The organism is Fibrobacter sp. UWT3, from assembly GCF_900230125.1.
GTDB lineage: Bacteria > Fibrobacterota > Fibrobacteria > Fibrobacterales > Fibrobacteraceae > Fibrobacter.
In genome coordinates this window covers 1,496,541-1,727,226 of the sequence record NZ_OCSS01000001.1, presented here as the reverse complement: position 1 = coordinate 1,727,226, position 230,686 = coordinate 1,496,541, and the positions used below count along the sequence as shown (strand labels likewise).

Annotated in this window: 186 protein-coding genes, 7 tRNA genes and 1 pseudogene (1 of these 194 running past the window's edge); 104 read left to right on the top strand and 90 right to left on the bottom strand. The window is 55.1% G+C overall.

From position 1 onward, the window contains the following. Positions 1-78: 78 nt before the first annotated feature. Positions 79-2,073: a bifunctional diguanylate cyclase/phosphodiesterase gene (locus CRO08_RS07475; protein ID WP_097035654.1), complete on the top strand. Its 1,995-nt coding sequence runs from the start codon at positions 79-81 to the stop codon at positions 2,071-2,073. Here CRO08_RS07475 and CRO08_RS07470 read toward each other — a convergent pair. Both CRO08_RS07470 and greA read right to left on the bottom strand, forming a co-directional pair. Next, positions 2,070-2,864 (bottom strand): TatD family hydrolase, encoded by a 795-nt coding sequence (locus tag CRO08_RS07470; protein ID WP_097035653.1) that lies wholly within the window; start codon positions 2,862-2,864, stop codon positions 2,070-2,072. The genes CRO08_RS07475 and CRO08_RS07470 overlap by 4 nt on opposite strands. A 58-nt stretch (positions 2,865-2,922) precedes the next feature. After that, positions 2,923-3,393, bottom strand: a complete 471-nt coding sequence (greA, locus tag CRO08_RS07465; RefSeq protein ID WP_097035652.1) for a transcription elongation factor GreA — start codon at positions 3,391-3,393, stop codon at positions 2,923-2,925. 82 nt (positions 3,394-3,475) lie between these two features. Here greA and CRO08_RS17600 point away from each other — a divergent pair. Together CRO08_RS17600 and CRO08_RS07460 are read left to right on the top strand one after the other, a co-directional pair. Beyond that, positions 3,476-3,973 (top strand): annotated as a pseudogene (locus tag CRO08_RS17600) (DUF2062 domain-containing protein); the annotation flags it as partial. A 99-nt stretch (positions 3,974-4,072) separates the two neighbouring features. After that, a complete protein-coding gene (locus tag CRO08_RS07460) occupies positions 4,073-5,317 on the top strand; it encodes a DUF1015 domain-containing protein (protein ID WP_369684800.1) in 1,245 nt (414 codons plus the stop codon). Positions 5,318-5,432: 115 nt separating this feature from the next. On the opposite strand, the gene lexA is transcribed toward CRO08_RS07460, so the two are convergent. Beyond that, entirely contained in the window at positions 5,433-6,080 is a 648-nt protein-coding gene (gene lexA, locus CRO08_RS07455) for a transcriptional repressor LexA (RefSeq protein ID WP_072810912.1), read from the bottom strand. A 286-nt stretch (positions 6,081-6,366) separates the two neighbouring features. After that, positions 6,367-7,365 (bottom strand): GNAT family N-acetyltransferase, encoded by a 999-nt coding sequence (locus CRO08_RS07450; protein ID WP_097035650.1) that lies wholly within the window; start codon positions 7,363-7,365, stop codon positions 6,367-6,369. Positions 7,366-7,470: 105 nt separating this feature from the next. Here CRO08_RS07450 and CRO08_RS07445 point away from each other — a divergent pair, with 105 nt between their 5' ends. The 6 genes from CRO08_RS07445 to CRO08_RS07420 are packed head-to-tail and all read left to right on the top strand — an operon-like array spanning position 7,471 to position 12,287. Beyond that, positions 7,471-7,884 carry an FdtA/QdtA family cupin domain-containing protein gene (locus tag CRO08_RS07445; RefSeq protein ID WP_072810907.1) on the top strand — a complete coding sequence of 138 codons (414 nt, stop codon included), beginning with the start codon at positions 7,471-7,473 and terminating at the stop codon, positions 7,882-7,884. Next, complete coding sequence (locus tag CRO08_RS07440) at positions 7,881-8,315, top strand: FdtA/QdtA family cupin domain-containing protein (RefSeq protein WP_176495086.1); 435 nt, start codon at positions 7,881-7,883, stop codon at positions 8,313-8,315. The genes CRO08_RS07445 and CRO08_RS07440 overlap by 4 nt, the downstream gene beginning before the upstream one ends. After that, positions 8,315-9,508 carry a DegT/DnrJ/EryC1/StrS aminotransferase family protein gene (locus tag CRO08_RS07435; protein WP_097035649.1) on the top strand — a complete coding sequence of 398 codons (1,194 nt, stop codon included), beginning with the start codon at positions 8,315-8,317 and terminating at the stop codon, positions 9,506-9,508. The genes CRO08_RS07440 and CRO08_RS07435 overlap by 1 nt, the downstream gene beginning before the upstream one ends. Then, positions 9,492-10,067 (top strand): acyltransferase, encoded by a 576-nt coding sequence (locus CRO08_RS07430; protein WP_097035648.1) that lies wholly within the window; start codon positions 9,492-9,494, stop codon positions 10,065-10,067. Before CRO08_RS07435 ends, CRO08_RS07430 begins: the two co-directional genes overlap by 17 nt. Then, the gene (locus CRO08_RS07425; RefSeq protein WP_097035647.1) at positions 10,060-11,337 is read left to right on the top strand and encodes an O-antigen translocase; all 1,278 of its coding nucleotides are present in this window, start codon (positions 10,060-10,062) and stop codon (positions 11,335-11,337) included. Before CRO08_RS07430 ends, CRO08_RS07425 begins: the two co-directional genes overlap by 8 nt. Next, positions 11,322-12,287 (top strand): glycosyltransferase, encoded by a 966-nt coding sequence (locus tag CRO08_RS07420; protein ID WP_255252274.1) that lies wholly within the window; start codon positions 11,322-11,324, stop codon positions 12,285-12,287. The genes CRO08_RS07425 and CRO08_RS07420 overlap by 16 nt, the downstream gene beginning before the upstream one ends. Positions 12,288-12,429: 142 nt before the next feature. Here CRO08_RS07420 and CRO08_RS16970 read toward each other — a convergent pair whose 3' ends face one another. The 3 genes from CRO08_RS16970 to CRO08_RS07405 are packed head-to-tail and all read right to left on the bottom strand — an operon-like array spanning position 12,430 to position 14,684. Next, positions 12,430-13,173 (bottom strand): glycosyltransferase family 32 protein, encoded by a 744-nt coding sequence (locus tag CRO08_RS16970; RefSeq protein WP_176495085.1) that lies wholly within the window; start codon positions 13,171-13,173, stop codon positions 12,430-12,432. Next, positions 13,170-14,177, bottom strand: a complete 1,008-nt coding sequence (locus CRO08_RS07410; RefSeq protein WP_097035645.1) for a glycosyltransferase — start codon at positions 14,175-14,177, stop codon at positions 13,170-13,172. Before CRO08_RS07410 ends, CRO08_RS16970 begins: the two co-directional genes overlap by 4 nt. Before the next feature lie 6 nt (positions 14,178-14,183). Next, positions 14,184-14,684, bottom strand: a complete 501-nt coding sequence (locus tag CRO08_RS07405; protein ID WP_073114306.1) for a hypothetical protein — start codon at positions 14,682-14,684, stop codon at positions 14,184-14,186. Between the two features lie 138 nt (positions 14,685-14,822). On the opposite strand from CRO08_RS07405, the gene CRO08_RS07400 reads away from it, so the two are divergent. The 4 genes from CRO08_RS07400 (at position 14,823) to CRO08_RS07385 (ending at position 21,118) form a co-directional block, all read left to right on the top strand. Beyond that, on the top strand, positions 14,823-15,377 hold the full coding sequence (locus tag CRO08_RS07400; RefSeq protein ID WP_072810893.1) for a hypothetical protein: 555 nt from the start codon (positions 14,823-14,825) through the stop codon (positions 15,375-15,377). Positions 15,378-15,389: 12 nt separating this feature from the next. Then, complete coding sequence (locus CRO08_RS07395) at positions 15,390-15,881, top strand: hypothetical protein (RefSeq protein WP_097035644.1); 492 nt, start codon at positions 15,390-15,392, stop codon at positions 15,879-15,881. 152 nt (positions 15,882-16,033) lie between these two features. Then, positions 16,034-19,909: a phosphoribosylformylglycinamidine synthase gene (gene purL / locus CRO08_RS07390; protein ID WP_097035643.1), complete on the top strand. Its 3,876-nt coding sequence runs from the start codon at positions 16,034-16,036 to the stop codon at positions 19,907-19,909. A gap of 51 nt (positions 19,910-19,960) precedes the next feature. Further along, on the top strand, positions 19,961-21,118 hold the full coding sequence (locus CRO08_RS07385) for a fibrobacter succinogenes major paralogous domain-containing protein (RefSeq protein WP_097035642.1): 1,158 nt from the start codon (positions 19,961-19,963) through the stop codon (positions 21,116-21,118). Positions 21,119-21,257: 139 nt separating this feature from the next. Here the strand turns inward: CRO08_RS07385 and CRO08_RS07380 are convergent, their stop codons facing one another. Together CRO08_RS07380 and guaA are read right to left on the bottom strand one after the other, a co-directional pair. Further along, a complete protein-coding gene (locus CRO08_RS07380) occupies positions 21,258-21,794 on the bottom strand; it encodes a TIGR01440 family protein (protein WP_369684799.1) in 537 nt (178 codons plus the stop codon). A gap of 248 nt (positions 21,795-22,042) precedes the next feature. After that, positions 22,043-23,878, bottom strand: coding sequence for a glutamine-hydrolyzing GMP synthase (gene guaA / locus CRO08_RS07375; protein ID WP_097035640.1), 1,836 nt, complete (start codon positions 23,876-23,878; stop codon positions 22,043-22,045). A gap of 127 nt (positions 23,879-24,005) precedes the next feature. On the opposite strand from guaA, the gene CRO08_RS07370 reads away from it, so the two are divergent. From CRO08_RS07370 to CRO08_RS07350, 5 genes are all read left to right on the top strand, one after another. Further along, positions 24,006-25,481 carry a PEGA domain-containing protein gene (locus CRO08_RS07370; protein WP_141398272.1) on the top strand — a complete coding sequence of 492 codons (1,476 nt, stop codon included), beginning with the start codon at positions 24,006-24,008 and terminating at the stop codon, positions 25,479-25,481. Between the two features lie 89 nt (positions 25,482-25,570). Beyond that, positions 25,571-26,785, top strand: a complete 1,215-nt coding sequence (locus CRO08_RS07365; RefSeq protein ID WP_176495084.1) for an FISUMP domain-containing protein — start codon at positions 25,571-25,573, stop codon at positions 26,783-26,785. A gap of 23 nt (positions 26,786-26,808) precedes the next feature. Continuing rightward, positions 26,809-27,363, top strand: coding sequence for an aminoacyl-tRNA hydrolase (gene pth / locus CRO08_RS07360; protein WP_072810873.1), 555 nt, complete (start codon positions 26,809-26,811; stop codon positions 27,361-27,363). A 124-nt stretch (positions 27,364-27,487) separates the two neighbouring features. After that, the gene (gene guaB / locus CRO08_RS07355) at positions 27,488-28,945 is read left to right on the top strand and encodes an IMP dehydrogenase (protein WP_097035637.1); all 1,458 of its coding nucleotides are present in this window, start codon (positions 27,488-27,490) and stop codon (positions 28,943-28,945) included. 115 nt (positions 28,946-29,060) lie between these two features. Then, positions 29,061-29,741: a hypothetical protein gene (locus CRO08_RS07350; protein ID WP_097035636.1), complete on the top strand. Its 681-nt coding sequence runs from the start codon at positions 29,061-29,063 to the stop codon at positions 29,739-29,741. Positions 29,742-29,817: 76 nt separating this feature from the next. On the opposite strand, the gene CRO08_RS07345 is transcribed toward CRO08_RS07350, so the two are convergent. Beyond that, positions 29,818-30,045 (bottom strand): hypothetical protein, encoded by a 228-nt coding sequence (locus CRO08_RS07345; protein WP_139258758.1) that lies wholly within the window; start codon positions 30,043-30,045, stop codon positions 29,818-29,820. A 196-nt stretch (positions 30,046-30,241) separates the two neighbouring features. Between CRO08_RS07345 and CRO08_RS07340 the strand changes: the two genes are divergently transcribed. The 6 genes from CRO08_RS07340 (at position 30,242) to CRO08_RS16705 (ending at position 40,186) form a co-directional block, all read left to right on the top strand. Next, positions 30,242-32,566, top strand: coding sequence for a hypothetical protein (locus tag CRO08_RS07340; RefSeq protein WP_097035753.1), 2,325 nt, complete (start codon positions 30,242-30,244; stop codon positions 32,564-32,566). Between the two features lie 38 nt (positions 32,567-32,604). Further along, complete coding sequence (locus tag CRO08_RS07335) at positions 32,605-33,396, top strand: inositol monophosphatase family protein (RefSeq protein ID WP_097035635.1); 792 nt, start codon at positions 32,605-32,607, stop codon at positions 33,394-33,396. Between the two features lie 80 nt (positions 33,397-33,476). Continuing rightward, positions 33,477-35,231: a glycoside hydrolase family 9 protein gene (locus CRO08_RS07330; RefSeq protein ID WP_141398271.1), complete on the top strand. Its 1,755-nt coding sequence runs from the start codon at positions 33,477-33,479 to the stop codon at positions 35,229-35,231. A gap of 189 nt (positions 35,232-35,420) precedes the next feature. Continuing rightward, complete coding sequence (locus CRO08_RS07325; RefSeq protein WP_097035633.1) at positions 35,421-36,158, top strand: thioredoxin domain-containing protein; 738 nt, start codon at positions 35,421-35,423, stop codon at positions 36,156-36,158. A 103-nt stretch (positions 36,159-36,261) separates the two neighbouring features. Further along, positions 36,262-39,447, top strand: a complete 3,186-nt coding sequence (locus tag CRO08_RS07320; protein WP_097035632.1) for a carbohydrate binding domain-containing protein — start codon at positions 36,262-36,264, stop codon at positions 39,445-39,447. 85 nt (positions 39,448-39,532) lie between these two features. After that, a complete protein-coding gene (locus tag CRO08_RS16705; protein ID WP_141398270.1) occupies positions 39,533-40,186 on the top strand; it encodes a hypothetical protein in 654 nt (217 codons plus the stop codon). 53 nt (positions 40,187-40,239) lie between these two features. On the opposite strand, the gene glgB is transcribed toward CRO08_RS16705, so the two are convergent. After that, positions 40,240-42,456 carry a 1,4-alpha-glucan branching protein GlgB gene (gene glgB, locus CRO08_RS07315; RefSeq protein ID WP_097035631.1) on the bottom strand — a complete coding sequence of 739 codons (2,217 nt, stop codon included), beginning with the start codon at positions 42,454-42,456 and terminating at the stop codon, positions 40,240-40,242. 172 nt (positions 42,457-42,628) lie between these two features. Between glgB and CRO08_RS07310 the strand changes: the two genes are divergently transcribed. From CRO08_RS07310 to CRO08_RS07300, 3 genes are all read left to right on the top strand, one after another. After that, positions 42,629-43,063, top strand: coding sequence for a thioesterase family protein (locus CRO08_RS07310; protein WP_097035630.1), 435 nt, complete (start codon positions 42,629-42,631; stop codon positions 43,061-43,063). A gap of 152 nt (positions 43,064-43,215) precedes the next feature. Then, positions 43,216-44,139: a sugar phosphate nucleotidyltransferase gene (locus CRO08_RS07305; RefSeq protein WP_097035629.1), complete on the top strand. Its 924-nt coding sequence runs from the start codon at positions 43,216-43,218 to the stop codon at positions 44,137-44,139. A 193-nt stretch (positions 44,140-44,332) separates the two neighbouring features. Then, positions 44,333-45,145 (top strand): hypothetical protein, encoded by an 813-nt coding sequence (locus tag CRO08_RS07300; protein ID WP_097035628.1) that lies wholly within the window; start codon positions 44,333-44,335, stop codon positions 45,143-45,145. 116 nt (positions 45,146-45,261) lie between these two features. Here the strand turns inward: CRO08_RS07300 and glgC are convergent, their stop codons facing one another. Beyond that, on the bottom strand, positions 45,262-46,512 hold the full coding sequence (glgC, locus tag CRO08_RS07295; protein WP_097035627.1) for a glucose-1-phosphate adenylyltransferase: 1,251 nt from the start codon (positions 46,510-46,512) through the stop codon (positions 45,262-45,264). Positions 46,513-46,761: 249 nt separating this feature from the next. Between glgC and CRO08_RS07290 the strand changes: the two genes are divergently transcribed. From CRO08_RS07290 to prfB, 7 genes are all read left to right on the top strand, one after another. Further along, positions 46,762-48,621 carry a phosphoenolpyruvate carboxykinase (GTP) gene (locus CRO08_RS07290; protein ID WP_097035626.1) on the top strand — a complete coding sequence of 620 codons (1,860 nt, stop codon included), beginning with the start codon at positions 46,762-46,764 and terminating at the stop codon, positions 48,619-48,621. 354 nt (positions 48,622-48,975) lie between these two features. Next, complete coding sequence (locus CRO08_RS07285; RefSeq protein WP_097035625.1) at positions 48,976-49,578, top strand: PadR family transcriptional regulator; 603 nt, start codon at positions 48,976-48,978, stop codon at positions 49,576-49,578. Positions 49,579-49,826: 248 nt separating this feature from the next. Further along, positions 49,827-52,337, top strand: coding sequence for a glycosyl transferase (locus CRO08_RS07280; RefSeq protein WP_097035624.1), 2,511 nt, complete (start codon positions 49,827-49,829; stop codon positions 52,335-52,337). A 532-nt stretch (positions 52,338-52,869) separates the two neighbouring features. Further along, positions 52,870-53,565 (top strand): DUF2314 domain-containing protein, encoded by a 696-nt coding sequence (locus tag CRO08_RS07270; RefSeq protein ID WP_176495083.1) that lies wholly within the window; start codon positions 52,870-52,872, stop codon positions 53,563-53,565. 306 nt (positions 53,566-53,871) lie between these two features. Continuing rightward, positions 53,872-55,113 carry a hypothetical protein gene (locus CRO08_RS07265; RefSeq protein WP_141398269.1) on the top strand — a complete coding sequence of 414 codons (1,242 nt, stop codon included), beginning with the start codon at positions 53,872-53,874 and terminating at the stop codon, positions 55,111-55,113. A 295-nt stretch (positions 55,114-55,408) separates the two neighbouring features. Then, positions 55,409-56,413, top strand: a complete 1,005-nt coding sequence (locus CRO08_RS07260) for a peptidylprolyl isomerase (protein WP_097035620.1) — start codon at positions 55,409-55,411, stop codon at positions 56,411-56,413. Beyond that, positions 56,413-57,520, top strand: a protein-coding gene (prfB, locus tag CRO08_RS07255; protein ID WP_101956416.1) for a peptide chain release factor 2 whose coding sequence is annotated in 2 segments (ribosomal slippage) — positions 56,413-56,484 and positions 56,486-57,520 — 1,107 coding nt in all. Because the reading frame shifts where the segments join, the coding sequence is not laid out codon by codon here. The genes CRO08_RS07260 and prfB overlap by 1 nt, the downstream gene beginning before the upstream one ends. Positions 57,521-57,606: 86 nt before the next feature. On the opposite strand, the gene CRO08_RS07250 is transcribed toward prfB, so the two are convergent. The 5 genes from CRO08_RS07250 to CRO08_RS07230 are packed head-to-tail and all read right to left on the bottom strand — an operon-like array spanning position 57,607 to position 61,959. Then, positions 57,607-58,311: a MauE/DoxX family redox-associated membrane protein gene (locus tag CRO08_RS07250; RefSeq protein WP_097035618.1), complete on the bottom strand. Its 705-nt coding sequence runs from the start codon at positions 58,309-58,311 to the stop codon at positions 57,607-57,609. An 8-nt stretch (positions 58,312-58,319) separates the two neighbouring features. Further along, positions 58,320-58,514 (bottom strand): hypothetical protein, encoded by a 195-nt coding sequence (locus CRO08_RS07245; RefSeq protein WP_072810814.1) that lies wholly within the window; start codon positions 58,512-58,514, stop codon positions 58,320-58,322. Positions 58,515-58,533: 19 nt separating this feature from the next. Next, entirely contained in the window at positions 58,534-60,561 is a 2,028-nt protein-coding gene (locus CRO08_RS07240; RefSeq protein ID WP_255252273.1) for a hypothetical protein, read from the bottom strand. After that, positions 60,545-61,411, bottom strand: a complete 867-nt coding sequence (locus CRO08_RS07235; protein WP_083535404.1) for a PHP domain-containing protein — start codon at positions 61,409-61,411, stop codon at positions 60,545-60,547. The genes CRO08_RS07240 and CRO08_RS07235 overlap by 17 nt, the downstream gene beginning before the upstream one ends. After that, positions 61,408-61,959: a hypothetical protein gene (locus CRO08_RS07230; protein ID WP_097035616.1), complete on the bottom strand. Its 552-nt coding sequence runs from the start codon at positions 61,957-61,959 to the stop codon at positions 61,408-61,410. The genes CRO08_RS07235 and CRO08_RS07230 overlap by 4 nt, the downstream gene beginning before the upstream one ends. Before the next feature lie 41 nt (positions 61,960-62,000). Between CRO08_RS07230 and CRO08_RS07225 the strand changes: the two genes are divergently transcribed. Continuing rightward, entirely contained in the window at positions 62,001-62,600 is a 600-nt protein-coding gene (locus tag CRO08_RS07225) for a viroplasmin family protein (protein WP_097035615.1), read from the top strand. Next, on the top strand, positions 62,600-65,989 hold the full coding sequence (mfd, locus tag CRO08_RS07220; RefSeq protein ID WP_255252272.1) for a transcription-repair coupling factor: 3,390 nt from the start codon (positions 62,600-62,602) through the stop codon (positions 65,987-65,989). Before CRO08_RS07225 ends, mfd begins: the two co-directional genes overlap by 1 nt. A gap of 82 nt (positions 65,990-66,071) precedes the next feature. Here the strand turns inward: mfd and CRO08_RS07215 are convergent, their stop codons facing one another. Continuing rightward, positions 66,072-66,878 (bottom strand): TatD family hydrolase, encoded by an 807-nt coding sequence (locus CRO08_RS07215; RefSeq protein WP_097035613.1) that lies wholly within the window; start codon positions 66,876-66,878, stop codon positions 66,072-66,074. A 127-nt stretch (positions 66,879-67,005) separates the two neighbouring features. Here CRO08_RS07215 and CRO08_RS07210 point away from each other — a divergent pair, with 127 nt between their 5' ends. After that, the gene (locus CRO08_RS07210; RefSeq protein ID WP_072810801.1) at positions 67,006-67,203 is read left to right on the top strand and encodes a hypothetical protein; all 198 of its coding nucleotides are present in this window, start codon (positions 67,006-67,008) and stop codon (positions 67,201-67,203) included. On the opposite strand, the gene CRO08_RS07205 is transcribed toward CRO08_RS07210, so the two are convergent. After that, positions 67,200-68,177 carry a S26 family signal peptidase gene (locus CRO08_RS07205; protein ID WP_097035612.1) on the bottom strand — a complete coding sequence of 326 codons (978 nt, stop codon included), beginning with the start codon at positions 68,175-68,177 and terminating at the stop codon, positions 67,200-67,202. The two genes, CRO08_RS07210 and CRO08_RS07205, sit on opposite strands and share 4 nt — an antisense overlap. A 24-nt stretch (positions 68,178-68,201) precedes the next feature. After that, on the bottom strand, positions 68,202-70,022 hold the full coding sequence (gene lepA, locus CRO08_RS07200) for a translation elongation factor 4 (RefSeq protein ID WP_097035611.1): 1,821 nt from the start codon (positions 70,020-70,022) through the stop codon (positions 68,202-68,204). Between the two features lie 139 nt (positions 70,023-70,161). Here lepA and CRO08_RS07195 point away from each other — a divergent pair, with 139 nt between their 5' ends. The 9 genes from CRO08_RS07195 to CRO08_RS07155 all read left to right on the top strand — a co-directional run bounded on the left by CRO08_RS07195 (position 70,162) and on the right by CRO08_RS07155 (position 80,791). Beyond that, positions 70,162-70,707 (top strand): peptidylprolyl isomerase, encoded by a 546-nt coding sequence (locus tag CRO08_RS07195; protein WP_083535523.1) that lies wholly within the window; start codon positions 70,162-70,164, stop codon positions 70,705-70,707. 3 nt (positions 70,708-70,710) lie between these two features. After that, positions 70,711-71,937: a hypothetical protein gene (locus CRO08_RS16965; RefSeq protein WP_101956415.1), complete on the top strand. Its 1,227-nt coding sequence runs from the start codon at positions 70,711-70,713 to the stop codon at positions 71,935-71,937. An 84-nt stretch (positions 71,938-72,021) separates the two neighbouring features. Beyond that, the gene (locus tag CRO08_RS07185; RefSeq protein ID WP_255252271.1) at positions 72,022-73,695 is read left to right on the top strand and encodes a chloride channel protein; all 1,674 of its coding nucleotides are present in this window, start codon (positions 72,022-72,024) and stop codon (positions 73,693-73,695) included. 280 nt (positions 73,696-73,975) lie between these two features. Further along, complete coding sequence (locus tag CRO08_RS07180) at positions 73,976-75,388, top strand: glycine--tRNA ligase (RefSeq protein WP_097035609.1); 1,413 nt, start codon at positions 73,976-73,978, stop codon at positions 75,386-75,388. Positions 75,389-75,485: 97 nt separating this feature from the next. Then, positions 75,486-76,772 carry a hypothetical protein gene (locus tag CRO08_RS07175; RefSeq protein ID WP_097035608.1) on the top strand — a complete coding sequence of 429 codons (1,287 nt, stop codon included), beginning with the start codon at positions 75,486-75,488 and terminating at the stop codon, positions 76,770-76,772. Between the two features lie 54 nt (positions 76,773-76,826). After that, positions 76,827-77,708, top strand: coding sequence for an FISUMP domain-containing protein (locus CRO08_RS07170; protein ID WP_097035607.1), 882 nt, complete (start codon positions 76,827-76,829; stop codon positions 77,706-77,708). A 1-nt stretch (position 77,709) separates the two neighbouring features. Continuing rightward, positions 77,710-78,159, top strand: coding sequence for a hypothetical protein (locus CRO08_RS07165; protein WP_141398268.1), 450 nt, complete (start codon positions 77,710-77,712; stop codon positions 78,157-78,159). Further along, a complete protein-coding gene (locus CRO08_RS07160; RefSeq protein ID WP_141398267.1) occupies positions 78,156-79,505 on the top strand; it encodes a hypothetical protein in 1,350 nt (449 codons plus the stop codon). Before CRO08_RS07165 ends, CRO08_RS07160 begins: the two co-directional genes overlap by 4 nt. Further along, the gene (locus CRO08_RS07155) at positions 79,499-80,791 is read left to right on the top strand and encodes a hypothetical protein (protein WP_097035604.1); all 1,293 of its coding nucleotides are present in this window, start codon (positions 79,499-79,501) and stop codon (positions 80,789-80,791) included. Before CRO08_RS07160 ends, CRO08_RS07155 begins: the two co-directional genes overlap by 7 nt. Positions 80,792-80,844: 53 nt before the next feature. Here the strand turns inward: CRO08_RS07155 and CRO08_RS07150 are convergent. The 10 genes from CRO08_RS07150 to CRO08_RS07105 form a co-directional block, all read right to left on the bottom strand. After that, positions 80,845-80,920 (bottom strand) — tRNA-Asp (locus CRO08_RS07150). Positions 80,921-80,943: 23 nt separating this feature from the next. Next, positions 80,944-81,018: transfer RNA gene (locus CRO08_RS07145), tRNA-Val, on the bottom strand. A gap of 6 nt (positions 81,019-81,024) precedes the next feature. Next, positions 81,025-81,222, bottom strand: coding sequence for a hypothetical protein (locus tag CRO08_RS07140; protein WP_072810774.1), 198 nt, complete (start codon positions 81,220-81,222; stop codon positions 81,025-81,027). A 106-nt stretch (positions 81,223-81,328) separates the two neighbouring features. Next, positions 81,329-81,823 carry a hypothetical protein gene (locus CRO08_RS07135; RefSeq protein WP_097035603.1) on the bottom strand — a complete coding sequence of 165 codons (495 nt, stop codon included), beginning with the start codon at positions 81,821-81,823 and terminating at the stop codon, positions 81,329-81,331. Further along, positions 81,823-82,551 (bottom strand): hypothetical protein, encoded by a 729-nt coding sequence (locus CRO08_RS07130; protein WP_097035602.1) that lies wholly within the window; start codon positions 82,549-82,551, stop codon positions 81,823-81,825. The genes CRO08_RS07135 and CRO08_RS07130 overlap by 1 nt, the downstream gene beginning before the upstream one ends. 55 nt (positions 82,552-82,606) lie before the next feature. Further along, positions 82,607-83,455 (bottom strand): IS3 family transposase, encoded by an 849-nt coding sequence (locus tag CRO08_RS07125; RefSeq protein ID WP_176495014.1) that lies wholly within the window; start codon positions 83,453-83,455, stop codon positions 82,607-82,609. A gap of 17 nt (positions 83,456-83,472) precedes the next feature. Next, on the bottom strand, positions 83,473-83,802 hold the full coding sequence (locus CRO08_RS07120) for a transposase (RefSeq protein WP_097034692.1): 330 nt from the start codon (positions 83,800-83,802) through the stop codon (positions 83,473-83,475). Positions 83,803-83,841: 39 nt separating this feature from the next. Further along, positions 83,842-84,294, bottom strand: a complete 453-nt coding sequence (locus tag CRO08_RS07115) for a hypothetical protein (RefSeq protein ID WP_097035601.1) — start codon at positions 84,292-84,294, stop codon at positions 83,842-83,844. Positions 84,295-84,430: 136 nt separating this feature from the next. Further along, positions 84,431-86,023 (bottom strand): ABC-F family ATP-binding cassette domain-containing protein, encoded by a 1,593-nt coding sequence (locus CRO08_RS07110; RefSeq protein ID WP_097035600.1) that lies wholly within the window; start codon positions 86,021-86,023, stop codon positions 84,431-84,433. Positions 86,024-86,187: 164 nt separating this feature from the next. Further along, positions 86,188-90,621 (bottom strand): acyl-CoA dehydratase activase, encoded by a 4,434-nt coding sequence (locus CRO08_RS07105; protein WP_097035751.1) that lies wholly within the window; start codon positions 90,619-90,621, stop codon positions 86,188-86,190. Between the two features lie 169 nt (positions 90,622-90,790). Here CRO08_RS07105 and CRO08_RS07100 point away from each other — a divergent pair, with 169 nt between their 5' ends. Both CRO08_RS07100 and ruvX read left to right on the top strand, forming a co-directional pair. Further along, positions 90,791-91,573: a porin family protein gene (locus CRO08_RS07100; protein WP_097035599.1), complete on the top strand. Its 783-nt coding sequence runs from the start codon at positions 90,791-90,793 to the stop codon at positions 91,571-91,573. Positions 91,574-91,657: 84 nt separating this feature from the next. Then, a complete protein-coding gene (gene ruvX, locus CRO08_RS07095; protein WP_072810763.1) occupies positions 91,658-92,071 on the top strand; it encodes a Holliday junction resolvase RuvX in 414 nt (137 codons plus the stop codon). Here the strand turns inward: ruvX and CRO08_RS07090 are convergent. Further along, the gene (locus tag CRO08_RS07090; protein WP_097035598.1) at positions 92,068-92,406 is read right to left on the bottom strand and encodes a helix-turn-helix domain-containing protein; all 339 of its coding nucleotides are present in this window, start codon (positions 92,404-92,406) and stop codon (positions 92,068-92,070) included. The two genes, ruvX and CRO08_RS07090, sit on opposite strands and share 4 nt — an antisense overlap. 217 nt (positions 92,407-92,623) lie before the next feature. On the opposite strand from CRO08_RS07090, the gene dapB reads away from it, so the two are divergent. The 4 genes from dapB to CRO08_RS07070 all read left to right on the top strand — a co-directional run bounded on the left by dapB (position 92,624) and on the right by CRO08_RS07070 (position 96,005). After that, on the top strand, positions 92,624-93,454 hold the full coding sequence (gene dapB, locus CRO08_RS07085) for a dihydrodipicolinate reductase (protein ID WP_097035597.1): 831 nt from the start codon (positions 92,624-92,626) through the stop codon (positions 93,452-93,454). Further along, positions 93,455-94,471 carry an ABC transporter permease subunit gene (locus tag CRO08_RS07080; protein ID WP_097035596.1) on the top strand — a complete coding sequence of 339 codons (1,017 nt, stop codon included), beginning with the start codon at positions 93,455-93,457 and terminating at the stop codon, positions 94,469-94,471. Between the two features lie 91 nt (positions 94,472-94,562). Beyond that, positions 94,563-95,585, top strand: coding sequence for an aminoglycoside phosphotransferase family protein (locus CRO08_RS07075; RefSeq protein ID WP_097035595.1), 1,023 nt, complete (start codon positions 94,563-94,565; stop codon positions 95,583-95,585). Continuing rightward, positions 95,586-96,005, top strand: coding sequence for a PTS sugar transporter subunit IIA (locus tag CRO08_RS07070; protein WP_097035594.1), 420 nt, complete (start codon positions 95,586-95,588; stop codon positions 96,003-96,005). A gap of 9 nt (positions 96,006-96,014) precedes the next feature. Here CRO08_RS07070 and CRO08_RS07065 read toward each other — a convergent pair whose 3' ends face one another. The 4 genes from CRO08_RS07065 to CRO08_RS07050 are packed head-to-tail and all read right to left on the bottom strand — an operon-like array spanning position 96,015 to position 100,384. After that, positions 96,015-97,445, bottom strand: coding sequence for a hypothetical protein (locus CRO08_RS07065; protein ID WP_097035593.1), 1,431 nt, complete (start codon positions 97,443-97,445; stop codon positions 96,015-96,017). Then, positions 97,438-98,343: a glycosyltransferase family 2 protein gene (locus CRO08_RS07060; RefSeq protein ID WP_097035592.1), complete on the bottom strand. Its 906-nt coding sequence runs from the start codon at positions 98,341-98,343 to the stop codon at positions 97,438-97,440. The genes CRO08_RS07065 and CRO08_RS07060 overlap by 8 nt, the downstream gene beginning before the upstream one ends. Continuing rightward, a complete protein-coding gene (locus CRO08_RS07055) occupies positions 98,340-99,437 on the bottom strand; it encodes a glycoside hydrolase family 99-like domain-containing protein (protein WP_097035591.1) in 1,098 nt (365 codons plus the stop codon). The genes CRO08_RS07060 and CRO08_RS07055 overlap by 4 nt, the downstream gene beginning before the upstream one ends. Further along, a complete protein-coding gene (locus CRO08_RS07050; protein WP_097035590.1) occupies positions 99,434-100,384 on the bottom strand; it encodes a glycosyltransferase in 951 nt (316 codons plus the stop codon). Before CRO08_RS07050 ends, CRO08_RS07055 begins: the two co-directional genes overlap by 4 nt. 90 nt (positions 100,385-100,474) lie before the next feature. On the opposite strand from CRO08_RS07050, the gene CRO08_RS07045 reads away from it, so the two are divergent. Next, positions 100,475-101,638 carry a glycosyltransferase gene (locus CRO08_RS07045; protein ID WP_097035589.1) on the top strand — a complete coding sequence of 388 codons (1,164 nt, stop codon included), beginning with the start codon at positions 100,475-100,477 and terminating at the stop codon, positions 101,636-101,638. Between the two features lie 19 nt (positions 101,639-101,657). On the opposite strand, the gene CRO08_RS07040 is transcribed toward CRO08_RS07045, so the two are convergent. After that, on the bottom strand, positions 101,658-102,380 hold the full coding sequence (locus CRO08_RS07040; protein WP_097035588.1) for a hypothetical protein: 723 nt from the start codon (positions 102,378-102,380) through the stop codon (positions 101,658-101,660). Beyond that, on the bottom strand, positions 102,380-103,393 hold the full coding sequence (locus tag CRO08_RS07035; RefSeq protein ID WP_097035587.1) for a hypothetical protein: 1,014 nt from the start codon (positions 103,391-103,393) through the stop codon (positions 102,380-102,382). Before CRO08_RS07035 ends, CRO08_RS07040 begins: the two co-directional genes overlap by 1 nt. An 80-nt stretch (positions 103,394-103,473) precedes the next feature. Here CRO08_RS07035 and CRO08_RS07030 point away from each other — a divergent pair. Then, a tRNA-Lys gene (locus tag CRO08_RS07030) sits at positions 103,474-103,546 on the top strand. A gap of 70 nt (positions 103,547-103,616) precedes the next feature. Here the strand turns inward: CRO08_RS07030 and CRO08_RS07025 are convergent. The 4 genes from CRO08_RS07025 to CRO08_RS07010 all read right to left on the bottom strand — a co-directional run bounded on the left by CRO08_RS07025 (position 103,617) and on the right by CRO08_RS07010 (position 108,567). Beyond that, positions 103,617-104,639 (bottom strand): agmatine deiminase family protein, encoded by a 1,023-nt coding sequence (locus tag CRO08_RS07025; protein ID WP_097035586.1) that lies wholly within the window; start codon positions 104,637-104,639, stop codon positions 103,617-103,619. 12 nt (positions 104,640-104,651) lie between these two features. Beyond that, positions 104,652-105,518 (bottom strand): carbon-nitrogen hydrolase, encoded by an 867-nt coding sequence (locus CRO08_RS07020; protein ID WP_097035750.1) that lies wholly within the window; start codon positions 105,516-105,518, stop codon positions 104,652-104,654. Positions 105,519-105,637: 119 nt separating this feature from the next. Beyond that, entirely contained in the window at positions 105,638-107,332 is a 1,695-nt protein-coding gene (locus tag CRO08_RS07015; RefSeq protein WP_097035585.1) for a proline--tRNA ligase, read from the bottom strand. Between the two features lie 239 nt (positions 107,333-107,571). Further along, complete coding sequence (locus tag CRO08_RS07010) at positions 107,572-108,567, bottom strand: Rpn family recombination-promoting nuclease/putative transposase (RefSeq protein ID WP_097035584.1); 996 nt, start codon at positions 108,565-108,567, stop codon at positions 107,572-107,574. Positions 108,568-108,934: 367 nt separating this feature from the next. On the opposite strand from CRO08_RS07010, the gene lysS reads away from it, so the two are divergent. From lysS to hisD, 8 genes are all read left to right on the top strand, one after another. After that, on the top strand, positions 108,935-110,443 hold the full coding sequence (lysS, locus tag CRO08_RS07005) for a lysine--tRNA ligase (protein WP_097035583.1): 1,509 nt from the start codon (positions 108,935-108,937) through the stop codon (positions 110,441-110,443). Between the two features lie 57 nt (positions 110,444-110,500). Beyond that, positions 110,501-110,860 carry a four helix bundle protein gene (locus tag CRO08_RS07000; RefSeq protein WP_255252270.1) on the top strand — a complete coding sequence of 120 codons (360 nt, stop codon included), beginning with the start codon at positions 110,501-110,503 and terminating at the stop codon, positions 110,858-110,860. Between the two features lie 35 nt (positions 110,861-110,895). Further along, on the top strand, positions 110,896-112,140 hold the full coding sequence (locus CRO08_RS06995; RefSeq protein WP_097035582.1) for an FtsX-like permease family protein: 1,245 nt from the start codon (positions 110,896-110,898) through the stop codon (positions 112,138-112,140). Beyond that, entirely contained in the window at positions 112,133-112,813 is a 681-nt protein-coding gene (locus tag CRO08_RS06990; RefSeq protein ID WP_097035581.1) for an ABC transporter ATP-binding protein, read from the top strand. Before CRO08_RS06995 ends, CRO08_RS06990 begins: the two co-directional genes overlap by 8 nt. 10 nt (positions 112,814-112,823) lie before the next feature. Continuing rightward, positions 112,824-115,334 carry an ATP-dependent Clp protease ATP-binding subunit gene (locus tag CRO08_RS06985; RefSeq protein ID WP_097035580.1) on the top strand — a complete coding sequence of 837 codons (2,511 nt, stop codon included), beginning with the start codon at positions 112,824-112,826 and terminating at the stop codon, positions 115,332-115,334. Between the two features lie 54 nt (positions 115,335-115,388). Continuing rightward, positions 115,389-116,036: a nucleoside monophosphate kinase gene (locus CRO08_RS06980; protein WP_097035579.1), complete on the top strand. Its 648-nt coding sequence runs from the start codon at positions 115,389-115,391 to the stop codon at positions 116,034-116,036. 71 nt (positions 116,037-116,107) lie between these two features. After that, positions 116,108-117,838: a citramalate synthase gene (cimA, locus tag CRO08_RS06975; protein WP_097035578.1), complete on the top strand. Its 1,731-nt coding sequence runs from the start codon at positions 116,108-116,110 to the stop codon at positions 117,836-117,838. Between the two features lie 3 nt (positions 117,839-117,841). Next, the gene (gene hisD / locus CRO08_RS06970; protein WP_097035577.1) at positions 117,842-119,131 is read left to right on the top strand and encodes a histidinol dehydrogenase; all 1,290 of its coding nucleotides are present in this window, start codon (positions 117,842-117,844) and stop codon (positions 119,129-119,131) included. A gap of 282 nt (positions 119,132-119,413) precedes the next feature. On the opposite strand, the gene alr is transcribed toward hisD, so the two are convergent. Then, positions 119,414-120,637, bottom strand: coding sequence for an alanine racemase (gene alr, locus CRO08_RS06965; RefSeq protein WP_097035576.1), 1,224 nt, complete (start codon positions 120,635-120,637; stop codon positions 119,414-119,416). A 562-nt stretch (positions 120,638-121,199) separates the two neighbouring features. Between alr and CRO08_RS06960 the strand changes: the two genes are divergently transcribed. From CRO08_RS06960 to CRO08_RS06945, 4 genes are all read left to right on the top strand, one after another. Then, entirely contained in the window at positions 121,200-122,162 is a 963-nt protein-coding gene (locus CRO08_RS06960) for an AgmX/PglI C-terminal domain-containing protein (RefSeq protein WP_097035575.1), read from the top strand. Positions 122,163-122,289: 127 nt separating this feature from the next. Next, positions 122,290-123,105 carry a fibrobacter succinogenes major paralogous domain-containing protein gene (locus tag CRO08_RS06955; RefSeq protein ID WP_255252269.1) on the top strand — a complete coding sequence of 272 codons (816 nt, stop codon included), beginning with the start codon at positions 122,290-122,292 and terminating at the stop codon, positions 123,103-123,105. A gap of 219 nt (positions 123,106-123,324) precedes the next feature. After that, entirely contained in the window at positions 123,325-124,443 is a 1,119-nt protein-coding gene (locus tag CRO08_RS06950) for an aminopeptidase (protein ID WP_097035574.1), read from the top strand. 52 nt (positions 124,444-124,495) lie between these two features. Continuing rightward, positions 124,496-125,185, top strand: a complete 690-nt coding sequence (locus tag CRO08_RS06945; RefSeq protein WP_176495082.1) for an FISUMP domain-containing protein — start codon at positions 124,496-124,498, stop codon at positions 125,183-125,185. 110 nt (positions 125,186-125,295) lie between these two features. Here CRO08_RS06945 and CRO08_RS06940 read toward each other — a convergent pair whose 3' ends face one another. The 3 genes from CRO08_RS06940 to CRO08_RS06930 are packed head-to-tail and all read right to left on the bottom strand — an operon-like array spanning position 125,296 to position 127,776. Beyond that, complete coding sequence (locus CRO08_RS06940) at positions 125,296-126,315, bottom strand: aspartate-semialdehyde dehydrogenase (protein ID WP_097035572.1); 1,020 nt, start codon at positions 126,313-126,315, stop codon at positions 125,296-125,298. A 9-nt stretch (positions 126,316-126,324) separates the two neighbouring features. Then, the gene (locus CRO08_RS06935) at positions 126,325-127,296 is read right to left on the bottom strand and encodes an NADH dehydrogenase subunit 6 (protein ID WP_141398266.1); all 972 of its coding nucleotides are present in this window, start codon (positions 127,294-127,296) and stop codon (positions 126,325-126,327) included. A gap of 12 nt (positions 127,297-127,308) precedes the next feature. Beyond that, positions 127,309-127,776 (bottom strand): single-stranded DNA-binding protein, encoded by a 468-nt coding sequence (locus CRO08_RS06930; RefSeq protein WP_097035570.1) that lies wholly within the window; start codon positions 127,774-127,776, stop codon positions 127,309-127,311. Between the two features lie 160 nt (positions 127,777-127,936). Between CRO08_RS06930 and CRO08_RS06925 the strand changes: the two genes are divergently transcribed. The 5 genes from CRO08_RS06925 to CRO08_RS06905 all read left to right on the top strand — a co-directional run bounded on the left by CRO08_RS06925 (position 127,937) and on the right by CRO08_RS06905 (position 132,611). Further along, complete coding sequence (locus tag CRO08_RS06925; RefSeq protein ID WP_255252268.1) at positions 127,937-129,040, top strand: DUF1343 domain-containing protein; 1,104 nt, start codon at positions 127,937-127,939, stop codon at positions 129,038-129,040. 13 nt (positions 129,041-129,053) lie between these two features. Further along, the gene (locus tag CRO08_RS06920; RefSeq protein WP_097035568.1) at positions 129,054-129,653 is read left to right on the top strand and encodes a superoxide dismutase; all 600 of its coding nucleotides are present in this window, start codon (positions 129,054-129,056) and stop codon (positions 129,651-129,653) included. A gap of 179 nt (positions 129,654-129,832) precedes the next feature. Beyond that, complete coding sequence (locus CRO08_RS06915) at positions 129,833-130,162, top strand: transposase (protein WP_073321178.1); 330 nt, start codon at positions 129,833-129,835, stop codon at positions 130,160-130,162. A gap of 17 nt (positions 130,163-130,179) precedes the next feature. Continuing rightward, positions 130,180-131,028, top strand: a complete 849-nt coding sequence (locus CRO08_RS06910; protein WP_176495013.1) for an IS3 family transposase — start codon at positions 130,180-130,182, stop codon at positions 131,026-131,028. 56 nt (positions 131,029-131,084) lie between these two features. Further along, positions 131,085-132,611, top strand: coding sequence for a hypothetical protein (locus CRO08_RS06905; protein WP_176495081.1), 1,527 nt, complete (start codon positions 131,085-131,087; stop codon positions 132,609-132,611). Positions 132,612-132,749: 138 nt separating this feature from the next. Here CRO08_RS06905 and CRO08_RS06900 read toward each other — a convergent pair whose 3' ends face one another. The 6 genes from CRO08_RS06900 to CRO08_RS06875 all read right to left on the bottom strand — a co-directional run bounded on the left by CRO08_RS06900 (position 132,750) and on the right by CRO08_RS06875 (position 140,466). Beyond that, positions 132,750-133,352, bottom strand: coding sequence for a 3-isopropylmalate dehydratase small subunit 2 (locus tag CRO08_RS06900; protein WP_072810665.1), 603 nt, complete (start codon positions 133,350-133,352; stop codon positions 132,750-132,752). A 19-nt stretch (positions 133,353-133,371) separates the two neighbouring features. Beyond that, positions 133,372-134,781 (bottom strand): 3-isopropylmalate dehydratase large subunit, encoded by a 1,410-nt coding sequence (gene leuC / locus CRO08_RS06895; RefSeq protein ID WP_097035747.1) that lies wholly within the window; start codon positions 134,779-134,781, stop codon positions 133,372-133,374. A gap of 96 nt (positions 134,782-134,877) precedes the next feature. Further along, on the bottom strand, positions 134,878-137,232 hold the full coding sequence (locus tag CRO08_RS06890; protein WP_097035566.1) for a glycoside hydrolase family 5 protein: 2,355 nt from the start codon (positions 137,230-137,232) through the stop codon (positions 134,878-134,880). Between the two features lie 633 nt (positions 137,233-137,865). Then, positions 137,866-138,285 (bottom strand): hypothetical protein, encoded by a 420-nt coding sequence (locus CRO08_RS06885; RefSeq protein WP_255252267.1) that lies wholly within the window; start codon positions 138,283-138,285, stop codon positions 137,866-137,868. Positions 138,286-138,528: 243 nt separating this feature from the next. After that, entirely contained in the window at positions 138,529-140,040 is a 1,512-nt protein-coding gene (locus tag CRO08_RS06880; protein WP_097035564.1) for a M23 family metallopeptidase, read from the bottom strand. A 6-nt stretch (positions 140,041-140,046) separates the two neighbouring features. Further along, positions 140,047-140,466 carry a hypothetical protein gene (locus CRO08_RS06875; protein WP_073113979.1) on the bottom strand — a complete coding sequence of 140 codons (420 nt, stop codon included), beginning with the start codon at positions 140,464-140,466 and terminating at the stop codon, positions 140,047-140,049. Positions 140,467-140,864: 398 nt separating this feature from the next. On the opposite strand from CRO08_RS06875, the gene CRO08_RS06870 reads away from it, so the two are divergent. After that, positions 140,865-148,211 carry a tandem-95 repeat protein gene (locus CRO08_RS06870; RefSeq protein WP_255252266.1) on the top strand — a complete coding sequence of 2,449 codons (7,347 nt, stop codon included), beginning with the start codon at positions 140,865-140,867 and terminating at the stop codon, positions 148,209-148,211. A 208-nt stretch (positions 148,212-148,419) separates the two neighbouring features. Here CRO08_RS06870 and CRO08_RS06865 read toward each other — a convergent pair. The 4 genes from CRO08_RS06865 to CRO08_RS06850 all read right to left on the bottom strand — a co-directional run bounded on the left by CRO08_RS06865 (position 148,420) and on the right by CRO08_RS06850 (position 152,233). After that, positions 148,420-148,495, bottom strand: a tRNA-Asp gene (locus CRO08_RS06865). A gap of 194 nt (positions 148,496-148,689) precedes the next feature. Next, the gene (locus CRO08_RS06860; RefSeq protein ID WP_097035563.1) at positions 148,690-150,975 is read right to left on the bottom strand and encodes an HD family phosphohydrolase; all 2,286 of its coding nucleotides are present in this window, start codon (positions 150,973-150,975) and stop codon (positions 148,690-148,692) included. Next, positions 150,972-151,886, bottom strand: a complete 915-nt coding sequence (locus CRO08_RS06855; RefSeq protein ID WP_097035562.1) for a PhoH family protein — start codon at positions 151,884-151,886, stop codon at positions 150,972-150,974. Before CRO08_RS06855 ends, CRO08_RS06860 begins: the two co-directional genes overlap by 4 nt. 41 nt (positions 151,887-151,927) lie before the next feature. Next, positions 151,928-152,233 (bottom strand): hypothetical protein, encoded by a 306-nt coding sequence (locus CRO08_RS06850; protein WP_097035561.1) that lies wholly within the window; start codon positions 152,231-152,233, stop codon positions 151,928-151,930. 84 nt (positions 152,234-152,317) lie between these two features. On the opposite strand from CRO08_RS06850, the gene CRO08_RS06845 reads away from it, so the two are divergent. The 6 genes from CRO08_RS06845 (at position 152,318) to CRO08_RS06820 (ending at position 162,239) form a co-directional block, all read left to right on the top strand. Then, the gene (locus CRO08_RS06845; protein ID WP_097035560.1) at positions 152,318-153,685 is read left to right on the top strand and encodes an aminopeptidase P family protein; all 1,368 of its coding nucleotides are present in this window, start codon (positions 152,318-152,320) and stop codon (positions 153,683-153,685) included. A gap of 351 nt (positions 153,686-154,036) precedes the next feature. Further along, positions 154,037-157,462 carry an MFS transporter gene (locus tag CRO08_RS06840; RefSeq protein WP_097035559.1) on the top strand — a complete coding sequence of 1,142 codons (3,426 nt, stop codon included), beginning with the start codon at positions 154,037-154,039 and terminating at the stop codon, positions 157,460-157,462. A 38-nt stretch (positions 157,463-157,500) separates the two neighbouring features. Next, on the top strand, positions 157,501-158,385 hold the full coding sequence (locus CRO08_RS06835; protein WP_097035558.1) for a hypothetical protein: 885 nt from the start codon (positions 157,501-157,503) through the stop codon (positions 158,383-158,385). Positions 158,386-158,414: 29 nt separating this feature from the next. Continuing rightward, positions 158,415-158,984: a hypothetical protein gene (locus CRO08_RS06830; RefSeq protein ID WP_141398265.1), complete on the top strand. Its 570-nt coding sequence runs from the start codon at positions 158,415-158,417 to the stop codon at positions 158,982-158,984. 135 nt (positions 158,985-159,119) lie between these two features. After that, positions 159,120-161,339, top strand: a complete 2,220-nt coding sequence (locus tag CRO08_RS06825) for a DUF6055 domain-containing protein (protein WP_255252265.1) — start codon at positions 159,120-159,122, stop codon at positions 161,337-161,339. A gap of 15 nt (positions 161,340-161,354) precedes the next feature. Next, entirely contained in the window at positions 161,355-162,239 is an 885-nt protein-coding gene (locus tag CRO08_RS06820) for a toxin-antitoxin system YwqK family antitoxin (protein WP_097035556.1), read from the top strand. 11 nt (positions 162,240-162,250) lie between these two features. Here CRO08_RS06820 and CRO08_RS06815 read toward each other — a convergent pair whose 3' ends face one another. The 5 genes from CRO08_RS06815 to dnaA all read right to left on the bottom strand — a co-directional run bounded on the left by CRO08_RS06815 (position 162,251) and on the right by dnaA (position 167,851). Further along, positions 162,251-162,928: an N-formylglutamate amidohydrolase gene (locus tag CRO08_RS06815; protein ID WP_097035555.1), complete on the bottom strand. Its 678-nt coding sequence runs from the start codon at positions 162,926-162,928 to the stop codon at positions 162,251-162,253. Beyond that, positions 162,928-164,157 (bottom strand): glutamate-cysteine ligase family protein, encoded by a 1,230-nt coding sequence (locus tag CRO08_RS06810; protein ID WP_097035554.1) that lies wholly within the window; start codon positions 164,155-164,157, stop codon positions 162,928-162,930. The genes CRO08_RS06815 and CRO08_RS06810 overlap by 1 nt, the downstream gene beginning before the upstream one ends. Next, on the bottom strand, positions 164,157-165,662 hold the full coding sequence (locus tag CRO08_RS06805) for a RimK family protein (protein WP_072810637.1): 1,506 nt from the start codon (positions 165,660-165,662) through the stop codon (positions 164,157-164,159). Before CRO08_RS06805 ends, CRO08_RS06810 begins: the two co-directional genes overlap by 1 nt. A 60-nt stretch (positions 165,663-165,722) precedes the next feature. Beyond that, positions 165,723-166,421 (bottom strand): peptidase-C39 like family protein, encoded by a 699-nt coding sequence (locus CRO08_RS06800; protein WP_097035553.1) that lies wholly within the window; start codon positions 166,419-166,421, stop codon positions 165,723-165,725. 104 nt (positions 166,422-166,525) lie between these two features. After that, positions 166,526-167,851, bottom strand: coding sequence for a chromosomal replication initiator protein DnaA (dnaA, locus tag CRO08_RS06795; protein WP_097035745.1), 1,326 nt, complete (start codon positions 167,849-167,851; stop codon positions 166,526-166,528). A gap of 351 nt (positions 167,852-168,202) precedes the next feature. On the opposite strand from dnaA, the gene CRO08_RS06790 reads away from it, so the two are divergent. From CRO08_RS06790 to lspA, 3 genes are all read left to right on the top strand, one after another. Further along, positions 168,203-168,781, top strand: a complete 579-nt coding sequence (locus CRO08_RS06790) for a hypothetical protein (protein ID WP_097035552.1) — start codon at positions 168,203-168,205, stop codon at positions 168,779-168,781. 169 nt (positions 168,782-168,950) lie between these two features. Continuing rightward, positions 168,951-170,075, top strand: coding sequence for a squalene/phytoene synthase family protein (locus CRO08_RS06785; protein WP_097035551.1), 1,125 nt, complete (start codon positions 168,951-168,953; stop codon positions 170,073-170,075). 61 nt (positions 170,076-170,136) lie between these two features. Continuing rightward, positions 170,137-170,694 (top strand): signal peptidase II, encoded by a 558-nt coding sequence (gene lspA, locus CRO08_RS06780; protein ID WP_097035550.1) that lies wholly within the window; start codon positions 170,137-170,139, stop codon positions 170,692-170,694. On the opposite strand, the gene CRO08_RS06775 is transcribed toward lspA, so the two are convergent. After that, positions 170,691-171,089, bottom strand: coding sequence for a hypothetical protein (locus tag CRO08_RS06775; protein ID WP_141398264.1), 399 nt, complete (start codon positions 171,087-171,089; stop codon positions 170,691-170,693). The genes lspA and CRO08_RS06775 overlap by 4 nt on opposite strands. Before the next feature lie 57 nt (positions 171,090-171,146). On the opposite strand from CRO08_RS06775, the gene CRO08_RS06770 reads away from it, so the two are divergent. Continuing rightward, entirely contained in the window at positions 171,147-171,359 is a 213-nt protein-coding gene (locus CRO08_RS06770) for a hypothetical protein (protein WP_139258695.1), read from the top strand. 19 nt (positions 171,360-171,378) lie between these two features. On the opposite strand, the gene CRO08_RS06765 is transcribed toward CRO08_RS06770, so the two are convergent. The 6 genes from CRO08_RS06765 to CRO08_RS06740 all read right to left on the bottom strand — a co-directional run bounded on the left by CRO08_RS06765 (position 171,379) and on the right by CRO08_RS06740 (position 181,263). Further along, the gene (locus CRO08_RS06765) at positions 171,379-171,879 is read right to left on the bottom strand and encodes a RidA family protein (RefSeq protein ID WP_097035548.1); all 501 of its coding nucleotides are present in this window, start codon (positions 171,877-171,879) and stop codon (positions 171,379-171,381) included. Positions 171,880-172,032: 153 nt separating this feature from the next. Continuing rightward, on the bottom strand, positions 172,033-173,727 hold the full coding sequence (locus CRO08_RS06760; RefSeq protein ID WP_097035547.1) for a sodium-dependent transporter: 1,695 nt from the start codon (positions 173,725-173,727) through the stop codon (positions 172,033-172,035). 89 nt (positions 173,728-173,816) lie between these two features. Beyond that, a complete protein-coding gene (locus CRO08_RS06755; protein ID WP_176495080.1) occupies positions 173,817-174,437 on the bottom strand; it encodes an FISUMP domain-containing protein in 621 nt (206 codons plus the stop codon). Positions 174,438-174,451: 14 nt separating this feature from the next. Further along, positions 174,452-176,725, bottom strand: a complete 2,274-nt coding sequence (locus tag CRO08_RS06750) for an aconitate hydratase (protein WP_097035545.1) — start codon at positions 176,723-176,725, stop codon at positions 174,452-174,454. A 59-nt stretch (positions 176,726-176,784) separates the two neighbouring features. Next, the gene (locus CRO08_RS06745) at positions 176,785-178,074 is read right to left on the bottom strand and encodes an FISUMP domain-containing protein (RefSeq protein ID WP_097035544.1); all 1,290 of its coding nucleotides are present in this window, start codon (positions 178,072-178,074) and stop codon (positions 176,785-176,787) included. Positions 178,075-178,110: 36 nt separating this feature from the next. After that, positions 178,111-181,263 carry a cellulase family glycosylhydrolase gene (locus tag CRO08_RS06740; RefSeq protein ID WP_217990570.1) on the bottom strand — a complete coding sequence of 1,051 codons (3,153 nt, stop codon included), beginning with the start codon at positions 181,261-181,263 and terminating at the stop codon, positions 178,111-178,113. Positions 181,264-181,330: 67 nt separating this feature from the next. On the opposite strand from CRO08_RS06740, the gene CRO08_RS06735 reads away from it, so the two are divergent. After that, positions 181,331-182,611 carry an RluA family pseudouridine synthase gene (locus CRO08_RS06735; protein WP_097035543.1) on the top strand — a complete coding sequence of 427 codons (1,281 nt, stop codon included), beginning with the start codon at positions 181,331-181,333 and terminating at the stop codon, positions 182,609-182,611. Positions 182,612-182,683: 72 nt separating this feature from the next. Then, on the top strand, positions 182,684-184,108 hold the full coding sequence (gene murC, locus CRO08_RS06730) for a UDP-N-acetylmuramate--L-alanine ligase (protein WP_097035542.1): 1,425 nt from the start codon (positions 182,684-182,686) through the stop codon (positions 184,106-184,108). A gap of 13 nt (positions 184,109-184,121) precedes the next feature. On the opposite strand, the gene CRO08_RS06725 is transcribed toward murC, so the two are convergent. Beyond that, entirely contained in the window at positions 184,122-185,129 is a 1,008-nt protein-coding gene (locus CRO08_RS06725; RefSeq protein WP_097035541.1) for a GGDEF domain-containing protein, read from the bottom strand. A 133-nt stretch (positions 185,130-185,262) separates the two neighbouring features. Between CRO08_RS06725 and CRO08_RS06720 the strand changes: the two genes are divergently transcribed. Next, the gene (locus CRO08_RS06720; RefSeq protein ID WP_097035540.1) at positions 185,263-186,528 is read left to right on the top strand and encodes an amidohydrolase; all 1,266 of its coding nucleotides are present in this window, start codon (positions 185,263-185,265) and stop codon (positions 186,526-186,528) included. A gap of 31 nt (positions 186,529-186,559) precedes the next feature. Here CRO08_RS06720 and CRO08_RS06715 read toward each other — a convergent pair whose 3' ends face one another. From CRO08_RS06715 to nadB, 3 genes are all read right to left on the bottom strand, one after another. Next, positions 186,560-187,306: a CvpA family protein gene (locus CRO08_RS06715; protein ID WP_097035539.1), complete on the bottom strand. Its 747-nt coding sequence runs from the start codon at positions 187,304-187,306 to the stop codon at positions 186,560-186,562. A 9-nt stretch (positions 187,307-187,315) separates the two neighbouring features. Continuing rightward, the gene (locus CRO08_RS06710; RefSeq protein ID WP_176495079.1) at positions 187,316-188,344 is read right to left on the bottom strand and encodes a serine/threonine-protein kinase; all 1,029 of its coding nucleotides are present in this window, start codon (positions 188,342-188,344) and stop codon (positions 187,316-187,318) included. A 63-nt stretch (positions 188,345-188,407) separates the two neighbouring features. Continuing rightward, positions 188,408-189,994: an L-aspartate oxidase gene (nadB, locus tag CRO08_RS06705; RefSeq protein WP_097035743.1), complete on the bottom strand. Its 1,587-nt coding sequence runs from the start codon at positions 189,992-189,994 to the stop codon at positions 188,408-188,410. Positions 189,995-190,230: 236 nt separating this feature from the next. Between nadB and CRO08_RS06700 the strand changes: the two genes are divergently transcribed. The 5 genes from CRO08_RS06700 (at position 190,231) to CRO08_RS06680 (ending at position 197,399) form a co-directional block, all read left to right on the top strand. Further along, positions 190,231-191,067 (top strand): TIGR02147 family protein, encoded by an 837-nt coding sequence (locus CRO08_RS06700; RefSeq protein WP_073113953.1) that lies wholly within the window; start codon positions 190,231-190,233, stop codon positions 191,065-191,067. Beyond that, on the top strand, positions 191,054-192,973 hold the full coding sequence (locus tag CRO08_RS06695) for an FISUMP domain-containing protein (protein ID WP_097035537.1): 1,920 nt from the start codon (positions 191,054-191,056) through the stop codon (positions 192,971-192,973). The genes CRO08_RS06700 and CRO08_RS06695 overlap by 14 nt, the downstream gene beginning before the upstream one ends. Positions 192,974-193,195: 222 nt before the next feature. Then, a complete protein-coding gene (locus CRO08_RS17500; RefSeq protein WP_097035536.1) occupies positions 193,196-195,145 on the top strand; it encodes a peptidylprolyl isomerase in 1,950 nt (649 codons plus the stop codon). Positions 195,146-195,218: 73 nt separating this feature from the next. Next, a tRNA-Glu gene (locus CRO08_RS06685) sits at positions 195,219-195,291 on the top strand. Positions 195,292-195,374: 83 nt separating this feature from the next. Further along, positions 195,375-197,399: an FISUMP domain-containing protein gene (locus CRO08_RS06680; RefSeq protein ID WP_097035535.1), complete on the top strand. Its 2,025-nt coding sequence runs from the start codon at positions 195,375-195,377 to the stop codon at positions 197,397-197,399. Here CRO08_RS06680 and ligA read toward each other — a convergent pair. From ligA to CRO08_RS06640, 8 genes are all read right to left on the bottom strand, one after another. Continuing rightward, complete coding sequence (gene ligA, locus CRO08_RS06675) at positions 197,396-199,744, bottom strand: NAD-dependent DNA ligase LigA (protein ID WP_255252264.1); 2,349 nt, start codon at positions 199,742-199,744, stop codon at positions 197,396-197,398. The two genes, CRO08_RS06680 and ligA, sit on opposite strands and share 4 nt — an antisense overlap. A gap of 69 nt (positions 199,745-199,813) precedes the next feature. After that, positions 199,814-200,764: a geranylgeranylglycerol-phosphate geranylgeranyltransferase gene (locus CRO08_RS06670; RefSeq protein WP_097035533.1), complete on the bottom strand. Its 951-nt coding sequence runs from the start codon at positions 200,762-200,764 to the stop codon at positions 199,814-199,816. A 51-nt stretch (positions 200,765-200,815) separates the two neighbouring features. Next, a tRNA-Met gene (locus tag CRO08_RS06665) sits at positions 200,816-200,889 on the bottom strand. 98 nt (positions 200,890-200,987) lie between these two features. Continuing rightward, a complete protein-coding gene (locus CRO08_RS06660) occupies positions 200,988-202,142 on the bottom strand; it encodes a CDP-alcohol phosphatidyltransferase family protein (RefSeq protein ID WP_097035532.1) in 1,155 nt (384 codons plus the stop codon). Beyond that, on the bottom strand, positions 202,139-203,788 hold the full coding sequence (recN, locus tag CRO08_RS06655; protein ID WP_097035531.1) for a DNA repair protein RecN: 1,650 nt from the start codon (positions 203,786-203,788) through the stop codon (positions 202,139-202,141). The genes CRO08_RS06660 and recN overlap by 4 nt, the downstream gene beginning before the upstream one ends. Before the next feature lie 64 nt (positions 203,789-203,852). Then, positions 203,853-204,608, bottom strand: coding sequence for a tRNA (guanosine(46)-N(7))-methyltransferase TrmB (locus CRO08_RS06650; protein WP_097035530.1), 756 nt, complete (start codon positions 204,606-204,608; stop codon positions 203,853-203,855). Between the two features lie 97 nt (positions 204,609-204,705). After that, complete coding sequence (locus CRO08_RS06645; protein ID WP_097035529.1) at positions 204,706-205,596, bottom strand: MBL fold metallo-hydrolase; 891 nt, start codon at positions 205,594-205,596, stop codon at positions 204,706-204,708. Positions 205,597-205,671: 75 nt separating this feature from the next. Then, a complete protein-coding gene (locus CRO08_RS06640; protein ID WP_097035528.1) occupies positions 205,672-206,274 on the bottom strand; it encodes a hypothetical protein in 603 nt (200 codons plus the stop codon). Positions 206,275-206,497: 223 nt separating this feature from the next. On the opposite strand from CRO08_RS06640, the gene CRO08_RS06635 reads away from it, so the two are divergent. After that, positions 206,498-207,316 (top strand): exodeoxyribonuclease III, encoded by an 819-nt coding sequence (locus CRO08_RS06635; protein WP_097035527.1) that lies wholly within the window; start codon positions 206,498-206,500, stop codon positions 207,314-207,316. Here CRO08_RS06635 and CRO08_RS06630 read toward each other — a convergent pair whose 3' ends face one another. The 4 genes from CRO08_RS06630 to CRO08_RS06615 form a co-directional block, all read right to left on the bottom strand. Next, complete coding sequence (locus CRO08_RS06630) at positions 207,317-207,937, bottom strand: hypothetical protein (protein ID WP_255252263.1); 621 nt, start codon at positions 207,935-207,937, stop codon at positions 207,317-207,319. Between the two features lie 36 nt (positions 207,938-207,973). Continuing rightward, positions 207,974-209,275, bottom strand: a complete 1,302-nt coding sequence (locus CRO08_RS06625) for a pyridoxal phosphate-dependent aminotransferase (RefSeq protein WP_097035526.1) — start codon at positions 209,273-209,275, stop codon at positions 207,974-207,976. Positions 209,276-209,708: 433 nt separating this feature from the next. Then, a complete protein-coding gene (argH, locus tag CRO08_RS06620) occupies positions 209,709-211,133 on the bottom strand; it encodes an argininosuccinate lyase (protein WP_097035742.1) in 1,425 nt (474 codons plus the stop codon). 56 nt (positions 211,134-211,189) lie between these two features. Further along, a complete protein-coding gene (locus CRO08_RS06615; protein WP_097035525.1) occupies positions 211,190-212,074 on the bottom strand; it encodes a TIGR01212 family radical SAM protein in 885 nt (294 codons plus the stop codon). Between the two features lie 85 nt (positions 212,075-212,159). Between CRO08_RS06615 and CRO08_RS06610 the strand changes: the two genes are divergently transcribed. The 9 genes from CRO08_RS06610 (at position 212,160) to CRO08_RS06570 (ending at position 221,241) form a co-directional block, all read left to right on the top strand. Further along, positions 212,160-213,776 (top strand): FISUMP domain-containing protein, encoded by a 1,617-nt coding sequence (locus CRO08_RS06610; protein WP_097035524.1) that lies wholly within the window; start codon positions 212,160-212,162, stop codon positions 213,774-213,776. Positions 213,777-213,942: 166 nt separating this feature from the next. Next, complete coding sequence (locus CRO08_RS06605; protein ID WP_176495078.1) at positions 213,943-215,574, top strand: endo-1,4-beta-xylanase; 1,632 nt, start codon at positions 213,943-213,945, stop codon at positions 215,572-215,574. A 16-nt stretch (positions 215,575-215,590) separates the two neighbouring features. Continuing rightward, complete coding sequence (locus CRO08_RS06600) at positions 215,591-215,821, top strand: hypothetical protein (RefSeq protein WP_097035522.1); 231 nt, start codon at positions 215,591-215,593, stop codon at positions 215,819-215,821. Further along, positions 215,821-216,147 (top strand): stress response translation initiation inhibitor YciH, encoded by a 327-nt coding sequence (locus CRO08_RS06595; protein WP_097035521.1) that lies wholly within the window; start codon positions 215,821-215,823, stop codon positions 216,145-216,147. The genes CRO08_RS06600 and CRO08_RS06595 overlap by 1 nt, the downstream gene beginning before the upstream one ends. 173 nt (positions 216,148-216,320) lie before the next feature. Beyond that, the gene (locus tag CRO08_RS06590; protein ID WP_097035520.1) at positions 216,321-217,766 is read left to right on the top strand and encodes a hypothetical protein; all 1,446 of its coding nucleotides are present in this window, start codon (positions 216,321-216,323) and stop codon (positions 217,764-217,766) included. A gap of 85 nt (positions 217,767-217,851) precedes the next feature. Beyond that, a tRNA-Arg gene (locus CRO08_RS06585) sits at positions 217,852-217,924 on the top strand. A gap of 94 nt (positions 217,925-218,018) precedes the next feature. After that, on the top strand, positions 218,019-219,650 hold the full coding sequence (locus tag CRO08_RS06580) for a hypothetical protein (protein WP_097035519.1): 1,632 nt from the start codon (positions 218,019-218,021) through the stop codon (positions 219,648-219,650). Then, positions 219,650-219,892: an XRE family transcriptional regulator gene (locus tag CRO08_RS06575; RefSeq protein WP_097035518.1), complete on the top strand. Its 243-nt coding sequence runs from the start codon at positions 219,650-219,652 to the stop codon at positions 219,890-219,892. The genes CRO08_RS06580 and CRO08_RS06575 overlap by 1 nt, the downstream gene beginning before the upstream one ends. 20 nt (positions 219,893-219,912) lie before the next feature. Further along, positions 219,913-221,241, top strand: coding sequence for a TldD/PmbA family protein (locus tag CRO08_RS06570; protein ID WP_097035517.1), 1,329 nt, complete (start codon positions 219,913-219,915; stop codon positions 221,239-221,241). A 30-nt stretch (positions 221,242-221,271) separates the two neighbouring features. Here the strand turns inward: CRO08_RS06570 and lgt are convergent, their stop codons facing one another. Genes lgt through orn form a run of 3 tightly spaced genes read right to left on the bottom strand, consistent with a single transcriptional unit; the run spans position 221,272 to position 224,162 of the window. After that, complete coding sequence (lgt, locus tag CRO08_RS06565; RefSeq protein WP_097035516.1) at positions 221,272-222,147, bottom strand: prolipoprotein diacylglyceryl transferase; 876 nt, start codon at positions 222,145-222,147, stop codon at positions 221,272-221,274. A 13-nt stretch (positions 222,148-222,160) separates the two neighbouring features. Further along, positions 222,161-223,612, bottom strand: a complete 1,452-nt coding sequence (locus CRO08_RS06560) for a penicillin-binding transpeptidase domain-containing protein (protein ID WP_097035515.1) — start codon at positions 223,610-223,612, stop codon at positions 222,161-222,163. A gap of 4 nt (positions 223,613-223,616) precedes the next feature. Then, positions 223,617-224,162: an oligoribonuclease gene (orn, locus tag CRO08_RS06555; RefSeq protein ID WP_072810534.1), complete on the bottom strand. Its 546-nt coding sequence runs from the start codon at positions 224,160-224,162 to the stop codon at positions 223,617-223,619. A 181-nt stretch (positions 224,163-224,343) separates the two neighbouring features. On the opposite strand from orn, the gene fabF reads away from it, so the two are divergent. The 3 genes from fabF (at position 224,344) to CRO08_RS06540 (ending at position 227,239) form a co-directional block, all read left to right on the top strand. Continuing rightward, positions 224,344-225,573, top strand: coding sequence for a beta-ketoacyl-ACP synthase II (gene fabF / locus CRO08_RS06550; protein WP_097035514.1), 1,230 nt, complete (start codon positions 224,344-224,346; stop codon positions 225,571-225,573). Between the two features lie 127 nt (positions 225,574-225,700). Then, positions 225,701-226,651 (top strand): YfiM family protein, encoded by a 951-nt coding sequence (locus tag CRO08_RS06545; protein WP_255252262.1) that lies wholly within the window; start codon positions 225,701-225,703, stop codon positions 226,649-226,651. A 9-nt stretch (positions 226,652-226,660) separates the two neighbouring features. Beyond that, the gene (locus CRO08_RS06540) at positions 226,661-227,239 is read left to right on the top strand and encodes a fibrobacter succinogenes major paralogous domain-containing protein (protein ID WP_097035513.1); all 579 of its coding nucleotides are present in this window, start codon (positions 226,661-226,663) and stop codon (positions 227,237-227,239) included. A 26-nt stretch (positions 227,240-227,265) separates the two neighbouring features. Here the strand turns inward: CRO08_RS06540 and CRO08_RS06535 are convergent, their stop codons facing one another. The 3 genes from CRO08_RS06535 to CRO08_RS06525 all read right to left on the bottom strand — a co-directional run bounded on the left by CRO08_RS06535 (position 227,266) and on the right by CRO08_RS06525 (position 229,302). Further along, complete coding sequence (locus tag CRO08_RS06535; RefSeq protein ID WP_097035512.1) at positions 227,266-227,865, bottom strand: phosphatidylglycerophosphatase A; 600 nt, start codon at positions 227,863-227,865, stop codon at positions 227,266-227,268. A 64-nt stretch (positions 227,866-227,929) separates the two neighbouring features. Continuing rightward, complete coding sequence (gene hflX / locus CRO08_RS06530; RefSeq protein ID WP_097035511.1) at positions 227,930-229,102, bottom strand: GTPase HflX; 1,173 nt, start codon at positions 229,100-229,102, stop codon at positions 227,930-227,932. Between the two features lie 8 nt (positions 229,103-229,110). Then, positions 229,111-229,302, bottom strand: a complete 192-nt coding sequence (locus CRO08_RS06525) for a hypothetical protein (RefSeq protein ID WP_143151909.1) — start codon at positions 229,300-229,302, stop codon at positions 229,111-229,113. 79 nt (positions 229,303-229,381) lie between these two features. On the opposite strand from CRO08_RS06525, the gene CRO08_RS06520 reads away from it, so the two are divergent. Further along, on the top strand, positions 229,382-230,074 hold the full coding sequence (locus CRO08_RS06520) for a hypothetical protein (RefSeq protein ID WP_097035510.1): 693 nt from the start codon (positions 229,382-229,384) through the stop codon (positions 230,072-230,074). Here CRO08_RS06520 and CRO08_RS06515 read toward each other — a convergent pair. Then, positions 229,982-230,686, bottom strand: the 3' portion of a protein-coding gene (locus CRO08_RS06515) for a hypothetical protein (RefSeq protein ID WP_097035509.1). 309 nt of this gene lie beyond the right edge of the window; the window shows 705 of its 1,014 coding nt (coding positions 310-1,014); the start codon falls outside the window, past its right edge; it ends in the stop codon at positions 229,982-229,984. The genes CRO08_RS06520 and CRO08_RS06515 overlap by 93 nt on opposite strands.

Sequence of the window (230,686 nt, the reverse complement as noted above, 5' to 3'; positions counted from 1 at the left end):
CGAAATTGCTTTAATTCAATTGGGAATAATCTAAATTGCGGTTTTTGAGTTATTTTATGCACATTGGGTGTCATATAGATGAAACTTTTTGACGAACACAAAATCCTCCGTTTTGCGCTCCTGTTCGCGTGCTTTATGTTCGCGGCATTTGTGCCTGATATTCTGCATTTTTCTAAGCATGTGATTGCGTTTGTCCCTTATTTCATGGCAATCGTCTTTATTGCGTACCTTTCCTTGTTCTACACGTTCCCCACAGTAGGTAACCGCAAGAAGATGCGTACCGACGTGGAAATCCCGACGAAGGTGGATACCGAGCCCGTTCGCGATTTCCAGAAGGACCTGCACGAGCAGAGCGAACTCCACCAGATGATGATCGACGTGTCGCACGAGGGCTTCTGGACGTTTAACGTTTCGACGGGGAAGGTGTACTGGTCTAACCGCGTGGCGGAACTGATTGGCGCGAAGGAACTTCTCGAGGACTCGTTCTCGGCGCTCGAGTCTTACGTGATGGAGAGTGACTGGGTCGCGTTCAGGGAAAAGTTCATGAAGGCGCTCGAGACGGGCGAGGACTTTTCCGAGGTGCTCCGGCTTTCTTCGCCGATGAAGGGCAAGCCCGAAGAGATTATGATTGCGGGGCGCCTGCAGATGGATTCCGAAAACAGGCCTATCCGCGTTATCGGTTCCATAACTGCGAGCGACACGTCTGCCATTGCTCGAGAAAAGTACTACTACGCCTACCAGGATGCGCTTACGGGTGTTTATAATCGCAAGTTCTTCCTCGAAAAGCTCAAGGTCGACGTGGACATGGCCGCCCAGAAACCGGGATACACCTTCGGCGTGGCGCTCCTCGACATCGACAGTTTCGGGGCGATAAACGCATCCTATTCCATCAACTTTGGCGATAACGTGTTGCGCGTGGTTGCCGAGCGCATCAAGGCGACCTGCGGCAAGAACGACGTTCTGGCGCGTATCGGGCCCGATGTTTTCGCGGTCATTTTGCACGATATCCAGGGTAGCGAAGTGCGCGAGGACCTGCTTGCGAAGGTGAAGCAGATTCATACGAAAATCAAGGCGCCTATCCAGCTGGACGGTAGCGAACTCTTTGTGAGTGCGTCGATGGCGGTTGTCTTGAATAGTGATGTGGACTGTGTCGAGGATATCCTCGCGAGCGCGAATGCCGTGCTCCGTAACCTGAAGAAAAGCGGGCAGCATGGCGGAATCCAGTTCGTGACGGGCGGCATCCGCGAGAAGGCGATGAAGCTATACAAGCTCGAGTACGAGATTCGCCGAGCCATCCAGGCGCAGGAATTCGTGCTGATGTACCAGCCCATTATAGATATCGCTAGCGGGGACCGGATTGTGGGTTTCGAGGCGCTTGTCCGCTGGAACAATTCCGAGCACGGGATTGTTTCGCCGGCAGAATTCATCCCGCTGGCCGAAGAGACCGGGCTTATTGTGCCGATGGGCGCGCTTATCCTGAAGATGGCGTGCATCCAGACCAAGAAGTGGGTGGATCTGGGGTTCAAGGACATCCGCGTTGCGGTGAACTTCTCGGCAAAGCAGTTTGCGATGGAATCGATGGTCGACGACGTGAAGCGCGTGCTCGCCGAGACGAACCTGAACCCGCGTAACCTGAAACTCGAGATTACCGAGTACACGGCGACCTGCGAGGTGGAGAAGGCGGCGGACATCATGCGCAAACTTTCGTGCATGGGCGTGCAGATTTCCATCGATGACTTTGGCACGGGCTACAGCAGCCTTTCTTACCTGAAGCACTTGCCGGTGCATACGCTCAAGATGGACAAGTCGTTCGTGGACCACGTCGCCGACGACGAGGAAGATGCGGCATTCGCGAAGATGGTTATCGGGATTGCGAAGTCCCTGAATCTGGAGCTGATTGCCGAGGGCGTAGAAACTGAGGAACAGCTGGAATTCCTGCGGAGCGAGGGCTGCCGTAACATTCAGGGATTCTACTTTAGCGTTCCGCTTTCGCCCGAAGATGCGCTTAAGTACATGGAGGCGCACTATGCGGGTGGCGCGGTGCCTGCAGGTGCGGCTGCGCAGATAGCCTAGATTCCGTAACAGCGGCGCGTATTTTCGCGGACTTGCCTGTAGATTTCTTCTACGGGCTTTTCTTTTACTTCTGCAAGTTTGTTTGCAATAAAGGGAATGTAGCCTGAATGGCAGGGCTTGCCCCGGTACGGGATGGGCGCCATGTAGGGGGCGTCCGTTTCGAGGAGCAGGCGGCTATCGGGTACGATGGCCGCGGCGTCGCGCACGTTCTGTGCGTTCTTGAACGTGATGATGCCGGTAAACCCGATGTAGATGTTCGCGTCGAGGGCGAGGAGCGCTTCCGCGAATCCTGGCGTGCCGGTAAAGCAGTGCACGTGGATGTTCTTGTTGCGGAGGTCGGCGCCGCGCAGTACGGCGAGGGCGTCGTCGTCCGCTTCGCGCAGGTGGAGCACGATGGGTTTTCCGCTTGTGAGCGCCAGTTGCAGGTGCCGTTCGAACAGGGCAATCTGCCGCGGGCGCGACTCCGGGTCGTAGTGGTAGTCGAGCCCGAACTCCCCGCAGGCGACACACTTGGGGTGCTTCAGGTATTCGAGCATGCGTGCTTCGTCATCGGGAGTTTCGGTGTCGACGTATTCCGGGTGGATTCCGTATGCGGCGTAGACGTTCGGGTGTTTTTCGGAGAGCTCGCGTGCACGTTCGAAGTCTGCCGGGTCGCATGCCACGTGGATGAACGCCTCGGGCAGCTCGATATTCGGGTCGCCGTCGTCGCGTAGGCGGGCGAGTAGCGCGTCGAAACTTTCTCCGGCGTGGTGCTCGTAGGAATCTATGTGGCAATGCGTGTCAATAAACATGATTGATAATTGATGATGGATGATTGATGATGGATGATTGATGATGGATAATCAATTATCAGTTGTAGGTTACATCCAGGATTTCGTATGTGATGGTTCCGCGGGGGGCCTGAACCTGCGCGGTTTCGCCCTTTTTTTTGCCGACGAGGGCTTCGCCGATGGGTGACTTGAGGCTGATTCTGCCCTGCAGCGGGTCGATTTCCTTTTCGCCGACGATGCTGTACGCCTTTTCGCGCTTGGTCTTCTTGTCGAGCAGCTTCACTGTCGCGCCGAACCGGATGGAGCCGTCCTCGGGTGCAGAAATTTCCACGATTTTTGCTCCGTCGAGGATGCGGTCAAGTTCGCGTAGCCTGCGGTCGATTTCGCGTACGCGCATGCGCCCATAGGTATAGGCCGCATTTTCGCTCCGGTCGCCTTCTGCGGCGGCCGCCTGTACCTGGTTTATCATGGCGGGGCGCTCCACGTACTTGAGCTGTTCCCATTCTGCCTTGTATTTTTCGAATCCTTCCTTTGAAATAACGTGCTTCATACCACAAAAAATAGAATTTCCGTGATTTTCTTTCGTCTTTCGCCTCGCATCTTTCGTCTAATTTCTATCTTTGTGCGCGCTTATGAAACTTCGTCACCATCAACCTGCGCGCAAGCAGGAATCCAAGTACAAGCGGTTGAGCCGTATTTACTACAATCGCATGTTTCCTCGTCGCCAGGATTCCTTGAAGGTCGCGTGGTCTGTATTTATTGGCGTGTTTATTGGCGTGTGGCCGACCATCGGTTTTGCCATTATCCTTACCGTGGCTATCTGTGCGCTGTTCCGCCTGCCGAAGGTTCCGGGTGTCGTGGCCGACTTCGTGGCAAACCCCGTGACCCAGTTCGGCATATTCTACCCCTCGGGCTACTATATCGGTTGCAAGATTGTCGACCCCGACCCGATCAAGTTCGATTTTCTGGGCGAGTTCGAGCGCATGTCTGTCCGCAACTGCCTGGACATTGTCAAGAACCTCTGGGAAAATGCCGCGGGGCACCTGCTCGCCTTCATGATAGGCATTACCATCGTCGCGATGATTACCGGCTTTATCTTCTTCTTCATTGCGTATTTCGTTGTCGGTTACCGCAAGAAGAAGTGGATTGAAGGCAAGACCGGCTATATCCATAACCTCATTTCCGAGGACGAAGTTTTAATCAAGGAATCTCACAAAGGAAAGAAGCCCATGATGCACATCTATCCGTTCAAGGCCCTTCGCCCGGTGAACCCCGCCGAGGCCAAGGACATTTCCGCTCTCCCTTACGACGTGATGAACCGCGCCGAAGCCAAGGCCATGGCCGAAGGGCTCCCGCATTCCTACCTGCGCGTGACCCGTGCGGAACTGGAACTTGACGACAGCGTCGATGCGTACGACCCGAAGGTCTATGCGCATGCCCGTGCGAACCTCGACAAGATGATTGCCGATGGCGTCATTGCGCACGACAAGAAGGACTGCCTGTACGTTTACCGCCAGACGATGAACGGCCGCGAACAGTACGGCCTGGTGTGCACCGTGCCCGCCGCCGACTACTTCAACGGCATTATCAAGAAACACGAACTTACCCGCGCCGACAAGGAAGAAGACCGCCTGCGCCACGTGCTCGACACCAACGCCAATACCGGTCCGGTGTTCCTCACTTACCGCGACAACGGCCAGTTCGACCTTTTCGGTGCCGTTACCAAGCGCAAGCCCGTCTATGACTTCGTGAGCGACGGCGACGGCTTTGGCCACACGGTCTGGATTATCGATGACGATGCCGAGATTGCCGCCATCCGCAAGAGCTTTGAACAGATTCCGGTGAGCTACATTGCCGACGGTCACCACCGCAGTGCCGCCGGAGCCCGCGCTGCAAGCTACCGCGCGGAACAGAACCCGAAGAACACGGGCGAGGAAGAATACAACCGCTACCTGGCCATCCTGTTCCCGAGCACGCAGCTCAAGATTCTGGACTACAACCGCGTGCTGAAGGACCTGAACGGCCGCACGCCGGAGCAGCTCATGGAAGAGTTGAAGCAGGTGTTCGATATCGAGCCTCTCGCCGAGATGCAGCACCCGGCAAAGCAGAACCAGGTGAATATGTACCTGCAGGGCAAGTGGTACGCCTGCACGTTCAAGGACAAGTTCCTCAAGAACCTGGGCCCGGTCGACAGCCTCGACGTGGCACTGCTCCAGAAGCTCGTGCTGAAGCCGATTTTCGACATTGACGACCCGCGTACCTCCAAGCGCATCGACTTCGTCGGTGGCATCCGCGGTCTCGGCGAACTGGTGAAGCGCGTCGACAGCGGTGAATGCGCCTGCGCGTTCGCGATGTACCCGACTACGCTCGACCAGCTCATGAACATCGCCGATGCGGGCGAGATCATGCCGCCGAAGAGCACCTGGTTCGAACCCAAGCTGCGCGACGGCCTGCTGGTCCATACCCTCGACTAGCCCGCTTCGTCACCCTCGACAATCCTATTTCGTCACCCTCGCAAAGGCGAGGGTCTTAAAAAAGCGAAAAACCCTGCCGCACTGGCAGGGTTTTCTGTATAAATGAATTTCTTGCTTAGTTCACCTTGCGCATCACGCCGATGACGCGGCCCGCGATGGAGAAGTCGCTGCCCTTGTTCACGATGATGGGGCGGTACTTCGGGTTGGCGGGCTTGAGCTCGATGTGGTCGTGCTGCGGCTGGTAGTACTTGACGGTGGCCTCGTTGTTGACCTGCGCCACGATGATTTCTCCGCGTTCGGCAGAGCGCTGCTGGCGGGCGAAGATGAGGTCGCCGTCGAAGATGCCGGCGTTGATCATGGAATCGCCCTTGACGCGCAGGGCAAATACGTCGGAACGGCAGGCGAGGAAGTCGCGGTCGATGGTGACCGTTCCTTCGAGGTTTTGTACGGCGAGGATGGGCGTACCCGCGGCCACACGGCCGATAATGGGAATCTCGATGGTGTTGCTCGGTGCGGAATCGGCGGCGGAACCGTCGGTGTCCACAATCTCGATGCCGCGGCTGAGGCGCGGGGAGCGGTTGATGTAGCCCTTCTTGATGAGGGCGGCGAGGATAGAGCGCACGCCGTTTGTCGAGGAAATCTCGAAATGGTTGCCGATTTCGCGGACGGTGGGCGGCATGTGGTTTTCGCGGGAATACTTTTTGATGTATTCGTAGATTTCTTCCTGACGGGTGGTCAGTTCCTTGCGTTTGCTGTTATCCATGATAAACCTCGCATTATGAATTTATATTCCTAAATATAATGCACAATTGGGCAATTGTCAATAGGTTCACTGCACAAAAATGCAACTTTTTACAATTATTTGCCTTTTGGGCTTGTTTTTCGGGTTCTTTGCGCTGTCTGCGCGAGAGTCCGCTGCGTTCAGGACAACTAGCGCTTAGTAACGAAAAATGCCGGGCCTTTGGCTCGGCGTTTGATGCTTTTGAATCCTATCGGTCGCGTTGCTCCCTCCAGGATGACAACTAAGGTCGCGGGGATGACAATTCGGGTTATCCCAGCAGTTCTTCCTTGCTGTAAATCAGGTTCAGCGAGGGCTTTGCACCGAGGGATTCCTTGAACTTGAACAGGGGCAGGTTCAAGGCGCCCCCGGCCATGCCGTTGGATGTTCCCCACGAAAACTTGCTGATGCCGTCTTGGGCTGCCTCGCGCATTACGTTTATGTACATGGCGGTCGTGGGCTGGAACTCGCGGATTTCCTCGTTCGGGGCGATGTATTGCGCGTGGCGTACGTTAGTTTGTTTAAAGTCAAATAGCATCATGCCGGCAACGAACTTTTCTCCATTTGCATGGTCCGCGTCGCGCATCCACAGGGCACGGAACTTTACTTCGTCTGCAATGCGGTTGTGGCGCAGGTCAAGCAGTTCCTCGAGCGTGTGCACGGGTTTTGTGCCGAACTTTGATTCCAGGTTGTTCAGGTGCCTGTAGAATTCGGGCATTTCCGCATCGGTCATTTCGCGGTATTCAAGATTGAAGTTTTGCGACTTGCGGAATACCGAGCGGCATGTCTTTTCGCAGTTCTCGAGCGGGTCCTTGCCTGCCTCCAGCGTGCACACGGCGCTCAGTTCGGAATTGCGCGTGTACCCGCGGTGCTCCAGCACGTATTCCAGGAGTGCTGTCGGTTCCTGCGAGAACAGGCTCGATGTGGGCCGCATCTTCACGCTCCTGCAGAAGCCCTTTAGGTAATTTTCCGCACATTCCATAATGTGCATGACGCGCTCTGCGGTATAGAAGTTCCTGGAAATTACGGGCCCGCCGAAGGTGGAACCCTGGTGCGAAATCCACTGCCCTGCATCGGTAAGAATCCCGGGGAATGCGGCGACAATCGTGCCGCTCGATTCCAGCATGAAGGAGGCGTCCTTGAATCGCCCCTGCGGGTGGTAGTTCAGGAATCGCCTTGTCTGCAAAAAGGTGCCGTTCACCGATTCGCTCATCACGAACCGGTCCCATCGCGCCTCGAGGTGCGAATCGTATGGCAAAACGCTGAACATGCCCTAAAAATACAAAAAAAGCGGTTTGGCAAGGCAAACCCCTCCCGTATATTTCGAAAAATGGAATTTTTAGGTGCATAAAAAATTGTATATTACTTTCGTAATATGCCGAATTTTGAAGAAAAAGCGCAAATCATCCAGCTGCCCAAGTTCCTCGACGAACGCGGGAACTTGAGCTTTTTGGAATCGGGAAAGCATGTCCCGTTCGAAATCCGGCGCACCTACTGGATTTACGACGTGCCGGGCGGTTGCCTGCGCGGAAGCCATGCTTTCAGGACGGAGAAGGAATTCATCGTCGCGCTTTCGGGCAGCTTCGATGTGGTGGTGCACGACGGCGTAGAAGAAAAGCGCTATTCCCTTTCGCGCTCGTACTACGGGCTCTACCTGCCTCCGATGCACTTCAGGACCCTCGACAACTTCTCGACCAATTCGCTTGCGCTAGTCGTCTCTTCGGCGGATTTTTCCGAGGAGGACTACATCCGCGATTTTGACGAGTTTATCCGCGAGGTACGCAAATGAACGAGCAGGATTTGAAGAAAGCCCGCATCGACATGTGCTCGCTCATTGAACTCCCGAGGATAAGTGAGCGTTCGGGTAGCCTTACGCCTATCCAGAATTCGAAGGAAATTCCCTTCGACATCAAGCGTGTTTTTTACCTGTACGATATTCCCGGCGGCGTGACGCGCGGTGGGCATGCCCACAAGGAATGCCACCAGCTGCTGGTCGCGGCGAGCGGTGCTTTCGATATCAAGGTTTCTGATGGCGAGAGCGAGAAGGTTTATCGCCTGGACCGCCCGTACTATGGGCTGCATATTCCGCCCGGAGTCTGGGCTGAGGAACTCGGGTTCTCTTCGGGTTCCATTTGCCTGGTGCTCACTTCGCACGAGTTTGACGAGAGCGACTACTGGCGCGATTACGGCGAATACCTCAAGTTCAAGAAGGAGCGGTAATGAAGATTCCTTTCCTTGACCTGAAACAGGTGAATGCTCCCTACATGGACGCTTTGAAGGACGCTGCCTCGGCGGTCGTGGAATCGGGCTGGTACATCCGCGGTTCCTATTGCGAACGCTTCGAGAAGGAATTTGCCGCCTACTCCGGTTTTGCGCATGGGGTAGGTGTCGGGAACGGGCTCGATGCCCTCACACTGATGCTTCGTGCATCTATTGAACTTGGCCGCCTGGCTCCGGGTAGCGAAATTCTTGTGCCCGCGAATACCTACATCGCGACGGTGCTTGCGGTAAATGCGGCGGGGCTCGTGCCCGTGCTCGTGGAACCTGACGAAAGGACTTTCAATATCGATCCGCAACGGCTTGCGGATGCCTGCACGGAAAAGACGCGCGGGATTCTTGCGGTGCACCTGTATGGGCGCCTGGCTGACATGAAGGCTATTGGCGAGTTTGCCAAGACGCGCGACCTCCTTGTTTTCGAGGATGCTGCGCAGTCGCACGGTGCGCGGTTTAATGCCTGCGTGGAGATGCCCGCCGGTTTGAAAAGCGCTGAAGCGGGTATGAAAAGCGCCGCGGTCGCCTACAGTTTCTACCCGACGAAAAACCTCGGGGCGCTCGGCGATGCGGGCATGGTCTTGACCGACGATGCCGAACTTGCCCGCGTGGTGCGGATGCTCGGCAACTACGGTTCTGAACAGAAGTACGTGAACCGTTACCGTGGAGTCAATTCCCGCCTGGATGAAATTCAGGCAGCGTTCTTGCTCGCGAAACTCCCGCATCTTGATGCGTGGAATGAGCGGAGGCGCGAAATTGCTGCCCGCTACGTGCGCGAGGTGCATAACCCGCTGGTGCGATTGCCCGAAATCCCGGCAGACCTGCGGGAGCACGTGTGGCACGTGTTTACGGTGCGCACGCCTGACCGGCGGGTGCGCGATGCCCTACAAAAGTATCTCGAGGCCCGCGGTATCGGGACGCTCATCTTTTACCCGATTCCTCCGCATTTGCAGCAGGCCTACGCGACTGGGCCGGAGGGCGGCGCAATAAACGGCGCAGTGGACGTTCTTTTGCCCGCGAATCCCAAGTTCCCGATTGCGGAGAAGATGGCCGAGACCGTGTTGAGCATCCCTGTGTCGCAGGTGCTTACGGATGATGATGTCACCGAGATTATAGGAGCGCTGAATGAGTTTGTTTGCTAGAATCATCCGCAAGCTGGTGCGAACCTCGCGCGTGTGCTTCTATAAGTGCATCTCGACCGCGAAGCCCGAAGGCAAGTTCCGTTCCGTCGCGCCTGTGCTCTGTGAAGGGAAGGGGCGTGTGTCTGTGGGCGAGGGCACGGTATTCGGCTTTATGGAAGATGCTGGTTTTTGGACATCGTATGAGTTTTTGAACCCGCGCAACGTTGACTCGAAAATTTCCATCGGCAAAAACTGCCAGATTTGCAACCGGTTCACGGCCGTTTCTGAAGGCGAGGGAATCGAGATAGGCGACAACGTGCTTGTAGGTTCCTCGGTGACTGTCCTCGATAGCGATTTCCACGAGATAGACCCGTCGAGACGCATCGATGGAAACCCGAAAACGGGGAAGGTCGTTATTGGAGACAACGTCTGGATTGGCGACCGCGTGATGATTTTGAAGGGCACAACCATCGGCAAGAATTCCGTTGTCGCGGCAGGTGCCGTTGTTTCGGGCGAGTTCCCGGCAAACGTGGTCATTGGCGGGGTGCCCGCGCGCGTAATACGTGAGATAGGTGGCTGAGTTGGATCGCTCCTCTAAAATTTGGCGGCTGTTTTTCGGCTCGGGTTCGGTGACGCTCTTCAACACGCTCCGTGCCTTCGTTATCAACAAGTTGCTTGCTGTTTTCTTGCCGCCTGCTGCATTCGCGTGCGTGGGCCAGTTCATGAACTGGATGAGCATCGGGCAGGCGACATCGAGCCTTGCCATGCAGAACGGCTGGGTAAGCCTTACCGCACAGAACAAGGATAACCTCAGGAACCTGTACGGCATTTGGCGTGGCGGTTTTCGACTCACGACTTTCGCTACCGTGATAACCTGCGCTCTGGCGGCAATATTCTGTTTCGCCGCCCCGCTCGAGAAACTACTGCCGGGGGTACATCCGCGCCTGGCCCAGGCGGCCATACTCTTTGCGCTCCCGGGAATGCTTGCTGCCAACATCGTCACCATCTGCTCTGCGGTAATGAACGGCCTCGGGCTCGTGAAACGCTGGGCTTTAATCCAGATTGCCGCCTCGCTTTTCCAGATGCTGTGGGTCGCGTTCTTCTTGTACACGGGTCGCCTTTCGGTATTGAGCATCATTGCGACGCAGTCGATTGTCGCGGGTATCTTTGCCGCCCGCGTGGCGTCGCGTGCAGGCTTTAGCCTGGCCAAGTTCCGGCAGTCCGTTCTCGATACGCGCGGGCCGTGGATGTCGTATGCTGTGATGGGCCTCGTGCCGATGATAATTGCCCCGCTGGTACTCATGTTCGTGCGTTCGCTCATTGGGGCGGAACTCGGCTGGAACGCCGCGGGCATTTGGCAGGGCGTCTACAAGATTTCGGACTTCTTTGCCTCCATTTTCTCGGCTATCCTCGGGGTGCTCATACTGCCGCGCATCAGCCGGGAAATGACGCGCGAAGCGTTTCGCAAGGAATTCTACCCGATATTTGCCCGCATGGTGGGCTTTACACTGTTGTTCTGCATTGCGCTCTACTTCGGGCGCGGCCTCGTGGTGGCGATTCTCCTTTCGGGCACGTACGCCCCTGCGGCCGACTACATGCCGGTGCAGTTGCTGGGTGATTTCTTCCGCTCGGGTGCGTGGTGCCTTGGGATGGTGCTGATTGCCCGTCGCGAAACAAAACTGTTTCTTGTAATTGAAGTTGGCGCGAACCTGCTGTTTGCGGGCGGTACCTTTGTGGGTATTCGCCTGTTCGAAATGCACGGCCCGATGTTTGCCTACGCGTTCGAAAACTTCGTGACCTTTGTCGCGCTTGCCGTATCTGTCAGGAGGCTCAAGTGGAATACTCCATAACGAACATGTTTGCCGAGAAGATTGACGAGAACGTGTACGTGAAGGCCTTTGTGCAGGGCTCCGAAACAGAACAGCGCGAACTCCCGCCGCTCGTGTCGGTGCTGATGGCTAGTTACAATCACGAGAAGTTCGTGGAAGCGGCCGTGCGTTCGGTGATGGCGCAGAAGGGTGTCGCTTTTGAACTTATCGTGGTCGATGACGGCAGTACGGACAGTTCTCCCGAGATTCTGGAACGCCTGCGCGATGAACTGCATTTTACCTACGTGCATCGCCCTAACAAGGGCGTGGTGGCGACGATGAACGAGCTTGTCTCGATGGCGCGCGGCAAGTATTTCTGCTCGTTCGCCTCCGACGACATGATGCCCGCGGGCAGGCTCGAAAAGCAGAGCGCCTATCTGGAATCGCACCCCGAAGACCCGCTGTGCTTTGGCCAGATTGTGCTGATGGACAAGGACGGCAACCACGGCGAGGAATGCGACCCGCGGTACACGCGCTCCATTCCGCGTGTGACCTTCGACGAGTTCTTTATGGGCAAGAAGGAGGTGCACGGCTGTTCCGAGATGATTCGGCTCGACTTTTTCCGCGAGCACGGTGCCTACGATGCGGAATTCCCGTTCGAGGATTTTCCGCAGTGGCTCAAGTTCTTCAAGATTTGCGGTTCGCTGCCCGTTTTGCCCGTGAAGTGCTGCTATTACCGCCAGCACGGCAACAACATGTCGCTCGACAACACGCTCATGTACGGAACCTTCTTGAAGGTGCTGGCCCGCTATAGTGACCACCCGCGTTACAGGGAGGCGGTGAACATCTGGAAATCGCACTGGTTCTCGATGCTGGCCTACCGCGACAAGAAGGATGCTCTCCGCAAGCTCCCGCAGTTATGGTCGTTCTCGCTGCCGTTTTTGAAGCGGTTCCCCAAGCTGTTTATCCCGCGCTTTTTGCTAAAAAAATAATTCTTGTATCCCTAATTTTTTTGCACCGTCAGGTGCGCATGCTCTAACACGCTGATATGATGTTTAATAAGGGCACGGCGTGTTTGAGCGTGTTGGGAGGGTCTTAGGGAGGGGCCGTCGTACGAGCCCCTCCCTAGTCTCATTATTTAAGAATTTTTTTGATAGTCCCGCGCAACCCGAGTGTCGTGAGGTTTGTCCACAGCGAAAGCGGGTACGCGAGAATTTTTGCCAGCGGGCGGGGGAAGGTGGCAAATAGCCATTGCCTGCGGCGGATTCCCCTGCGCACGGATTCAGGTCGCCAGGCGCTATCGAAGTGGTGGATGCAGTAGGTTTCCTCTGTCGCTCTCACCTTCCCGTCGATGTAGCTCTTGGGCGAGAACGCGCTCTCGGGCAGAATCTCGATTCCGGTAAACGGCGCGAATGCGTCTGCAAGGATTTTCGGGAGCACCATGTCGTCTACGTCGCTCTCCGAGTACGTGAATTCGCATGACTTGTAATAATCCAGCGCCGCCTTTATGGGTGCAAAACCTGCCTCGCATCCCATGACGGCGGCTTCAATCCTGCGGGAACCGTTCTCGTACCCGAATGCGTTCGGGCGGTTCAACAGCGGTTCAATCGGGCGCAGGACTTCTACGTCGGTATCGAGATAGAACCCGCCTTCCGTGTAGAGTGCGTGCAGTCGCACTGCATCGGCGGCAAATGCCCAGCGCTTTTGCTCAAGGGCTCCGGTAACCCACGGGATTCCCGTGGCGCGCGCTTTCTCGGCATTCCAGTGGACAAGTTCAAAGTCAGGGAGAAACTTGTGCCAGCTGTCTATACAACGTTGTATGTTCTCCGGGAAGGGCTCTCCCGAAAACCAGCAGAAGTGTATCTTCTTCGGGATCATCCGTGCCTCCGTAGCGCCTTCACGAGCGTTGCCCTGCCGGCGAAAGAAATTAGGGCGGCCGCCTTGTTCCGGCAGCGTGTCCGCGGGTTGAGCAATGCACCCAGTCGCAATTCCCGGATGTGCTTCCACGCGCGGTCGCGGTAGTCTGCGAATTCGGGCGTATCGCCCGTGCGCATCAAGATGCTGCAGCTTGCGCTGAAGAGGTTGCTCCGTGCCGCCCTTCCGAGCAGAGCGCCCTTGCCTGCGACCAGGCTGCATACCGCTTCTGCAATGTCCAAAAGTTCTGCCTTCTTGCGGCTGTATGCGGTTGCGAGAATGCTTGCGGAATGCCTGCGGTTCATGTAGAGCGGCTCGGGCACGAATGCGATGCGCCCCGCATCCAGGAATACCTGCGGGATGGTTGCCATATCCTCGAAATACTTGCCTGCGGGGAATCGGCGCGTTTTCCAGAGGCGTGTCGCATAGAGTTTGTTCCATGCAGAATAGTCTGGCCTGTCGTTCTGGTACAGCGCGTTCGCGAGCGCTTCGGCGGGGGAGAGCGTCGCGCACCGTTTAATACCGGCGGACATCTCGCTTCCGGCGGGCATCCCGATACCGGAATCCGCGAACTTCCCGTTGCCTGCGACTAGATTGCCTTCTCCAAAGAAATGCTTGGCACAGCATGCGATGTCTGCGCCTGTTGACCTTGCGGCATCGAGCAATGCCTGCAAAAAATTCGGGGCGAGCATGTCGTCGCTGTCCACGAAAGTAATCCAGTCGCCCTGAGCGACATCGATTCCTGCGTTCCTTGCTTCCGAAAGGCCCTTGTTCTCCTGGCTTACGATGCGGAAACGAGAATCATCCCTGGCGAATTCTTTGGCAATGCCTGCACTCCCGTCCGTAGAGCCGTCATCGACAATGATGGCCTCGAAATCCCGGCAGGTCTGCCCGTGAATGCTCGCAAGGCAGTCCGCGATATACGACTCCGTGTTATAGACCGGGATGACTACACTGATTGCGGGCATATGGCCTTAGACCTTACTAGCAATTTCCATCCAGCCGGCCTGCACGAACGCTCCGGCCCGGACCAAGTCCGCTTGTTCTTTTTCGTAGGTTTTCAAAAGTTCGTTGTAGCCCTTCGAATCGCGCACCAGTTTTGCCTCGTGGTGGATTTTCTTGTAGAGCATGTCCTGCTTCCACTGCGCGATGTCTGCAAGCCCTACGCAGCTCTTGTCCAGCGCCTCGAGGTAGGCAGGTACTGCGTCCAAAAACGATTTCTCGAAACTTTCGGCCTTTTCCTTTGCCACTATAACCAGGTTCTGCTGCGCGATGATGTTCTTGCGGATTTCGCTCATCAGGCGCACGATGCGTTCGTAGTCGACCTGCGGCCAAATGCGGTTGAACGGCCACATCTTTTTCCAGTGGAACTTGAAAATGGATTCGTGTGCGGCGTTCTTTGCCCGCAGGAATTCCTTCAGGTTTTCGAAAATAATCTGCGATGGCAGCTTTTTTTGTTCGTTTGTATCACTCATTCTGCAAAAAATATACAAAAAACCGCGTTCTTTGCTTTTTTTTGCCGTTTTAGGTGCAAATTTTTCTATAAATTTGCTTGCTTTTTTCAAATTAAGTATTATTTTCTTATTAAAACCATTCCATTCGAAGGATTTTATATGAACATGAAAAAATTCAAGATTTTGGCCATTGTCGATGCTGTGCTCATCGTGGCTCTTGTCGTCTTGATGTTTACGCTCAAGGGTAAGTACAACGACCAGGCGCAGGCATCCGTCAAGGAACAGGTCGGTAACTACAAGGCTACCGTGAACGCTGCCCTGCAGGACCAGTGGAAGTCCATGGACCAGTACGGCATGGCGTGGAAGCTCGTTTATGCGACGCTCACCGGCCCCAAGACCGAAGCCGCTTTCGATGCCAACGTCCAGAAGATTTTTGACGACAAGGATGCCCGCTTCAAGCAGATTTCGTACATGTACACCGCCGCAAGCATTCCGGCCCAGGTGCAGAACGATATCGCCGCTGTCGGCCTTGCCGAACAGTTCCTCCTCAAGAACGAGGGTGGCGTGAAGGAAATTGCCTGCGGCAAGAACTGCGTGGCGACCTTCAAGTTCGTGAAGGGCAAGCTCAAGGATTCCGATTACAAGGCTCTTGTCGAATACAAGTTTGCCGAAAACTTCAGCATCGAAGCCCCCAAGGCGTTCAAGTTTGAATAAGGAGAAGTGAAAATGAATATCAAGAACATTTCGATTGTCCTCACCATTCTCCTTGTGGCTATCGCCGCGACGGTCCTTATGCAGAAGGGCAACTACGTAAGCCAGGCAACGGAACACTACACCAAGACTACCGAAGCCTCGTTCAACGGTGGCAAGAAGATTCTCGAGTACGTGAACAACTCGGCCGACGTGAACAAGCTCGTGTGGGCTATGGCCTGTGAGGCAAGCCAGACGGCCAAGACTTCGCCGGATTTGGCCAAGCTCGAAGCCAAGTACTTCCCGACAACGAAGGGCTCGAACAGCATCGCGAACAAGACCCGCCGTTTCGAGGCTACCAGCGCCTACTTCATTGTCTCTTCCTTCGACAAGGTGGATGTGGACAAGAAGACTGACCTCAAGACTCTCTCGGGCCTCAAGTCTATTGACGTGAGTGCGCTCCTCGGTGAGGCTGTTGCTGCCGAAGAAATCCCCGAAGACGAAGAAGAGGAAGAAGTCGAGGAATAACCTTAACTCTTTGACTTTCAACGAGTTAGAAAAAAGCTTAAAACGACCCGCTCTCCGGGCCGTTTTTTATTGTCTTTGCAGGTGTTTTTCGGGGCGAAAAAGCGCGGCCATTTTTCTATCTTTACGGCGTAAAAATCAAACCGAGGTTTATAATGCTCATTTTACGTGGTACGCCGGCTTTGTCGGATTTCCGTCTCCAGAAACTTTCTTCCGATTTCAAGAGCGCAGGCCTTTCTGTCGCTTCCGTTTACGCTGAATTCCTGCACGTGGTGGACCTGTCCGCCGAACTTTCCGATGCGGAAACTGAAACATTGAAGAAGGTGCTGCACTACGGTCCGGCCCGCGAACCCAAGGCTCTCGAAGGCGAACTTTTCGTGGTGTGCCCGCGTCCGGGTACTATTAGCCCGTGGAGCTCGAAGGCTACCGATATCGCCCACATCTGCGGCCTCCCGGCCATCAAGCGCATTGAACGCGCTATTGCCTATTACGTGAAGTTTGAAGGCGCTGTGCCCGCCGGTGCCCGCGCCCAGATTGCGGCCAAGATTCACGACCGCATGACGCAGGCCGTGTTCGCCGACACCGCATCCCTCGAAGTCTTGTTCAGCAAAGAAGAACCGCGTCCGCTGAACGTGATTCCGGTGCTCGACCAGGGCCGCGACGCCCTCGTGAAGGCCGACAAGGAAATGGGCCTCGCTCTGAGCTCCGACGAAATCGATTACCTGGTGAAGAACTTCACCGAACTTAAGCGCAATCCGACCGACGTGGAACTCTACATGTTCGCGCAGGCCAACTCGGAGCACTGCCGCCACAAGGTGTTCGGTGCCGAATGGACCATCGACGGCGTGAAGCAGGACAAGTCCCTGTTCCAGATGATCAAGAACACCTACCAGCTCCACAATAGCAACATCTTCAGCGCTTACAAGGATAACGCCGCCGTGATGAAGGGCGCTACCGCCGGCCGCTTCTACGCTGACCCGCGCAACAACAAGTACGACTTCCACCACGAAGAAGTTGACATCTTGATGAAGGTCGAAACCCACAACCACCCGACGGCTATTTCTCCGTTCCCGGGTGCCGCTACCGGTAGTGGTGGCGAAATCCGCGACGAAGGTGCCACGGGTAAGGGCAGTAAGCCGAAGGCCGGCCTCACGGGCTTTAGCGTTTCGAACTTGAAACTGCCGGGTGCAGTCCAACCTTGGGAAAAGGACTTTGGTAGCCCGTCCCGCATTGCGTCTGCCCTCGACATCATGATCGAAGGCCCGCTGGGTGGTGCCGCGTTCAACAACGAATACGGCCGCCCGAACATCCTCGGTTACTTCCGTACTTTCGAACAGGAAGTCGATGCCCAGAACGGCAAGGAAGTCCGCGGTTACCACAAGCCGATTATGCTAGCTGGCGGTCTCGGCAACATCAAGCACCAGCATATCGAGAAGGGCCACATCGACCCGGGTGACCACCTGATTGTGCTCGGCGGTCCTGCCATGCTCATTGGTCTCGGTGGTGGTGCTGCTAGCTCCGTGCAGAATGGTGCCGGTAACGAGTCTTTGGACTTCGCGTCTGTGCAGCGCGAGAACCCCGAAATGGAACGCCGCTGCCAGGAAGTCATTGACCGCTGCTGGGCGATGGACGAAGAAAACCCGATTACGTTCATTCACGACGTGGGTGCAGGTGGACTTTCGAACGCCTTCCCGGAACTCGTGAACGATGGCGGCCTCGGCGGTAAGTTTGAACTCCGTAACGTGCCGAACGATGAACCGGGTATGAGCCCGTTCGAAATCTGGAGTAACGAATCCCAGGAACGCTATGTGATTGCAATCGCTGGTGACAAGCTCGATGTGTTCGATGCCATTTGTAAGCGTGAACGCTGCCCGTACGCCGTGGTGGGCGAGGCCATCCCCGAAAAGCACTTGACGCTTACCGACAAACACTTCGGCACGACTCCGATTGACATGCCGCTGGGCGTGCTCCTCGGTAAGCCGCCCCGCATGATCCGCAACGAAAAGAGCCAGAAGCGCCCGCTCAATTCCACGGTGGTTCCGGCCGATGCAACTATCAAGGACGTGGCTCACCGCGTGCTCGCGAACCCGACCGTCGCCGACAAGACGTTCTTGATTTCTATCGGTGACCGTAGCGTGACGGGTATGATTTGCCGCGACCAGATGGTTGGCCCGTGGCAGGTGCCGGTCGCCGACTGCGCCGTGACCAGCGCAACGCTCGATACTTACGAAGGTGAAGTGATGAGTATGGGCGAACGCGCTCCGGTTGCCTTGATTTCTCCGGCTGCCGCTGCCCGCATGACGGTGGCGGAATCCCTCACGAACATGGCTGCCGCTTGCGTACCTGATATGGGTCGCGTGAACTTGTCCGCAAACTGGATGGCAACGCCGAACTACGAAGGCGACGGCGCCGACTTGTACGAAGCCGTAAAGTCCATCGGTATGGAACTCTGCCCGGAACTTGGCATTACGATTCCGGTGGGTAAGGACTCCATGAGCATGAGCACCGTGTGGTCTGACGCTCAGGGTAGCCACCGCGTGACCGCTCCGATTTCGCTCGTTATCAGTGCCTTTGCTCCGTGCGCCGATGTGCGCAAGACGCTTACCCCGCAGCTGTTGCAGGATAAAGATTCTACGCTCGTTCTCGTGGACCTCGCTCGCGGTAAGAACCGCATGGGTGCTTCCATTGCCGCTCAAGTTTACTGCAACCTCGGCGATAAGGCTCCGGATGTCGATAGCGCTAAGGAACTCCGTGCCTTCTTCGAAACCATCCAGAAGCTCAATGCGGCAGGCAAGATTATGGCCTACCACGACAAGAGCGATGGCGGCCTCTACACGACGCTTGCCGAAATGGCGTTCGCCGGCCACGTGGGCGTGACGGTGAAGGCCGAAGCCCTCAAGGGAAACCTCATCGACGCCCTCTTCAACGAAGAACTGGGTGCCGTGCTCCAGGTGAAGAATGCCGACCTTGCGGCTGTGCGCGACGCATTTGCTGCCGCTGGTCTCGGCGATACGGTTTCTGAAATTGCAACGCTCAACGATTCTTACAACTTGGTCATCGGCGACTACGCCGAAGGCCTCTCGGATTTGCGCGCCATCTGGAGCGACACGACCCGCCGCATCGCGGCCCTCCGCGATAACCCGGATTGTGCCGAAAGCGAATACAAGCTCAAGCTGGAACAGGACAATCCGGGTATCACGCCGAAGGTCACCTTCGACGTGGCGGCGTCCGCCAAGATTGTGAAGGACTACGCAAGCCGCCCGAAGATGGCAATCCTCCGTGAACAGGGCGTCAACGGCGAGCTGGAAATGGCAGCTGCCTTCCAGAAGGCCGGCTTCGAATCTATCGACGTCCACATGACCGACATTCTCGAAGGCCGCGTTTCCCTCAAGGACTTCAACGGTCTCGTGGCCTGCGGTGGCTTCAGCTACGGTGATGTTCTCGGTGCCGGTGAAGGCTGGGCCAAGAGCATCCTCTTCAACCCGAAGGCCCGCGCCGAATTTGAGGCTTACTTCAACCGCAAGGATACCTTCACGCTGGGCGTCTGTAACGGCTGCCAGATGGTCTCTAACCTCAAGGACTTGATTCCGGGCGCTAAGCATTGGCCGCGCTTTGTGCAGAACCTCTCCGAACGCTTCGAAGCCCGCTTCTGCACGCTCAAGGTCGAAGACACTCCGGCTGTGCTCCTCAAGGGCATGGCAGGCTCCGTGCTCCCGATTGCGGTCGCACACGGCGAAGGCCGCGCGGAATTCGCTAGCCGCGAAGCCGCCGAAGCCTGCCTGAAGACCGGTCTCGTGGCGCTGCGTTACGTGGACGGCAAGCACGAATACACCGAACGCTACCCGCTGAACCCCAATGGCTCTCCGTTCGGCATCAACGGCCTCTGCTCCGAAGACGGTCGCGCCCTCGTGATGATGCCGCACCCCGAACGCGTGTTCCGTACCTGCCAGTACTCCTGGCACCCGGCAGAATGGGGCGAAGACGGCCCGTGGATGCAGTTGTTCCGCAACGGACGCATTTTTGTCGGCTAATTTGTCCCAAAGCGCCCTTTTCGGATAATTTGTGCTTATATTTGTGACGTTATGAGAGCGATAGTATCATTTGTCCTGTTGTTGAGCATTCATTCGTTTGCGGCGTTTGTCGCCGTCCTCGAGACGGTATCTATCGACAAGGCGATTACGCCCGCGGAATGCCGCTTCTTGACAGATGAATTGCGCGCTCAGGCGGGTGCTGCCCTGCCGTCGTACATGAACTACACCATCATGACGCGCGAGAACATCAACGTGATGTTGCCTCCGGGCAAGTCCATCGAGGATTGCGAAGGGAGCTGCATTGCGGAGACGGGCAGGAACATCGCTGCAGACTATGTGGCTCAGGCACGCGTGGGGAGGTTCGAGGACCGCCTTACGCTCACGGTGGAACTCTACGCGACGGGTACGGGCAACCTCATCGGCAGTTTTACTGCCATGCAGACTACCGCAGTTGACCTGTGGAACAGCATCAAGGCTGATGCAAAGTCGATGTTTGCCAAGGTGCAGAACGTTATGCCTGCGCCGGCTGCTGCCGCCGAAAAGCCCCAGTCGGAATGGGAAACGTCCCCGCTGAAGAACGGCGACGTTGAACCGCGCGACCCTTCGAAACCCTTCGTCAAGAAGTACATCAAGGATCCGCGCGACGGGAGAACGTACAAAGTTGTCGTTATCGGTAAGAGGGCGTGGATGGCCGAAAACCTCCGCTACGATGCTCCCGGGAGCGAATGTCACAGTTCCGACGATGCAGCCTGCAGGCTGTATGGCCGCTATTACACATGGGCCCAGGCACTCAATATTGACCCGAATTGCAATTCCAAGACGTGCGCTGTAAAGAAGAGCATGTTCATCAAGGGCATTTGCCCGGCAGGGTGGCACATTCCCTCGATTATCGAATGGCAGAACCTTTCCAAGTATGTACAGGGCAAGGCGAAGGGCAACGCTTCGCTGGTGCTCAAATCCGATTACGGCTGGAAAAAGAATAACGGCACGAACGAATCCAGGTTCAATGCCGTTCCTGCCGGCTATCGTTTCGGTAGTGGCAACTTCATGGACCTGGGTAAAACTGCTCGCTTCTGGTCCACTGCCGACCTGGGCGCAGTCGAGGCCGTCAGCTGGGAAGTGACCGACGATTTCAACAACGCCGGCATGACCTATCACGAAGATTACAAGGTGAACGAACTCAGCGTCCGCTGCGTCTCCGACGAGTAATTGTCATCCCCGGTTTAGTCGGGGATCTTTATAGTCATTTTGAAATCTGTCACCCTGGAGCCTCGAAGAGGCGATAGGGTCCACTCTGTATGTCATCCCCGGCGCCTGTCCTCGCTTGACGGGGATGACCGGGGATCTTTTAAAATTTCGGATACCCGTCTTTTAGGCTCTCATCGTAATGCGCGCGTTCACCGCCGATGAACTTCGGGCGTGTGCGTGCCGCAATCAAAATTGCCTTGCCGATATGCGTTAGCTGCATGTGGACAGGAACCGCGACTTCCTTCAGGTGCATTCCGATGAGCGTTCCGCCGATATCGAGGCCTGCGTCGGCCTTGATATGCTCGATGGCGACCGGATGCTCGAATGCGCTGTAGCAGGCTGTCGCAAAAGAACCGCCCGCCTTGGGTTGCGGTACCACGTTCACGATTTCGGCAAACGGGACAGCTGCGTGCTCGATAATGATGGCGCGGTTCAGGTGCTCGCAGCACTGCGCCGCGATGAAGATGCCCTGCGGCTTGAAAACGGACTGTAAACCTTCGAAAATCGCCTTGCCGACTTCGGGCACGGAATGGCTACCGATGTCGTTTCCGAGCGTGGAACTCGTGCTGCAACCGATAACCACAATATTGCCCGCCGTGAGGTGAGCCTTTTCTACAAGTTCCTTGGCGGCGTTCATCGCGTCGTTACGAATCTGTTCGACAACGTTCTTGTCGTCTATCTCGTATGTAATGCCTGCCATATCTTACCTCATTGTCATTACCATCTGTCATTCTGGAGCGCGTAGCGCGATAGAATCCATGGACCCTATCGCATCGGCCTGCGGCCTCGCTCCAGGGTACTCCCACGGCGCTTTCACTTTGTTCAAGCGCGTGTTCACGCGGCTCGGTCATGACAAAAAGCAAGCTTTTTGTCGCGACTCTCGCCTTATTCCCATTCAATAGTTCCGGGCGGCTTGTGGGTCACGTCGTACCACAGCGAGCCGGCGCCTTCGGCTTCGAACTTGCGCCAAAGACCTGCGAGCATTCCCTGGTCGATTTCGGCGAAGTTTGCGGTCATGGCCTCGGTGGAGTTTACCGGGCGCATCACGATGCAGGGCTTGCCTGCCGTGCGGAGCGGAACAAGCACCACCGGCATCTGCCAAATCTTTTCGTACAGGTCGTTTGCCTGCAGGAATTCGGTGCAAATGTTGTCGAACTTGCGGAGCGTATCGAAGTTTTCGCGAGTGGCGTACTGTTCGACGAGCTTTGGGTCTTCATCTGCAACAGAGCCAATCTGGTAAATCACGCGGTTGATTGCCTTGAAGCGGTTGGCAAGTTCGGTGGAGAACTTTTCGCAATCCTTCCAGGAGAGACCCGGAGTGGTAATGAGGAACGGCTGCGCGTAGGTACGGCCGTCGCCCTGCACGCCCACGCTCTTGATGGGGAGCAGGCGGCCAGCGATGTTGTTCGCCTTCAGGTAGTCGGCGAGGGACTGACCGGCGGTATCCTTCACGTCTTCGAACTTCACCATATCGTCGGTGAGCTTGCCTTCGCTGCAGAGCAGGCGAACGCCGAGACCTGGACCCGGGAACGGGTGACGCCACACAAGGTTGTGCGGGATGCCCAGTTCTTCGCCGAGGGCGCGGACTTCGTCCTTGTACAGGTCGGCGAGGGGTTCCAGCACGAGGCCCTTTTCCATAAGGTCCAGGACTTCTTGCACGCGGTTGTGGTGCGTCTTGATCTTGTCGGCGTTCTTGGTGCCGCCGCTTTCGATGGTGTCGGGGTAGATGGTGCCCTGAGCCATCATCCACTGGTTCGGATCGAGGTTGAGCTTCGCCATTTCCTCGTCCTTCACCGTCAGGAATTCCTTGCCGATAATACCGCGCTTGGTTTCCGGCGCAGTCACGCCCTTGAGCTTCGCGAGGAAGTGTTCGCTGGCGTCGCGGACCTTCAGGTTGTTCATCCCCTCGGCCTTCAAGAATTCCATAATCTTCTGGGATTCGCCGAGGCGCATCATGCCGTTATCCACGTGCAGGCCGAGGACTTTTTCCGGCCCGAGCACGCGGTTCAAAAGCACGAATGCAACGGTGGAGTCCACGCCGCCACTCACGAGCAAGAAGACCTTGCGGTCCTTGACCTGTTCCTTGATGCGTTCCGTGATGAGCGGCAGGTAGCTCTTCATGTTCCAGGTCTTCTTCGCGCCCGTGAAGTCCACGAAGTTTTCAAGCAGCTTCATGCCGAACTTGCTGTGCGTGACTTCGGGGTGGAACTGGATACCGAAAATCTGGCGCTCAGGCTTGTCGCTGTCGAAGGCGACGGCGGCTATTTCGCAGTCCTTGGTGCTGGCCACAATCTTGTAGCCCTCGGGGAGCTTCGTGACCTGGTCGCCGTGGCTCATCCACATGGGGCTTGCCTTCGGGAGTCCCTTCAGAATCGGGCAGTTTTCGTCGCCCACAATCAGGTCGGCGATGCCGTATTCCTTGACCTTGCCCGGTTCCACGTGACCGCCCAACTGCTGGGCGATGAGCTGGTGACCGTAGCAGATGCCGAGTTTGGGCACCGGCAGGTTCAAAATCTCGGGATTATATTCCGGGGCGTCGGCCGCATACACGCTGCTGGGGCCGCCACTGTAGATGATTCCCTTCACGCCTTCGAGCTCGCTGACGGGAGCGGCGGGGGAATGGATTTCGGTAAACACGCCCAGGCGGCGCACGCGGTTAGCAATCAGGTGGGCGTACTGCCCGCCAAAGTCCAAAACTGCAATAGTATCGACGTTCTTCATACACCGCAAAGATAGAAAAATGCAGGGGGGTATTGTTTTTGATGTAAAAAAAAGCTATTTATATGCTTATATTATCCGTGTCGCCTTTTGCCAGGAGCCTAACATCGTGAACCGGGTCTTAAAAATTTTGTTTCTCGCTCTGTTGCTGACGGGCGTTTCTTTTGCGAAGTTTGTCGCTGTTCTTGAGACCGTGGCCGACAGCAAGGATATCCTGACCCTTTCGGAGCGCCAGTACCTCACCAACATGCTTCGCGAGCAGGCGGTGCAGGAACTCCCTGCCGAACTCAACTTTACCATCATGACCCGCGAGAACATCATGATGATGCTCCCTCCGGGCAAGTCCATCGAGGATTGTGAGGGCAGTTGCCTTGCCGAAACGGGCAAGAACATTGCCGCCGACTATGTGGCGCAGGCACGCATCGGCAAGGTGGGCTCGAATATTTCCATCAGCGCAGAACTGTACGAGACTGCGGGCAGCAAGCTGGTCGCGAGTTTCAACGGGCTCGGTGCCGACGTGAATGCGCTTATGGAAGTTATCAAGACGAAGTCTCCGGAATTTTTCCGCAAGGCGCGCGGCGGCGCGACAGGTATTGTGCGTACGGGTTTTGACGGCGCGGGCAACCAGACGTTTGTCGTGAACGTAACGACGAACCCGCAAGGCGCGGCTTTGAGTATAGACGGCCGTCCGGTGCGGCAGTGCACGGCGACTCCGTGCCAGGTCATGGTAGATGCGGGCGAACACCGCTTTGTTGCGGTCTTGGATCACCACGAAGATGCGGAAGGCTTGTTCACGATTAGCGGGGACGGTCAGGAAGTTTCGCTCGACCTCGTGCCGCGTTACGGTACGCTCACGCTTGACCTCGCGTTCCCGGCGGGTGGTACCTACGAAGAACTGAAAATCAAGGTCGACGGTGAACTAGTGCCTGCGGCAAATAAGGTGCTGATGGACCCGGGAACCCGCTCGGTTGAAATCGCTCACCGCTGCTACAGTCCCGTGTCGTTCAAGGTGGGCGTGTTCCGCGATAAGGAAGAGGTGTTCAAGGAATCGCTTTCTCCTGTTGTTGGCGGGATTTCGCTCAAGGCGCGTTCTGCCTCGGGCGAGGAACGTAGTTTGTCAGTACTCGTGAACGGCGAGAAGGTCGGCACGACTCCGTTCACGGGGAGTGTCCCGGTCTGCGCGAAGATTGCGGTCGTTGACGATGCGGGCGAACATCCCCTTGACGTGAAAATCGAGCAGGGACAGGTAGCGCAGTTTGAATATGTGGAACCCGCAAAGGAAACTGCGGTCGCGGATGCCGTTGCGATCCAGCCGGAAGTAGACTCTCCGCAGCCGGGTGAAAGCGTTCCAACGAATGTGGAACAGCCCGAGAAGAGTTCGCATCTGGGGCTCAAGATTACGTTCGGTGTAGCCTCGCTGTTGGGGTTCGGCGCCGCTATCGCTGGTGAAATCGGCGCGAAACATTTCAGGGACAAGGAACCCGATGGCGAGACATCGTATAAAAATCGCCTTGATACCATTGATGGGTTTGAAAAAATGCGTGGTGCTGGTTTGATTCTCGGTGGTGTTGGACTTGTCGCCTTTGGCCTCACGTTCGTGTTCTAGGGGAGGGATATATGATGTTTGATAGAAGAAAATTCGCATCGTCATCCTCGCGACTTGTGCTGAGCTTTGCCGAAGCAAGGCGAGGATCTATGCCTTTCGTATTCGCTCTCGTCGCATTCCTCCTCTCGGCTTGTACCAGTTACTACGAGGAATTCGCGGACGAATATGGCTACGGCAAGAGCAGCAAGGGCTATGAACTCAACGGCACGACGCTGACGGACCTTCGCGATGAACATGCCTACAATGTTGCCAAGGTAGGGAACCTCTACTGGATGTTAGACAACGTTGCCTACAAGTTCTACCGCAACCATGACGAAGAGGACAAGGCGGATTGCCCGAGACCTAGCGAGAGGACTTGCGTTGAAACGGGATTCCTTTACCCTGGCACAAAACTGGATTACGTGTGCCCGAACGGCTGGCGTTTGCCTAGCTACGAAGAATGGGAAGAGTTCTACAATTCCTCGGCTTTTAGGAACTATTCGCTTGACAATGACGTGTATAAAGGGTATATGAGTGGAGACCGGTCCTTGAACAAGGATGGAGAAGCAGCCTATTTCTGGACCAATGACGAGGAAGACGGCAGCCATTACCGAAAGTGCTTATCCATCACTCTGGAGAGGGGCTCGTTCCAAATTGCAGGACCTTGCCACGAACAGTGGAAACTCGCCGTGCGCTGCGTGCTGGATGCGGGTGAAGCGAATGTGGTGCCTTCCAGTTCGGAGCAAAATGCTGTAGAAAAAGACTTTGATTGTTCCGTGACTGATGGTGTAAAGGTTGTTTACCCCGAAGGCGGTGAATGGTTCGAGGTGGGCGAGACCATCAAGCTCGTGTTCGGTTCCGACATGGATTTCGGCGGCTTCGGTGTTGAACTCCGCTTCAATGATGGCGCACAGAAGGTGAACTTACTCGAAGAAAGCATTGACAACGCGGTAATCGATGGTGAGACCTGCAACGAATACAGCATTAAGCTGGATGCTGAACTTGGAGTGGTCACTGCAGACGACGCTTACATCTATGTCTACCCGTATTCCAAGCAGTCTAAAGCAGGCAGATCGGAGATATTTAAAGTATATTCGGATTCTCCGATAGTCGAAGATGGTGGTGACGACGGCTCGGACAATTCAAATAATGCAAGTGTTTCCGAAGAAGTTGTCTCTTGTCAACACCCCGCGTATTGTTATACGACAACCGCAGACAGTCTGAGACATTGTGACTTAGACAAAGAGGTTGCCGAAGTCAAGGTGCAACTAGCAAAGGACGAAGGAATTTTTAAAGAATTCTTTGTTGACTGCTGGGATATGTAATTCTAATTTCCTAATTTTGAACCATGTACATTATCGTCGGTCTCGGAAATCCTGGTACTCAGTACTCTAATACGCATCACAACGCGGGCTTTATGGCGGTCGAAAAACTTGCCGACCCGAACAAGGACTGGAAGAGCGAACACAAGGCGCTCACCATGAAGGTGACCATAGCGGGCGAGGAATGCCTGCTCGCAAAACCGCAAACCTACATGAACCTCTCGGGCGAGGCTGTTCAGGCCCTGATGACCTGGTACAAGGTGAAGGTCGACCATCTGCTGGTCTTTAGTGACGACATTAATTTGGACGTAGGCCGCATCCGTTGCCGCAAGGATGGCAGTCACGGTGGCCAGAACGGGCTTAGGAACATCATCGAGCATGTGGGCGACAAGTTCCCGCGCATCCGCTTTGGCGTGGGCAAGTGCCCCCCGAAATTTGACCTCTCCAACTGGGTTCTGGCGAAGTTTTCCCCCGAGGACCGTCCGGTCTTTGAAGAGGCGATTGCAAAGGTCCCGGCTCTCGTGGAATGCTACTTCAAGCTCGGCATCGAGAAGTGCATGGAACGTTACAATGGGAAATGACTCGTAGAGTCATCCTGAGGCTGAAAGCCGAGGGATCCAATGGCGTTTTGTTGCTACAAAATGCGTCTTTTTTTGCTAGACCCGTGACATTTTTGCTATATTCTATGCGCAAAAGAGGTAATTTATGAAACTTTTGCCAGAAGCTTTGACGTTTGACGACGTCCTCCTAGTTCCCGCTGAATCTTCTGTCTTGCCGGCCCAGACCGACGTGAGCACACAGCTCGCTCCGAATATCAAGCTGAACATTCCTATCATCAGTGCCGCCATGGATACCGTGACGACGGCTCCCTTGGCTATTTCGCTCGCCCTGCAGGGTGGTCTTGGCATCATCCACAAGAACATGAGCGTTGAAGAACAGGCCGAAGAAGTCCGCAAGGTCAAGCGGTGGCAGTCCGGTATCGTTGTGAACCCGGTGACGCTCGATGCCGACCAGCCGGTCTCCGCTGCTTTTGAACTCCGCGCCCGCAACAAGGTGAGCGGCTTCCCGATTCTTTCGAAGGGCAAGCTTGTGGGCATGCTCACGAGCCGCGACCTCCGTACCGTGAGCGACATGAACGTGAAGATCAGTTCCGTGATGACGAAGAACCCGGTGACGGCTAGCCCGAAGGTGAGCCTCGCGAAGGCGAAGGAAATCCTCGCCGAAAAGCGCATCGAGAAGCTCCCGCTCGTGGATGCCTCCGGTGCACTGAAGGGCCTCATCACGATGACGGACATCTTGAAGCGCGAAAACAACCCGAACGCTAGCCTCGACAAGAACGGCCAGTTGCTCGTGGGTGCCGCAGTCAGTACTTCTGCCAACACTCTTGAACGCGTCGCCGCCCTCGTGGACGCCGGCGTCGACCTGCTTATTATCGATACGGCTCACGGCCACCACATCGGCGTGCGCAACATGGTGAAGACCGTCCGCAAAAAATACCCGAAGCTCACGATTTGCGCAGGCAACGTCTGCACTCCGGAAGCGGTTGCGGAACTTGCCAAGTGCGGCGCGAACATCGTGAAGGTGGGTATCGGTCCGGGTTCCATCTGCACCACGCGTATTGTTGCCGGTGTCGGTTACCCGCAGTTCTCTGCTGTCGTTGAATGCGGCAAGATGGCCCGCAAGGTTGGCGTGAAGATCATTGCCGACGGTGGTCTCAAGTTCTCGGGCGACATCGTGAAGGCTCTCGCTGCCGGTGGTCACGCCGTGATGGTGGGCTCGCTCTTTGCAGGTACCGAAGAAGCTCCGGGCGAAGTCATCCTCGCCGATGGCCGTAGCTACAAGAGCTACCGCGGCATGGGTTCCCTCGGTGCGATGAAGGCCGGTTCTGCCGACCGTTACTTCCAGGGCGGCGTGCAGGAACCGCGCAAGTTCGTTCCGGAAGGCATCGAAGGCCGCGTGCCCTACAAGGGCCCGCTCCGCGACACCGTTTACCAGCTGATTGGCGGTATCCATTCCGCGATGGGCTACGCCGGTGCTGCAAACCTCGACGAACTCTACAAGAAGGCGACGTTCGTGCGCATTACGGGCGCAGGCCTCCGCGAATCTCACCCGCACGATGTGACCATCACGAAGGAAGCCCCGAACTACCATACGGGCGACTAATTCCGCTTTCGGTAATCGTTTAGAAAATGCCTCTGGAAAATATCTGGGGGCATTACTTTTGTGGACAAACTATAAAAGAAATTATATATTGAGGATAAACGAAAAGGAGATTTTTATGAGGTTTATTAAGTTTGCTTTCTTGTCTATACTTGCGGGTGTACTCTTTACGGCGTGTGCTGCTCCGCGCTATTACATCGATGCGGAGTGGAAAAGCATGCCGAAAGCTACTACGGCAAAGGTTGTATTTGCAAAGCCTACGGTTGCCAATCCTGACGACTTGAAAGACGATTTGCCCGAATACGTGGATAACTTTGCCAAGTGGTTCGGCCCGCAGGTGAAAGATTACCTGAATGCGGAAACACGAAATCAAATCAAGTTCTCCATGAAGCAGGTGCAGCCGGGGGATATCTCTTACACAAAGCAAAAATTGGGTAACGAGGACTTCGATACGCCTGCGTTCGCGAATATGGAGGACAATGTCGATTTGTACATCGTCGTGTCCGATATCTGGCTTGGTCGCGATACCGAGGTACACCACTACGAGGCGGGTACTGTGCAGGCGAGGTCGATGGACCCCTTGGGAATGAATCCAATGGGAGGCTCGTATTCCACCAACGTGTTTATGTCAAAATGTAAGTATGCCTTCTACGATGCCAAGACGAAGAAGCTTCTGGGCTATGGCCATGCCGAAGGCTCTATGGGGTATACGTTTGCTGTTTCTAAGGGTGATTGGGAAGGTGCGGTGCGCAGTATGGTTGTGAACCTTGCCTGGAATACTCCGATTGTAAGTTGGTAAAAAGGGCGCTTCGGGATTAACAAAAAAAGGCCTGTCCATTCGGACGGGCCTTTTGCAAATGCACAAGAAGGTGGGGCTACATGTCCCAGCAGTCCTCGAATTCTTCCTTGAAGATTCCTGCGTCCTTCGCCTGCTGCACCTTGACTTCGGTAACTTCCTTGTCGAGGTCGCAATGCCTCTGGGTGTCTTCTGTCGTCCTGTAGCAGTAGGCGGGCTTCTGGCAGGCCTTGGCGGAATTGCTGTCACCGCATGCGGCGAGCATGAGCGCTGCGATGGCGAGTGCGGGTATCATAAGTCTCTTCATAAACATCCTCTTTTTTCTCTAATTTACATTTTATTGTGACGTAGTGTACATTTTTCCTGAAAAAATTTACTTTATTCTTCAAAAAGCGTCTTTTAGGAGCATATAATGCGTGAAAATCCCTTTTTCGGAGGTTTTCGACGCGTTTCTTGGCGTGCTTTTGGGGCTCATCAAGTGCATTTTGCTAAATTCATATACGATGAAACAGTATTTTTCAAGACTGCTCCTGCTTTTTGCGTTCTGTATTTTGGCGGTGTCGTGTTCCGACGAGGAAGAAGGGACCGAGTTCCTGTTTGACCGCGAAATCATGGAACTGAGCGTAATCCAGGGGTGTGCCGACGAAAACGACACTTCTGCGTGTTTTAGCGTCCGTTACCGTTTGCCCATCGACAGGGAAGACTTTGCCTACATTCATGTTTGGATAGATACGACCGTCGTGGACGATACCTCGAAGGCGGTTTCTTCGAAGCAGATTGACAAGGCGACCAAGTCCATAGACTATTCTTCGGGTACCGAGCGCGTTTACGATACGCTTGACTTGACCGAGCTGGTCAAGGACTATGTGGACCAGGGGTACGATAGCGTGCAGGTGGCCCTGTTCTGCGAGTACACCGATGGCGACCCCGGTTCCGTACAGCGCGTGTTCCTGCATTTTGGTGACGACATTCCGCCTTCGCGGGTGACGGTGTACGATTCCGTGTGGACGACGGGCGCGCTTTTCGAGTGGTACCGCCCGACTGACCAGACCAACTTCTACAAGCCGATGTACCTTTCGGGGATGATTGTCGGTTACAACGTGGTTATCTGGTCTTCGGACAAGGACGAGGACCTGCGCGACCTGAAGATTACGCTGACCGGCCCCGACGGGGTAGATTCTACCGGTTCGACCTACTACACGCGGCATTCCAGGATTCGTGCAAGCTCTGATTCGGTGTGGTTCGATTCCGTTTCGCACGGCGATAACGTGAAGAACTACCTGCGCATTTCCATTACCGACGGGAAGGGCTTTGATTTCGATGCCGATTCGCTGAACCGGTTCCGCATGGTGATCGAGGGGCTCAAGTCCATGTCGGAATACACGATTGGCATTTCGGCCTGGGATTCCGTGGGCAATTCCTCGGGAACGGAAGGCCTTTCTACGGTCGAGACGAACCAACTGTTCCTGACTACGGATTCCGTTGCACCCGTGATGCCTACGCGCCTCTACTTTATGGAGGATTCTCTGTTCCCGGGAATGGCACGGCTCGATAGCAACAACCGCCTGCGTATTTTCTGGAGCAGGGGAGTGGACCCCTACAAGGCGGACCACCCGATTGAATCCGATACGGTCGTGCTGATTCCGGATACGTGCCTGTTCACGCTGTGTTACGATACGGTCGCGGTCTATGTCGTGGAACATTACGACGTGAACTTGAAGGAGTGGAAGGAATATGGCTATGCGGGCGGTTCGGGCCGCTTCAACAAGCTTTACGCGGTCGATAGCGATACCATGGCGGTGTCCGCGACGGGAACATTCGTGACCGATACTATCCGCTGGGTTTCCCCGGGCGATACGATTATTTTCCGCATCCGTGCGAAGGACAAGTCCGGGTATTACTCGACGGCGCTTATCGACACCATTGCGGTTTCTCCCGGCAAGCTTGCATCCGAGATGGAATGCCCCGAAGGCTTTGTGCCTGTTTCTACGGGCGATTCGGCCAGCTTCTGCATGGAGAAGTTTGAACACAGGAACGATTCGGGCGAGTTCGTCTACAACGTGCTCCATTCCGAGGCAGTTGCCGCGTGCGAGGGCGTTTCGGCAAGCGGGTTCACCGTCAGCCTGTGCAAGGAACGCGACTGGGAACTGGTTTGCCTTTCGGGCGGTTCGCTTTCGTACGGCGTGCTGAACGAACTCAACGTAGATGCGAGCGAATACCTGTTCAGTTACTGCAACGTGGGAACGAACGATTCCGCTTCTGCGGCGGATGTCTCGAAGCGCGATTACCGGTGCGTGAACCCGATGGGCGTGCGCGACATGCCTGGCCAGTACCAGGAATGGGTCATTGGCAGGTCCGAAGATACGGTTGCCGTAGCGAAGGGTTCTAGCTACAAGATTTATAGTGGGCTTGACCGAGAATCGCTTGCGCTTTGCACGAACCGCTCGTTCCCGTATTTCACGAGGCCCGCATACACGACCGATTCCGTGTACCTGTACCGAGAAGGCTCGAAGGTCGATACCGTGTTTGCTGCCGATACATCGCGCACGCTCTTCAAGGTACTTTCGCAGAAGGATTTCACGGACAGCCTGCAGTTCTTTACCGTGCAGGATTCTTCGGGCAATACCATCGGCGAGGACTACGCGCTGTACTCCGAGTACAAGAAGGGTGGCGACGCGTGGCTCGACACGCTGGGCAACGGCCTGAAGTACGTTCCCTCCGAAATCAAGGTGGTGTTCCTCACGGGCGAGAAGGTGCGTTACCGCGAGGCCGCCGCATTCTACAAGTCCCCGACCATCGGCTTCCGCTGCTGCGCCTACCCGGAGTAGGGCGCCTGCCAACTGCCAACTAAGTTTTGCCAACTAAAATGCAAGAATCCCAAAATTTCCTTTCCGTTGCCGAAACGCTTGCCAAGCGCGCCGGTGACCTCTGCCTTGAAATCCAGCAGGATTTGGGCGAAATTCACTACAAGTCCAAGAAGGATGTTGTTACCCGCGCCGATATTGCAAGCGAAAAACTGATTGTCGAGGGAATCCGGAAGGCGTTCCCGACGCATTCCATCCGCACGGAAGAGGCGGGCGTCATCGAGGGCACGGACCCGCGCTACCTGTGGATTATCGACCCGGTGGACGGCACCGTGAATTTTAGCCGCGGGATTCCGCTCTGGGGTATCTCCATCGCGCTCCATTTTGAGGGCAAGCCTCTGGTGGCGGCGGTAAACCTCCCCAAGCTGGGCGAACTCTATACGGCCAGCAAGGGCGGGGGAGCCTTCATGAACGGGAAGGCGATTCATGTGAGTCGCGAGAGCGATTCCGTTCACGCAATCGTGAGCAACGGCGATTTCAATGTGGGCGATGCGCAAAAAATAAACGAGCAGAATTCCCGCAACTTTGCCCGCGAGGCGGTTGCCTTCGAGCGCGTCAAGTGCCTGGGCTCTGCCGTCATCGAGGGCTGTTTTACGGCCTGCGGGCGCATAGACTGCTTCGTGATGACCATGAGCTACCCGTGGGATATCGGGGCGATTGCCCTGCTGGTAGAGGAAGCGGGCGGGAAATCTACCCGCATTGACGGCAAACCGCTTGAATTCGTGGATGCCGAGCAGGCGATTTTCACGAATGGCCTGCTTCATGAGACGCTGGTCACGACTTTGGCCGTGTAAACAATCTTTTCGTGTGATTTTTCGCTAAAAAATCTTATATTGTTGCCCGGTGGGTGTGGGTGTTCCTTACCGGAGAACACATGAATTGTAGAAAAGTTATTGTTTCGGCCCTCTCCCTGATGGCCATTGTACCCTCTGCCGGTCTTGCGGCTCTCAGCACGGATGATTACATCGAGGCTGCCTGGATGACTACGCGTTTCTTTGGCGCACAGCGTTCAGGTGAGGGCCCGAACTGGATCCTAGATGGCACCAACTACACCAAGAGCTTTACCAAGGATAGCTACAACGGCAAGGATGTTTCGGGTGGCTGGTTCGACTGTGGCGACCATGTGATGTATGGCCAGTCGCAGGGCTATGCCTCCTACATTCTGGCACTCGGCTATGCCGAATTCACCAAGGGCTTTTACGACCTTTATACAGGCGACTATTCCGACTACAAGGAAAGCAAGGATTATACGCGCAAGGGCGGCAAGCCCAACGAGGTCCGTGACCTGCTCGAGGAACTCCGCTACGAGGCTGACTTCTGGGTGAAGGCCGCTATCAGCAGCTCTGCCTTTGTGACGGTGAAGGGCGACGGCAATGCCGACCACACCAAGTGGGTCACTGCGGGCAAGATGAGCACGCTTGGCCAGGGCGAGGGCGGTGAACCCCGCTATGTCAAGGGCGATGCCAACGACGGCTTTACTCCGGGTATGGCGGCAGCAATGCTTGCCGTGATGGCGCGCGTCGACCCCGACGAAGCCAACAAGAAGAAGTACCTCGAGGCAGCAAAGACTGCCTATTCCTACGCCAAGTCGCACAAGGGTGTCACGAATTCCAGCAGCTTCTACGAATCTAGCTGGTGGGATGGTCGCTGGAAGGATGGTCCGTTCCTCGCCGCGCTTGAACTGTATCGCACGACGGAAGATGAGAAGTACAAGACCGAAGCCGACGAATGGTTCTTCGACCTCGATTTTAGTTCGGGCAGCTACACGCGCCTCAACTACTCGAATGCGGTCCCGCTTTCCGTGGTGATGGGTGAGGGCGTGTTCCACTGGGCGCCTTCCTCGGGTTCCTTCTACGATGCGGAGCAGTTCCTCGACAACATCTACAAGAAGAAGGCGAAGAACGATATCTTCATGGGCGAAACCGGCGGTGGCGGCTCTTTCTCCGTGCGTTCTCCGGCGGGTGGCGCTTTCCTGTATGCGCTCATGTCCAATTTCTACGGCGAAACCAAGTTCGATGACATTATCGAGAAGAACGTCGCTTACCTGCTTGGTGACAACAGCAACAAGAAGTCCTATGTGGTCGGGTTTACCAAGAACGGTGCGAATGCCCCGAAGTCCCCGCACCATCGCGGGTACTACGGCAACGAGGATACGGGCCGCGAGGTGGATTCCGGACTCCAGCCGCCCGAAAAGAACAAGCTGCTTGGTGGCCTTATCGCGGGAGACTTTAACAGCGGGAGCCACAACGGGACTGTTTCTGCCTGGAACGTGAACGAGGTCTGCGTCGATATGAACGCGCCTCTCGTGGGTGCGCTCGGGTACATCCTCAGCAAGAAGGCGCCCGTCACTATGCCTGGCGAGGAAGAAAAGCCGGATACGGTAGACGTGATGCCGGTGGTGGCGAAGGCTCCCGATTTTTCGCTTGTCCAGAACGGCTCTACCATCACGCTTTCGGGTATGGACGCTTCTGCATTCGACGTGCAGGTGTTCGACCTCGCCGGCAAGATGGTTGAACAGTTCAAGGGCCTGCAGGGCACGGCGACGCTTTCGCTCCGCGCGAAGGGTGTGCTCCAGGTTCGCGTAATTTCTGCAAAATCGCGCCATACCTTCATGGTGAAGTCTTTGTAAAATTTCAGTAAGGTTTTTTGGATTGCGGGGTGTATTTTTTACCCCCGCTTTTTTTGTAAATACAAACAGCCTTCTACCTGCTAAGATCAGCCAACTAAGTTCTGCCTTCTGCCAACTATTTTATATATTTCAATCAAAACGCGGGCGGACTTCGCCCGTTGGATGGTTTATTCAACTAAAAGGAAAAACATGAAACGTATCTCTATCGTCGCTATGGCAGTTCTTGCCGCTAGTTTCGTCGCCTGCAACCAGGCCTCTGCCGGTGGTTCTTTCAACCAGCAGGCCCGCATCGACTCCCTCGAAAAGAAGGTGACCGAAATGGAGGCAAACATGGAAGCTGTTGCCTACATTCTCGAAAAGCGTGCAGGCATGTCTCTCGAAGATGCCAAGAAGGAAATGGAAGAGGCCAACAAGGTCTGGGATATCCCCGTTGACGACAGCCCGGTTTTCGGCAACACCAAGGATCCGAAGCTCACGATTGTTGAATTCACCGAATTCCAGTGCCCGTACTGCTCCCGCATCGCTCCTGTGATGAAGGAACTCAACGAGAAGTACCCGGACAAGATCCAGTTCATCTACAAGCACTTCCCGCTCAGCTTCCACAGCAATGCCAAGGCCGCTGCCGCGTCCTCCATCGCTGCCCAGAAGCAGGGCAAGTTCTGGGAATACCGCTACGCCCTCGCTCCGCATAGCCGCGAACTCTCCGATTCCGTCTATATCGCAGTTGCTACTGAAATCGGCCTCGATATCGAGAAGTTCAAGAAGGACATGGTCCTCGACTCTGCCATGGAAGCTCGCATCGACAAGGACTTCCAGTTGGGCGTGAAGGTCGGCGTGCAGGGTACCCCGAACTTCTACATCAACGGCAAACGCCAGGACCGCTTCAGCCCGGACCTGGTCGAAAAGATGCTCAAGGAAGCCAAGTAGTGTTTTCAGGTGTACACGCTTAAACGTCTAGGCGTGTGCCCTTTTTCGCATTAAGAGTTTAAATTTAAAGCAAAAAATCAAACAACAAACAAGGAACGACAATATGATCAAGCAAACATTGAAAGTCGCGTCTGTCATCCTCCTGGGTGCAAGCGTGGCTGCAATGGCTCAGCCGAAGAAGCCGAAGACGGTCGTCTACAAGTTCTTCGACGAGCAGTACCGTCCGGGTGGTTTCGACTACGCCTACGGTGGCTCTAGCAAGGGCATCACCATCACGAAGGACGGCGGTTACAAGTCCAAGGCCGCCCTGAACATCAAGCTGGACCCGAAGGAATACTCCGGTGCGTCCGTCTGCTTGTACAACGAGTTCTTCGACCTGAACAAGTTCATGCTCGATTCCAAGGTCGAATTCATGATCAAGGGCAAGAAGGGCGGCGAAGCCGTGAAGATCGGCCTCCTTGACGAAGAAGTTTCTGACGGCAAGAAGACTCAGGTTGTGCTCCCGATGAACAAGTACATCGAGGGCGGTGCCGTCACGACGGACTGGAAGAAGGTTTCCATCCCTCTCGTGGACTTCCCGGACCGCGGTCTCTACTGGGACAACACCCGCAAGTCTGAATTCCCGGCCCGTATCGACTGGGACAAGATTGCAGAAATCCGCTTCTCCATCGACAAGAGCGGCGCATCTGATTTCGAAATCTGGGTGGACAACATTGAAATCGTGAAGGGCAACAAGAAGGCTGCCCCGAAGAAGCAGATTGTCTACTGGGATGAAAACAACGATGTCATCGACGGCCCGAAGAACCCCGAAAAGCTCGATGGCAAGGTCAAGCCGGTGGCTAACGGTACGTTCTACTCCGACGGCCTCAAGGGCTTCAGCTATAGCTACGGTGGCCTTTCTGCCCAGCGTGAAGCTCAGTCCAAGACTGCTGGCAACAAGAACGTTCTCGCCCTCTACATCGACAACAACGACTGGTCCGGCGTGACCTACTCGCTCGGTGAAGGCAAGTACATCGACCTTTCCAAGGTCCGCAACAAGGGCGGTCTCTACTTCTGGATTAAGGGTAAGCTCGGCGGCGAAAAGGTGTACGTCGGTATCCTCGACAACCAGGGCAACGACATCAAGAGCCAGACCAAGGTCAGCCTGAACGACTGGATTGCTGGCGCCAAGGTCGGCACCGACTGGAAGCTCGTGAAGATTCCTCTCAAGAAGTTCGTCGACAAGGGTAAGGCTTGGGATGCTAACAAGCAGGCCGAAGTCGCCAAGGACGTGCAGTGGAACAAGATTCAGGAAATCCGCTTCTCTGTGGGCAAGGGTGAAAACCAGGGTGAACCGGGCAAGCCGGCTCCTGTGACCATCTTTGTGGACCAGATCACCTTCACCGAAACCATCGACTGGGTTGACCCGGATATCAAGTGGGACAACTGGAAGTCCAAGGCTCCGGACATGGTCATTTCCGACTTCGAAGGCAAGTTTGCCAAGGACAAGTGGGAACCGTCTTTCGGCCCGAAGTCCAAGGCCGAAATCGAGATGCCGTACAAGAGCTCCAAGCTCGATGGCAACTCCCTCTTCATCAAGCACTTCGAAATGTCTGACTGGGTGGACTTCGTTCTCGACTTCACCAAGAACACTGCCGCTCACGACGCCAAGCTCCGCGACTGGACCAACCACTGGGGCATTATGTTCGACGTCTACTCTGAACGTGCATGGCAGTCCATCACGGTCCAGATCGGTGACGCCGGCAATGAGCTCTTCGTGTCCAACACCGGTGTGCCGCGCGGCCGTACCACTGTGATTGTGCCGTTCCGCACCTTCAGCAAGTTCCCGTACTACCAGCCGCCTAACGCCAAGGAAAACGGCGTGTTCGACCTCAAGAACGTCGTTTCTCTCGACTTCAAACCGGGTGGAGAAGGTTCTAACGGCTCCTTCGAAATCGACAACATCAAGCTCACCAACCAGCGCGAAGTCAAGGCTGCCGCTCGTCCGGCTGTCGTGAAGGTCGATGTGAAGGGTACCGGCGACGTGATCAACCCGAACATCTCGGGCGGCCTCTTCGGTATCAACGCTGCCCTCTGGGATGGCGACATGCTTGACAATCCGAAGTTCAAGGTCCAGACCCGCGACTTCGTGAAGCGCATCAACCACGGCATCATCCGTTACCCGGGTGGTCTCCGTGCCGATGACGACCACTGGAAGGAAATCCTCGACAACCACGACTGGATGGTCGATACCGACGAATTCCTCGCCTGGTTGAAGAAGACCGGTTCTAACGCCATGTTCACCGTGAACTTCGGTTCCGGCACCGAACAGGAAGCCGCTGCCTGGGTGAAGCACACCAACATCGACAAGAAGGCCGGCATCAAGTACTGGGAAATCGGTAACGAAGTCTACGGTAACTGGCACCCGTACTACGAAAAGTACGGTAAGGACGGCGGTACCATCTACGGTAAGCGCGCCCGCAAGTTCATCGAGGCCATGAAGAAGGTTGACCCGACCATCAAGGTGGCGGTGCTCGGCGTTCTCGACGGCGCATGGAACGACAACGTGCTCAAGGAAACCGGTGACATTGCCGACGGTATCATTGTTCACCACTACCCGCAGCACATCGGTGAAGAAAACGACTTCGCCATGCTCAGCGCCCCGCAGGACCTCGTGCCTATCTACAGCCGCCTGCACAAGCTCGTGGACAAGTGGACCAAGCACTTCAACAAGGACAAGAAGTTCGAACTCTGGCTCACCGAATGGAACTCCGTGGACTTCAACCCGGGTCCGCAGACCATCGCTCTCGAAAACGGCCTGTTCGTTGCTGACTACCTCGCTATGCTCGCCACCGAGAACGTGGACAACGCACAGTACTGGGATATCCACAACGATATCACTCCGGAAGGCGGTGACTACGGTTACCTGACCCGTTCTGCCGAAGAGTGCATGAACTGCCCGCGTCCGAGCTACTGGGCATTCCAGATGGCGTCCGACGCTCTCCGCGGCAAGCTCCTCAAGACCGAAATCTCCGGTGACAAGGAATCGCTCATCACGACCTACTACACCGAGAACGGCAAGAAGAAGAGCCTCCTCGTGATCAACAAGAGCCCGTACAGCGACTACGAACTCAAGTTGAACATTCCTGGCTTCAAGGGCAAGGCCACTGTCCAGACGCTTGACAAGAGCTCCGAAAAGCTGAAGGAAGGCTGGGCAAACGATCCGTCCAAGAAGGCCAAGAAGGGTGTTGACGTGAGCAAGCCGATCAAGGTCGGCAAGCGCACCATCACGCTCATCACGATTGAGTAAGTCAGTCACACAGACTTGAAACGAACGCCTCGGCTCTGCCGGGGCGTTCTTTTTATGCAATCTTTATAAGTATATTTTCAAAAAAATGGAGATAAATGTGTTTCGTAATCTTTTTTTGATAGGATTCTCTTTTATATTGTGTTTTTTCTTTTTCTCCTGTGGAATCTCAACGGGAGGAGGTGATGGTGCTTCTGGCTCTTGTGAAAATGTTTTGAAAGTTCATCCCCAAAAAATGAATTTGTCCGTTGAATTAGATTGTCCATATGACAGTACATGTGATGCAAGGTTGTTGTTTAAGAATATGGAATATTCGGATTCATTGAATAGTTGTTATGGGAATTTTGAGTATTTGTTCGTTTCTGAAAAACAAAGGTTAAAAATCCATAGATTTGAAGAAATATCTGTAGCTTTAGATTCTGAAGAACATATCCGTTTTTCTTTGCTAGATGAGACTAATACTGAGAAATATTATGATGTTGACCTGTCTAAAATTATTCATTCTTTCGAAGTTGTAGGGGATTCTGTAAAAATTGATATGCTAAGTGCTGGTTTTTCTGAGATACGGATGGATTGTCCTTCTTCTTGGGAACGATGCCGTTTTGATTCGGACTATGAATATGTTATGGTTGGCATGGATTCAACATGGTCGAATGGATTTACATTTGATCAATATTTATATAATCAAAGCTCGATGGAATCCGACAGTATACATGTTTATGGGAAAATAATTTTTAGATAAAAAACGGCAGCTTTAAGCTGCCGTTTTTAAGTATGAATTAAAGAACTTGTGAGTTATCTTTCCAGGCGGAAATACACTGCCGCAAGCGGCGGGAGCTGAATGTTGAGGCTCCACTGCCTGTTCTGCCACGGGATATCGTCCGTCCAGACTTCGCCGAAGTTCCCGACATTGCTGCCGCCGAACATGGCCGCATCCGTGTTGAAGATTTCCTTCCAGGCTCCGCGGGCGGGGGCGCCCAGGCGGTAGTCGTGGCGCACGACCGGCGTGAAGTTGAACACGCACAGGATCTGGTTCCCGTGGTCGTCCTTGCGCACGAAGCTCACGATGGAATTGTCTGCGTCGTCGCACCAGATCCACTCGAAACCGGTGTGGTAGTGGTCGATTTCCCAGAAGGGAGCGTTTTCCTTGTACAGGTGGTTGAGCGTCTTCATCATCTGCAGCAACTTTCCGTGACTGTCCCAGCTTACGAGGTGCCAGTCGAGCGACTGCTTCTCGTTCCATTCGCGCCACTGCCCGAACTCGTTGCCCATGAAGTTGAGCTTCTTGCCCGGGTGCGCGTACTGGAATGCGTAGGTGAGTCGCAGGTTCGCGAACTGCTGCCAGTTGTCGCCCGGCATCTTGCGGAGCATGGAGCCCTTGCCGTGAACCACTTCGTCGTGGCTGAACACCTGGATGAAGTTCTCGCTGTAGGCGTACATCATGCTGAATGTCAGCTGGTTGTGGTGGTACTTGCGGTGGATAGGTTCGTGCTCGATGTAACTCAGGAAGTCATTCATCCAGCCCATGTTCCACTTGTAGTGGAATCCGAGGCCGCCCTGCTCCGGCGGGCGCGTGATGGAGGGGAAGCTCGTGGATTCTTCTGCAATCAGGATGGCGTGCGGGGTCAAGCGGCCCATGATGCTGTTCAGGTGCTTCAGGAACTCGAGCGTATCGTAGTTGATGTTGCCGCCGTCCTTGTTCGGCACCCATTCGCCCGGACCCTTGCCGTAGTCGAGGTAGAGCATCGATGCCACGGCATCCACGCGGAGGCCGTCGCAGTGGAATTCCTTGAGCCAGTACATCGCATTTGCGATAAGGAAGTTCTTGACCTCGTTGCGGCCCAGGTTGAAGATGTAGGTGCCCCAGTGCGGGTGTTCGCCCTGGCGCGGGTCGGCGTGCTCGTAGCAGGCGGTGCCGTCAAAGCGGCCGAGCGCGTGTGCATCCTTCGGGAAGTGTGCCGGCACCCAGTCGAGAATCACGCCGATTTCGTTCTGGTGGCAAAGGTCCACAAAGTGGCGGAACTGGTCGGGCGTGCCGTAACGGCTTGTGGGGGAGTAGTACCCGGTCACCTGGTAGCCCCAGGATTCATCGAGCGGGTGTTCCGCCAGCGGCAGGAATTCCACGTGCGTGTAGCCCATCTCCTTCAAGTAGGGGATGAGGCGCTCGGAAAGTTCGTCCCAGTTGAGGAAACGGTCGGGGTTTGCGGGGTCGCGCCTCCAGGAACCGGCGTGCACCTCGTAGATGTTCATGGGGCTTCCGAAGACCTTGGTGGCCCAGTGCGTCTTCATGTAGAGTTCGTCGCCCCATTCGTAGCCGTCGAGGTGGGTCGTGATGGAGGCTGTTGCCGGGCGGACTTCCGCAAGTTTTGCGAGCGGGTCGATCTTTACGTGAAGGTTGCCGTCCGCACCGTGGATTTCGAAGCGGTACAGTTCGTTTTCGCCGAGGTTCGGGATGAATATTTCCCAAATGCCGGAACTGCCGAGCATGCGCATCTGGTGGCGGCGGCCATCCCAGCTGTTGAAGTTGCCCACGACGGAAACTGCGTGTGCGTTCGGGGCCCAGACGGCGAACTGCACGCCCTTGAAGCCCTGGTGTTCCACGAGGTTCGCGCCCAGCTTGCGGTAGAGTTCGTAGTGCGTGCCGGTCGAAATCAGGTGGCGGTCGAATTCGGTGAGTACGGGCTGGAAGGCGTACGGGTCGGTGAGCGTGTACTCGATGCCGTCGCCCTGCTTGATAATCAGGTTGTAGAAGAACGGCTCGTAGTCCATGTCGAGGATGGCCTCGAAGAACCCGGTGTCGCCGAGCTTCATGAAGTCGAATTCCACTTCGCCGTCGCAGCTTTCACCACGGATGAAGGCTGCTTGCGGTTGGTAGGTGCGGATGACCGTCTTGATTCCCTTGTCCGTCTCGAGCGGGTGGATGCCCAAAATAGAGAACGGGTCCTTCGTCTTGAAGTCCCAGATAGCCTGCATGTCTTCTGCAGAAAGGCTCGTAAAGTCGTTCCAATCCATAAATACTCCTTTAGACAACCCGTGAAAAAACGGGCTGTGGCACTTTTCGTTGTAAATATAACATAAAGATATGGTTTTGGGTCAATAGTTTTTAGTCATTAGTCACAAGTTGTTAAAGTTTCTTTGTTCGCTGAAGGTCATTTTTTTATCTTTCCCCCAAACGGAGGTTTTTATGGCTATTGCGATGGAAGAAACTGTGAACCCGATGCAGTTCACGCAGGTGTTCAAGGTGACGCCCGAGATGATTGACGACAACCACCACTTCAACAACGTTTGGTCGGTCAAGTGGATTCAGGATATTGCGATTGCCCATTCCGATTCCGTCGGCGGTACGGCCCTCATGAAGAACCTTGGCGCCGGCTGGATGATCCATGTGCAGCACGTGGAGTACAAGAACCAGGCTTTTCTAGGCGATGAAATTCGCGGGACGACGTGGGTGGCTGCGTACGGCCGTGTGGCGAGCCTGCGCAAGTGCCGGTTCGAGCGTGTGTCCGACGGCAAGGTGATTTTTGAATCCGAGACGCAGTGGGTGCTCGTGGACCTGAACCGCGGCCGCCCTATGGCCCTGACCGACGAGATGAAGAAGCTGTACGTCGAAGGCGTGTAGACCGGGCTTTGTTCTCTCTATAGGTGAAAATTTGCCGTTTTTGGCTTTTTTGCTAAAAATGGTGATAGACAAATTAGTATTTTTTTGTTATCTTTTACCTTTGTATATGTTTTTTGCCCAAAGGCAAAAAATGGAATAGAAGGAAATTCTGAATGAAAATTGTATTGCCTGTCGCCGGAAATGGTCTGAGACTCCGTCCTTACACCGAGGATCGCCCTAAGTGCCTGCTGCCTTTGGCTGGCAAGACAATTATCGACTGGATTGTCGAAGACGCTTCGTGCCTCAAGCCTTCCGAGACGATTTTCATTACCGGCTACAAGGCCGAAAAGATGGACGAGTACCTCAAGACGAAGCCTGAATGGGGCGCCGTGCGTACCGTGGTGCAGTCCAACCCGCAGGGGCTGGGCGAGGCGGTAAGCCTTGCGCTCCCGTACGTGAATGACGACGAGCCTCTCCTGATTATCTTGGGCGATACGCTTTTCGAGGCGGACCTGAATATCCTGAATGATGCCCAGGAAAATATCCTGTACACCTACAAGGTCGAGGACCCGAAGCGCTTTGGCGTTGCCGTGGTGGGCAAGGAAGGCCTTATTGACCGCCTTGTGGAAAAGCCGCAGGAGTTCGTGAGCGATGAGGCCATCGTGGGCATTTACTACATCAAGGACGTGAAGGCGCTGAAGGCTGCCCTCAAGTACCTGATGGATAACGATATTCGCACCAAGGGTGAGTTCCAGCTCACCGACGCGCTCGAGATGATGATTGAGCAGGGGTGCAAGTTCAAGACGGCTCCGGTTTCCCGCTGGCTCGATTGCGGACTCGTGGAAACGCTGCTCGATACGAACGCGCATATCCTGAAGCGCAACGACAACTCCAAGGACGTGAATGTTCCGGGCGTGGAAATCATTCCGCCGTGCTATATCGGCAAGAACGTGAAGATTCACGACTGCAAGATTGGCCCGTTTGTTGCAATCGGTGACGATTGCGAACTTTCCGGTGTCGAGATTCGCGACGCGAGTGTCTGGAACGGCGTGAAGATTTCTAGCGGCATCGTGAAGAACGCCGTGGTTCACAAGTAGCCTTGTGCAAATTCGTGTTTTCGCTCCGCCTTGTGCGGGGCTTTCTTTTTGGGATAAAATGCCCCGTGCGGGGTGTTTTGGACCACTTTTTTGCGCGAGTAAAATTGGAATTTACTTTAAGTTACGTAGGGGGCTGTTTTTCGAGGCATATATTTAAGGCGTATGGGAGAACGTTAACCAAAAAGGAGTAAAAATGAACCTCAAGAAACTTGCTTTGGCCCTCTCCCTTACGGCGGCCTTCACTTACATGGGATGCGACGATTCTGCAAGCGCACCCGCGACCGGTGGCGAAGAACAACCTGCGCTCTCTAGTTCGTCGACTGGCGATGAGGGTGGCGAACCGGCCGCTTCCAGTGCTTCCTCCAGCGACGCTAAGGCTGAATCTACAGATTCGGGTGATTTGAATCCCGAAGGTGGCGATGTTCCCCCGGCAAGTTCTGCCGATGTGGGCCCTGGCACGATTCCGGGGATTGATTCCTCCTTCACTTTTGACAGCACTGCCATCGCCGACATGATGAAGTGCGACGAGGAAGGTGCCACGCAGAACCAGATGGGAATCAAGATGACGTGCACCGACGGCCAGTGGGCCGTTGATTCCTCTTCTATCGCCGACATGATGAAGTGTGAGGCAGGGGAAACTCGGGAACAGATGGGCATGGTGATGAAATGCGAAGACGGTCACTGGGCGCTGGATTCTGCCGCGACTGCGGCGGCCAACACGTGCGACGAGGAAGGTGCGACGAAGACCGAGAAATCGTCGATGGGCAACTACGAGATGGAAATGAATTACGTTTGTAAGGACGGTCAGTGGGAAATGCAGATGCCAGACTTCGGCGGTATGTTTGGTGGCGACAGCACCGGTGGATTCCCGGGCGGCAATTTTAACTTCGGCGATTCCTCCTTCACGATGCCTGGTGGCGGTCAGGGCGGTTTCCCCGGCGGCGGTAACTTCGGTGGCGGAGAAATCCCTGTTCCGGGTCCGGTAGAAACCGCTCAGGAAGAATAGACTTTTGCTTATTCTCCTATGTGTTGAAGAAAACCCGCATCAACCGATGCGGGTTTTTACTTGCTTGCGACATTCATGGACACGCTTGTCGCTTCCGCGACTTCGGTGTGATGTTTTTATGCCTTTATAATCGTGTCCTTCGCGAGGACGACGATGCCAGATTCTGTCACGTGGAAGAGCTTCTTGTCGCGTTCCAGGTCGTAGCCGATCTGGAAACCGGCCGGAATGTGCAGGCCCTTCTCGACGATGGCGCGGCGCACCTTCGCGCCCGGGCCAATTGTCACGTTCGGGAAGAGGATGGATTCTTCCACGAGGGCGTCCTTCTGGATGGTGACGCCGGGGGAGAGAATGCTCTTTACCACGGTGCCCCCGCCGATAATGCAACCCGAAGAAACGATGGAATCGATGGCCGCTCCCTGGTGGGCGTTGCCGTCACCGGCAAAGAAGCGGGCAGGCGGCTGGTTCCAGTTGAACGTGCGGATAGGCCAGTAGTTGTTGTACAAATCGAACGGTGGGTTTTCGGAACACAGGTCCATGTTCGCCTCGAAGAAGGCGTCTAGCGTTCCCACGTCGCGCCAGTAGCCCTTGGTGCTGGCCTGCTCGCCGCGCACGATGTTCGTGTTGAAGTCGTAGACGTACACCGGGTATTCTTTGTACAAACTAGGAATGATGTGCTTGCCGAAGTCGGTCGCGCCGTTCTCTGCACCCTTCAAAAGTTCGCGCACCAGGAACTTGCTCGTGAAGATGTAGTTGCCCATGCTCGCGAGGCACCAGCCGGGGTTGCCGGGCATTTCCTTCGGGTTCTTCGGCTTTTCCTCGAAACCGATCATGCGGTTGTCCTGGTCCACTTCGATGATACCGAATTCGCTCGCTTCCGATACGGGTACGGGAATGGCGGCGATGGTCAGGAGCGCGGCGCGGCTCAGGTGGAAATCAATCATCTGGTTGATGTCCATCTTGTAGATGTGGTCGCCGCCGAAGATTGCCACGAGGTCCGGGCGCTCGTCGGTTATCAGGTTGATGTTCTGGAAAATCGCGTCTGCAGTACCGCGGTACCATTCGTCGCCGGTACGCATCTGTGCGGGCACCAGGTCCACGTACTGGTCGAGGCTCGCGTTCAGGTTCCACGCGGCGGAGATGTGCTTGTTCAGGGAATCGCTCTTGAACTGCGTAAGCACCTTGATCTTGAAGATGCCTGAGTTGATGAAGTTGTTCAGGACGAAGTCGATAATGCGGTAGGTTCCACCAAAGTGCACGGCCGGCTTCGCGCGGTCGCGGGTGAGGGGCTGGAGGCGGCTACCCTGGCCGCCTGCCATAATCATGCAAAGAATGTTTTTCTGGTGTTCCCTGGAATAAGACCAACTCATATAAGCGATAACCTCTATTTACGCGGGCTTTTGCGCCCTTTTTGTGTATACAAGCCTAATCTATGTAATTTTTCGCCAAAATGTAATGTTTTTATTGAAAAATTGAATTTTTTCGTAAAAAACAGGGCCTTGTACCCTTTTGACAAAAAAATGCCCGAACCGCGAGTGGTGGATGGCGGATTTTTTTTGTAGATTTTACCGCGTTCGAAAAAAATCGAAACTTAACGTTAAACCAAACAGGAGCTCATAATGAGTCTTACCCTTAACGATATCAAGCACCCGAAGATCAGTACTTGGGTGAATGAAATGATTGCCATGTGCGAACCGGACAACGTCGTTGTCGTTGACGGCTCCAAGGAAGAATACGATGCCCTTATGCAGAAGTGCGTCAAGGCTGGCCTCGCCACGAAGCTCGCCAAGAAGGAAAACTGCTACCTGTTCCGTTCTCTCCCGTCTGACGTGGCCCGCGTCGAATCCCGTACCTTCATTTCCTCTGTGAAGGAAGAAGACGCCGGTCCGACCAACCACTGGATCGACCCGTCTGAACTCAAGCAGACGATGCGTAAGCTCTATAAGGGTTGTATGCACGGCCGTACCATGTACGTGATTCCGTTCTGCATGGGCCCGCTCGGTTCCCCGATCTCCAAGAACGGTATCGAAGTCACGGACTCCGAATACGTTGTTCTCAACATGGACATCATGACTCGCGCCGGTAAGAAGGTTCTCGACATCTTCAATGCAGACGTGAACGCTGAATTCGTTCCGTGCCTCCACTCCGTTGGTAAGCCGCTCCGCGAATGCGAAAGCGACAACGGCATCTGGCCCTGCGCTGACGTTGAATACAAGTACATCACCCAGTTCCCGGAAGAACGCCTCATTTGGTCCTACGGTTCGGGCTACGGTGGAAACGCTCTTCTCGGTAAGAAGTGCTTCGCTCTCCGTATCGCTACCGTTCTCGCTCGCGACGAAGGCTGGCTCGCTGAACACATGCTCATCCTCAAGCTCACCAACCCGAAGGGCGAAGTCAAGTACGTGACTGGCGCATTCCCGTCTGCTTGCGGTAAGACGAACCTCGCCATGCTCATCCCGACTATCCCGGGCTGGAAGGTCGAAACCATCGGTGACGACATTGCATGGATGAAGTTTGGCAAGGATGGCCGTCTCTATGCTATCAACCCGGAAGCTGGCTTCTTCGGTGTTGCCCCGGGTACTTCTGCAGAATCCAACAAGAACGCTCTTATCTCTGCCGAAAAGAACACCATCTACACCAACTGCGCTCTCACTGAAGACGGCGACGTGTGGTGGGAAGGCATCGGCTACCCGGCACAGGGCAAGCTCGTTGACTGGAAGGGCAAGACCCGTGACGCTCTCCCGAAGGACAAGGCTCCTAAGGGTGAAGAAATGGCTCACCCGAACGCTCGCTTCACCGCTCCGGCTAAGCAGTGCCCGTGCATTGCTAAGGAATGGGAAGATCCTGCTGGCGTGCCTATCGACGCAATCCTCTTCGGTGGCCGTCGTCCGTCCACCATTCCTCTGGTTCACCAGTCCCTCAGCTGGAACCACGGCGTGTTCCTCGGCTCCATCGTGGGTTCCGAAATCACGGCTGCCTCTACGATTGACGCCTCTCAGGTCGGTAAGATCCGTCGCGACCCGTTCGCAATCCTCCCGTTCTGCGGCTACAACATGGGTGACTACTTCAAGCACTGGATCGAAATCGGTAAGAAGTCTACCGAAGACAAGCTCCCGAAGATCTTCTACGTTAACTGGTTCCGTAAGGATGCCAACAACGAAAAGCTTCCGGGTGGCTTCATGTGGCCGGGTTACGGCGACAACAGCCGCGTGCTCGCTTGGATCTTCGACCGTTGCAACGGCGATAACTCCAACGTTGTTGAAACCGCTATCGGTTACATGCCGAAGACCCTCAACACTGACGGTCTCGCTGACTACTACAAGGAAACCCTCCCGGAAATCCTCAAGGTTGATGTGGAAGGCTGGAAGAAGGAACTCGCCGACGTTAAGGAAAACCACTATCCGAAGTTCGGCAAGCACCTCCCGAAGGAACTCTCCGAAATCATCGACATGATCCAGGATCGTCTCAATAAGGCATAATGCCTTATTAGGAAAAGTTCTCCTCCTAACAAAAGTCCTCGTGGCCGCAAGGCCGCGGGGATTTTTGTTATACGACTAGGGAGGGCTCCCACCGGGGAAGCCCTCCCTGAGACCCTCCCGACACTTAATAATCCGCTCCATTGGAGACTAGTGACTATGGTCAGAGCGGATTATTTGCGTGGGCGCCGCTTGGCGGCGCCGGTTTATTGCATACGGGAGTAAACTTTCTGAAACATAAGGTAAAAATTGCAATTTTTTTTGTAACGAGTACACTTTTTCGCAAAAATGATAATATATTCCAAGTTGGAATAGGGGTGCCTTTGGCATTCTGAAATTTGGAATAGAAGGTATAAAATGAATCGATACGACCTGGTCCTCCTGGGCCTGATCCTGGAGAAGGAGCGTAGCGGCTACGACATTATCACGGAAATCAGTTCCCGTGAACTTGACCGCTGGGCCAACCTGAGCACATCTACCGTTTACAACCGCCTGACGACGCTCGAGAAGAACGAGTGTATTTTGGGCCGTACCGAACGTGAGGGAAACCGCCCCGAACGCATGATGTACAGCATCACCGAGAAGGGTAAGGACGTGCTCCGCAAGGAGGTCCTGAAGCACCTGACCGGGTTCAACGACGACCCGCGCACCTTGGGCTTCGCCTTCCTTTACGGTGCCGAGAACAAGGAACTCATCCGCACCCTCGAGGCGCATGAACGCCGTCTGGTGCAAGAAATCGAGCGCCTGGAGAAGATGATTGCCGAAGAACCGCGCCCCACGCTTTACCCCGAGGGCCCGTTCCTCAACTGCATGAGCCGCGACCACATTCTTGTGGAACTCAAGTACGTGCGTGCTGCCATCGGCATCCTGCGCGACCCCATCCGCAACAAGAAGCTCGACGGCTACTTCTACATCAACTTCGGTAACCGCGATTTCGAGAACTTCAACCAGAAAGGTTAGACGAAAGAACGGCTCTGCGAGCCTGTAGACTATAGACGATAGATTTAAAATGACGCTTCGCGTGAAATAGAAAAGCTTTTCACCACTTTCTTTCGTCTTTCGTCTATGCACATGTGCTAAATGCTAGGCTCAATCATGTAAAAAAACACGTTTTTTTCCGCGATATTCGCCTTATGCATTTATCGTCTTTCGTCTAAAAATCTATATTTACCGCGTTAAATTTAACAACCCCCTCTTACGGAGATACAATGGCTACAAAACAGAAGAAGAGTGTCAAGAAGGCTGCCCCCAAGGCCGCTGCCGCCCAGTACGGCTACTTCGATGACGCTGCAAAAGAATACGTGCTCACCACGCCGGCAACCCCGATCAAGTGGTGCAACTACGTCGGTACTTTGAATTTCGGCGGTATCGTGGATACCACCGGCGGTACCCTGGTTTGCAAGGGCGACCCGGCCCTGAACCGTATCACCAAGTACATCGCTCAGATGCCGTGCTCTGACTTCAAGGCCAGCACCATCTACATCCGTATCAAGGAAGCCAAGGGCTACACGGTGTTCTCTCCGTTTGTCGTTCCCACCCTCACCAAGATGGACAAGTGGGAATGCCACGTGGGTCTTTCTTACATGCGCTGGATTGCCGAATGTTGCGGCCTGCGCACCCAGGTCACGATTTTCGTGCCGACGGGCTCCAACACTCTCCTCCAGGACATCCAGGTGACGAACCTCGGTGGTGCCGCCAAGGAAGTGGACATTATCCCGGTCTATGAATTCAGCCACTTCGAAGCTGAAAAGCAGCTCACGAACGCCGACTGGGTTCCGCAGACCATGACCCTCAAGGGCCACTGGGAAAAGGACGGCCATGTGGTGCTTGAACAGTACGCCTACATGAAGCGCGACTACGCCGTGAACTATGTGACTGCGAACTGCAAGGTCGGTAGCTTCGATGGTGACCGCCGCGTGTTCCTCGGCGCGAACGAAATGGGCTCCTGGGCCGCTCCGCTCTCCTTGGGCAACAAGGAACTTTCCAACAGCGAATGCGACCGTGGTGACAACATCGCCGCCCTCATGATTCACGGTGGCAAGATTGCCGCCAAGAAGACTTTCCGTTGCTGCACCCAGCTCGGTCAGGAACAGAGCCTCAAGGTTGCTGCCAAGGCTATCGCCAAGTACCGCGACCTCAAGAACGTCGACAAGGCTTTCGACGAACTTGCCAAGTTCTGGGAAAACTACCTCTCCACGATCCAGGTGAAGACTCCGGACGCTTCCTTCAACACGATGGTGAACGTCCACAACCCGCGCCAGTGCCACACCACCAAGAACTGGAGCCGCTACCTCTCCCTGTACCAGCTGGGCTACGGCACCAGCCGCGGTATCGGTTACCGTGACTCCACGCAGGACTTGATGGGCGTGATGAGCCACATGCCGGAAGAAGCATTGGTCCTCACCAAGAACCTCATCTCCGTGCAGCGCCCCGAAGGTAACGCCATGCACCAGTACGCCCCGCTCGCCCTCGCCGAAGATAACGGCAACGAAGCGAACGCCGGCGACTCCCGCGAAAAGGCCGGCGTCAAGGATGCCAAGGGCAATCCGATGTATGCCGACTGGTACGGCGACGACCACCTCTGGATCATCCTCACTGTGGCTTCTTACCTCAAGGAAACCGGCAAGATGGATCTCCTCAAGGAAGAGATTCCGTTCTACGTCGCCGGCAAGAAGCGCAAGGACCGCCCGAAGGGCACTGTCCTCGAACACTTGAAGCGCGCCCTGAAGTTCACCCGTGAACACCTCGGCAAGCACAACCTCCCGCTCCTCGGCTTTGCTGACTGGAACGACTGCATGAACCTCCCGCTCGGTGCAGAATCCACGTTCAACACCGCCTTGTATGCCAAGGCCTTGCTCGAAATGATGGACATCGAAGAAGCCCTCGGCGACAAGAAGGCCGTCGAAATGTACAAGGGCTGGTACGAAGACGTCAAGGCCGCCTTCAACAAGAGCGCCTGGGACGGCAAGTGGTGGACCCGCTGGTTCGACAAGGACGGCAACGGCTACGGTGTTGCCAAGGCCAAGTACGGCAAGATCTACTGCAACGGCCAGTCCTGGCCGGTTATCGCCGGCATCGCTTACGGCGACCGCGCCAAGCAGGGCATGGACAGCCTGAACAAGCTCCTCAACACCAAGTACGGCGTGAAGAGCTCCACTCCGGGTTACCGCGGCTTTGAACCGGCCGTGGGTGGCATCTCCACCTATCCTCCCGGAGCCAAGGAAAACGGCGGTATCTTCCTCCACACCAACCCGTGGGTGATGATTGCCGAAACCATCCTCGGCCGTGGCGACAATGCCTTCCAGTACTACAACCAGATTAACCCGGCTTCCAAGAACGGCATCCTCGACGTGTTCGAGTCCGAACCGTACTGCTACCCGCAGAACATCCTCGGTGACGAACACAAACAGTTCGGTATGGGCCGTAACGCATGGCTCTCCGGTACCTCCACCTGGACGTACCAGGCTGCCACGCAGTTCATCATCGGTATCCGCGCCAACTACAAGGGCCTCGTGGTTGATCCTTGCATCCCGTCCAAGTGGGATGGCTTCGAAGCAACCCGTAAGTTCCGTGGCGCTACCTACCAGATTACGGTGAAGAACCCGAAGCACGTGTGCAAGGGTGTCGCCAAGATGGTGGTGGACGGCAAGGAAATCGATTCCAATGTCGCCCCGATCTTCACGAAGGGAATCCACAAAGTAGAGGTTACCCTCGGATAGAAACGCATATAGCCGTCGCGATAGTTCGTCACTCTCGCCCTCACGTACGTTAGTACGCTACGGGCGAGCGTTCCTGCTCTCGCTAGGCTCTCTGCGCTTCTTGAATGGGTGTGTCATCCTGAGCTAAACGAAACTTAGAACTTTAGTTCTCTAGTTGAGTTATGCCCTTTGGGTAGAAGAACCGTTAGGTTCGTAGTCGAAGGATCCAGACCAAAATTTCATGTCCGCTCCGTTTGGGGCGGATTTTTTGTTTTTGCGGAAATTGGGGATTAAACTGCTGAAAAATAGCCTGTCCAATCCCCAGTTTGTTAGTTTGTTTGTGCGAAAAAAGTCTAATTTGGTTTTTTGTGGGGATGAAATACACAAAAAATGCCGGTTTAATCCCCATTTTTTTTGCAATATCAGTGTTTGAACGCTGTGAATGTATCATTTTGTGTTATTTTGTATGTAAAATTGGGGATTGTAGAACCTCAAAAACAGCTTTTTAATCCCCATTTTTTGATTTTTGTATTATTTTTAGTGAGGTATGAATATGTTTTCTAGACTCTTTCGCGTGATTTCGCTGCTTGCGGTGCTTTGCGTGTGCGGTCACGCAGCCGAGGACAAGTTGTTCAACATGAACACTGATATGGAAAAACTCATTGCCCCGTATATCGAAAAGGCTAGGGCGACGTTCCCTGCGGTCAAGAAGAAATACATTGCGGGCGACTATGTGCGCGAAAAGCGTGTGCTCGATGTGCAGATTAATCTTGTCGACAAGGACGGGACGAAGGAGATGGTTTTCGTTTTTGTCACCCAATGCCTGGGAGATCGATTCCAGGGAATTGTGGCTAACGAAATTCAGCTCCTTAAGGAATACAAGAAGGGCGATGAAGTCTCGTTCACGCAGGACCAGATAAGGAACTGGGTCGTCGTGGATTCCTTGGGCAACGAGGAAGGTAATTTTGTGGGGAAGGCCATCGAGGCTTTTGATTCGGGGATTGTCGGCGTTTTTTTCGAGGGGGTGTTCAAGAAGGGCAAGTTCGAGTTCAAGTACCAGGATGCCCAATCGGCGAAATACCAGAACAGCATAGACGGGATTGTATCGCAGGAAATCATTTCGGAAATAGCAAAGCGCTTGAAGGCTTCGTACGAAAAGAAACGACGCGAAGGGCAGAAGTTCGAGGAAGGGGAGGTTTTCTATACTTACGGAATTTATGATTTCCGAACCGGTGAGGTCAAACCCTGACGTTTTAAGGAAAGCAGGAAATTTGAAGTCCGCTCCGTTCGGGGCGGATTTTTTGTGCTTTTGTTCTTTTTGTGGCTCGCGAGACATTTGGGCGACTTTCGTGAGGGGGATTGTTCTATATGCGTGCGATGTTTGTTGCATATAGAATAAAATGATGTGGAACAATAAAAAATATAGCGATTTTGATGAAATTATTTAAATTTTGTTCTATGAATCTATTGACTTTTGCGAAAAAAAGTTATATATTTGAGATAGATAAAAACGATTGTCGAATGGACAAACTAGATTTGATAAAAGGAGAAACGTATGAAAACGAAAATGCTTAAGCCTGCTTGCGGGATTGCCTCCGTGGCGCTTGCCGCATTCATCTTTGCCGCCTGCGATAGCGACAGCCCGAGCGCCCCGACCGGCGGCGACGAGAAGTCCTCTGCCATCGAGAGCACGGATGCAAGTTCCTCGAGCAACGGGGACGTTCCGCCCGAATCCAGCAACGGGGACGTTCCGCCCGAATCCAGCAACGGCGAGCCCGCCTCCAGCGAGACTGTTCCCGAAAGCAGCTCCGACATTGCGGAAAACTCCAGTTCCAGCTCCTTGCTGCAAAAGCAGTGTGAAGCATTCATGCCCGAATGCGGATACACCGAGGAGGAACTCTGCAAGATGGGCTATACGCAATATTGTGTTGCCGGAAAATGCATCGACATGGATCAGATGTGCCCGCCTTGTGAAGGTGACCTATGCCCGGTGACGAACGAGGCCTGCAACCATTGCAGTGAAGAAGGCGCTGTGGTTCTTGACTGCAAGGGTGGCCCTGACTATGTATGCAGCGACAGACTCTGGACGCAGATAAAGCCTACCTGCGAACATATTACCGATTTTGACGGGATGAGCGCAGAAGGAAACTGCGTCGGACGAAACGGTGAGGTCGCTACCGACTGCGTAACCGGTGAAGATTACAGATGCGTCGCGAATTATTGGACACGCGCAAATGCCTGCCCTCCGGGTAGCGACTGCAACGGCGACGGCATTCCCGACGGAATCCGCAGGCCTGACCTGGAGCCCTGCGACACGGACACCCTGCTGGAATTCTATGGCCGCGCTTACCAGTGCGTAAACAACAAGTGGGTGTACCTGCCGCCTCCGACCACGTACATTAATGAAAAGGCGACCGACGTCTCGGCCATGCTTCGCGGCGGTCCGGCGGTTGCTCCGCGCGTCGTGAAAGTGGAAAGCGCTAGCGGGTCCGTTACCTTCCGTGACGATGGCGTGCTTGTGGACGACCGTTGCACCTTCGATGGGCTCAATGCGGAACTCAGGGGCGATACCCTGTTCGCTACCATCCTGTATCCGGGATGCACGACGACCGGCGGCTCCATGGGCGTCATCACGTTCACTCTCGGCGTGTCGTTTGCCGACGTGAAGTACATCAAGTATTCGGGCGAAACGAAGACCAAGCCGGTTTACGAAGCCGAGGAGCTGCTGCCCTGCGGAAACACTTCCTCTTGCAATACTTGCAATGGTGACCGCGACGGCGACGTCGCGGGCTGCTAGGGGCTTGTGCGAGGGGTGCAAGCGCCTGTTTAACTGCAAAATAAACCTACGAAGCTGATTTTATACGGCGTCCCGATTTTTGGGGCGCTTTTTGACGCCTTTGGCGTCCGTGGCTGCGGCTCGGAAATAGGCCTGCGAGCAGTCCTGCTTCACTCGCCTTGCTCACTTTTTCTATATGGCACTCCTTCGGAGTGCATCTAGTACGGCTCGGCCATGCCAAAAAGCATATATGCTTTTGTCGCGGCTCTCGCCTTTTGCTATATTATAGCGCGGAAATTTTTAACAAGGATAGATAATGTCTCTTAAACTTATTTCTCGTGGTGTCCTTACCGTGGCGCTTGCCGCGGGCATTGCTTCGGCGCAGCTCCTCAATAGCAAGAGCATCGACGTCATTCGTGTGGAAAAGGTCGGTTTTTCTGCGGGTCGTATTGATAGCCTGACCCAGGCGCTTGCCTTGCAGCAGTTCCAGGGCAAGAAGGTGAACGACGAGACCATGACTCAGGTCCGCTATGCGGTTATTGACAACCTCGTGGGCCAGGAACTCGTGAAGCTCGAATGCAAGAAGCTCGGCATCAAGGTGCCCGCTAACCGCGTGGATAGCCTTGCGACGCTCTTCAAGAAGCAGTTCCCGAGCGAAGACGCCTTCCAGAAGCAGCTGAAGCAGAGCGGCCAGACGATGGCCCAGTTCCGCGAGAAGATTGAGGACCAGCTGAAGAGCGAGGAACTCCTTGCGAAGAAGGTACCGTTCCCGAAGGACCCGACCGAAGAGAAGAAGAAGGCTTTCTGGGAACTCAACAAGGAAAAGGCCGTCATTAACGACTCCATCAGCGGCGCCCGAATCTGGATTTCTACGAAGGGCAAGAAGGCTCAGGAAATCAACGACGCGAAGGACATGCTGAAGGGCCTTGCCGCCCAGGTGCGTTCCAAGAAGGCTCCGTTTGCCCAGCTTGCCGCCATCTACAGCGAAGACAAGGATGCGAAGAAGACCGGCGGCGTGATGCCGAAGTTTACCGCCAAGAGCAAGGGCGATGCTTTCGTGAAGGCCGTGAGCAAGATCAAGGTGGGCGAGATTACCGACGTGATTACCGACAAGGACGGCGTGTATATCTTTATGCTTGCCGAACGTAATGACGGCAAGTACGAAAGCTACAAGGCCCAGATTGAATACTACCTGCGACTCCAGGCCGAACAGGAACGCCAGATGAAGCTCAAGGGCTACCTGGACGAACTTGCCAAGGTCTACAAGGTGCAGTACCTCGACAAGAAGTACACCCCGCCGCAGGCCATCGGGGGCAAGTAATGGCCTTCCAGACTACTCATACCGGGCTTATCGAGCTGCGTGCGCGTATCGACAAGCTCTGGGGGTATCTTTGACTTAGAGGCGAAGACCGAAGAGCTCTACGTCCTCGAAAAGGACTCTGCCGACCCGAACCTGTGGAACGACCAGGAAAAGGCGCAGTCCATGATGAAAAAAATCGGCAACCTGCGTGGCCTCCTCGATTCCTGGAAGGAGGTCTCCCAGACTTGCGATGACCTTGCCGAACTCTACGAGATGAGCAAGGACGAGGAATCTGCCGACCTGACCAAGACCATCGAGAGCGATATCGCCGACTTGCGCGCGCGTGTCGAGAAGATGGAATTCAAGAAGATGTTGAACGGCCCGGACGATGCCTGCAGTTGCCTGATGTCGATTCACCCGGGCGCGGGCGGCACCGAGTCGCAGGACTGGGCACTGATGCTGTTCCGCATGTACACGCACTTCTTCGAGCGCGAGAACATGGAATTCAAGGTTGTGGACTTCCAGGAGGCGGAAGACGCGGGCCTCAAGAGCGCGACTATCGAGGTGACCTGCGAGAACGCGTACGGCCTGTTGCGTTCGGAGATTGGCGTGCACCGCCTGGTGCGTATAAGCCCGTTCGACGCGAATGCCCGCCGCCACACGAGCTTTACCGCCGTGTACCTGTACCCCGAGCACGAGGATGTCGAGTTCGACCTGGACATGGCAGACGTGCGCGTGGATACCTACCGTTCTTCGGGCGCAGGTGGTCAGTACATCAACAAGACGGATTCTGCGGTGCGCATGACGCACTTGCCCACGGGCATCATGGCGAGCTGCCAGACGGAACGCAGCCAGATTCAGAACCGCGAGACCTGCTACAAGATGCTCAAGACCATGGTGGCTGAGCACTACCGCTTGGAAGAGGAAGCGAAGCGCGATGCCCGCATGGCCGAGAAGAAGAAGGTCGAGTGGGGGAGCCAGATCCGTAGTTACGTGTTGCAGCCCTACCAGATGGTGAAGGACCTGCGTACGGGTGTCGAGACCTCCGATACTGCGGGCGTGCTCGACGGCAAGATCAGGCCGTTTATCGATGCTTACTTGCTGAGCACCAGCGAAGAGAATAAATAAGATACTTCGTCATGTCCGCGTAGGCGGACATCTATTAAGAAAAATGCCCCGGTTGAGCCGGGGCTTTTCAATTGGGTTTCTGCGCGCTACTTTTTCCAGATGCCGATGAGGCTACGGTTCTTGCGCATTGCTAGCCAGAGCGTGGGCCAGATGAGAATCAGGTCGCGGATGAGGCTTGTCCAGGCTTCGGCCTTGTCCTGTGCGCCTTCGAGTTCAAAGCACCCGCAGGTAATGCCCAGGTCGTTCCAGAGTGCCCAGGCGAGCGCGATAATGAAACTCACGAACATCCAGAAGATGGCGAACGCGGATTCCTTCACGAATGGCGTGAAGATCATCGCGAGGCCGAACCACAGTTCGAATTGCGGATAAACTAGCGCGAAGAAGTTGTTCACGAAATCCATATGCAGGGCCGAGAAGAACTGGTACTGCGCTACGAGAGTCGCGAACTGGTGCGGGTCCTGAATCTTGAAGATGGAGGCGAATATGAACATGCCGCCGATGCCGAACCTGCAGAGCACTTCAAGGGCGCGGATGGCAAAATCCTTCTGCAGCTTGATGGCCGGAATTACGAGCAGGCCACAAATGACGCAGGCGGCAACACCTAGGTGGATGTTGTAGCGGTATGCCTTGGGCCAGATGTCCAGAAGCCAATCGTGGTCGGTGAACGTGAGGATGCTTTCGGGGAAACTGATTTCGGCCACCCCGAAGGCAACAAAGAAGGTTGCAATAAGGAGGACGACCGCAGAGGCAATCGTACGCTTGATGTTGTTCTTTTCAAAGCATTCGACCATGTTGCCCCCTACAGGATGTCCGCCGGTTTTTCCATCACGTCCTGGGTGCCAATCCATTCGACGGATTTGCCTTCACCCACGCGGATGTTGTTCACGATTGCGAGAATGATGCAGAAGAGGGCGATGCCGAGCAACACGACCCAGTTGAGTGACTTGAGGTAATCGATAACAAGTCCGGGAATTTTTTTGATGCGTTCTTTCATATTGATGAATATATAAAATTTAGTTCCCGAAGGTCCAGACGATGCCGTAGGCGAAGCGGAGTCCTTCGGGCGTGTATCCGGAACCAGGCATGTAGATGCTGTGGTTGAAGTTCTCGATGCGGCTATACAGCTCGAAGGTGAGAATCTGCATGCGCGCCTCGAAATCAAGCGCGAGGTACTTCTTCATCTCCTCGATTTCGGGCAGGCCTTCCTCGTTCACGGTGCAGTCGTAGTGCGTGCCGAACCACTGCCAGTCCACGCGGACGCTCACGCCGAGCCTGTCGCGCACAAAGCGGTTCTGCCAGTGGATGGAACCCTTGTAGTAGAGCTCCTGCACGTCGAGGATGCGCTCGTCGCGGTCAAGGACCTGCCCGCGTTCCAGGTAGAATTTCCAGTTCCCGAGCCTGAACCCGACCTTCATAATCCAGTCGATGGTCGATGCCTCGTCGAGGTTGGTCCACTGGAATGCTGTAGGTACGGATTCCATGCCCTCGCCGAGTACCCAGCGCCGCTTTATGAGGTTTTCTGCGCTTTCGTAGCGCACTCCGAGCCCGTAGTAGACTTCCTTCGAGTACCAGCCGAGGGTGGCTGCCGCACGGTTCCGTTTTTCGAATTCGAGTTCCTTGTTCGCAAACGATAGCCTTCCGGTCTCGTTGAACTTGAGCTGCCTTACCTCGGGGAACTTGTTGTCGTGGCGGAACATGGCGTTGAGCCGCAGGTCAAAGGGCAGGAACATGCTCATGTCGGCCGAGAATGCAGGGGCGAAATCCACCTCGTCCATGAGGGAACTGTTGCGCTGCATGCCGCCCTGCACGCGGAACATCGTAAACCCGATGGTGTCAGAAACTTCGCCGTAGCCGATTTCCCTGTCCTGGTAGTAAGTCTTGTTGAATTCGGGGCGTTCCTCGTCGGTGTTCACGAACTCGTACATGAAGCGGATGGTCGGGTTGAGGAACGTGCCGTAACGCACGAATGCATCGCCGAGCATCGTGTTGTAGGTGAATTTCCACGTGGTGTCGTAGTACATGCTGTCGGTGTGCTCGACCCCGAGCGTGTCGGTCCAGGTCTTGGAATCGTAGGCGATTGCTGCGAGCGAATCGTATTCTATCTCGTGCGTGCCGTAATGGAAACTTGCCCCGAGGGTGAGTCGCTTGAGGGGGTAGAACTCCACGCCGCCACCATACGTGATTGCCTTCTCGTCCATGGTGTAGTGCGGTTTTTGGAACGTGCGCTTGGAAAGGTCGAGCGTATCGAGCAGCACCTTGTAGCTAGTCTGGTCTGCGTTCTCGAGCGAGAGGTAGTTCATCTTGAAGTGCGCCCTTCCGAGCCCGAATCGCCAGGTGAGCATGGGCTGCACGTGCATCGTATTTACGGCGATGTTCCTGCCGGAAAAGGGAATGCTCGTGGAGTCGCGCCCGAGGGCAAAGTACGGCGAGCTGGTGACGTTCTGGTACTCGTATTCCTTGGAATTCTTGTTGGAACGGCTCTGTACGCCGAAGTCGAGCGTCACCGAGTCGGTCACGAGCCTGCGGAAATCAAGGTGCAGGGCGTTGCCGTCGAAGGCACCGCGTTCCCAGGCGACATCGGTAATGGGGGTATCTACGGGAATGCCGTGCCGTTCCTCGAATAGGACGCCGTTCTCGCCGTTGAGCGATAGGCGCGAGGGGTCGAACCCGAGGCGGGTGGTGTAGATGCCCGAGAGCATGGAGGGGTAGCGCTGGCTTACGTTTGAAAGTCCCATCGAGAACGGGTCGAGTTCCGGATTCCCGAGGATGGAGGTGCCGAGCAGCCATTCCGATTTTTGACCCGAGACGTCGTAGAGGCGTTCCATGACTTCGGTATGGGCGAGTCCCCAGCGGCCGGCGTCGTTCTCGCGCACGGATGGGCTCGGGCGGTCGGGCGCGTACCACACGGAATCCTGCGGCTTCGGTTTTTCGTAGGGCGTGGGGTTCATGACCTGCGCGCCTGCTGCCGTTGCAATTAGCGCGAGGGCCGAAAGCATGTATGCGAGAATCTGGCCGAACTTCATGCTAGAACCATTCTGCACGGGATTTCTCGCGACATTCCTTGAGGGCCTGAACCACGGTGTAGGGCATCTTCATGCAGCCGGGAGGGTAGGCGCCCCCTTCGGTGTGGAAGTCCGAGCCGCCGGTACCCACGAGCCCGAAACGCTGGGCCATCTCCTTGTACTTGCGGCCCACGGCGCCCTTCTGTGCGGGGCTGTAGACCTCGATACCCTTGATTCCCCATTCCACCATGTCCTCGATGAATTCGTCGGAAAGGCCCGACTTGTAAGGGTGGGCGAGGACCGCAATTCCGCCCGCGTTCTCGATGAGGCGGATGGTCTGCTGCGGGTTGAGTCCCTTCTTTTCGACGAAGGCGACGCAGCCGTCACCCAGGTACTTGGTGAAGGCTTCCGCAAAGTTCCCGATGTATTCCTCGTCTACGAGCGACATGGCGATATGCGGGCGCCCGATGACCTTTCCCTTGCAGTAGGAATGCACCTTCTCGTAGGTGATATCTATCCCGAGGGCGTTCAACTTCTTGATAATCGCCTTCACGCGGGCGATTCGCTGCTTCGCGAAATCCTCGAGTTCCATGTTGAGCGCGAGGTTCGTGGGGTCGCAGAAGTACCCGAGTATGTGGATGTCCTTGCCCTGCCATACGGCAGAAATCTCGATGCCCGGAATGAGTTCTATCCCGATATCGCGGGCAGGCCCCTCGGCAATCTTGTAGCTGTCCAGGTTGTCGTGGTCGGTGATGGAGATGCACCGGAGGCCCTTGCGCTTGGTGAGCGCGAGCAGTTCCTCGACGGAAAGCGTGCCGTCGGAAAGGCGCGTGTGCAGGTGCAGGTCCGCATAGCCGCCGTTCTCGGTTATGATTGTCCCTCGGATCACTTGCCTACCCCGTAGTAGCCGCTGATGAGCTCCGCCTCGCTAAGCTGGTCGGGCGTGAGGCTCATGTTCAGGAAGGGGTAATAGGCTTCGCAGTTGAAACCGATACGCAGTCCGGCCCCGCTGCTTTTGGCGAGGTAGAGCCTGGGAAGGAACGGTTGCCCGAGGTAGATGCAGACCGTAGGGGAAAATTCGTGGATTTTCTGTTCCAGTTCGTCGAAAACACGTTCGCCGTAGCGGCATTCCGAGTCGCTGAAGTATATGGCGTGGGCGCGCTTGGCCGAAATCAGCGCATGGAGCGATTCGTGTGCGACGCAGAGCACGTTTGCAAACCACGTGTTCGGCATCTTGTGCAGGAACCCTGCCGCACTTTCCATATCGCGCGGGAGGAACACGAGCGTTTTCGGGTTGTTCTTGAGTGCGCCGGGGAAATCGAATGCCTGGGAGTCTTCGCCCGCTTTTTTCAGAAACCACTTGAACAACGACTCGTTACCCGAGAATCGTTTGAAGAAAAAGCGGAACTGGTCAGCAAAGTATGGCGACGGTTTCAAGAGAACTCCAATGTTTGGGAGAAATATATAAATTTGTACATATGCCGAAGCAGAAGTTTTATGCAATCAAGAGTCCTGAATGGGGAAAAATCGTAAATTCCTGGGAAGAATGCGAGACGATTGTCCGAGGAACGAAAGGACTCAAGTACAAGTCTTTTTCGACCATGCCCGAAGCGCAGGCCTGGCTTTCGGGTGAGGAAGTTGCCGAGCCCGCGGGGCTACGCGTGTATGTTGATGGATCTTTTATGCCCGGCTGCGACAAGGCGGGTTGGGCGTTCGTCGTGGTTGAGGACGGCAAGGAAGTTGCTGCGGGTTCGGGTTACACGGTTTTCCCGGCAGAAAGCAGGAACATAGACGGCGAGTGCATGGCGAGCTACCAGGCGATGCGCTGGCTCGACCTGAACGACAAGTATGCGACGATTTGCCATGACTATGAGGGTATTGCCCGCTGGGCGCGCGGGGAATGGAAGGCCAAGAGCCATATTGCGCAGCAGTACGTGGCTGCGGTTAAACCGTTCCTTTTCCGCGTGAAGTTCGAGAAGGTTGCCGCCCATACGGGAGTCAAGTGGAACGAACGCGTGGATGCGCTAGCGAAGGCAGCCATCGAGAAGCTGAAGGCCGAGGGCAAGGCTAACGCATAATGACGCTGCAGGAATTTATCCAGGAAATCCCGGCCGGCTCGCTTTCGCTTTTCGCGGATGCGGGTAACGAGGCGATACACGTAAACGGGGCCTCTATCCCGCTTGCCTCCGTGATGGTGGCGAAGCGCTTTTTCGAGCGGCCCGGCAACATACTTGTTGTCGCGAAGGATTTCAAGAGCGCCGAAGTCTGGATGGAAAATCTCCAGAGCCTCGTGGGCGAGGACTTTGTTCGTTTTTTCCCTTCGATAGGGCTCAAACCCTACGAACAGAAGGTTCCGTTCGAGGGGGTTGTCGAGGAGCGCCTCAAGTTTTTCCGTGATGTGGGCGATGTGCAGAAGCCGGTCGTTGCCGTTTGTGCCGTAGATGCCCTGCTTATGAAGTTGCCCGCTCCCGGCGGATTTAAACGCGAAATGCGCACGCTCAAGGTGGGCGATGTGCTGGAACCTGCAACACTTCGCCCGTGGTTCCTGGATCATGGATTCGTGGAACAGCCCGTAGTGAGTTCGGTGGGCGAGTTCTCGGTACGCGGTTGCATCGTGGACGTGAACTGTTTCTTGTACCCGCACCCGATACGCATCGAGTTCTTTGGCGACGAGATTGAATCCATCCGCAGTTTCGATATCTTCACGCAGCGTTCCGTGGAACGGATGGACCGCGTGACGCTCTACCCGATGGGCGAATGGACGCTGCCCGACGCGGAACTGGCAAAATACGGTGGCGACCTGACGGGGTTATGGTGGAAGCGCGCCCGGTACGAGAAACTGAACTGCAGCCTGCTGGATTACCTGCCGGGGGCAAGCCTCGTGTTCGAGGAACTTTCCGCCATTTCGGAGGCGGCATCCCGGATGAATGCCGCCTACGAATCTACGTACAATGAAATCCGTGCGACCGTGCCCGATGTGGTACCTACAAGCGAAATTTGGTTCAAGTTCAATGAACTTGCGATGATGTTCCCGGGGCATGCCTCGCTTGATATTACTCACGTGGAGACGGAAGCCTCGAATTGGTACAAGGTGGAATCGCGTCCGCAGGATTTCGCGAGCGCAGGGACTGCCGAGGTGGCGAAGAAAATCGAGGATTTCAGTGCAGGCGGTGGCGAGGTATATGTAGTCGCGCCTACTCCGGGTGCTCTTGCCCGCCTGAAGCACGTGTTCGAGGGATTGCCTGTTGCAGATTACTTTGTCGGTAACTTGAGCGAAGGCTTCTGGCTCGATAACGAAAAAATTGCTTTCTTGACGGAAACCCGCATATTCAACCGCCATGCGACCAAGTCCAGGAAGCGCCAGATTGCGGGCTCGGTGACGAGCGCCCTGATGGTGGAATCGCTCAACCGCGGGGATTTTGTTGCACACGAGGATCATGGCGTGGGCCGCTACCTCGGGCTCGTGCGCGTTGAGGTAAACGGCGGTCTTGTGGATTGCGCCCTGCTGGAATACGAGGGCGGAGACCGCCTCAAGTTCCCGGTTTCGGACCTGCAGAAGATTGAACGCCTGGAGGTTTCCGAGGAAAAAATTCCGAAGCTCGACCGCCTGGGAGGCAAGAGCTGGGAAAACCTCAAGAAGCGCGTGAAGGAGAAGGTCGTAAAGATTGCCCGCGACCTCGTGGAACTCTATGCGAAACGCGAACTTGTCGAAGGTTTTGCCTTCCCGCCCGACGGCAGAATGCAACAGGAATTCGAGGATGCCTTCGAGTACGAACCTACTCCCGACCAGGTGAAGGCGACTGCGGAAATCAAGCGCGATATGGAATGCCGCAAACCCATGGACCGCCTTGTGTGCGGAGACGTTGGGTTCGGCAAGACTGAAGTTGCCATGCGGGCTGCGTTCAAGTGCATTACCGCCAAGAAGCAGGTGGCGATTCTCGTGCCTACGACAATCCTTGCCGCCCAGCATTACGAGAACTTCCGCGACCGTTTTGCCGCATTCCCGGTGAATATCGCGCTTGTGAACCGCTACAAGACTGCGAAGGAAAAGAAGGAAATTTTCCAGCAGCTCTCCGAAGGGAAAATCGATATCGTGGTAGGGACGCACGCGCTCTTGAGCGAGAAGAACCAGTTCAAGGATATCGGGCTCCTCATCATTGACGAGGAACAGAAGTTCGGCGTGAAGCAGAAGGAAAAATTGCGCGAACTCCGCATGACGGTGGATACGCTCAGCATGAGCGCAACCCCGATTCCGCGTACGTTGCACCTGAGCATGACAGGCGTGCGCGATATCTCGCTTATCAATACGCCGCCCATGAACCGCCTGCCGGTAGAGACGAAACTCCTGAAACGCGACGACATGGTTTTGGCCGGTGCCATCCGTGACGAGCTGGCGCGGGGCGGGCAGGTCTTTGTGGTGAACGACCGCGTGCAGAATATCAATACGCTTGCCGAAGAAGTGGAATCGTGGGTGCCGGAAGCCCGCGTGGCCGTGGCCCACGGGCAGATGAACGACCGCGACCTGGAACGCGTGATGGAAAGTTTCCTCTCGCGCGAATTCGATATCCTCGTGAGCACGAGTATCATTGAATCTGGCTTGGACGTGCCGAACGCGAACACCATCATCATTATGAATGCGCACCATTTTGGCATAAGCCAGCTTTACCAGATGCGCGGGCGCGTGGGCCGTAGCGACGTGCTCGCGAAGGCTTACCTGGTTACGCCTGCAAGGGGCGAGATTTCTCAGGAATCCATGCGCCGTTTAAAAGCGCTGGAACAGTTCAGCGACCTCGGGAGCGGCTACCAGTTGGCCATGCGCGATTTGGAAATCCGCGGTGCGGGTAACCTGCTGGGCCAGGAACAGCACGGGTTTATTGCCGAAGTGGGTTTCGAGACGTATGTGCGCCTGGTTCGCGAGGCGGTGGAAATGCTCCGCGGGGGCACTACCGAAAAGCCGGTGCAGCCGCGTGTGGAAATCGGCGTGGATGCCTACTTGCCCGAGGACTACATCCAGGATGGCCTTACCCGCATCGGGATGTACCAGCGGATTGCCCGCATCTCGAGTTCTGCGGAGGTGGAAAGCATCCGGCAGGAACTTGTGGACCGTTTTGGTGAACTGCCCGTACCCGCGAACATGCTCCTTCTCGTAACCGAAATCGGGCTACACGCCGGAAGGCTCCGCATGCAGGGCCTGCAGCAGCGCAAGGGAATCCTGGTGGCGACTTTCGTGGAGTTCCCGCCTATAGAAACGCGTGTACTGGGGGAGATTGCCGGCAAGAGCACTTGCCCCATGCGGTACGTGGGCACTTCGCCCCTGCAGGCGGTATTCGAACTCGGTACGGCCCCCGCAGAAACGCTCGCCGAGCGCATTGCAGAACTGTTCCGGCAGTTTGCCGACATCACGCCGACGCCTGCGAAGGCGGAACCCGCAAACCCGCTGTTCAGGGACACGACTGTTTTGAATTAGGGCTTGTCTCGTCATTCTCGCGAAGTTGCCTGCATCGTCATTCTCGCTATACGATACTTGGCAACTTGTTGCCATAGTAGAGTTATCCTCTTTGGGGAGACGGCGAGAATCTTGTAACAATGTCTCTGAGCGTATCTTCGAGCATCACGGCGACATCTCGTGGCGAGGTGGCTTCTTTTGGCCCGCGCGTGGCGATAAACGTTTCGACAAACGATTCGTCGGCGTCCGTCTCGAAAAGGAGATGCTCCCGCGGTATGAGCGTGAGGGCTTCCCGCGTCGCCTTCTTGCGGAGTGTATCTGCGTGAACGGAAAAGAATGCGCCCAGCGAAAGGCCCGCTTTCACGATGCCCGCGTCGCCGCCGAACCTGTGGAATACGGGGCGCGGCTGTTTAACGCCCGCGCATTTTAAGCCCGCGTCGAACCCGGTTTCGCGCAACACCCTGATTATGCGCCCGTAGTCGCCCACGCAATGGATTTGCAGGTCTCGCCCGAGTTCGAGAGCCATTTCCGCCTGCTTGCGAAAAACCTTCTCTTGCACTCCGCCTGGTTCATAGCCCGCATACCGTCGGTCCAGTCCCGCCTCTCCGACCTGGGCGAACGGGTCGCTTTCCAAAAGCCGTCGCAGTTCTGTCCATAGGTCCTCTGGACCCCCGTTGATCGCTCCTTCCGCAACTTGTGCTGCAATCATCGGGTGCAGTCCGTAACTGCGTCCGCATCCCTCGAACCAGCCGGCTTCGGAGGCTTTTGCCCATATTCCGTCGACGGCCTTCCATTCCCACGGTTCGCACGCCACGGCCCTGTACCGGTAACCGCGTTCATGCAGTTCCCGTGCCAGTTCAAGGGGTTGCGGTAGTCTTGCGAGGTGCAAATGTGAGTCAAAAATCGCCATTTCCTCAATAAAATACGAAATTTTGAAAAAAGTGCTTGTTTTTTCGCCTTTAAAAGTCTAGTTTAAGGTTCGTGGGCCGAATTAGCCCCGATATTTCATTTTTTGTATTTAAACTAAAGGAGTCCCTATGCGCGACCTGCTCGAGAAAGCCCTGAAGAAAGGTCTTGTCGTCACTTTTTCTAACGAGAATGGCTATGCCGTCATTCGTATTTCCAAGGACGGTGAAGTCGTCGCGAGCTGTAGCCTCGGTGCTGCAAACTTCCGTGATTCTGTAGAAGACTCCCTGCAGGCTCTCCTCCTCGACCTGGAGCGCAAGGGCATCTAGTTCTTGGTAGAATCCGTATTTTGGGGCTGCGCATCGCTTTCGGGCTGCGCGGCCTCTTTTTTTGCTTTCTTCTTGCTGATCATGACCGCCGCGAGAGCCTTCCTTACAAAACCTCTCACGGTATTTATCACTATTCGCGGCTCCTTCACGTAGCGCCCGCGTATGTGGCTCTTGGTGAAGTACCCCACCTCGCGGCTATCTAGGCAGAATGCACCCTTGGTGCAGGCGAGAAAATAGCAGTCCTCTGGTACCACGATTTCTGTAATCTTTGAGGAGTCAATCTCGTCGTAGAATTCACGCCGTATCTGGATGGGGGAGTCTCCCGGCTCGGTATGGAAAATCTGTTCTTCGAGCAGGTAGCGGTCCTGCCAGGGGAGGAAGTCAATTTCTTGCAGGCTAACCTGGCGGTTCCCGAGTTTTGTGGAACCGAGCCGTTCAATCCCGATTTCGCGGTCGCCTTGCCAGAGGGTCGTCTTCACATAGAACTTCCTGCCGGATTCAATCAGCAGGTTTATCATGTAGTCTTCTTCGATGTCATTCAGTTGGGCAAAACGGAGCGTGTCGCCTTTGCGGGGTACGTGAAGGTGGCGCCTCTGGATAAACGCCGTCTCGTCTTTCCACTTGAAGTTCCCGTGCGGTGTCTTTACCCGCCCGCGGTCCGAAAAGTCAATCTTGTCGCCGGGCAGGCCAATCACCTTGCGGATAATACTTTCCCCGTTGCGCAGTGTTGCCCAAACGGTCTCGTTGTAGGCAATCTTGTCGGTACACTGCGGTAACTTGCACATCCACAGAATTTCCTTTTCCTTGTGCCTCGGGTACATCGAGGAATCTGTTATCTGCAGCGGCTCCAGCACGCGGATACGCAAAGCCATCGCGAAGATAAAGACAATTGCAAGGATAACGACAAGCACGGCCAGGCATGCTTTCGAATTCTTCCATTGCAGTCTCTTGACTTTAAACTTCAGGCTCGACATACAGATTAACAAATTTAAAACAAACTATTCGCCGCTGCTGCTGGAATCGTCGCTGAGCGAAAGTACGGCGAGGAACGCCTTCTGCGGTACTTCCACCGAGCCGATGCTCTTCATGCGCTTCTTGCCTTCCTTCTGCTTTTCGAGGAGCTTGCGCTTGCGGGTAATGTCGCCGCCGTAGCACTTGGCGAGCACGTCCTTCCTAACCGCCTTCACGGTAGAACGGCTGATAATCTTCCCGCCAATCGCACCCTGGATAGCCACGTCGAACTGCTGGCGCGGAATCAGGTCCTTGAGCTTCACGCATATTGCGTTCGCGTAGGTATGTGCCTTGTCGCGGTGGATAATCACGGAGAACGCGTCCACCGGGTCACCGTTCAGGAGAATGTCAAGCTTCACCAGGTTGTTCCTGCGGTATTCGCTCGGCGCATAGTCGAGGCCCGCATAGCCGCGGCTCACGGACTTCAGTCGGTCATAGAAGTCAAACATGATTTCGGCGAGCGGCAAATCGTACTTGAGAATCACCTTCGCCTCGTCGATGTATTCCATCGTCTCGAATTCGCCGCGCTTCTCGTCGCAGAGCGTCATGAGCGCACCCACGTATTCCTTGGGCGTAAATATCTGCGCCTTCACGTAGGGTTCCTCGATGTGGTCGTAGCGGCTTGCGTCGGGGAGCTTGGAGGGGCTCTCGATTTTCACCATCGTGCCGTCGCTCATGTACACGTGGTATTCCACGTTCGGCACGGTCGTGATGATATCGACGTTGAATTCGCGGTCGAGGCGTTCCTGCACGATTTCCATGTGCAAGAGCCCGAGGAACCCAGTGCGGAAGCCAAAGCCCAATGCTTCGGAGGTTTCCGGTTCCCAGCTGATGGCGGAATCGTTCAGGCGGAGTTTCTCGAGGGCCTCGCGCAAATCCTTGTAGTCTTCCGGGTTGATGGGGTAGATGCCGGAATAGATCATCGGCAGAATGTCCTTGTAGCCCGGGAGCGGCTCTGTTGCGGGGTTAGCCGCATCGGTGAGCGTGTCGCCGATTTTTACGTCGCTAATCGTCTTCACGTTCGCGAGCACGTAGCCCACCATGCCTTCCGAAAGTTCTTCGCGCGGGTCGCGGCGCATACTGAACGTGCCGACTTCGGTCACCATGTATTCGCCGCCGGTCTTCATCATGCGGATTTTCGTGCCCGCCTTGAGCGAACCTTCCACGATGCGGATGTAGTTGATCACGCCGCGGTAGGAATCGTACACCGAGTCAAAGATGAGTGCCTTGAGAGGCTTTCCGCTGTCGCCCTTGGGTGCCGGGATTTCGTCTACAATCTTGTCGAGCACCTGTTCCACGTTCAGGCCCGTCTTGGCCGAGATGCGCGGGATTTTCTCCGGGTCGTAGCCCAGCAGGTCGCCTACGAGTTCTGCCACGTGGTCGGGCTGTGCGCCCGGCAGGTCCACCTTGTTCAAAACCGGGATAATCGTGAGGTCGTTTTCGATGGCGAGGTAGAGGTTGCTAAGCGTCTGCGCCTCGATGCCCTGGCTTGCATCCACCACGAGAATAGCACCTTCGCAGGCGGCAAGCGAGCGGCTCACTTCGTACGTGAAGTCCACGTGCCCCGGTGTGTCGATCATGTTCAGGATGTATTCCTTGCCGTCCTTCTCGTAGACCATGCGGATGGCGTGCGCCTTGATGGTGATGCCGCGTTCGCGTTCGAGGTCCATGTCGTCCAGGAGCTGGTTGGTCATCTCGTTCTTAGCGACGGTCTTCGTGAGTTCAATCATGCGGTCGGCGAGGGTAGACTTGCCGTGGTCAATGTGCGCGATGATGCTAAAATTTCTGATATTGTCGTTTTGCGGCATATAGGCGATAAAATTATCGTGAAGTTGTTCTATTTTCGGGGGTAAAATATAGAAAATGCGCAAATGGTGCTTTACAAAATTATCTATATTCACGATACTAAAACAGAAATGAGCCATTAAATCCATGGTCGTTATGAAAATGTTTCCTAGATTCTCTGCATCCAAGGTGCTTGCTTCGGCTGCACTTATGTTATTTGCTTTTACGGGTGCCTTTGCCCAGGGCAAGGTATTCAACAAGGACTACACGGGCATTACCGCTATCGAGGCTACCATTACCACACACGAGGGCGTGATTGTTGTTGACCTCGATTTCAAGGCCGCACCGAATACGGTTGCGAATTTTGTTGACCTTGCACAGAAGGGCTTTTACGATGGCCTTACCTTTCACCGCGTCATCAACGGTTTCATGATTCAGGGTGGCGACCCCGAAGGCAACGGCCAGGGTGGCCCGGGTTATACCATTGACGACGAACCGAACGACCTGAAGCACGAGAAGGCTGTCATTTCCATGGCGAACCGCGGCCCGAACACGGGCGGTTCACAGTTCTTCATCACGCAGATGCCCCAGCCGCACCTGGATGGCAAGCATACTGTCTTTGGAAAGGTTATTAGCGGCGAAGATGTCGTCTGCCGCATCGAACCTTTCGACCCCATTATTAACATCAAAATCGTGGAAAAGAAGTAATCTATGAGTTCTAAGAAAGTAGTGTCCAAGGCAACCAAGACTCCGGCAAAGAAGCCCGCGGCAAAGACGCCCGCGAAAAAGCAGGCTGCACCTGCCAAGAAGGCCGCTCCGGCGAAGAAGGCGGCTCCGGCAAAGAAGCCTGCCGAGGTGAAGAAGCCCGCTGCGAAGAAACCTGCGGCGAAGCCTGCAAAGGCTCCTGCGAAGAAGCCCGCGAAGGTCGAGAAGAAGGCTCCGGCATCCAAGGTCCAGCCCGCGAAGTCCGCCGTAAAGTCTACGGTGAAGCCCGCTGCTGCAAAGCCCGCGAAGGGCACTGCAAAGAACGAAACAAAGCCCAAGTCCACTGGCAAGAAGGATGTGAAGACTACCAAGACGGGAAAGTCTGCTACGACTGCTGCCACGAAGGGCAATGACAAGAAGATTCAGACGACAAAGAATTCTAAGGTCACGAAGTCTAACGTAAAGGTCGATAACGACCAGAAAAAGGTTGGTTCCGGCAAGAATAATAACAAGAAGCCTGAACCGCCGAAGGGTGGCAAGAAGGGCGGGGCGAAGCCTGAACCTGTTGTCAATGACGCTCCGGTAACAAAGCCTGTGAAGCCGGGCAAGGGTGGAAAGGACAAGGACGGGGTGAAGCCTGAACCTCTGCCGGTTGAACCGTCGGTAGCTGTGGTTGACGATACTCCCGCTCCGGCTCCCGCACCTGCGCCTGCACCGGGCAAGAAGGTTGTTGCATTTGCTCTTTTGCTCCAGGGCGGCAAGAAGCTTTCGAAGACGCTCCTCTTCACGGAAGCGAAGGACGAATCTGATCACGCGAACCAGAAGAAGGTGACTTCGGATGTGAGCAAGGCTGAAAAGAAGCCCACCATGGCTATCCGCCGCAAGATTTCCCTTGCTGAAGAGACTCAGGAAGAACTGACGGAACGCATCCTCAAGGAACTCGAGGAACAGAATGCCGCATTCACGCGCGAGGCTGCCACGCAGATGTGCACGCGCTGCAACCGCAATCTTGTTTCTCCGGAATTCTGGGTCGACAAGCACCTCGGATACTGCGAAGAATGTGCGATGATCCTCAAGCTTGGCCAGTCCAAGGAAGCGCGCAAGGTGGAATACACGCTCGGTTCCATGGGTGGCGACTCCCTTGACGAGGCGGATGACGAGGACTTTGAAGGTCCGGACGCCGCAGACCTCAAGGAAGCGGAAGAAGATCTCGCCGATTTCGACGAATCGTAATACAACGGCGTTGTTGCCTGAATGTTTCGCTACGGTAAACGATTAGGCAAGCTTTTCGCGGTAGGTGGGTACCTGCCGCGCATTTTGCTTGCATCTGTAATCGGGTTCGTTACGGGCCTGGTGGCGGTCGCTTTCCATTTTTCCCTGGGATGGGCTACGCGCATGGTCCGTTTGCCGTGGGAGTGCGCCGGTGCTTTGCCGAAGTGGAGCTTCGCGTTCGTACCTATGATTGGCGGGCTTATCGTGGGGCTTGTCATCTACAAGTTCACGCGCACGCCCGAGGCCGCAGGGCAGGGGACCGACAACATGATACGCTCGTTCCATCGCGAGGGCGGTACAGTCCGTGCCCGCGTGGCGCCGGTCAAGTTCTTCACGAGCATAGTCACGCTTGCTAGCGGCGGGAGTGCGGGCTACGAGGGCCCCATATCGCAAATCGGCTCGGGCATCGGCTCCGGCATAAGCCGCCTCTTCAGGCTCCCCAAGGCGATGCGCGGGCAGTTCATGCTCGCGGGTACGGCGGCCGGGCTCGGCGCAATCTTCAAGGCGCCTCTTGCGGGCGCACTCACGTCGGTCGAGGTGCTCTATCGGGAGGATTTCGAGTCGAATGCCTTCGCGACGAGCATCGTGTCGTCGGTGGTCGCGTTCACCGTGTATATCGCCTTCGTGGGTACGGAACCTGCGATTGCGGGTGTCCCCGCAATCCCGTTCACGAACGGCATCGAACTGCTTGCGTGTGCGGTTCTCGGCGTGCTCTGCTTCCCGTTCTCGTTCCTGTATGTGCGCTGCTACGACCTGAGTGAAACGCGGTTTGCCCGCTGGAAGATTCCCGACTGGATCAAGCCCGCGGTGGGTGGCGCGTTCGTGGGCGCCATCATTCTCGTATTCCCGCAGGTCGCGGGTGGCGGCTTCGGGTTCATCGGCGAAATCATGCGCGGCCTTGTACCGCACGGGCTTTTTGGCATATTGTTCCTGCTGGCCATAGTCGTCGCAAAGATTGTCGCGACCGCGTTTACGGTAGGCTCGGGCGGTTCGGGCGGCGTGTTCGGGCCTTCGCTCTTCATCGGGGGCGTGCTCGGGGCGATGTTTGCGGGAATATGCGAGATGTTGTTCCCTGGGGCGGTTCGCATGCCCGAGATGTTTATCCTGGTCGGCATGGCCGCGTTCTTTGCGGGTGCGGCGAAGGCGCCCATCGCGGGCGTCGTGATGGTCTGCGAGATGACGGGCAGTTACAGTTTGTTGCCCGGGCTCATGATTGCAGCCGTCATGCATATCGCATTCTCGCGCCCGTGGACAATCTACAAGAGCCAGGTTTTGAACAAGTTTGCAAGCCCCGCGCACCGCTGCGACATGGATGTGGACGTGCTGCAGGTAACGAGCGTGGGCGAGGTGATGGAACCCCGCGAAATCAAGCGTCTCGATGCGGGTAGCCCGCTGAGCGATGCGCTCAAGTTTATCGACCTCAACTGTATCTATCCGGTTTATGACCGCGGGGAATATGCGGGCCTGCTCGACATGCAGGCGGTGAAATCCACCTTCCTCTCGTCGCCGGAACTGGCGCAGCACCTGCTTGTCTCGGACTGCACCGTGCGCGCCCCGATGCTTGCCGAAACGATGGACCTGCACGCGGCCCTGAAGGTTTTTACCCGGATAGAGATTGACGAACTCTGCGTGAAGGATAGGCAAGGGAACCTGGTGGGCACGCTCTCGCATTCCGCCATATTCCGCGCCTACGAGACCCTCGTAAGCCGCAATCAATAGAACGTTTATACCTGTAAGTTCTTTTTTTGTTTGTAATAAACGTTTTAATAAATAAAATAAACTTCTAATACCAGAAAGGCGTCGGCCACCACCTGTCAAGGCGAGAGCCGCAGCCATACTTGTATGGCTATGGCTGAGCCGTAAGGTTGGCGCTTGCGCCAGGATGGGAACGCCGCATGGGCCCCTCCCGCGTGAATTTTATATCTGCAAATGGGTGTCCTTTTGTTATTTAAGGGCTAAATTTCTATATTTGGCGCATAAAAATCAAAAGGACTCTAAAATGGCAAAGAAAGTTCAGGATGCCCTCAAGGACATCATCTCCCTCTGCAAGCGCCGCGGTTTCATTTTCCCCGGCTCCGAAATTTACGACGGCCTCGCCAACACTTGGGACTACGGTCCGTATGGCGTGGAACTGAAGCGCAACATCAAGAACCTCTGGTGGAAGAAGTTTGTGACCAGCCGCCAGGATGTGCTCGGTCTCGACAGCTCTATTCTTTTGAACCCCCGCGTTTGGAAGGCCTCTGGCCACGTGGGCAACTTCTCTGACCCGCTGGTGGATTGCCTCGCTTGCCACGAACGTTTCCGTGCCGACCAACTTTTGGAAGACAAACTCGGCGAAGGCTGCTGCGCCGGCAAGAACTTTGACGAAGTCCACCAGATGATGATGGACAACAAGATCGAATGCCCGACCTGCGGCAAGACCGATTGGACCAAGCCCCGCGCTTTCAACCTGATGTTCCAGACCGAAATCGGCGTGATCGAAGGCGAAGGCAACAAGGTTTACCTCCGTCCGGAAACGGCCCAGGGTATCTTCGTTGACTTCAAGAACATTGTCGATAACGTCCGCCCGCGCATCCCGTTCGGTGTGGGCCAGATTGGTAAGTCCTTCCGTAACGAAATCACTCCGGGTAACTTCATCTTCCGTACCCGCGAATTCGAACAGATGGAACTGGAATTCTTCTGCGAACCGGGTACCGAACTTGACTGGTACAACTTCTGGCGCAAGTACTGCTTCGACTGGCTCGTGAACGACCTCGGCGTGAACAAGGAAAAGCTCCGCCTCCGCGAACATGCCAAGGAAGAACTTTCTCACTACTCCAACGGCACCACCGACGTTGAATACGAATTCCCGTTCGGCTGGGGCGAACTCTGGGGCATTGCAAGCCGTACGAACTACGACTTGACGCAGCACCAGAACGAATCCAAGGTCAAGCAGGAATACATCGACCCGGTGCAGAACAAGCGCTACATCCCGTACGTGGTGGAACCGTCCCTCGGTGTGGAACGCCTGCTCCTCGTGCTCCTCTGCGACGCTTACGAAGTCGAAAAGCTCGAAAACGACGAACGTACTGTGCTCCATTTCGACCCGAAGATTGCTCCGGTGAAGGTCGCCGTGCTCCCGCTCGTGAAGAAGGGCCAGGTGAAGGCCAAGGCCGAAGAACTCTACCAGAAGCTCCTCAACCGCTGGAATGTGGAATACGATGAAACGCAGTCCATCGGTAAGCGCTACCGCCGTCAGGACGAACTCGGCACGCCGTTCTGTGTGACAGTCGACTTCGACTCGGTGGGCGAGGGTGAATCCGATCCGGCAAAGCTCGGCTTCGTGACGGTCCGCGAACGCGATTCCATGAAGCAGGAACTGGTGAAGATCGACGAACTCGAGGCTTACCTGTCCGCAAAACTCGGCTGCTAGTTGAGATGCAAAGGGAACCATGAGGTTCCCTTTGAAATCCTTCCTAGAAGTAGGTAAAAGGGCCCGGAAACGGGTTCTTTTTTTATATTTTTTCCAGATGATTCAGAACAAACTCAAATGGCTGTTTTTCTTTCTTCTGGTAGCGTCTGCCTGCCTGTGGGCGGCCGAATCGGCGGATGCCCCAGAAAAGGTTTCCAAGAGGGAACTTTTCATGCGGGCGCGCGATGTGCTCAAGACTTCCCTGGAATCGGGCGATACGGCGCGTGCGCGCGAGGCCCTGGATTACCTGGTCGCAAACGTGTCGCAGGGGGCGCCACTTACGCGTTTTGAGGAATACCTCGCGAATATGGAGGCGGGGCGCACCCAGCGGGGCCTTGACCAGTATGCCGATATGCGGCGGACCGTTCTCGATTCCACGTACAGCCCCAACTGGGATCCGCGCGCTGCCGCCGAAGACCCGCTGTCGCATTACCTGTACAGGAACCTATCCCCGTTCGATTCCGCGAAGGCCGATTCGCTCTATGCCCGTATCCAGGATTCCCCGGAAATAAGCGATGAATCTAAGGGACTGTACCGAGCATTACTTTATTCTGAACTTGTTTTCAACCGCGCGGGGAACCGCTATTATGGCGGGTCAAGGCTTGCTATTTACGATACGACAAATGTGCAGTCTTTCCTCACGTATGCGAAAGACTATGTGGAAAAGAACCCCAATACGACATACGCAAACATTTTCAAGAATCAGCTGATTCCCTATGTAGAAGATGTCATGAAACCCTTCCGCGATTTTTATAAGAATCCTTTCAAGCACAAGTACTATAGGGGCGACGTCTCTGCATTCCTGGGCAAGTGGATGGGTACTACGACGGGCGACGTGAACGATTATCTCGATGTGAGGATGGGTTCGTCGTTCTTGCTTGACCTGGAAATGCAGTTTGGTCGTATTTCATTGGGTTTCTTCTACGGTTGGGGCCTGATCCATAGATTTACATACCTCTACGAGCAGCCAGGTTACTTTACCGAGGAGAGCCATGACGAAGAAGTTGAGGATCCCTTCCTCGGGCTTACGGTCGGCTTTACCGTGTTCGATTCACGGTTCGTTAAGTTACAGCCCTTTATTGGCTTTGGCCAGGATTACTTCGATAACGGCTGGGACGATATAAGTTCCGCTACGTATGTCATGGGGGCGAATGCCGATATTCGCCTGTTTTCCACAAGGCCCCGGGGGTTGTATGACGTTTCGTATGCGCTGGTGCTACGCTTCAAGTACATTGCGACATTTGGAAAATTTACCGATGATTACTGGACCGATAACTATTTCAAGGTGGATGACTCCTACATAAACCACGTGTTCTCGATAAGCCTTGGTGCTATGATGTGGTAGAGTTTTTCTTTTTTTCCTTGCGGATAAATTCATAAAGATGTATATTTATCCGTGATGAAGAAGAAAAACACATACTTACTGTTCCCTGTGGCGTTGTCCTTTTTGCTGGCTTGCTCGGCAGACGTGGGTTACGCCCCCGATAAGGATTACTCCGGCCAATCCCCCTCGTACAATGCCGATGAACTAGGAGACCTTCCGGACTGCGATAGCAAGCACGAAGGTATGGTGGTGCATGTCGATAACTATCGGAACAAGGACTATGCCTGTAGTGAGGGTTATTGGGTGGCACTGGGTGAATCCAGTACCGACAAGAAGTTGCCTGATGTCCACGAGACTTCGGATGATGCCGTAGCGCTTCACGAAAAGTTCAAGAATGTCGAGTCCGTACAGATTCTCGACACGCGCGACAATAAGGTGTACAAGGCGATTGTCCTGGGCGACTTGGTCTGGATGGCCGAAAACCTGGATTATGAAACGCGGTATAGCCGTACCAATCCTCAGTGCGAAGATTTGGGAATCAAGTGCGGACGCTATTACATGTGGGACGATGCCGCGTACGGTAACGACGATTATTCTAGCGTATGCCTTCCCGGTATGCGCCTGCCCACGGAAGAAGATGTCGATAAGCTTGTGGAGTTTATCGGGGGTGTTTCCAACGGGTACGTGCTGAAGTCGAAATCGTACTGGGAGGAATCGGAAGATGCTCCGCTGGGGACCGATGAACTCGGGTTCAATGCATACCCTGCAGGTTACAAGAGAAGCAGCCGTAACTATTTTGAGTATTTTGGTACCGAAACTGTTTTCTGGACCGATATCAGCAATGGTTACCACAGTTCGCTAACCTTGTCGCTGTATTCCCATAATTCGATTCTCGGGACTAACTGGGGGCCGGACTGGGACAACTACATGAACGTGCGCTGCGTGGGGGATTTATAGCATGAAGTATCTTGGATTAGTTCTCCTCATGACTGCGGCACTGTTCTTTTCGGCTTGTTTCGCGCCTCCGCACAGGTCTGTCGGCATGCCCGAAAACCCGACTCCGCTTGATTCGCTTGCACAGGTTGTCTTTGTGAATGCGGCCATTGTTCCGCTGTTGCCTCCCGAATTCAAGTATCTTGGGACTGTTCAGACGGAGGCGGATGTGGGCTGCTCTGATGCGGGAACCGTCGGATTCCTTCGCGAAGAGGCGAGGCGCGTAGGCGCAAACATCGTCTACGTCAAGAACGCGCAGACGAATACTGCCTTCCTTTACACGCAGTACATGACCACGACTTATCACTGCTTGACTCTGCATGTTGACTTGTTGTACGCCGAGGCTCCGCTGATTACCAGGTGGCAGGAGCAGATCAAGGCGGCCGAGGAAAAGGAAAAGAAGGAGCGGAAGTGATGATGCGTAAGTTTAAGTTTCTATTTGTTGTTGCGCTTTTGACGGCTCCCTTCGCATTCTCGGGTGAATTCGATGACTTTGAAAAATCGCTGATGCGGAACTCTGAACCTTCCGGTTCTACAGATTCCGCTTCTTCTGTGTCCTCGGCAGATGCATTCGAGCAGTCGCTAGTTGCAGAACCCGGCACGGAAATGGAGAAAATCTACCAGTTGCGCGAATCGCTTCTCGAGGCCGCTAAGCAGCGCGATACGGCGCAGGTTTCAAGCGGTATCGCAGAACTGGAAGCCCAGAAAACCGAGGACATGGTCCCGCTGGTCGATGTCGAGGCGATAGTCTTGCTTATCCGCCAAAAGATGTGGCCGCAGTTGCTCCAGTACGAAGTGAAGAGGTACAAGAACTTCTACAATGACCTGGTGAATGAAAAGGCGCGTTATGCCGAAAACGACGGCCTGATGCTGTATATCAAGAAGGAAATCTCCAAGTTCGATTCTACGACATCGCTGCTAGCGCAGGTGGAAAAAGACATAGACAATTCCAGTTCCCTTTCCGAAAGCGATAAGTTCGAACTCAAGATTCTCCTGCTCTTGAACGATGCCTACCGCGATAACAAGGTAAACGAACGGATTGCAAGGCTCTCGCAAATGTTCCTCGAAAAATATCCGGACCATCCCGATGCGAAATGGATAGAGAATAGCGTTGCCGGCCCTTATTTCCGTAATGATTTCGGTACCCTCTGGGACAAGGATAGGCAGGAACACCGCGAAGAAAACATCGCGAGGAACTTCTATACCGGCGGGCTCGGTTTCAACGTGTTCTTCATTTCGGGCGGTCTTGCCTTCGGGATGGACGAACTGTACCGTTCCGACCTGTTCGAGCCGGAACCTCCGGGAATATACCTCGAACTCTACCTGCAAATCAAGCGCTTTGCGATTTCCTTCGAGCTTCTGCCTTCCGGCATGGAAGGGGTGGCTTCTTACTCGCTTGGCTTGGGCTTTGTTGCTTATGACAGCCGTTTCTTGAAGGTTCGCCCCTACATCGGTCTGGGAATGCCCGCAATGATCCTTAATGCGACGAATGATGGCTATCTCGCAAAGCCTGATGGGGAAAGGGAGTATTTCCAAGAGGGCTACAACGAGATGTATGCCGAAAGTTTCGGATTTACCTTGGCCGCGAATGTCGATTTCAAGTTCCTCACGACTTACCTGTTCTCATCGAACTCTAAATTCTTCAGCATGACGCTGACGGGCAAGTTCGGTATTACGTATATGGAATTCGATGACACGCTCGTCAACGGCTCCGGCGTAACGCCCTTCTTTGCCCTAGGCCTCGGGATTCTCCTATGGTAAAGATTGCAACATTTCTTTTCGCCGCGTTCCTGTTGCTCGGCTTTTCCGTGCCCTTGGCGCAGGATTCTTCGCCGAAGCCTTCCAAGAAGGAACTTTTCCTGCGTGCGCGCGACGTGCTCAAGACTTCGCTTGAATCTGGCGATACGGCCCGCGCCGGGCAGGCTCTGGATTACCTCAAGACGAACGTGGAGGAGGGTGCACCCCTTACCCGGTTCGAGGAATACCTTGCCGAAATGGAAACAGGCAGGTATGAACGCGGGATTGAACTCTATGCGGACATGAGGCGAGTTATTCTTGATTCTGCCTTCAAGCCGAATTGGCAGAGCCGGGCTAGCGAGGATGACCCGCTGTCGCGCTACTTGTACAGGAACCTTTCTCCGTTCGATTCCACCAAGGCAGATTCGCTCCATGCGCGCGTTGTGCCCTCGGAAAGCGTTTCCGATGAATACAAGGACCTGTACCGCACCCTGCTTTACTCGGAGCTTATAATCAATAAGGTTCCGGTCTCGGTTTATGGCGTGTCGTTTACGGTTACAACGCTGTACGATACCACGAACGTGGAACATTTCCTGACGTGTGCCCGTGACTTTGTTGGCAAGTATCCGCAGTCCACGTACTCGAGAATCCTTAAGGAACAGACAATCCCGTTTGTCGAAAAGATTATGCAGCCCTACCGCGATTTCTACAGGGACCCGTTCAAGCACAAGTACTATACGGGCGGCCTGGGCGTGTTTGCGGGCAAGTGGCTCGGGTTCATGACGGGCGATGCCACGGATTATTTCCACTCCGAGATGGGTTCTAGCTTTATCGGTGAAATTAGTCTCCAGTTTGGTCGTATATCCCTGAACGGGTTACTCAGTTATGGACTTATAAACAAGCCTGTGGGCGAATCGCATGTTTATGTTGCGGGTGGCGGCGAGGACGAGACTGTGGGCCTTACGCTCGGGTATACCGTCTTTGATTCCAGGTGGCTGAAGGCGGAACCCTTTGCGGGTGTGGGCAATTACAATTTCATGTGGTCGGATGCCGATCTTTCGACGGTGTTGATGCTGGGCGTCAATGCGGATGTCCGCCTGTTTGCGACCAAGCCCAAGCGACTTGGCGGGATATCGTTCGCCATCATCGCGCGATTCAAGTACATGATGCAGTTCGGCTACTTTACCGAATCGTCGAGCTCGGGCTATTACGATTACGACCTGGAAGAATACGTCGATACTTCCATAGATATCGATGCGAGTTTCATGACTCACCAGTTCTCGCTTTCGCTCGGCCTGTACCTCTGGTAACTGTGCGTAAAAATTGCAAACGAAAAGCCCTCTCAAGTGAGAGGGCTTATTCGCGGGATAGACGAGGCTTGAACTCGCAACCTCCGGCGTGACAGGCCGGTGCTCTAACCAAAATTGAGCTACCACCCCAAATCGTTTCCGATTCTCGGTAGTGGGCGATAACGGATTCGAACCGCTGACATTCTGCTTGTAAGGCAGACGCTCTGAACCAACTGAGCTAATCGCCCGGGATTTTAGTCCTGCTTGTCCTGCTTCTTGCCGCCGAAGAGGATCCCCACGGGAATCACGACCAGGTAGGCAAACACCAGGATAAGAGGTGCAACCGTGAGGCTTACCGGATTATCTGCCGGGCCGGTGGCGAGGCAAAGGAATCCGATTGCAAGCAGTAAAACGCCGATTGCGATAAGAATGAGATTCTTTTTGTTCAACATTTACTACGTTCCTTAGGTTACGTGCCAAATATAAAAATATTTCCCCTCTTGTCAACCAAAAACGCCTTTTTTTAGCAAAAAAGGGAGGGCCGAGCCCTCCCTTGTCTCAATACTCCTCGGCGGGTGCGTTGTATTCCTCGGCGCTTGGTTCGTAGCCGGGTCTGTCCCATGCGCTGCCTTGCGACTTGTAGGGCGAAGTGTTCCAGTCGTTGCCACCCGTCTCGCGCACCGTCCGGCTCACCATCTCGCTGCTGTAGTCGATAGGGATATACACGTTGTCGGGGTATGCCTGGTAAACGAACAGCGTGGTAAAGTACGAAACAAAACCCCACATGACAGACGCCGTGGTTATCTCGCGCTTTATCGTGGTGCTCCCGACGACCGTATTGCCCTTGACCGCCTTCAGTTCCATGGTGTGCGGTGCTCCGCGCTGGCCAATCTTGCAGTCCTGGCTACTTTCGCAGATGAGTTCGCCGTCGCCATAAATCTTGTAGTCTTTGCCGTCGGTCGTCCTAATCGTCGTGCGGCTAAAGTAACACCCGCTCAGCGTGAGTGCGAACGCGAGCAAGCCCAGGAGGACTATGTTGCGTTTTGTGTTCACTAGAAACCGTAGCCTAACTTGAGGTTGAACATGAAGCCCTGGAAGAGTTTATCGGACTTGGTGGGGAGATCGTTGTCGTACCAGTCGTAGTCTTTCCACTGCTCGTAGGTAACAGTGCCCTTCGGTTCTGCCAGCTTGAAGAAGCTGACAAAGTACTTGACTTCGGCCAGGAGTATGATACTGCTTGCGCGGTTGAGCATCACGCCGCCACCAATAAATGCTCCGATGCCGCTCTTGTCATCGACATAGGTATTGTATTCCGTCTCTTCCGAGGTCCTGTATCCTTGAATATCATAGTCGTAATATTCGCGTTCGGCGACATAGGACACTTCCGTCTCGTAATCGACGGCAGAGAAGCTGAGTCCGCCACCGATATAGGGGGCAATGAACTTACGGCCGAATGCGTAGTAGGCCGAAATGCCAAAATCTGCATAGGAATAGCGGGAGTCGCTGCTCATACCCCACAGGTTGCAGTCAATTCCGAAGAGGATACTCTGCGTATCGTAAATGCCGAACAGGTTCAGGCCTGGGGCCATTTCGATTTCGGGGGCAAGCGGCACCATTCCGCCGATGCCGATGCCGAAGTAGGAATTCACCTTCTTGCGCTTGGGGGCCTTGACCTCGTTTTCTGTTATGTTATATATATCCTGGTCGTTGGTCGCTTTTTCGTCTGTGCCGATTGGATTTGTAGTTTTTTTAATAGTGGGTTCATGAACAACCATATTCATTACCGGTTAAGTTAAATATATCCTTTTTTCTTGTTAAGTGGTATACCCTTGTGGTCTAGGCAGCCTGTTTTGACAGCCTATATTCAACCGGAGTCATGTATCCCAGCGAACTATGGAGCCGTTTCCGGTTGTAGAACAGCTCGATATACCTGAAAGCGGCCTCCCGCACGTCTTCGATGTCCTTGAAGTCACGCCTGTAGGCCATCTCCTTCTTGAAGCTTGCGAAGAAGCTTTCCATGCAGGCGTTGTCGTAGGGGCAGCCCGGTGCGCTCATCGAGGGCGTTATCCCGTTCTCCGAGAGCATCGTGCGGTAACCCATGCTACTGTACTGCACGCCGCGGTCGGAATGGAAGATGAGCCCGTCGTGATGGCCGCGTTGCATGATGGCATTGGACAACGCGCGCTTGACAAGTTCCGTGTCGATGTTCTTGCTTACGGCGTAGCCCACCGCCTCCTTGTTACACAGGTCCAACACCACGGCAAGGTACACCCAGCCAAGCGTAGTCTTGACGTAGGTGATGTCGCCGGCCCAGACGGCGTTCAGGCTGTCGGGATCGAACTTACGCTGCACCAGGTTCTCGCTGTACATGGCGTCGCATTTGCCCTTGCGGTAGGGTTTCCACTTCCTGAGTGTGACTGGATAGAGCCCGTTCTCGCGCATGATGCGGCGCAGTTTCCACACCTTTACCTCGACACCCTTGTCTTGGAGTGCCGCCAGCATCTTCGGGCAACCGTACACGCGGTGGTTTTCTTCGAAGGTGTCGCGGACCTTCTGGACAAGCCGTTCTTCGCGGGCCTTCTTCTCGGCACGTTTTTCCTGCTGGCGCGACCACTGGTAGTAGGAACACTGCGGTATTCCTAGGGCTCTGCACATCTTCCTGACTGAGTATTTCTTGCGGTTCACGTGTATCGCCTCGCATTTCAGTCGTGTGGTCGCATAAAGATGTGCAGGGATTTTTTTAGGATCTCTACCGTCTCCTTCTCGTCCGCAAGCTCCTTTTCACGCTTCTTCAGGAGTTTTTCCAGTTCCCTGTTCTTGGCGGCGAGTTCCTCGACGGACACCTTGCGGATTCGCCGTTCCTCGCGGTAGCTCGGCAGGTTGTGTTCCTTGCGGTACTCGTTTACCCACCGACCGACTGTATTGGGCCCGATTCCGAGTTCCTTGGCTATTTGGTTTGCTGACTTTTCGCCTTTCAGGACCAGCTTGATGACCTGTTCCCTTGTCTCGGAGCTATAGTTGATTTTTGCCATTGTTTTACCTTTTGGGGGTTGCGCAATGAATATAGTAGCTTATGCTACCCTCTTATTAAACTCCTGCATGGTCCAGATGGTGCGGGCCACGCGCTGGATAATCGGGTCAAAGTCATCGGGGTTTGCTGCCTTGAGGCGGTCCTGCCATACGGGGGTGTCGCTATCCGTGCCGTAGAGCTTGAAGGATAGAATCACGTTGTCGCCCAGGCGGGTAAATTCTGCGATGAGGTATTTGCTGCAGCCTTTTTCTACCGCCTTGTTCTTGACGGTTTCCTGTTTCTCGAGCACAACGCTATCGGCGGCTGTGCCCTCAACAAGAATAAACCTGCCATCGTCTTCGATGTAGGTTTTCATGAGTTTCTGCGCGGCGATGCCGTAGTCGCTGTGAATGTTGGTGGTACCGACCGGAGCCATGTAGACTTTCTCTGCCGCGAAAGTGGCGACAGAAAAGGCGGTAAAAATTGCGAGTAAGGTCTTGGAAATGTTGTTCATAATTTTCTCCTTTATCCCTATATCGCTAAATATATAAAAATTCAAAACGAAAAAAGCATTTCCTTGACAAAATGCTTTTTTTGAATATCTTTCGGCAATTTTTCGGTGATTATGCGACGAAATTCCCGATAAAGTGTTATTTCTTTTTCTTCTTGGTTTCGAGCCACTCGTCGAAGGTAATGGAGCGGTCGAGTACACCGTTCGGCGTGAGTTCGAGCACGCGGTTTGCGACCGTTTGCACGAATTCGTGGTCCTGGGAGCAGAAGATAATCGGGCCCTGGAAGGCGGTGAGGCCGTTGTTGAGGGCGGTGATGGCTTCCAAGTCGAGGTGTGCGGTCGGTTCGTCGAGCAAGAGGCAGTTCGCGTTGCTGAGCATCATGCGGCTGAGCATGCAGCGCACCTTTTCACCACCGCTGAGCACGTTTGCGCTCTTGAGGGCTTCTTCGCCGGTAAAGAGCATGCGTCCGAGGAACCCGCGGATGAAGGTTTCGTCCTGTTCCTTGCTGTACTGGCGCAGCCAATCCACCAGGGAGAGGTCACAGCCGAAGTAGGCGTCGTTGTTTTTGGGGAAGTAGCTGTAGCTGATGGTGTTGCCCCACTTGAGCACTCCATCGGGTGCCTTCGTCTCTCCGGCAATCAGCTGGAAGAATGCCGTCTTTAGCGTATCGTATTCGCCGACGAGGGCGACCTTGTCGCCTCCGCCCAGGCTGAAGTCGAGCCCCTTGCAGATGATGCCGTCGCCGCCGTCAATCGTCGCGTTCTTGACTTCGAGCACGATCTTGCCCGGTTCGCGGTCCATCTTGAAGTTGACCCACGGGAACTTGCGGCTCGATGCCGGCATTTCTTCGACGGTCATCTTGTCGAGGAGCTTCTTGCGGCTGGTGGCCTGCTTGGCCTTTGCTGCGTTGGAGGCAAAACGGCGGATGAACGCCTTCAATTCTTCAATCTTCTCTTCGGCGCGGCGGTTCTGGTCCTTGCGCTGTTTTTGGGCGAGTTGGCTTGCGGCGTACCAGAATTCGTAGTTACCGCCATAGAGGTTGATCTTGCCGTAGTCGATATCGCAGGTGTGCGTGCAGACCGCATTGAGGAAGTGACGGTCGTGGCTCACCACGATGACGATGTTCTCGAAGCGTTCGAGGTAGTCTTCGAGCCAGCCGACGGTTTCGAGGTCCAAGTGGTTCGTCGGTTCGTCGAGCAGGAGGATGTCGGGGTTGCCGAACAGCGCCTGGGCGAGGAGCACGCGGATTTTCTGGCCACCGTCGAGGTCGGCCATCAGGCTGTAGTGGAATTCTTCGGGAATGCCGAGGCCCTTCAGGAGCACTGCCGCGCTGGAATCGGCCTCGTAACCGCCGATTTCGCCAAAGCGCGTCTCGATTTCCATGGCCTGCATGCCCTGTTCTTCCGTCATTTCGGGGAGTGCATAGAGTTCGTCACGCTTTTTGCCCAGTTCGTAGAGTTCGGGGTAACCCATCATGACGGTTTCGAGAACGGTGTTCTGTTCGTAGGCGAAGTGGTCCTGCTTGAGGACGGCGATGCGTTCGCCCGGGTCCTTGGTGACCTCGCCGGTATTGGGCTCGAGTTCGCCCGAAAGAATCTTGAGGAAGGTAGACTTGCCGGCGCCGTTCGCACCGATGACTCCGTAGCAGTTGCCGCGCTTGAACGAGAGGTTCACCTCCTTGAAGAGGACGCGGCTACCGTATTGAAGACTGACATTAGAAACGTTGAGCATTAGTAGGTATCAGGTTGTAGGTTTCAAGAAAGACGATAGAACGCTCGCAAGCTCGCTTTAGACGAAAGACGAAAGAGAGATCGTTGCAGCATTGCCGCTTGTTCAATAATTTTTCACAATTTCTTTCGTCTATCGTCTATAGGACCTCTGGTCCGTTCTTTCGTCTAAGTTTGGTTTGCTTTTTCCAATTCTCTTGCGTTGATGATGAGCATCTGCAGGCGGTTCTCGATGTTTGCGAAACTGGTATCGGGGTCGTAGTCGAGCGAAAGAATCTGCACGTGCGGGCAACGTTCCTTCACCGCCTTGGTGAGGCCGCGGCCACTGATGTGGTTTGCAAGGCAGGCGAACGGCTGCAAGATGATGTAGCTGTTCACACCGTGTTGCGCGTTGTACAGGATTTCGCCCGGGATAAGCCATCCTTCGCCTGTGTTGTATGTCGGGTCGATGATGTCTGCGACGTAGTCCTTGAGTTCGTAGCAGTCTGCGTGGTGTTCGTAGAGCTTGAACTTGTGCATGGACTTGCGGGCGGTCTCTACGGCATGCGTATAGACCTTCGCCGTCACGCCGCCTTCCACGCGGTCCATGAGCGGGTTCGCCGAGAATCCGCGCTTGAGCTTTTCGCTGCGCACGACTTCGTCGACGCGGAAGAAGTCTGTCATGCCCGGGAGGTAGACTTCCATCCCGTTGTTCATGAGGTATTCTTCCACGAACCCGTTTGCGCTCGGGTGGTAGTTCATGAGAATTTCACCGAGCACGGCCACGCGCGGTTTGCGGATTCCACGCTTGCGTTCTTCGGTAATTTCAATGCTGTTGAACGCTTCGATGCACTGCTCGAAGACTTCGATGAGCTTGGAGGGGCGCACCAGCTGCGTGGTGGTGAGGTGGCCTGCGACGGCGATAACCTTCGGCATCCACTCGTCGTAGACTTTCTGTGTGTCGCCCTTGTTGACTTCGTAGGGACGCAAGGCGCGGTACATAGTCTCGATGGCGTCCATCGTCACGAGGCCCCACAGCATGTGGAGGCGGAAGTCGAGGCCCAGCTGGAAGCCCGGGTGCATGCCCTTGTAGTCCACGCCGGTTGTGATGATGGTGACGTCCTTGAATCCGGCCTCGTCGAGAGCCTTACGGGCGAGTACCGCGTACTGCACGGCACGGCAGTTCTCGCAGTTCTTTGCAAGGCACATGGAGACAGCGTTCTGCGGCACATCCGGGTGATTGACGAGCCACTTTAGGGCTTCGCCGATGTTCACCTGGCAGGGGAAGCAGATATCGTTGTGCACGAACTTCTTGCCGAGCTCGATGGCTTCCTTGTCGGCCACGGGCAGGTATTCGGCGATGTAGCCTTCGCGCTTCATGTACTCGCTCGCGAGCACGGTAAATGCGGGGGAGAGGTTCGGCGTAAGGATACGGCGGCGCTGCTTGTCTTCGGCGACGAACGGCGTGTGGTATAGCGGTTCGTGGCTTTCGGGCTTGTCGGGGAGGTTTGCCGCACGGCGTGCCTTCACCGTCTCGATAAAGCTCTTGATGCGGATACCCACGGGGCCGCGGGCGTCGCCTTCGTCGAGCTTGAGCATGAGCATTTCCTTGTTGGAATCAAGGTGCAGCATGCGCATCATCTCGTCGGTCAAGATGGAATCGTGCCCGCAACCGAAGCTCACGATTTGCGCGAGTTCGATGTTCGGGTCCTTCGCGGCAATCATGGTGGCTCCAATCATGCGCAGGTGGAAGGTATTCTTGATTTCGATACGGGTGTGGCTCGGCACATCCTGGTCGTACACGCCTGGGAGCGATTCGGTGGTGAGCACCGGGATGCCCATGGCGGTAAAGTGGCTTGCGATGTTGTGGTTGATGAGCGTGTCCGCATGGTAGGGGCGGCCCGCAATCACCACGGCAAAACTGTTCTTCGCGCGTACGTCGTCGAGAATCTTCTGGCCTTCTTCCAAAAGGGTCGTGCGGTAGCTGTTGAGTGCCTTCTCGCCCTCGGTCACGGCCTTGTCCAAAAGCTTCTTGTCGAGCTTCCAGTGTTCGTGGAACCAGTCGACGGTCTGGCTTCTGCGGAGCTTGGTGTTGAACCAGTGGAAAATCGGCTGGTCCATGGGAACACCATAGTTCTTCTCGGGTTCATCGGTGTTCTTGCAAACGTTCGGGTAGGCCTGCACCACCGGGCAAACGGATGTTGCCGTGAACTTGGTGTGGTCGCTCGGGATGGCAACCATCATCGGGAAGAATATGCGGTCAACCTTCTTCTCGATAAGGCTGAGCACGTGGCCGTGCACGAGCTTTGCCGGGAAGCAAACCGTGTCAGAGGGCACGCTGTGGAGGCCCGCCTCGAACATCTTGTAGTCGCTCTGGCGGCTCACCACGACGGTATAGCCGAGGCTCGTGAAGAACGCCTTCCAGAAGGGGAGGCTTGCCCAGAATTCGAGCACGCGCGGGATACCGATGGTCTTGCCCGTGTTCTCGACGAGTTTTGCCGGGGCGTAGTCCTTCACCAGCAGCTGGTTCGTGCGCTTGATCATGTCGGGCACGGAGAGCATCTTCTTGTTGATTTCTGCGATGAGGGCCTTCGTCTTCGGGTCGTTCGGGTCGGCGGTAACTTCGCCGCGTTCGCAACGGTTGCCCGTGACAAAGCTCTGGCCATCGCTAAATGTGACGATGGTGCGGGAGCAGTGGTTGGTGCAGTACTGGCAGAGCTGGCCCGGCTGGTTGTGCCAGCTGAAGGTGCGCATGGCATCGAGGCCGATAAAGCTCGACTTGAGGTCCGGATTTTCCTTGCGCTTTTCTTCCATGAACTTGCGGGTGAGGAGCGCAATGCCGATAGCGCCCATTTCGCCCGGACGTTCGGGGCGGATCGGCTTGAGGCCGGTGTACTGCTCGAAGGCGCGGAGGACCGCGTTGTTCTTGAACGTACCGCCTTGCACCACGACCTTCTTGCCGAGGGTGTTCAGGTTACGGATACGGATAACCTTCGTAAACACGTTGTTGATGATGGAGCGGCAGATACCCGCGATGATGTCTTCGGGCTGCTTGCCGTCGCGCTGTTCCGTGATGATGGAACTGTTCATGAACACGGTACAGCGGGAACCGAGCTGCGAGGGGCTCTTTGCGTTGAACGCGAGTTCCGCAATCTTTTCCATCGGGATTCCGAGGCTGCGGGCGTACGTCTCGATAAAGGAGCCGCAACCCGAGGAGCAGGCCTCGTTCAGGATAATGCCGGTAACGACGCCGTCTTGCACGGAGATTGCCTTCATGTCCTGGCCGCCGATGTCGAGGATGAAGCTTACGTCGGGGCACAGGCGCTGGGCGGCGTTCGCGTGCGCGACCGTTTCCACGGTATGGTAGTCGGCATGCACGGCCTTTGCGAAGAGCTGTTCGCCGTAGCCGGTGGTACCCACGCCCAGAATGTTGAGCTTGCAGCCGTATTCCTCGTAGCGGTCGGCGAGCTCGTTCATGGCGCGCTTCAAGACGGCGAGCGGTTCGCCATCGTTACTGGCGTAGAACCCGTCAATCACGTTGTCCTGCTCGTCGAGGAGCACGAACTTCGTGGTGGTGGAACCCGCGTCGATACCGAGGTAGGCGTTGATGGTCGAACCCGAGGCCGGCTGCGGGTAGTGGTTGTCGGCCATCTTGTGTTCTTCGAGGAACATCTTGTATTCGGCCTCGTTCTTGAAGAAGAGGTCTGCGGCGGCCTTCGCCTTGTTTTCGGCCTGGCGGACTTCGTTGAAGTGCACCAGGGCGTCGAGCGAGCCTTCCATGCGGTAATGGCATTCCTGGCCCGCGAACATAGAGCCGAGCGAGAGGGCTGCACCCATGGCGACGAGCACTTCGGAGTGTTCCGGCACGATTGCCTGCTCGTCGTTAATACCGAGGCGTTCCTTGAACGCGCGTACGAGCGTCGGGTTGAACGTGAGCGGGCCGCCCTCGAAAATCACGGGCGGCTTGATTTCCATGCCCTGGGCAAGGCCACCGATGGTCTGCTTCGCGATGGCGTGGAAGCTTGAAAGAGCGATGTCTTCCTTGGCGATGCCGTTGTTGAGCATCGGTTGGATGTCCGTCTTCGCGAACACGCCGCAACGGCCCGAAATCTCGTAGACCTTCTGGCCGCGCTTGGCAAAACCTTCGAAGGCCTCCGTCTTGATGCGGAGGAGTTCGGCCACCTGGTCGATAAATGCGCCGGTACCGCCCGCACATACGCCGTTCATGCGCATGTCGCTTGCGATGAGCTTGCCGGTTGTCTTGTCCTTTTCGAAGAATACGACCTTCGCGTCCTGGCCGCCGAGTTCGATGGCTACGCGCGATTCGGGGTAGGTGGCACGCACGGCGAGGGCGTTCGCGACGACTTCCTGTACGAAGAAGGCGTGCGTGGCGTCGGCGAAGGGCTGGCCGCCGCTACCGCAGAAGGCCACCCTGAAATTCTTGTCCGGGAAGAGCCCGTGGGCCTCCCGCAGCACCTCGTAGACCTTTTTCGCCTGCATGGCGTTGTGGCGCTGGTATGTGTAATGCAAAAGCTTGTTGGTCTCGGGATCGACGACCGCAATCTTCACGGTGGTGGAACCTACGTCCACGCCGACCCACAAATCATTCTTCAAATTGCTCATAGTGGGCGTAAAGATAGAAAAATTGGGGTGGAGCTTATTGGCAAACGGGAACGTAAAATGCCCAAATTCGAAAAAAAAGAGATTAAGCCATTTTTTTATTGACATCTGCACTGGCGATTGTTATTATTTTTGACGACCAAACTAACAATCAGTTCATAAGGAGAACAAAATGAAAAAATTAGCCGTGCTCGCGATTGCGCTTGGCTTTACCTGTGTACCTTCGTTCGCCCAGTACGACGACGAGGATTACGGTGAGACCCCCGCTGCAACCGAAGATGACAGCTACTCGACAGAGGAATCCACCCAGGCTGAACCCGCCGAAGAAGCCGAGTCTGCCGCACCTGCCGCGGAAAAGTCTTCTGAAGATACCGACTACCAGAAAATCCGTCTGGGCGGCCATATCGGCGTGGGCGTGGGCGGTCTTGGCGACCTTACTGCCGTTGGCGGCTATGTGGGCGGTTCCCTCCGTTACTATATCAACAAGCAGTTTGCTGTCGCACCCGAAGTGAACTTCATCTTCCGCTATTTCTATGAAACCTCCGACCGCGTTTCTCTTGGCAATGGCTACGAATACGAATACGAACAGGGCATCTCGCAAATTCTCATGGATGTGCCCGTGCTCGCCCGTTACGAACCCCTTTCTTTCCTCTACGTGGAAGGCGGTCTCCGTCTCGCGTTCTGCCTTGCCGACATGTTCTCGGCGCAGTTCAACTACTATGATACCTACGACAACGAGGTCGACTACGCAAGCGATCTTGTCGCCGCCGATGACATTGAGACCAGCGGCGTTTATGTGTCGCTTGTTCTCGGTGCCGGTGCTCAGTTCCACCAGGGTGGTCACGACATGAACGTCGGTCTCCGCTTCATGTACGACTTCAACAGTGTAAGCGATGCTGTTGAAGACAAACCGAGCGCCTGGAACATCCAGCTTTCGATGACCTACCTTCTCTAGTGTAGGCCCCGTTGAACGGCAGGTCGGCCCGGCTTCTAGCCGGGCTTCTTGTTTGCGGTCTTCTTTTTTTTATATTTCGCTCCGATGAACTACTTGGCACTAGATTACGGAGAACATCGCGTCGGGGTCGCTTTTGCCGACTCGGAACTGCGCATGGCATTCTCCCGCGAGACAATCGACCAGAAGACAACTAATTTGTTTGTAAGGCTCGATGAACTCGTTAAGGTGAACAAAATCGATGCGTTCGTGGTGGGGATGCCGTACCACCCCGATGGCCGTAAGGACGGCAAGAACGTGGTGGTGGAGAAGTTCGTCGAGGACCTGAAACTCCGTTTTCCGGGACTCCCTGTATACACGCAGGATGAATCGTATTCGAGCGTGCAAGCCCAGGAAAAGACGTCTTACTTCAGCAAGAAGAAAAAGCAAAAAAATAAGGCGGTAATTGATCAATTAGCCGCCGCAATTATTCTCCAGAGATGGTTGGACGAGAACGGTTAGGTATTGCCCTTCTTGCCTTTCTGCATCTGTTCAATGTAGGCCATGTACTTCTTCTTGTCGGCCGCTTTCTGGATGGGCGAAAGAGTTTTTTCGTAATTCTTGAACAGTTCGGCCCAAAATTCAGACGGATCCTTGTAGAGAACCTTGAGTACGTTGTAGAGGTCAAAACTGATAGGGGTCTTCTCGCCCTTTTCCCACTTACCGATGGTAATGCGGGTAACACCAGAATGAAGACTTAAGTATTCTTGAGTAAGGTTGAGTTCGTCTCTTCTGGCTTTAATAATCTTGGATAATTCTAGGTCAAATGCCTTTTCTTCATCGTTCTTCAGTTTCATGATAACGATTTTAAGAAAATACGGCAAGCGGTTGTGAAAACATAAATTGCCATATTGTTAACATAAATTTTCGTAAAGACGCGTTTTCTGTATACACAAAGTTACAAAAAAAATGTAAAACTCTTGCAAATCATTTGTGAAAAAAGGTGTTTTGGAGCGCTGAAAAAAGTTTCTTTCTGCATTTTTTCTATTTTCCACCCCAAAAACAGGAGATTTTATGTCTATACAAGTGATGGTTAATGGTATTCCGGGCAATATGGGCCGTATTGTGGCTGAAACTTGCGTGGCCCGCGGCTTGGAACTTGTCCCGTATTCTTTGACGGGCGAGATTATCGTGGAAAACGAAGCCGTAGTGGCGGGGAAGACTATCCAGCTTTTGAAGCCGAGCAATCGCGAAGAACGCATTGGCGAAGTGCTCGCGAAGTACCCGAACGTCATCTGCATTGACTACACGCACCCGACGGCCGTGAACGATAATGCCGCCTTCTACGTGAAGCACAAGATTCCCTTCGTGATGGGCACCACCGGCGGCGACCGCGATGCTCTTGCACGCCTTGTGGCCGAAGCGAACCACCCGAGCGTCATCGCTCCGAACATGGCAAAGCAGATTGTCGCCTTCCAGAGCATGATTGAGTTCCTCGCGAACGAGTTCCCGTCTGCATTCGACGGCTACAAGCTTTCCGTGGTGGAAAGCCACCAGAAGACGAAGGCCGACACGAGCGGTACGGCCCGCGCGGTCGTGGGTACCTTCCAGAAGATGGGCTTCGCCTACACGCCGGACGATATCGAGAAGGTGCGTGACGAGAAGGAACAGATGGAACGCATGCATGTGCCCGAGGAATACCTCGGCGGTCACGCCTTCCATACCTACAGCCTCGACAGCGCCGACGGTACGGTGCATTTCGAGTTCCAGCACAACGTGTGCGGCCGTAAGATTTACGCCGAGGGCACTGTGGATGCCGTGAACTTCCTCGCCGAGCAGATTGCTGCCGGTACAGCCAAACCCTTCAACATGATGGACGTGCTGCGCTCCGGAAAGATGAGGTAAATGCGCTCGTATATCCTCCGACGCCTGCTGCTTATGGTCCCGACGCTCATCGGGATCTCGCTGGTGTGTTTTATACTCATCCAGCTTTTGCCGGGTGGCCCCGTGGAGGAGATGATTTCGCGTGCGCAGCAGGCCGCCGCCATGAAGGGCGGGGTTGATGCCTCCAAGGCCTTGTCGCCCGACCAGATTGCACAAATCCAGGCGTACTTCGGTTTTGACCAGCCCGCCTGGAAGCGCTACTTGACCTGGCTCTGGAACGTTCTGCATCTGGATCTTGGTTCAAGCTACACTTACGGCCTCCCGGTATGGGACGTCATCGTGAGCCGTTTCCCGATATCGCTATTCTTCGGGATAACCTCGTTCTTCTTGAGTTACCTTGTATGTATTCCCCTCGGCCTCTGGAAAGCGGTGCATCACGGGAGCAAGCTTGATTCACTCAGTTCGGGTATCATTTTCTCGGGCTACGTGATGCCGGGTTATGCACTTGGTATCCTCCTGATTATCTTCCTTGCGGGCGGTTCGTACCTCGATATATTCCCGCTGGGTGGCCTCACGAGCGATGACTTCGAGGACTTCAATTTCTTCGGGAAGGTCCTGGACCTGGGGCACCATCTTGTGCTCCCGATTTTCTGCTACATGATTAGCGAGTTCGCGTTCCTGACCTTCCTCATGAAGAATTCCGCGCTCGAAGAACTGGGCAAGGACTACATGCGCACGGCCCTTGCGAAGGGAATGAGCTTCAACCAAGCGCTCGTGCGCCACGCGCTCCGCAACGCGCTTATTCCCATAGCCACCCGCCTTTCCGAAATCTGCACGCTGATGTTCGCGGGCGCTCTCCTTATTGAGAAGGTCTTCGACATCGACGGTATGGGGCTCCTGTACTACAACTCCATGGTGAACCGCGACTACAACGTGGTCATGGGTATTATCTTCTTGAGCAGTCTCATGGCGATGGTGGGTCGCCTTTTCAGCGATATCCTCTACACGCTCGTGGACCCGAGAATCAAGTTCTCTTAGTAGTTGTTAGTCATTAGTAGTTAGTTTTAAATCTAACGACCAATGACTAATGACCAATGACCAGAATTTTTTATTTGCTATATTAAAAATCATGAGTAACGAATCCTTGCAAATTTCTCCTGTTATCAAAGACTATCTGCTTTCTCGCGGCTATTCCGAGAGTTTTACCGTTTCCTCGATTGCGGGTGCGGGCTCGGGCCGCCAGTATTTTCGCATTTCCGAAGGTTCCAAGTCGTGCGTGTTGCAGGTCTGTGCCGAAGTGAACGATGACTTTAGGCATTTTGTGGATTATTCCAAGACCTTCCGCGATTTTGGCCTGCCGGTGACGCGCATCTTCTGCGTGGACGAAAGCACGTGCCAGGTGCTGCAGGAGGACTTGGGCAAGCGTAACCTGCTGGACGAGGTTTCTCCGGTGAGCCCGGGCGTGCGTTCGGGCAACGAGCGCATTATCTACCCGACGGTCATCGACGCCCTTGTGAAGTGGCAGGAGGCGAGCCAGCCGATTTTCAGCAGCCATACCGAACTCTGGATTCGCCGGTTTGACTTTGCCGCGCTCAAGTGGGAGACGGACTACTTTACCGAGAACTACCTGAAGGCCCATTGCGGTATCAAGGAAATCCCGCAGAGCGTGATGAACTTCTACTCGCTGCTGGCGGTTTCTGTGGATGCTCAGCCCAAGGTGCTGATGCACCGTGACTTCCAGAGCCAGAACATCATGGTGCGCCCGAATTCCGAGATTGCCTTCGTGGACTTCCAGGGGGCACGTCGCGGGTCAGCGTTCTACGATATCGCGAGCCTCCTGTGGGACCCGTACGTTTGCCTCCCTGTGCCGATGGTGAAGGATTTCTTCGAGTACTGGCGCATGCAGAACAAGCGCGTGCAGGCCTACACGAAGGACGATGCATGGGAGAGCTTTATCCATGCGAGCCTCCAGCGCGTGATGCAGGCACTGGGCGCCTACTGCTTCCTGAGCAAGGTGAAAGGAATCAAGAAGTTCGAGCAGTATATTGAGCCGGGCATGAAGCAGTTGCTTGCGCTTTTCGAAGAATTTAAGCTTATTGCCAAGGCGACTGAACCCGACGCAATCGAATTCATCAAGAAAACCCTGGTGTAGATGATACCTGACTACACGAAATTGTACAATGCTCCGACGCCTTTTTCGAAGGCGCTCGGGCTTGCCTACGATGCACTCGTGCATTCGGCGAGTTTCGATGCGATGTCGGCATGGAACAGCCTTTCGGAACGCGTGAAGCAGGGAATCTATATGGGTGAAGGCCTGTTGTTGCCGCACACGCGCATTGTGGGGTTAGAGCGCCCGCTGATGGCTTTCTGCGTGTGCCCCGCGGGCTTTACCGGGATAGAAATCCGCGGTGGAGAGAAGGCGCAGTTCATGTGCGTGTTGCTTTCGCCTGCGGAATCGGCGATGGCGCATACCCAGGCGATTGCGGGTGTCGCGAAGCTCATCCTGGACCCGGAATGGAAAAAGAAAGCCCTCGCCGTGAGTAACGACGAGGCAGTCAGGTTGCTTTTTTAGAGATTCACACTACCACTGCAACGTGCCGGTAGCGTAGGCGCGGAAACCTTCGTAGTCCCCGAAGAAGCGCGTGTAGCCGGCGCGGAAATCCATCCAGTCCCAGGGAGAGACGCTTAGCCTTGCGCCGAATTCTTGATAACGCAGGGTAGAGGCGTCCGCGAGGAATTTCTTGTCCGTCGCGTCTTCGGGACCGTGGATGTCGGTTAGGTTCCCGCCGAAAGCGGTATCCTTCGCGACCATGCCCGCAAGGAACGTCGCCTTGATGAACTTGTATGTAGCGGAGAATTCGGTGTGCAGTTCCTGGCTGTTGGGGCCGAGTTCGCTCCCGAGGCTCTGCGCGTAGTTTGCATACGTGTAGCCGCCGCCCTTGTGGTGCGTGTACACCCATGGCTCGATGCGCGTGTATTCCGTGAAGAAATCCAGCTGGATGGGACCTGCGTAGATGCTGTCGCGGGCGATGCCTACGGTTGTTGCCCACTTGTTGCCCCACCAGCTGTCGTCGAACATGCTCGTGGGCGTCTTCATGTCGTCCCACAGGAGTTCGCCGTAGAATTCCCAGTGCCTTATCGTCTTTACGCTCAGGTTGAACGCGAGCGAGATGTTGTCCTGGTCGCCCTGAATGTGTTCCTGGAAATTGTAGAGGATGAACGGGAGCACGTACGCCCACTCGAATTCGCGCCCCGTGCTATCGGCGTCGTGGTTCGGGTTCGTGCCCGCGGGTTCGGTTGTCGTCCCGTACAGCGATGTCTCGGATAGCCCGAGGGTAATGCGCGCCGGTAGCCTGATGTCGAGGTTGTGGAAATGGAAGTACTTGCCCGCATTCTTTTTTTCGAAAAGTTTTGCGGCGTATTGCGTGTACGTGACCGGCCCGATTTCGAAGCGGTAACCGAAGTAGGGGAACGGGGCGGGCTCGCTTATGCGGGCCGAGGAATCTTGCCACGGACGGTAGTTGTTGCTTTCGCCGCGGAGAATCACGTGGTTGTAGCGTGCCGGCCCGTATTCGATGAAGTCAAAACCGGCGAGTAGCGTGAGCGGCTTGAGCCTGTAGTCGATGCTTGCCGCGAACTGGTCCCAGGTGCGCTTGTTTTCGCTTTGCTTGTTGTAGGGGTAACCTTCGCTCGGGTTGTAGAAATGGTCAGCGATTTCCCTGTTCGTGTAGTCGGTGAATATCCTTGCCCTCGCGCGGAAGTTGAGCGCCGGGGTAAAGTGCCCGTTGAGGAACAGCCGCACCGACATGGAGTTGTCGTAGTGCGTGGGGGCGTTGTCGAGGTTCGTGATGACTGCGGAATCGACGAGCTGCCCGCGGATGTTCACGAGGAAATCGCGTGCCGTGTCCTGGAAGGCGATGTGCGTCACCTTGGGGTCGCCCGGATTTGCCGCACTTGCGATGGATGCGGCCGTGAAAAGCAATATGCCGAGAAGGGTTTTGTACTTACGCATAAAATCCTCCGTTCTTCTGTATGAACTTGCGGAAACTTTCTTCGGATGCGAGAATTTGCAGAATCTTTATGGCACGAAGCGGCTGTAACCTGAAAACGCGAAGAGCGAGCGAGAGAAACAGCCCGACCTTGACCTGGAATTCGGGAAACATGTACTTGCGGGCAAAGAGGATGCGGTTCCTTATCATGAGGCAGTCGATGAAGAAGGGGACCTTGCCCTTGCCTTCTTCGCTGCCGGTAGAACTCCCGATATCGTGCCGTACGATGCTCCGGGTTGCCCATGCGATGTCGAACCCTGCGAGGCGCGCTTTGTAGCAGTAGTCGCTCTCTTCGAAATACAGGAAGTATTCTTCGGGAAGCTCTCCTGCCTTCCGCAGGCAGTCGGGCGATATCAGGAACGAGGAGCCTTCGACGTAGTGGAACCCGCGCTCCTCGGGCGATGTGGCCCGGCGTACCGTCGCGTAGTTCGAGTTGACGAACCCGACTCCGCCCGCGAAATTCCCCTGCATGTCCACGATCTGCGAGCCGGTTATGCCCGCGTGCGTGTCTACGGCGACATTGAGAAGTTCCTTGAGGGCGTCCGGTTCGGGAAGCGTGTCGTTGTTCAATAGCCAGAGGAACCCTTCGAACCCGCTCTGTTTTGCGGCGCGGATGCCCTGGTTGCAGGCGGCGGCGAACCCGATATTGTTCTCGTTCCAGAAACATTCGATTTCGAATGATTCCGAGCGGCCTTGCGGGAAGGCCTTCTTGAAAGTGCTGCGCGATTCCTCGGTCGACGCGTTGTCGACAAGGTACACGCGTTCGGGCTTTACGCTCATGCGTGCGAGCGCGCGTATACAGGCGATGGTCTTTTCCATGTTCCTGTAGTTTACGAGGACTGTCCGTACCGGAAGGCTCATTTGCTTATACCTTCCTTGAAGGCTTTCAGGAATGCGTCGCCGTACTTGCGCTCCGGTTCAAGATGCGCGCTTTCTGCCCACTCGTTCCAGGCGTTCACGAACAGGAACTGGTTGCGTTCGGGGCGTTTGCGCACGATACTTGCGGCTTCGCTTACCCAGCGGGCGAAATCTTCCGGGTTGTCGTTCTGGATGACGGTCGCGGCCTTGCGCCTCGGGGAGTTGTCCCAGTTCGGGAAAACCGTCGGGTAGTGGTTCTGCCCCAGCGTGCCGTAAAGGGCGAGCGCATTGCGGGCGACATCGTTGTACTTGAGGCGCAGTACGGAATTGACCTGCGGGAGCCCCGCCTTCCTGGCAAGAGTGTTCCAGCAGCGCTGCAGGAAACGCATTCCCTTCCCGAACAGGGAACGGCGCGGGTATTCCGTGTTGTTGGGCTGGAAATCCACGATGTCTTCGATGCCGTAAGAATGCAGCGTGTTGTCGTCGACGTCGCAGGCGAAGTTCCTGACGGCGAAAACGCGCACTCCAGGAAAACCTTCGGAGCGGGCCGCCTCGTCTAATATTTGCACGAATCTTGCGGGGTCGTCCATCTTGCCCACGCGGTAGATGATGAATACAGGCTTGCCTTCCGATTTCAGGTAGCGGCTATCCTTGAAAATCTGCACGAGGTATTCTGCGTGTTTGCGGTCGTCCTCTTCGCTGTAGGCCTGCTGGATAAGGACTTCGCTCTCCTTTCCGTCCCAGGCGCGGGACCAGGTTTCATTTGCCCAGCAGAGGCAGAACGGCATGTCGCAGCCCTTGTCGTCGAGCATCTTGTTTAGCGGGGTCTCTAGCAGTTGTTTGCCGCCGAACCAGTAGTGGTAATAGCAGAATGCGTCGATGCCGGAACTTTTTGCAAGTTCGGCCTGTTCATGGCGGGTTTCGTCGCAGCGCAGGTCGTAGTACCCGAGCGCTCCCGGAACTTGCGGTTGCCTGTGCCCGCGGAACATCGGCCTTGCGGCGCTCACGTTGTGCCATTCGGTAAAGCCCGCACCCCACCAGAGGTTGTTCTCCGGTATCGGGTGGAATTGCGGCAGGTAGAAAGCGATAGTCTTCATTTGTCTTTTCCGAATAGCAGGTGGACTGCGGGTGCGCCCAGCATTGAAAATAGAACCTTTTTGATCCTTCCGTCTTTTTGCGGGAACAGAAACTCTCTGTTGCGGGCAAGAAACGCTAGCGAGCAGGGGAGGAACGGGTATCTCGCGCGTTTTTCCCAGTAGCGGTGCAGTGCGCGGGCGAAGCGCTTTTCGTCGGGCGTGAGGCCGAGCGGATCGGCCTTCTCGCAAATGAGTGCGCTCCACGCGATTTGTCTTTTGCAGGTTTCGTCGAAAGTGTAGCGGTTGCCTAGCCCGACGGCGTTGGAGTCGTGAAGCCTGTATTGTATGACAGGCGTGTCGATGCAGGCGATGCCCCCGTTCTTTGCCGCAAGTAGCCCTATCCAGGCGTCATGAACGCCCACGGCCTCTGGAATGGGCAGAATCTTATCGAGAAGCGATGCGCGGAAAAGGGATAGGCACCCTGTCACGTTGTTCGTGCCCGCGATGCGCGTCTTGAACGGTTCGCTTGTCGCGATGTGGGCCACTTTCCGCCAGGAGGGGTAAATCAGCTTGCCTTCGCCGTTGATTACTTCGGCATCGCCCAGGATGAGCGATGGCTTGTTCGGGCTGTTCTCGATGGCGTTTTCGAGCAGGCGTAATTTCTGCGGAAGCCAGATATCGTCCTGGTCGGCAAGCGCGATAAGGTCGTCGGGGGAAAGTTCCTTTCGTGCGATTTCGAGTGCCGTGGAAAATGCTGCCCGGTGGCCCGTGTTGTGCGGTAGAACCTCCAGGCGGATGGGCTGTTTGGAGGCGTAATTGCGCAATATTTCGGGAGTGGAATCGCTTGAACCGTCGTCGATGGCAAAGACGATGTCGGCCCTGCGCTCTTGCGAGACGAGGGAATCGAGCATCTGTGGGAGATACCGTGCGCCGTTATATGTCGCGAGGACGATTGCGATTCTTGCCATATCGAGAATATAGCAATATGAGGCGCGAAAACATACTGGCGTTTGTTTTGCTTTGCAGGCAATGACAAAAAAAATCTATTTTTCGGGAATATGGCGCAGAAGCGCAAAATACTTTTTGTTTGTGACAAGAACGAACGCACGAGTTTTGGCCGTTTGACCATGAACTTGCTTGACGCCGTGCACGATTCGTTCGAAACGCATGTTCTCTGGCTTAAGACTCCGAAGTTTTTCGCAGGCGAGGCGGCAAGGATGTCTGCCTCGGAGCCGGTTGCGGATGCCCGTGGCTTCACGGCGCACGAAATTTGGACGAAGTCGCTCTATACGGGATTTTTCGCCTTCCGGGCGCCATTGAAAAAGGCTTTGCGAGAGATTGCTCCGGATATCGTGTTCTTTATTCGCCCCGAGCTTGGGTTCCTTGTGCCGGTCGCTAAGTCCGCATGCCCTTCGGCCCGTGAGGTAATGTTCGTGCACGATACGTTCGCCGAGACGCTTTACCCGCACAGCATAAAGTTCAAGCTTTTGAATATGTTCTTTGTACGCGGGACGCTCTGTGCGGACGGCTACGTTTACAATTCGAATTGGACGCGGGGCGAGGCGGCCAAGTATTTTGGCAAGAAGATGGCCGATGCGCCGGGGAAGGTGATTGGCTGCCCGATTGATTCAGCGTTGTTCAAGGCCCCGGATTCACCCGCGTCTGCGGAAGAACGTGCCGCGTTCCGCAGGAAGAACGGTATGCGCAATTTCCAGGGTATGTGCCTGAATGTGAGCCTGGACGAACCGCGCAAGAATATCGATACGTATTTCGAGATGGCGCGACTCCGGCCCGATGTAGCATTTGTGCGCGTGGGCAAGTTCTCGGAGCGACTCCGGAACATCGTGAACGAGAAGAAACTCTATAACGTGTTCCACTTCAACGAATTCAGCGCGCAGGAATTGCGGGAATTCTACCGCCATGCCGACCTGATGGTTTACCCGAGTTTTCTGGAGGGCTTCGGGCTTCCGCCTATCGAGGCGATAGCTTGCGGCACGCCTGCGGTGTGCGCAAGGGCGTCGGCGGTCGCTGAAAACCTGGACGGAGTGTGCCCGCTGATAGCGCCCGCCGACGATGCGGAAGCCTATGCCCGCGTGCTGGACCGCGTACTTGCGGGCGAGAATGTCGTTAATGAAGATGCCGCCCGCAAGCTTCTGGATTACTGCTCCATGAAGGGCTTTGCGGAGCGCGTGCTCGAGTTCCTGGAAACTCTGGGTTTATAGGATGCGCTTTGAATCGCGCCTAGTAAAGCTCCGCGATATCTTGCTTATTGAACTTGCTTAGAAGCGTAGCCTTGTCGCGCTTCTCGAAAAGTTCCTTGCGGTTTTTCCATATAAAGTAAAACTCCTTCGGGTTCCTTGCAAGGAAGCGGATGTTCTGCGGAATCCCGAATGACTTCACGAGCGCGTAGGCGAGGTCGTTTGTTGGCCAGGCGACATCTGCCGGTTCTTGCGTGTTTGCAACCAGGTACGGCACGGAGAACATTTTTCCGCCGGCATGGAGCATGCGGAACGCATAGTCCGCATGCTGGACGCTCGGGGCTAGCACGTCGTCGAGCATGCCGGTGCGTTGCACTATCCGGCGCGAGAATGCGGCAATATACGGGTGCGGGGCTGCGACAAATCGCATTTTGGCGTTCTCGCAAAGCATGGAGAGCCCTGCCTTCTTGTCGAGCGCGTAGCCCGAAAGGAACTTGCCCGATTGCACGTCGTGGATTCTCGGTGCAAACGCGTCGACCATCGGGTAGCCCGAGATGCATTCGGCAAGTTCGTTCAGGAACTGCCTGTCAATCGCGATGGACCTGTGCACGAAAACTAGCCATTCCGCCTCGCTATTTTCGACATTCGAGTTCAGGTCGTTGCCGTAGAACCAACCGAGCGCCTTGTCGGTGAAAGGCGGCGTGAATGGTTCCGGACTATTTGCGGAATCATTTCCACCCCATACGAGAACGTCGAATTGGCGCATTAAAGACCTACGCGGAGCCCGATGCGATGTTCAAACCCGAGCCCCTGTGCGAGGTACGAGAATGCGTAGTCTAGCGAGAACAGCTTGCTGTTGTAACCGAGGCCTGCGCTCAGCATGCGCGCGGTTTGTGCTTCGTCAGGGCGGCTATCGGCAGAAATGAGCTGCTTCATGTCGCGGGTGAGGTCGAGCCATGCACGCGTGAAGCCTGCGCGGATATAGAAACTCTGCCCGAGGGCGTATTCACCGGCCAGGTTCAGCTTGGGTTCGGCGTAGCGCGGAAAGTCGCTTTCGGCCATGAGCGTGAGTCTCGGGGCGATAACCGGTCTGTAGTAGCCCGCGATGCCGAAGGTTTGCGACATCGGGTAGAACGCCTCTTCTCCGTCGTCGACGTAGTCGCGTAGCAGGCATCCGAAGTCGCGCGCAATGACGGCGAGTCCGAATATCTTGCTGGATGACTGCCACGAAATGCCCCAGTCGAAGGCTGCACCCCATGCAGTGCGGTCGGTTGCATCGTCGGCGAGGTGCTCGCTTGCGAATTTAGCCGTTACACCCACATGGATATGCTTCATCGGGAACGAAACGGTTGCCGTTGCCATCTGGCTTAGGGGGTTGTAGTCCTTGCCTGTTTCGTTGCCGTATTCGTCATAGCCCGTGAGCGAGCCGTAGTCGAGCCAGTTGTACGAAATCTGGTAAAGGAGCCACTTGTAACTCGACGTGTACGATATGGAACCCTGGTTTTCGGCCATGTCGCCCGTTTGCCAGTGAATTTCGGCGATGCGCTTTGTCCCTTCCGGTAGTCGCAGTGCGGCCGGGTTCAGCTGCACGGTGGTCGGGTCTGTCGAGGGGAGTGCCGATGCCGCTTTTTCGAGGGCGGCGTTACGCGGACTGTCGAAGGTGCTCAGGAACGAGAACACTTCTTCGCCCTGGTCGTTCTGCGAAAAGTATGCGTTCGCGCCCGTCGGGAGTAGTAGGCTCCAGAAGGCGAGCAGTGCAACTTTTCTCTTTAAATCCATGCGCTAAATTTACAAAAAAAACAAAAATGAGACCTGTAACCTTTACAAAAATGCGATTTTTTCGTATATTTGGCTTGCTCGGGCTATTAGCTCAGTTGGTAGAGCAACGCCCTTTTAAGGCGTGGGTCGAAGGTTCGAGCCCTTCATAGCTCAGTGAAAATCCGGTTCCGAATTCTCGGGATCGGATTTTTCTTTTTGATTCATGGTGTCGTGCGCGGAGTTCTTAGCGGCTCTCGTGCTTGCTCATGCAGTGCAGGCTGCCGCCTTCCTCGATTACGGTACGGCTGTCGATTCCTATCACGATTCGGTCGGGGAAAGCCTTCTCGAAGAACTTTTGCGCGACAGCATCGTTCTTGCACTTGTATTTCGGGTAAATTAACCCGCCGTTCACGAAGATAAAGTTCATGTAGCTTGCCGGGAGAATCTGCCCGTCGCTGAGTTTGCGCTGTGGCGGGAGCGGGAGAGTCTCAACGACGGCGTTCTTGGCGTAGAAGGCCTTGAGCCAGGTTTCGATGAGGTATTTTGCCTCGGAAAGTACCTGCGCGTTCTTCGATTTCATGCCCTTGTCCCAGGCGATGACGACCTTGTCCTTCGCGATGAATCGGGCCACGTTGTCGATGTGGCCGTCGGTGTGGTCGCCGTTGAGGCCGTGGGGGAGAATCAGCAGGCTCTTGAGCCCAAGCATCTCGCATATCGCCTTGATGATTTTCGACATGTCCTCAGGCTTGTTGCGGTTCTTGCCCACGAGGCAGTCTAGTGTCGTGATGCCGAGCCCGTCTCCGTTCACCTCGATTGCGCCGCCTTCAAAAATAAACGGGACGCTTGCACCTTTGCCGTAGCCGGTGGCCTTCATGATTCTTGCCGGAATCTGGTTGTCGTTTTTCCACGGCGGGAACTTTGCGCCCCAGGCGTTGAACTGCGTTTCGGAAACGATTGTTCTCTTGCCCTGCTTCACGAAGAACGGCCCGTAGTCGCGAATCCAGATGTCGTCGGTCTTGATGTTCAAAAGCGTGACGGGAAAACCCGGGCTCTGGAGCATTTCCATTTCTGCGTCGGTAAGGAATTTCTTGCTTGGCACGAGAAGGTTCACCGGCTGGAAGTCGCTGATGGTGCGGATGAGGTCGATGTAGAACTTGCGGATTTTTACACCGCGTTCCCCGTACCAGTTCTGCTCGTTGTGCGGGAAGCTGAGCCATGTGGCCTTCTGGTCTTCCCATTCGGCGGGATATCGGACTGCTTTTGTCATAGTTTTATTCTTCTATTTTTCGCACCAGATCTTGAGGATGTCGCCATAGAGGTCGATGCGGCGGTCGCGGAAGTGCGGCCACCAGCGGCGGTTTTCCTCGGTTTCGGCGAGGTCGATTTCTACGGTAGAGACTCCGAGGAAATCGGGCGAGCATTTCTCGATGAAGTATCCGTCGGGAGCGGCAACGAAACTCGTGCCCCAGAACGTAAGGTGTCCTTCGGTGCCGATGCGGTTAGCCGCCACCACGAACGTGCGGTTCGCAATCGCATGCCCGCGCATGACGGTGGTCCAACTGTCTTGCTGGCGCGGGTAGATTTCCTTGGGTTCGGAATCCATCCAGCCGATGGCGGTGGGGTAGATGAGCACGTCTGCGCCCTTGAGGCTCATGATGCGGGCGGCTTCCGGGAACCACTGGTCCCAGCAGATGAGCACGCCGAGCGTACCTGCAGATGTCTTGATGGGCTCGAAACCCGTATCGCCCGGGATGAAGTAGTATTTCTCGTAGAAGGCGGGATCATCGGGAATGTGACTCTTGCGGTAGAGCCCGGCGATGCTGCCGTCGCGCTCGAACACGAAGGCGGAATTGTGGTAGATGCCCCGGGCGCGCTTCTCGAAGAAGGGGAACACCACGACTGCGTTCAGTTCCTTCGCGATGGCCTGCCACTGGCCCACAATCGGGTGGTCCTTTTCGATGGCGAGGTCAAAGAAGTCCGCGTTCTCCTCGAACGGGAAGTACGGCGTGTGGAAGAGTTCCGGCAACACGACCAGGTCGTAACCCTTGCCCTTGAGGGCGCGGGCCTGTTCCACGTACCAGGCGTTGTTGCTGTCGAAATCGCCTGTCCACTTGCCTTGCAAAGTTGCGACCTTAATCTTGCTCATATTGACTCCCGTTGTCATTCTGGAGGCCTCAAGGAGGCCGATAGAATCCATGGACCCTATCGGTCGCCGAAGGCTCCCTTCAGGGTGACATTTTCTACTTATCCTCTAGTCCCTAGATCCTAGTCCCTAAAATACTCCTTCGCCTTCGCAACAACCTCTTCGACCTTGACCATGGAGAAATCCTTTTCGTTACGGAATTTCCATTCGACTTCGCCGTTGGCGAGGCCCTTCTTGCCGATGGCGATACGCACCGGAGAGCCCCAGAGGTCAGCGTCCTTGAACTTCACGCCCGGGCGTTCGTCGCGGTCATCTACCAGCACGTCGATGCCGGCTGCTTCGAGTTCCTTCTCGAACTTCTCGGCGAGTTCCACGAGTTCGGCTTCCTTGCCAATCGGGACGATTTCCACCTGGAAGGGCGCGATGGACTTGGGCCAAATCGGTCCGAAGTCGTCGTGGCTGTTTTCCACGACGGAAGCCATCAAGCGGCCCACGCCGATGCCGTAGCAGCCCATGATGGCGGGAGCGGTTGTCTTTTCGGCGGTGAGGAACTTGGCGCCCATAGATTCAGAGAACTTGGTGCCCAGCTTGAAGATGTTGCCCATTTCGATACCGCGGGTCTCGGTGAGGAGCTCGCCGCAGCAGGGGCACTTGCAGACTTCGGAAGCTTCGGCAATGTCCGCCACTTCGAACTTCGGGAAGTCTCGCTTCGGGTTGCAATGCTTGAAGTGGAAGCCTTCTTCGTTGGCGCCAGTCACGAGGTCGAAGGAATCAGCGATGGCTTCGTCCACGATGATGCGCGTGTCATGAGCGTTGATCGGAGAAGCGAAGCCCGGAACCATGCCGCAGGCCTTGATGAGGCTGTCTTCGGCCGGGTAAAGTTCTTTGGCCTTCAGCAAGTTGTGAAGCTTGATTTCGGAAACGTCAAGGTTGCCCGGAACAACGACCGTGATGAGTTTGCCTTCGAAGTCGAAGAATACGCACTTGGCGGTCGATTCTGCCGGGACGTTCAGGAACTTGGTGAGTTCATCGATGCTTTCGCTGTTCGGCGTGGCGACCTTTTCGAGGGCTGCGTTTTCGTCGCCCTTGAACGGCACGCGCTGGAACTTCGCGATTTCGCGGTTCGCCTGGTAGCCGCACTTCTTGCAGAGAATCAAGTAGTCTTCGCCGTTCGGAGTGTCGAGCATGAATTCGTGAGCGACCTTACCGCCCATGATACCCGTATCGCTCTGCACCACCACCGGTTCAATGCCCACGCGACGGTAGATACGCAGGTAAGCGTCGTATTCTTCCTGGTAGTGACGGTCCAGGTCTTCCTGGCTGGTGTGGAAACTGTAGGCATCCTTCATCAGGAATTCGCGGACGCGGATTAGGCCGCCGCGGGCACGGGCTTCGTCGCGGTACTTGGTCTTGAACTGGTAGAGCATCACCGGCAGCTGCTTGTAGCTGTTGAGCACGTAGCGCACGAGGTCGGTCATGGCTTCTTCGTGGGTCATGGCGAGTACCATGTTGTGGTTGTTGCGGTCCTTGAAGCGGAGCAGTTCTTCGCCAATGGCCTGGTAACGGCCGGATTCGCTCCAGAGTTCGGCAGTCTGTACCACCGGCAGGTCCACTTCGATACCGCCAATCTTGTTCATTTCTTCGCGGATGATGTTCACGATCTTCTGGATCACACGGAAGCCCATGGGCATCATGGAATAGATACCGGTAGAGACGGGCTTGATGTAGCCGCCGCGCATCAAGAAGATGTGGCTCGGCATGGTGGCGTCGCTCGGCGTTTCGCGGAGCGTCACATAGAAGTACTTCGAGAGTTTCATTTTTAGTCCTTTTTGGCGGGCCTGCCGCCGTATAATTTCGGAGGGGAAAGATAGAAAAAATGGTGTGCTATCTCGCCATGCTTCGCTTGTTATGGGCCGTTTTTGACAATCTAAATCATTGGTTTATGAAAAAAGCATTTTGGAGAGCGATGTGGTTCTAGAATGACAATGCGTATTCAAAAAATCAAGAGACGGAGTTTGACTCCGTCCTTCTTGTATCTAATGCATTTTAAGCGAACTTATTTGGGTGATTCATTTTTCTTTGTCGAGAGCATGGCTTTGGCTTCGGCGATTTTTTCTGGAGGAATGCCCAGTTTTTCAAACACGCTGAGAGCGTCGGCGTGGCCTTCCGTTTTGCCTTCTGCCAAGCCTTCGGCCTTGCCCTCCGCACGGGCGCGGACCTTCAGCGAGGCCAGATAGTCCAGTTCTTCTTCAGTCATCACCATGTTCTTTGCCTGTTCCTTCAGGAGTTTTTCCGATGCTGTTCCCACAAGGAGGCGCTTGATCGCTTTTGCGATAACACTGTCGTCGAAATCGGGGAGGTCGTCGGACGAACCTGCGTTCTTGAGCAGGTAGAGCCAGCGGTCCTCCGCGGTCTTGATTTCTTCGCGCTTCTTGCTGAACTGCGTCAGGTCGTACAAAATATACTTAACCTTTTCAGAAAGCGTCAAGCCCTGCTCGTTGCGGATTGCCCAGGTGCCGCGGTATCCGGACTGCTTTTCCAGGTGAAAATCGCAAATCCAGATGGCGAAGGTGGGCGGGAATTCGTAACGGAGATCATAGCGCTGGGTGCGTTCCTCGTCGGTGAGTTCCCTCGCGGGTTCCTTGAAGAATTCCTGGTCCCATTCGTGCTTGCTCTGGAGCATGAATGCGCTGTGCTGCAAAAGGATGCGCTCGATGAAGCGGCTGTGCTTCGCCTTCTGCATTTCCACATTGATGCAGAATCCGGTCGAAGTCGTGGCGCGAATGTCGAGCCTAAAAGTCTTGACCTGCGGAAAGAGAATGTTCACTTCCGTATTCTTGATGGTGACGGCGGTGATACGGTTGTCATCTTCTAGCTGGAACACTCCGTTCAAGAAACTGATAAGCGCCTGCTCGTCGCTCAAAAAGGCCTTGAATGCGGCGTCGTAGAGCGGGTCGAGGTAGGTGCGCTTCTTGATTTCTTCGTAGGTCTGCTGGATCCAGATTTCGCGAGAAGTCTGTGCGTAGTCGGGAACAAATTCTTCCTGTTCCATAGGTATTCCTTTGCCGTATAGACGTTTACGGTACGCGAAAGGGACGCGTAAACATACGGCGGTTAAAGTGTTGTGTTTTTTTTGGAAATGCACCCGCATTTTTGCGGGTGGAACTCTACGTTGCTCGCCATGGGGCCGGCCTCCCCACAGGGTTCCTGTCCTCGAGTCGCAGGCTAGTTGTACCATGCGGAGGGAGAACGGCGTCAAGCAGATAGTTAAACTTCCTGTCCGGATCGAATACGCTGTCAGCAGGATTGATGCAATCTACGGGGTATAATATACATAATTTGATGGGCCGCGTGCAAGCTTTTTTCTATCTTTGCATTGTTCAAAATTTCAAGTGACTAGGTCACAGGATTAGATTAACATGGCAATGCAAGACATGAATGACCAGGTGCAGGCTCGTTTGGCGAAGCTTGCGAAGTTCAAGGAAATGGGCATCGAGGCCTATCCGCACAAGTTCAACCGCACGCACGATTCCAAGATGCTCAAGGAAAACAAGGAAGCCCTGATGGCATCGGGCGAGGAAGTCGCCTTCGCTGGCCGTGTGGTCCGCTTCAACCGCAAGGGAAAGATGTGCTTCATGCACCTGAAGGACCGCTATGGCCGCCTCCAGGTGGTTTGCGCCCGCGACGAGGTGGGCGAGGAGAACTACGAAGTCGTCAAGATGACCGACCTCGGTGACTTTATCGGCGTGAACGGCTTCATGTTCGAGACGCAGACGGGCGAGTACTCCGTGCATGTGAAGAAGGTGACGATGCTCAGTAAGGCCGTGCGCCCGCTCCCTGTCGCCAAAGAGAAGGTCGACGAGAATGGCAACAAGGTCGTGTTCAACGAATTTGCCGACGTGGATACCCGCTACCGCCAGCGTTACATCGACATGGCGCTGAACGACGACGTGAAGGACGTGTTCATCAAGCGCTTCAAGATTCTGCAGGCTATCCGTGAATACCTGATCGAAAAGGGCTTTATCGAGGTTGAAACCCCGACGCTCCAACCGATTTACGGCGGAGCAAACGCCCGCCCGTTCACCACGCACCACAACGCCTGCGATATGACGCTCTACTTGCGCGTGGCCCCGGAACTCTACCTGAAGCGCTGCATCGTGGGCGGTATGGAAAAGGTTTTCGAGTTCAGCAAGAACTTCCGCAACGAAGGCATGGACCGCACGCACAGCCCGGAATTCACCGGCCTCGAGTTCTACGAAGCCTACGCCGACTACAACGACATGATGGTGCACTTCGAGAACATCTACGAACGCGCCTGCATTGCGGCGAACGGCACCACCAAGATTGATTACCAGGGTAAGGAAATCGACTTTAAGGCCCCGTGGCCCCGCTACAGCATGATCGAGGCTATCGAGAAGTTCGGCGGCCTGAAGGTGAACGAGATGAGCGACGACGAAATCAAGAACAAGATGGAAGAACTCGGCGGTCACCTCGACGGCGAATTCAGCCGCGGCCGCGGTATCCTCGAACTGTTCGAGCTCACCGTGGAAGACAAGCTCATCCAGCCGACGTTCATCAAGGACATGCCGACCGAGAGCACCCCGCTCTGCAAGAAGCACCGTACCATCGAAGGGCTCATCGAACAGTTCGAGCCCTACGCTAACGGATGGGAGCTGGGCAACGCCTATACCGAACTTAACGACCCCATCCGTCAGCGTGAGCTCCTGGAAGACCAGGTGCGCCGCGGCCGCGGTGGTGAAGGTGAAACGCACCCTATGGACGAAAACTTCATGCACGCGATCGAATCCGGCCTGCCGCCTACGGGTGGCGTTGGCTTCGGCATCGACCGCATGGTCATGCTCCTCACGAACCAGCAGACCATCCGCGATGTGCAGCTGTTCCCGCTCATGAAACCGGAGACCTGCTAGTTAAGACGAAAGAACGGCTCTACGAGCCTATAGACGAAAGACGATAGACTTTTTAAGATGGCTATGTTTGCGTATAGAAAGCTAAAAGTTTACCAGAAGGCCCTCTTATGGGTTATGGATGTCTATAGGTTATGTAGTTCTTTTCCTAATGAAGAAAAATTCGCTCTTGTAAGTCAAGTCCGTCGTGCGGCAGTGTCTGTAACGTCGAATATAGCTGAAGGAATGAGCCGTTCTTCGAGTAAAGAGGTTCTTCATTTTTTGGAAATAAGTTTTGGTTCTTTGATGGAAGTGCAGAGCCAAATGGAAATTGCTCAACTGTTAAACTATATTACTAAGGAACAAATGGACGATTTAGATGAAAAGACTATAGAGATTGCCAAAATGCTGAGTGGATTGAAAGCCGCTAAAAAATCATAATCTTTCGTCTTTCGTCTTTCGTCTTTCGTCTAAGAATGAATAAACTTGAACTTTTAATAGCCTGGCGTTACCTGGGGGCTCAGCGCAAGAGCCTCTTTGTATCGCTTATCGGCATCTTCAGTATGCTCGGTGTGAGTATCGGCGTGTTTGCGCTGGTGGTTGCCCTTGCTGCGGTGAACGGCTTCGAGGAAGAGGTCACCGCCCAGATGATAGGGAAGGACGCCCACCTCGAAATCATGTCGTACAACGGCGAGCCTATCGCGAGTTATGACAGCCTTACCCGCGAGGCAAAGACCCGCGATTCGAACATCGTGGCTTCGTCGCCGTTCATCATCTACAAGGTGGGCATCAGCTCCAAGAAGGTGAACGACGGTATCGTGATTTACGGCATCGATGCCGAGAGCGCGAAGGGCGTGACCGACATCTACAAGTACATCAAGTGGGGCGAGTATTCCGTCGATAGTCTGGAAGACTTGACGGGCAAGGTCCGTCCGGGAATCATTCTCGGTTCGGGGCTTGCGAACCGCCTGCGCGTGGTCGTGGGCGACAAGCTCGTGCTGCAACTGTTCCAGAGCCCGGACGAGGCGCTCGGCTCGGGCCCCAAGATGATGATGTGCGTGGTGAGCGGCATCTTCGAGACGGGCACCTACGAGTACGACGGCAACCTGGCCTACATCGGGCTCAAGGAAATGCAGAAGTTGCTCGGCATGGGCGACGCCGTGATGGGTATCCAGTTCCGCATCAAGGATCACTGGAAGGCGGGCGAGGCGGCCTACGACATGAGCCAGTGGCTTACCTACCCGTACTACTCGATGGACTGGAAGGCGAAGAACATCACGCTCCTCAAGTGGATGAACTACGAGAAGTTCATCGTGGCGGCGGTCATCTGTCTCATCATCCTCGTGGCGGCGTTCAACATCATCAGTTCCCTCATCATGGTTGTCATCGACAAGACGAAGGAAATCGGCATCCTGCGCAGCATGGGCTTCAGCAAGGCGGGCATCATGCGCGTGTTTATGCTCATGGGTAGCTTTATTGGCGTGGGCGGCACGATTGCCGGCGGTACTGTCGGGCTTGTGCTCTGCAAGTTGCAGGAGGCCTACCATTTCATCACGCTCCCGGGCGATGTCTACGTGATTCCGTATTTCCCGATTTCTGTGCACCTGATTGATGTCGTTCTTATTTTCGTTATTGGCATTGCGCTTTGCGTGCTGGCGACGCTGTTGCCGGCCTGGAAGGCGAGCAGGCTTGACCCCGTAGGAGCGATTAGGCATGAGTAGTTTATTGCAGACAGTCGACCTCAGGCGCGTTTTCTTCGAGACGGGCGAACAGCTCGAGATTTTGAAGGGCGTGAACTTCTCGATGGAAGAGGGAGAACTCGTTGCCCTCACCGGGTCTTCGGGCTCGGGCAAGTCCACCTTCCTGAACCTCGTGGGAATGCTCGACACGCCGACCTCGGGCGAAATTCTTTTCAAGGGCAAGCCGCTCAGCAAGTTCAACAGCGACGAGCGCGACACGTACCACCGCTTCAAGGTGGGGTTCGTGTTCCAGTTCCATCACTTGCTCAGCGAGTTTACCGCCATCGAGAACGTGTGCGTTCCGGGCCGCATTGTGGGCCTGTCCGAGAAGGAATGCCGCGAACGTGGCGAGATGTTGTTGGAAACGGTGGGCCTCAAGGACCGCCTCAAGCACTTGCCGCGTGAACTCAGTGGCGGTGAACGCCAGCGTATTGCGATTGCGCGTGCACTCATGAATCACCCGGACCTGGTGCTAGCCGACGAACCGAGCGGCAACCTGGACGAGGCGAACTCCGCGAAGTTGAACGAGCTCTTTGGCGAGCTCAACGAGACGTTCAAGCAGGCCTTCTTGATTGTGACGCACGACGAGAAGTTGGCGAGTTTTGCAAAGCGCCGTGTGGTGATGCATAACGGATTGATTCAGGATATCGGATAGGAGATTTGGTATGGCTGATAACAACGGAATTTTCTCTGCGAAGGCGAAGGCCGTGCTCCAGGCCGCCCGCATGGCGGCCCGCAATCTTGGCAGCGACTGCGTCTCTACGGAGCACCTGCTCCTGGGGCTTGTCCGCGAGGATTCTGGCTTTGCCGTTGAAACCCTCAAGGCGCTCAAGATAAACCTTGTGGACCTGAGCGAAGATATCCAGCGTTCGCTCTCTTCGAACGGTGGGCTCATGACCATCGGCGGTAACCCGCGCGACGGCCTGTTGCAGTTTACGGTCCGCGCGAAGGCGGTGCTTTTCAATGCCGCAAAGATTGCGAAGGAAGAAGGCGACCAGTATATCGGCCCTGAACACTTGATGCTTGCTATCTTGCAGCAGGTCGATTCTCCGGCGGTCGGAATCCTTTCCACGTACAACATCACGTACGAGAATTTTGAGCAGATGCTTGACCAGCTCAAGCACGATGGCGATGCGAATGCCCCGCAGGATATTCCCGGTGAGCCGCAGCGCCCGGCCCAGGGCCAGCGCGAGATGCGCAGCGGCTCCAAGTCCAAGACCCCGATTCTCGACCATTTCGGCCGCGACCTCACCGCGATGGCGCGTGCCGGCAAACTCGACCCGATTATCGGGCGCGAATCCGAAATCGAACGCCTTATCCAGATTCTCTGCCGCCGCAAGAAGAACAACCCGGCGCTCATCGGCGAACCGGGTGTGGGCAAGACGGCCATTATCGAAGGCCTTGCGCAGAAGATCGTGCAGAAGAAGATTCCTGACCTGCTTGTAAACAAGCGCGTCGTGACGCTCGACGTGGCGGCGATGGTTGCGGGTACCAAGTATCGCGGCCAGTTCGAGGAACGCATGAAGGGCCTCATCATGGAACTCCAGCGCGTGAGCAATTCCGTGATCCTCTTCATCGACGAACTCCACACCATCGTTGGTGCGGGCGGTGCCGAAGGCAGCCTCGATGCGAGCAACATTTTCAAGCCGGCCCTTGCACGTGGCGAACTGCAGTGCATCGGTGCGACGACGATTGACGAATATCGCAAGTACATCGAGAAGGATGCTGCTCTTGAACGCCGCTTCCAGACGATTCTCGTGAACCCGCCCAACTCGGAAGATTCTATCCAGATTCTCGAGGGGCTGCGCCCGAAGTACGAGCAGCACCACAAGGTGCACTACACGCCCGATGCCATTCGCGCTGCGGTGACGCTTGCCGAACGCTATATCAGCGAGCGCTTTTTGCCGGACAAGGCCATCGACGTGCTCGACGAGACGGGCGCCCGCGTGAAGCTCAATTCCATCAAGGTCCCGCAGGACCTGCTCGACATGGAAGCGGAACTGCCCGACGTGCTCCAGAAAAAGCAGGACGCTGTCGCGAACCAGGATTACGAGAATGCGGCCAAGTACCGCGCCCGCGAGGAAGAACTCCAGACCGCCATTGCCGAACGCAAGAAGCAGTTGCAGGGCGAAGGCGAAACGATTCCTGTTGTAGACGAAAGCGACATTCGCGACTGCATCAGCAAGATGACGGGCATTCCCGTGAGCCGCCTCGGCGGCGAAGAGACGCAGAAACTCCTGCACCTCGGCGAAGAAATCAAGCAGCGCATTATCGGGCAGGACGCCGCAGTCGATGCGATTGTCAAGTCCATCCGCCGTACGCGTGCGGGCATCCGCAGCAGCAAGCGCCCGATGGGCAGTTTCCTCTTCCTCGGGCCTACCGGCGTGGGCAAGACCGAACTTGCGAAGGTGTTGAGTCTTACGCTTTTCGGGAGTGAGGATTCCATGATCCGCATCGACATGAGCGAGTACATGGAAAAGCACAGCGTTTCCCGCCTTATCGGCGCCCCTCCGGGATACGTGGGCTTCGAGGAAGGCGGCGGACAGCTCACTGAGAAGGTGCGCAAGAAACCCTATTCCGTGGTGCTCCTCGATGAAATCGAGAAGGCGCATCCGGATATCTACAACATCCTGCTCCAGATTCTTGACGACGGCATCCTTACCGACAGTTATGGCCGCAAGATCAACTTCAAGAACACCATCATCATCATGACGAGTAACGCGGGTGCACGCGAAGTGCGCCACAGCGGCGGCATGGGATTCACGAAGGAAGGGGAGACCGACGACTACGAGCGCATGGAAAACGCCATCCGCGAAGAGGTCAAGCGCGTGTTCTCTCCGGAATTCCTGAACCGCATCGACGAGCAGATTGTGTTCCGTGCCTTGAGCAAGAAGGACCTCGTTTCTGTCGTGGACATCCAGATGGGGTTCCTCCAGAAGAACATCTCCGATCGCGGAATCCTGCTGGAAATCAGCCAGGAGGCGAAGGAATTTATCGTGAACAACAATTACGATTCCACACTGGGGGCGCGACCCATCCGCCGTTCCATCCAGAATCTTGTGGAAGACGCGATTGCCGAAGGGCTCCTGCTCGGTACCCTCACGGACTTCTCCACGATAAGCATCGGCGTCGAAAACGGCAAGCTCAGTTTCAAGTGCGAAAAGATACAGTCGTAAAAATGCTATCTTTGTCCGCGAAAAATTTCAACAATCAAACCCAAGAGGTTAACAATGGCTAAAATTCCTGCAGTTCTTATCTTCGGCGCACCGGGTTCCGGCAAGGGTACCGTCGGCGCGAAGCTCGCTGCTACCACTTCCCTCAAGCACATTTCCACGGGCGACATCTTCCGTGGCATTGCTCCTTCCAGCGAATCCGGCAAGCTCCTCGCTTCTTACTCCAGCAAGGGCCTGCTCGTTCCGGACGAAGCCACTGTCGAAATTTTCGGCCGCTTCATCGAAGGCCTCGTGAACACGAACAAGGTCAACCCGGATAAGGATACCCTCCTCCTCGACGGTATTCCCCGCACGGTTGCCCAGGTCAAGCTCATCGAATCCGTCGTCGACGTGAAGCACATTTTTGTGCTCGACATCAAGGACGAAAAGACCATCGTGGCCCGCCTCCTCAACCGCGCCAAGATTGAAGGCCGCAAGGACGACGCCGACGAAGCCGTTATCAAGAACCGCCTCAAGGTGTACAAGGAATCCACCGCCAAGGTGCTCGGCAAGTACAGCAAGTCCATCATCAGCCGCATCAACGGCGACAACACCCCGGACGAAGTGTTCTGCGACACCCTCGCTGCCTACGTGAAGTTCTGTAAGAGCGCTTGCAAGGCTTGCAAGAAGGCCCCGGCCAAGAAAGCTTGCAAGAAAGCCAAGTAATTCTTCAACTGGAATTGCAATAATGTCCCGGCCCCCTGCGGGTCGGGCTTTTATTTTCTATCTTTACGCCCATGAAAGTTTTTTTATACGACACCACCCTCCGCGACGGTAACCAAGACCGCAAGATAAGCCTTTCTCTCGCCGACAAGCTGCAGATTGCGCGAATTCTTGACCATTTCGGTTTTGACTACATCGAAGGGGGCTGGCCCAATCCGAGCAACCCGACCGACGAGGAATTCTTCCAGAAGATCAAGGAAGTCAAGCTGAAGCATGCGAAGATTGCTGCTTTCGGTTCCACTCGCCGCCCGAAGGTACTGCCCGAGAAGGACCCGCTGCTGCAGGCGCTCGTGAAGTCGGGCGCTCCGGTCAAGACGATTTTTGGAAAGAGCTGGGATTTGCACGTCACGGACGTCATCCGCACGACGCTCGAGGAGAACCTCGACATGATCGAGTCTACCATCGACTACCTCAAGGACCATTCCGAGGAGGTGATTTACGATGCGGAACATTTCTTTGACGGCTACAAGGCGAACCCGCAGTACGCTCTCGAGACGTTGAAGGCTGCTGAGCGCGGCCGCGCGGACTGTATTGTACTTTGTGATACCAACGGTGGCACCATGCCGTGGGAAATCGAAGAGATTATCAAGGAAGTCAAGAAGAGCATATCGACTCCGATAGGAATCCATGTCCATGACGATTCTGGTCTGGGCGTGTGCAACAGCCTTTTTGCCGTGAAGAGCGGCGCTACCATGGTGCAGGGCGTGGTGAACGGTTACGGCGAGCGTTGCGGAAACGCGAACCTCACGACCATCGCTGCAGACCTGCATTTCAAGATGGGCGCGAAGTTCTTTGCCGCGAAAAAGATTGCAAGGCTGCGTCAGTTGAGCAGCAACGTGGACCAGATTGTGAACCTGCCGAGCGACGTGCATGCCCCGTACGTGGGCGATGCTGCGTTTGCGCACAAGGGCGGTGCCCACATTGACGGCGTGATGAAGGTGAGCCGCAGTTTCGAGCATGTCGACCCGCATGCCGTGGGTAACGACCGCGTGTTTGTCACGAGCGACCAGGCGGGCGGTTCCCTCGTGGTGGAAAAGCTCAGGGCCATCAAGCCGGGCATCGACAAGAAGGACCCGGTGGTGGGCAAGCTGCTCACGCTCATCAAGGAACGCGAGAACGCCGGCTGGCATTTCGACAGCGCCGAGGCGAGCTTCAAGCTGCTCGTGTACCGCCACCTGGGCATGGTGCAGGAGCCGTTCAAGGTTCTGGGCTACCGCGTCATCGAAGACAAGACGACTCAGGGCGTGTCCGTTTCGCAGGCGACGGTCAAGCTCCAGATTGGCGACAAGATAAGCCATCAGGTGAGCGAGGGCGACGGCCCGGTGAATGCTCTCGACGCGGCTCTTCGCAAGGCGCTGCTTCCGTTCTTCCCGAACATGGCGAAGGTCAAGCTCGACGACTACAAGGTGCGCGTGCTCGGGAGCAAGGTGGCATCTGACGCTACCGTGCGCGTGTGGACGACGTTTGGCGACGAGAAGGGCTACTGGAACGTGGTCGGCGTCTCGAGCAATATCATCGAGGCGAGCTGGATGGCGTTCGTGGACGGGCTCACGTACAAGATTCTCGTGGACAACAAGGTCATCGAGAGCGCGTACAAGCATATCGACGTGAAGTCGGTTGCGGTTGCGGGGCAGGCAAGCGCCGCGAAGGAAGAGGAACCCGCTCCGGCGAAGGCCAAGAAGTTGAGTGCCCGCAAGGTGAGGAACCTCGCCGATATCACTCGCTCTGCGAAGAAGAGGAAGTAGTTTATGCAAATTGTTAAGGTTACTCCGAAATCTGCTGAAATTGAACGCATCTGCGGGCGCGAAGTCGCCCCGAGCAAGGAAATTCACGACAAGGTGATGCAGATCCTTGCCGACATCAAGAAGGGTGGCATCGCGAAGGCGACGGAATACGCCCAGAAGTTCGACGGCCTGAAGGGCAAGAACATCCGCGTGCCGGTATCGGCCATCGCGAAGTCTGCCGCCAAGTGCCCGAAGGAACTGCAGAAGGCCCTGAAGCAGGCCATCAAGAACGTGCGCGACTTCCACAAGAACCAGATGGAAGAATCCTGGCTCATGCAGGGTGCCGACGGCATCGTGCTCGGCCAGCGCATCCGCCCGATGAAGCGCGTGGGCCTCTACGTGCCGGGCGGTGCGGGCATCTACCCGAGCACCGTCATCATGAACGCGGTCCCTGCTCTCGTTGCCGGCGTGGAAGACATTGTGGTCGTGACTCCCATCAAGGGCGAAATCAACCGCGCTGTGGCTTTCGTGCTGCAGGAACTCGGCATTACCGAAGTCTACCACATCGGCGGCGCTCAGGCGATTGGCCTGCTTGCCTACGGTGCGAAGGATGCCAAGGGCAAGACCGTCGTGGAACGCGTCGACAAGATTGTGGGACCGGGCAACGTTTTTGCGGCCATCGCCAAGAAGGAAGTTTTTGGCGTCGTGGATATCGACATGGTGGCTGGCCCCAGCGAAGTGCTCGTGATGGCGGACAATACCTGCGATCCGGACTTCGTTGCGGCCGACCTTTTGAGCCAGGCGGAACACGGTTCCGGCTTCGAGGCGGCCATCTGCATTACCGACAACATGGAAACCGCCCAGATGATTAGCGCCTGCGTGGATATCCAGGTCGAAAACTCCCCGAAGCGCGAGCTCCTCGAGAAGGTGCTTGGCAATTTCGGGCGCATCCTCGTGGTGAAGGACTGGTTCGACGGCGTGGAAATCGCAAACCGCATCGCTCCGGAACATTTGGAAGTGATGACCAGCGAAGCCGAATCCATGGCGGCTCAGATCGAGAACGCGGGTGCGGTGTTTATCGGCCCGTGGTCCAGCGAGCCGGTGGGTGACTACTTTGCGGGCCCGAACCACGTGCTGCCTACCAACGGCACGGGCCGCTTCTTCAGCCCGCTCGGCGTGTACGACTTCCTGAAGCGCATGAGCATCATCCGCTACAGCGAGAAGGCCATCAAGAAGAACGCGAAGGCCATTGCCGCCGTCGCTACCGAAGAGGGCTTTATCCACCACGCCGCTGCGGTCCTCAAACGCCTTTAAGGTCTCGCTACCTGCGTCATTCCGGCGTCTGTCATTCTGGAGCGCTGCGATAGAATCCAGGTACGTACAAATTAAAAGGCTCCCTCGGGAGCCTTTTTTATATGCGATAAACGCGTCCTTAGCGCGGTCGGTTACCTCTGTGAGCAACAAAGCGCCAGTTATTAAACTGGGGCGGTTGCGACCTTTGGACACTTGCGCTTTAGCGCTTAGTGTACATGGCCACCTTTAGGTGGGAGTGAGCGCATACCGGAGTAATTTAAAATCCGAGTGTAGCGCGAACGGTTATCGTAAAGGATATTCCTTGTAATCCTGCACGCCGAATTCCTGCTTCAGGTAATCCCAGCGCACCAGGCGGTTCTTCCAGAAGTACTTGCGATACAGGCGGCGCGCCACGCGGCTTGTTAGTTCGTACGGAATCGTGTGGTGGTCGTCGGCGACGCTTTCCATCGAAATGCGGAAGTCGAGCTCGCCGTTTACTACGTCGACCGTCTCGCCGACCTGAACATCGGGGATATGGCTCACGTCAACCATCGTCGCGTCCATGCAGACGCGCCCGAGAATCGGGCAAATCTGGTTACGGATCATCACGAAGCCCTTGTTGTATTCGCCGCGGAGGTAGCCGTCGCCGTAACCGATGGCGATGGTCGCGATGCGCGTGGGCTGCTGTGCCATCCAGTATCCGCCGTAACTCACCGTCTCGCCGGGCTTCACGTCGTGAATGTGGCGGATGGTGCTCTTGATTTTCATGACGGGCTTGATGGGCCACGGGGAGGGTGCTGCACCCATGCAGTTGTAACCGTAGAGCGCGAGACCCGGGCGCACCATGTCGAAGTGGCTCTCGGGGCGCGTGAGCGTGCCCGCGGAACTGCTGCAGTGGCAGATTTCGGGGCGAAGCCCTTCGGCTTCCAGCACGTCCACGAGTCGCGTGAATCGCTGGATCTGGATATCCGTCTTCGGGTTCCCCGGCATGTCGGCGGTGGCGAGGTGCGTGAACATTCCCTCGAATTTCAGGCTCTTGAGGCTCAGTGCCGCGCGGATGTTGTTGAAGTCCTCGGCATCGAAACCGTAGCGGTTCATGCCCGTATCAATCGCGAGATGCGCCTTGCAGGTCGTACCCGTTTCGCGCAGGAACTGGTCGAACGCCATTGCGGTGCGGATGTCCGTGATGGCAGCAGTAAGCTGGAATTCTACGAAGTAGGCGAAGTCTGCGGGAGTGCAGGGGCCGAGCACCAGGATAGGCAAGTCCATACCGTACTGGCGGAGCAGCATGCCCTCGCTGATGTGGGCGACACCCAGGTAGTCCGCACCGCCGAACTTCGCGGCAAACGAGCAGGCGAGGCTCCCGTGCCCGTAGGAGTCGGCCTTCACGGGCAACAGAATCTTCGTGTTTGCCGGAATCTGGCTGCGGATGAATTGAATGTTGTTGCAGAGTGCGTCAAGATTGATTTCAATCCAGTTCGGGCGCGCGATACGGTTCAAGTCGGGAGGGGTCGGTAAAAGCTTCATAGTACGTAAAATATAACAAACGGCCGTGCCTGCGGCCCACAATAGGCTTAGTTGGGCGCTCCCGAGCCCCTTAAATAGCCTGAAAAGTAAACAAAAAGTGCATCTAATATGGAATAGATTTACTTGGGCTAATTTTTTGTAAAGTTCGGCACTGCCAAAAAAATATCAAATCGCGGCCAATCCCAGTAATGGCGGGCTTTTCGTAAATGCGCTTGAGTTTACAATTTTATCGATGAATTTTTGTTTACGCAAAAGTGAGTTCACGATAATTTTCTTCGTTGTATTTTATGGGTGTAAACGATGTTGAACTTCATTAAGGAAGAAGGTGTTTGGATAAAGTAACAGACTACATATAAATTAACTTTTTATTTTTGTCGTCTTGATTCTCTGACATTCCCGGTTGCGAACAGACGGTTTTCCTAGTCGAAAACCCCGTTCTCCCGTTCGTACTTGTATAAAAAAGTTTCACCCTGAAACTGGTGTACCACTATTACCCCCAGAAAATACCCCCAAAATAAACCATAAACCATCAATTCCCTCGCAAGAGGGGGAGGATAAAATCATGAAACCGATCAAAAAACCACCAAAAGAAAAAGAAACTGATGAACTCGTGGTAGCGCTCATGCCCGATTCCGACGAGAAACTGAGGAATATTACAGGAGTTTCTCTGCTTGTCGCTCTTGCGCTGAGTTTCTGGGCCACGACATATGAGGTTGTTATCAACGATATGATGTTTGAGAAAACCTCCAGTTTAGAAATCGAAACAAAAATCGAAATCGCAGATAAGAAAGAAGAGAAAAAGCAGGAAAAGAAACAGAATAAGAAACCGAAAGACATCGCAAAAAAGAACAACAGGCCCGGCGGTGGCAAGCCAAAGAATCAGGGGAAACCGAACGCGCCCAAGACAAGGGGCGTCCTCAAGGAACTCGCGTCAATGACCAAGAACGCGTCAGCTTCGGCATACAACCTCATGAACGACCAGAAGTTCGCGAGAGACATAGATAAAATCCTCAAGAACACGAACGGCTTGCAGACTACGGGAAAGACGCATATTGGCGTGAGGGCCGGAAAGGTCGATGGAGCCTTTAACGAGGAAGTCGCCTCTGGGGGTGGCGGCGGAATCGGAGGAGCCTTCGGAAACCTGTTCGGCGGCTCGGGTGGTGGAATCAATACGAAGTCCATGAAGGGAAATATGAAGACCCCTTCCGTGCGCGATATCGACATGGGTGCAGGGAACTCCTCGCGTTCTGCATCCGATATCATGAAGGTCGTGCGCACACGTACACCCGGGCTACGCCATATCTACAATAAGTACCTGAAGAAAAAACCGGGCTTGGAAGGCAAGGTGACGCTCAAGTTCACGATTGCCCCGGGCGGCGAGGTCATCAGCATCGCGGTTGTCTCGTCCACTACGGGCATCGGCGAATTCGATGGCGAAATCAAGAATGCCGTCGGTCGCTGGACATTCAGCAAAGTCAAGTCCGGAAACACCACGGTGACCATACCCTTCACGTTCACCGAATAGGACTCTAAAATCCTGTAAATGATACCATTCCGGCGGCCGTACGGCTGTCGGAATTCCTTTTTTGCCTTGTGGATATCGAAAAAATATATAGATTGTCTGAAAAAAAATTTCTGGTAGAGGTTAGGTTATGCTAAAAGCGAAACATGGTTTTTCTTTTGTTGTTGCCGCTGTTTTCGTTCTGCTGCTCGTCGCCTGCGGCGATGACGACAGCGATTTTGCGACTCGCCCGTCGGAAGGTTCGTCATCCAGCGTCACACCGAAGTCGAGCGATAGCGAGACAAGTGTGTCCAGCAGCAGTTCAGTGACTGGAAGAACATCGTGCGATGTGAACACTGATAAGAACTGCTTTATGGATTCCCGCGACGGTCGGACTTACAAGACGGTCACCATCGGCACTCAGACTTGGATGGCGGAGAACATCAACTACGAAACGGATAGTAGTTTCTGCTACGGCGACACTCTTGCCAACTGCACCAAGTACGGCCGCCTTTACACGTGGGCAGCCGCGATGGACAGCGTGGGCATATGGAGCACGAACGGCAAGGGCTGTGGTTATGGCACAACCTGTTCTCCGACTTATCCTGTTCGCGGTGTTTGCCCTGAGGGCTGGCACCTGCCAACAACAGCGGAATTCAAAACTTTGTTCACGGCAGTCGACGGTCAATCAACCGCAGGCAAGGTGCTCAAGTCCACATCCGGATGGAATAGTAGTGGCAATGGCACGGATGCCTTCGCCTTCTCCGCGCTCCCTGCCGGCTACAGGAACGACTACGGGGATTACTTCTACGAGGGCGACAACGCGTACTTCTGGAGTTCTACAGAGGACAATAGCAAATTCGCGTGTAATATGTACTTGTACTACGACGACGGCAATGCGTACATGTACAACTACAAGTACTACGGATTTTCTGTTCGTTGCCTCAAAGACGCACAAGCCGAGTGAAGCGGTCGCCAAGTTTACTTGAGCGACCATTTCCGAGGCGCAGTAGTCTGCGCTACGTAGTAGCGCCAGGACTAGCCGAGCAGCGAGGGACTCCGTAGGAGTCCCCTCACAAGCCGAGCGCAGCGGCCCCTCTTCAAATTTTTTTGAGCGGGTCCCTGTTCTTGCGTTTGTTTCTCCTTTTTGCTATATTCTCATGCGGAATAAAATGGAGAATTTAAAATGACTGATCCGCGCATTACAAAACTTGCCGAAAACTTGATTAACAACGCGCTTGCCCTCAAGGCGGGCGAGAATATCCTTATCGAAACCACCGACACGCCCGACGAAGTTTCTACCGAACTCATCAAGGCTGTCGAGAAGGTGGGCGGAAACGCCTTCGTGCGCAATTCCAAGAGCCGCGTGCGTCGCCAGATGCTCCTTTCCGCAAGCGAAGCCCAGATGAAGGTCGAGGCCGAACTTGCCCTCGCCGAAATGAAGAAGATGCAGGCCTACATCGCCATCCGCGGGGCCGACAACTTCATGGAAAACTGCGACGTGAGCGACGAGAAGATGCTCATGTACCGCAAGATGACTAAGGAAACGCTCGACTACCGCGTGAACAAGACGCGCTGGTGCGTACTCCGCTGGCCGAACGCCTCCATGGCGCAGGGCGCGAAGATGAGTACCGAGGCGTTCGAGGACTTCTACTTCCAGGCTTGCCTCGCGGACTACCCGCGCATGGGCCGCGCCGCGCAGAATCTCGTGAACCTCATGAACAAGACGGACAAGGTGCGCCTTGTCGCTAAGGATACCGACATCACGTTCAGCATCAAGGGAATCCCGGCGGTGCCGTGCTGCGGCAACATGAATATCCCCGACGGCGAAGTCTATACGGCGCCGGTGCAGGGGAGCATCGAGGGCGTTATCCACTACAATACCCCCACGCTTTACGAGGGCAAGCAGTTCAGCAACATCCGCCTGGAATTCAAGGACGGAAAGATTGTGGACGCCACCTGCGAAACGGGCGACAACGCGCAACTCAACGCCATCCTTGATACCGACGAGGGCGCGCGCTACGTGGGCGAGTTCGCCATCGGTTTCAACCCGTTCGTGAACGCTCCGATGTGCGACATCCTCTTCGACGAGAAGATTGCGGGCAGCATCCACTTTACTCCGGGCATGTGCTACGAGGAAGCCCCGAACGGCAACAATTCCGCCATCCACTGGGACCTGGTGCTCATCATGCGCCCGGAATACGGCGGCGGCGAAATCTGGTTCGATGACAAGCTCATCCGCAAGGACGGCCTGTTCGTGATTGACGAACTCAAGTGCCTGAATCCGGACCAGCTGGAGAAATAGCGCTATGAAAAACCTGAGGACATTTTTTTCTGGCTTGCCGCTGGGAAAAATCATGCCTTTGTTTGTTGCGGGCCTGTTTCTTGCGGCTTGCGGGGATGATTCTTCCGGCCCGTATCTTACGATGGACGAAAGTTCGTCTAGCATTCAATCTTCTGGCAGTGTTGCGTCTAGTTCGTCCGTGCGCTTGCAGCCTTGCAGGACAGAGACGGAGGACAATTGTGAGTATGGAACCATCACTGACGAACGCGATGGGAAGACTTACAAGACGGTCAAGATCGGGAACTGGATATGGATGGCGGAAAACTTGAACTACGATGCGGGTGAGGGCAGCTACTGTTACGACGACAAGGAAGAAAACTGCGAAAAGTACGGACGTCTATATACGTTTGATGTCGCGAATACCGTTTGTCCCAAGGATTTCTATCTGGCGAGCAGCTATCAGTACAGGATTCTCTTCGATCAAGTGGGTGCGGACAGTTCTGCTGTTGCCCTTAAGTCAGATCATGGTTGGGAAGAAGACGGGAATGGTCTGGACCAGTTCGGTTTTTCGGCTCTTCCCGGAGGGTCCCGCTACTATGAAGGTTCCTACCTGAGTGAGGGGGAAGTAGCGAAGTTCATGACTTGCGACAAAGACATTATGGGCGAGGTTACTGTGGGACTTGCCTATAATCAGGTTAAAGGCAATATGCAGGGCGGTTACGCGGGCCGTGCGGCCTATGTCCGCTGTTATAGATTGCCTTAGCCTCTTGCTTTATTGCATGCAAAAAAGTCGCCCCGTAGGGCGACTTTTCTAATAGTCATTCTGGAGGTCCCCGCTTTCTGGGGATACCCGCTTTCGCGGGGAAGCCAATCTTACATCTTCAAGAGAATCTCGCCAATCTGCACGGCGTTGAGGGCAGCGCCCTTGCGGATCTGGTCACCGGTGAGCCACAGCGTGTTGCTGTTCTCGTCGGCGAGGTCCTTGCGGATACGGCCAACGAACACGTTGTCCTTGCCGGCGCTTTCGAGCGGCATCGGGTAGACGTAGTTCTGCGGGTCGTCCTTGAGGGTCACGCCCGGGGCGTTCTTGAGGGCGTTGCGGATTTCTTCGACGGAAACCGGACGCTCGGTCTCGAACCACACGGATTCGGAGTGGGAACGCAGCGAGCTCACGCGCACGCAGGTAGCGCTGGTACGCACGTCGGAGTGCATAATCTTGCGCGTTTCGTTGAACATCTTCATTTCTTCCTTCGTGTAGTCGTTTTCCGTCATCTTGTCGATCTGCGGAATCACGTTGTACGCGAGCTGGAACGGGAACTTGTTGATGTGCGTGGTGGTGCCCGTCTCGATGATGTCCTTGTACTGCTGCTTGAGTTCTTCCATGGCGATGGCACCTGCGCCGCTCGCGCTCTGGTAAGAAGAAATGTGAATCTTCTTGATGTGAGAAATCTTCTCGATCGGGTTCAAGACCACAACCATCATGATGGTCGTGCAGTTCGGGTTCGCAATGATGCCCTTGCCGCCATTTTCAGCCTTGTAGAGCTTGATGTCTTCGGGGTTCACTTCGGGCACGACCAGCGGGACCTTCGGGTCCATGCGGAAGAAACTGGTGTTGTCCACCACCACGGCGCCGTTCTCGACGGCGATGGGGGCGAATTCCTGGGAAATCGCGGCACCGGCGGAGCTGAGCACCAGGTCGATACCCTTGAAGGAATCCTTGTTCAAGACTTCGCACTTGAGGGTTTCGCCCTTGAACTTGAATTCCTTGCCCGCGCTGCGCTCGGAGGCGAGGAGCTTGAGGCTCTGCAGCGGGAAGTTGCGTTCCTCGAGGATGGAGAGGATTTCTTGGCCCACGGCGCCGGTTGCGCCCATGATGGCAACGTTGCGAATCATAATTAACCTTTAGTTATCTTCTTGTTGAGGTTGGTTGTTTGATTTTAAGTTCTGTATGTCGATCCAGAAACGCTCCAGGGAAGCCCTGGCCTGCGCAATCTGGTTGCGGCATTGCCTGTACTGGTTCGCCTGCTCTTCTGCGTTTTCTTGCAGGGCGTAGGTGTACAGCGAATAGGCGGCAAGGCGAACGCTTTCGCTCGCCTGTATAATTTCGGAATGCGCCTCGCTCGATTCGTGCGGGTGGAAGAGCCCGAGAGTCTTCTTGTTGAGCGCGGTCGCGTTGTTGTTGATGGCGAGCGCCTGCTGGCTCTTCTTTTCGCGTTCGGATTCGCTCACGTTTGCAGGGAGCGTGCCGAAGTTCTCGATGCTCGCCATGATGGCGTTCATGCGGTCAATGACCTTCGTACATTCAGTTATGTACTTCTCGAGCCTGGAGAGCGAAGCCTCGGACATCTGCGTTTTTTGCGCCGGAGAGTTCGCTTGGGCGTTGGCTCCACCGTTCCTTGCGGCAGGTGCCTTCGGGGCCTCTTGCCACTTGCCGCCTTCACCGTTCTGGAACGATGCGATGTAGTCCTGGTACTTCGCGTTCTGCGCGGCGAGTTCTGCCGGCGTATATTCCGAAGTGACCAGGAGCGTCGGGCGTTCCCAGTAGGCGATGCCGACAAATGCGGCGAGCATGAATGCGGTAAAGAGCCCGTTCGCGAATTTCGCGGGCATCTCTTCGCTGCGTACCGTGTAGAGCACGCCGAAGAGCATGAGGCTTGCAAATGCAAGGAGAAGCCCTCCATCGGCATTGTAGCTGATGAAGGAGTTCTTCGCGAAATAGAACAGGCAGTCCATCACGACGATGAACAGCGAGAGAATTGCCCCTATAATCTTGTGCGTATTGCGTTCGGCAGCCGCTGACTGGAGTATGGTAATAAACGTCACTCCGAGCGGGAGCACGAACATCAATGCAATATTGGCTACGTCCTGGTTCATAGGACTGCGCTACTAGAACGGCAGGTCGTCGCCGTCGCCATCCATCGGGGCGTCGTACGCGGAAGCCGAGTTCTGGGCGGGGGAGTAGCTGTTCTGCTGGTTGTACGAGCTTGCGGGTGCGGCACCGGGAGCGCCACCCTGGCCACGGGGTCCGAGAAGCTGGAAGGTGTCCATGTTCACTTCGGTCACGTAGCGCTTCTGGCCGTTCTGGTCGGTCCAGCTGCGGTTGGTGAGGGTGCCTTCCACGTAGAGGCTCATGCCCTTGTGGATTCCGAGCTGCTCGACGATGTCGGCGATCTTGCCCCAGCCCACGATGTTGTGCCAGTCCGTCTGTTCCTTCTGTTCACCGTTGTTGTCGCGGTAGCGGCGGCTGGTGGCGAGCGAGAACGAGACGCGCTTGCGTCCGCCGTTCTGGCCCATACGAATTTCAGGGTCCTTACCGATATTGCCAATGAGCATCACTTTGTTCAGATATGCCATAATACTATCCTGTTTGTTTTTGTTTCTATCCCAAAAATAAAAAATTCATTTTGTCATTTTGTGCCATTTTTGAAATTTTTTTCGTTTCCGGGCCCTGCCATGTCCCTTTTATTTGTATTTTCTTGAAAACTAATGACCAATTACTAATGACCAACAACTAATGACTATGGTTTCTCTCGCACTTACACGTTTTGAAAAGGCTTTCCCCGCAAACCTCAAGGGCAAGCGCCTCGGCGCTGTCCTCCACCCGGCTTCGGTACTCCCGGACCTGCACTACACCCTCGACCTCCTCAAGGAATACGACGGCAAGTTGTTCAAGCTTTCGGCGCTTTTTGGACCGCAGCACGGCATCAAGGGCCACACCCAGGACAACATGATCGAATGGGAGGGCTACACCGACCCCGAACTGGGCATACCCGTCTATAGCCTGTACGGCGAACACCGCGAACCCACGCCCGAGATGCTCAGCCACGTGGACATGATGCTCGTGGACCTGCAGGACGTTGGCGCCCGCTACTACACGTTCATCTGGACGCTGTTCCTTTGTATGAAAGCCTGCGAGAAGGCGGGAATCCCCGTGATTGTGGTGGACCGCCCGAACCCCATCAACTGTATCGATGAAGAAGGCCCGGTGCTGGACCTCGACTACACGAGTTTCGTGGGCCTGCACAGCATCCGCACGCGCCACGCGAAGACCATCGGCGAACTGGCGGTTCAGTTCAAGGAAGAACGCTTCCCCAAGTGCGAACTCTACGTGCTCGGCATGGAAGGCTACGACAAAAAGATGTGGTACGACCAGACGGGGCTCCCGTGGATTCTGCCGAGCCCGAACATGCCTACGCTCGATACCGCCATCGTTTACCCCGGCATGTGCCTTTTCGAGGCGACCAACGTGAGCGAAGGCCGCGGCACCACGCGCCCGTTCGAGATTTTCGGCGCGCCGTTTATCGATGCGGTCAAACTTTGCAAGTACATGAACGGATTGAAATTGCCCGGCGTGTATTTCCGCGAGAACTACTTCCAGCCCACGTTCCACAAGGGTGCGGGGCAGATTTGCGGGGGCGCGCAGATTCACGTGCTCGACCGCGACAAGTTCCGCAGTTTCGATATGGCGGTGAAGCTCTTGCAGTACATCTTCAACGAGTACCCGAAGGATTTCGCCTGGAAGCAGCCGCCTTACGAGTACGAATTCAAGAAGTTGCCCATCGACATTTTGCTCGGCAACGGCACGTTCCGCAAGGAATTCATAGAGAGTAGCATTTAACCAAGGAGACACAATGACTGAACAGAAAAACGGAAAATTTGAAATGCCTGCCCTCCCGTATGCGGCGGCGGACCTGGCCCCGGCCCTCAGCGCCGAAACCATCGAGTTTCACTACGGCAAGCACCTGCAGACCTACCTGAACAACCTGAACGCGGCGCTTCCGGGCAGCGCCTTCGAAGGCAAGTCCCTCGAAGACATCGTGAAAACCTCCGAAGGCGGCGTTTTCAACAACGCGGGCCAGTTCCTGAACCACTCCATGTACTTCTTGCAGTTTGCCGCCCCGAAGGCCGGCAACGCCCCCTCGGGCAAGATCGCGGAAGCCATCGCCCGCGACTTCGGCTCCTTCGAAAAATTCCAGGAAGAATTCCAGGCGAAGGGTGCTGGCCTCTTCGGTTCCGGCTGGGTCTGGCTCTCCGCCGATGCGAGCGGCAAGCTCGTGATTACGCAAGAAGGTAACGCCCAGAACCCGCTCACCAAGGGCCTCAAGCCGCTCCTCACGTTCGACGTGTGGGAACACGCCTACTACATCGACTACCGCAACCGCCGTCCGGATTACCTCAAGGCGCTCTGGAGCATCGTCAACTGGGACGAAGTCAACAAGCGCCTCGGGTAATAAATACACTTTTTATGATAGAAGGTCGCCTATTTGGGCGACCTTTGTTTATATTAATGGAGAGTGATTTTTTTGAGGAGCGAAAATTATGGACAACGAGCTTTTGGACCATGCAGGAGTTTAATAAGAGGGTAGCATAAGCTACTATATTCATTGCGCAACCCCAAAAAGGTAAAACAATGGCAAAAGTCAACTACAACTCCGAGACAAGGGAACAAGTCATCAAACTGGTCCTGAAAGGCGAAAAGTCCGCAAATCAGATAGCCAAGGAACTCGGAATCGGGCCCAATACAGTCGGTAGGTGGGTAAACGAGTACCGCAAGGAACACAACCTGCCGAGCTACCGCGAGGAACGGCGAATCCGCAAGGTGTCCGTCGAGGAACTCGCCGCCAAGAACAGGGAACTGGAAAAACTCCTGAAGAAGCGTGAAAAGGAGCTTGCGGACGAGAAGGAGACGGTAGAGATCCTAAAAAAATCCCTGCACATCTTTATGCGACCACACGACTGAAATGCGAGGCGATACACGTGAACCGCAAGAAATACTCAGTCAGGAAGATGTGCAGAGCCCTAGGAATACCGCAGTGTTCCTACTACCAGTGGTCGCGCCAGCAGGAAAAACGTGCCGAGAAGAAGGCCCGCGAAGAACGGCTTGTCCAGAAGGTCCGCGACACCTTCGAAGAAAACCACCGCGTGTACGGTTGCCCGAAGATGCAGGCGGCACTCCATGACAAGGGTGACGAGGTAAAGGTGTGGAAACTGCGCCGCATCATGCGCGAGAACGGTCTCTATCCGGTCACGCTCAAGAAATGGAAACCCTACCGCAAGGGCAAATGTGACTCCATGTACAGCGAGAACCTGGTGCAGCGGAAGTTCGATCCCGACAGTCTGAACGCCGTCTGGGCCGGCGACATCACCTACGTCAAGACTACGCTTGGCTGGGTGTACCTTGCCGTGGTACTTGACCTATGCAACAAGGAGGCGGTGGGTTATGCCGTGAGCAAGAACATCGACACGGAACTTGTCAAGCGCGCGTTGTCCAATGCCATCATGCAACGCGGCCATCACGACGGACTAATCTTCCATTCCGACCGTGGCGTGCAGTACAGCAGCATGGGCTACCGCACGATGCTCTCGGAGAATGGGATAACGCCCTCGATGAGCGCCCCGGGCTGCCCCTACGACAACGCCTGCATGGAAAGCTTCTTCGCAAGCTTCAAGAAGGAGATGGCCTACAGGCGAGACTTCAAGGACATCGAAGACGTGCGGGAGGCCGTTTTCAGGTACATCGAGCTGTTCTACAACCGGAAACGGCTCCATAGTTCGCTCGGTTACATGACACCGGTGGAATATAGGCTGTCAAAACAGGCTGCCTAGACCACAAGGGTATACCACTTAACAAGAAAAAAGGATATATTTTAACTTAACCGGTAATGAATATGGTTGTTCATGAACCCACTATTAAAAAAACTACAAATCCAGAAGTCGTGAATCATGGTTTTATGAGCAATTCCCTTTTCCAGAATATCAGCGGAATTTTTGCTGCGCCTTCGATTGTAAACGACATCCTCAAGAAGGTGAATCCTGTCACCAAGGCGGACGCAGACAAGAATATTGTCACCCCAGAACAGGCTAATGAACTTCCACTTGATGGTAATGGAAATGTCGATGTTCCCTCAGAACAGGTGGTCGGGACCGCCGCCGATAAGTTCGGTGACCCGGTATTCGCAAGACAATCGAATGATTTTGAAAAAGACGTGAATCGGTTACTGCGAGACCACAAGCCCACGGAAATTGAAAATGTCGTTAAGGAATTGACCACTGTTTACGATGCTTCTGTAAAGGATGTTGCCGAAGAAGCCAAGGTCAAGTTTGGCCAAGACATGACCAAATCTCAGTCCAAGGAATTTGAGCGCAAACTGCATGATTATGGGCAGAAGAAAATCAGTTCTGCCGCCGCCGATTTCAAGATAGAAGCCGGTACAGCGGAACATAAGCGCGACGAGGCGTTGAAAAACTGCAATTCTAAAGCCGAAGAAAAGCAAATTCAGCAAGAATTCAAAAAGGAAATAGATGCTGCTGAGAAAAAATTCAAAGAAACCGTTTCGGATACATCGGACATTTGGAAAAAGGCGACAGAGGAAACCGTCAAGGCTGTAGAAGAAAGCAAGATTGAAAAGAAGAAGAACGATATCGAAGAAAAGGTTCGCGACCACCTGCGCGGATTTGCTCGCACGATTCCCTCTTTCTTGATGGCCTACGGAAATGACAATACGACTCTCGAAACATTTGAACGCGACATTCCGGGCAACGTATTCCTCGAAGTAACAAGTATTACTGTTAACGAATTCAAATTCCTTCGCGATGGTGGCGATTACACCGACGAAAATGACGGAAAGAAAAAACACTATGACGGTCATCTCTTTGATTCGGTCGTATTCAACGATTCCGTGAAGGAATTTATGCGCAAACGCTCCGAGCTTGCCGATTATTTCGAGGATGACGTGAATGGCGATATTTTCGACTATATTCCGCCGCAGAAGACGAACCAAATCTTTACACCGAAAAAAGTCGTAAAGGACATGGTGGATATGCTCGAAAAGGAAACTCCGGGCTGTTTCGATGACCCGGAGCATACCTTCGCTGACCTGTACATGAAATCGGGACTCTATATCACCGAAATTATCAAGCGCCTTTATCGTTCAAAGAAGATGAAGAAAATCTTCCCCGACGATGCAAAGAGGCTGGAGCATATCGTCAAGAATCAAGTCTGTGGGGCTGCTCCTACCGAAATCATCTACATGATTGCGATGCACTACATTCTCGGTTTCAACAACGAAATTGAAGGCAAAACCGCATCGCAAATTCAAGCGCTTTATCCGAATTTCAAAATGAAGGATACCGCCGAACTCGCTAAAAACGGAAAACTGGCCGAATGGGTGGGGAAGGCGTTTAAGTAAGAAAATCGAAAAAGCATACTTCTCTGAATAAAACAAAAAACGTCCAGGCTTTTAACCTGGACGCTTTTGAATTGCTAATGTAGTGGGGTAGGAGATTCTTCACCCCTATTCGGGGTTCGCAATGACAATTCCTACAGACTACTTCAGAAAGTTCATATACGGCAGCTTGCTTGCGAGTTCCTGCACCTTGTCGGCGTTGGCCATGAGGGCGGAACGTGCGTGCCAGGAGCCGTCGAGGAACTGACCGCGGGGGCCGTCGGCGAGCGTCAGCTCGATGGTTTCGTCACCCATCTTGAGCGTACGGCTTTCGGTGCTGGTGACGAGTTCTTCGCTCGGGTGTGCTTCGATCCAGGCGAGGATCTTGTCAGCCACTTCGTGGCTCACCTTGTAGCAAGGCACGCCGATAGCGACGCAGTTACCGAAGAAGATTTCGGAGTAGCTTTCGGCGATGATGGCGCGGATGCCCCAGCGCTTGAGTGCCTGCGGAGCGTGTTCACGGCTGGATCCGCAACCGAAGTTCTGGTTCGAGACGAGAATGGAGCCGTTCTTGTAGGCCGGATCGCGGAACGGGTGGACCTTGCCTTGAGCGGCGAGGCCTGCGATATCGTCGGCAAAGGCGTTGTCGCCGAGGCCTTCGAACGTGACGCACTTGAGGAAGCGTGCCGGGATGATACGGTCAGTGTCGATGTCGTTGCCGCGTACAGGAACGCCGGAACCTTTAACAATGTCGATAGAATTCATTTTTTAAATCTCCTTAGCGTTACTTGATGTACTTGCGGACGTCGGTGACACAGCCTTCGATGGCGGCGGCGGCCACCATGGCGGGGCTCATGAGGATGGTGCGGCCCGTCGGGCTGCCCTGGCGACCCTTGAAGTTACGGTTGCTGGAGCTTGCGCTGACCTGGCGACCCTTGAGCTTATCCGGGTTCATGGCGAGGCAGAGCGAGCAGCCTGCTTCGCGCCATTCGGCACCGGCTTCCTTAAAGATCTTGTCGAGACCGAGAGCTTCGGCTTCCACCTTGATCTTCATGGAGCCCGGAACGACCCACATCTTCACGGTGGGGGCAACCTTGTGGCCCTTGATGATTTCGGCGGCGGCCTGCAAGTCGCTGAGGCGGCCGTTGGTGCAGCTACCCACGAAGGCGATGTCGATGGGGCGGCCAATCATCTTGGAACCTTCTTCCCAGCCCATGTATTCATAGGCTTCGGAGATGACCTTCTTTTCGCTGCCGGTAAATTCGTCGATCTTCGGCATGTTGCCGTTCAGCGGAATGGCCTGGGCCGGAGTGATACCCCAGGTGACCATCGGTTCGAGCTCGTCGCAGTTGATTTCGACTTCGTCGTCAAACTGGGCGTCGGCGTCGGTAGCCACGGACTTCCAGTAAGCGACGGCCTCGTCCCACTTGTCTGCCTTCGGGGCGTACGGACGGCCCTTGAGGTATTCGAACGTCTTTTCGTCGGGGTTGCAGTAACCGACGCGGGCGCCACCTTCGATAGCCATGTTGCAGACCGTCATGCGGCCTTCCATGCCCATTTCTTCGATGACCGGGCCTGCAAATTCGTAAGCGTAGCCAACGCCACCGTTCACGCCGAGCTTTGCGATGTAGGCGAGGGCCACGTCCTTGGCGGTCACACCCGGCTTGAGCTTGCCGGTGAACTTGATGCGGCGAGTCTTGAGCGGGCTCATGGCGAGCGTCTGGGTGGCGAGAACGTCGGCCACCTGGCTCGTGCCGATACCGAACGCGATAGCACCGAAGGCACCGTGCGTTGCCGTGTGCGAGTCACCGCAAGCGACGGTCATACCCGGCTGGGTCACGCCTTCTTCGGGGCCCACGATGTGGATCACGCCCTGTTCGCAGGTGCTGGGGCCAAAGAACTTGATGCCGTTGTTCTTGGTGTTGTTTTCAATATGGGAGAACATCTCTTCGGAAATGCCGTCCTTGAGCGGGCGGTTACGTTCCGGGAAGGTGGTCGGAATGATGTGGTCCACCGTGGCGAACGTGCGTTCCGGGAACAGAACCTTCTGGCCTTCTTCGCGGAGCTGCGCAAAAGCCTGCGGGCTCGTGACTTCGTGGCAGAGGTGGAGCCCGATAAAGAGCTGGCACTGGCCGCTCGGGAGCTTTGCTACCGTGTGGCTTTCAAAAATCTTCTGATAGAGTGATTTTCCCATAGTTTTGTCTCTTTTGAGTTTGATTATTGCGGGCACAAATATAGAAAAAAGGGGCTGCGCTGTCTTGCGCCGCCCCCGTCAATCCAAGGAGAAATCCTAGAGGTACTTCTTGAACACGTTCAGGAGGTTGCTGTTCCAGCTTCCCGAGTAGGCTTCAAAGCCGCCCACGCCCGTGAGTCCCCAGTAATGCCAGGACATGTCGTAGCTTTCTGCTGCCTTGATGGCCGCGTCGGTCCACTTTGCACGTTCTTCGCTCGTGGGGCCGTTGCCGCTGCATGTCGATACACCGAATTCACCCATGTTCATCGGGATGTGCCCGCCGTTAATGTCGGGGTAGTGCACGAGGGCGGAATCCACGTATGCCTTGAACTGGTTCGGCATCTTGGAAATGTCGCTATCCTTCAGCCTCGTTCCGCAGTCGTAACCGTGACCCTGATGCGTGAAGGAGAATGGTTCGTAGTAGTGGCCCGTGAAGATGATGTTGCCGTCGGCAGGGAGCTGCACGTTGGAAATCTGTGCGAACTTGGAATATCCGTTGCCTTCGAACATAATGGTCTTGCCCGGGGCGTTCTTGCGGATGACCTCGTAGGCGGACATCATCAGGTCGTCAACCTGCTTGTTCTTCATGTCGTGCGGTTCGTTCAAGATTTCGAGAACCACCTGGTCGTCGGCATAGGCGTTCATTGCCTTCGCCACCTGTTCCCACATGCCGAGGAAGCGCTTCTTCTCGTTCTCGTAGCCGCTCGGGTTCCTGTCGTAGTTGACGGCGTAGTTGTTCAGTTCTTCGTAATGGTGGAAGTTCACGATGACGACGAGGCCCTGAGCGAGAGCGAGGTCGATATCGGCCTTCACTCCAGAGAGTCGCCCGTTATCCAGCGTGTAGGGGGCGTTCTGTTCGGCGTCGTAGTTCCAGCGTACAGGAATGCGCACCGACTGGAAACCGGCATCCTTGATAATCTTGAAATATTCGTCCTTGATGCAGTTGCCCCAGCCGCAGTCGGCGCTAGAGCCCTTCTGGCCCTTGGATTCCCAGGCGTTACCGAGGTTGATGCCCGCACCGAGCTTCTTGTTCATGGCGCGGCCCTTGGAGTAGTCAACCGGAGTGGCGTTCAGTTTTTTCCAAGTGGAATTCTGGCATAGGGCATATCCGGATTCGTGCTTGACAACGCTTCCGTTGTTTGCGCTTGTGCACGCTCCGTTCGCCGCTGTAACGGCGATGTCCAGGAGTTCCGTGTCGCTTGCGTATTTCCAACTGGATTTCTTGCAGATAAATTTCTTTCCGTCCGCTTCCTTGACGGTACCTTCGAGTGCGTCGGTGCATTCGCCAAAGAGTGCGGTGCCTTCGCGGTTCTGGAGGGCCGATGCAGATGCAACGCGCCAGGTGGTGTCGGCACATACAAATGTATTGCCGTGGTATGCGCTAAGCTGGTTGCTGTTCTCGACAAGCTTCCCCTGGATGGTGGAGTCGCAAACGCCCAGACCGAATTCCTGGAACCAGAAGGTACGGAATTTCTGGTCGAAGCTCGGGAGGGCAGGGGAGATGTTCTCGAGGTAGTAGGAGAGTTCGTCCATCTTCTGCAGGTAGGCCCAGTCGGCAATCTTCGCGCGGATGGTGGCATCGTCCCAGGAGCCGTCCTTCTCGATGTCGGCGGCGACGTAATCGAGAACGGTCTGCATTTCGGCGGAGGCGTACTCGGACTGGAGCAGGAGAGACATGGCGAGCAGGTTTCCGTCTGCCTCGGTGGCGCCGAGCACGGAGAGGTTACGTGCAGAGACCGTGAAGTTCTTCATGTGGAAGGCCTTCAGCACTTCGCTTTCGGCCTTGCCCTGTGCTTCGGCGTAGCTCATGCCGTTTTCCTTCATGAGGTAGGCGATGCGCGGGGCCTCGAGGTGGGTCATCACGTTCACGTTGGCGGTCTCGCCGTCAATGGCGCGAATCAGGGATTTGAGTGTAATCGATGCGCTTACATCGCCCATGATGTCGTTGAGGAATGCGCCCGTAGCCTCGAGCATGGCGTACGATGTCATTCCGGTGTATTGCAAGGTGTATTTCCCGTAATCGTCTGCGACCTTGGCGGAAACGCTCTTGCCTGTGGGGGAGAGAGCATCATCAAGGAAGGTGAGTTTCACGTCGGAACCCGCCTTGAGGGGACCTTTTTCGCAAACGCCCGTGAGCGTTCCCGTGTAGCCGCCTTCGGGGGCGGGTTCATCGGGAGCGAGGAACGTGGTATCCTTGGCTTCGGGCACTTCGATAATTTGGCCGTCGCCAATATCGGGGTTGCTGGGAATAACGGTGCCATCGCCGATGTCGGGGTTGCCGGGGATATCGACGATAGGTTCGTCGACGGCGCTCGAATTGCTGGAGTCGTCGGAACAGGCAACAAGCGCGCTCATCGGGAGCAGTGCTGCAGAAAGGATTGCCGCGGGGAGTGAAAATTTGCGAATATTCATTGGTACCTCACTTACATTCAGAAAAATAGATTCAGAACCGCGCGAAAGGTGATTTTTAAGGGGATAAAACGTTTACTGCTGTTACCAATGTGTCGCGGCTCACACAATACGCCCGCGCGCTCATCGTCTGGGGTATTTAAACCTGCGTTTTTTCACGCGCTCTCGCCTCCGATGGCTCGTCAATACGAGCCACCTACGTCTCACAATATGCCCGCGCGCTCATCGTATGGGGTATTGAAACCTACGGTTTTTCACGCGCTCTCGCCTCCGATGGCTCGTCAATACGAGCCACCTACGTCTCACGATACGCCCGCGCGCTCATCGTCTGGGGTATTGAAAAGCTGTTTTTTTCATATTTAATCCCCAATTTCCCCTAAAAACGCTTTTTTGCGCGTGGTTAAACCGCGAGCGGCTTGCAGTGGGAGTGAGTGCTCGGTCTTCCCGTGAACGGAAAAGGCCCGTATCAACGGGCCTTTGCAGTGAGAGCGAGTGAGTAACCGGAGGTCTCGACTCCCGAAATGTCGAACGAGCGGTCTTCCCGTGAGCAACAAAGCCCCTGTTATTAAACAGGGGCGGTTGCGAGAGTGAGCGCATACCGGAGTAATTTAATACCCGAGTGTAGCGCGAACGGTCTTAGTTTGTCTGGAACTTGTACGCTTCGCGGTAGTAAGCCATCATCTCGTTGGTGCTACCGAAAGCCCTGCGGGCCGCATTGCCGACTTCACGGTCCTTTCTCAAGAGTTCGGTGATTTTCGTGTTCACGTCCTTGAAGAACAGGTCATTGCTTGCCATGTCGACATGGTTCTGCGTGTAGTTCATGTGGTAGCGGCGTTCCAGCATCTGGAAAAGTTCCGTCTGGCAGGCGTTAATGGGAGGATCCCTCTTGATGACGGGCATGTAGCAGGCCTGGATGTAATCCTGCTTCATTTCGACAATCATCTGGTCGATTGCAGGGATATCATGACGGGAGTCATGACTTGCAAGATCTGCCTTTGGGGTTTTGATGCCAGAGCAGCCGGCCAACAGTGCTGCTGCGAGAATGAGAGAGGCCACATATCCATATTTCATTTTTAATGTTTCTCCGTGTTGTTTTTCACGTATTTTCCCATTTCCCTAAACCATGGGTAAAGTTATTTAATTGTTGATTAGTTGGCGATAGTGAATTTGTAATTATTTCCTTACCAATGCCCCAAAACAGCAAAATAAAAGTTTAGTTGTGACACGTGTCACTCCGATTTTCGGAACGATTTGTGACGGTGCGCACAAATTGCTTTTTGGGGGGTGCTGAAACGCCTTTTAGGGAGTGTTCGGCTTGAACTTGTAGTACCACGCGATGGGGTCGATTACTTTGTACTTAACGTTGCCGATGCGGTTGTTCCCGCGCCTGTCAATCACGCCTGTAACCACGTGTGCGTGCGGCCCGGTGGTGTGTCCGGTCATGCCGACTGTCGCAATCGGGTCGCCCTGCATAACCTCTTGCCCGTCAAGATAAAGTAACTGGTCGCAGTGCATAAAGAGCATCACGTCCTTTTCGCGAACAAGCCCGATAACTACGCCGCCGCGCTCTTCCCTGCTGGTGTAAGCCTTCGCGGAGAACGGGGCCAGAATGCGTGCGCCCTTGCGCGATGCGAGGTCGATGCCGTTGTGCTTTCGCCCGCCGATTCCTCGCTCGTTATAGAACTCGGTTATGTAGGCGATGCTATCGGAGAGAATGGAGGTCCAGTACTTCCATGCGGCGCCTATGGAATCGGCTGCGGTCTTGCCCAGGTTGTCGGGGCGCGAGAACTTGATGACCGTCCCTTGCGGCGGCACGGCGAGCGCGTTCGATTCCCAGCCCTGGCCCTTGTAGCCGTTTTCACTTATCGTTTCTTCTAGGTACTGGCGAATCATCTTGTCGTCCGAAATCACTGCGTTGAATCGCCCGATGGCGTAGCGTGCGATGCGCCTCAGGTTTTCCTTCCCGTCGAACGTGTAGTCGAACGAGGGGGCGACCGAGAGCTTGTTCCTTTCGGGAATGCGGTCGCGCATGTTGGAATGCGTGGTCTCGATGCTCGTGGGGTAGATGAACGGCACGAGGAGCGCCACCAGCAGGAACAGCGGGAAGAGGTTGCGGAACAGCCTCGAGAGCCCTTCCATCGGGTTCTTCTTGAGGATTTCTTCCTTCGAAATCCACTGCACGCATTCGGCGAGCGCTTCGCCCGCACCTTCGATGCCGCCCTTGACCTTCTTGCGGATATCCTTGCTCGAGCCCTTCCTGATGGCCTTTACGCACTTGGGGAAGCGCTTCTTTTCGGGCATTTTTTCGAGGAGCCACAGGATGTTCTTCTTGCGAAGTGGCGCGCTGTCCTCGATAAACGCTGCCGCCTCGTCGGTACTGTTGCCGCCCACGAGCACGATTTTTGCGATGTCGAGAATCTTTTCGTCGAGGGCGGTGGGGTCGTCGCCCGGGAGGATTCCGACCGTGTGCGGCACCATCTTCTTGATGAGCTGCAGGTTGTGGTAGAACGTGCGGAAGTGTTCTTCGGTTATGTCGAGCGTGCCGAAGCCCGCGAACACGAGCCCCGCCTGCTTTGCGCCTTCGAGCGATTGCAGCTCGTCGTTGTTTAGAATTCGCGTGAAGAGGTCCTTCAGCGGGATTCCCGTATTGCCCTCGCGTTTTTGCGAGAAGTCGAATACTACAAAAGACGCGCCAGCGTTAAGTGCCAGCGCGAATTTTTCTAAGGCCTCGCAGGGTGCCGGGCTTCCTGGGAAAACCGCGAACACCAGTTCGCCTTGAGCATACAGGTAGTCAAGAACCTGACGCTGCATGCGCGATTAGACCTTGGCTGCTCCTCTCGGGCCCCTCGGGTAAGAGAATCCGGAAGGGGGAGCGGCGACGAACTTGTCTACCTGCATGTAGAGTTCCTCGGGGCTTGCGGAGGGGTTGAAGTAGATTTCCTGGTTCCTGTTCTGGCTACGGCCCTTGAGGGGTTCGCCGCGACGGCCGCGGGAAACGACGCCGAGCGGGAGCACTTCGAGCATCGGGAGCAGGCCGAAGTAGCGGAAAAGGCTGAAGTTCTTCTGCCAGGTGGCGCGTTCGGCGAGAATGGCGAAGGTGCCTTCCATGACGGACTTGGACTGCAGCAGGTCATCGGAGGTCATGGTGACGAGTTCGTGGTTCGTCGGGAAGTTGTTGACGAAGTTGACGAGGTCGCCCTTGAGGTAGTTGGCGTCGCAGAGGAATACGAATTTCATAGTTTGTCCTGGATTGATTTATTTGTTTTTTACAAAAATAAATTTTTGGTCCTTTTCTGTCACGTTCAAAAAGGTACGAATCGTGAATTTTCGGAACTTTTTGTTCCGCTTTTATGTAAACTTTTTGTAAAAACACGAAGTTTGCGTTTTTCTGTCATTTTTCTGCGTTTTGCCGTTTATTCCAACTTGGAACATTCCACGTGTTTATTGCGCTAAGTCGTTGACAGTCAACGACTTACGTGTTATTTTAGCCGCGAACCCGTTGAAAAATGCCGTTTTTTTGCGAAAAAAGGCGATTTTTTGTGAAATAAATACATTATATTTGGACTCCGAGATCATATTATGATTTACAAGCGTCATTTGGAGATGCTTGTGGTATGTTTAATGGGAGATAGTAAATGAAGAAAAGAATGAATTGGCCTGTAACTGCGCTTTTGGCATCGGCTGGAGTGTTAGCCTCTGTCGTTATCGCGCAGGAAAATTCCGATAGTGCTCCGGCGGTAGAGAACAACGCTCCGTCGGTGAACGGGATTCCTGGCGAATCTATTAACGAGGGTGGCAAGTTCGCGCCGATCAAGCTCGACAACTATGTGTCCGACGATATGGACAAGCCGGACAAGATCAAATGGAGCGTGTCGGGCAACAAGAGCATCAAGGTCAATATCTCGAACGACCGCGTGGCTACGCTGCAGGTGCCCGACCAGTACTGGAACGGTTCCGAAGACATTACCTTCGAGGCGAAGGATACCAAGGGTGCCGTTGGCTCCGAGACGGTGAACTTCACTGTCGAGTCCGTGAACAACCCGCCCGTAATGAAGGACATTCCCGACCAGACCGTCGACGAAGGCAAGCAGTTCACCAAGATCAAGCTCGATGACTTCGTGACCGACCCGGACCACCCGAAGGACCAGATTTTGTGGGAATTCGACATCCAACCGGCGGGCAAGGACCAGGCAGACGGCGACCTCAACGTGGAAATCGACCCGAAGCGCGTTGCGACCATCGTGATACCCGATACCAACTGGTACGGTGCAGCGAAGATTACGTTTACCGCGACTGACGGCGAGTATGCGAGCGACAAGAAGACGGCCCTCTTTACGGTGAAGCCGATTAACGACGCGCCGGTACTCCAGAAGATTCCTGACCAGACCATCGAAGAGAAGAACGAATTCGAGTCTATCTCCCTGACCGATTTCGTGAGCGATGTCGATGACGACGTCTCGAAGATCAAGTGGACCATCGCTGGCAACAAGGACCTCAAGTTCGATATCGACAAGTACGGTACGGCGAACATCAAGATCCCGAACGAGTTCTGGAATGGTTCCGAAACCGTTACCTTTACGGCGACCGACCCCGCCGGTGCGGCCGTGAGCACGAAGGCCACCTTCACGGTGAAATCCGTCAACGACCCGCCGGAGTTCACGAAGGACGTGCCTGAACAGACCATCGAAGAAAAGCAGGAATTCAAGCCAATCGAGCTTTCCCAGCTCGTGAAGGACCCGGACCACAAGATGGAACAGCTCAAGTGGGAAGTTACCGGTAACAAGGACCTGAAGGTCAAGGTTGCCGGCGGCGTTGCCACGATTGCAATCCCGAACAAGTTCTGGAACGGTTCCGAATCCCTCAAGTTCAAGGTTTGCGACCCGGCTAACGCCTGTGCCGAATCCGAGGCGACCTTCACGGTGAACTCCGTGAATGACAAGCCGGAATTCACGAAGACCATCCCGAACCAGACCATCGACGAAAAGAAGCAGTTCCAGAAGATCAAGCTCGACGAATACGTGAAGGACGCCGACCACAAGAATTCTGAACTCTCCTGGGATGTGGACGTGAAGCACCAGGGCAAGGAACCGCAGTCCGGCACACTCAACGTGAACATCGACGAGAGCCGCGTGGCCTCCATCGAGATTCCGGATACCTACTGGAACGGTACCGCCATCGCGACCTTCACCTGCACTGACCCGGAAGGCGCTTCCATCAAGCAGGCTGTTACGCTCACTGTTAATTCTATAAACGACAAGCCGGTGTTCACGAAGATTCCGGACCAGGAAGTCGAGGAAAAGAGCGAACTTTCCTCCATCGTGCTTGACGAATACCTCTCTGACCCGGACCACGACATCTCCAAGCTGAAGGTCGAGGTTTCCGGCAACAAGGATATCAAGGTCAACATCAACCAGAAGACCCGCGAGGTCACGTTCAAGACCCCGAACGAACTCTGGAATGGTTCCGAGACTATCACGTTTACTGCGACCGACCCGGATGGGGGAGTCGCGAAGACCTCGATGAAGCTTTCCGTGAAGTCCATCAACGACCCGCCGGTCATGAAGGATATCCCGGAACAGACCGTGAAGGAAAAGCAGGAATTCAAGCCTGTTGAACTCGACAAGTACGTGGACGACCTCGACCACGCCAAGGAAAAACTCAAGTGGACCATCACGGGCAACCGCGAACTCAAGGTGTCTGTGGATGGCAACCGCGTGATGAAGGTTACTCCGCCGAGCCCGCAGTGGAACGGCTCCGAGACGCTCACCATCAAGGTGACCGACCCGGAAGGCGCTACCGACGAACGCTCTGTGGCCTACACGGTGGAATCCGTGAACGACGTGCCTGAATTCGTAAAGCAGGTGAATCCGCAGACCATCAAGGAAAAGGAACAGTTCCAGCCCATCAAGCTCGGCGAGATGGTGCGCGATATGGATAACAAGGCCTCCGAACTGACCTGGAGCGTGGAAGTGAAGCCCGCTGCCGGTTCCAAGAAGAAGGAAGCCGGCTTGAATGTGGAAATCGATGCCCAGCAGGTTGCAAAGATTATTATCCCGAACAAGTTCTGGAACGGTGCCGAAGAAATCACCTTCACCGTGACGGACCCGGAAGGCGCCAAGGCTACGTCTAAGGCCGTGTTCACCGTGACCTCCGTGAACGACGTGCCGGTGCTCAAGAAGATTCCGGACCAGATGATCGACGAAAAGCAGCAGTTCAATTCCGTGAACCTTGCTGAACTTGCTAGCGATGCCGACCACGACTTCAAGGACCTGAAGTGGACCGTTGCCGGCAACAAGCAGTTGAAGATTGATATCGACAAGGCCGGTGTCGCTACCATCAAGACGCCGAGCCCGATGTGGAACGGCTCTGAAAAGGTGACCTTCACCGTGACCGACCCGGAAGGCGCCTCTGCCAAGACCGACGCCGTGTTCACCGTGAAGTCCATCAACGACGTGCCGGTGATGAAGGATATCCCGAGCCAGAAGATCAAGGAGAAGGAACAGTTCAAGACCATCGCCCTCGACGACTTCGTGAAGGACGAGGACCACGACAACTCCAAGCTCAAGTGGACGTTCTCTGGCAACAAGGATTTGAAGGTCCAGATGGACAGCAAGCGCGTGGTGACCGTTACCGCCCCGAACAAGTTCTGGCATGGCGAAGAGACGGTCACGTTCACCGTTACTGACCCGGAAGGCGCATCTGATTCCCGCAAGGTCAAGTTCACCGTGGAATCTGTGAACGACCTGCCGGTGTTCACGAAGCCCATCAAGGACCAGACCATTCCTGAAAAGCGTGAATTCGCGATTATCAACCTCGCTGACATCGTGAGCGATCCGGACCACAAGCCCGAACAGCTCACCTGGAGCTTCGACGTGAAGGCCGCCAAGGGTGCTCCGAAGGGTTACACCCCGAAGCTCTCCGTGAAGGTCGAGAACCGCATGGCTCGCATCGTGATTCCGGACAAGAACTGGAACGGTGCTGAAGAGATTACGTTCAAGGTGGAAGACCCGGAAGGCGGCAAGGCTACCTGCACCGCACTCTTTACCGTGACCTCCGTGAACGATGCTCCGACCATCGGCAAGATTGATGACCAGACCATCGAAGAGAAGCAGGAATTCGCTCCGATTGACCTCGCTTCCATCATCAAGGACCCGGACCATCCGTTCGAGAAGCTGAAGATTGAAGTGACCGGCACCAAGGAACTGAAGATTGATATTGCCAAGGATGGCAAGGCTACCATCAAGACCCCGAACAAGATGTGGAACGGTACCGAGAAGGTTACCTTCGCCGTGAGCGACCCGGAAGGCGCTACCGCCAAGACTCAGGTGACCTTTACCGTGAAGTCCATCAACGACGTGCCGGTGATGAAGGATATCGCTGACCAGACCATCAAGGAAAAGGGCCAGTTCAAGCCTATCGAACTCGACAACTTTGTGGAAGACCTCGACCACCCGAAGAACAAGCTCAAGTGGAAGATCGAAGGTGCAAAGGAACTCAAGGTGCAGATGGATGGCAGCCACAAGGTGACCGTCACTCAGCCGAACCCGAACTGGCACGGTACCGAGAAGGTCAAGTTCACTGTGACCGACCCGGAAGGTGCAACCGACAGCCGTACCGTTACCTTCACAGTGGAATCCGTGAACGATGCTCCTGAATTCGTGCGCGAACTCAAGGACCAGTCCATTGACGAGAAGAAGCAGTTCCAGCCCATCAAGCTGGCTGACCTCGTGAAGGACCCGGACCACAAGACTTCCGAACTCAAGTGGAGTTTCGACGTGAAGCCCGCGAAGGCTGGCGGTGCCGAGAAGGCTGCCCCGAAGAAGGGCAAGAAGCCGGCCGAAGAAAAGGCTCCTGCTGGCGAAACCCTGAAGGTCAAGGTGGATGGCAACCAGGTTGCAACCATCGAAATTCCGAACAAGTACTGGAATGGTGCCGCGAACATCACGTTCACCGCGACCGACCCAGAAGGTGCAAAGGTCTCGAAGACCGCTCACTTCGAAGTTCGTTCCATCAACGACCCGCCGAAGATTTCGGACAAGGCTCCGCAGGGTGAAACCATCCGCGAAGGCGGCCGCTTCAAGACGATTGACCTCGCAAGCCTCGCGCATGACCCGGACCACCCGGCTTCTAGCCTCAAGTGGACCGTCTCGGGCAACAAGCAGCTGAAGGTCGACATCCGCAAGGACAATACTGTTCTCGTGTCCGTGCCCGACCCGCAGTGGTCTGGCCGCGAGATGCTCACCTTCACGGTCACCGACCCCGAAGGCGCATCTGCCAACCACAAGATGACCTTCGAAGTGACCCGCGTGAACGACCCGCCGACGCTCGTGAAGAAGATTCCTGACCAGAAGATCAAGGAAAAGGAACAGTTCAAGCAGATCAAGCTTGATGAATACGTGAAGGACCCGGATAACAAGCCGAATGAACTCTCCTGGAGCATCTCCGGTAACAAGAAACTCAAGGCCGAAATTTCCTCGAGCCGTATCCTCACGGTTTCCGCTCCGGATAAGTACTTCTGGTGCGCACCCGAGACGATGGTGCTTATCGTGAAGGATCCGGACGGCGCAGAAACGTCGCAGACGGTGACCTTCGAGATTACCTCCGTGAACGACGCTCCGGAAATGAAGGACATTCCGGGACAGAAGATCAAGGAGAAGGGCCAGTTCAAGGAAATCGACCTGAACAAGTTCGTGAAGGACCCGGACCACAAGCCTGAACAGCTCACCTGGACGGCTACGGTCGCCAAGGCCGGTGGTGCTGCTCCTGCTCCGAAGAAGCAAGAGAAGAAGAAGCCCGCTAAGAAGGGCAAGAAGGGCGCCAAGGAAGAGAAGGAAGAAGAAGCCGCTCCGGCTCCGGCCCCGGCTGACGACTTCCAGGTGGAAATCGACAACAGGAACATTGCCCGCATCAAGATTGCCGACCAGTACTGGCATGGCGAACGCAATGTGACCTTCACCGTGACGGACCCGGAAGGCGCGAAGGCCTCGAAGACTGCAACCTTCACGGTGGAATCCGTGAACGACGCTCCGGTAATCAAGCCGATTCCTATCCAGTCTATCCAGGAGAAGGAACACTTCAAGCCGATCGAACTCTCGCAGTTTGTGTCTGATCCGGACCATGCCTTCGGTGCCCTCAAGTTCGAGGTGGGCGCAACCCGCTCTCTGAAGGCCTCCGTGAATAGCAAGAAGGAACTCGTGGTCACGACTCCGGACAAGTTCTGGAGCGGTACCGAGAAGGTGAAGGTCGATGTGATTGACCCGGAAGGCGCGAAGGCATCCGTGCAGATTACCTTCGAGGTGACTCCGGTGAACGACCCGCCGGTCGTGCATGCCATCCCGAGCCAGAAAATCAAGGAAAAGGAAAAGTTCGATCCGGTCGACCTCTCGAAGGCCGCTACCGACCCGGACAACAAGCCTGCCGAACTCCGCTGGTCTGTTTCGGGCAACAAGGACCTGAAGGTTGATATCAAGGGCAGCCGCGCCATGGTGGTGACCCCGAACCCGAACTGGTTCGGCAAGGAAACCCTCACGTTCACCGTGAAGGACCCGTCTGGTGCTAGCGCTTCCAAGACCGCCACCTTCGAGGTGACTCCGGTCAACGACCCGCCGACCCTCAAGCCGGTGCAGCCGTTCGTTATCGAAGAAAAGAAGCAGTTCCAGCCGTTCGACTTCAGCAAGGTGGTGAACGACCCGGATAACAAGCTCAGCGAACTCAAGTGGACGCTCGATAACGACAAGCCGGGTGCAAAGGAAGCCCCTGCCAAGAAGGGCAAGAAGGGCAAGCATGCCGAACCCGAGGCCGCTCCTGTGAAGCATGAACTCATCTTCAACATCAGCGACAAGGGCGTGTTGACCTGCGAAACCCCGAACAAGTACTGGTACGGTACTGAAACCGTGACGGTGAACGTGTTCGACCCGTCGGGCGAGAAGGCCTCCGTGAACGTGAAGTACACGGTGAAGCCGGTGAACGACCCGCCGGTCGTGAAGGAAATCCCGGGCCAGGAAACGCTCGAAGGCAAGTCCTTCAAGGCTATCAAGCTTGACCAGTACGTGACTGATCCCGACCACAAGCCGCACGAAATCAAGTGGAAGGTGACGGGTGCCAAGATGCTCGACGTGATGATTTCCGGTGGCCGTGAAGCCGTCGTGAAGCCCAAGAAGCAGGATTGGTTCGGCGAAGAAACGCTCGTGTTCATGGCCCAGGACCCGTCCGGCGGCATGGACAAGACCGTGGTGAAGTTCGTGGTGAAGCACGTGAACGCCGCTCCGGTGATGCGCGATATGCCCGATTACACCATTAAGGAAGACGACAACCACGGTGTGCTCGCGGTTATCAAGACCGATCAGTACGCCCGCGACAAGGACCACAGGCCTGAAGAGCTCAAGTGGAGCTGGACCGGCAACAAGTTCCTTGACGTGAAGCACGACAAGTTCAAGAGGACGATTACGGTTGCCCAGCCGCACGAAAACTGGAACGGCAAGCCGGAACGCATCACCTTCACGGTCACTGACCCCGAAGGCGCGAAGGCCTCGAAGACCGCCACATTCACGGTGATTGCGGTGAACGACCCGCCGGTTGCGAAGTCCCAGACGTACATGACCCAGGAAGGCGAAGTGCTCAAGGTGCCCGCTTCTGAAGGCCTGTTCGCCGGCGTGCTTGACCCGGATGGCGAAAAGCCCGTGTCTGCCCAGTTGGTGCAGCGCCCGCGCAACGGTAAGATCGACCTGAACGAACGTGACGGTAGCTTTACCTACACGCCGAACAAGGGTTTCTCCGGCCTCGACGAGTTCACCTTCAAGGTGAAGGACCCGGGTGGAGTATACTCGAAGGTCGAAACCGCCGAAATCAACGTGACCTTCAAGATGAAGGACCTGCGCGGTGGCGAGAAGAAGCCGGCTCCGAAGGCTGAAGAACCGAAGAAGGAAGACGAAAAGCCTGCCAAGGAAGACAAGAAGGGCAAGAAGAAAAAGAAGAAAAGGTAGTTCCTAGGCAGTAATGCAAATTTGAAACCCGCGCTCCATGGCGCGGGTTTTCTGTATCTGGAGAACTTGTATATTGGAAATACTTTGCGGTGCTCGAGTGTGGTTGGAACGTGCACGCGGTTGCATATCAATATGCGGAGCACGAACGGATTGCTGCGTAGGAGTGGGGGATAAACGAAAAAGCCCTCTCAGTGAGAGGGTTTTATCGCGGGATAGACGAGGCTTGAACTCGCAACCTCCGGCGTGACAGGCCGGTGCTCTAACCAAAATTGAGCTACCACCCCAGAGTGGTTTTGACCGATAAATCAGTCAACGAGCCAAATATACAAATGATATTGCTTCTTGTCAAGTAGAAAAAGCCCTTTTTTCTCTTTTTTTCAAAAAAAATCTCCGCTTTTTGACAAGTTCAGGTCTGGATCCTTCGCCCTGTCGTCCTAATGGTCTCCAGGGTTCAGGATGACACTGTCTAACGACAGTGTCACTTCTGGCCGGGGTACTTGACACGCGTATGGAACGTGCCGTCCAGGCTGTGCAGGAATTCCTTTTCGAGCTTGAAGAGTTCCCTGATGGAGAGGTCGCACTCGCTGAACTGCCCCTCGTCGAACCTGCCGTGGATGGTCTTGTGGATCATGTCGGCAATGGCCTCTGGGCTCTGGTCGGTCATGGAGCGGCTTGTCGCCTCGATGATGTCGGCGAGCATGAGGATTGCCGTTTCCTTGGTCTGCGGCTTGGGCCCGTTGTAGCGGAACTTGGATTCGTCGACGGTCTTGCTTTCGGCCTTGGCCTGTTCGACAGCCTTGTAGTAGAAGTACTGTATGAGCGTTGTACCGTGGTGTTCGCGTATGCCCGCGGTAACGATGTCGGGCAGCTTGTATTCCTTCGCGAGCATCGCGCCGTTTTCCACGTGCCCGACGATGATGGAGGCTGAGTATTCTGGCCTGTTGTCGTCGTGCGGGTTGATTCCCTGCTTCTGGTTTTCGGTAAAGTACTCGGGGCGCGTCGTCTTGCCTATATCGTGATAGAGCGCCATGACGCGCACCAGGAGCGCGTCGGCGCCGATGCTTTCGGCAACCTTCTCGGCGAGGTTAGAAACCTGGATGCTGTGGTGGAACGTGCCCGGCGCAAGTTCGGAGATGCGCTTGAGCGCAGGCCTGTTGAAGTCGGACATTTCCATGAGCGTGAGGACGGTGGTGATGCCGAAGATGCGCTCGATAAGGTGGATAAAGAACACGGAGGCGATTGCCGTGCAAATCATGATGTTCACGGAGCCCGCGATAAGCGTCTGGTAGAAGGGGATGACACCCATGCGGTTACGCAGCAGGAACATGACGCATATTGCGCCTGCAAGCCCCACGATACCCGCGATGATGGACCAGATGAACTGGATGCGGTAACGGATGCGTATGAGCGGGAAGGTGAGGATGGAAAGCACGCAGAACACGGCGACCATCGCGGCGAGGTCGTAGCCGTTCAGGATGCCGAAGATGATGGACGAGAAAGCACTGAAGGCGATACCCACGCGCTGTTCGTAAAGCACCATCGCGATGACGGGCGTGAGGGCGAACGGGTACATCCACATGAAGTCGATGCCTTCGGGGAGCGGCATCATTTCGAGCTTGTTGAGGTTGCCCGAGAAGTTGTGCATGAGCCAGTAGACGGCGAGCTGGAGGGCGATGAGCGCCATGAGGCTCCAGAGTTGGCGCGGGGTGCGCAGCGACTTGGTGGCCGTGGAGAACGCGAAGAAGCAGAACAGCACGGTAATGATGATGAAGAATACGAGCATCTGGCCATAGGGGGCCGTAAGTGTGCGTGCGTTTTCTTCTTTCTGCTGGGCCTGCTGGAACGCCTCGAGCTTTTCGAGGACTTCCTTGGTGACGGGGGTGCCCTGCGCGACGATTTCGACTCCGCGCGGGACCATGCCCTTGATGAGCGTGACCTTGTTGCGGGCCTCCTGTTTGCGGGCGAGCGTCTCCTTTTCGAGGTAGAACACGTTGGGGAGCGTAAACACGTACAAGACTTCGTAGAATGCGCTCTGTAGGCCCTGTTCGGTGGGGAAGGCGCGCTGCAGCTGGCTGAACGCCTCTTCGATGCGGCGCTGGATGGGCTGGATTTCGCTCACTTCGAGCGTGTTCTCTTCACTGTCCTTGATGAGCGATACCGTGGGCTTGTTGTAGATGAGCGCCTTCGTGTTCTGCAGGTTGTAGTTGTTGCTGAAAAGTTGGACTTCGGTTTCGGTCTTTGCGATGAGCGTGTTGGAAACGCCCTTCTCGAGCATGCGGTTGAATATGGCGAGGAGCGAGTCGCGCGCCTTCGAGTTCTGGCTGAGCGGGCGGATCGCGGTGACGGACACGCGCTGCTTGAGGGTCTCGTAGATGCGGCTAGCCTGCTGCACCTTCCTCTGCAGGGAGTCTCCGTTCTCGCTGTTTGCGCCGTTCGCGCTAATCTGGGCCTGCAGGTTGCCGTACTGGGCGAGCTTCTGCAGGTACTGCTTGAGGTCTTCGCTGATGCGGTTCGTCTCGTCGGTGTTGTACCCGAAGATGGCGCTCACCTTCTCTTCGGCGCGCTGGCGCTCGGCTTCGATTTCCTGCTTGGACTTGGGAATGTCGAACTTGAGCGTCGAGACGATGGTGCGCGTGCTCAGCTGGCCGAGGTGCGGGTGTTCTGCCTGCAGGGCGATGTTCTTGTCGGGGAAAAGGAAGATGGCGAGCGCCGTTATGAGCACCCACCCGATAACGAGGTGTAACCGTTTCTGCTTCTTTTTCATTTTCTCTTTTCCTTTTGTTCGTAGGCGAGGAGAATGTCTTTCACGAGCGGGTGGCGCAGCACGTCGGTCGCGCCAAAGGTAATCTGCGCGATTCCGTGTATGCCCGAAAGTATGCGCATGGCGTGCTTGAGGCCGGATTCTTCGCCCTTCGCGAGGTCGACCTGCGAGGTGTCGCCCGTTATGATTGCCTTGCTGTGCGGCCCGAGGCGTGTGAGGAACATCTTCATCTGCGCGACGGTCGTGTTCTGCGCCTCGTCGAGGATGATGAAGGCCCGCTTGAGCGTGCGCCCGCGCATGTAGGCGAGCGGGGCCACTTCGATTGCGCCAGATTCCTCGTAGCGGCGGAGTTTTTCTGCCGGCAGGAGTTCGGAGAGGCTGTCCTGGATGGGGCGGAGGTAGGGGGCGATCTTTTCCTTGAGGTCGCCGGGCAGGAATCCGAGGGTTTCACCCGCCTCGACTGCCGGGCGGACCAGGCAGATGCGTTCGGCTTCGCGGTTCTCGAGGCTTGCGACAGCGAGCGCCACGGCGAGGAACGTCTTGCCGGTACCGGCGGGCCCCTTCGCGAAGATGACGTCGTTTTTCGCGACCGCCTTCACCAGTTCGACCTGCGAGCGGGTCTTGGGTGCAATCGCGACACCGAACCGGTTGCGGATGATGGGTTCGGTCGGGATGCCGTCCAGTTCGTGCACGTTCTGGGGCTGGGGGCCGCCTAAGAGGCGCTCCACCTCGGCTGCGGTATGGATATCTCCGTTGCGTGCGCTCACCTTGAGCTGGTCGAGAACGGCAAATAGGCCCTGGATATCGGCATCTTTGCCTTCGACAACGGTGAGCCCGGGAAGCCTGCTCTGTATTTCAACGCAAAAACGGCTCTCCAGTAACCGGAAAACCGCTTCGTTTTCACCTGAAATCATTCGCTTCAGGTTATCTGATATGGAATAATGTTCCAAGTTGCCTACTCGGCGTCGGGACGTTCCACAGGAATACCGAGCTTGTTCTTGGCGTCGAAGATTTCCTTGCGGAGCTTATGGTTTTCTTCGGTAGCGGCCATGGCTTCGTCTTCGGTCTTCTTCAGCTTGTTTTCGTCAATGACTTCCTTGGGGGCTGCAGCCTTCTTGCTGCTGCCGCCTTCGACTGCGGCGGCATCGTCACCGTCATCGTAGCTGCTATCGTCGCTACCACCGGAAGAACCGGCACAGGCGGTCAAGAGTGCAAAAGAAAGAGAGGCAAGGATAAGTTTCCATTTTTTTGTAAGAGACATTTGTTCAGGCTCCATTCTAGTCTGTGATGCCTAAAATGTATATAATTTATGGAGAAAAAAGTGTAAAAAAGGTAAATTTTATACATGCAAACGCTCAAAAACCTCAAAAAAGTCTATTCCCAGGTGTTTATTTCGTCGCCGGATTACGATTCCAGGGCGATTTATGCCCGCCGCCGGCAGTTTATGCTCAAAAATCTCGATTCCTTCTGCATTTTTGCGGGTATGCCCCGCGATCCGGGGAGCGAGGAGGCTTTTACCGAGACCTGGACGCGCTTTGTGCAGGAACCTTCGTTCCTCTACCTTACGGGTATAAACCAGGCGGGCTGTTACCTGGTGCTGGACCCGAAAAGCAAGTCGGAAACCCTGTTTGTGCCGCGCAAGGACCCGTTCAAGGAATTCTGGGTGGGCAAGCGCCTCGGGTACCTGGAAAAGGACAGCGATGTCGCGAGACTGACGGGAATCAGGGACGTGCGGCCGGTCGAAGAATTCGATGCCGTACTCGAGAAACTGTGCAAGAAGTACGCGAAGACGGGCTTTGCCTACGCGCTCTATTTCGATACGCTCCAGGGCGACCATAACGACAGGTTCTACCGCAAGTACGGGCGTTTCATGTCGAGGTTTTCGATGAAGTTGCGGTCCGTTGCCGAACTGCACTGGAAAGACAGGCTCGTGCTCGGGCCGGAGCGCATTGCCGATGCCCGCGAGGCGCAGATGGCGACGGATGCGGCGTTTAGGGCGGTGCTCCCGAAGGTGAAAAACATGCAGAACGAGCGGGAATTGTACCTCACGCTCAACTACGAGATGCAGATGCGCAGCGATGGCGACCTTGCCTTCCCGACGATATGTGCGGGTGGCGCGAACGCTTGTTGCCTGCATTACGTGAAGAATGACGAACAAATTAACAAGGGGGAGTTGATCCTCCTGGATTTCGGCGTGCGGTACGATACCCTCCATAGCGATATATCCCGCACGATTCCTGCATCGGGCAGGTTTGACCCGCTGCAGGCGATGCTCTACCAGATTGTGCTCGATTCCGCCCGCGAGTACCAGAAGGCGGTACGGCCCGGCGTAAGCCTGCGGGAAATCGGCGGAATCCCGTGGGAATACATCATGCGCGAACTTGATACCCGCCTGGTGAAGGGAGCCAGGGGCAAGTTCAAGCTGCTCTACGACAAGCGCCCGCATGGAGTGAGCCACTTTATTGGCGAGCAGATTCACGAGGGGGCTCCGGGGTCGCGTTCGCTGGATAGCGTCCTCGAACCGGGCATGCTCATTTCGTGCGAGCCGGGGCTTTATGGCGAATTCGAGGCCACGATAGGCGGCAAGCGCTATCGCGAGAAGATTGGCATCCGTATCGAGGACGACCTGCTCATTACGAAGAACGGCTTCGAGAACATCTCTACCGCGATTCCCAGGGAAATCAAGGAAATTGAGAAATTGATGAAAGGCTAGCCCAGCAATTTCGTTTTTTCTCCAAAAATAAACATTCTAGATATTTGAACTGCATCGTTTAATTTCAGCAATAAACGATGCAGTTTAACGTATGGAAGGCGTCGGCCACCACCGGTCAAGGCGAGAGCCGCAGCCATACTGGTATGGCTATGGCCGAGCCGTAGGGTTGGCGCTTGCGCCAGGATGGGGAGGGTGCAGGGAGGGGCCCGTGCGGCCTTCGCAACTCCGAGCGGGGGCCCCTCCCGCGTGTTTTTCTTACCTGACTTTTAGTGCCCTTTTTAGAAAGTGCGGGCTACTTTTCTAGATTTGGGGCAGTCTTAATTAATAAGGCTGACATACAGGGAATTAAAAATGTGGAAAGCTAAAGGCTCCGTCCGTTATTTTTTATCAATTCTAGCAACGGCGTTTGTGCAGATGGGCGTGTTCATCTATGCCCAGAAAATCCTCTCGGGTTCATTTTCCAATGCGGAGAGCGGCCAGACCTGGCAGACGTTCATGCTCCAGATTTTCTTCGTTGCGCCCTTCGTGCTGATGATCTGGCCGGCGGGGTTCTTCACGAGCCGGTTCTCCAAGAACAAGGTGCTTGCGTGGTCCTCGCTCCTTATGACCCTGTTTGTGACGGCGCAGGCGGTGCTTGTGACCTGCGACTGCCCGCGAGTCGCCTTCTGGCTTGCCATTGGCCTGTCGTCGGGATTTGCTGTCCACAGTGCCGCTAAGTACGCCATTATCCGCGAGATGTTTGGCGTCCATAACCTGAGTTACGCGAACGCTTTCTTGCAGATTTTCTCCCTGATTGGCATAATTGCCTCGAGCTGGCTTGCCATTGTTGGCGTGAACCTTATCGACCTTCAGGCGCTCGTGCGCTATGAGGCGGTCGGGGCCATTATTTCGAAGTCGGTTGTGATTCCCTGGATTCTCGTTACGGTGAGCGTGCTCGGTACGGTCGCTAGTTTCCTTATCCCGAAGGTCAAGTACAACGACAAGAATATCAAGTTCTCCGTAGCCCGTCGCCGCCTGAGCTTTGGCTGGCGTCATCGCACGCTACGTGCCTCCATTATCGCGCTCTCGATGTTCTGGGCTCTTGCCCAGGTGTTCCTGCTTGTGTTCCAGGATGTTTCGGGTTCGCAGACAGTCAACACCATGCAGAACTACCTTGCGTTTGCTGTTGTGGGCCTCGTGGTGGGGTCTATCATTGCGGCACATAACTCGAAGGACTTCATCGAGACGGGCTTTGTGCCGCTCGGCATGATAGGTGCTTCGCTCTGCATGTTCCTTATCCCGTTCTTCGTGCATCCGGTGGCGCTTTCTATCCTCTACACGGCAATCGGTATCTTCGGTGGCATGTTCCTCGTTCCGGTGAATGCGCTCTTGCAGTACAACACCCGTCCCAACAATTCGGGCTGGGTCATTGCGCTCGCGAACATGATACAGGCTCTTGTGCTCGTGGTGTTCCTGTTCATCTATTCCTCGCTGGTCCGCTACACGTCTCTTGAACCGCCGTATTACTTTATCGGCCTCGCGCTCATTTCGGTGGGCGTGTTCTACTGGTCTATCTTGAACCTTCCGCAGGCGCTTGTCCGCTCGCTGTTGCGCCTGGTGTTCAGCCGTTACAAGATTCGCGTGCTCAACGTGGGCAATATCCCGAACGACGGTCCGGTGCTCCTGGTCGGTAACCACCACAGTTTTATTGACTGGGCTATGGTGCAGATGGCCTGCCCGCGCCCGCTGTGCATCGCTAGCAACAAGGACCATTTCGAGAAGTGGTACCTGCGCTCCATGCTCAAGCGCTTGGGGAGCATCCGTATCGATAACCGCCACCCCGAAGACGCCATGAAGAAGATTCACGAGAAGCTCATGGCGGGCCACGCGGTAGTGATTTTCCCGACGGGCGAGGTTGCCCGTTCCCCGCACGTTGAACCGTTCAGCATCGACTACTCGAAGGCGGTAGAGGGCACCGACGCTCAGGTCGTGCCGTTCTACATCCAGGGCCTGTGGGGCTCCAACTACAGTTATAGCGGTTCCAACATGTACGGCGCCTCGGCAGAACGTACCGTGACCGTCGCGTTTGGCGAGCCCATTCCCGCAACTACACCGGCAAACGAGGTCCGCACCATCATCCGCAACATTTCCATAAGCGCTTGGAACTATGCGGTCTCGTTCGTGAAGCCTATCGGCGACAGCTGGATTCGCACCTACAAGAAGTACGTGAAGCACGGCCCTGCCATATACAATCCCGATGGCGGGCACTTCTCCGGCTTCAAGCTGATGGGCGCGGTTATCGCGTTCAGCAGGCACCTGAAGAAGATTCTTGGCCCCGACGAGAAGAACGTGGGCATCATGTTGCCGCCTTCTCCGGCAGGCGTCATCGTGAACCTCGCTCTCTGGCTCTTGGGCAAGACGAACGTGAACCTGAACTACACCTCCTCTGTGGACAACGTAAAGTTCTGCGCCGCCCGCGCTGACGTGAAGACGGTGATTACGAGCAGGCAGTTCGTGGAAAAGCTCAAGATGCGCGGGAACGACTACTCGCAGATTGCAAGCGACAAGCTCCGCATTTTCTATGCGGAAGACTTCATGAAGGTTATCCCGAAGGCGAAGATTGCGTTCTTTATCGTGTTCTGCATCGTTTCTCCGTGCTGGCTCATCAAGCTCCTGTTCCGCAAGCGCGTCAAGCAGGATGACATTGCGGCCATCATGTTCAGCTCGGGTTCCGAGGGAACCCCGAAGGGCGTGATGCTGAGCCACAGGAACCTCATGGGCAACATCCAGCAGCTTGCCTGTATTTTCAATGTGACCCGTGCCGACGTGATGCTTTCGGAACTCCCGCTGTTCCATAGCTTTGGCCTTACGGTGACAACGCTTTTGAACCTCACGGAAGGCTGCCCGATTGTGACGGTGGCCGATCCGACCGACGTGAAGACGATGGCCCGCGTTTGTGCGGAATTCCGCGTGACTGCGTTCGTGGCGACCCCGACGTTCTTGCGTGCGTTTACGATTAGCCGCTACGTGCACCCGATGGCGCTCAAGTACGTGCGCCTGATTATCGCCGGTGCTGAAGCCCTGCGCCCCGAACTTGCGACCGCGTTCCGCCTCAAGTTCGGCAAGGAAATCTACGAGGGCTACGGCTGTACCGAAACGGCCCCGGTGGCAAGTATCAATACCGAGAACAACCTGCATAGCGACTACATGACCATGCAGGTGAACAACAAGCCGGGTACGGTGGGCATGGCGCTCCCGGGCTCGCAGTTCCTGATTGTGGACCCCGATACGAACGAGCCGCTGCCTACGGGCGAGGCGGGCATGATCCTTATCGGTGGTTGCCAGGTGATGGTGGGCTACCTCAAGGACGAGGAACGCACCAAGAGCGTGATTACGATGATTAACGGCAAGCGCTACTACCGCACGGGCGACAAGGGCTTCCTCGACGAGGACGGCTTCCTCACGATTGTGGACCGCTACAGCCGATTTGCCAAGCTCGGTGGCGAGATGGTTAGCCTCGGTGCCGTGGAAAAGAAGATTCAGGATACGCCGGTGCTCGAGGGCTGCGACTACGTGGTGACCTCGATTCCGGATTCCGCGAAGGGCGAGAAGATTGTGCTCCTTTACCAGGGTGATAAGGACCCGAAGGAAGTGCTTTCTGAACTGCGTGCGACCGGGTTCCCGCCGATTATGCTGCCTGCGGTGGCGTATGCAGTGGAAAAGGTGCCGAAGCTCGGTACCGGCAAGGCTGACTTTACGACCGCGAAGAAACTCGCGAAAGAACTGGCGGGTAAATAATTGATAATTGATAATTGATGATTGATGATTAATTGTTGATGATTGATAATGCGAAAAATACGGGTTTGACTCCGGTACGGACGGCGCGGCTGATTGCCTGCGTGATAGCGCTTGTGGGCATGGTGTTCTTGTTTATTGAACGCGCCCTCTCGGCAATACTCGTGATGGCTACCGACGGTGTAAAGCTCGGGCTTGCCCGCTACAACAACTTCACCGGGCGTTTCGCCTCGCAGAACTTTGCCGAGGACAAACAGCTTCTATCGCTCCTTAAGGAGGTTCAGGGCTTGCTTCCGTCTGCCGAAAGCGCCCTGGCCGTATTCATGGTGATAGCGATTGTCCTGCTTGTAATCGCGGCGCTGGGGCTTGCCTTGCCCAAGCAGTTCGTGCATGTCCTTGTGGCGCTCAGGCTGCTCAAGTGGGAAACGGGCGAGGCCGTTCCGGAGGAATCGGGCGAATCCCTGCGCGAAATTCTCGCGAAGGTGGGGAATGTCCCGCTCAAGAAGATTGCCCTGCCGGTTGCTGTCATGGTGGCGGTTGTGGTTGCTTTTTTTGCGGTGCGCAGCTGCCACGAGACGGTGAAGGCCGCGTCGGTTTCCGATTCCATCGCGGAAATGCAGCAGAAGGCCGTCGAGTACATGGAAGCCCAGAAGGCGTTTTACGCGAAGAGCAAGGCGATTGGCAATGCGGCGGCCCTGCAGGTTCCCGACTCGCTCTCGACAAGTGCATTTGACTACAAGGTAACGGGCGGCCGCTTTACTGCGGTTTCGAAGGTCCTGCTGGAAAATTGCCCCGCGGGGAGCAAGTGGAGCGTGAGCGCTTCTACGAAGGGGTTCTTCGAGAAGGAACTCGTGCTGTACCGCAGCGCCCCGAAGGACAGCGCCTGCGCGAAGCTCACGCCCGACTTCAAGAAACTGGGGCGCTAGGTTTCTGCACGGACAGGCTTGAACTGCGTATGATTCGTTTACTGCTGCTCTGTCTATTCTTGCTGGGGTGTTATTCGGCTCATACTGATTACATGTATGGGGAATTTCCCATTGACGATGAGTCTCGCGCTGACCTTGACGATGATTTTGCTCGATATCTGAAATATTATTCGGAACTGGATTCGTCGCTGGACGGTTATTACCTGGTTTATTCCCGTAATTGGGATGCTGTCGATGTAGGCAGTGAATTTCTTTTCTTTTTTGACAATAGCGATTCTATAACACTGTGTCCGTTTCGCCTTCGTTGTCAAAAGTATGGATTCAATAAAGGAGACTTTCCGACAGAAGACCTAGAGAGGGCTCGGCCCTTATTCCCCCAAGGGAGCGGCGATGTTGCCAGCAGGATATACGGCTATAGAAAGGAATCAGGAAAAAAGCGGTATTATAAACTGTACCAAATGGATGCCTGCCATGGAGGTTCCGCTTGCGCGGAAAAATGGAAAAATTCCATACAGGAAAATGCAGAGCAATACGATTTGAACGGCAGACTTCTAAAAAGTTTTGAGCAAATAGTATCAACCCTATATGAGGGTAAGTAGTTTCTGCACGGATTTTACACGCTTTTGGGCCCGGAATAATCCGGAGCCCTTCTTTTTTTGCGAAAAAAGGATAAATTCAGTAGTAGCCGGCGCGGGTGTGTCGGGATTTTTGTGCGGTATTAATTGGAGTACGCAATGAAATTGAACAGGATGTTGGTTGGGTTTGCCGTGGCGGGGTTGGTTTCGAACGCCGCGGCCATCGAGTGGGTAAACCAGTGCGCAAGCAACGGCTTTACGCTGATTGCCGAATCGGAGCATTTCGAAGTCTGCAAGAAGCCCAAGACGGATGACGGGCAGGCAAACAACGTGTCTATCCCTACGGCGGATGCGCAGGGCGTGCTACAGTCGCTCGAGAAGGTGTTTTCGTTCTACATCGATTCGCTCGGCTGGATGCTTCCGTTCCCGAAGAGCCCGGATAAGAAACTCAAGAGCAACATCTACGTGTTCGACAACTCCGTGATGGCTGCGCTCTACGGCGGGCAGGACTACGTGAAGGGCCTGAATGGCGAATACGGGCCCGGCATGTGGATTGGTGTGGGCTCCCTCAAGGATTACTGGGGGACATCGCACGAGTTTGCGCACGGCCTGCAGGGAGTGGCGGGCTGGATGGGCAACAACAGCCATTCGGGCTGGTTTGCGGAATGCCATGCGAACTGGATGGCGCACCAGTACAACCCGAATGATGCCCACTGTGCGGAATACCTCATCAACTACCCGTTCCTCTACTACGGCTCTACGCGTGACCGTTATTGCAACTGGCAGTTCTTCGAGCACCTCAAGGAGGAATTCGGTGGCGGTAACAAGGGCGCGCACGAGGTAAACCGTATATGGATGGAATCCATCCGCGATGGGGAAGCCGGCCGCATGGAACAGACGCCCTTTACCGCGATGATGATGGTGTACGGATGGACGCTCGACAGCCTGAACCAGCAATTCGGCAAGTTTGCGATGAAGAACGCGACGCTCGAGTACGCTCCCGCGAAGAAGACCTTGTACAAGAAGTCGTGGGGCGATTACGAGTTCGCGACCCGCCGTGACGCCTCGGGCTGGGGCGACAACTACCGCAGGCATACGCGCGTGACCATGCTGAACAAGATGGAATGTGCGGCGGGCGAGGAGTGCGCGGACCGCTACATTTCGCCAAGCTACTGGGCGCCGCAGCGCTGGGGCTATAACCTCGTTCGCATCTACCCCGAAAAGGCGGGGAAGGTCACGGTCAAGTTCCGCGGAATCGTGCAGGACAAGCCGACCGTGAACGGTTACACCTGTTTTGGCGACAATACGGATTACTACATGGGCAAGACGTACAGGTGGTGCAACTACGCGCCGGATAAGCTGCCGGATCCGGCTTCGGGCTGGACGGTAGGCCTTGTGGCGGAGGGCAGTGACGGAACGCCGCGCTACAGCGAGATGAAGCATGGCACGGGATTCAACCTGGAAATCGAGACGAAGGATAGCGACAAGGCATTGTGGCTGGCTGTTACCGCAACGCCGACCGAGATGCAGACGATTCTTTGGGACCAGTTCTACTACAGCATTTTCCGCTACCCGTACATGATCGAAGTAGAAAACGGCGCTCCCGAGGGTTACAACAAGGATTTCTGGAAGCCCGCGAATGCGAGCGGCTACAAGCAGCATAGCAACGGCGGCGGCCTCGTGAGCAGCAAGGCGAAAGTCGATGCGAGCGTATATGTGGGCCCCGATGCAGTCGTGAACGGCGGAACGATTTCGGGGAACGCGCGAATCGAGGATTTCGCGGTCATTAACGGCGGGACGATTAGCGGGAACGCGACTGTCCGCGGGCGTGCGCTCGTAACCGCAGGCACAATCTCCGACGATGCCGTGCTGGAAGAAGATGCGTGGCTCGTGAGTGGCACGATTAGCGGGCACGCGAAGGTGGGGGCGATTTCGATTATCGTGAACACCACCGTGACGGACTACGCGCAGGTCTATGGCGTGATGTGGGCGGTAAACGGCAAGAAACTTTCTGGCACGGCTCAGCTTCGTGGCGACCTCGAGAACAACTTCACGAAGGAACTTACGAAGGGCGTGTTCTATGGCATGGTCGATGACGGCATGCTGAATAACGCGAACTACGGTGCAAACCTCACGACGCCCCCGACCGATGCGACTGCGAGCATCGAGGATGCGGAGTGGTACACGGTCGCTGACGATTCTACGTCGGTAGGCCCCGGGGACGATTCGACGACGATTAATCCGGTTCTTACGGGCAAGCGTGCTATGGATTCGCAGAAACCGCGACTCTACTTTGACTCGAAGGAACAGTCCCTGTTTGTCCGCGTCAAGAAAAACGGACGCGAATACCGTTACCGCGTGAGCGGCAGATTAAATTGATTTATATTTATCCTGATGGTAAAATCAGGAACATTTGTAAAGCTTTTTGCTTTTTTGTTGGGTTCATTTTCGCTCTCGTTTTCTTGCGATGGCCGCTCTGCGTGCGAAGGCGGCTGTGCCATTTTCCTCAATGCCCTCGATTTGAGAAATAATCCGCAGATGGAGGAATTGTTTGCGTCTATTGACGATTCCCTGTATGCGAGAAAAGTCAATAATGAGTTTCAAAAGTTGGAACTGGCAGGGTTGTGCGGGTGCGATCCTGGTGGATTTTTTCTGGAGTCCCGTCACAAGGATTTGATGGATTCCGGTTGGGCCCTAAACTGGTGCGGAAATCCTGATTCTATTGTTAATTTCAATGATTATAGTATGGGAATAAATAAATCTGTGGTGCGAAGTAATTCAGTCTTGTCGCATAATATAAGCGCGCTGAAAAAGTTTATCATGGATAACGGTTGTCCTATTGATTCCGTCTATGAAATTACTTCAGACGATTTGAAGCCTGAAAATGCTAAAAAGGGAATTTATGTTACCGATTTGAATATTCGTGATAGAGATGTTGTCGTTCCCGCTTACGTACAGGTCTTGAAAGCGTATCATTCAAACGGAAAACTTGCGAATAAAATTCAATTTAAGAATGGTAAACGCAATGGAACGGATTTCTGGTATTACCCAACAGGGAAGAAATTTAGAATAACGAATTATAAAGACGGGGTGCATCATGGAACAGAGGTAGAATACGATGAGTCCGGTCGCAAAAAATACGAGGAACCCTATAGGAAAGGGAAATTACACGGTATAAAAAGGTATTACCGTGAAAATGGACAAATTTGGGCAAAGCAGAAATTTGAGGATGGAGTGGAAATATCCTCGGAAAGGATAAATACTGACGAAGAAATGTAGCGTTGAGCAACCTACAGGAAAAACTTCTGGTTGATTTCGATTTCGAGGCCTGCGTATCGCGGGCCGAATTTTTTGCGTAGGGTGGTGGTAAGCCCGTCGGATGTGCCCTTGTACGGGTAGTTGAAACGCACCTTCATTTCAGGGTGCAGCCTGTTTATTTCGGCCTTGATGACCTGCGCGAGTTTGCGTTCGGCAGGGCGGCTCGGGTCGTATAGGATTCCGATGTCGGTATTGCGTTTTTTACCGTTCAATACGGGCGTAAAACTGTGGATTCCAAGGTGAACGATGCTTGTCGCGGATTTTGCAACACGCTTCGGCTGGCTCAGCGAACTTGCGACGAATTTTTCGATGTTCTCGCGATACTCCATCCAGTAGGCGGTGGCTTGCGCTTTCGCCTTTTCTGCCGCACTCCTGTCGCGAGCTTCGAACTGTTTGTAGTAATCGCTGAATGCACTCTTGTTTGTAATGGTGCGGTTCAAATCCACGAACAGGCGCGAGAATTTCCCTTCGCAGTGGAATTCGGGCTTGGCGAATTTCACCAGCTTGCGGAAGATGGCGAGTGCCCCGATGTCGTAGGCACGATGCGTCTCTAGGACGCCTGCCGGTACGGCGTTTCGGAAGGCTGCGGGCAACTTGTTGCTCGCGTGCTCGCAAGTGAGGATAAGGATTTCGCGCGCGTCCTGTTTCATCAATCAATTCCGTACAGTCTATTCTCTGCGAGGCAGTGGGCGAGCCGGCCGTATTCGTACACGAAGTCGTCCCGGTCGGGGTCTGCACCAACGTTCTTCACGAGGGTGCTGGCGAGCGTGCCACGTCTGAACATTTTGGCGAGCAGTTCCTGCGAGTGCGTGCTAATCTTGCTCTTTACCTTGTCCGTTATTTTATGGACAAGTTCACCTGCGGTGATTTCGCTTGCGTCAATCCCCCAGATTTTCAGGTAGTCGCGGTCGCTAATCACCGTCTTTTCTGCAGAATGCGTGGTGGCAAGCAGGATTTTTGCAAGAGCGTCCGTATCGAGCGCACGGATTTCATTTTCGCTTGCGAATGCGCCTTCTACAAGCCCTTTGAGTACGGCAACTTCCCATTCGGCAATCGCGATGTCTGCATCGGGGCATTCCTGGATATCGACCAGGCGGATTTCTATGGCTCCTCGGTCGAAGCGGGCGATGGCTCCGCGGCTATTCAAGAAGAAATGGTTCAGCAGGTGCTCGGGATCGTATGGCGCGATATCCGCCTTCACGCGGTTGAAAATCTGCTCCTCGTAATCCTTGTAGGTAAATACCGCTTCGGGAATTACCTTGCCCGTAATGCTCGGAATCTTCTCCTGGTTGTGGCGGTAGGTTTCTATGCGTCCGTCCAGGTAACCGCAGTACTTGCTGTCCAAAAACGGGCTGGAGGCCGCTACTGCGGGAATCAGCGGCAACAGTGCGCGGATGGCTGCGTGCAATTTGCCGAATTCCTCGTCGCCATTGAAGGAGAGGTTGATGTGGGTGGATTGCAGGTTCGCCCAGCCGTGCCCCTTGCAGTTGAAAATGCGGTCGTATGCCTGGTAGATATCAAGGCAGTCGTAGGGCCAGAGCTGCATTACGGCGGGGTCCATGAAGGGGTGCGCCGCCGTGGGCAAAAGCATTGCGTTGATGCTCTTGAGCGTCTCGTTCGCCTTCACGATTTCGTGATGGAATGTCTTGCCCAGGTGTTTGAGGCTATCGACGGGTTCTGCGCACTTGAATTCCAGCACGTGGCTCACGAGCTCGTTCGAAAGCCCGATGGGGCCGTGTTCCACGTCCGAGAGCTGCTCGCCGTTCTTGTCTTTTCCGAGGGCCACGTCCGCACGCGGGAGCACATCGAGCGTGTTCCTGTCCACGATCATGTATTCCATCTCGATGCCGTAACGTTGCCAAAGTTTGTAGTTGGCCATCAGAACCATTCCTTCTCGTGCATTTGCAGTTTATGCTGGGCGGCGTTCATGCGTTCTTCGATGCGGTGGCGCAGTGACCTCATCACGGCGAGGTAGACCTTGCTCTTGCCAACGCCATCTTCAATGCCCGCGTCAATACTCGGGTTGTCGTTCACTTCAATCACAATCGGGTGGCCGTGCCATTCCTTCAGGTCGACACCATAGAGGCCGTTGCCGATGAGGCTGCAGATCTTGAGGGCGGTTTTTACGATTCCGTGCGGCACCATCTCGATGGGGATGCTTTCGCACTTACCCGAAAATTCTTCGCTTTGCTTGTCGTTGCTTTCCCAGTTGTAGATTTGCCAGTGGCCCTTCGCCATGTGGTATTTGCAGGCGTAAAGCGGCTTGCCGTCGAGCACTCCCACGCGCCAGTCGAATTCCGTCGGGGTGAACTCCTGCGCAATCAGCAGGTCGCTGTGCTCGAACATCTCGTCCAGAATCTGCTCGAGTTCTTCCTTGTTGGTCGCCTTCTTCACGCCCATTGAAAAGCTCGAATCCGGCGACTTGATGACCATCGGGAACCCGATTTCTTTGGCGAGCGTGTGGCGGTTTTCTGCATGCGCGATAATCGTCTTGGGCGAGTGTATTTTTGCCGCCTGCATCAGTTCTTGCAGGTACACCTTGTTGGAGCAGCGCAATATGCTGTCCGGGTCGTCGATGACGGCGATGCCCAGCGACTGTGCGCGGCGTGCAAAACTGTAGGTGTAGTGGTTCACGTTTGTCGTCTCGCGGATAAACAGCGCGTCGAATTCGCCCACGCGCGGGTAATCCTTGCGGGTAATCATCTCCACGCGGAATCCCGTATCTTCCGCCGCCTTCACAAAGTGCTGTATGGCTTCCGCATTGCTCGGCGGCTCCACTTCGTCCGGGTTCGTGAGGATGGCGAGGTCGTACAGGTAATCCTCTTCCTTGCTCGAGGCGTAGCGGGTCTTCTCGAAGTATTCCTGCGCGAACTTGTCCACGAATTCCATGTGCGATTCGGGAATCTCGTCCACGCAAATCGGGCGGATGCTCTGGATGAACCACTTCTGCTTGAACACGAATTTCGCGCGCAGGAGCGGGGCCTGGAACAGGCGGTAGAGTTCCTGTGAAAGTTCTAGGTATTGCGGGCTCACGTTCTGCCCGAAGTATATCGAGAGCACGAATTCTGTGCCGGTAAGCTTGTGCAGGCTCTTCTGAATCAGGTTATCGATTTCGTCGGAGATGTGCTTGATTACGGCCGGGGCCTTGAAATCGCGCATATTCTTGACGCCCGGGATAACCTTGTGCCCGCGGGCCTCGGCCAAAAGCGACACGTAGTAGCCCTTGCTCTGGTAACTGTAATCGCGGCAAAGGTTGAATACGCGCAGGTTGCGCTCGTTCGTGTACTTGCTAGAAATCAGGTAGTCCTGTGCCGAGATGATGTCTATGCCCGGAACGTGTAACTTCCAGTGCTTGGGATTGTTTACAACTATAAGTTTCTTCATGATTATTCAAATTGTCATTCCCGGCGCCTGTCCTCGCTTGACGGGGACGACCGGGAATCTTTATTTCTTATTCTCTATAACTAAAACGTTCCCGTCGTAGGTCATCACGCCGAGCAAGATGCTGTGGAGCAGGCGGAACTTGTCCACCTTGTAGTATGGCGTCTTGTGTAACGGATTGGTGCCGTCGGGGTCGGCCACCATGAACTGATTCTTTTCGTCGATGCCGTACACCACGACGAAATGCCCCATGGGCTCGCCGTGGATGTCGTCGAATACGGACTTGTCGTCCTTGCCGGTGAATTCCCGCATGCTGCGGTACAGGTAGGTGGCCGAAAGCCCGCAGAGCACGGGAACGCCCTTCTTGAAGTACTTCTCGAACATGGCTGCACGCAGATCCTCGAATGCAACCTTGCCGCCCAGGTCGATAAAGCGGATGTACGCCTCGATGGCCTTGCGGAGCTTGGGCGCGTGCTTTGCCTTGTGCAGCAGTTCTAACTTTGCCTTCAGTTCCGGCATGCTGAGCGTGCTCCACGTGGGGTCGAGTAGCGTCAGGTTGTACGAATGTAGCGTGACCTTGAAACCGCGCTTGAGTGCATCGATGCCGAGGAACACGCCGAGCGTTCCGCCGTCTTCCAAAAATTCAATTTCAGAAATCAGTTGTTTTAAAGAAATCTTGTAGCCGAGGTGGTTGTAGACCGCCTGGAGGCTGGTCGGCCCGCACGTTACGTCATCGGGCTGCTGTAGAATCTTGATGTCCATCGTATTGCCTTTATATGCCTTTTAAGCCGGAGGTTTATCCGTTCTCGTCTGGCGGCTGTCGGGATGTTTTCCCGGGTCGTCGATGGGTGTGTCAAATATAAAAATTAGTCGTGGATGGCGTTCTTGAGGCCTTCGATAAGGCGAGCAAAAGCGGCATCCGTCTCCATCTCCTTCTTGACGCTCTTGATGGCGTGAACCACGGTGGAGTGGTCCTTGCCGCCAAAGCGAGAGCCGATGCTCTGCAGGCTGATGGAGGAACATTCGCGCATGAGATACATCGCGACCTGGCGGGCCTTGGAAATTTCCTTGGTGCCGCGGCCGGGTTCGGTGAGTTTGGCCTCGGGAACCTCGTAGTGCTGCGACACCGTGTGGAGAACGGCGTCGAGGCTTACGCGGCGGCGGAGAGTCGGGGCGATTTCTGCCGCGACCTTCTGCGCGATGCTCATGTCGATATCGTGGTTCATCAGGCTCGACTGCAAGGTGAGCTTGATGATGGCGCTTTCGAGGCAGCGTACGTTGCTTGCAATCTTTTCGGCGAGGAAGTGCAGCACCTCGTCGCTAATTTCGAGGTGGCGTTCTTCGGCCTTCTTGTGGAGAATTGCTTCGCGGGTTTCCACGTCGGGCGGCTGGATGTCCACAGTAAGGCCCCAGGAGAAGCGGCTCACGAGGCGGTCGGAGAGGTTCTTCACTTCGCCCGCGGGTGCATCGGAGGTGAGCACGATCTGCTTGCCGGCCTGGTGCAGCGCGTTGAATATGAGGAAGAACTCGTTCTGCGTCTCGTATTTGCCGGTCCAGTTCTGGATATCGTCGATGAGGAGAATGTCCACCTCGTTACGGTAGAAGTCGCTCATCTCGGTCACGCGACCGTCACGCAGGCACTTCATGTACTGCTGCGAAAAGTCTTCGCTGGTAAGGTAGCACACGCGCTTGTTCGGGTCTTCCTCGAGCACGTAGTTGCCGATGGCCTGCAGCAGGTGAGTCTTGCCGAGGCCCGAAGAACCGTAGATGAACAGCGGGTTGTACTGCGAGCCGTCGGGGGTCTTTGCGACAGCAATTGCCGCATTAAATGCAAGTTGCGCCTTGTCGCCGGGCACAAAGTTCTCGAAGCGGAAACTGGGGGAGAGGGGCACGCTCGGCTTGAGGAAATCCCTGAAACTGTTGTCGGTCTCGGTGGCTGCCTTCGGGGCTACTTCCTGCGGCTGGAACTCGAATTCCATGGGAGTCTCGCTGTGGGTCGCTTCCTTCCAGCCGAGCTTGATGAGTTCCTTGTATGCGGCATAGACCTTAGTATCCAGTCCGGGCTGCACCGAAATGACGGCGTGACCGGTGGTCTGGTTTACCATCTTGGTCTGGGCGAAATAAGTCTTATAGACGGAATCGGAGAGCATTCCGCGCAGGTAGTTCAGGCATCTTTCCCATTCGACTTGCATAACGCGTTCTATCCCTTGTCCGGCAGTTTCCGGGACACGAAAATCTATCAACAGTTGGACTCTAAATTTATAAAAAATATGCTTTGATGTTGATAAGTCTGGCGAGGTGACCCTGAAAAAGGCCTTTTTCGAGGTCGGACCGGCACCGTAAGTCCTTGATACACCGTAAGTTATGAATTCCGGCGTGCGGTGGGCAGCTCGACCCGCCTTCCGGGCCTGGAAACTCCCCGAAAAACGGCATTTTGTACAAACTAACGGACTGCTTTGGCACGCGCCGGCGGTTTTGGCCCGATTCTCTGCCAGCCTGTTTTGGGCCTTGTTTTTTGCCGAAATTTCTATATTTGAGCCCGTATGGAATACCTTGATAAACTTGATTACGTGATATGGCTGCCCCTTTTGCTGTGGGTGGCTCTCTATTTTTGGTTCTGGCGTTTCTCGTACCCGCTTTTTATGCATAAGATGGTCAAGAAGGGGCAAAGATGGGCGTATGTCTCGGGCTCGTCTGCCGAAATCCATTCCCGTAAGGCGAAGCTCCGTCTGCTGAATTTCGTGTTCTCGCTCGTTGCCTCGGTCGCGCTCTCGGTGAGCGTATGCTGGCTGTTCCGCAGGTTCGGCATTTGCGAGCCGGTCTACGGCCTTGTGGCGATTGCCCCGGCGATGATTCTGGCTGCAGTGCTCTACAGTATAGCGATGGGCAGGATTGCCGCGATGTTCACCTCCGCATATTTCTTGGAATACCGCAAGGTGCGCTATGAGACGGAAAGCAAGGGCACGTTCATGAGCGAGCCCGATATCCACAACCGTACTATCTGGAGTTACAACAAGAAGCTCCGCCATGCGCAGGAACACAGGCGCTTTTGGAAGTACGTGAGTGCGATGGCGAAGACGAAGAAGATTCCGCCCGATGTCTACGCCGAGACGATGTACTAGTTTTGGCGCGAATGTCGAAGGGTGACGGACAAAAGGGTGATTAGGATTTTATAACTTTATGTACAAGGTCAATAGTCATTAGTCAATGGTCATTAGTTTTTTTCACGGTAATGCCGCCTGACTTCAACTAATAACTAATGACTAACATCTAATAACTAGTAACTAGAAAATGGCGAATATACTTGATTCACTTGGAATGGGCGAGGATGTGCTCGAAGGCAAGAAGGCGTGGCTTTACGCCGAGGAAATCCTGCTGCACGTTTCGCGTACGTTCGCGCTCAATATCAATGTGCTCAAGGGACGGCTCCACAAGAGCATCCTGCTTGCGTACCTGTACCTGCGCATAGCCGATACGGTGGAAGACGACCCCGACATGAAGGCCTCCGAGAAGGAGGTGCTGCTCGGGAAATTCGCCGAGATTTTTAGGACCGCCGATTTGCCCGATGGGGCGATTGCCGCGTTCGAGGATGCGCTCCCCGAAAGCTGGCGCAAGTCCGACCACCCGTACATGAACCTGTGCCTGCATACGCACGTGGTGGTGCCGCTCCTGAAGGAACTGCCCGAGGTCTATGCCGCCCCCGTGCGCGCCGTGACTATCGAGATGTGCCATGGCATGGCGAAGTTTGCGCTTAGGCAGGAGGCTGCGCTCTCTTCCGGCTGGTTCACGCTCGAGAGTGTCGCCGACCTGGACGAGTACTGCTATTACGTTGCTGGCATTGTCGGGAAGCTGCTCACGAACCTGTTTGCGGCAGATACCTGCCTGATTGGCGATGCGCGCAAGGCCGAGATGCAAAAACTTGACGTGAGTTTCGGGCTTGCGCTCCAGGTGGCGAACATCGTGAAGGACTGCATGGAGGATTCGACCCGCAGGGTGTGCTTTGTGCCCGAAGAGATTTGCCACCGCCACGGCTTCGAGCATTCCTACGACATGTTCAACTTGCCGGTAGGGGTAGCAGACGAGGTGCGGGCCGATTTCGAGGCACGCCGTGCCGCCGTGATGGAAGAACTCGTGAAGAAGGCGTGGGGGCACCTGGACGATGCCATCGCGTACACGAAGCTCGTGCCGAACGTGAAGATGCGCACCAGACTCTTCTGCCTGTGGCCGCTCTTTATGGCTGCGGAGAACATGAAACTTATCGGCGACGGCTCGGGCCTGTTTGCCGCCGACAAGAAACAGAAGATTACCCGCGATACGGTGAAGCGCATTGTGAAGTCCACGTCGATGCATTTCTTTTCCGACCGCTGGATCGAGAGAAACTATTTGCAATTGAAAAAAGGGGTGATGTCATCCTGAGCGGAGTGCGTAGCACGAAGTCGAAGGATCTCCCTGTGAAATTAAGAGTATAAGGCAACGTATGAAGTTCTACAACAAATGGCCGTTCCATATTGCCGTAATCGTTTTTAGCATTGTGGCTGACCAGCTCACGAAACTGTGGGCGCTTGCCCGGTTCACGAACGAGACCGGCGCGCCGAACCATGACGTGATAAACATCCTCGGCGAGTTCCTGCGCTTCCAACTAGTGTTCAACAAGGGCGCCGCGTTCAGCAGCCGCCCGCAAGACCTGATGCCGTTCCTTTCGCCGACCGTATTCTTTATATTGATATCGCTTGTCGCCGTCGTAGTGATGGGCTGGTTTTACAAAAATATCGACAAGCGCGACTGGATGAGCCGCCTTGGCGTGGTGATGATTCTCGGCGGTGCGATTGGCAACTTCATCGACCGCATGCGCCTCCAGATGGTCGTGGACTTTATCGACTGCGACTTGCCCGACTTTATCATGACGCGCTTCCCGACGTTCAACGTCGCGGATTCCTTCGTCACGGTAGGTGTCGCCATCGTGATTCTTTCACCGTTTATCCTGAAAGAGATTCACAAACAAATTAAGGCAGAAAAGGAACAGGCTAAGTCCTAGAAAAGATCTTCGATCTTATACCCGAATTTCACGATTGCTCCGGATTCCCTGATCCGGAGAATTTTTTTGTGGGCGAGGCCTTCGAGAATGGCGTCGTCGATGCGTCCCTGTATCTGGTCGGGTGTGCCTTCGAAGGAAATTTCTGCGGGTTCCTGTGCGTCGTCGGGCAGCCACTCGCGGGCGGGGATTCCGGCTGCTTCCTTGATGATGGCTGCAACCCGGTAGTCGGGGTCGATTTCGAAGATTTGCTCGTAGATAAAGGTGTCGTCGTCGGGAGTGTTTGCCTTGCAGGTAAATGCGGGCTGGGTCGAAAGCCTGAGCGCCTTCGGATCGCAGACCGATACGGAGCCCTTGTAGCCTTGAGCGTTAAACCATTCCCAGACCTTGTTAATCATAATACCTTTTTCCGCAGATTGTTCTTCTTGTCCCATATTTATAATTAAATTTTGGACATGACAAGGTTAAATGTTATTTTATTGGCAATTATCGCGACCTTTTTGTGTTTCGCCTGCTCTAATCCCGAAGTAGAGAACGAAATCCGCCTGCTCGAATCGAAGAAAGTAGAACTTGAGGGCCAGATACAGGCTCTGCAGGTCCAGGTCGATTCTCTCCAGAAAGAAAACAAGAAAATGCAGGATAAACTATCCGCGCTCGACATGAACTAAGCGCGGATAGCGGGCAAGCCTAGCCAATCCAGTTCATGCGCCCAGTAAAGCGCATTTCTTCGGGGACTACCTCGAACGTGCAGCTGATTTCGACAGCCGCGTTCTTCGGGAGTGCGCTCACGCCGACCGCGGTGCGGGCATGCTTCCCGTTTTCACCGAGAATCTGGACAGCGAGTTCGCTAGCGCCGTTTAGCACGGCGGGCTGTTCGTGGAAGTCCGCGGCGGATTGCACAAAGCCCTGCATCTGCACGAGCTTGAGGGTCTCGCCGTGTTCGAGTTTTGTCATGGCGGCGGCGATGTTGTTCAGGAGGCAGATGCGGGCGGCTTCGGTAGCCTTTTCAATGGAAAGTTCGTTCGGGACGGTGCCGCAATAGGCGGAAAAATCCCCCTTTACGGAAGGAAGCTGGCCCGATACCGCAATCACGTTGCCGAAGCGCGTCGCGGGCACGTATGCGGCGAGCGGTGCGGGGCATTCGGGTAGGGTGAGCGCCAGTTCTTCGACTTTCTTCTTGATATCCATAAAGTTCTCCTGTTATTCGTGTACAAGATAACAAAAATTATTGCCTACTTGTTCTTGAACACCTTGACAAAGCAAAATACGCACAGTCCAATGATGGCCGCCCAGGACGAGAGCATAAAAACGAGTCCGCTGGTGGTGAATTCTGCATCCATGTTATGCCTCCTTCTGTGTATCGGTTTCGTCGGAATTGCCCATGGGCATCTTCTGTATGCCTGCGTTACGGCCCTGTTCTGCGGTGCCGCCCTTGCGCCATGCGTATGCGATTGCAACGTTCAGGAGCACGATGACGAGCAGCAGGAACCCGCGGAACGCCCAGGTGAAGCCCTTCTGCGGGAATTCCATACCGAGGAAGGTGACCTTCGCCGTGTCGGCGATGTTGCTGAGCGTGATAATCGGGAGGCCGTCTGTAAACGTGAACGAGATGAGCAGGATAATGAGGTATGCCGGGCAAACGTACTGGATGATGGGCCTGAAGAAGCGGGGGAGCTTTAGCTTTGCGCCCACGTTCATGAGACCGAAGGCGACGTTCTCGTTCGGGTCGTCGATGGTGTCTTCGCCCTGGTAGAACGATTCGTTCGAGATGACCGCCTTGCGGCGCCCGAGCACGAAACTGAACATGATGGCCTGGATGGCTCCGAACACGACGAGCAGGAAGGTGCCGCCCCAGAAGTCGAGTTCGTCGACCGTACCTGCGGCAAGCCCGAAGATGGCGGTGAGGCTACCGATAAACGTGATGGTGCTGATGGTCGCCACGGACTTTTTGCGGGTGAACTTGAGGTCGTCTTCGCAGAAACTGATGAGCGGCTGGATGATGGAGATGGCGCTCGTGATGCCGGCGAAGAAGAGCATCGCAAACCAGATGGTCTGCAGCAGGCCACCGAGCGGGAGCGTTCCGAACACGTAGGGCATGGTCTGGAAACCGAGCCCGAAGGTGCCGAGCTTTGCGCACTGCTCGATGTTTGCGCCCGCGATAAGCACGGCTATCGGGATGACGACCGTACCACCGATGATGATTTCGGCAAAGCCGTTCGTGGCGCTAGCGGTAAGCGAAGAAAGCGTGAGGTCTTCCTTGGGCTTGAGGTAACTTGCGTAGCAGAATATGATGCCCATGCCGAGGCTCATGGTGAAGAACACCTGGCCCGCGGCCGCCATCCACACCTTGGGGCTGGCGAGTTCGGAGAGGTTCGGGTTCCACATGAAGGCGAGACCCTTGCCGATACCGTCGAGCGTGAGCACGCGTGCCACGAGAATGAGGCCCATGATAAGGAGGATGGGCATGCATATCTTGTTTGCGCGCTCGATGCCCTTGCGCACGCCGAACGATAGCACGCCCATGTTGCAGGCGAACGTGATGAGGAAGAATATGAGGGCTACGGGAACGGGGCCCACGCAGGTCTTGAGCATGATGAAGTCGCTGAAGAACTGGGTGACCGCCTCGGGCCCGAGGGCGACCTTCTCCATGAGGGTGCCGTTGAGCGAATAGAATGCGAACGCGAGAATCCAGGACTGGATGAACACGTAGTAGAACACGATGAAGATGGGCGGCAGGAGTCCGATGGACCCGAGATGCTTGGCCCAGCCCTTCTTCTTGTGGAAAATGATGTGGAACGTGCTCGGTGCGGTGCCGTAGTTGTGGCTGCCCGCATAGCGCCCGAGGCTCCATTCCATCCACGCGAGGGGAATCCCGAGAAACACGAAAGCGATGAGGTAGGGGATGATAAAGGCGCCGCCACCGTTGGTGGCCGCCTGCACCGGGAAGCGCAAGAAGTTGCCGAGCCCGACGGCAGAACCCGCGACTGCGAGGATTACGCCCAGCTTGGAACCCCAGTTTTCACGATTGCCTTGCATTGCGATACACTCCGTTTAGTAATCAAGACAAATTTAATTATTTGTCACGGAGTTGCAACTGCGTTGCAAGTTATTTTATCTGAGCGCGCTTAGCGGTCCTTTACCAGACGGAGCGCGAGGGCCTGCGCCTTGTACGTCCTGAAACCGGTGAACTCTTCGCCGGCATACGTGCCGCCCCAGCGGATGGCGTAAACCTTGTCGACTTCGGTAGATGTCCAGAAGTGCGCGCCCTTGCCGCCGTAGAGGTATTCCCCGTTGGGCATGTGGCGGCCCGACGGGAGGGCGTTGAACCCGACTTCGTCGGCACCTGCGGGGCAGCCGTCTGGGTCCTTTTTCCATCCCTTCCTGGACTTGAGCGCGGTCCCGAATTCGGTATCGGCGATGCTATCGACATACGCCTTGAGTTCCTTCCATTCGGCATCGCTCGGAATGTGCCAGCCCTCGGGAGCGATGCCCCTGTAGGTGGCATTGCGTTCCTCGTTGGTGGTGAATGCGACATTGTCGTTCATCTTGCCGTCGAAGCCCATCAGTTCCGCCCAGGTGTATAGCCTGCCGTACTGAGTCTCGTTTTCGGTCTTGTTCTCGTAAACGACACTGCCCGGGCAGTCATAGTCGAAGTTCTCGGCGAACCATTCCTGGTTGCCAATCTTTACGGTACGGTACGTGTGGCCGTCCCTGGGGTCTGTAAAGGTGCTGAATTCCGGCTCCATAGGCGTGCCCTTGCTTACTTGTTGTTCGCGCGGATGAGGTTGAGGGCGGAACCCGCCTTGAACCATGCCCACTGCTGTTCGTTGTAGGTGTGGCTGAGGGCGATGTTGTCCACAGAGCCGTCCTTGTGGTGGGCGACGAGCGTGAACTCGGAACCCGGAGCGAACTTGGTGAGGCCGACGATATCGAACACGTCCTGTTCCTGAATCTTATCGTAGTCGGCGGCGTTCTTGAAGGTGAGGGCGAGCATGCCCTGCTTCTTGAGGTTCGTTTCGTGAATGCGGGCGAAGCTCTTCACGATTACGGCCTTCACGCCGAGGAAGCGCGGTTCCATGGCGGCATGTTCGCGGCTGGAGCCTTCGCCGTAGTTTTCGTCACCGATGACGATGGAACCCGTGCCCTTGGCCTTGTAAATCTTGGCAAGTTCCGGGACTTCCTTGTATTCACCGCACTGGCAGAGGACCTTGTTCGTTTCGCCGTTGAAAGCGTTCACGGCGCCGATGAGCATGTTGTTCGAAATGTTTTCGAGGTGACCGCGGTAGTTGAGCCACGGACCGGCCATGGAGATGTGGTCGGTGGTGCACTTGCCCTTCGCCTTGATGAGGAGCGGGGCACCGGCAATGTCCTTGCCGTCCCAGGCGGCGAACGGAGCGAGGGCCTGGAGGCGCTTGCTTTCCGGGTTGATGGAAACGGTAATCTTGGAACCGTCTTCGGCCGGAGCCTGGTAGCCGGCGTCCTTGACTTCGAAGCCCTTCGGCGGGAGTTCGCACTGTTCCGGCGGGTCGAGCTTCACGGCCTTGCCAACGCTATTCACGAGGGTGTCGGTCATCGGGTTAAAGCGGATGTCGCCGCTGAGGGCTGCAATCACGGCCATGAGCGGGGAGGCAACGAATGCGTGAGTGTTCGGGTTACCGTCGGCGCGCTTGGCGAAGTTGCGGTTGAAGCTATGGACGATGGTGTTGAGTTCCTTCTTGTCGGCTCCGGCACGGTCCCAGCGACCAATGCAAGGACCGCAGGCGTTCGTCATGATGGTTGCACCGAACTGCTTGAACAAGTCGATGAGGCCGTCGCGTTCGGCGGTGTAGCGCACCTGTTCGCTCCCCGGGTTGATGAGGAGCGGGCACTTCGGGCTGAGACCCTTTGCGAGGGCCTGCTTGATCATGTTCGCTGCCATGAACAAATCTTCGTAGCTAGAGTTCGTGCAAGAACCGATGAGGGCGGCGCTTACGACCGGCGTAGATTCCGGCTTGGTTTCGGTGGCCTTGAGGCTTTCGGCCATGTCGGTCACGGCGTAGGCGCGGTCCGGGCTGAACGGGCCGTTGAAGTGCGGCACGAGCGTGTTCAAGTCGATTTCCACGACGCGGTCAAAGAACTTTTCCGGTTCGGCTTCGACTTCGGGGTCGGCCTTGAGGTGTTCTGCAATCTTGTCGGCGGCGGCGGCAACGTCGGCGCGGCCGGTCACCTTGAGGTAGCGGCTCATGGAATCGTCGTAGCTGAAGGTGGAGCAGGTTGCGCCCACTTCAGCACCCATGTTCGCAATCGTTGCCTTGCCGGTAGCGGAGAGGCTGCGTGCGCCTTCGCCGAAGTATTCGATAATGGCGTTGGTGCCGCCCTTCACGGTCAGGATGCCGGCGAGCTTGAGGATGATGTCCTTGGCGGTAGCGAAGCCCTGGAGCTTGCCGGTGAGCTTCACGCCGATCATCTTCGGGTACTTGAGTTCCCACGGAAGGCCGACCATCGCGTCAACAGCGTCTGCACCGCCCACGCCAATCGCGAGCATGCCGAGACCGCCAGCGTTCACCGTGTGGGAGTCGGTACCGATCATCATACCGCCCGGGAAAGCGTAGTTTTCAAGCACCACCTGGTGGATGATGCCTGCACCCGGGAGCCAGCAGTCAATGCCGTACTTGGCGGAAACGGACTGCAAGAAGCCGTAAACTTCCTTGCTTTCTTCCTTCGCGCGGGGGAGGTCCTTTTCGACACCTTCGCGGGCGATAATCAGGTGGTCGCAGTGCACGGAACTGGGTACTGCCACGCGGGCCTTACCGGCGGTGGTGAACTGCAAAAGGGCCATCTGGGCAGTAGCGTCCTGCATGGCCACGCGGTCGGGGTGGAATTCGGCAAAATCCTTGCCGCGTTCGTAAGTCCTGTTCTCTGCGCCATCAATCAGGTGGCTGTAGATAATCTTTTCGGCGAGGGTGAGCGGACGGCCCAGCTGCTTGCGGGCAGCTTCAACGCGGGCGGGAATGCGGGCATAGACGCCCTGGATCATGTCGAAATTGAAAAGCATAGTCTCTTGGGGTTATAGGTTGAATTTTCGGGCGTAAAGATAGAAAAAATAGACTGGGTTTAGTCTTTTACGCAACGCAGACTGCGACCTCGAACAAGCAGGGTCCCATCATCGACTCTGAACCAGTCCTTGCCAGTGGTTGCAAAGATGTGGTAAGCTAATGCTTGGTTGTTTGCGCAATAGTCACAATATTTGGCGGTAGATGTCCAGACGTATGCGCGCTTCCCGTTGGGGAAAAGTTCCGAGCCGTAGGTGTCACTGACTGGGAGGAGTGTAAATCCCAATTCGTTTGTCGCAATGTCTTCGTTCCCGTCAGAGTCGTATTCCCATCCGCAGGTGGATCTCAGTTTTACGATGCCTCCCGTGCAATCTGGGTAACTTGTCTCGTTTTCGTCTTCGCATTCCGCGCCAACGGCCTTGCCCAAGGTCATCCATTCAGAAATCGTGGGAACATGCCAACCGCTAGGACAAATTCCCTGCTGGGGATTTTCCCATGTTCCGAAAAGGGTGTCCTTAATTAAACCCGCTACCATCATTTCGTCGGTATTGAAATTCATGACGCCCATGAAATTATAGAGCTGCCCGTATAGGGCGCAACTGTCTGCATCCGCATCGCACCAATGGTTGCCTGCCAGGTTGGGCGTTTTTTCTTCGTCGGCGTAAGCCAGGTTTTCCGCCATCCAGGTCTGTTCTCCGATTTTAACGGTGGCGTAGAACTGACCGTCGCGTTCGTCCTCCAGACAGTGGTATTTGACGTCCGGGTTCAGGAATTTCCAACTGGGCTTCGACTTGCCTTCACAGCCGATAACCGTGGGAGCCTTGTCGTATAGGTGGCAGGATTTCTGCACCGCTGAAGATGAAATTGCAATTGAAGATGAAGACTTAGGCAGTTCCGAGGAAGAACTGCTTTTCTCGGTTCCTGCAGGGCAGGGCTTGATTATTTCGGGATACCAGGTTCCGTCTTTACAGGTGACCAATATCTTGTCGTCTTCCGTCAGCAGGACGTAACCTTCTTTATCGCAGTTGTTGCCTTTATATGACTGATACTCTTCCCAGGAGGAAATGACTTCGTTATAGCGGACGCTCGTGATGCATTCCTCCATCGTGGGAATGGTGCTGGAACTGCTGAGGTCAGTTGAAGATGAACTCTTTTCATTGTTTGTCGCAGAACTTTTACCTTGTTCTGAACCAGCTTTGTCTGATACGGAGCTCGAAGATTCCTTTAGGTTGGATTCTTCTGCGCTACTGGAACTTTCGGAAGGTTCTTGTGCTGGCGATGTGCTGGATTCGTCATCTCCACAGGCGATAAATGCTAAGAATGTAAGACAGATGGATAATTTTTTTATCATGTTTTCCTCCTTTCTTTTATAACAAAAGATAGAAAATTACCGGCTTGCGATGCGGTGGGCGATGTTGTTCCACAGGTTGTCGATGTGGCCTTCGCCGAGCCGCAAGCGTTGCGGGAGCGTTGGCGTGCGGTCGTAGAGCATCTGGATGTATTCATCCTTCTGCCCGCCAAAATCAAGAATCTCGACGGTATAGACGCTCGGTATGCGCGGGCTTCGTGTATTGCGGATGGCAACGACAGTTCCCGTAACCTGCAAGGTGTACATCTTCTTCGATATGGTGAGGCTGATGGGCTCGCCCAGGTTCAGGATGTTCAGTTCGTCGGTAAAGATGTCCACTCCGTGTTCCGTCAACTTCGTGGTAATGCCCTCGATTTCGTGTCCATCCTGCTTTTTCACCATCACGTTCTCGGCTGCAAGGACCTTCACGGGTTCGCTGTCGGAGTCGCGGCCCATTCCGAGGAACAAGCACATGGTGAGGTAGTAGGCGTTGCGGAAAAGCCAGAAGAGTACGGCGAGAATCTCGATGTACCCGAGCGCGATAATCATGTAGCCCATGTGGACGATACCCGCTATAGTGAGCACGAGCAAAACAGCGAATGGGGCGATGGTTTTCCCGTCGGTCTGGTGCCGGACACCGCGCTTGTCTTTCTGGGTCACCTTGAACTTGGAAAGCGTCATACCCAGAGTCTCTTTGACGATGGGCATAAGCAGGAACGGCATGACGGATGTCTCGTAGATGCCGCTCCAGCGGGCACTGATCTTCCCGTGGCTTGTAAAGCGGAGGGCCCACATCGACATCAGGTGCATCGGGAGCCAGAACAGGGCTAGGTCAACCAGAGTGCACTTGAATATCGGTACGCAGAATACGGCGAACATCAGGGGCGAAAGCAGGTAGATCAGGTTCTTGACGGGGGAGAACCAGTAAAGTACGGAACTCAGGTAGCTCAACTTTTGCGAGATGTTCAATTTGCGGTTGAACATGAACTTGAGTTGCTTTGCGGTCGCAATGACGCCGCGGCCCCAGCGGGTACGCTGCTGGATGTGCTCGCGGAAGCTGGAGGGCGCAATGCCCGATGCGAGCGGCTGCGAAAGACCGAGACTCACAAAGCCTGCCGATTCGATCAGCATGCCTGTCGCAAAGTCTTCCGTGATCGATTTCGTGTAGAAACCACCGATGGCGTCAAGTGCCTTGCGCGAAATAATCGTGTTCGAACCGCCGTAAATCACGCTGTTGGTAGATGTCTTTGCTGCCTCGATGACGCCGTAGAAGTAGTCCTGCTCGTTAGGGACCTTCGTTTCGGCGTAGAGGTTGTGCTGGAACACGTCGGGCGTGTAGAAACATTGCGGAGTCTGGATAAATCCGAGCGGGCGGCGTGTTTCTTCGGGGAGGCTTTCGTTGATGCGTTCGGCGTCCACAAAATAGGGGATAGTCTTGAGCAGGAATTTCCTCTGCGGAATCATGTCCGCGTCGAAGGTCACCACGTAGGGCGAACTCGTGCGGGCGAGTGCCGCGTTCAGGTTACCCGCCTTCGCGCCATCGTTATTCGGGCGGTCGAAGTAGTTTATCTCCAGTTCTTCGGCGAGCTTGCGCATTTCGCTACGACGGTTGTCGTCGCACAGGTAGATATGCACCTTCGACCTGTCGGGGTAATCCATGTGCTTGCAGCCGATAATCGTCTTGCGGAGGAGTTCTGCGGGCTCGTTGTATGTCGAAATGAATATATCCACATCGGGGAATTCCGCGTCGGCAATCTCGGGTAGTGGGTGTTCCCTGAGCTTGAGCATTCCGCTGTAGTGGATGAGCGATTCGATGAACCCGAGGACTTCCATGGCGAGCAGCACGCAGCTCCCGATAATGGCAATCCAGCCGTAGGCATACGGGATGGAACACGTAAAGCGCCAGCATAGATAAATTAACGTGCAGAACGTGCTCAGGAAGAGGAACAGGTCACCGAGGAACTGCTTTGCCGGCCTGGAACTGAACTTTTTCGCATTTTCGCTCTGGCTGAATTTAAGCAGGTCGTCGTACGTGCGAACCTTGCTGTAGCGGAAACGCTTCCTGATTTTCTGGATAAGGAAAACGACAAGGATTACGATAAAGACGGGAATGGCGAAAATCCCCCACACAATGTAGGGCCGAGTGCGGGCGAGAATCTTGAAGTTCGATACGGACTCGTAGATGAGCGGAATCTTGTTCAGGTCGGTGCCTTGGAACAGCGCACGTGCGTAGAGGCCCGAAAGGCTCAGGTCGCTTTCGGCAAGGGAATCCACTGCACGTGAATCGGCACGCACCATGGCGGATTCCTCTTCCTTGTTGGACATGCTCCAGATGGTGTAGCTCAGGTGCAGCGAATCGAGCGTGGCATACCACAGCTTGACGCTTTCCAGGTCAATCTTTCCGTCGCCGCTCGCTTCACAGAGTCCGCTTTCGGTAATGAAGATGGGGGTGCCGCCGCCTACGACTTCCTTGAGGAGCGCAAGCGATTCGCCCTTGTGGGATGTGGCATAGAAGTGGAACGAATACATCACGTTGTCGAAGGCCACCGGGTCCTTTGCCGGCTCCTGGATTTCGCGGTCGTAATTCGGGGTGCCGATGAGAATCAGGGCGTCAGGCTTGTGCCTGCGGATAACGGGGATGATGATGTTCGCGTATTCCTTGATGTCTTCCCAGGTGCAGTCGCCGTTGGGCTCGTTGCAGATTTCGAAAATCACGTTAGGGACGTTCGCGTATTCCTTTGCCATCATGTTGAAGAAGTTGATGGCTTCGGCAAGGTTCTCGTTCGGATTTTTGTCGATGAGAATATGCCAGTCCACCATCACGTACATGTCGTTTTCGATGGCGTACTGCACGCCCTTCCTCAGGATTTCGAGGTTCTTTTCGCGGTCGCCGTGCACGTAGTCGTACGAATACATGGCGAGGCGGATCAGGTTCGTGTTCCATTCCCTGCTGAGCTGGCGGAAAAGGTTGGTGTTTACGTATTGCGGGAACCAGGTGAGCCCGTGGGTACTCGCGCCCTTGATGACAACCTGGTTGCCCTTTTCGTCGAAGAGGTTCGTGCCTTCTACATGGAGCTTCCCGTTTATGGAGGGACGGGCGTTTATGACGCTGGTCGTGTCGGCGCTGGCCATTGCGGCAAGGAACAGCGTGCAGATGGCGAATATGCGAATAATTCTCTGGAATGAAGTCATGCTAGAAAGATACGAAAAAAAGAAGGGCAGTCCACGCAGGCATACTTTTTTTTGTAAGTTTGGCAACATGAATTTTCCTGTAAAAGATGAACACTCCGGTGAACGCATCGACAAGTTCCTTGTCGGCGCGATGGAAAACGTGTCGCGTACCGACATACAGAAACTTATAGTTGCAGGCGAAGTGAAGGTGGGCGGTGCTGCCGTTTCCAAGAATTTCCGCGTAGAGAGCGGTATGGTCGTAGTGGTGGAGAAGGTCCCCGAGAAGCAGGCGAGTACGCTCGAACCCGAGGAAATCCCGCTCGACATCGTTTACGAGGACGACGATATTGTCGTGCTGAACAAGCCGCGCAACCTGGTGGTGCATCCGGGTAACGGCGTGCAGAACGGAACACTGGCGGCAGGCCTGTTGCACCATTTCAAGGAAAATCTCTCGACTGTAAACGGCCCGCTTCGCCCGGGCATCGTGCATCGCCTGGACAAGGATACGCCGGGCCTCATGGTGGTGGCGAAGAACGATGCCGCCCACAGACACCTGGCACACCAACTGGAAACCCGCACGCTGCACCGCACCTACAATGCGCTCGTGTGGGGCTGCCCGCGTGATTTGGAGGGCTGCATTGACGCCCCCATCGGTCGCAACCCGAAAAACCGCCTGAAGATGGCGGTGGTGAAGGGCGGCAAGGAAAGCCGCACGCACTTTGTGGCGAAGGAATTCTTTGCGATTGCAACCTTGCTCGAACTGCAACTGGAATCGGGCCGTACGCACCAGATTCGCGTACATACCCGCTATACGGGCCACCCGGTGGTGGGCGACCCGCTTTACGACGGGCGCGAAGACAGCCTGAACCGCGTGCAGCCCCTGATGAAGGAGATTGCGGAGAAGGTGCTCGAGATTGCCCCGGCGCAGCTTTTGCAGGCGGTGAAGATTGAACTTATCCACCCGACGACGGGCAAGAAGATGAAGTTCAAGGTTCCGCTGGAAGAACCGTTCGCGAAGGTGCTTAAGCTCTTGAAGAAGGAATGCCCGGCAGACGCCCCGGTGTTCGACGAGGAAGAAGGCTTCCGCGACTTTGATGCCGACATTCGTTTTGACGAAGGCTTCGACGAGGACTTCGAAGGCGATATGCCCGAAGAAGAGCAGGAATGCGTTTTCCCGGAACTGAAGGAGCGCAAGACCCGCGCCCAGCGCCATGCCGAGAAGGCGGCTACTGCTGCGCACCGCAAGGCGAAAGCGGCCGAACGCAAGCTCATCAAGCAGATGAAGGCGGCGCGCAAGAAGGGAATTGCGACCGAGGACTTCGTGGAACCCGGCTACGAGCCCACGATTGACCCGGATTTGCTGGATTAGACGAAAGAGGTGTCATTCTGAGCGAAGCGCAGCGGAGTCGAAGAATCTAAATCATTTAAAAGAATTGAAAATATGGAATCTTATTTCTTTATCGGTGTTGCTGGCGTGGGCATGAGTGCCATCGCGCAGTACTTGGCGGGCAAGGGCGTCGCGGTAAGCGGGTCCGACCGTCAGTTCGGTGAATTCCTTGCGGGCAAGTGCGAAAAGCCGCTCGTGATGGGCCAGCTCGAGGATTGCGGAATCAAGTGCTTCGCGCAGGACGGCTCGGGCATTGTCGCGGGCCTCTCTGCCGTGGTGGTGAGTACCGCCATCGAGGATACGAACCCCGACTTGAAGCGTGCGAAGGAGCTCGGCGTCCCCGTGATGCACCGCAGCGAGATGCTCGCGAAGATTTCGAAAGAAGCCCGCACGATTGCGGTGAGCGGTACAAGCGGTAAAAGCACCGTGACCGCGATGATTTACCACATCCTGGAATACGCCGGGTTGCAGCCCTCCGTGATGACGGGGGCCGGCCTTGCGAACCTGCAGAAGGAAGGCAAGATCGGTAACGCCGTTAGCGGCAAGGGCGAGTGGCTCGTTGTCGAAGCCGACGAGAGCGATGGAACGCTCGTGCGCTACGAACCGGAAATCGGCTTGATTTTGAATGTGGACAAGGACCACAAGGAAATGGACGAACTGCAGGAAATCTTCCTCAAGTTCAGCCACAATATCTTGGACAACGGCAAGATCCTTATCGTGAACGACGCGCACCCGCTGGCAAAGAAGTTCAGTGCGGGCCGCGAATTCGATTTCGGGTTCGAGAACTATGTGGGCGTGCAGGGCACGGACTTCAAGACTGCCGGTACGCATATCAAGTTCCGCGTGCGCCACAAGGCGGAACTCGTGAATTTCGAGGTGCCGCTCCCGGGCAAGCACAACATGGAAAACGCCCTCGCGGCGACCGCCGCCGCGCTTCGCGCCGGAGTGTCGCTCCATACCTGTGCCGACGCGCTGGCAACCTTCCCGGGCGTGTTCCGCCGCCACCAGATATTGGGAACGTTCAACGGCGTCACTCTCGTGGATGACTTCGCACATAACCCCGCAAAGATTGCGGCAAGCATCAGGAGTGCGCAGGACTTTACCGAGGGCCGCGTGATTGCCTGGTTCCAACCGCATGGCTTTGGGCCCACGCGTTTTTTGCGGCATGACCTCGTGGAATTCATCGCGAAGACGCTCCGCCCGAAGGACTTTGACTTCGATCGCGACAACGACATGATGTTCTTCAGTGAGATTTACTATGCGGGTGGTACCGTCACGCGCGATATCAGTGCGGGCGACCTTGCAGACGACCTGTTGCTGAAGGGCTGCGAGGCCATCTACATCGAGAACCGCGACGAGTGCGCGAAAAAGATGGTGGAATGCGCCCAGCCCGGCGATACCATCTTGCTGATGGGCGCGCGAGACCCGAGTTTACAGGCCTACGCCCAGAGCGTGCAGAAATTGCTGGAAGCGAAGTAGAGCGGTTGCTTTACTACGTGCCGGTTTTTAGCAACTGCATTTTACCGTCGCCCAGGTTCTGGCAGACACGGTTTCTCCCGTTCTGCTTGGCGTGGTAGAGAGCCTTGTCTGCGCGGTCGATGAGCGATGCGACAGTATCGTTGTCGACACGTTCCGCAAACCCGATGCTCACGGTAACCTGGATGATGTTGCCGTCCGGGAGCGAAATGCTCATGTTCTCCATGTCGCGACGGATGCGTTCTGCAATAATCTTTGCATTCTTGGTCGAAGTCCCGGGCAGGAACACCGTGAACTCCTCGCCGCCGTAACGCACCGGCATGTCGGAAGGCCTTAGGCTGCGTGTAAGCGTTTGTGCCACGGAAATAAGCACTTGGTCGCCCGCGAGGTGGCCGTAGGTGTCGTTCACGTTCTTGAAATGGTCGATGTCGAGCATGAATGCCGTGAGCATAATGTTTCCCTTGTTGCTCCGGGCCATCTCGCGCGTGTACATTTCTTCTAGCCAGCGGCGGTTGTGGAGCCCTGTCATCGGGTCCACCTTCGCGTATTCTTCCATACGGCGGATATGGTACTGTTCCTCGCACACGATCTTGTTGTTGCTGCGGATACGCTGGCTCATTATCTGCAAAAAGTTCAGGCACAGTTCGTGCGAGGCGGAAAGCATTGCGCGTGCAATGTCGGAAGGGATAAGCAGCACCTTGCTGTTTTCCTTTGCGGATACGGTCGCGCTTGGAGGAATGCTGTCGAATATCGACATCTCTCCGGCGCAGTGCCCCTGTTCGATGGTGCTTGTAAACGTTCCGCCATCGGATTCGAGTTTCACTTCGAGACTGCCGCGCAATACGATGACCAGGTCGATGTTCGGATTGTCGGGGCTAATGAGCGTTGTACCCTGTTCGACCTCCTTGGTCTTGCAGGGCAGCAGGAATCCCGCCAGTTTCTCGAATTGGATATTCTTGAAAATTTCCAGTTCGGCGAATTCGTTCCTGGATATCGGGAGTGTCTCTTTTTCGTCGTAGTTCATAATTCTATTATATAATTTTTGGTGCGCTCGGGTTACCTTGTGTGCCTTTTTTTTTCAGAAATAAGAATTTTTTATCATATTTTAGGCTTCTAAAACGGAAAAATGCTATCTTGCAAGGGGTAAGGGTATCGTTATGCACAAGTTTTTACTGAAGTCGGTGGTGTTGCCCGGTCAGGGCGGCGACAGGGTTGTGGACGTGCTTATCGCGGGTAACCGTTTTGCCCGCATAGGGGAGGTTCCCCCCGAGGAGTCGCTAGGCGCTGAGGTTGTGGACTGCTCGCACTTTGCCATTTTCCCGGCGTTCTACAACGGGCATACGCATGCAGCGATGACGCTCTTGCGCGGGTATGCCGACGATATGCCGCTCCAGAAGTGGCTGCAGGAATACATCTGGCCGTTTGAGGCCAAACTTACGGGTGACGATATCGACGTGGCTTGTCGACTTGCCCTTCTCGAGATGATTAAGTCGGGTACGGTTTTCTTTGCCGACATGTACTGGCATCGCGAACGTACCATCAAGGTTGTCGGGGAGATGGGCATACGTGCTGCAGTGGGCGTGACGTTTGCGGAATCTCTCATGTCGCCAGAAGCGATTGAGGGCAATTTCAAGTTCCTTGCCGCGCATACCGGTGAATCGGAACGCGTGCGCCTTGCGGTTGCCCCGCATTCCGTATACACGGTGGGCGAGGCGCTGCTGAAGCGCTGTGCCGACTTTGCCCGTTCCGAAAATTTTATGGTCCATACGCATCTCTCCGAAACGAAAAAGGAACTGGAAGATTGCGAAAGACAGTACGGGTGTAGCCCGGTCCGCCTGCTGGAACGTGCGGGAATGCTCGGTTCGAACCTCGCTGCGGCTCATTGCGTTCATCTCTCGGATGACGACATGAAGGCATTCGTGGATTCGGGCGCGACGGCGGTATTGAACCCGAATTCGAACTTGAAACTCGCTAGCGGTATCCCGCCGATTGACCGCCTGTTGCGTTCCGGTGCAAATGTTGCCCTCGGTACGGACGGAGATTCCTCGAACAACAACCTTGACATGCACGAGGAGATGAAGCTTGCGGCGTTGCTTGCGAAGGTGCAGGGTGGCGCGGAAACGTTGCCTGCGCACGAAGCGCTGAAGATGGCGACTGTCCATGTGGCGCGCGCCTACGGGCTAATGGATGCCGGCGAAATCAGGGAAGGTTACCTTGCGGATTGCCTGCTGGTCGACCTGAAGAACGAACGCATGGTGCCCGGCCACAACCTGGTGAGCAACTGGGTGTACGCTGCCGACAGCAGTTGCATCGATTCGGTTATCTGTAACGGAAAGTTCGTAATGCGTGGCCGCCACGTGGATGGCGAAGAAGAAATTGTGCGTGAAGCCGAAACCTGCGCAAAAAGGCTTGCGGCCGTTTAAGTTCGGTAAGCTAAGCTTTGTCGATTGAGTTCTACTTCTTTTCCACGGAGTAGGTGTTCAGGGCCTTCTCGTTGCTTACCTTGTAAGTCGTTCCGGCTTTTTCCTTGACCATTTCCACTACGGAGTCGGCCTTCGCGTCGACTTTCTTGACTAGAGAATCCTTGACGTCGGTTGCTGCCTTCACGGCGGCGTCCTTGGCCTGCTCGGCGGCTTCGGTCGTCGTCTCCTTGACCTTCTCTACGGCCTTGTCGGTAATTTCCTTGCTGAGTTCGGTCGCCTTCTTTTCGGCAATGCCAATCAGATCGGGCTCTTCGGACGAGAATCCCATGAGTTCCAGGTTGAACTTGTAGAAACTGTATGCGGTAGCGTCGTTACGCGTGTCCTTGAGACCACCGGATACCGGGATGATGTGCAGGATGGAGAGGAAAATGAAGCAGATTATCCAGCCCTTGCATGCGCCGAGAATCCCGCCGAGAATCCTGTTGACCTTGCCTACGGGGGTATCGGCGACAGCCTTCTGCACAAAATGCCCTATCATGAACAAAGTAATGAACGGCACGAGGAACCCGATGCAGATGCACAGGAGTTTAACGGTAAACCCGGTTATCTCGAGGTTTGTCGCGAGCGTGTCGGCGAGGAGGTCGTTTGCAAAGTATGCACCCGCGAGCGCTGCGGCCCAGGCGACAAGCCTAAACAGGTCTTTTAGGAACCCGCGCCATACACCGATGAGCGTGAGAATGAGTACGCAGACAAGGCAGAATATGTCTATCCAGTTCATTTGTTCCCTTTAGAAATTCGATAAGAGCATGTATACGCCGGCAGTGACTGCAGCGGTGAATATAAAAGTAAGCGCGATTGTCATTTTGCACCTGCTGGGGTAGGTCTTGGGTTCAATGGCGGTCTTTTCGCCCCTCATCGTTGCGCTTACCCATTCGGCGAGGTAGGGCGTGAGGTCGCGCGGGTAGGCGCGCATCAGGCGACTGAGTTCGTCGGCGACATCTGCGGCAGAAAGCGGGCGCTTCGAGGGTTTCTTTTCGAGAAGCTTCATCACGAGTTTTATAAGCCCCTTCGGGGTCCAGGCGGGGAAGGCCTTCTTGCCGATTTTCAGGCGGCGGATGTTTTGGAACGTCTGGTTCAGCGATTCCCCGCGGAACACGTTTTCGCCAAGGAGCATCTCGCTTGCGATAATGCCCATGCCGAACAGGTCCGATGCCGGGGTGGCCTCGTTGCCCATGGTTTGTTCGGGGCTCATGTACGCGCCGGTACCGATTTGCGAACCCGCCATGGTGAGCGTCATGTCGTCGCCGTTACGCCTGTCCACGTGGGCAACACCGAAATCGAGCAGGCGGATTCGCCCGTCCTTGTCGACCATCATGTTCGCGGGTTTCAAGTCGCGGTGCACGATGCCTGCGCGGTGCACGACGCTCAATGCAAGGAACATCTCGTGGAGGATTGCCATTACGACCCATACGGGAGGCTGCTTGCAGGTGTCCAGAATTTCGCGGAGGTTCTTGCCCATCACGAATTCCATCGAGAGCGAGAGCTGGCCGTCGGGCTCCTTCCAGAGGGCGTAGGGCACGACGATTGCCGGGTGGTTCAGGTGGGCGAGGATTGTCGCCTCCTGCTGGAACCGGAGGATAAAGGAGTCCTGGTCCAAAAGCTTCGGGACCATCTGCTTCACGATGACCATGCGGTCGAGCGACTCGTCGTGGCACAGCCACACGTTGCCCATGGCTCCGTGCCCGAGCATCTGCGTCGGCTTGTATCCGCCGATTTTCTTCGGCAAGGCTTCCTTTGTCTTCTTCGCTACAGTCATTCTTTTCGTTCCTGCTGTCATCCTGGAGGCCGAAGGCCGATAGGATCCAGCGCTTCTCCTCTGTTACTTGGAGCCCTTTTCCAGATAGATCGTGTGGTGCTTGGTCTTCGGGTCCAGATTCGGGTAGTCGAGAATGTAGTGCAGCCCGCGCGATTCCTTGCGATGGAGCGCTGCGGTGAGAATCATCTTGGAAACCTGCAGGGCGTTCAGGAACTCGAGGAAGTGGATGTTCTCGGTTTCCTTGTTCTTGATGGCGGCATCCACGTCGGCCTCGAGGGCTGCGATTTCTTTTAAACCCTGGTTCAGGCCCGCGGTCGTGCGCACGATGCCGCAGTAGGCCCACATCGTATCTTGCAGGGCCTTCTTGCGCTTGCGCCAGTAGGCGGCCTTCGTGAACGAAACCTTCTCTTTCTTGGTCGATTTCTTCACGTCGAGTTTCGCCTTCAGGAGCCCGCTATCGCAGATATTGTCCACCGCGCGGATTGCAAAGACGACGCTCTCCAGCAGGGAGTTCGATGCCAGGCGGTTCGCTCCGTGGACGCCCGTCGCGGCGACTTCGCCGCAGGCGTACAGGCCCTTGATTTCGGTACGCGACCACGTGTCGACCAGTACGCCTCCGCACATGTAGTGTGCGGCGGGCACCACGGGAATCCATTCCTTCGTGATGTCGATGCCTGCGTCGAGGCACTTCGCGTAGATGTTCGGGAAGTGGCTCTTGATGTCCTTCGGGGTGCGGCCCGAGAGGTCGATAAACATGTTGGGCTTGCCCAGGCGCTGCATCTCGCTGTGGATGGCGCGGGCCACGATGTCGCGCGGAGCGAGCGAGTGGAGCGGGTGAACCTGGTTCATGAACTCTTCGCCCTTGTAGTTCTTCAATATGCCGCCGAACCCGCGCACCGCTTCCGAAATCAGGAAGGGCTTCTTGAGTTGCGGGGCATAGAGGCTTGTCGGGTGGAACTGCATGAACTCGATATCCTGCAGGGCGGCGCCTGCACGGGCCGCAATCGCCATGCCGTCGCCACAGCTGTCGGGCGGGCACACGGTGTACTGCCAAATACGGCCTGCACCGCCGGTAGAAAGGATGGATGCCTTCGCGAGGAGGTCTTCGACAAGGCCCGTCTTCTGGTGGATAATCTTTGCTCCCACGCAGCGCTTGTTCTTGCCTTCGCCCTTGCAGATGAGGTCCTTGATGTAGCAGTTCTCGATGTAGTGGATGTTCTTGTGCTTGTGCAGTTCGCACAGCAGCGCGCGCATGATTTCCTTGCCGGTGAGGTCCGCCGCGTGCAAGATGCGGTGATGGCTGTGGCCGCCTTCCAGGTGCAGGTCGAACTGCGTCTTGTCGGCGGGCGAGGGGGTGAACTGCACGCCCCACTTCACAAGCTGCTTGATGGTCGCGGGCCCGCTCTTGGTGAGGATGTTCACGGGTTCCTTCTTGCAGAGGCCGGCACCCGCCTCGAGCGTGTCGTCGATGTGGAACTTGAACTTGTCCGTCTTCTCGGTGACGGTCGCGATGCCGCCCTGCGCATAATTGGAGGAGCCGTCCGGTTTTGCGCCTTTCGTGAGGATAACGACCGAAAGGCCCTTTTCTGCCGCATGCAGGGCAGCGGAGAGGCCGGAAATACCTGCTCCCAGGACTAGAATATCGTACATGACCAAACTCCGTTGGTAAGTTTTATGCTCCATAGATAGAAATTTACTTGCATTCGTGATTATTGCTTTCTGTCGTGACTTGAGTTCCTGGAAAAAATCCTATATGCAATGCTTCATTGCATATACGCAAATGTAATAGAAAATTTACTATAAAAATGCAGAATTTTTTAAAAATTCTTTAATTTTGTTGACTAAAATGCTTGTTTTCTAAAAATCGCGATTGTATATTTCTTGGTATGAAGCCGATTACCGAATACACAGACTACCGCAAGTTCATGCTGGATTATTACGAAGACAGAAAGGCACATTCCGTTTTCTCGTGGCGCGAGTTTTCTAACCTTGCAGGATTTTCTTCCTGTTCGTACATGAAGGTCGTTTGTGACGGTAAGAGCAAGCTGAGTAAGCAGGGCGTGGAACGTACTGCACAGGCGATGGGGCTCGTGGGTTTTGAGGTAGAGTATTTCCGTGCGATGGTTACCTTTTGCCAGTCTAGATCGGACGCAAAGAAGAAAGAGGCGTTCGAGCGGATGTGTTCCATCGCGAAGAACCACAAGGTACGTGTTCTCGAAGAAAGGCTTTTTGATTACTACGAGTCGTGGAAGAACCCGACCTTGCGTGAACTTGCGCCGTTGATGCCGGGGGCGACTCCCGGTGAACTAGCGAAGAAGTGTTACCCGCCAGTAACGGCTTGGGAGGTTCAGGAAACCTTAAAGTTCCTTACCGATTCTGGACTGTTGCTCAAGGCCAAGGATGGAACGTATTCTCAATCAGAAAGTTCCATTACGGGGTCGAGCGAGGCGACTCGCCTTGCAATCCGGACGGCGCACCGCCAGATGTCGCAACTCGCGGCGAATTCCCTTGACCTGCCTACGACGGAGCGCAACATCACCGGTGTCACTATGGGCATTTCTGATGAAACCTACGACAGGATTGTTCATGAACTTGAGACGTTCCGCCAGAAGATTATATCCATTGCCGTTGCAGACAAGAATATTAACCAGGTCTACAGACTCAACCTGCAGTTTTTCCCGCTGACCCGAAAGGTGAAGGAGGTTCCCCATGAAAACGACTAACCTGAGATTTGTAATTTCTATTGCTGCGCTGGGCCTTGCCTCCACATGGCTTTCGTCTTGCAATGATTCAAGATCTGTGGCGGGGACATCCGACGACCCGAACCAGATTACGGCAAGCATCGAGGGCGTTGTTGAGAAGGGGCCGTTCGTGAAAGGTACGACAGTCTCCTTGTATGAACTCAATCCTGAGACCTTTGCGCAGACAGGCAAGACTTTTACGGGTAGCATTGACGGCGATGACGGCTCGTTCTCGCTGGGCAAGGTAGAGCTGGATTCCCGCTATGTTCTGCTAGATGCGAATGGTTACTATTGGAACGAACTCTATGGGATGAAGACGACAAACCCGCTCTCGTTAAAGGCTGTCGCCAAAGTCGGAAATGATGGCAAGATAAATATCAATGTGGGTACGCACATTACGCACAAGCGAATTCTTTCGCTCGTGGAAAATGGTATGGATTTTGATAAGGCAAAATCGCAGGCAGAAAGGGAAGTTGCGGAAGCCTTCTTCGGTGATCAATCGGAGCAAGCATTCGAAAATGCGAGCATTATTGACAATGAAAAACTTCTTGCTCTTTCCGTAATTATGTTGTTGACTGGCCCAGAACCCGATGTGACCGAAATGATTGCAAGCCTTACGGCAGGCCTTACCGACGACCTACTTGTCAAACTTGCCGACAAGGCTGCGTTGCGCTACAACGAGTATGCGTATGCCCGCAGGTTTATGGGGCAGCATTTCCCCGACGCATCGATTGGGTATTTTGAACACTATATCATTGCGTTCTGGCAAAAGGTTTACGGACTCGGCGAGTGCAACAGGGACAAATCTGGCGTGCTGGATACCGTTCGTGCAGAAAAATCGGAGAATGCGGGCAGGGTTCTGATATGCAAGGAATTTGAACCGGAGTCTGGAGTGTATTTGTGGCTTAACGCGAGTGGCGTGGAACAGAATACGTTTGGGCTGGAGCCGGTTGAAGACGGTCATTTGGTAATGTCTGAAACGGATTCGACTGTGGCGTATGTGTATGATAATGGTAAGTGGCGTGAAGCAAATGCAAGCGAAATTTTTGTTGGGATGGGTTGTGTCAAGTCACTTGATGGTACACTCGTACAGAAAGATGGCGATGGCAGTAAGTGCAACTGGACTTACTGTATTGAGGCTGTCAATGGGTACAGGTCGGATGGCTCGTTTATCTCTGCTGATAGTGTTGGATTCATATGCCAATTGGGCCGTGAACCTGCTTGGACTTCGGCGAATATCTTTGATTACCCCAAAGAAATGTTTTTTAATCCGGATGTTGAATATGGTTCCGTGACGGATGAGCGCGATGGCCGAACCTACCGTACGGTCAACATTGCGGGGATGACGTGGATGGCTGAGAATCTTACTTATGCAACAAATGGTGCTGATTGTAAGGATTCGCTTTCCATAGGTTGTGTTTATGAATGGTATATGGTAATGAATGTTGCAAAAAATGATTCTGTTGTAGAAAATACACGCGGAATATGCATGGAAGGCTGGCACGTTCCTGATACTACTGAATGGAGAGCCTTGCTAAATGAATATTCGCTTGCAGATCTAAAATCTTCAGTGAAATGGCATGATGGGTCAAATAGAAGTGGATTTTCTGTTGTGCCTTTTGACTCTTATGTAAATCATGGCCTTGTTACGATTAATAGCATTTGGCTTCCGTATGCAGATTTTTTTGCCTCAAATTACGATGTGGGTACTCATACTATGGGTGGGGGTAGATTTACTTATGGTTATGGGGCATCTTTTGATGAGACCGAAGCGGTAATTACAAGTATGGTGCAGAAAGAAAAGAGCGTTTCGCGGTATACGAAAGGATTGCTCCGTTGCGTGAAGGATTATAACTTACTTGAACAATCAACCAATATAGGAGAATAGAATGAGTTACGGAACATATTACGTTGATGATTATTCTGGAACCGATTATGCCACTTTACTGGCGGGTTACTTTGCAATAGAGTGGAACTTTGGCTGATTGGCGGTATTATCCGTATGATACAGGGATTTGGGCTAATTTGTGCCTAATTCCCTTTTTTTATACGAAAGCGTCGTTTTCTTTTGTTATATTTTGCCCCGACAAATTTTAATGGAGTCTACTCTATGTTAACGTGGATTAATGAAAAGGCCAAGTGGGTTATCGTCATTTTCGCGGCAGGTATTGTCGTGGGCCTGTTGGCTATGGACCGTGTTCCGAATAGTGCACAGAGCTACCCTGTCGGAGTGGTGAACGACCACAAGATCAGCTATGCCGAATTTGATGCCCGCATCAAGATGCTGCAGCAGAACCAGTTCCAGAACCAGCACCTTGAGGACGAGCAGTACGCGCAGCTCCGTAGCGACGTGTTCCGCTCCTTCGTTCGCCAGATTCTCCTGGACGGGCAGTTCGAGAAGGCCGGACTGGCAGCCTCGGTCGCCGAACTCAAGTCTGAATTCAAGACCAACTCTGCTGCCGTTCGCCAGCGCCTGGTGCAGGAAGCTCAGTATCGTCTCTTTGCGATTCAGCAGCAGGCAACCTCTCAGGAAGACCTGATGCAGCGCAGCCAGGCTTACATCGCTTCGCTCCCGAAGTTCCTGACCGATTCTACCGCAAGTGCCGCAGACTACGAGGTCTGGCTCGAGACTCCGGAGGCCTTCAAGTGGGGTTCCATGCTCCAGCTCGAAGAGGAAATGAAGAACACGAACATTCCTGTGCGCCAACTTCAAACGCTGGTCAGCGCTGGAATCCACCCGACGACGCTCGAGGCCAAGTGGGCTGTTGAACGCCGTATGACTGATTTCGATATCGATGTCGCGTTCGCTTCTTCAAGCGATTTCGCCGTTGCTGACGACGCGGTCGATACGGCGATGGTGAAGGGTTACTTCAATGCCCACCAGGACAGCTTCTTCGTGGAAAAGGATGCCGTTACGTTTGACTACGTGACCATCCCGGTCGCAGCGACTGCCGCTGACGACGAGCGCGTGCGTGAATACGCGATGACGATTTACTTCCAGCTCGCCGATACGTCTTCTACCGCTTCGTTCGAGGAAATGGCCCGTATTTCTTCCGAAGACCCGGGCAGTGCCGAGAAGGGTGGCATGCTTGACCAGCCTGCTGGTCTTGGCGTATACGTTCCTGAATTCGAAAAGGCCGCCCTCGCTCTTGATTCCGGTGCCGTTTCTGAACCGGTCAAGACCCAGTTCGGCTACCACATCATCAAGAGCTTCGGCAAGTCCACCGATTCTACCGGCAAGGTTACCGCCAACGTCGGTCATATCCTGCTTGTCGTGAATGCCTCTTCCGAAACCATCGACAGCCTCGAGAAGATCCTTACGGGTGTGAGGAACGAAGTGAACGCCGGTACCAAGGACTTTGCCGCCGCCGTCAAGGAACGCGGTCTCGAAGTCAAGCACTCCGGCTGGGTGGGCAGGAACGAGAACGTGGACGACCTCGGTTACCTGAAGGGCGTTACCACGTTTGCATGGCCCAACGAACACCTCCCCGAAGAGGAAGGTATCGTGTCGCAGGTGCTCCGCAACAACAAGTTTGTCGCCATCTTCAAGAAGGACAAGGAACTCAAGGCCGGCGAACGCAGCATCGACCTGCACTTCGATACCATCAAGAACAGCCTCAAGGCCCGCAAGTCCGAGAACGCTGCCGGCGCTTACCTGAACTCCGTCGCCGCGAAGGTGAAGGAATGGAAGGCCGCCGACCCGGCCGATTCTGCCGCCGCTGCAGCAAGTGCCATCGAGAAGGTGAATGTCCAGAACTACAAGGCTTCTGCAGAAGGCTACATTCCGGGCTTCGGCTACGGCAATGCTGCCCTCTACAAGGTGCTGAACGGCCAGAAGCAGGGTGAATGGGGCCCGGTCGTCGAGACTGAGCTCGGTGCCGTGATGGTCCGCGTGAACGGCAAGACCGCTCCTGAAGATTCTGCCGTGACGAGCGCCGTGAAGCAGGAAGTCGAAAACGCCTCCCGCTTTACCTCCATGACGCTGTTCAATGAATTTGTTAGCAATATGGAAAAGGGCACTCCGGTCGAAAGCAACCTTGACCTGTTCTACAAGGAATAGCTGTTTTTCGTCGACGGGATTTTCCCGTTGACGGTTTCACCTTCTTTTGTTATATTTGTGCCGCTTAACTGATGCCCCCATCGTCTAGTGGCCCAGGACTCGGGATTCTCATTCCCGCAACAGCGGTTCGAGTCCGCTTGGGGGTACTAAAAGGAACTCACCAGAAGGTGGGTTTCTTTTTTTATAAAAAAAGTGTGCTTTTGCCGTTTATTTGTATTATTTTAATGACATGCGGTACTTTATTCCTTTACTCTTGGCATCTGCGGCATTTGCGGGGATGATCGTCCCGATGCCGAACCTGGTGGACCCGCGCGACAAGCAGGTCTATAAGACGGTACAGATTGGCGACCAGCGCTGGATGGCCGAAAACCTGCGGTTCAAGTTGAAGGGTACGTTCTGCTACAACAAGAACGATTCGTATTGCAACGAGTACGGAAGGCTTTATACGTGGGCGGCCTCCATGAGGCTTGTGGACTATTTTAACCATACCGTCGCGAAGGATGCTGTGAAGAAGGTGCACGACGTGTGCCCCAAGGGCTGGCGCGTGCCGACGAACAAGGACTGGAAGAAGCTCAACTATTACGTAACCAAGATGGGGATTAGCGACGGTGCGGGGATAAGTCTCAAATCGAAGGAGGGTTGGGATCGCGAACTTCGCTTGCCTGCTGGGTCCGACGAGTTCGGGTTCAACGCTTTGCCTGCGGGCGAGTTCCACTACGTGGGTGAATTTATGGACAAGGGTGCCTCCACGCAGTTCTGGGCATCTAACGAGTACGATGCGTACGGTGCGTACTTCTGGCGCATTACATACGATTCGAGAACGTTCGAGAAGGTCTACGACGCGAAGGATAACGCCGTGTCGGTGCGTTGCGTCGAGGAGAAGTACTACAAGCCGGTCGAACCGCCTCCTCCGCCCAACTTCGTGAAGGTTGAGGTGGTGACGGTGCAGAACAAGGAAATCCTCACCATTCATGTGGGCGACCAGGTATGGATGGCGAAGAACCTGGACGTGGACGTGCCGGGAAGTTTCTGCTATGCGGCTAAGGACGAAAACTGCAAGAAGTTCGGGCGCCTCTACACGTGGTCTGCCGCAATGAAACTCCCTCAGGAATATGGCGAGAAGATTGCCCGCGATTCGGTGAAGCGGACTCACCGCGGTTTGTGCCCCTACGGCTGGCATATACCGAGCATATACGATTTCGACAGGCTTAACGCCTACCTCAAGGATATCGACGAGGCGGTAGGCGTGGGTGCGAACCTGAAGGCACGCGACATCTGGCCGGAGTCGGACAATTCCCTGCCTGGCGAGAACGGTTTCGGGTTCAACGCGCTTCCTTCGGGCATATTGCCGGCGAATTCGCCGTTTAGTGGGCTTGATTCCGTGACGGGTTTCTGGAGCACCGCCGAGACGGACTCCGTTACGGCGCTGTTCTGGTCGCTGCGGTATGATAGCGACGACCTGGTGCGCGACAGTGCGGGCAAGGCGGGTGCTTTCCCGGTGCGTTGCCTGATGGACCCGCCTGGCATTGACGAAATTTACGATAGCACCGCGTTGTATGATTCACGCGACGAGAACCGCTACAAGACCGTAGAAATCGACGGTGTCCGCTGGATGGCGGAGAACCTGCGGTTTGCTGCCCCGGGTAGCTTCTGCTACGAGGACAAGGATATCCGCTGCAGGAGTTACGGGAGGCTTTACCCGTGGCATGTGGCGATGCGCCTGCCTGCAGACTTCATCACGAATCCTGTGGAAGGCGCGATTACCGTCGACCACCAGGGCATTTGCCCTGCAGGTTGGCACGTGCCCTCGCAGAAGGAATGGAGTGACATGATGCTCGGTGTCGCCAAGATGACGAAGGGTAGCATTGCGGCCGCGCTCAAGATGCGCGAGGGCTGGGTGCGAGGCGGTGCGCCGATTAGCGAGGCTTCGGGCTTCAATGCCATACCTGCGGGTGCACGTTACAACGACGGCGAGTTTATGGAACTCGGCACGAGTGCATATTTCTGGGAGGCAAGTGGTGGCGGCGATACGGGTGCGGCCTACTGGAACCTCATCAACAGCAAGGACGATGTGATGCGCGCGGAAGACTTCGAGAATACTGCGTTCTCGCTGCGCTGCGTGAAGAATGCGCCTGTTGCGGCGGATAGCACGAAGGCTGCTCCGGCGGGGAATGCTGCTCCGGTGGGGGATGCTGCTGCTCCGGCTGTTGCTCCGGCTGGGAATGCTCCGGCTGGTACTGCGCCGGCCCCCTAGAACAAACTGAGTTGACCGTTAGCGTCGGCGTTTGCCGGCGCATTTTTTGTTTGCGTTGTGTCTGCGCCTTCGGGATTTGCGTCAGGTGCGTCGCCTTCGTCGCCCGAAATGTCGCTGTTGTCGCTGGCAGGAAATGCCGCGGGCTTCTCGTTACCTGCGTCGGAATCTGCTGCGGCAATCTGCGCTAAAAGCCACGCTTCGTCATGTACAGGAATGCCGAGTTCGTTCGCCTTCGTGAGTTTGCTTCCGGCGGCTTCGCCTGCGAGTACCCAGCTAGTCTTCTTGCTCACGGAGCCCGAGACCTTGCCGCCGTTCTCCTCGATGAGCTTGCGGGCTTCGTCGCGGTCCATGCTCGGGAGCGTTCCGGTAATGACTGCGGTCTGCCCCTGGAACAGCGTCTTGACGACGCCCTTGAATTCGGTGGGGCAGCCGAGGGCCACGAGTTCGTCGATTTCGTTCGTGTAGAGCGGCGTGTGGAAGAAGTCGTAGACGGACTTTCCGATGCGTTCGCCCACGTCGGTCACGTTCTGCAGGTCTTCGACGGTTGCCGTGCGGATTTTTTCCAGCGTGCGGAAGTGCTTCGCGAGGTTCCTCGCGCTGGTGCGGCCCACAAAGCGAATGCCGAGGCCGTGCAACAGGTTCTCGAGGCTACGCTCCTTCGAAGCGGCAATGGCGTCGAAGACGTTTTTGGCGCTCTTCTTGGCCATGCGCTCCTGCGATTCAAGGTCTTCGAGCGTGAGGCGGTACAAGTCCGGGATGCGCTTGATTTTTCCCGTGGCGATGAGGCTTGCGATGAGGGCGGGGCCGAGGTTCTCAATGTTCATGGCCTCGCGGCTCACGAAATGTTCAAACAGGCATTGCACCTGCGCCGCACAGTGCATGTTTTCGCACCGGAGAATGACTTCGCCATCCACGTGCGTCAAAGGCTCACCGCAAACCGGGCATTTTTCGGGGGCGGTCACGGGGACGGCCCCCGCCGGGCGGAGTTCTTTCTTGACGTCGGTGATTTTCGGGATGATTTCGCCGCCCTTCTCGACGCCGACGGTGTCGCCGTAATGCAGGTCCAGGCGCGAGACTTCGTCGAAGTTGTGGAGGGTGGCGCGCTTGACGGTGGTACCCGCAAGGCGCACGGGGGCGAGGTTTGCTACGGGCGTCACGGCCCCGGTGCGGCCGACCTGGAATTCAACGGAAAGGAGCGGCGTGTAGGCGCGTTCGGCCTTGAACTTGTAGGCGATGGCCCAGCGCGGGCTCTTGCTCGTGGTTCCGAGGGCGCGCTGCATGGCAAGGTCGTTCAGCTTCACGACCATGCCATCGATTTCGAAGGGGAGGCTGTCGCGGCTCGCGCCAATCTGCTCCGAAATCTTCATGATTTCATCGGTGGTATCGGCTGTCCAGTAGTCGTTCGTGTGGAACCCGAGTTTCTTGAGCTGTAGCAGGTTCTCTTCGTGCGTCTTGTTATTGCTCTGCGGAATGTGGTAGGCGAAGAATCGCATCGGGCGAGTCTTGCATTCGGCAACGCTCTTGAGCTTGAGCGAACCCGAGACGGTGTTACGTGGATTCTGGAAAATCTTCTTGCCTTCCAATATGAACTGCTCGTTCAGGCGCTCGAAGGCTTCCCGCTCCATGTATACTTCGCCACGCACCTCGAAAGTGCCTTGCGGGATTTCGCTCGGGTCAATCTTCAGTTTCTTCGCGTCCAAGGTTTCGGGAATGTCCGCAATCGTGAGTGCGTTCAGGGTCACGTCGTCGCCCTGGGCGCCGTCGCCGCGGGTGGCCGCCTGCTTCAAGCGTCCGTTTTCGTACACAATCGAAAGCGAAACGCCGTCGATTTTCCGCTCGCAAATCCATTTCTTAGACGAAAGATCGCTTCGCTGGTAGACGATAGACGATAGAGATTCTGGGTTGCTCTCGCCTCTTTCGTCTTTGCTCTTTGAGCCAAGACTTGTCGGCTCGGCAATGAATTTGCGAGCTATTTCATTGCTCTCGCCTCTTTCGTCTTTCGTCTTTCGTCTTTCGTCTAGGTCGGCAATTCCATCTTCTGCGGCCCGCACGAATTCTGCCATCTCCTCGGCGCTGTACACGTTTGCGATGCTGAGCATGGGTACTGCGTGCGCGACCTTCGCAAAGTCGTTCGTCAGGTCGCTGCCGACCCGCTGCGTGAGCGAACCCTGACCGCGCAGTTCCGGGTACTTCGCCTCGAGCGCTTCCATCTCCTTGAGCCCGAAGTCGAAGTCCTGGTCGCTCATGGGGGAGACGCCTTCCTTGTAGTAGAGGCGGCTCGCTTCTTCCAGTTGCTTCTTCAGTTCAAAATAGCGGGTATAGTCGAAGTCTTTCTGCTCGGTCATGGCCTTAATATAGCAAGTTTTGCGCATTTTTTCTGCGCAATCCTTTGACTCGATTCGTTACTTGTGAAATTATAAAAACGTGCAGACGATAAGCGCGATTAGGCCAGCAAACATGGCCACTTTCGTAAGCGACTGTGCACGGCGGTAGTTCTTGCGGTGGGCACTGAAAAGGATTACTGCGAATATCGGCGTGAGCGCTATGCCCGTGATAATCAGGAACAGCGGCGGATAGTTGTGCCCGAACACCTTGTCCATGTAGAATACCGGGAGCGGGAGCGAAATCCAGGTGAAGAGGATGATAGCGCCGGCGAGCCTCCTTGCGGTTGCCGAGCCCGCGATAAGCGGGAACGTCATGATGCCCGCTTTGAGGTCTCCTGTCTCGTCTTCCAAATCCTTGTAGATTTCGCGTGCGGTCGTGAGCAAAAATGCGAACGGGATTGCGGGGATAATCGCCCAGATGTGTTCTTGTGCGTAGTCGTTTCCTGGTAGGATTAGATTGGATAGTATGAGATAATCCATCAAGGCGTAGAACAGGGGAGTCGTGCAGAGGAATGCGACCGTCATGTTTTTCAAAAGCGGGATGTGCTTGAGCCACTTGTTGTAGGCAATCAAGAGTACCCCGAGTAAAAAGAAGAAGCCGAGCGGAAAGTATTCAAACGGAGAGGAAGAGTTTGAATCTCCGAGTCCGCAGAGGAGCATTAGCACGAATAGGGCAATCCAGGTTATGCGTGCGGCCTTTACCGAAACTTTCCCGGTTACGAGCGGGCGTTCCGGGCGGTTCATCTTGTCGCTTTCCAGGTCCAGGGTGTCGTTCTGGATGTTCGCAAACCCGATGGCGAATGCGAACCCGAACGCTTCCACTATAACGGTAGACCAGCCAATCCAATCAAAGTCGGAATTGCAGTCGTCGGGCAAGAAAAGCGAATTGGGAAACCCGAGCAGCATATACCCGACCACGAGCGTGATTATCGCAATCACGATGTTCTTGGGGCGGGTCATCTTGAGGAGTTCGACAAACATCGGCTACAAATATAAAAAGAAAAAATCCGGCTTTGAACCGGATCTTTTTAGTAGCGGGGGCAGGACTTGAACGCTGCGACCTTCGGGTTATGAGCCCGACGAGCTACCAACTGCTCCACCCCGCGTCGAGGTTGTTGCCATATATAGAAAATTTTTATGGTTATGTCAAGGGGACATGTGTTTTTTTCGCGAAAATAAGCGAAAAAACGCGTTTTGACAACCCTTACACGAACTTCTTGAGGATGTGCTTGCTCGAAACGAAGTAGTCGATACCGCTGATGATGGTAATGGCGGTAATGATGCCCATGACGATTGTCGGGAATATGTGCCAGATGTCGCTCAGGCCGGGGACGAGCGCACGCACGGGTTCAATCGCCCCGAGGAGGATTGCCACGATGCCGATTCCCTGGAGGGCCGTCTTCCACTTGCCGCTCTTGCGTGCAGGCATGATAAGCCCCTCGCTGGCGGCGAGCGTGCGGAGCGTTTCCACGCTGGATTCGCGGAAGTAGATGAGTGCTACCATCCATACGGGTGCATAGTCCGTGGCGATGAAGCACATGAAAATCGTCATATTCGAAATCTTGTCGCTGAACGGGTCGAGGTACTTGCCGAGCGTGCTCACTTCGCCCATGGCGCGGGCGAGTTTCCCGTCCAGGAAGTCGGTAAGCATGAACCCGAGAACCATCGCGAGTGCAAGCACCTTGAATACGATGCTGTTGTTGCTGTAGTTCAGGTCGTTGTCGTAGAAGAATACCCAGAGGAAGAACGGCGTGAGCACGATACGGCTCATCGTAAGCTGGCTTGCAATCGAAAGGGGCTTGCGGTGTGCCGGGTCGCGGTAGTACCAGTAGGCATACGCGACGGTCGAAGCCGTAATGAGCAGGATAGTCGCCACCATGCAAATCTGCTGGTAATCCTCGAGATTCAGTAGGTAGACGCCCATCGTGACCGTGGTCGCAAGGTTAGCGAGCTTCGACCAACGGCGTTTTTGCGGCAACTTCTTGCCTTCGCGGAGCACCCCGAGAGAAAACAGGGAATGCGCGATGAGTCGCCCGAGAATAAAGGCGCAGCCGATGCCGAGGAGTTTTTCTGCGCTTTCGGAATAGTAGAGGTCGCGCACGAAAATGCTTGTCATGACGCTGAACTGCAACAGACCGTCGACAACGTTCAGCCAGAGCCTGTAGTAGGGCTTTTCGATTTCCTGGCTACGCAACTGGTAGAGGTTTACCCATCCCATGATGAGGGCGATAAGCACGAAGGCGCAGGCGGTCTTCGCCATGCCGAGCCAGATGAAGATGATGACGCAGACAAAAACGAGCGCCCGTAGTAGGCTCCAGATGCGGCTGCGTAACCGCACGTCTGTTCTGTTTTCGCTCATTCGCAATTCTCCAAAAGTTGTTTCGCGTGCTCGCGCACCGTGGCAGATTCACCGCCCAGCATCCGCACGAGTTCGTCGACACGTCCGTCCGCATCGAGGTTCGTTACGGAGGTGTACGTGCGCCCATCGACTTCCTGCTTGCTTACGGCCAGCTGGTTGTCGGCACGGCTTGCGACCTGGTGCAGGTGGGTGATGGTGAGTACCTGATGGTGCTTGCCCAGGTTTCTGAGCGCAATCCCGATGTTGTTGCCCACTTCACCGCTGATGCCGGAATCTACCTCGTCAAAAATTAGCAAAGGAACGGCGTCGAGTTCTGCCATCACGGTCTTGATGGCGAGCAAAACGCGGCTCAGTTCACCGCCCGATACCGCCTTCTGGAGCGATTTTGCCCCTTCGCCCGGGTTGGGCGCTAACATAAATTCGATCCTGTCGGCCCCGTTCGCGGCAAAGTCCTGCTTTTCGATGCTCGTATGGAAGGTCGCCTTGGGCATACCGAGCGTGTGGAGATTTCCCTCCACGTCGGCATCGAACTTCTGTGCGGCCGCCTTGCGGATTTCTGTCAGCCTTGTTGCGGCTTCCTGCATCTCGGCCTGGTGCTTTTGGGCCTTGCGGGCGAGTTCCTCGAGGTCTGCATCCAGGTTCTCGAGGCTTTCGAGTTCTTCCTTGCGCTGTGCGGTAAGCGCGATGAGGCCGGCGACATCGGTGCGGTACTTGCGTTTGAGTTTCTGGATGGCAGCAATGCGCGAATTTGCACGGTCGATTTCGGCGGGGGAAAGCGAACGCGCGGGGGAAAGCCGGAGCAGGTCCTTGCAGACGCTTTCGAACGGGTCGGCGACCTCTGCGAGCGAGTTCACGTATTCCTCGTAATGCGGGATTTTCGATGCCAGCGCGCGCATCTTGGATTGCAGAATCTGTACCTGGTCCAGGAGGCCGCTATCGCCACCGAGAAGCGCCTGGATATCGTTGATGTAGTTGCGTTCCGCTTCGCCCTTGCTCGCGATATTTACCTTGTCTTCGAGTTCTTCTTCTTCGCCTTCGCGGAGGGCCGCCTTCGAGAGTTCGTCGTACTGGAACTTGAGGAAATCCTTCTGGGCGGCGAGGTTCTTCGCCTTGTTCTCGGTTTCCTCGATTTGCGCGAGTGTCTGGTTCCAGGCATTCCAGGCGGCAGTGTATTGCGAAAGCACCTGCGAGTCGTTCGCGAAGTCGTCGAGCATCTGGGCGTGCGTGCGCGTATCGCGGAGCAGGAGCTGTTCGCTCTGGCCATGCATCTGGATGAGGTGCTCTCCGATTTCCTGCAGGTCGGCGAGATTTACCATATTGCCGTTGACGCGCGTGCGGCCCTTGCCGTTCTCGAGAATCTCGCGCCGGATAACGAGCTCGTCGTCACAGTCTATGCCGAGATTTTCGACAATCTTCTTGACTTTCGGTTCTTTGCTGATGTCAAAAATGCCTTCGATGACGGCCTTGCTCTCGCCGGTACGCACCATCGATGCCTGCGCCTTGTCGCCACAGACCATGCGGAGCGCCTTGAGGAGTACGGACTTGCCTGCGCCGGTTTCGCCGGTAATGGCTGTGAACCCTTCGCGGAAAGGGACTTCTGCCTTGGCAATCAGGGTAAAATCGTTTATCGAAAGAGTCTTTAACATAGTGACGATAAATTAGAAAATTCCAAATCGCGCGACCAGACAAATTTTGACATCCGAAAAAAACTTATTTTTTGAACTCGATTACGCTCCGGTAGATGGGCCTGCCTTCTTTCCTGTACTTGCGTTCAAAACCGGTGGTGATGCCCTCGGTCGGTTCTGCGGTATTGCGCACGACGACCTTGCATCCGGGGAATGCGTCGAAGGTCTCGAGCGCAATCTCGTTGTATTCCTTGTGGTCTGTACCCCAGTAGAACAGACGCTTGCCGGGCTTGAGCACGCGGGCGACCTCGGTCAGGAAGTCGGGGCGCAACAGGCGGTTCTTGTGGTGGCGCTCCTTGGGCCACGGGTCCGGGAAGTACATGTGGAATGCGTCTACGGTGTTGCTCTTTACTGCATCGCGCAAGAAGTAGAACACGTCGCCGCGCAGCATGGACGCGTTGTCGAGCACCCCGCGCTTTTCCATGCGATCATGCGCGAATACGGCCCACGTGTAGTCCCACTCGCTACCCATGATAAAGTAGTCGGGGTGCTTCTGGGCGTAGTCCGCGATAAAGTTCCCCTTGCCGCTTCCGATTTCGACCTCGATGTGGCCGTTCTCGTTCGGGAACATGTCCTTCCAGTTGAAGTCCAGTTTGTGAGGGAGCCCGTCGGTTGTCTTGATGGGCTTGCGGTCGCCGTTCGTGCGGAACACGTAGTGCCAGAGGCTCCTGTGTTCGGGGTCCTGGTTCAGGTCGCGGTAGAACTCCGGAATCACGACCTGCTTTTCGGCTGCATTTTCGGCAACTTCTTCTACGTTCTTGTTGATTACATCTTCACTCATACTTTTCCTATTCCTCCCGCAATAAACATTGCCTAACCTGCAATAAACATCTCGCAACCCAACAACCAATCATCCATTATACATCATCAATCATCAATTAAACAAACGCGATGACTTTCTCTTTAAACTTTTCGGGAATTTCCTTCGCGATAGTCTCGCGGATATACTTTTCGGAATACTTCATCGAGAAGTGCGTGAGGATAATCTGTTCGCACTTGACTTCGTCCCCAAGTTCGTTCAGCGCGCGCACGATATGGTCGAGGTGCGTGTGTCCCTTCTTGCGGCTCATGGGCTCGTCTTCGGGGGCTATGAACGTGCATTCGGTAACGAGGACCTTCGAGTCGAAAACGCTGCGGTTTTCGAGCAGGCTTTCGCCGAGGCAGTCGCCCATAAAACTCACCTGCGGTTCGAATACTTCGCGCGTAATCTCTACGCCCGCCTGCCGGAGCGCGATGATTTCGCCCGCGTTCTTGCCGAGATACTCGTCCTTGAGCTTTCTCTTGTGCAGGTAGAGCGTTGCGCCCATCGCGGGTACGGAATGCTTCACGTTGAAGGGCTCGAGCACCATGTCCTTGCGGTAGCGCAATGGAATCCTTTCGCCTGCCTTTACGGCGACGAGTTCGGGGTAGCGGAACTTGGCTTCGCTTACGCCCTCGAACATGGCTTCGGCGCGGATCCAGTCTTTCGCCCCTTCGTAGATGCTCTCGGGAATGTAGTACACGCTGTCGCGCTCTACGCCCATCATCTTGCGGAGGCTATGGTGACGCATGAGGCATCGGGCATGGTCGCCGTGTGCGTGCGTGAGGAACACGTGGTCGATGGGGGTCGCCGTAAGCGGGCATTCTCCCATGTCGATGCAGAAGTTCATTTCGGGGAACTGCATATACGTCGCGAGGCCCGAGATGGAAAAACCGCAAACGCTCGAGCACGAGGCCTTGTGGTGGACCTGCTTGAGTGCGTTGTGGATGTACTTGCTTTCTGTTGTCACGTCTGTACCGTGGCCTAATTTAGAAAAAAAAGGAGCCGCAGGTTATGCGGCTCCGTTTAAAAGGTGTAGCGGGTTCTAGAGTTCCTTTGCCGCCTTGTCAGCCTTCACGATGGTCTCGAAGTCTTCGCAATCCATGCGTTCGATGTTGTTTCCCATGGCCTTGCTACGGGTTCTTGCGTTACCCTTGGCCTCCGGGATACGGAAGCAGAATTCGCGCGTACTGCCGAAGTCGGTCGGGATGCCCATCTTGAAAATACGGGTACGTTCCTTGGAAATCTTGTTGTAGCTTTCGTGGTAGTCGTAAGTGTTCTTGATCTTCTCGAGGCGTTTTTCCTGGTTGAAGAGGAGTTCGTTCACGATGGGGCCGTCCAGGTAGAGCGGAAGGGAATTCTGGAAACGCAGTTCAAGCTTGTTGCCGGTCTTCACGATGGAAGTCTCGCTTGGCTTAATGAGGTAGCGCTGCTGCGGAATGTTCTTGTAAGCCTTGTTGTGTGCCTTGCGGACGCCACACATCTCGCGCATGTCGGGGTTTGCGACGAAGTCGATATCGCGGCAGATCGGGGGGAGGTTCGTGGGGACTTCGAGGTCATCTCCGTTGGACGAACCGGCACAGCCGGAAAAGAATGTCAGGGATGCGAGAAACGCAGTAAGCTTGATGGCGAGGATTTTAGAATTCATAGTTCAAATATAAATTTTCTAAAGAAAAAAACATTTCTTTTCTGAAATCTAGTGAAAAAAAATAGCAACTTTACTCAAAATGGAGTTTTTGCTCTAAAATAAGTGTAAAAATATCGTTACAAAGAAGAACGGGTGCAGGGAAATTCGTTTTTTCTTGTCCGGGTATACGCTTTTGGATTTAAAAACCTATCTTTTACCCAGAGAGATTGGGTAACGGTATAAAATGAATATCTACAGTTGGAACGTGAACGGTATACGTTCGGCGCTCAAGAAGGGATTCGAGGAATGGTTCGTCAATACGGCGCCCGATATCCTCTGCCTTCAGGAGGTCCGTGCCGAAGAAGACCAGGTACCCGACACGCTTCGGAATCCAGAAGGCTACTTTACCTACTGGAATGCATGCCAGCGCAAGAAGGGTTACAGCGGTGTAGCCGTATATTCCCGCATCGAGCCCGATATGGTGAACTACGGGTTTGATATCGAGGAATTTGACGAGGAAGGCCGCGTGCTCCAGCTCGTGTTCCCGGACTGGGTACTCAACTGCATCTATTTCCCGAATGGAGGCTCGGGTGACGACCGCCTGGACTACAAGCTGCGCTTCTATGATGCGTTCCTCGAGAATTCGCTACGCTGGCTTGCGAACGGCAAGCACGTGCTTACGGTGGGCGACTACAATACCTGCCACAAGGAAATCGACATTGCGCGCCCCAAGGAAAACGAGAATATCAGCGGCTTTTTGCCGATTGAACGTGCCTGGATGGACAAGTACGTAGAGAACGGCTTCGTAGACACGTTCCGCAACCTGCACCCCGACACACGGGAAGCCTATACCTGGTGGTCTAACCGCTTTGGTGCGCGTGCCCGCAACGTGGGGTGGCGCCTGGATTATGCGTTTGTCGACGAGGGACTCGTGCCGAACGTGCTGAATTCCGAGATACACGCCTCCGTGCAGGGCTCGGACCATTGCCCCATCAGCATCGAACTGGAGCCGCCTTTCGCGCCGCTCCCGATCAAGCCCGCTTCTCCTGAAGGCGAAGTCTAGCTATTCACAGTCAAGGCAAGTCCATTCTACGGTTCCGGAACCGTAGTTGTTGAATCGTGCCTTCGTGTAGCTCTCGATATCGATAAGGAATCCGACCTTGCCGGCATTCTCGGTACAGCATCCGTCACAGTCGCTGTCGGAACACATGTCGTAGACGACCGCATCGATGGTGTGGCCATTTTTGCGGAGCCTGAACGTTTTTAGTTTATATGTATCCCAGTCTTTTTCGTGGACGGCGATGATGTTGTGCTCGCTGACCCATTCCTCGGTCTGCTGATCCTCGAGGCCGGCGAACCAGCCTGCCCAGGTACAGCCATTGTAGTCCTCGCACTCCTCGCTGCCGGGCTCGGGCCAGGAGGTATACCACGTGAGGTTCGCCTTGTTCCAGACGGTATCGGATGCAATTTCGCTCGAACTCGATCCGGTGAGGTCGGGTATCGCCATGTCGCTGCTACTTGCGGGCAGAACCATCTCGCTGCTGCTCGATTGAATTTTCGCGCTAGAAACGGGTATATCGGAGGAGGAAGATTCCTCGATGGCTGGCAGGGGAGAGCTACTGTCTCCGCATGCGACAAGCATCCCAAATACCGTTAAGACGGATAAATCCCTTAACGAATTCATAACAGTATCCTTTGACTAGCGCCTAACGACTAGGGACTACGAGTGCAGGTATTCCACGATGGCGTCGTGGATCGTGGTGAACACGCTGCGCAGTTCGTCTTCATCCTCTTCGAGGAGCGTCACGCGGAAGCCCTTCAAGTCAGTGCAGAAGCTGGTACTCGGAACCACGCAGATGCCCTTCGCGCCCAGCAGGTAGTACACGAAGCGGTAGTCCAGGTTCGTGGTCTTGCTGCACCATTCCTCCACCTTCTTCTTGATGATCGGGTTGTCAATCTTCAAGTTCTGGTGGCTGTTGAGCGTCCCTTCGCGGAAGATGATGGTGTTGTAGAATGCGCCGTAGGTCGGGTTGAAGTACAGTTCCGGAATGTCGGAAAGGATTTCGTTGATGATGGCGCTGCGGCGGCCAATCTTCTCGTTCAGCGCGGTGCGGTGCTCGATAAAGCGCGGATCGCCCAGCACACGCGGAATGGTCATCTGCGGGAGCGTGGTCGAGCAGACTTCCACCATCTTCGCGTTGTCGATGGCGCGGCAGAAGGCGTCAAACTGTTCGTCCTTGTCGCGGTTGTAGTATTCGGCCCAGCCGCAACGAGCACCTGGCCACGGGTATTCCTTGGAAATGCCCTTGAGCGCGATGCCCGGAACGTCACCGATGTATTCGGCGAGCGCGTAGGCGTGGGCTCCATTGTACGTAATCTTGTTGTAGATTTCGTCGCAGATGATGAAGAGGTTGTAGCGCTTCGCAATATCCACGATCTTCTTGAGGATGTCGAGCGGGTAGACCATGCCGGTCGGGTTGTCCGGGTTCAAAATCAGGATGCCCGCGATGCTCGGGTTGTACTTCACCTTGTTCTCGAGCTCTTCCAGGTCCGGATACCAGTGGTTCTCGGGCTGGAGGCTGTAGGTGATGGGGGCCGTGTGGGCATGGGCCGCTTCGGCGGAACTGTGGGTGGAGTAGGCCGGGGCCGGTCCGATGATGCGGGTGTTCATCGAGAGCAGGCCGTAGATAGTGGCGATGGCGTCACCGAGGCCGTTGAAGAACAGAATGTCATCGACGTTGATCTGTGCACCGCCGAGCTTGTTGTTCTCTTTGACCAGAAATTCGCGGGTCTCGAGCATGCCCTTGGAGGGGCAGTAGCCGTAGCTGCGGTTCGTCTTGACGAGGTCAACCACGATCTCCTTGATCCAGTCGGGCAGCTGGCATTTCTTTTCGATGGGGTCGCCGATATTTTCCCAGTGGATGGGGAGGCCGAGTGCCTTGAGCTGGTTTGCCTTTTTCACGATCTCGCGGATTTCGTAAGAGAGTTCCTTGGCACCTTCGCTCAAAAGTCTTCTGCGCATTTTATGCTCCTGTATAGGTATCGAAAATTCTTTTTTTTGCAGTGTAATTATAGCATAAAATTGTTCAAGAATTTTCGCTGTTCCTTGTGGTTAGTGGTTAAAATGGGGTAAATAACGTGAGCCAAGAGCGGCACGGCGTGAGCGTGCCGTGATGGCGAGAGCTCGTGAGAAACCGTAGGTCTTGTTGTTTGGGTAACGAACGAGCGGTCGAAAAAAAGAGCAGCCTTTTGCGGGGCTGCCCTTGAAACTTGCTATCTGGATTTTGGCGTTATGCCTTGCAGACTTTGGTTTCTCTGGACAGCCCCACAATAGCTCGGGCTGCTGCCGGGCTTGCCGCTTTCGCTGCTGCTGCGATGTTCTGTCCAAAGAATTTGTTCATGTTTCTAAATATAGTTCCAATTTTTACAAAAGTCAAGAAATTTTTTTTGTGAGTTTACTTCTTGAACTTCTTCAGAATCGCATCGGCCTTCACAAACTGCTGCTTCACGGATTTCGGACCCGTGCCGCCTTCGATGTTTCGGCGGGACACGCTGTATTCGAAGGTAAGAGTCTTCTTCATCTGTTTTACGTTCGGGACGCCGGCGCTTGCCCAGGCCTCGTCGCTGAGGTCCGTAAATTCGAGGCCTTGGCGGGCGGCTTCGCCGACCAGGCTGCCGACCACGTGGTGGGCATCGCGGAACGGCACGCCGGATTCGACCAGCAAGTCAGCGAGGTCGGTAGCCAGCAGCGCCGGCAGCATCTTCGCGTGCATCTTGTCGAAATTGAAACGTGCGCTTTCCAGAGCCTCCTTCATCACGCGGAGAATCACCTTCACGTTATGGACGGAGTCGAAAACCGGTTCCTTGTCTTCTTGCAGGTCGCGGCTGTAGCTGAGCGGGGCACCCTTTACCAGCGTGTAGAGGGCGCTGAAGTTACCGAGCATACGGCCGGACTTTCCGCGGATAAGTTCCATGGAGTCGGGGTTCTTCTTCTGCGGCATCATGGAAGACCCGCTGGAGAAGGCATCGTGCAGGGTGAGGTAGCCGAATTCGCTGGTGCTCCAGTTCACGAAGTCTTCGGCGTAGCGGCTCATGGTGTTCGCGATAATGGCGAGGTCGGCTTCGAATTCCAGCATCATGTCGCGGTGACTTACCGCATCGATGCTGTTCGGGCTCACGCCGTTAAAACCCAGTTCCTTTGCAACGAGGGCGCGGTGGTACGGGAATGCGGAACCCGCCATGGCGCCGCTACCCAGTGGAAGTTCGCTGTGCAGCTCCAAGAAATTGTCGAGGCGCTTCACGTCGCGGCTCACAGCGAAGAACATGCTCATCAGGTAATGGCTGAAGTAGATGGGCTGAGCCTGCTGCAGGTGGGTGTAGCCCGGCATCATCTTGCCGAAGTATTTCTTGGCAAGGTCCAGCACCGTTTCCATCAAAGAAACTTCGAGAGCGCGGATTTCGGCGGCGCGGTGGCGCATGTAAAGCTTGAAGTCGGTGCAAACCTGGTCGTTACGGCTGCGGCCCGTGTGGATCTTCTTGCCGAGCGCACCGATGCGTTCGGTGAGCACGCGTTCCACGGCCATGTGGATGTCCTCGTCAGATTCCTGCCAAAGGTTCTTACCGGCCTTGTAGTCCTTGAGGATGCTGGCCAAACCATCGCAAATCTTCTTGTAATCGGCCTTGCTTAACACGCCGGATTCTACCAGGCCCTTGCCGTGGCCGATGCTGCCTTCGATGTCTTCTTCGATGAGTTCGGCGTCGAATTGCAGGCTGAAGCTCAGGTCCACCATGCTCTGCGCCATGCCGCTAGCAAAACGGCCGGTCCACATGTTGGTCTGGGTGCCTTTCTTTTCAGTTTTCTTTGCGCTGGTCTTTGCCATTTTCAAATCCTTTTTGTTTTTTCGGATGCAAATTTAAAAAAATATGGGTGCCGCGACTATTGTTTATCGAGCAGCTTTTCCACTTCCGCGATAATCTTGTCGCGTTCCCCGCACCAGCTGGGGGCGAGGAGCATGTCGCTCGGGCTTTCGCCGCTGAACCGCTCGATGGCGGTATCTGGCCCGATAATCTTTATCATCTCGGCAACGGCGGCGCAATATTCCTCGAATTCCAGCAGCTTGATTTCGCCGGCAGAAAAATCTTGTGCCATCACGGTGCCCGCGACAATGTGCAGTGGGTGGATTTTCACGGCGGCTAGCTTCAGGTCGCGCACGACTTCGGCGGTGCGCTTGAAGTCTTCCAGAGTTTCGCCGGGGAGCCCGACAATCACGTGCGTGGTGACGGTGAGACCCGCCGCCTGGCAGCGCTTGACGGCATCCTCGAATTCGGCGAGTGTATGCCTGCGGTTTATTGCCGCAAGCGTGAGGTCGTTTGCCGTCTGGAGTCCGATTTCCACGATAATCGGCTTCTTACGGTTCAGTTCCGCGAGGTACTCGATCTTCTCGTCTTCAAGGCAGTCCGGGCGCGTCCCTATGGCGAGCCCCGCAATTTCCTTGTGCTTGATAATCGGGTCGATAATCCCCTTCAGGTGTTCGAGCGGGGCATGCGTGTTCGTGTACGGCTGCAGGTAGGCGAGGATGCCCGCGTTCGGGTACTTTTCACGTAACCTCGGCACGAACTTATCGAGCTGCTCCTGGATGCTGACCTTCGCCTGGTCGAACACCGGGCTAAAGCTTCGGTTGTTGCAGTAGCTGCATCCCGAGAATCCCTTGGTGCCGTCGAGGTTCGGGCAACTCATGCCGCCGTTCAGCGGGAGCTTGCGCACCTTGAGGTAGTTTGGGAATAGCTTGAGGAGCAAATCGCGGTAGGGAGTGTAGTGCATATCCCAAAAAATAGATTAAAGATGTAGAATAATCACATTTTTTTTCTATGTTTTCTATTGAATTTGGGTTTCAAGGAGAAATAAGATGCGTTTTCAAGCCAGTTCCCTCGTTATTTCGCTTTCGTTAACAATGCTTGCCGCCTGCGGCGACGATGATTCCTTCATTTCTAGGTCTCAGGGACTTCCCGGTGAAGTGGCCGATATGGACGAACTGGAATCCTACGCATGCAGTGACGAATTCAAGGGCGAGAAAGTCTATGTGGCAGATCTCAAGCGAGACTATGAATGTGATGGTGATAGGTGGATTCGGGTCGATGACGAGGAAACGTCTAGTTCGTCTTCTGCCAGGTCATCTTCCAGCGACAGGGCTAGTTCTAGCAGCATCCGGAGTTCTTCCAGTAGCGTACGGTCTTCTAGTAGTCTAGGGTCTTCTAGCAGCACTCCTTATAGTTCAGTCAGTTTCGATTTTACCAAGGACGAGGCGTTTAATTCGAATGTCCAGTACGGCGAACTGAAGGACGCGCGCGACGGGCATGTCTACAAGACAGTCACTGTCGGAAGGCAGGTCTGGATGGCGGAAGACCTTGCCTTCGAGTATGTGGTGAACGATGAACCATTTGAGAATTACTGCGGCACGGATTCCTGCAAAATTTTAGGTCGTTATTATACCTGGGCGGCTGCTATGGATAGTGCCGGTATATTCGGCACAACGGGCAAGGGGTGTGGTATGGACACAAAATGTTCGCCGGCATATCCGGCGCGAGGCATTTGCCCCGAAGGCTGGCACGTGCCGACAAATCAGGAATACAACAGCATGATACTTTATGCCGGTGGGTCTTATGAGGCTGCATTAAAGATAAAATCTCAAGTTGGATGGAAAGATTCCCTAAATTCGGACATCTATGGCCTGTCTTTCTTACCCGGTGGGCGAAGCACGGCGATAGGAAATATAAAAGACATAAGTGAAACGTTCTCGTGGACATCTACTGAATACGATGAGAAATTTGCTGCATGGTTTATTATGTCGAGTCGTAGTGCCGGAATTGTCTACAACCATACCAAGAACATGGCGAACGCTGTCCGCTGTATCAAGGATACCCTGGTCGAAGATTCCTTCTATGATACCATTACCATAGCACAGCCCTGCAGGACGGAGCAGGAAGACAACTGCACTTATGGAGAATTTACCGACCCACGAGACAATCAGGTCTATAAAACGATAAAGATTGGTAATCAGGTCTGGTTTGCCGAGAACTTGAAGTACGAGACATCGATTAGCCGTTGTTACGCCAACGATTGCGATTTATATGGCCGTTATTACCTATGGAGGGATATTGCGAACAATGGAGGAGACCTTTGCCCTGCTGGTTCGCACATGCCGTCTAAGGAAGAATGGGAAACTTTATTCTGGGCCGTCTCTGGGGCTAACGCATCTGGAGCAGCGCTGAAATCGTCTACCTGGCGAAAGAGAAAGGAAGTTGACCATTTTGGTTTTTCGGCTTTGCCGGCTCGCGAGTTCTATGGGAGTTCGTGGGGGAACAGTAATACAGATTACGCCGAATTCTGGTCTTCGACAAAAGGAGAAAATGGTGTCTATAGTTTATCATTATACAGTGACAGCGATGTATGCTATTTTGAAGAGTTCAAGTATTACACAAGCGACTATATGTATTCCATCCGTTGTATCGTGGATCCGGAATAGTGGTTAGATACACTTGATACACTTTGGTGTTTTGTAAGACACTTCTGTTCCTTCTCGTAACCGAAAAAAGGCATTTTATAGAAGTAAAATGCCGGCCCATATTTTATATTCTGGGCGAACAGATGACTCTAGGCGAAAAAGCGAGGTCCTTATGAATCTTTCGAGCGTGAAATTTGCGTGCGCGGCCGCAGCCCTGGCCGCCGCCCCGCTGATGGCGCAGAACGTGCTCACGAACGGCGATATGTCTTATGGCGACGGAGGCTGGTACCTGTGGAATAACCCGGACGGCCCGGCGAAGGTGGACCTGCAGCTCGGTCAGCCCGGCCTCGGTGTGGATGGCTCCGAGGGCGTGAAGGTTACGGTGAAAGAACTTCCGAACCCCAGCTGGGGCCTGCAGTTGCAGCCCCCCAAGTGGCTCGCCGATTCCGCATACTACACGCTGACGTTCAAGGCGAAGGGCAATATGCCTATCAACGCCATCGTGCAGGGAGGCGCTCCCGACTGGCGCCAGAAGGAAAGTGCATCCTTCATGCTCACCAATGAATGGAAAACCTATTCCATGACCTTCCTTGCCGACCAGAAGGGCTACGGACTCAACAACGTCACGTTCCATGTGGGCCTCGCGAAGGGCTGGATGCAGATGGACGACGTGGAAATTGAGAAGGTGGAAGGCCTCGACGACATGACCTGGTACAACAATTCCGCCGCCCGCATTGACAGCCTCCGCAAAAAGGAACTGACAGTGAAGGCGGCCCCCGGTGCGCAGGTGAAGGTGGAACTCATGCGCCACGCTTTCCCCTTCGGTACGGCTCTCGCGCTATACCCGAGCAAGGACAGCGTGGAGACCTGGTATAGGAAGACCGCCAACAAGTACTTCTGGTACGGCGTGCCCGAGAACCAGTTCAAGTGGCCGGATTACGAACCCAAGAAGGGCAAGATCCGCCGCGACGAATTCAAGCAGTACCTCGACTACGTGGATGCCTACAAGTGGGGCTTCCGCGCGCATACGCTCGTGTGGGGGCACCAGGGCTACGGCTTCGACAAGCATTTCAGCAATCAGGGGAGCTGCAAGGACATCTCGAACAAGATCAAGGACCGCATCACCCGCGACGTGAAGGAATACAAGGGCCGCATCAAGGAATATGACGTGTGGAACGAAGCCTTCCACGAGCCGTTCATCTTCAACAAGTGTGGCTGGGACCTGCTGGATTCCGCACACGTTTGGGCTCACCGTGCCGACCCGGATGCACGCCTGTTTATCAACGAGTACAACGTGGTTGCCGCCGGCGAAACCGAGCGCCTCTACGACATCGTGAAGGGAATGCTCGACCGCAAGGTGCCCGTACACGGCATCGGCGTGCAGTGCCACTTCGGTGACCGCCAGCTGAACCCGAACTTCATCAAGAAGCGCCTCGACAGGCTTGGTTCGCTCGGGCTCCCCATCAAGATTACCGAACTTGACTTTGGTGACTGGCAGAAGGGCATGTACTTCGGCGAAGACGAACAGGCCCGCCGCTACGAGATGGTCCTGCGCATCGCCTTCAGCCACCCGGCCGTGGAAGGCATTGTGCTGTGGGGCTTCTGGGATGGCCGCCACTGGGTCAAGAACGGCGGTATTGTTGCCATGGACGGGCGCGAGAAGCCTGCCGCCAAGCTCATCTACGACCTGTGGCACAAGGTGTGGACCACCAACGGCACGTTCAAGGCAGACGAGAACGGCGTCGTGAAGTTCCGCGGTTACCCCGGCAAGTACAAGGTAACCGTCGACGGCAAGAGCGAGATGGTCGATCTCAGATAAAACTATATTTCCCGGTATGAAAAAATCCATACCGGGTATTTTGTGTTTGCTCGCCATGCCCTGCAGCATCCTCATCTTCGTGAAGGTGCAGGCCTTGTCGGGCGATTTGCTTGCGCTCCTTGCCGCAGTGCTTTTCTACATCGCCGTCATTGTCGTTTGCGCGCTCGTGTTCAATAAGCCGGACCCGCGCAACGTGCCTATGGAGCACCCGATTATAAAGGATGATGAGCCGAAGGAGGGCGAGTAATGTCTATCGAAGATCGTTCTACGCTTGTTTTTGCGACCGGGGTTGGCCGTGTCAAGGAAGAAAAGCCCAAGGCGGAACGCCCCCAGGGTGACGGAGTCGTGCGCATCCAGTTGAAGCGCCTCGGTGGCGGCAAGATGGCGAGCGTCGTTACGGGAATCCCGCTAGACGAGGATGAACTGAAGGACTTGGCCCGCACGCTCAAGCAGAAGTGCGGGGTGGGCGGCTCCGTAAAGGACTTCAACATTGAAATCCAGGGCGACAAACGTAATATTTTGAAAACAGAACTTGAAAAGAAGGGCTATACCGTCAAACTCTCGGGCGGTTAATTCGTTCGAATCGGCCATTCGCACTCTTTTTTTTGAAAAGTTGTCTATATTTAAGGCGTATAGGGAAATGAAAAATGAGAATACGCCTGTTTAAAACTGTTTTTGCTACTGTTTCGGTGTTATCCGTTCTTGCTTCTGCGCAGGAACTCTCGCCGAAGTATTTTGATTGCTGGATGGAAAACGTTGCCCACGTAGATGCCTCCGAAATCTCGCGCCTGGGTATCAAGACCTACGGTGACGGCTGGATTTGCGGATGCTTCAATGTGGAAGAAACTGAAGGCGTGGACTGGCAGGAAGGCGAAATCCTCACGAAGGTGAACAAGGTCTGGGATTTGCCGCAGTACGAGATTCTCCCGTGCCGCGCCAAGGACTGCAGTGACACAAGCGAAACCTACCAGAAAAGCCTTGACCTGTGCGTCGACCACCTGAACAATAGCGGGTTTACGCTTTCCGCCTTTGCGGATTCCGGCAAGGTACATGACGCCATCGCGCAGACTTTCCCCGATTCCAAGAAAAAGCCTTCCAAGAAGGATGACGATTCCAACTTGACCGATTTCGGCAAGTATTTCCAGGACCACAAGGCAAAAGCCGACAGCGTTCTCTGCTTCTTCCAGTATCATGAACGTCCGGGTACGGAACGCTTCCTCGACTGGGACAAGAAGGGCGTGTTCAGCATTTCCGGCTTGCCCGAGAAGCTTTTGCCCGAGTCCATCGGTAGTTTCCCCGACTACAGCGACGTGCGTTGCAAGGACGGCAATACGTGGACGGGCTTTCTCGTGAACGGCTATGTCGAGAATATCATGAATGTCGATGGGGAAGGCAAGTTCCACGGCCGAGAAACTGGCTTCGGCAACGACCTTACGCTTCCGGTTCGCCAGGGCAAGGACTTTGGCAAGGTGCTCTACACAGTCGATTACGTGCATGGCGTAAAGAATGGCACGGCCAAGTTCTACCGTTATAGTGCGATGGACAACATTGCGGTAACCGACAAGAAACTGAAGAAGAAACTCGAGAAGTACTACTTCTTGCACCTGGAAGTGCCTTACAGGAAGGGCGCAGTCCACGGCATGGTGAATATGTTCTCGCACAAGGGATTCCTTATGGCCGAAATCCCGTACTGGAACAATGAGATTCACGGACGCGTGGTGGTGCACTACCCGTTTGTCGAAGACGTGAAGGCGATTGAGGCTGCCGACAAGAAGGAAATGAAGCGCATCTCCAAGATCAAGAAGAAGAAGGACAAGGAAGAGGCCCTGGAGGCCTTCCAGAAGATGAAAGAAGAGCGCGAGAAGAACAAGCCGAAGGACAAGGTCACGATTGACTACAAGAAGGGCAAACTCAATGGCCCGAACGACCTCGGGTATTCCTTCGGTAACTACCGCGACGGCAAGCTCGACGGCAAGTACATGACGTTCACGGTAAAGGAAACCTGCTACGACTGGATTCCGGTGAACGGTCAGGAAGGTATCGACTCCACGACCACGAACAAGGTTTGCTTGACTGAGAAGCAGGACAAGAAGAGCTGGGGCACGTTCCGTAACGGCGAACTCCAGGGCCTGATTGAATGCGCGAACGGTATCAAGGGCAAGGAGAACGTGGACTGCGACCACGCTTACTAGGCGGACTTTCGCCCTGATGACAAAACGGGCGCTTTTAGTTATATTTGTCGCGGACTTGAAAGACCGCAAGGCCTGAAGGTTGCATGCCTGGTTAGTTTAACAGGATAAAACGCGTCCCTCCTAAGGATGAGCTCCGCGTTCGAGTCGCGGACCGGGTATTACGCTGGCGGATTACTCCGCCAGCATTTCTTTTTTGCTACGTCATCCCCGACTTGGTCGGGGATCTCCTTTGCATTTTTGTAACTTTACATCGTGAATAAAAAGTACGTTGCAATTGTCGTCCTGTTCGGGATCTTGCTCCTGCTTCCGTTTACGGTGCAGGCCGTCGCGGACCTGCGTGGCGATAAACGGTTTGTTTCCTTCGACATCTTTAAGGACATTGTCTATACCCCATTCGTGCGGGAATCTAATATGACTGCGGGGGCGATGCGCCTGGATAGCGTTTGGCGCAGTGCGCGCGAAGCAATTGCGGGTGGCGCGGAGACTGTGGATGCGCTGGAACCCGTAATCGGGGCCCTTTCCGACTTGGAGGCGGTCGCGCTGACCGTCAATGCGTATGCGCAGCTCGATACAGCGGAGGCGGGCTACAGGCTGCTCAAGCAGGCGGACACGTTGCTTGTGAGCCTCGAGGACGAGCCCGAAAGTTTCAAGGTCGTCGATTCAACACTCAAGGCGGTGGTGGGCGAGTTCGGGCATTTCTCGGTTGTGCGGGCAATTTCGGGCGTCAAGCATTACGGCGTATGGACGAGCCGCTACCTGCGGGCTTTCGAGAAGAAGGTGGAAGACGAGAATGCGCTGGTGCTTGCAGTGCGCCCGCGTTACCAGCTCGCGGTATGGAACATCTTCAATGACCCGGGCGAGAAGGTGGTGCTCGGTGCAGGTGAGGGACGCTGGCTTTTCTACCGGCAGGATGTGGAATTCCTGGTGCAACCGTCCCCGCTGGATGTGCGCAGTGCGAAACTCGATAACCCGGTGCAGGCGATTCTCCGGTTCCGCGACCAGCTGAAGGCGAAGGGCGTGGAACTCCTTGTGGTGGTTACTCCGGGCAAGCCGAGCGTTTATCCGGAAAGGCTGACCGGCGTATCCCCGGTCGCAGGCATTAACGGCGCGGACATATCTCGGGGCGCGACTGCCGCCGGTCATGGCAAGGCGATTCTCGATTCGCTTACAAAACTCGGGCTGAATACGGTGGATTTGTACACGCCGCTCCTTGCTGCGAAGGTTGACGATGCGACTCTCGGGCCGCTCTACCTGAACGACGACACGCACTGGACTCCGCGCGGTGCTGAACTTGCTGCCGATGTGATTGCGCGTAAGGTGCGCGAGATGGCGGAGGCGGGCGTCGTGGATATCGGCGAAGAATCCATGACCTATGTTGCATCTGATTCTGTGGCCGACCGCATGGGCGATATCGGCGAGATGAGCGGACTCAACAAGTTCAACGTGTTCAAGGTGCAGAAGGTGACCGGGCATGTGGTGATGCAGCAAGAAGTCTCAGAACGTGCGCAAACTTCGGACAGCACGGAAACGCCCGCAGATTCGCTTGCCGATTCAGCGGCATTGCAAGAAGCCGTCGCCTACGACACGACGCGTACGCCTTTCAAGGACGATTTCCGCAAGGCAAAAATCTTGATTCTCGGTGACAGCTTCAGCCGCATTTACCAGACTGATTCGCCGGTGAACGCGGGCTGGATTGCGCATTTTGCTAAAGAGATGGGAAGGCCTGTCGCAAGCATCGTGAGCGATGGCGGTGCATCAACATTGGTTCGTGAAAAGCTCGCCCGCAAGGCCGGCGTGCTCAAGGGCAAAAAGCTCCTTATTTGGGAATTCGTGGAACGCGACCTCCGCTTTGGTGCGGAAGGCTGGAAGGAGGTTGATTTCTAATGGCAAGGCATGGAACCCCCACTCCGGGGCAGGCAATTCTGGAAGGTATCGAGTGGCTCAAGATGGACAAGGCCGAATTTGCGCGCCGCATCGGGGTCCCGATGGAAACGCTTGAGGGCCTGATTGCAGGGACCATCGAGATTACCCGAGAACTCGCTGAATCGCTCGAGTCCGTGACGGGGAGCCCCGCCGCCTACTGGCGAATGCTTGCCAGTAAAGCGAAAAAAACTATTGACCAATAACTAATGACCATTGGCAAACTATGAATATTACTGACGCAGTTTCTTGTATGTGTGACCTCGCGAAGGGCGAGGCGGAACAGTTCGACATAATCGCTTCGAATTCGCATTCCGAGGGTATCTCTGTTTTTCAGGGGCAGGTGCAGAATACTGAGATTTCCGATTCTGTAGGGCTTGGTATTCGCGTCATCAAGGACGGACATCCAGGGTATGCGCACACCGAGCGCCTTACCAGGGATGCGATTGCACAGACCATCAAGGATGCGGTTTGCCACACTCAGTGGACGGAGCCTGTAAATATTGAACTTCCGAAACCGGCGCAGATTCCGGATGACAGCCCGAATTACAATCCTGCCCTAGATTCGCTTTCGCTTGCGGAGCTCAAGGATTTCTGCATAGAACTCGAAAAGGAAACATTCGCACGTTCCGCCGACATCAAGAACATTCCGTACCTCGGTGCCGACCTGAACCGTGAAATCTCTATCGTGGCGAACAGTAACGGGCTTTTCTACACCGACAAGGACAACTCCGTTTCTGTCGGTGCGGGTGCGGTCGCAGTACGCGATGGAGTCAGTAAGTTAGGTAATTGCGTAAAGAGCCGTCGCGACTGGAATGAAATTTCGATGAAAGAAATCGCGGACAAGGCTGCTACATACGCCACTGAACTTTTTGGCGCGAAGAGAATTGAAGGCGGAAAAATTCCTGTGATTTTCTCGGAACGCATTGCCGGCCGCTTTGTTGGAATGTACGGGTCGCCGTTTATCGCAGAATCCATGCAGAAGGGCATGTCCCGCCTTGCGGGTAAGCTGGGCGAAAAGATTGCGTCCGAAAAGTTCTCTCTCTGGAGCGACCCGAATTCCGAGAATTTCTGCAACAAGGTCTATTTCGATTCCGAAGGCTCTCTCACGCGTCGCGTTGAGGTTATAAAGGATGGTGTCTTTAACGAGGCTCTCTACAATCTGGAAACAGCCGCGAAAGATGGCTGCAGTACAACAGGTAGTGCTGCCCGCGGTTTCGGTTCGAAGATGGGTACCGCGTTTTGGAACATGTATGTGCCTGCGGGCGACAAGACTACGGCGGAACTCTTGAAGTTATTCCCGAAATGCCTGTTGGTTGTTCGCCTGGAGGGCAATTCTGGCTGCAATGCCGTTTCGGGCGAACTGAGCATCGGGGCTCACGGGTTCTGGTGCGAAAACGGGGTAATCCAGCATCCGGTTGATGGCGTGACGCTTTCCGGAAATTTCTTCGATATAATCCAGAACGTTGTCGCCGTCGGGAGCGAATACTACGACAAGTTTTCAGGTATAAAGGTGCCCGCGCTCGCGGTTTCAAACCTTGCGGTGAGTTGCTAGGTTTACTGATGTGGTCCGTTGCATCCAGGACTAGCTGTTTTTAATGGCCTTTTTCTGGCGGTAAATCAGCACAATCAGCCACACAAGGCCTGTGATAATCATGAGGCTGCAGAGAGTCTGCCCGCGGCTCATGCCGAACAGGTCAATGCGCCCCAGGTGGGCATCGGGTCTGCGGAAGAATTCGATAAAGAAGCGGAATATGCCGTAGCCCATCAGGTAGAGGCAGGGCATTTTGTCGCGCAATAGCGGAATGCGTCTCAGGTTATAGAGAACCGCAAACAGGATGATTCCCTCGAAGCACATTTCGTAGAGCTGGCTCGGATGGTGAAGAATCGGGTTCGTGATGGGGCTGTCGTGGGCAAGCGGGAAGAACATGCCGATAGGGCTCGTTGTCACCTCGCCAAAAAGTTCACCGTTGATGAAGTTGCCCCATCGCCCCCAGGTATAGGCGAGCGGGGCAGCAAGGAAACTCAGGTTGAGCGTTTTCCACACGTCCATCTTGTTGCGTTTCATTCCGATAATCGCAAAGATGGTGCCGAGAATCATGCCGCCATGGTAGCTCATGCCTGCAATGCCCGTAAAGTGCCACCCGAGTGCGTCGTGGGTGAGGGGAATGATTATTTCGAGCGGGTTTGCGAGGTAATAGCCCGGTTTGTAGAAGAAAACGTACCCGAGTCGCGCACCGATGAGGATGCCCGCGATGGCCCACATGAACAGGTTGTCGAACTGCTCCTTGGTGTACCCGAGATTTTCCTTCGAGTTGATTTTCCACATGGTAAAGTATGCGGTGACGAACGCGAAAATGTACATCACGCCGTACCAGTGGACCGGGAAGTTCATGAGGGGAATTGTAAATGCGATTCCGTCAAAGTAGGTCGGTATAAGGTTCCACCAGGAAGGTTCCATTTTGTCCTCGCTTTTAGTTTGTCTGCCATAATTTCTGGTGAGCCCAGTAGTTCATTATCATCGCCGCCACCTGGCATGCAGGCTGCGAGCGGTAGCCCTGCAGGTCGTGAACCTGCATGATGACTACGATAATCGCCTTCTTGGGGTCTTCCTTCGACTGTGCAAATCCCATAAACCATTCGTATCGCCCGTTCGGGTCGTTCCCGTCGAGCGAACCAGTCTTGCCGCCGATGTTCAGGGCGTTGAAATTCTTGCGGGCCATATTCTTGGTCGATAAGTGCTTCCTTGCGGTTCCGTTCGTGACGGAACGTAGCATGGCGGCCCGTAGCCCGTAGTAGGTGTTCTCGCTGAACTTACCCACGTCGAGAGCGATGCGCTGCTTGGGGGCGATGCCTTCGAGGTCTTTCGCCCACGGGATTTCGAGAGGTTTCTTGGCGAGTATGGAACGCACCTGCGCTGCCGCTAGGAGGGGAGAGAGGGTTGTCGACTGGATAAACCCGCAGCTCACTTCGGCAAGCCCGTATCCGGAATCGGGAGGTGCATAGTTCGAGCGCCCGGGGAGGCCGCCGGGGAAGTTCGTGTTGTAGCCGAGCATCTTTGCCGCGTCGCGCAGGCGCTTTGCCCCGACGTTCAGGCCGATGATGCCGAGCGGCGGGTTTGCGGATTTCGCATAGGCGTCCTGCAGTTCAATAGTCGGGCCCGCATAGTTCTCGGGCACGCGCAGCTGGTTTTTGTACAGCGTGTGATGAGCGCCCCTGTCGGGTATCGGGGAATTGAGCGAATAGCGGTTGCTTTCCATCGCGGCTGCAATTGTGACGGTCTTTGCAAGCGATGCGGCAGGGAAGGTGTTGCGCGAGATGTAGTCCGGCGCATTTTGCACCTTGTAATCCTTGGTTTCGCCCCAGGCGATTATCTCGTTGCTGTTCGGTTCCACCACAAGAATCGCGCTGTGCATGGGCTTGAAGCGCCGGAGCATGTTGTCGATTTTCTCGGCAAGGAACACGTCCTTCTGGTTCTTGATGTGTACCGAATCGACAATTTCTACTTCGGGGGGATTTTCAGGGGTGACCGCGGCGGTCACGGTCGCCTGCGTGTTCTCGAGGTTTTCATTCCTCTCGGATTCTTTCGTGGCGGCTTCCCTTGATGCCTTTGCCTCGCCGAAAAGACTCTTTACTGTGGACTCGGTTAATGGATCCTTCACCTTGATTGCTCGGTGCGCTTCCTTGAGCGAATCGATGATGGAAGAATCCACACGGAGAGTGTCTGTGATCCATTCTTTGGATGTCGCCGTAGGATCATTGCCGTTTACGACGAATCCTTTCGGTTGCGCCGCCTGTTCGCCGCTCTTGAATATGCACGAGCCAATCAGGGCGCAGGCTGCAACAAAAATGGCGATAGCGATGCAACGGTTACGTAATCTCTTCTTGTAGGGGAGTCGATTTTGGGGGTCGTAATAATACTTCATCGGGTTACTTGAAAATAGTCTTGCGGTAGTAGGCGAGTTCGGCGATGCTCTCGCGGATGTCGTTCAGGGCCTCGTGGCGCTTTTCCTTCTGGAATTCATCAAGTTTTGGATACCAGCGGAATGAGAGTTCCTTGATGGAACTTACGTCTATATTCCTGTAGCAAAGCCAGTTCGATATTTCGGGCATGTACTTGTACAAGAAACGCCTGTCCTGCGTGATGGAATTGCCACACAGTACGTTCTTTGCCTTTTCGGTAAAAGGCTTGATAAAGTCGAGCGTCACCTTTTCGGCGTCGGCGGTGGAGTATTGCGAATGCCTGCAGCGTTCTACAAGACCGCTCGCCGTATGGTGCTTGGTATTCCATTCGTCCATGGATTCAAAGACGTTCTCGTTCTGGTGAATGGCAATGACGGGCCCTTCGGCTAGGATGTTGAGTTCCGCATCGGTAACGATGGTGGCAATCTCTAGGATAACGTCCTTTTCGGGGTCGAGCCCGGACATTTCCAAATCCATCCAGACCAGGTTTCTAGAACTTTTCTTTTTTGCCATATCGTCGGTAAATTTAGTTTTTTGTACCGAAGTGTAAAATTGTCAAAATAATTTTAGACCTTTTGTCTGCCTATTTTTACGCTTCGTCAAACATCGGTGCTAATGAGAAATAAAACACTTTATTGTAAGAAAAATATTTGCTATATTCGGCTCGTTAATTTGTTACACACAGGAATACACTATGGAAGAAGTAGTAATTACCGGTATGGGCTGTGTTTCGGCCCTTGGAAATTCCCCCGACATCCTCTGGGACAACCTTTTGCAGGGCAAGTCCGGCATCGCCAAGATTGATAGGTTCGACGTTTCTGCACTGCCGGTCCAGATTGCGGCTGCGGTCAAGGAATTTGACGGTTCCGAGTTCTTTAGCACCAGAGACCAGTCCAGGTTCTCGAAGTGCATCCAGTACGCAGTCTATTCTGCCTTCCAGGCATTGAAGAATGCCGGTGTTGACCCGAAGGCCGAAGACCCGTCCCGTTCCGGCGTGATTATCGGTGCCGGTATTGGCGGTATGAACACTTACACTGACAACGCGGTTACCTGGGGTACCCGTGGCCCGACCCGCGTTTCTCCGTTCTTTATCCCGATGTCCATTACGAACATGCCTGCGGGCGAAGTTTCCAACCGCACTGGCTGGATGGGCCCCTGCTTTGCAGTGGTTTCCGCCTGCGCGACATCGAACCATTCTATCGCAGCGGCCTTTGACGCTATCCGCCTGGGTCGCGCCGACATCATGCTTGCTGGCGGTACCGACGAGACGGTGAACCCGCTCGCCCTCGCTGGCTTTACCAACATGCACGCCCTCTCCAAGCGCAACGATGACCCGGCCACTGCTTCCCGCCCGTTCGACAAGGACCGCGACGGCTTCGTGATGGGTGAAGGTTCCGGCATTCTCGTGCTTGAAAGCCTCTCTCACGCCAAGAAGCGCGGCGCGAACATCCTTGCCCGCGTTGCCAGTGTCGGCATGAGCGCCGATGCGCACCACATGTCCGCCCCGCGTGAAGACGGCGAAGGCGTGCGTCTCGCCATCGAGATGGCGCTCCGCGACGCAGGTATCTCCCCGAAGGACGTGGGCTACGTGAATACTCACGGTACGTCGACCCCGCTCGGCGATGTGGCTGAATGTTCCGCCCTCGAGAAGGTGTTCGGCGCTTCTGACTCCCTGAAGATTAACTCCTCCAAGTGCATGATCGGACACGCTCTCGGCGCAGCCGGTGCCCTTGAGGCCATTATCACGGTGAAGTCTCTGCAGAACCAGATGATTCACGCTACGACGAACGTGTTCAACAAGGATGAACGCATCCACCTCGATGTTTGCGCGAACAAGAATACGAGTCACAGCTTCAAGTACGCCCTGTCCGACGGCTTCGGCTTCGGTGGCCAGAACAGCGTGCTTCTCTTGGCCCGCGACTAAATCGATGTGAAATGTGTAATGTGAAATGACTAATTATTCATTCCCCATTACACATCACACACTACATATTAGATAAAGCTTCCCGGAGTTCATTCTCCGGGGCTTTTCTTTTTCTATCTTTACCGGTGTGAAAGGGTCAATCTCAAAATGCTTTGCTGCTTTTGCTCTTGCGCTGGTTTGCCTTGTGCAGTCCACGCAGGCGGCCCCTTATGATCCGCCTACTTGGCGCGATTCCACGTGGGATTATCGCAGCGAGGATTCTGTCGATATCAAGTCCGAAATTTCCTGGTGGAAGGTCGGTGGACTTGGTGCGCTCACGCTTTCTTCCTTCGGCGCTGCATACATATTTGTGTTTTCCAAGGGATGGTGGGACGATGAAAGAAGCCATTTTCATTTCGAAAATGATTTCGATTATGCGCTGAATCTGGATAAATTTGGCCATTTTGCAGCTGGCGTGATACTCGGAGAAAGTTTTTATGAGGGGTATCGCTGGGCTGGCCTTAGTGAGTTCAAGTCTTATTTATTTGCTGGTGTTTCTGCCATGACGACTCATATTGCTATTGATGTCAAGGATGGCTATTCACCCAAATGGGGGTTTAGCGTTTTTGATGTTCTTTCGGGTACCTTGGGTGGTTTTTGGCCTATGGCAGAACGATATGTGCCCATATGCAAATATGTAGACCTTAAGTGGAGTTATTGGATTAATTCTGATGAATACTATAATGGAAAAAGTAGCCATGCGGGTGATGCTGTATTTACCGATGATTATATAAATCAGACTTTTTGGGCATCCTTCAAGCCCTATCGGCTGCTGCCCGCTGGTGCACGGAAGTATTACCCGAGTTGGCTTGCTTTTGCGGCGGGTTTAAGTATCAACGAAAACGCGATACACATGAAAGCGGAAAACAGGCACCGTGAAGTCTACCTTGCTTTTGACTACGACCTGGAAGCGTTCCGCCCGCAGAGCCGCTGGGCCCGCACGCTCATCAAGTACCTGAACTATTTTAAGCTTCCTGCTCCCACCATACAAGTTTATCCGGAATTCCACTGGTACTTGCTTTACCCGATAAAGTTCTAGGAGGTTCGTGTGAAAAGCTTCCCTAAAATCGTCAGCGCTTCGCTTTTGTTTGGAGCGACATTCGCACTAGCCCTGCCGCAGACGGGCACGTTCCGCGATAATCGCGACGGGCATACCTACAGGACTGTCGTTATCGGGAGCCGCACCTGGATGGCGGAGAACCTTGCGTTCAATGAGAAGGGGAGCGCCTGTTACGACAACAAGAACGAGAACTGCGCGAAGTACGGGCGTTTATACAATTTCGAGATGGCAAATAAAGCATGCCCTTCGGGATGGCACCTGCCCGAAAATGATGAATGGAAACGCTTCCGCACGTTTATCGAGGATAGCGACGGCAAGGAAGCCGCCTGGATGAGTTTAAAATCCCGCGACAAGTGGGATGGAAGCGACCGATACGGGTTCGACGTGGTACCCGCGGGCAAGGCGACCGACGAATTTGTGGAACTGGGTGTCTCTGCGCATTTCTGGAGTTCTACGACCGAAGACGGAGATGCTTACGGCTGGCATCTCGAACCGCCCGGAGATTTCAGGATGGAATTCGACGTGAGCAGCAACATGTATTCCGTGCGCTGCCTCAAGGACTACTAGCCGACAAGGCCTGCGTCCAATTAGCCTTACAACGTCGCGAGATAGGCCGTTAATCCCAGGCCCATCAATATGCCTGAGTAAAGCCCGCCCAGCAAATCATCTGCCATGACGCCCCATGCACCGGGGAACTTTTCAAATCGGTGGATTCCGAACGGCTTGAAAATGTCGAAGAATCGGAAAAGCCCAAATACAAAGAGAAGCACCCAGGGGCAGTCGACGATAACGACGCTCGGGACAAACGCGAGAGCTGTGAAAATTCCGCAGACTTCGTCGATCACGATCCAGCCGGGGTCTTCTGTATCGGTGTCCTTCATTGCTTTGTTCACGAAGGGAATGGGGGCGAAAAAGAAGAAGAGTGCTGCAGCGAGGAAGGGGAGGCTTATGAAGATGGCGAATGCATTGCCGCCGATGGGGAATGCTTCGTATTGCCCCAGGAGGGAGTCCGCAAGCACGGCCATGGGGTAGGCGACAATCGCTGCGGCGAGGCTTCCCATGGTGCCGGGAGCTTTCGGGCTCATTCCCGAACCGAAAAACGTCACGACGAGCGTGGTAAACCAGTCTGTCTTGCGCCATTCGTGCGGTATGCGCTTCTTCCCGTATTTCTCTTTCAGTTCTTCCTTGTTCATGGATTATTAGTTCTTGGTCAATAGTCAATGGTCATTAGTTGTTCGTCATTCTGAACGGAGTGAATCATCCCTCCGGTGGCCACGGCATTTCTGCCCTTTTCTTTTCGGCTGCTTCATGTGCTTCGCGTTTCTTTTTCCATGCAGCCAACTGCGTCTTGAATGCGTCTCGCAGGCGCTCCATGCCGATGTTTTCGCGGGCGCTCACCTGGATGGCTTCGGGATAGTTCTGCAAAAGTTCGGTGCGGCGGGCCTCGTCGCAGATTTCCGCCTTGTTGAACACGCGGATGCGTGGAGTTTCCTTGCTGATGATGCCTTCGAGCGTCTTGTGGGTCACTTCCAGGTGTTCGCGGTAGTCCGGCGCACTCCCGTCGACGACTTCCAGAATGCAGTCGGCATGCGCTGCCACCCCGAGGGTGCTCTTGAAGGTTTCGATGAGGTTGTGGGGGAGTTTGCGGATAAACCCGACCGTATCACTCAGGATGATGTTGTCTCCATCCAGGTAGAGTTTGCGGGTGGTGCTGTCGAGGGTCGCGAACAGTTTGTCTTCTACGTAAACGTCTGCGCCGGTGAGGCGGTTCGTGAGGGTCGATTTTCCAGCGTTCGTGTAGCCGACGATACCCACATGGAAAATGTCGTTCCTGTTTTCGGCCTGGCTCTCGCGGGCATCCTCGATTTTTTCAAGTTTCTTCTTGAGTTCCTGGATGCGCTTGCGGATCATGCGGCGGTCCGTTTCCAGCTGCGTCTCACCCGGCCCCTTGGTGCCGATGCCGCCGTTGTGCTGGCGGCATAGGTGAGTCCACGCACCGGTGAGCCGCGGCATCATGTACTGCAACTGCGCGACTTCCACCATCAGGCGGCTCTCTGCAGTTATGGCATGCTTTGCGAAAATATCGAGAATGAGGCCCGTACGGTCGAGCACCTTTATTCCGGGCAGGCGCTGTTCGAGGTTACGGACCTGCGAGCCGGAGAGGTCGTCATCAAATACGACCATCTTCGCGTTGTCTTCTTCGAGGGCGCGCTTGACCTCGTTCACCTTGCCCTCGCCGATGAGGGTGGCCGGGCTAAAATTCTGCACGCGCTGGATAAAATTGCGCGTAACGACTGCGCCCGCGGTTTCGGCGAGACGCCCGAGTTCCGCTACCTGTTCGGATACAAGCCACGGGCGTGTCTTCGGGGTGCATATCCCTACGAGAACGCAGCGTTCCTTTTCTTGTTTATGTTCTGCGGGCTGTTTCATCTATGCGGTCAGCAATTCCCGTTCAGTTTCAGGAACCAGTAATCCTCGCTGTTGATGCTGCTGCCTTCGGGCGAGGCGGCATCGGCGAGTTTCGCGAAATCCGGAGCATTGTTGCCAGGCGCATTACTATCCTGCGGACACGCGCTGGCAGCGTCTGGCGCATTCTTGTCCTGAATATTTTTGTCGTTCATATCGGCCATGCGCAGAATATAATAAATCTCGATGCTCGCGCGCATCTCCGGTACGTTTCCGTTGCGGGCAAAAAACTATATTCGAGTCATGCGGCTTTGGCTTTCGACATGCCTCGACGATTTCACCTCGGAGTTCGACGACATCGAGGAGATGTTCAAGCGCGGGCTCACGAGGCTCATTCTCCAGAAGCGCGTGCCGGGGTCCGCACAGGATGTGTCGGGCGATGCAATACGGTATGCGACCGAAGCGCAGTACGAACGTTGGCTCATGGCCCTCCCGATGGAATTCCGCGACCGGATCTGGGTGCGCGGCACTCCCGATATGGCGGAGCGCCTGGAAGTGCGCGGATGCGTGTGCGATGCCGCCCTCCTTGCGCAAGATGTCCCGGAACGCTGGAAGCGAGTGAACTGCATTGCGGTCTGTCGCAATCTGGAGCAGCTCTATTCTTTGCCGGAATGGGTGGCGGGAGCGCTTGTCGGGCCAGTTTTCCAACCGCAGTCCATCTATGAGCCGGTCGAAACACTCGGTATCGCGTGCATTACTGATAAACTCGCCGCGCACGACACGGCCTGCGATCAACGTCAAGGTTCCGCGCAAGACGCAACCCGCAAAATGCCTGAAGTCCCGCAGGTCATCGCCTTCGGGGGAATCGATCACGAGAACCTGGACGATATCAAGAAACTTCCCCTACAGGGAATCTCCGTGCTGGGTGGTATCTGGAACTACGCCGACCCCGTCAACGCCTTCATCAAGCTCGGGCGTGCTTGCGGCGGGCTCTGATTCCTTGGGCACGTTGCTCAGGGATTCCTTGAGGCTCACGAGTTGGTGCGCAAATTCGTTGCACCGGCTATCTTGGGGAAGGGTAATTTCCCAATCGAGCACGCCGTTATGGAGAATAGGGTGAATCAGCCATTCGGTTTCGTACGGGCAATGGTAATTTGTCATATATTCGACTCTAAGACCATTCCCGGCCATCGAGTATAGGAAATTATCATTCCATTTGACGGATAAGTCCATGTATTGGATTGTCTTTGCATCACCGATTTTGCCGGTCTGCTCAAAATAGTTCTTTTGGGCCAGCATGTAGTCTTCGACTGCCAGTTTCATCTTGGCGGTAACGCGTTCACCGTTGTTCCATACAATCTCGTAGGTAGAATATCCATTGAAATTCAGCATTACTGCGTGGATAATTGTGAAAATGAGGGCCAATGCGGGCATCCACGATTTTGACTCATATTTTTTGCCGGTCTTTCGGTTCCTGTACTTGCCGAGCGCGATTTTCCACACATCCTTCAGGAAAAGGAATACAATGACTGCGTAGCCGACAAAAGCGATTGCACCTACCGCGGCAGGGATCGTGAGTCCATTATTCCGAAGGATGAGGTAAATGAT

What these genes read in the sequence shown, in the direction of transcription:
- CRO08_RS07475 (WP_097035654.1), top strand. Translation starts at nt 79, where the DNA reads ATGAAACTTTTTGACGAACACAAAATCCTCCGTTTTGCGCTCCTGTTC.
- CRO08_RS07470 (WP_097035653.1), bottom strand. Translation starts at nt 2,864, where the DNA reads ATGTTTATTGACACGCATTGCCACATAGATTCCTACGAGCACCACGCC.
- greA (WP_097035652.1), bottom strand. Translation starts at nt 3,393, where the DNA reads ATGAAGCACGTTATTTCAAAGGAAGGATTCGAAAAATACAAGGCAGAA.
- CRO08_RS07460 (WP_369684800.1), top strand. Translation starts at nt 4,073, where the DNA reads ATGATGCACATCTATCCGTTCAAGGCCCTTCGCCCGGTGAACCCCGCC.
- lexA (WP_072810912.1), bottom strand. Translation starts at nt 6,080, where the DNA reads ATGGATAACAGCAAACGCAAGGAACTGACCACCCGTCAGGAAGAAATC.
- CRO08_RS07450 (WP_097035650.1), bottom strand. Translation starts at nt 7,365, where the DNA reads ATGTTCAGCGTTTTGCCATACGATTCGCACCTCGAGGCGCGATGGGAC.
- CRO08_RS07445 (WP_072810907.1), top strand. Translation starts at nt 7,471, where the DNA reads ATGCCGAATTTTGAAGAAAAAGCGCAAATCATCCAGCTGCCCAAGTTC.
- CRO08_RS07440 (WP_176495086.1), top strand. Translation starts at nt 7,881, where the DNA reads ATGAACGAGCAGGATTTGAAGAAAGCCCGCATCGACATGTGCTCGCTC.
- CRO08_RS07435 (WP_097035649.1), top strand. Translation starts at nt 8,315, where the DNA reads ATGAAGATTCCTTTCCTTGACCTGAAACAGGTGAATGCTCCCTACATG.
- CRO08_RS07430 (WP_097035648.1), top strand. Translation starts at nt 9,492, where the DNA reads ATGAGTTTGTTTGCTAGAATCATCCGCAAGCTGGTGCGAACCTCGCGC.
- CRO08_RS16970 (WP_176495085.1), bottom strand. Translation starts at nt 13,173, where the DNA reads ATGATCCCGAAGAAGATACACTTCTGCTGGTTTTCGGGAGAGCCCTTC.
- CRO08_RS07410 (WP_097035645.1), bottom strand. Translation starts at nt 14,177, where the DNA reads ATGCCCGCAATCAGTGTAGTCATCCCGGTCTATAACACGGAGTCGTAT.
- CRO08_RS07405 (WP_073114306.1), bottom strand. Translation starts at nt 14,684, where the DNA reads ATGAGTGATACAAACGAACAAAAAAAGCTGCCATCGCAGATTATTTTC.
- CRO08_RS07400 (WP_072810893.1), top strand. Translation starts at nt 14,823, where the DNA reads ATGAACATGAAAAAATTCAAGATTTTGGCCATTGTCGATGCTGTGCTC.
- CRO08_RS07395 (WP_097035644.1), top strand. Translation starts at nt 15,390, where the DNA reads ATGAATATCAAGAACATTTCGATTGTCCTCACCATTCTCCTTGTGGCT.
- purL (WP_097035643.1), top strand. Translation starts at nt 16,034, where the DNA reads ATGCTCATTTTACGTGGTACGCCGGCTTTGTCGGATTTCCGTCTCCAG.
- CRO08_RS07385 (WP_097035642.1), top strand. Translation starts at nt 19,961, where the DNA reads ATGAGAGCGATAGTATCATTTGTCCTGTTGTTGAGCATTCATTCGTTT.
- CRO08_RS07380 (WP_369684799.1), bottom strand. Translation starts at nt 21,794, where the DNA reads ATGAACGCCGCCAAGGAACTTGTAGAAAAGGCTCACCTCACGGCGGGC.
- guaA (WP_097035640.1), bottom strand. Translation starts at nt 23,878, where the DNA reads ATGAAGAACGTCGATACTATTGCAGTTTTGGACTTTGGCGGGCAGTAC.
- CRO08_RS07365 (WP_176495084.1), top strand. Translation starts at nt 25,571, where the DNA reads ATGCCTTTCGTATTCGCTCTCGTCGCATTCCTCCTCTCGGCTTGTACC.
- pth (WP_072810873.1), top strand. Translation starts at nt 26,809, where the DNA reads ATGTACATTATCGTCGGTCTCGGAAATCCTGGTACTCAGTACTCTAAT.
- guaB (WP_097035637.1), top strand. Translation starts at nt 27,488, where the DNA reads ATGAAACTTTTGCCAGAAGCTTTGACGTTTGACGACGTCCTCCTAGTT.
- CRO08_RS07350 (WP_097035636.1), top strand. Translation starts at nt 29,061, where the DNA reads ATGAGGTTTATTAAGTTTGCTTTCTTGTCTATACTTGCGGGTGTACTC.
- CRO08_RS07345 (WP_139258758.1), bottom strand. Translation starts at nt 30,045, where the DNA reads ATGAAGAGACTTATGATACCCGCACTCGCCATCGCAGCGCTCATGCTC.
- CRO08_RS07340 (WP_097035753.1), top strand. Translation starts at nt 30,242, where the DNA reads ATGAAACAGTATTTTTCAAGACTGCTCCTGCTTTTTGCGTTCTGTATT.
- CRO08_RS07335 (WP_097035635.1), top strand. Translation starts at nt 32,605, where the DNA reads ATGCAAGAATCCCAAAATTTCCTTTCCGTTGCCGAAACGCTTGCCAAG.
- CRO08_RS07330 (WP_141398271.1), top strand. Translation starts at nt 33,477, where the DNA reads ATGAATTGTAGAAAAGTTATTGTTTCGGCCCTCTCCCTGATGGCCATT.
- CRO08_RS07325 (WP_097035633.1), top strand. Translation starts at nt 35,421, where the DNA reads ATGAAACGTATCTCTATCGTCGCTATGGCAGTTCTTGCCGCTAGTTTC.
- CRO08_RS07320 (WP_097035632.1), top strand. Translation starts at nt 36,262, where the DNA reads ATGATCAAGCAAACATTGAAAGTCGCGTCTGTCATCCTCCTGGGTGCA.
- CRO08_RS16705 (WP_141398270.1), top strand. Translation starts at nt 39,533, where the DNA reads ATGGAGATAAATGTGTTTCGTAATCTTTTTTTGATAGGATTCTCTTTT.
- glgB (WP_097035631.1), bottom strand. Translation starts at nt 42,456, where the DNA reads ATGGATTGGAACGACTTTACGAGCCTTTCTGCAGAAGACATGCAGGCT.
- CRO08_RS07310 (WP_097035630.1), top strand. Translation starts at nt 42,629, where the DNA reads ATGGCTATTGCGATGGAAGAAACTGTGAACCCGATGCAGTTCACGCAG.
- CRO08_RS07305 (WP_097035629.1), top strand. Translation starts at nt 43,216, where the DNA reads ATGAAAATTGTATTGCCTGTCGCCGGAAATGGTCTGAGACTCCGTCCT.
- CRO08_RS07300 (WP_097035628.1), top strand. Translation starts at nt 44,333, where the DNA reads ATGAACCTCAAGAAACTTGCTTTGGCCCTCTCCCTTACGGCGGCCTTC.
- glgC (WP_097035627.1), bottom strand. Translation starts at nt 46,512, where the DNA reads ATGAGTTGGTCTTATTCCAGGGAACACCAGAAAAACATTCTTTGCATG.
- CRO08_RS07290 (WP_097035626.1), top strand. Translation starts at nt 46,762, where the DNA reads ATGAGTCTTACCCTTAACGATATCAAGCACCCGAAGATCAGTACTTGG.
- CRO08_RS07285 (WP_097035625.1), top strand. Translation starts at nt 48,976, where the DNA reads ATGAATCGATACGACCTGGTCCTCCTGGGCCTGATCCTGGAGAAGGAG.
- CRO08_RS07280 (WP_097035624.1), top strand. Translation starts at nt 49,827, where the DNA reads ATGGCTACAAAACAGAAGAAGAGTGTCAAGAAGGCTGCCCCCAAGGCC.
- CRO08_RS07270 (WP_176495083.1), top strand. Translation starts at nt 52,870, where the DNA reads ATGTTTTCTAGACTCTTTCGCGTGATTTCGCTGCTTGCGGTGCTTTGC.
- CRO08_RS07265 (WP_141398269.1), top strand. Translation starts at nt 53,872, where the DNA reads ATGAAAACGAAAATGCTTAAGCCTGCTTGCGGGATTGCCTCCGTGGCG.
- CRO08_RS07260 (WP_097035620.1), top strand. Translation starts at nt 55,409, where the DNA reads ATGTCTCTTAAACTTATTTCTCGTGGTGTCCTTACCGTGGCGCTTGCC.
- CRO08_RS07250 (WP_097035618.1), bottom strand. Translation starts at nt 58,311, where the DNA reads ATGGTCGAATGCTTTGAAAAGAACAACATCAAGCGTACGATTGCCTCT.
- CRO08_RS07245 (WP_072810814.1), bottom strand. Translation starts at nt 58,514, where the DNA reads ATGAAAGAACGCATCAAAAAAATTCCCGGACTTGTTATCGATTACCTC.
- CRO08_RS07225 (WP_097035615.1), top strand. Translation starts at nt 62,001, where the DNA reads ATGCCGAAGCAGAAGTTTTATGCAATCAAGAGTCCTGAATGGGGAAAA.
- mfd (WP_255252272.1), top strand. Translation starts at nt 62,600, where the DNA reads ATGACGCTGCAGGAATTTATCCAGGAAATCCCGGCCGGCTCGCTTTCG.
- CRO08_RS07215 (WP_097035613.1), bottom strand. Translation starts at nt 66,878, where the DNA reads ATGGCGATTTTTGACTCACATTTGCACCTCGCAAGACTACCGCAACCC.
- CRO08_RS07210 (WP_072810801.1), top strand. Translation starts at nt 67,006, where the DNA reads ATGCGCGACCTGCTCGAGAAAGCCCTGAAGAAAGGTCTTGTCGTCACT.
- CRO08_RS07205 (WP_097035612.1), bottom strand. Translation starts at nt 68,177, where the DNA reads ATGTCGAGCCTGAAGTTTAAAGTCAAGAGACTGCAATGGAAGAATTCG.
- lepA (WP_097035611.1), bottom strand. Translation starts at nt 70,022, where the DNA reads ATGCCGCAAAACGACAATATCAGAAATTTTAGCATCATCGCGCACATT.
- CRO08_RS07195 (WP_083535523.1), top strand. Translation starts at nt 70,162, where the DNA reads ATGTTTCCTAGATTCTCTGCATCCAAGGTGCTTGCTTCGGCTGCACTT.
- CRO08_RS16965 (WP_101956415.1), top strand. Translation starts at nt 70,711, where the DNA reads ATGAGTTCTAAGAAAGTAGTGTCCAAGGCAACCAAGACTCCGGCAAAG.
- CRO08_RS07180 (WP_097035609.1), top strand. Translation starts at nt 73,976, where the DNA reads ATGGCAAAGAAAGTTCAGGATGCCCTCAAGGACATCATCTCCCTCTGC.
- CRO08_RS07175 (WP_097035608.1), top strand. Translation starts at nt 75,486, where the DNA reads ATGATTCAGAACAAACTCAAATGGCTGTTTTTCTTTCTTCTGGTAGCG.
- CRO08_RS07170 (WP_097035607.1), top strand. Translation starts at nt 76,827, where the DNA reads ATGAAGAAGAAAAACACATACTTACTGTTCCCTGTGGCGTTGTCCTTT.
- CRO08_RS07165 (WP_141398268.1), top strand. Translation starts at nt 77,710, where the DNA reads ATGAAGTATCTTGGATTAGTTCTCCTCATGACTGCGGCACTGTTCTTT.
- CRO08_RS07155 (WP_097035604.1), top strand. Translation starts at nt 79,499, where the DNA reads ATGGTAAAGATTGCAACATTTCTTTTCGCCGCGTTCCTGTTGCTCGGC.
- CRO08_RS07140 (WP_072810774.1), bottom strand. Translation starts at nt 81,222, where the DNA reads ATGTTGAACAAAAAGAATCTCATTCTTATCGCAATCGGCGTTTTACTG.
- CRO08_RS07130 (WP_097035602.1), bottom strand. Translation starts at nt 82,551, where the DNA reads ATGAATATGGTTGTTCATGAACCCACTATTAAAAAAACTACAAATCCA.
- CRO08_RS07120 (WP_097034692.1), bottom strand. Translation starts at nt 83,802, where the DNA reads ATGGCAAAAATCAACTATAGCTCCGAGACAAGGGAACAGGTCATCAAG.
- CRO08_RS07115 (WP_097035601.1), bottom strand. Translation starts at nt 84,294, where the DNA reads ATGAACAACATTTCCAAGACCTTACTCGCAATTTTTACCGCCTTTTCT.
- CRO08_RS07110 (WP_097035600.1), bottom strand. Translation starts at nt 86,023, where the DNA reads ATGCTCAACGTTTCTAATGTCAGTCTTCAATACGGTAGCCGCGTCCTC.
- CRO08_RS07105 (WP_097035751.1), bottom strand. Translation starts at nt 90,621, where the DNA reads ATGAGCAATTTGAAGAATGATTTGTGGGTCGGCGTGGACGTAGGTTCC.
- CRO08_RS07100 (WP_097035599.1), top strand. Translation starts at nt 90,791, where the DNA reads ATGAAAAAATTAGCCGTGCTCGCGATTGCGCTTGGCTTTACCTGTGTA.
- ruvX (WP_072810763.1), top strand. Translation starts at nt 91,658, where the DNA reads ATGAACTACTTGGCACTAGATTACGGAGAACATCGCGTCGGGGTCGCT.
- CRO08_RS07090 (WP_097035598.1), bottom strand. Translation starts at nt 92,406, where the DNA reads ATGAAACTGAAGAACGATGAAGAAAAGGCATTTGACCTAGAATTATCC.
- dapB (WP_097035597.1), top strand. Translation starts at nt 92,624, where the DNA reads ATGTCTATACAAGTGATGGTTAATGGTATTCCGGGCAATATGGGCCGT.
- CRO08_RS07080 (WP_097035596.1), top strand. Translation starts at nt 93,455, where the DNA reads ATGCGCTCGTATATCCTCCGACGCCTGCTGCTTATGGTCCCGACGCTC.
- CRO08_RS07075 (WP_097035595.1), top strand. Translation starts at nt 94,563, where the DNA reads ATGAGTAACGAATCCTTGCAAATTTCTCCTGTTATCAAAGACTATCTG.
- CRO08_RS07070 (WP_097035594.1), top strand. Translation starts at nt 95,586, where the DNA reads ATGATACCTGACTACACGAAATTGTACAATGCTCCGACGCCTTTTTCG.
- CRO08_RS07065 (WP_097035593.1), bottom strand. Translation starts at nt 97,445, where the DNA reads ATGCGTAAGTACAAAACCCTTCTCGGCATATTGCTTTTCACGGCCGCA.
- CRO08_RS07060 (WP_097035592.1), bottom strand. Translation starts at nt 98,343, where the DNA reads ATGAGCCTTCCGGTACGGACAGTCCTCGTAAACTACAGGAACATGGAA.
- CRO08_RS07055 (WP_097035591.1), bottom strand. Translation starts at nt 99,437, where the DNA reads ATGAAGACTATCGCTTTCTACCTGCCGCAATTCCACCCGATACCGGAG.
- CRO08_RS07050 (WP_097035590.1), bottom strand. Translation starts at nt 100,384, where the DNA reads ATGGCAAGAATCGCAATCGTCCTCGCGACATATAACGGCGCACGGTAT.
- CRO08_RS07045 (WP_097035589.1), top strand. Translation starts at nt 100,475, where the DNA reads ATGGCGCAGAAGCGCAAAATACTTTTTGTTTGTGACAAGAACGAACGC.
- CRO08_RS07040 (WP_097035588.1), bottom strand. Translation starts at nt 102,380, where the DNA reads ATGCGCCAATTCGACGTTCTCGTATGGGGTGGAAATGATTCCGCAAAT.
- CRO08_RS07035 (WP_097035587.1), bottom strand. Translation starts at nt 103,393, where the DNA reads ATGGATTTAAAGAGAAAAGTTGCACTGCTCGCCTTCTGGAGCCTACTA.
- CRO08_RS07025 (WP_097035586.1), bottom strand. Translation starts at nt 104,639, where the DNA reads ATGACAAAAGCAGTCCGATATCCCGCCGAATGGGAAGACCAGAAGGCC.
- CRO08_RS07020 (WP_097035750.1), bottom strand. Translation starts at nt 105,518, where the DNA reads ATGAGCAAGATTAAGGTCGCAACTTTGCAAGGCAAGTGGACAGGCGAT.
- CRO08_RS07015 (WP_097035585.1), bottom strand. Translation starts at nt 107,332, where the DNA reads ATGAAACTCTCGAAGTACTTCTATGTGACGCTCCGCGAAACGCCGAGC.
- CRO08_RS07010 (WP_097035584.1), bottom strand. Translation starts at nt 108,567, where the DNA reads ATGGAACAGGAAGAATTTGTTCCCGACTACGCACAGACTTCTCGCGAA.
- lysS (WP_097035583.1), top strand. Translation starts at nt 108,935, where the DNA reads ATGGCAATGCAAGACATGAATGACCAGGTGCAGGCTCGTTTGGCGAAG.
- CRO08_RS07000 (WP_255252270.1), top strand. Translation starts at nt 110,501, where the DNA reads ATGGCTATGTTTGCGTATAGAAAGCTAAAAGTTTACCAGAAGGCCCTC.
- CRO08_RS06995 (WP_097035582.1), top strand. Translation starts at nt 110,896, where the DNA reads ATGAATAAACTTGAACTTTTAATAGCCTGGCGTTACCTGGGGGCTCAG.
- CRO08_RS06990 (WP_097035581.1), top strand. Translation starts at nt 112,133, where the DNA reads ATGAGTAGTTTATTGCAGACAGTCGACCTCAGGCGCGTTTTCTTCGAG.
- CRO08_RS06985 (WP_097035580.1), top strand. Translation starts at nt 112,824, where the DNA reads ATGGCTGATAACAACGGAATTTTCTCTGCGAAGGCGAAGGCCGTGCTC.
- CRO08_RS06980 (WP_097035579.1), top strand. Translation starts at nt 115,389, where the DNA reads ATGGCTAAAATTCCTGCAGTTCTTATCTTCGGCGCACCGGGTTCCGGC.
- cimA (WP_097035578.1), top strand. Translation starts at nt 116,108, where the DNA reads ATGAAAGTTTTTTTATACGACACCACCCTCCGCGACGGTAACCAAGAC.
- hisD (WP_097035577.1), top strand. Translation starts at nt 117,842, where the DNA reads ATGCAAATTGTTAAGGTTACTCCGAAATCTGCTGAAATTGAACGCATC.
- alr (WP_097035576.1), bottom strand. Translation starts at nt 120,637, where the DNA reads ATGAAGCTTTTACCGACCCCTCCCGACTTGAACCGTATCGCGCGCCCG.
- CRO08_RS06960 (WP_097035575.1), top strand. Translation starts at nt 121,200, where the DNA reads ATGAAACCGATCAAAAAACCACCAAAAGAAAAAGAAACTGATGAACTC.
- CRO08_RS06955 (WP_255252269.1), top strand. Translation starts at nt 122,290, where the DNA reads ATGCTAAAAGCGAAACATGGTTTTTCTTTTGTTGTTGCCGCTGTTTTC.
- CRO08_RS06950 (WP_097035574.1), top strand. Translation starts at nt 123,325, where the DNA reads ATGACTGATCCGCGCATTACAAAACTTGCCGAAAACTTGATTAACAAC.
- CRO08_RS06945 (WP_176495082.1), top strand. Translation starts at nt 124,496, where the DNA reads ATGCCTTTGTTTGTTGCGGGCCTGTTTCTTGCGGCTTGCGGGGATGAT.
- CRO08_RS06940 (WP_097035572.1), bottom strand. Translation starts at nt 126,315, where the DNA reads ATGATTCGCAACGTTGCCATCATGGGCGCAACCGGCGCCGTGGGCCAA.
- CRO08_RS06935 (WP_141398266.1), bottom strand. Translation starts at nt 127,296, where the DNA reads ATGAACCAGGACGTAGCCAATATTGCATTGATGTTCGTGCTCCCGCTC.
- CRO08_RS06930 (WP_097035570.1), bottom strand. Translation starts at nt 127,776, where the DNA reads ATGGCATATCTGAACAAAGTGATGCTCATTGGCAATATCGGTAAGGAC.
- CRO08_RS06925 (WP_255252268.1), top strand. Translation starts at nt 127,937, where the DNA reads ATGACTATGGTTTCTCTCGCACTTACACGTTTTGAAAAGGCTTTCCCC.
- CRO08_RS06920 (WP_097035568.1), top strand. Translation starts at nt 129,054, where the DNA reads ATGACTGAACAGAAAAACGGAAAATTTGAAATGCCTGCCCTCCCGTAT.
- CRO08_RS06915 (WP_073321178.1), top strand. Translation starts at nt 129,833, where the DNA reads ATGGCAAAAGTCAACTACAACTCCGAGACAAGGGAACAAGTCATCAAA.
- CRO08_RS06905 (WP_176495081.1), top strand. Translation starts at nt 131,085, where the DNA reads ATGAATATGGTTGTTCATGAACCCACTATTAAAAAAACTACAAATCCA.
- CRO08_RS06900 (WP_072810665.1), bottom strand. Translation starts at nt 133,352, where the DNA reads ATGAATTCTATCGACATTGTTAAAGGTTCCGGCGTTCCTGTACGCGGC.
- leuC (WP_097035747.1), bottom strand. Translation starts at nt 134,781, where the DNA reads ATGGGAAAATCACTCTATCAGAAGATTTTTGAAAGCCACACGGTAGCA.
- CRO08_RS06890 (WP_097035566.1), bottom strand. Translation starts at nt 137,232, where the DNA reads ATGAATATTCGCAAATTTTCACTCCCCGCGGCAATCCTTTCTGCAGCA.
- CRO08_RS06880 (WP_097035564.1), bottom strand. Translation starts at nt 140,040, where the DNA reads ATGCAGCGTCAGGTTCTTGACTACCTGTATGCTCAAGGCGAACTGGTG.
- CRO08_RS06875 (WP_073113979.1), bottom strand. Translation starts at nt 140,466, where the DNA reads ATGAAATTCGTATTCCTCTGCGACGCCAACTACCTCAAGGGCGACCTC.
- CRO08_RS06870 (WP_255252266.1), top strand. Translation starts at nt 140,865, where the DNA reads ATGAAGAAAAGAATGAATTGGCCTGTAACTGCGCTTTTGGCATCGGCT.
- CRO08_RS06860 (WP_097035563.1), bottom strand. Translation starts at nt 150,975, where the DNA reads ATGAAAAAGAAGCAGAAACGGTTACACCTCGTTATCGGGTGGGTGCTC.
- CRO08_RS06855 (WP_097035562.1), bottom strand. Translation starts at nt 151,886, where the DNA reads ATGATTTCAGGTGAAAACGAAGCGGTTTTCCGGTTACTGGAGAGCCGT.
- CRO08_RS06850 (WP_097035561.1), bottom strand. Translation starts at nt 152,233, where the DNA reads ATGTCTCTTACAAAAAAATGGAAACTTATCCTTGCCTCTCTTTCTTTT.
- CRO08_RS06845 (WP_097035560.1), top strand. Translation starts at nt 152,318, where the DNA reads ATGCAAACGCTCAAAAACCTCAAAAAAGTCTATTCCCAGGTGTTTATT.
- CRO08_RS06840 (WP_097035559.1), top strand. Translation starts at nt 154,037, where the DNA reads ATGTGGAAAGCTAAAGGCTCCGTCCGTTATTTTTTATCAATTCTAGCA.
- CRO08_RS06835 (WP_097035558.1), top strand. Translation starts at nt 157,501, where the DNA reads ATGATTGATAATGCGAAAAATACGGGTTTGACTCCGGTACGGACGGCG.
- CRO08_RS06830 (WP_141398265.1), top strand. Translation starts at nt 158,415, where the DNA reads ATGATTCGTTTACTGCTGCTCTGTCTATTCTTGCTGGGGTGTTATTCG.
- CRO08_RS06825 (WP_255252265.1), top strand. Translation starts at nt 159,120, where the DNA reads ATGAAATTGAACAGGATGTTGGTTGGGTTTGCCGTGGCGGGGTTGGTT.
- CRO08_RS06820 (WP_097035556.1), top strand. Translation starts at nt 161,355, where the DNA reads ATGGTAAAATCAGGAACATTTGTAAAGCTTTTTGCTTTTTTGTTGGGT.
- CRO08_RS06815 (WP_097035555.1), bottom strand. Translation starts at nt 162,928, where the DNA reads ATGAAACAGGACGCGCGCGAAATCCTTATCCTCACTTGCGAGCACGCG.
- CRO08_RS06810 (WP_097035554.1), bottom strand. Translation starts at nt 164,157, where the DNA reads ATGGCCAACTACAAACTTTGGCAACGTTACGGCATCGAGATGGAATAC.
- CRO08_RS06805 (WP_072810637.1), bottom strand. Translation starts at nt 165,662, where the DNA reads ATGAAGAAACTTATAGTTGTAAACAATCCCAAGCACTGGAAGTTACAC.
- CRO08_RS06800 (WP_097035553.1), bottom strand. Translation starts at nt 166,421, where the DNA reads ATGGACATCAAGATTCTACAGCAGCCCGATGACGTAACGTGCGGGCCG.
- dnaA (WP_097035745.1), bottom strand. Translation starts at nt 167,851, where the DNA reads ATGCAAGTCGAATGGGAAAGATGCCTGAACTACCTGCGCGGAATGCTC.
- CRO08_RS06790 (WP_097035552.1), top strand. Translation starts at nt 168,203, where the DNA reads ATGGAATACCTTGATAAACTTGATTACGTGATATGGCTGCCCCTTTTG.
- CRO08_RS06785 (WP_097035551.1), top strand. Translation starts at nt 168,951, where the DNA reads ATGGCGAATATACTTGATTCACTTGGAATGGGCGAGGATGTGCTCGAA.
- lspA (WP_097035550.1), top strand. Translation starts at nt 170,137, where the DNA reads ATGAAGTTCTACAACAAATGGCCGTTCCATATTGCCGTAATCGTTTTT.
- CRO08_RS06775 (WP_141398264.1), bottom strand. Translation starts at nt 171,089, where the DNA reads ATGATTAACAAGGTCTGGGAATGGTTTAACGCTCAAGGCTACAAGGGC.
- CRO08_RS06770 (WP_139258695.1), top strand. Translation starts at nt 171,147, where the DNA reads ATGACAAGGTTAAATGTTATTTTATTGGCAATTATCGCGACCTTTTTG.
- CRO08_RS06765 (WP_097035548.1), bottom strand. Translation starts at nt 171,879, where the DNA reads ATGGATATCAAGAAGAAAGTCGAAGAACTGGCGCTCACCCTACCCGAA.
- CRO08_RS06760 (WP_097035547.1), bottom strand. Translation starts at nt 173,727, where the DNA reads ATGCAAGGCAATCGTGAAAACTGGGGTTCCAAGCTGGGCGTAATCCTC.
- CRO08_RS06755 (WP_176495080.1), bottom strand. Translation starts at nt 174,437, where the DNA reads ATGGAGCCGGAATTCAGCACCTTTACAGACCCCAGGGACGGCCACACG.
- CRO08_RS06750 (WP_097035545.1), bottom strand. Translation starts at nt 176,725, where the DNA reads ATGCTTTTCAATTTCGACATGATCCAGGGCGTCTATGCCCGCATTCCC.
- CRO08_RS06745 (WP_097035544.1), bottom strand. Translation starts at nt 178,074, where the DNA reads ATGATAAAAAAATTATCCATCTGTCTTACATTCTTAGCATTTATCGCC.
- CRO08_RS06740 (WP_217990570.1), bottom strand. Translation starts at nt 181,263, where the DNA reads ATGACTTCATTCCAGAGAATTATTCGCATATTCGCCATCTGCACGCTG.
- CRO08_RS06735 (WP_097035543.1), top strand. Translation starts at nt 181,331, where the DNA reads ATGAATTTTCCTGTAAAAGATGAACACTCCGGTGAACGCATCGACAAG.
- murC (WP_097035542.1), top strand. Translation starts at nt 182,684, where the DNA reads ATGGAATCTTATTTCTTTATCGGTGTTGCTGGCGTGGGCATGAGTGCC.
- CRO08_RS06725 (WP_097035541.1), bottom strand. Translation starts at nt 185,129, where the DNA reads ATGAACTACGACGAAAAAGAGACACTCCCGATATCCAGGAACGAATTC.
- CRO08_RS06720 (WP_097035540.1), top strand. Translation starts at nt 185,263, where the DNA reads ATGCACAAGTTTTTACTGAAGTCGGTGGTGTTGCCCGGTCAGGGCGGC.
- CRO08_RS06715 (WP_097035539.1), bottom strand. Translation starts at nt 187,306, where the DNA reads ATGAACTGGATAGACATATTCTGCCTTGTCTGCGTACTCATTCTCACG.
- CRO08_RS06710 (WP_176495079.1), bottom strand. Translation starts at nt 188,344, where the DNA reads ATGACTGTAGCGAAGAAGACAAAGGAAGCCTTGCCGAAGAAAATCGGC.
- nadB (WP_097035743.1), bottom strand. Translation starts at nt 189,994, where the DNA reads ATGTACGATATTCTAGTCCTGGGAGCAGGTATTTCCGGCCTCTCCGCT.
- CRO08_RS06700 (WP_073113953.1), top strand. Translation starts at nt 190,231, where the DNA reads ATGAAGCCGATTACCGAATACACAGACTACCGCAAGTTCATGCTGGAT.
- CRO08_RS06695 (WP_097035537.1), top strand. Translation starts at nt 191,054, where the DNA reads ATGAAAACGACTAACCTGAGATTTGTAATTTCTATTGCTGCGCTGGGC.
- CRO08_RS17500 (WP_097035536.1), top strand. Translation starts at nt 193,196, where the DNA reads ATGTTAACGTGGATTAATGAAAAGGCCAAGTGGGTTATCGTCATTTTC.
- CRO08_RS06680 (WP_097035535.1), top strand. Translation starts at nt 195,375, where the DNA reads ATGCGGTACTTTATTCCTTTACTCTTGGCATCTGCGGCATTTGCGGGG.
- ligA (WP_255252264.1), bottom strand. Translation starts at nt 199,744, where the DNA reads ATGACCGAGCAGAAAGACTTCGACTATACCCGCTATTTTGAACTGAAG.
- CRO08_RS06670 (WP_097035533.1), bottom strand. Translation starts at nt 200,764, where the DNA reads ATGTTTGTCGAACTCCTCAAGATGACCCGCCCCAAGAACATCGTGATT.
- CRO08_RS06660 (WP_097035532.1), bottom strand. Translation starts at nt 202,142, where the DNA reads ATGAGCGAAAACAGAACAGACGTGCGGTTACGCAGCCGCATCTGGAGC.
- recN (WP_097035531.1), bottom strand. Translation starts at nt 203,788, where the DNA reads ATGTTAAAGACTCTTTCGATAAACGATTTTACCCTGATTGCCAAGGCA.
- CRO08_RS06650 (WP_097035530.1), bottom strand. Translation starts at nt 204,608, where the DNA reads ATGAGTGAAGATGTAATCAACAAGAACGTAGAAGAAGTTGCCGAAAAT.
- CRO08_RS06640 (WP_097035528.1), bottom strand. Translation starts at nt 206,274, where the DNA reads ATGAATTCTAAAATCCTCGCCATCAAGCTTACTGCGTTTCTCGCATCC.
- CRO08_RS06635 (WP_097035527.1), top strand. Translation starts at nt 206,498, where the DNA reads ATGAATATCTACAGTTGGAACGTGAACGGTATACGTTCGGCGCTCAAG.
- CRO08_RS06630 (WP_255252263.1), bottom strand. Translation starts at nt 207,937, where the DNA reads ATGAATTCGTTAAGGGATTTATCCGTCTTAACGGTATTTGGGATGCTT.
- CRO08_RS06625 (WP_097035526.1), bottom strand. Translation starts at nt 209,275, where the DNA reads ATGCGCAGAAGACTTTTGAGCGAAGGTGCCAAGGAACTCTCTTACGAA.
- argH (WP_097035742.1), bottom strand. Translation starts at nt 211,133, where the DNA reads ATGGCAAAGACCAGCGCAAAGAAAACTGAAAAGAAAGGCACCCAGACC.
- CRO08_RS06615 (WP_097035525.1), bottom strand. Translation starts at nt 212,074, where the DNA reads ATGCACTACACTCCCTACCGCGATTTGCTCCTCAAGCTATTCCCAAAC.
- CRO08_RS06610 (WP_097035524.1), top strand. Translation starts at nt 212,160, where the DNA reads ATGCGTTTTCAAGCCAGTTCCCTCGTTATTTCGCTTTCGTTAACAATG.
- CRO08_RS06600 (WP_097035522.1), top strand. Translation starts at nt 215,591, where the DNA reads ATGAAAAAATCCATACCGGGTATTTTGTGTTTGCTCGCCATGCCCTGC.
- CRO08_RS06595 (WP_097035521.1), top strand. Translation starts at nt 215,821, where the DNA reads ATGTCTATCGAAGATCGTTCTACGCTTGTTTTTGCGACCGGGGTTGGC.
- CRO08_RS06590 (WP_097035520.1), top strand. Translation starts at nt 216,321, where the DNA reads ATGGAAAACGTTGCCCACGTAGATGCCTCCGAAATCTCGCGCCTGGGT.
- CRO08_RS06575 (WP_097035518.1), top strand. Translation starts at nt 219,650, where the DNA reads ATGGCAAGGCATGGAACCCCCACTCCGGGGCAGGCAATTCTGGAAGGT.
- CRO08_RS06570 (WP_097035517.1), top strand. Translation starts at nt 219,913, where the DNA reads ATGAATATTACTGACGCAGTTTCTTGTATGTGTGACCTCGCGAAGGGC.
- lgt (WP_097035516.1), bottom strand. Translation starts at nt 222,147, where the DNA reads ATGGAACCTTCCTGGTGGAACCTTATACCGACCTACTTTGACGGAATC.
- CRO08_RS06560 (WP_097035515.1), bottom strand. Translation starts at nt 223,612, where the DNA reads ATGAAGTATTATTACGACCCCCAAAATCGACTCCCCTACAAGAAGAGA.
- orn (WP_072810534.1), bottom strand. Translation starts at nt 224,162, where the DNA reads ATGGCAAAAAAGAAAAGTTCTAGAAACCTGGTCTGGATGGATTTGGAA.
- fabF (WP_097035514.1), top strand. Translation starts at nt 224,344, where the DNA reads ATGGAAGAAGTAGTAATTACCGGTATGGGCTGTGTTTCGGCCCTTGGA.
- CRO08_RS06535 (WP_097035512.1), bottom strand. Translation starts at nt 227,865, where the DNA reads ATGAACAAGGAAGAACTGAAAGAGAAATACGGGAAGAAGCGCATACCG.
- hflX (WP_097035511.1), bottom strand. Translation starts at nt 229,102, where the DNA reads ATGAAACAGCCCGCAGAACATAAACAAGAAAAGGAACGCTGCGTTCTC.
- CRO08_RS06525 (WP_143151909.1), bottom strand. Translation starts at nt 229,302, where the DNA reads ATGGCCGATATGAACGACAAAAATATTCAGGACAAGAATGCGCCAGAC.
- CRO08_RS06520 (WP_097035510.1), top strand. Translation starts at nt 229,382, where the DNA reads ATGCGGCTTTGGCTTTCGACATGCCTCGACGATTTCACCTCGGAGTTC.